This is a genomic window from Methylophilaceae bacterium, assembly GCA_018398995.1.
GTDB lineage: Bacteria > Pseudomonadota > Gammaproteobacteria > Burkholderiales > Methylophilaceae.
In genome coordinates this window covers 1,669,788-1,900,473 of record CP073759.1, presented here as the reverse complement: position 1 = coordinate 1,900,473, position 230,686 = coordinate 1,669,788, and the positions used below count along the sequence as shown (strand labels likewise).

Here is a 230,686-nt window from a genome sequence, read left to right as displayed (position 1 = left end):
GTCGACCAGCCTCCAAACCACCTATCGCATTAATGCCTGCATCAACAATCATTGCTCCAGAATCATGCGCTGAGACCAATAAATTCAATGCACTTGCATTGCTCAATAAATCTTTTACCAGTGGATTCGTGCGCTGATTAATACTGAGGTTACTATCATTTTTAGCATTCATGGTTTTTCCACTTACCTTAATTTAAAAATTGACGGCGTATTGTAGCCGCTCTTTCATTGACAAGCATGATTGCCTGATCTGCCGTTTCAGCCTGCGCGATAACAGTGCATATTGGCATACCCGTCTCTATCAAACTGCCAGATCGCGATCGATCTGCGACCCAATCAGGCCACACTGTATCGGCTTGTATAGCCACCGCACATTCAGCATAAATAATTTGAAATGCACGGCTTTTTTTACAAACTTGACCATATTCAATCGCTTTACCCTCGACTGCTGCAAGATGTTGTTCGAATAATCGATTATTTGCATATAAACCCATTGTTGCACTCAAACGGGGATTGATTTCTAATACGTAAACATCATCTTCATCACAAATCACATCGCAACTATTTAATCCAACCAAGCCGATAGCTTGTGACAGCTGACTAATATATTCTGTCAAGCGTACTTTTGCCAGCTCACTTATCTTTATATGACTCACTGCCCCGCCGTAACGAAACGGCGCATCATGACAAGGTTGAAGAAACTGCTCATTAAAACCAATTATTTGGACAGGATGCGCTTGGTTATCATGGTTGTTTGCAATAAACAAACAAGAAACAGGCATGCCTTGTTGAAACTGTTGATAATAAATAGCCTCATTCTCTAGCGTTTGTTCAGCATTCATTTTCGCACTATCTAATGGCTTGACATGGCTGCCACCGCTAGCACCAATCTCTTTACGCAACCACCCCGCAGTGCTTAATGGCGGATCGAACCTCACACTAGGATAAGGCAATTGCAGTTGTTCGCATAAGTCAAAGAAATACTTTGGCGTTTTACAGCGACTAACTGCCTGCTCCAGATTGCCGATAACAGGCAACAATGCATTAATTTTAGATAAGATAGCAGGCTGTTTTTCAAAACCAGCACCATAACAAAAACCAACACATTGATGCAAATCTAACGTATTTAATAGATGCATGAGCTGAGTCATATTTAATTGCCCATCACATAAATCAATCTGGTAATAACTTTCAGCCCATTCACTCACTTCAATATCGGCAAACGCATCTATGGCAACGACACTATAACCGCTTGCTATTGCTGCTTCGACATAAGGTCGACAGGCAATAGCAGCAATAATCAACTTTGACTTATTGACTGTGGACACACGCGATATTAAAAGCGTGGTTATAGTCTAAATGCACAGGTTTGTCTCCCTGTAACATTTGCTGCAATAACTTCTGTTGTGTCACATATTTCAATTGACCAATGGCCAATGCACCGACACCCACGATATCTGTTTTACCTAACTTTGCACCATCACATTGGGCATCAACACCCTCAATACCAGCAGGCGATACCGCATTGACATCAGCCATCACTTTAAGTGACTGAGACTCAATATAATGCTTCATTTCTAATACCCGCACCCCAACGGGCGCTGCAGTAATAGCTACAGTGACCGAATTCAGTACACTCATTTTAGCTGCATCACTAGCGCCATCAACAACTTCAAACGTATATCCATATTTTTTCTGTAATTTATCGGCATGACTTTGCATTTCACTCAAGCTTGCATGCGCAACCAACTTGACAGTAGCGCCCTGGGCAGCGGCAATTAAAGCAGAAGTTGAACCAACCGTGCCACTTGCTCCAAAAATAGCAATACTTTGTTTTGCCAATGCATCATGTGAAGGTGCTAAATGTTGACTAATTTTTGCGAGTAAAGCACCGCTTGTTGTAAACGAGCCCGAAGGATCGGTCATTGTAGAAACAGCAAATGGGGCAAACATAGCAGCTTTAGCCGCATTTTGCATGTCGACAGCAAGACCCACGTCGCGTCCACCAAAAAAGATCGCCTCACGCTTTACGCCACTTGGACTACGTGAAAAAATAGCGTCTTGTGTTAATGCAGATATTTCATCTAGCGAGACTGACGTATACGGCATGACCTTATCAAAGCCTGCATCAAACGCCATATTGACGTCAAACGGACTCGCATTACTTGCCGCTGTAATGAGATGCAATATCGACACTTTTTCCATATTTATTCCTTGTCTTTCATGATTATTCTATACATATCAATCACTCTAACGCCAACTCTTATTATTCAATCTCACGATTAACCATTGATTTTAGGTTTAATTTCAGCATTAACTGTTGCCCCAACATTGGATGCTTTACACAACAACCAGCTCAACTCTGGTTGCTTGAAAGTAGATTTCAATTGTGCCAAATACTGTGTAGCTACTGCTTCACTTTGAAAAATGGCAAACCCTGTTGGCCCCCAAGAGCTTTGACCAACGCATTTCACACCGCAGTGAGTTAAATAGCCCAAAACTTCTGCAACAGACTTGCTTGCATAGCGCCCACCACCTTGAGCAGGCGCAAAGTAATCACCTGTATACGCTTGTAACCTAGCAACCACCTCACCAAATACCTGCAAATCGCCTTCTTGTACTGCTGGTAATCCGCGCATAAGCATTTGATGATTTAAAGCCTGTGTCTGCGCCAAATCCACGTCTTTCAAACGCGCAAATGCTTGTATTTCTTCATTGCCGTGCACACCTACAAAATGATGGTCAAAAATTAAAAGGATACGCCACTGCTCTGGAAATGGGAATTGCGTCAGTATTGGCGGAACAATCGTATTCGCCCCTCTGCCACCATCTAAAACCAACCCTCCCTTGGCAAAAGTGCCGATGCCAATTCCTGAACGCATGCCTCGTTTAGTAATGCGCGCAATATCAGTCAATGCCAAATTTAGATTAAGTAAACGACTAATGCCCATACCAATAGCCAATGCCATTTGCGTGCCAGAGCCCAATCCAAAGTGACGAGGGATTTCTCGGTGTACTTTTATGCTGATGGCAGATTGAACATTGGCATGTTGCAAAATTAATAGCTTACTTTGCTTAATGTTGTCAGTTTCTGCCACATCAAACACATTATCGCCAACTGCCAGCTCAATCAATGTATCGGGCGCATCTAAACCAACACCCAAACTACCAAATCGCCTACCTTGTGCACCATTAAGATCCAAAAAACCCATATGCAGTCTTGCGAAAGCGTTCACAACAACATGTTGGCTAGTATCTGATTTATTCATTGTTTGTTATTTGGTTTATTAATTAGCAACATAATTTTTTATTATATAGGCTTGTTTATCGTCGCAAAAGGCTATTATTCAAGCGTGACATGCCTACGTGAATTTGGCATAATGAATTTAGTCTGCAAATAATGATTGAATAAGTTGTAACAAAATATAACCATTCCCATAATAATTTCATGAATATCAAAACTTTAAAGGTCCTGTATGTCTAGCTATGTCATTCCATTTGAAAACCTTCGTAATACCGATGTGCCCTCAGTTGGCGGAAAAAATGCATCATTAGGTGAAATGATTTCTCAATTAAGTGCAAAGGGTGTACGTGTTCCAACTGGTTTTGCTACCACAGCAGATGCTTATCGAGAGTTTTTAGCACAAAATGGTTTAGATGCAAAAATCAATGCTGAGTTAGATGCCCTCAATGCCGATGATACACAGGCATTGGCAATCTGCGGTGAAAAAATTCGCAACTGGATTATGCAAGCAGAGTTTCCAGCAGCCCTTAATGAAGCCATAGCAACAGAATATAAGCGTTTAATTGAACGCTCAGCAGAAGGTACCACCTTTGCCGTTCGCTCATCTGCAACAGCAGAAGATTTACCTGATGCTTCATTTGCTGGCCAACAAGAAAGCTTCTTAAATATTCATGGTTTAGACCACATTAATCATGCGATTAAAGAAGTATTTGCTTCTTTATATAATGATCGTGCAATTTCATATCGCGTGCACAAAGGCTTTGTCCATGCTGACGTTGCGCTATCAGCAGGTATCCAACAAATGGTACGTTCTGATATTGGTTGTGCAGGGGTCATGTTTTCTATTGATACCGAGTCTGGTTTTAAAGATGTCGTATTTATTACCTCTTCTTACGGTTTGGGCGAAACCGTCGTACAAGGCGCAGTGAACCCAGATGAGTTTTATGTACATAAACCTTTGTTAGCGCAGGGAAAACCTGCCATAGTGCGTCGTACTATTGGTTCCAAACTAATCAAAATGGTATTTTCAGATGCAACGCAGGCAGGCAAATCAACCAATACCGTTGAAGTGGATAAAGTAGAAGCTGAGCGCTTCTCTTTAACGAATGAAGATATCTTAGAATTAGCCACTTATGCCATGACGATTGAAAACCATTATGGTTGTCCTATGGATATTGAGTGGGGTAAAAATGGATTAGACAATAAACTCTACATTTTGCAAGCGCGTCCTGAAACCGTTAAATCACAAGAAGCAAAAAACAATGTAACCGAAACCTTTACATTAAAAAAACATGAAAATAAACCTTTGGTTGTTGGTCGTGCCGTAACGCAAAAAGTGGGCGTGGGTCCTGTACGCATTGTTTTAGACCCTGCTGAAATGCATGAAGTGCAACCCGGCGATGTATTGGTTGCTGACATGACTGACCCAAACTGGGAGCCCGTTATGAAGCGTGCAAGCGCTTTAGTGACCAATCGTGGTGGACGTACTTGTCATGCTGCCATCATCGCACGCGAGCTTGGTATTCCTGCCATTGTTGGCTCTGTCGATGCGACAGATTTACTACGCGAAGGTGAAGTGGTAACAGTCTCCTGCGCCGAAGGTGAAACAGGCTTTGTCTATCACGGCGAAATGGAATATAAAGTCACTACCGAAGAAAATGAGCCACTGTCAACACCACCTTGCAAAATTATGATGAATGTTGGTAGTCCGGATATGGCATTCAGCTTTGCACAAACACCTAACGATGGTGTTGGTCTAGCGCGTTTAGAGTTTGTTATCAATAATATGATTGGCATTCATCCAAAAGCGATTCTTAATATTGATGCCATGCCAACTGCTATTCAAGCAAAAATTAAGAGTAGAGCGCGCGGTTACGCTAGCCCAAAACAATTTTATATCGATAAAATTGCAGAAGGTGTAGCAACGATTGCCGCTGCTTTCTATCCTAAGCCAGTGATTGTGCGTACATCTGACTTCAAATCAAATGAGTATAAAAAACTCATTGGTGGTGATATTTACGAGCCAGATGAAGAAAATCCAATGATTGGTTTCCGTGGCGCTGCACGCTATATTGATCAAGACTTTAGAGAGTGCTTCGACATGGAGTGCCAAGCAATGAAGTATGTTCGTGATGTAATGGGCTTTACCAATGTAGAGCTGATGATTCCATTTGTGCGCACGGTAGATGAAGCAAAAGCAGTCACTGAAATTATGGCAGCGAATGGACTAAAACGCGGCGACAACAGCTTGCGTCTCATTATGATGTGTGAAATTCCATCCAATGCGTTAATTGCTGATCAATTCTTGGAATATTTTGATGGATTCTCAATTGGCTCAAATGATTTAACGCAATTGAGTTTAGGCATGGATCGAGACTCTGGCATCCTAGCGGCGGGCTTTGATGAGCGTAACGATGCTGTGAAAGAGCTACTCAAAATGGCAATTAACGCCTGTAATAAACAAGGTAAATACGTCGGCATTTGTGGTCAAGGACCTTCTGATCATCCAGATTTTGCTGAATGGTTAATTAAACAAGGCATCAAATCTATCTCCTTAAATCCAGATACCGTTGTCGCTACATGGCAACGCTTGACTAAATAAGCTTTAAAAGCAACGACTAAATGAATCAACGTTCAGTCTTTATTATCTCAGATAGCACTGGCACCACTGCTGGTGCGCTGAGTAAACTGCTAGAGCACTTTCCCAACACTGAATTTACTATTTCTCGTTTACCTTTTACTGACAACCTAGAAAAGATTGAAGCCGCACAAGCGGCTGTAAAGGCTGCAGCTCAATCTAACGAAGCATTACCAATTGTTATTATGTCGTTAGGTGATGTCACTTTGCGTCAAAAATTAAAAGAAACAAAAGCATACTATATTGACTTATTCACCACGTTTATTGACCCATTAGGCGAAGAGCTTCAAGAAACTCCGCTCACTGGGTCAGGCATTGCACACGGGGTGATGGGACATAGTTATGATGAACGAATAGAAGCGATTAACTTTTCGCTTAACCATGATGATGGTCAAACCGACGTTAATCTTGACCAAGCACAGGTCATTCTTGTTGGCGTTTCACGTTGTGGCAAAACCCCAACCAGTCTATATCTGGCGATGCAATTTGGCATTAAAGCCGCCAATTATCCGTTGATTCCTGAAGATTTTGAGCGCGGCACACTCCCCGCTTCATTGCTCAAACACATGGATAAAATATTCGGACTATCGATTAAACCAGAACGGTTGCACTCGGTCAGAAGTCAGCGTCGTCCCAATAGCTTTTATGCTTCATTAGAAAATTGTCGCAATGAAATCACTATTGCAGAAAACATGATGCGCAATCATGGCATTAGCTGGGCAGATTCAACAACACGTTCCGTTGAAGAGTTATCTGCCATTATCTTGCAAAAGATTAAACAGCCAAAAAAACAAATGCATTAAACATGACTAATGCATTTGTTTATATGTATCTTTATTTTAAGTAAGGCTTAATTTCACTTAATATCTTATCAGAATCAGGCTTAGTCATACTAGAAAACGCCGTCACTTTTTCACCGTTTGGTGCTATCACATATTTATAAAAATTCCACTTTGGTGCAGTGCCAGTCTTATCAATCAATTGCTTATAAAACGGATTGACATTATCGCCTCTCACTGAACTTTTAGACATCATCGGAAACTTAACGCCGTAGGTCATTTTACAAAAGTCACCAATTTTTTTATCTTCTGATAATTCCTGCATAAAATCATTCGATGGAAAACCAATTACCAGCAAGCCCTGAGCCTTGTATTGCTCATACATGCCTTCTAGCGTCTCAAACTGCGGGGTAAAACCACATTTGCTCGCAGTGTTAACCACCAAGATAGGCTTGTCTTTATAATCACACAAATTAAAAGCCTTACCCTCTAAAGTAGTGAACTGATGATCATATAGTGCATTACAACTCGCGTTCGCCATTGCGCTAACTCCTACTAAAAATAAACCAACAAATAATTGCTTAAAAAAGTGTTTGACCATCATTAAAACTCCCAAAAATTACTCACCCAACTTGGATTGACAAAAACAAAAGCAGTTCCATTTGATGAAAAACAAATGTGTACTTTAAAAAGTGACCATCTCTAACAACAACGTGACCAAAATTGCCAATTGTTATAACAAAAAATTATTCATCAAACTCACTATACAGCAAAACAAGTATTAAAAAATCTTAAGAAAAGCATTTACTGACCATCACCAAAACTGTTATCAGCAAATATTAAATATAATAATTCATATAGTTACACCATCAATAAACAGCAAAAATTAGTGAGCCGTTCAACATAAAGCCCACCACAAATGTGGCAATATCATCTCAGCACAAACTGGCACACAATATGCTCAAAATTAAATCAATAATGATATGACAACAAGAAAGCGAAACCATCATGACAGATAAAACACAATTATTAGACCAATTACTAGAAGATTTAGCCGGCGAAGAAATGAGCGAATTTGTTGACCATGTAGACTTAGATAATGAATACAGTAAATTTTCTGAAGTAGATGAATTTGCAGACATTGATAACTTCCACTAAAAAAAGTATTTCTATTAACTTTTTGTGTGTGATTTACAGACATCGTTAAAATGAATTTAATCAATATATAGTCGTCTATACCTATTCAAACAACCTTAGCAAGCCACGTCCATTCATGCTGAAGAATGGCGCTTAAAATTGCCTCAGCGTCAGAATCAAGATTGTGTTCCATGATAACTATCATCCGTAATATGCTAAATTTCTGAGCTAGTTATCAAGATTTTTACTCAATAAGAATGCATCAAATGCGCGCGCATTGTTAAATCTCATGACTAATCAATACAGCATTGTTATACCGCCCATTAATCTCTAAAATTTAATGACTATGAAATGCAGAAAGATACCATGCCCAACAAAAAAACAGACTTAAGCTTAATCATCAAAGCGCTCGCTTATGCTGCCGAAAAGCACAAACATCAGCGGCAAGACGATGAAGCAGCTCAACCTTATATTAATCATCCCATCGCATTAGTTAGCCTACTGAGTGAAGTTGGCATTACAGATTGCAAGGTTATTTGTGCGGCACTATTGCATGACACGTTGGAAGATACTAATGCCACATACGCCAAATTACGAACACATTTCGGACAAAAGATTAGCAATATTGTATTGGAATTATCTGATAACAAATCATTACCAGATACAGATCGCAGACGCTGGCAAGTGGCCCATGCAACAATAGCAAGCAAACGCGCAAAGCTCATCAAACTGGCAGATAAAACATGTAATTTGCGCGATATGATTAACGCACCACCAGTTGGCTGGAGCCCAGATCGAAAACGTGAATATTTTGACTGGGCAAAAGAAGTGATTGATGCGTTACGCGGTGTGAATAAAAAACTGGAAAAAGCATTTGATGCCGCTTATGCGTTACGGCCTTAATCATGCATTCAAATTCTTGTTAATACCGCCTCTTAGATATCACAACTTAAGAAACAAAAAACACCCTAGTGGGTGCTATTTTATTTTGGCGAGAGAGAGGGATTGTAATTACTTCACTTTGTGTGAAGTAATTATCTTTCGTGCCTCAAAACCGCTTCGCTTGCTCAGCGTCCAGCAAAGCATGCTTTGCTAGTCGAACCCGTGGAGGCTTCTCATCCAATCTCACCCCACAAAAATCAATAGCACCCGGGTGGGTGCTATTTTATTTTGGCGGAGAGAGAGGGATTCGAACCCTCGATAGAGTTGCCCCTATACCACCTTTCCAGGGTGGCGCTTTCGACCACTCAGCCATCTCTCCGTTTGTTTTTTTGCAATAAAACAGGCGCAGATTATAGCTGATGCATGGCAATTAAACAAAAATAAACGGTGTTTTGAGGTGGTGGATATTTACGTTGCGATTATCAAAATTTGAGATATGTGTATTGCGTCTTAAAAAATGTTCAAAGAATTGGATAATTTCTTTATTGATTTGTGCGTTAGTTAGGTTTATTGTCTTATATAAGAGATGATGCTCTTGTCCTTATATAATAAGGGCTGTAGCCAATTAGTTGTAATTTTTTGGCACAATTTAAAATAATTTCAGTTAATGCGGTTAAGCAAAGAGTTACGTTACATAATCACTAGAAAAACTAGAGGAGTTAGTATGAGTTTGGAGACATTAAAGTCACTTGGTGTGACAATCCCTTATAAAGCAAAGTATGATAATTTTATTGGTGGCAAGTGGGTTGCGCCAGTAAAAGGTGAATATTTTGATGTTATTTCACCTATTACAGGTAAAAACTATACAAAAGCAGCGCGCTCAAGTGCAGAAGACGTAGAGTTGGCTTTAGATGCAGCACATGCAGCGGCAGATGCTTGGGGTACAACTTCTACGACTGATCGTGCGAATGTTTTACTCAAAATTGCAGATCGCATTGAAGCGAATTTAGCGTTAATTGCAACGGCAGAGACGGTTGATAATGGCAAACCAATTCGTGAAACGATGAATGCGGATATTCCATTAACGGCTGATCATTTCCGTTATTTTGCCGGCGCAATTCGTGCACAAGAGGGCGGCATTAGTGAGATTGATAACGATACTGTTGCTTATCATTATCACGAGCCTTTGGGCGTTGTAGGTCAAATTATTCCATGGAACTTCCCAATTTTAATGGCGGCTTGGAAACTAGCGCCAGCGTTAGCTGCTGGTAATTGTGTTGTCCTAAAACCAGCTGAGTTTACGCCTATTTCTATTATGATTTTAATGGAAGTGATTGGTGATTTATTGCCACCAGGCACTGTGAATATTGTGAATGGTTATGGTCGCGAAGTGGGTGCGCCATTAGCAAATAGCAAACGCATTGCTAAAATTGGCTTTACAGGCTCAACCGCAACGGGCCGTGCTATTGCACAAGCTGCTGCAAGCAACTTAATTCCAGCTACTTTAGAGTTGGGTGGCAAATCTCCAAATATCTTCTTTGAAGATATTATGGATGCAGATGATGCTTTCTTTGATAAAGCAATTGAGGGCTTGGTGTTGTTTGCGTTTAACCAAGGCGAAGTGTGTACCTGCCCTTCTCGCGCATTGATTCAAGAGTCTATTTATGACAAATTTATTGCCCGTGTTTTAGAGCGTGTAAAAGCGATTAAGCAAGGTAATCCACTCGACCCAAATACAATGCTAGGTGCACAAGCATCGCAAGATCAGTTGAACAAAATCATGAACTATATTGATATTGGCAAGCAAGAAGGTGCTGAGGTATTAATTGGTGGTGAGCGTAAAATGCTAACTGGCGATGTGGCTGATGGTTATTATGTTGAGCCAACATTGCTTAAAGGTCATAACAAAATGCGTATTTTCCAAGAAGAGATTTTTGGTCCGGTGTTAGCGGTCACAACATTTAAAGATGAAGCAGAAGCATTAGCGATTGCTAACGATACTATTTTTGGTCTGGGTGCAGGCGTGTGGAGCCGTAATGGTACAACCGCTTACCGTATGGGTCGTGGTATTAAGGCAGGTCGTGTTTGGACAAATTGTTACCATATCTATCCTGCGCATGCTGCCTTTGGCGGTTATAAAGAGTCTGGCGTTGGTCGTGAAAATCATAAAATGATGCTTGATCACTACCAGCAAACCAAGAACTTATTGGTGAGTTATAACCCTAACAAATTAGGCTTCTTTTAATTGATGGGTTTAATTAAATAAGTAAAATAAAGGGGCGAGTTTTCGTCCCTTTTTTTTGGAGAAGTAAAATGGCTGAACGTGTTTCTGCAACAGAATCTGCAAAAGCGTTGATTCGACAATTAACTGCTGAGCATGGTGAAATTGCATTTTTACAATCTGGCGGCTGCTGTGAAGGCAGCGGTCCTTTGTGTATGCCAGCAAATGAAATGCGCCCAAGTGCGATGGATGTGATTTTAGGTGTATTAGAAGGCGCTACCTTTTATATGAGCGATAGCCACTATTCATTTGCGGAAAACATGCACACTATTTTGGATGCTGTGCCAGGTTCTAGCGGTTCGTTCTCGCTCGATTGCGGCACTGGCATGGCTTTTATTACTAGTGGACGCTTTTATAGCGATGAAGAGCTAGCAGAGCTAGAAAATAATCCAGCAAAACGCTGCGGATATTGAGTAAATTATTGTAAAATACCGATGGCGGGTCTCCTCGCATTGTAATGTAGCCAACCTGGTCAGATGCGGAAGCAAGCAGCCACAACTATTGCACAAGTGCCGGGGTAAGGCTCGCCACCATCAATAAAAAAGCGCTATCAATTCTTTTAGTAACTGTGTTCGCCAACTACCATTTATCAGCTAAAATAAGGTTATGTCACATCAAGTTCTAGCACGTAAATGGCGTCCAAAATCATTTGAAACCTTAGTTGGACAACCACATGTTGTGCGCGCCTTAACCAATGCGCTTGAGCAGCAACGCATCCATCACGCCTATTTGTTTACAGGTACGCGCGGTGTAGGCAAAACCACATTAGCACGCATTATTGCAAAATCATTAAATTGTGAAACGGGTATAACCGCTAAACCCTGTGGCATTTGCAATGCATGTACAGAAATTGACAAAGGTCGTTTTGTTGATTTATTAGAAGTTGACGCGGCGAGTAATACACAAGTTGATGCAATGCGCGAGTTGCTTGAGAATGCACAATATGCACCGACATCAGGTCGTTTTAAAGTGTACATTATTGATGAAGTACACATGCTATCCAAAAGCGCCTTCAATGCTATGCTTAAAACACTTGAAGAGCCACCTGCACATGTTAAATTCATCTTAGCGACGACGGATCCGCAAAAAGTACCGGTTACCGTTCTATCTCGTTGCCTGCAGTTTAATTTACGCCAAATGGCTAGCCCAACAATTATTGCGCACTTGCAAGAGGTGTTAACGCAAGAAAATATTCCATTTGAGATGGCTGGAATACAATTGATTGCACGGGCCGCAGAAGGCAGTATGCGCGATGCGTTATCACTAACTGATCAAGCGATTGCTTATGGCAATCAAGCAGTGAATGAGGCTGATGTGCGAAGTATGTTGGGGGCAATTGACCAGAGCTATCTGTTTGATATTATTCATGCTTTAATCAATGAAGATGGCGCTAGTTTAATTGCTAAAGCGCAAGAAATGGAAGCGCGCAGCATATCGTTTGAAGCTGCTTTAAATGATCTGGCCAAACTATTGCACCAGATAGCCATTGCACAAACCGTTCCAGAAACCATTAGTCATGATTTACCTGAACGAGATAGTTTATTGCAACTTGCCCAAGCCTTATCTGCCGAGAAATTACAACTTTATTATCAAATTGCTTTATTAGGTGGTAGAGATATTGGTCTAGCACCCGATGAATATGCTGGATTTACCATGAGCTTGCTCCGGATGTTGGCGTTCTCTCCTGCTGAGTCAAACTCTGCTCAAAAAAAAAATAGTGAAAATATAAGTAGTCATCAAAGTGCTAATGCTTCTAGTACGGTTACACAAAATCCAGAGCCAATTCATCGCAGTGCTCACGTGCTACTTGATAACAAACAGCCAATTGATACAAAGCCATCTGCAGTCCAATCTATTGAGGCTAAAACGGCTATTGATTCTATAAGCACACCGCTTGAAGAGCCTGAAGTATTGACAAATAATATGCCAATATTATTTGATGGTAATTGGCGAAAATTGATAGAGCTTCATTTAAAACTTGGGATCGCGCGTGCGTTGGCACAACACTGTGAAATGCTCTCTTACGATGAAAATAGTATTACTTTGCGTGTGGCAGAAAAACAAAAGCATTTAGTGAGTGCGACTTATCAAGAAAAACTATCGTCTGCAATTAATATGCATTTTGGCCGAAAAATAGAGCTACATTTTCAAATCGATAGTGAAGCAAATACCCCAGCAAAAGAGCAGGCCGAGGAAAAAGCGGTCATTCAATCAAGTGCAGAAGAGGCGATTATGAATGATGCCTTTGTGCAGGCATTAATCAATGATTTTGATGCCAAAATTATACCCAACAGTATTAAACCGACAACATAAAAAGGAGACCAAAATGAAGGGTGGTATGGGCAATATGATGAAGCAAGCGCAAATGATGCAAGCCAATATGCAAAAGGCGCAAGCAGAGTTGGCCAATGTAGAAGTAGAAGGTATTGCCAGCAACGGCTTGGTAAAAGTAACCATGACTTGTCGCAATGAGGTAAAACGTGTAAGTATTGATGACAGTGTAATGGACGACAGAGAAACACTAGAAGACTTATTGGTCATCGCACTTAAAGATGCCAATCAAAAGGCAGAAGCTACCGCTACAGCCCGCATGAGTAGCTTGATGCCAGCTGGTATGAAATTACCATTCTAAAATTGCTTTAAGAGCCTATTTATTTTGAAAAATCCGCCAGCTTTAGAACAACTAATAGCGTCTTTACGCTGTTTGCCAGGCGTTGGTCCAAAGTCTGCTTTACGTATGGCTTACTATCTTTTGCAGCGTGATAGAAAAGGAGCAAGTGCACTGGCATCTGCATTAAGTGATGCTTTAGAAACAGTTGGCCATTGTCAGCTCTGTAATAACTTTAGTGAACAACCCACCTGCCCCACTTGTGCATCTGATAAGCGAGATACTCACCTACTGTGTGTAGTAGAAATGCCAACAGACGTCATGATGTTGGAACAAACACAATCTTATGATGGCATGTATTTTGTGTTAATGGGAAGACTTTCACCATTGGACGGCATTGGACCAAAAGAAATTAATTTAGATAAGCTGATCAAACGTGCTCAAAACGGTACTGTGCAAGAGGTAATTTTAGCGACTAATTACACTGTTGAAGGCGAAGCGACAGCACATTACATAATGGAGTTACTGAAAGCACGTAATATTCAAGTCAGTCGCATTGCGCGTGGCTTACCCATGGGCGGTGAGATTGAGTATGTGGATAGCGGCACACTCGCACAAGCAATTATGGAACGTAAACGTATTAATTAATCAACTTCAAAATATCAATTGGCGTGGTAACGAATGCATCCGCACCCCAATCTTGCGGCTTGTCTGTTGTATGAATATATCCATACATGGCGATGGCAGTATACATGCCAGCCGCTCTTCCCGCTTCAATATCTCGCGCTGCATCACCAATATAGATGCACTCATTAGCAGGTACTTGCGCTTTTTCACAAGCCAGCAATAGCGTTGCTGGTGACGGCTTTGGCTGCGGTGCATCATCACCACTGATGACACAAATAGCATCCTGATAAAGACCTAAACTTTTCACTAAAGGTACAGTAAAACGACTGGGTTTGTTCGTCACAATACCCCAGCTCAATCCTTTTTGCACAATAGCTTCTAATGTTGCTTGCATGCCATCAAATAATCGAGGAGAACGTGTCAATACGCCCTCATACAAATCCAGATATTCATCACGCATCTGAATAAACTGCGCGTCAGCTGGTGTAATACCAAAGCCTAAATTAAGCAAACCACGGGAACCATGTGAAGCAAAAGGCCTAATCACTGAATCTGGCAACGGTGATTTACCATATTGTTGCAATTGTAAATTGAGTGCGTGACCAAGATCTGACGCTGTATCCACTAAGGTACCGTCTAAATCAAATAGTATTGTTTTATATGTCATTATGGTCATTACAATGATGGTTTTTGTGTGTGAATAAGATAATTCACAGAAACATCATTGTTTAACCAATAACGCCGTGTAATCGGGTTATAGCTCATACCTACTTGGTCAATAACCGATAAATCAGTTTGACGAGCAAAACGCGCTAATTCTGATGGTTTAATGAATTTAGCGTAATCGTGTGTTCCCTTAGGTAGCATCTGTAAAATATATTCCGCTCCTAATACAGCAAAAAGATACGCTTTCGGATTGCGATTAATTGTAGAAAAAAAGACATGTCCACCTGGTTTAACCAATTTAGCACAAGCAGCCACAATACTTGCAGGATCAGGCACATGCTCTAGCATCTCTAAGCAAGTCACAATATCATATGCATCTTGGACTTCTGTTGCCAGTGCTTCTGCTGAGATTAAGCGATAGTCAACTTCAACACCACTTTCAAGACTATGTAGTTGCGCTACTTTTAATGCTTTTTCACCCAAGTCAATGCCAGTCACTATGGCGCCTTTGTGTGCCATAGACTCGGATAAGATGCCACCACCACAACCAACGTCTAAAACACGTTTTCCATTAAGACTAACAGCAGCATTAATATAATCCAATCTTAATGGGTTAATATCATGAAGTGGCTTAAACTCACTGGTTTTATCCCACCACTTATGTGCCAATTCACTAAACTTATTGAGTTCAGCCGTGTCTGCATTAACCCTATCTTCATTCATCATTTCATTCATGCAAACTCTCTTACTTTCGATTGCCATTTAGTTACGATCGCGTTTAACTCCCTTGGTTCAATGCCACTATAGACTGCCGCACTATCTATTGGTTGATGATAACGTAGCTCTCCATCAACCCAGACATGACTAACTTGCTCACGCCCTGCAACATAAACTAAATGGGAGACTGGATCAAAACAAGGTAGCATTTCAATATCAGAGAAACAAATGGCAGTTAAATCTGCTTTTTTATTCACTTCGATTGAGCCAATTTTATCTTCCAAACCGAGCGCTTTAGCACCATTAATGGTTGCCATTTCAATTGCCATATGTGCTGGCACTGCTGTTGCATCGCCACTTTCTGCTTTTGCCAGCAAGGCTGCCAATCGCATCTCTGTAAAAATATCTAGTCGATTATTACTCGCTGCGCCGTCCGTGCCTAATCCTACATTAATATTATATTGAATGTACTGACTAATAGGCGCAATACCACTTGCAAGCTTTAAATTAGAGCTTGGGCAGTGTGCAACACTGCAACCATAATCTGCCAATAAACGCATTTCAACATCATTCATGTGAACACAATGCGCAAAAGTAACTCTAGGGCCTAATAAACCCAGATTAGCTAATCGTGCTAAAGGTCGTAATCCATGCATTACAATACTTTGAGAAACCTCTTCTTTAGTCTCATGCAGGTGAGTGTGCACGCCAATATTAACTTGGTCAGCAAGCATGGCAATGCGCTGAAAGGTCTGATCTGAAACTGTATAAGGCGCATGCGGTGCGAAGCTAAAACTTACCAATGACTGATCTCGATAACCATCACGCGCATCTAATCCTTTTTTAATATAACTATCTGCGTCATTTGCATACTGTGTCGGAAATTCGATCACTACCAATCCTAAGTTAGCACGCAACCCCATTTTAATACTTGCTTGCGCAGCTGCTATAGGGAAAAAATACATATCATTAAAAGTTGTTATCCCACCAGCAAGCATTTCTGCTGCGGCCAATATTGTGCCTTCATATACAAAATCAGGTGCAACAAGTTTACTTTCTGCTGGCCAAATATGCTCTTCTAACCAAGGCTTAAGTGCTATGCCATCTGCCAAGCCACGCATTAAGCTCATTGCCGCATGCGTATGCAGATTAACCAAACCTGGCATCAAAATATGATTATTTAATTGGATTATTTCATTGGCTTGATAATGTAGACGAGCCTCTTTTATCGAACACACATCGATAATTTTCTCTGCATCAATAACAACAGCATAATGCTCTAGAAGCGTATTTCTTGGTATTATGGGTAAAACCCAACGTGCTTCAATGATGGTAGTGACTTGTTTCATGACAACATTATATATGGTTTAGTCGCATATAAAAAAGCCCCGCTCACGCGCGGGGCTTTTTAAAAAAACAAAACTTGTGTGTTTTTATTTACATACAGTCTGTTTGATGTTTGCTTCAACAGTCACGCGACGGTTAGGTTGCAAACATTCAATTAATGCTTTTCTATCTTTTATACCATCACAAACCACCACTGGCACTGACTCTCCGCGACCTGTAGCACTAATGATATCGGCATTTACACCTTGAGAAGCAAGATACTCAGCTACTTGTTTAGCACGGCGTTCTGATAATTTTTGATTATATTCAAATGAACCTAAAAGATCTGTATGCCCAGTTACGATAACATTTGTAATAGCAGGATTAGCTTTAATTTTTTCTGCAGCTAAATTTAATTCTGCTTTACCTTCATCTCTAATGATTGCTTTATCAAAACCAAACAATTTTTCTGCATCAATCGTTACAGTGTCAAGCTTCTCTTCGCAAACAGGTGCTGGTGCTGGTGCTGGCTCGGCAACTGGAATTGGCGCTGGTTCTGGTGCTGCCTCAGCTAATACTGCTGCTGGCGCGCCAAAGCGAACAAAGCCGCCTAAACTCAAGATATTATTACCAATAGTTTCAGTTCTAGAGTCTGTAGCAGCTGCATTGAGTACCTTTGCTCGACTAATTTGATGTCTTAAATCAGCTTGAAAACCAAAGTTTTCAGTTATTAAGTATTGTGCACCGAGGCCTAGACTTGCTAACCAAGAAGTTTTATCAGCATCACGCGGGGAATAATCTAAGTCATTTTTTGCAATACCAAGACCTGCTAATAAGAATGGGCGAAATTTATCTCTACTCAACATGTACAATGCATCCAGTTCTAGCGTAGTATTTTTGTATTCTCCACTCGTACTACCAAGGTTTGATTCATCTGCTTCAGAATATCCAAAACGTCCTTGCAAGTCCCAGCTTTTGCTTAACTCTTTACCAATTGTGATATAAGGACCTGCTCCACCGCCAGCGTCAATATCATTGTCTGTATCCATTCCAGATATACCTGCCCCACCGTACCAAGCTCCACGGTACATATCTTCTGCAACCGCCGAGAATGTTGTAAGGGTTAGTGTTGCTAATACCGCAAGACCAATTAGCTTTTTATTCATCTGTTAACTCCTGTAATTAGCTGCTGATGCAGCATTTAAAAAAAATCTTACCAAAACTATACTTAATTCAAGTTTAATTTGCAACGCCAAGGACTTTTATTTCATTTGGCACTACTTTAGTGTTGTAGTTTAACAACAGGTTTTTAATTTCAATTATCTCGTCTAGAATCAGCACAGAATCTCTGTTTCGATGCAGGCACACTCCACCTCGCACACCAATAAAACTGGGCTTTAATGCCAGCAATACAGTAATGTGTGTTTTATTCAATGATCCTGCCAAGCCGGATACAAGCCCATGCTCTTGACAAAAAAGAACGAATGTTTTAAGCATATCCATCGATTGCAGCTCTATCAATGTCGATTCTTTGAATTGCGTATCTAACATCACACCATGGACTCCAGCCTCTTTTAAACGAGTGATTAAATGAAAGTCCACTTCGAAATTGGCAAAGAAAACAACTACAATTTTGATACCTTGTGAAGTAATTTGCTTTAATCTCGTAAAAAAGTCAGCCTGTTGAAATAATTGACTAACCGCTATTTTTACAATATCAACACCCAAACGGATATACAGCATTACGTCTTCTAATAATGCATCAATCGTTTCATGCGCCTCACCGACCGTCGCACTAAGCGTAACACTGCGATTCACATGGCTAGCAATCTGATTCACAATATCCGGGGCCAATGCCCCTAATGCACCAACGCTAGGATCCTTTAAATCAATTACATCCACCTTAGCATACTTTGCTATCCTACACTCTTCTAAATTTTTAACGCTTATTAACAATTTAGTCATGGGTTATTTTCTTGATAGTATTGCTTAATTTTTTCGTTCAACCAACTCCATGCGGTTACTTCTCGATCACCCGCTGTTTTATCAATGGCTATTTGCAAGTAACGAAGCTCTGATTGAATTTTTTCTGGCGGTAGAAAATGCAAACGGCTAGTAAGCACTGCTAGCTCAATCACAGCTGCTTGCGCGCGATTAAATCCTTTAAATCCATGATAATGATACGATTCAAGTTGTTGCATGAGTAATTGCGGCCGCTCATCATCCTCGCGCACATCAATTAATGTCAATTCAACATGTGCCAAACAGTTGTCTAGCCTGAATCCTTCAATTGCATTAGTCGGCAATAATGTCCAAGGTTGTCTTTTGGTTAAAGCGCCAGCAAACACGCGTACATCATCAGTTAAATTCATTGTTGCCGTCTTTGTTGCCAAGATATTCGTTAATGTTTTTGATGGTTTATAGGGTGAAATAACCACTAAATCATCTTCATATTTCACCCCAAATGGCGTTACATGAGGGTTATTATTGACATCAGTGCTAATAATAATTGTCTCGTATATCATTTATTTTTCTGCTTTTTTTCAGCTAAAGACGCTTCTCGGTGTTGTTTCTTGTTTTGGCTATTACTCGGAAAATCAATGCCCCAGCTTAACTCTTCATCTTGGACATATCGTTTTTTGAGTTGCCAAGCAATTTGGGCACGTCCTAGTTCAACCCCTAGATAAAACGCATGAGAAGCGTCTTCTTCTACGCCTAACTTGGGATAAAAAACAAATGGATCAATTGCCAGTTGATGTCCTTCTCGATTAAAAACATGTACACCCGCCTCACTAACCATGATTCTAAAACTAGGGTCTTTTATTTGCGCTGCAATATCATCAATTTCCGGCACACTATATGGAAAAGGTTTTCTATCATGCAAGCCTAGCAAACGGTTACTATAACCGCGTGGCAAGCGATTATCTTGTTTTGCACGATACATCACTCGGCGTGCAGCATCGGCTTCTGCGATAGCATTGACGGCATGTGGACTCACCGATGTGGCTAATACTGCATTGACATTCATTTCACTAATCAATCCAAATAATAAAGCATTAATGCCCGTGGTATCGGCATCGGTAAGCTCCGTTAAATTACCTACACCCATCATGATGGCAATATGAGGATATTTTTTTCGAAGTTTATGATAGCGCACGATAGAATCTGAGAATCCAAAATGAATCGGATCAAGAATCGCATCTGCAATAAATGGCTTGTTTTTGTTCAAGCAATAATCAATAGAACGATATAAGGAAGCCATATTACCCGGCTTAGCAGGAATCAAAATCGGTGTAGCGGCCACTTCATCGGCAATCCATAACGTTTTTTCTGAAAGGCTTAGTAAATAATCGGCCCCTGCGTTACCTGCCAATAGTAGCTCATCTGATTGTATGGAATCTACGCTCACTTTAAAGCCATTGCTTTTCAGCAATTGAATTGCCTCTGCTAAGTGATTGAACGGTCGATTAGGCAAACAACCCAAATCAATAACATTCGCACCTTGCGCTTTGTAATGCTCAGCCTTAGCCAAAATAGCATCTAAACTCAAGTCTGGCGCATCCACAATTTCCGCAAATATTTCCACACTGTGTTGGCTTAAATCTGGGGCCATACCTTGCTGTCCAAAATATTGTGGCAAATCTTTCAAATCGTCAGGGCCACGTTCCGCAGGAATGCCGTATTGCCTATGCAATAAACTCAAATCTCCTTGACATAAGCCAGGCAAAATCATTTTGTTTGCACTACCAACATTCTTTAAGCGTTTAGCAATCAGCTCAGGAGTCATTAATGCGGCAACCGAGACGCCAATCTGCTCTATACGGTATTTAAATTGCGGTGTTTTGCTAGTCGATTGGATATGACGCAGCACCTTATCTAAGCTTTTTTCTGCTAGCTTGCCTGTTACAAAAAGTAAGTCTTCGGTCTTCATTGATATGCCGATTAATGATTAGCCAATTGTCGTTTGAGTGCGATTTTTAACTCAGCAATACTAGCCACAATTTCCGTCGCCTCAAATTGCGCTAACTTCTTGACATTATCCAAATCGATTTGGCGCGGATACACCATCACCATATTATCTTTAGGTGCTTCAGACTCTAGCTCTGGTCCTGTATCGCAAGCGAATACAATGCTTGGCACTCTTGTTTTCCCTGCTTGCGCATATAAATTACTCACCAAGCTATCAGAAAGACCATACGCCATCTTGGCAATGGTATTGGAGGTAACTGGTGCAATCACTAAAGTATGATACAAACCCTCATAAAAAAACTCTACTGGCACACTACTCGCTGTTTTATCTTGGAAAATACGGTGTCCCATTGCTTCTAATTGTGACTGAAATCCATATTGTTTAATAATTTCGGCTGCTGCTCGACTGAGAAAGACATCAACTTCTTCAAGAGAGGATAGTTGCTGCAAAACTTCACGTAAATAGTGGCCAGAACCGGTAATTGCCCACGCTAATCGTTTGTTTTTTTCTTTCAAAGTTAACCTTTACGTTTTCTGATAAGCGAAATGGTGCTTATCGAATTAAGCTTAAAAATCAATATGATCCGAATGATTCAAATAACAATTGGGATTTAAATTAAAAAAATAGGCCGCGGTATTAACGGCGACCTAGTATATTAATAGCAACTCACTAGCTAAATGGATGTTCGATTACAATCGTTTCATCACGCTCAGGTCCTGTCGAAACAATTGCAATCGGCACACCACAAACTGCTTCTAAACGCTTCAAGTAATGTTGAGCATTTTTAGGTAAGCCATCCCATGTCTTAACACCAAAAGTACTTTCCGTCCAACCGGATATCGTTTCGTATACAGGTACACAACCTTCGACATCATCCGCACCAACAGGCAATAAGTCAATTTTTTCACCATTAAGCACATAGCCCGTACAAATATTAATTTCTTCGATGCCATCCATTACGTCGAGTTTGGTAATACATAAGCCTGTTAATCCATTAATCATGGCTGAACGACGCAAGGCGGCTGCATCAAACCAACCGCAACGACGTTTACGCTTAGTCACAGTACCAATCTCTTGCCCGACAACAGACATTTGTGTGCCTGGCGCACCTTCTGTATCAATATCCAATTCACTTGGAAATGGGCCGCCACCAACGCGCGTAGTGTAGGCTTTAGTAATGCCCAGCACATAATGTAACATGTTCGCACCAACACCTGTACCGCCAGAAGCTTGACCAGCAATACAATTGCTAGAAGTAACATAAGGATAAGTACCATGATCAATATCGAGTAATGTCCCTTGAGCACCTTCAAATAATAAACGGTCGCCTCTTTCATAAGCGCCATATAGTTCAGCTGAGATATCAGCAACCATTGGCTTCAATGCTTTTGCATGTTGCATACTTAATGCCAACTGCTCATCAAAATCGACCGGGGCTGCATCAAGGTAGTTGGTCAATACAAAATTATGATAATCCATCACTTCTTTTAATTTTTCAGCGAATCGGTCAGGATAAAACAAATCGTATACGCGCAACGCACGGCGCGCAACTTTATCCTCGTAGGTAGGGCCAATACCTTTGCCTGTGGTACCAATTTTCTTATCGGCACTACGTTTAGCTTCACGCGCTACATCAATAGCAACATGGCAACTTAAAATTAAAGGGCAACCAGGGCTGACTTTTAAACGACTTTTGACTTCTAAGCCATCTTTTTCTAATGTCTCTATTTCTTTAAGTAAGTGCCCTACATCTAAAACGACACCATTACCAATATAGCAATTCACGCCTGCACGAACGATACCTGAAGGAACAAGATTCAACTTATATACACGTTGCTCTGTACCCTGTCCAACAACCAGTGTGTGTCCAGCGTTATGTCCACCTTGGAAACGAACCACACCTTGCGCTTGGTCGGTTAGCCAGTCAACAATTTTACCCTTACCTTCATCGCCCCATTGCGTACCAACAACAACGACGTTTTTCCCTGCATTTTTAACTGTATTATTTACCATGATTTACTATTTTAATTAAGTGTTAGTCAGCCAATGGCAACACTTGCCACTCACCATTATTGTGTTTCAATTCTCTATCACAGTTTAGTTCTGCGTAACTAGTATGTCCATTTGGTAATGCTTGAACCACAATATGACCCTTGTTACGTAAATCCTCGATTTTGGCTTTTAGCAATGGGTCATCACCAACTGGTGCCAATATACCTTTTTTTAACTCGTTGGCTTGCAAGGCAGTCACAACGCCGCGCAAATCCAAACTAAAGCCAGTAGCAGGTCTGGCCCGACCAAAAGCAATACCCACTTCATCGTAACGACCTCCCAGCGCTAATGGTCCCGCATAGTTCTGTGCATATGCTGCAAACACTAGGCCACTATGATAGTGATAGCCACGGAGCTCGCTCAAATCAAACCCAATCACTAAATCCAAATCTTTTAATTGCTCAGCAACCGCTAACAAATCGTCAAGCGCGGTTGAGATATTTGGTAATGCTGGCAACATATGTTTAGCTTTCGCCAACACAGTTGCATCACCATTTAAATCTGTTAAGTCTATTAATGCTTGCTTGATTGATGCATCTAAGCCATCTGCTAAGCGAGCGACGCATGTTTTATCTTTACTAAGGAGGGCCGCATGCAATTCGTTTTCTAAAGATTGATTGATATTACCAGCCTCAATCAAACTTTCAAAAACACCAACATGACTAAAGTCAACATGTAACTGGGTAATTCCTATCGATTGGAGCGCTTGAATCATCAGACGCTGAATTTCAACATCACTTTCTACACCAGCATGACCAAAGAGCTCTGCGCCAACTTGCAAAGGCTCGCGCGTACGGGCGAGTCCACTAGGCTTTGTTCGCAATACGGTACCAGCATAACAAAGCCGAGAAACACCTTGATGGTTAAGCATATGCGCATCTATACGCGCTGCTTGTGGTGTCGTATCGGCACGAATACCCATCATTCGTCCTGTTAGCTGATCAACCACTTTAAAGGTGGCGGTATCTAAATTACTTCCTGTGCCCGTTATTAAAGATTCCACATATTCTAAAGTTGGTGGAATAACATATTGATAACCATGTACATGAAATAAATCTAGCAACTGACGACGCAAAGACTCTATACGGAAAGCCTCTACAGGCATAATGTCTTCAATAAATTCTGGAAGTAACCAATTTCGCATGCGCGTATTATACTGGTAAACGAGCTAAAAAACGCATAACAAAAGTGGTATTAAGCCTTATTTAAAAAGAGTAGCAATAAGCCTGCAGCGATTGAAATCACTCCCACAAAGCGTAGTTGTCCATCTTTTAATGCAATCATGCGCTTAAATGTTTCGCGCCAAGCCTGCGGTGCAATCAAAGGCAACAAGCCTTCAATCACGAGCATTAAACCAAGCGCGGCAATTAATGTAGCGTTCATAGCAATGCGTTTATGACGCTCATTTTAACTATTTTTTACCATCTGCTGCGCGCAAATATTTAAAGAAATCAGAGCTTGGATCTAACACCATCATATCTGTTTTATTCTTAAAGCTATTTTTATACGCCTCAGTACTACGATAGAACGCATAAAACTCTGGACTTTTACCATAGGCTTTAGCATAGATTTCAGTTGCAATCGCATCGCCCTCACCCTTTGTGTTTTGTGCGTCACGGAATGCTTCTGCAATAATCACTTCTCTTTGCTTGTCTGCATCAGCGCGAATTTTTTCAGACGCTGCAGCACCCTCTGAACGAAGTTGATTAGCAATTCTTTTACGTTCAGACGTCATACGATCAAACACTGATTTGCTGATTTCTTCTGAATAATCTACACGTTTTAATCGTACATCAACGATTTTAATACCAATTTGACTGGCTTCTTTATCTGCCTTTTCACGCAAATTATCCATGATAGCTGTACGTTCACCAGCAATAACATCACGTACCGTACGCACACCAAACTCGGCTCGCAAGCCGGCATTGATCACCTTAGCAAGCCTATCCTCTGCCGCCGCTTCACCACCCTCTTTAATAGAGACATAATATTTAGCTGGATCAACAATACGCCATTTAACGAAGGAATCAACCAACATATATTTATTTTCACTGGTGATATACTTGGCCGCCTCTTCTCCATCGAGTGTCAAAATACGATTATCAAAGTATTTAACGCTCTCTACAAAAGGCAATTTAAAATAAAGTCCAGGTTCTTTTTTGACTTTAACAATTTCTCCCAAGCGAAACACCAAAGCATGCTCACGCTGGTCAACAGTAAAGGCAGTCATGCTCAGCAAAACAACTAAAATAAAACCACCTAGAATCACTACGCCAAAATTTTTCATCTTAATTACCTTCTCTTTCACGACTACGCTCTAATGCACGCTCGGCAATTATCGCTTCTGCACTTCTTTCACTCGCCGCACTGGCTGAAGACTGCGATGTGCTTCTATTGGCCGGCTGCGCTTCACTAGCTTGCATTAATTTATCTAGCGGTAAATAAAGCAAACTGCCGCCTTTTTTCTGATCAACAATGACTTTGCTAACGTTAGATAAAATTTGCTCTTGCGCTTCAATGAATAAACGCTGGCGTGTTACTTCTGGCGCCTTTACATATTCAGCATAAATTCTTTCAAAACGGTTCGCATTACCCTTTGCTTCGCTTTCAACTTTTAATTTGTATCCATCCGCTTCGGCAATCAAACGTGCTGCATTACCACGCGCTTTTGGTACAACTGCATTCGCATAGGCTTCACCTTCATTAATTTGACGCTGATAATCTTGGTTAGCTCGGTTAACATCTTCAAAAGCTTCTTGCACTGGCTCTGGTGGCAATGCAGCTTGCAAAGAAACGCTGGTAATATTGACCCCTGTTTTATAGAAATCTAACAAGCTTTGCATTTGCTGTGAGGTGTCTTGCAAGCCTTTTTGCAGAAGATCATCTAGTTTATTTTTACCCACCACTTCTCGAATAGCAGTTTCTGCAACAGACATCACTGAACCGTCTGTCGATCGGTTATTAAATAAATAATCTTTTGCATTTTTAAGGTTATATTGCACTGCAAATTGTAAATCGATTATATTCTCATCTTCTGTAAGCATTAATGCTTCTGCTGCGACCTTAGTCTTATTGCCATTAGCACCACTTCTATACCCCACTTCTAAACGACGCACTTGTTCCATATTGACAACCGTTACTGTTTCAATCGGATATGGCAAATGCCATCTTGGGCCTGGTTCTGTTGATTCAATGTATTGACCAAATCGCTGCTTTACGCCTAAAGAACCTTGGTCAACTATGTAGAAACCTGTTGCCAGCCAAATGACCAATATTAAAATGATAATTGGGAAAATCGGTAAGTTAATGGGTTCACTATTTTTAGGTGGGGTATTGCCTTTTCCACCACCTTTACCAAATAGATTATTAATCTTTTGGTTTAAGTCGCGAAAGACTTCATCTAAGTCCGGTGGTCCTTCGTTATTGCGTTGTGCCCAAGCGGGAAGTTTCATTTTTTACTCCAAATTACTGATGTTATTGTTCAATCGTTGCTATCGTCTTTAGGCATAAGCCGTTTTTTCTGTGCTTAACTTTTTCAAATGCGCGTGATGTTCTTGCAGTGCCAATCGAATATAATCCAGACCATCACCCGTTTTTGCGGAAACGCGTATACGATTTATTCTACCATACTCATCACGATCGAATCCTGGCTCACAGTCCAATCGATCAATCTGATTAAGTATCAACACTTGCTGCACTTTGTCCGCGTCAATATCCTGTAATACTTTATTAACCTGTGCAACCTGGGCCTCTCGATTACTGCTTGCCATATCAACCACATGAAAGAGCAAATCAGCTTGCGCCGCCTCTTCCAATGTAGCGCCAAACGCCTCAATTAAAGTAGTTGGCAGATGCTTAATAAAACCAACGGTGTCAGACAGCACAACTGGGACAGATCCATAGCCTTCAAGTTCCGGCAAATGCATTTTTCTCGATGTAGTATCCAAGGTAGCGAACAGCTGATCAGCCGCATAAATATCGGCGCGAGTTAAACGATTAAATAAAGTAGATTTTCCAGCATTGGTATAACCAACTAAAGAAACGGCCATTAAATTAGAACGTTTGCGCGCGCGACGCTGCATACCACGCTGAGACTTGAGTTTGGACAGTTTTTCACGCAATTGTTTGATGCGCACGCGCAATTGCCTTCTATCAAGCTCTAATTGCGTTTCACCTGGTCCGCCACGTACACCAATACCACCTTTTTGCCGTTCTAAATGGGTCCAGCCCTTTACTAGCCTAGTAGAAAGATGTTCTAACTGTGCCAATTCAACCTGTAACTTACCTTCGTGACTTTGCGCACGCTGCGCGAAAATATCCAGAATGAGGCCAGTTCTATCAACGACACGTGCATCTAAGAGACGCTCTAAGTTGCGTTGTTGCGATGGGCTTAAATCATGGTTGAAAGCAACAAGCTTAGTTTCACTGGCTTCAAGCATCGCCTTAAGATCGTCAGCTTTACCAGAGCCAATAAAAAGTTTGGCATCTGGCACGTTTCGCTTACCTTCAACAGTTCCAGTGACGCTCAGACCCGCTGTGGTCACTAGCTGTCTTAACTCGTATAAGCTTTCTTCGTAATCGGGCTCATTAAAATCGATACTAACCAGAATGACCGCATCTGTACTTTTCGGCCGTTCAAGCATGCGGATACTTTATTATCAAATTATGCTTCTTCCGAATCTGGGATATTAATTGCCACAGCACGCGCAGGTACTATGGTAGAAATTGCATGTTTATAGACCATTTGTATGACTGTATTTTTTAACAAAATAACGTATTGATCAAACGAATCTACTTGCCCTTGTAGCTTAATACCATTGACTAGATAGATAGAAACTTGCACATGCTCTTTTCTCAGTGCATTTAAAAATGGGTCTTGTAGCATTTGGCCTTTATGTGTCATCGGTTACTCCTTGTAGTTTTAATAAATTGGAGATAGCTCTTTTTATGAATTATCTGTCACGATAAGACTATCATTGCGCTTTTTTGTTCTAATTTCAAGAGCAAAAAATATTTTTATTACAAATAAGATTTCATTCTTTTTAAAACCTCTTGCTTGCCTAAAATTGCCATCACTTGATCAATGCTTGGTGACTGCGCAATACCGGCTACCATTACGCGTAATGGCATTGCTACCCTAGGAAATTTGAGTTCATTTTCTTTAACAACCATATTAATCGCCTCTTGAATCAGCTCTGCTGTCCAATCAACATTAGCTAATCTTTGATACAACACTTGCAACACTGGCTTAATATCATCAGTGATGTGCTTTTCAACATCAAGAATGTTGGCTTGTGGTTCTTTATAAAAATAGGCAATGTCTGTTGCCAATTGGTTCAAATTATTTGAACGCTCACGATACAGTGCTAACACAGTATTAATGGACGGGGCAGGTTGAACCAATACGTTCTGCTTAGCTAATCTTTTGGTAATGTCTTTTGCTAGCATTGATAAATCTGCTGTTTTAATATAATGTGCATTCAACCAATTCAGCTTTTCGGTATTAAATTGTGCTGCCGAAGGTGTAATGTGGTCTAAATCAAACCAATGGCAAAATTGCGCCATATCAAATACTTCATCGTTGCCGTGACTCCAGCCCAAGCGAGCCAAATAATTTAGCACGGCCTCTGGCAAATAGCCATCTTCATGATATTGCATCACACTCACAGCACCATGGCGCTTAGATAACTTTTGTCCATCATCGCCCAAAATCATCGATAAATGGGCATATTGTGGAACGTTAGCCCCCAGCGCTTTTAAGAGATTAATCTGACGCGGTGTGTTATTGACATGATCATCACCACGAATCACATGGGTAATTCCCATCTCCCAATCATCAACCACAACGCAAAAATTATAAGTGGGTGTACCATCACCGCGCGCAATGATGAGATCATCCAGTTCAGCATTGGCAATTTCTATGCTGCCTTTAACCATATCATGCCAAGCAACCACGCCTTCTTTTGGATTTTTAAAACGAATAACAGGCTTCACATCAGGCGGCAATTCAGGCAATACTTTACCTATTTCTGGTCGCCACTTACCATCATATCTTGGCTTAACACCAGCTTGCATTTGTTGCTCACGTAAAGCATCCAACTCTGCTTTGGTGCTATAGCAGTAATAGGCATGACCAGCTGTTAGTAACATTTGCAAATGCTTTTTATACGTGTCCATTCGCTGCATTTGATAAAAAGGCCCTTCATCATGCGACAGCCCTAACCACGCCATGCCATCTAAAATAGCTTGCACCGCTTCAGGCGTACTGCGCTCAACGTCCGTATCTTCAATTCGCAATATAAACTGACCGCCATGCTTTTTGGCATAGGCCCAAGAAAAAAGCGCCGTGCGAGCACCGCCTATATGTAGAAATCCAGTTGGGCTAGGTGCAAATCGAGTTATTACTGTCATTATATGAATGCTAAAAATGGTAAAGCGCCATTCTAACACGTAAGCATCGATGTGCTGATGCTGTAAAAAAAGCAAACTTGATTACACAAAAGATGAATATTATTACTATTCAATGGTTTATTGTTGTCGATTAAATTAACTTATGATATATAAGTAAACAGTTGTTATTTGATTGGGTGAATGTTGCAACCCCTGAAGCTGGAGGAAAATGATGAGCGTACACACTGGAGAAGTCTATGGCAAAAAAACATCATCAAATAAAGTCGTGATGTATAACGTGCTTAAAGTGAGCAGACACTCAATTACGCTGCAAAATATTGATAATCCATTAAGTTTATTTGAAACAACCATGCAAAAGCTGACAAGCGCTGGCTATGTGCGGGTCAGCCAAACGCCTTATATTGACTTAACTAAATCTAATAGCAAAAAACGCAAATCGGCTCGCAAACCAACGCGCTGTCCATTAACCTTAGATTTTTTAGAAGACCGTGCAGATAGTGAACGCCCGGCGCCTGTATTGCCAGATTTATTCAGCCAGCCTGAACTTCAACAATATTAATCTGTTGGTGGCCCACCAACCAAATCATGTCCTTCAACCGCTAAAATCTGTACATCGACAAAATCACCAGGCTGTAAACCTTCAGCATCTTGCACATAAACAATCCCATCAATTTCAGGTGCATCTGCCTTAGTTCGCCCAAGTGCAATAATGTTGTCGTCGCTGTCTGTGGTTAACTCATCAATTAATACAGTTTGTTTTGTACCAACTTTACGCTGTAATTTTGCGCTGCTGATGCGCTCTTGCACAGCCATAAACCGACTTAATCTTTCTTGCTTTATTTCATCTGGCACTTGATCAGGTAATGCATTCGCTTTGGCGCCATCGACAGCTGAATAAGCAAAACAACCAACTCTGTCCAATTGCGCTTCTTCTAAGAAATCAAGTAGCATCTTAAAATCGTCCTCTGTTTCACCGGGGAATCCGGCAATAAAGGTAGACCGTACGGTGATATCTGGACAAAGTTGACGCCAAGCTTTAATACGCGCTAAATTATTTTCACTACTGGCCGGACGCTTCATGCTTTTTAAAATTCGTGGGCTGGCATGCTGAAAAGGCACATCTAAGTAAGGTAAAATCAAGCCGTCTGCCATTAGTGGAATCACATCATCCACATGCGGATATGGATATACATAGTGTAAACGAACCCATATACCAAGCTCACTTAAGGCCTGACTGAGTTCTGTCATATGCGTTTTTATTGGGCGACCATTCCAAAAACCTTTACGAAACTTCATATCAACACCATAGGCTGATGTATCTTGTGAAATCACTAAAATCTCAGAAACACCTGCATTAACCAGATTCTCCGCTTCATTGAGCACATCGCCAATAGGACGGCTGACTAAATCACCGCGCATGCTTGGAATAATACAAAAGCTGCAGCGATGATTACAGCCTTCTGAAATTTTTAAATAGGCATAATGTTGCGGCGTTAAGCGCACGCCCTGGGGAGGCACCAAATCAGTGTAAGGATCATGTGGTTTTGGTGAGTTTGCGTGTACAGCCGCCATTACTTCTTCTAAAGCATGGGGCCCTGTTACAGCTAAAACACTCGGATGTGCAGTTTCGACCACCCCTTTTTTCGCCCCTAAACAACCTGTAACAATGACCTTGCCATTTTTTTTAATCGCTTCTCCAATCGCATCTAGCGACTCTTCTACTGCACTATCAATAAAACCACAGGTGTTCACAACGACTAAATCTGAATCTTCGTAGCTATTACTAATTGCATAGCCTTCAGCTCGCAACTGCGTCAAGATACGCTCAGCATCTGATCCAGCCTTAGGGCAGCCAAGGGAAACAAATCCTACTTTTGGAATATTCGTTTTCATAAACTCATTATCAATGTAAAAAATAGCCGATTAAGGCAATAGAACTAACGCCTAGCGTTATTAGCAGCAATTGCGATATTGTTGCTTTTAACTCTGTGCGCCTATGCAAACTAGGAATTAAATCTGCAACAGCCACATACAACATGCTCGCAGCCGCAATCCCCAATACAAATGGCACTAAACTTTGCATTTGCTGCAAAGCATAATAAGCGGCAAGCCCGCCTATCATGGTAGCAAAACTAGAAACCAAATTAAAAAGATAAGCCTGTTTTTTACTATAGCCAGAATGCAATAAAATAAAGAAATCACCTACCTCTTGTGGAATTTCGTGTGCCACAATAGCAACGGCGGTCACAATACCAATTCTGACATCAACCATAAACGCAGAAGCAATCAAAATACCATCAACAAAATTATGAAAAGTATCCCCTATCATAATCATCATGCCGCTACGTCCAAAATCATGCTCATGAATGTGGGTGTACTTTGCTGTAATTGCAGGTTTTTTCTGCGTTGCTGGCTTAAACTTAATCGTTGAATCAGATGATGTCGCAGGTTGATTATCAGGGCAATTCTGCTCAGTATGCACTGCGTGTACTTCACAATGGTCACCATGACAATGGCGCCAAATGACTAGTTTTTCTAAGGCAAAAAACAATAAAATACCAAACAATACGGTTGTCGTCATGACTTTAGGAGAGCTAGCTTCTTCTATAGCATGCGGTAAAATTTCCAAAAAAACTGCCCCTAGCATTGCGCCAATTGCATAGCTGATCAACATAGGCACACGCACTTTATTGACATTTAAAGCCACTAAGGCAGCGCCAGTCACACTCAGCATGCCACCAAGCAAGCTAAACAACACAATCCACGTTAGTATGGAAAAATCAGGAATCATCATTAAAGGACTATTTTTTCAATAAGTTGCGTATTATAGACCAGTCAGTAAGTAGCAACTAAGTTGTTTTTACTTTAGCCAAATCAGTGTCGCCATGCGGCCAGTCGCGCCATCTCTTCTGTAAGAAAAAAATCTGGATGCGTCGGTATGGGTACATAAGCCTCCACCATTAATTTGTGTCACGCCAGCGTTATTAAGACGTTGTCTGGCAAGCTGATATAAATCTGCTAAATATCGGTTGCCATACACTTTAAAAGCGCTCGCCGCTTGCTGATCTTTTTCAATAAATTGTGCACGCACCTCTACACCCACTTCAAATGCATCTGGCCCAATCGCAGGTCCCAGCCATGCCATTAGCGCATCACTATTCACAGCCATTGCTTCAATGGTTGCCTCAATCACACCATCACATAAGCCACGCCAGCCTGCATGTATGGCACTCACTATCGTGCCTTGTCGATTACAGAGCAATATCGGTAAACAATCTGCTGTCATGGTGACGCATACGATGTCTTTTTGCGTAGTTAATGCAGCGTCTGCTGACTCTATACAACTGCTTTTGGCTGCATCTAATACTCGAATACCATGTACTTGATTCATCCAGACGGGTTCTGTTGGCACGCAGGAGGCGAGCAACTGACGATTGATTGCTACATGATGCGGGTCGTCATTGACATGATCACCAAGATTGAGACTGTCATAGGGAGCAGAGCTCACGCCACCTAAGCGAGTCGTTTGGATTGCACAAACATTGCTAGGTGCTGGCCATTCGGGAAAAATAAAGGATTGTGCCAATCCTTTATTCATCTTCTAAATCCTCATGATCTTCTAAATCCTCATCATCTTCTAAATCATCCGCTTCGCCCTCTATATCATCATCCCAGTCATCCTCACCAATATACAAACCATTTTCATCCACAGCGAGATCAAAACCACCTTCCCATTCTGGTGCATCTTCATGTCGCATGGCTTCTAGCAAGGCTTTCATATCGTCTGCTAATTCTATCTGCCACTCCATAAACGTGTTGGTTGTTGGGTGGATCAGGCCCAATTTAATCGCATGCAATGCTTGACGCTCAAAGTTTGCAGTCGCGTCCCTGAGCACCTCGGACATTTTTTTATGCGGAATGATATTGCCAATACCATACTGCGGATCGCCCACTATTGGTGATTTTAGAAATTGCATATGGACACGGATTTGATGCGTGCGCCCTGTCTCTAAACGACAGCGCATATAAGTATTTGTACCAAAACGCTCCAGCACTTCATAATGGGTAATAGCTGGCTTACCTGTACGAAGTACAGACATTTTCGTTCTCGCATGAGGATGGCGACCAATCGGCTGATCCACCGTGCCATTTCGCCATACTTGACCCCATACAATAGCCCTATACTCACGTTTGACGGTACGCGCTTGCAATTGTCTAACCAAACTTGTCTGGGCCTCAAGCGTTTTAGCAACAACGAGTAAGCCACTCGTTTCTTTATCTAATCGATGCACAATGCCACAACGCGGCACATCTGATAAAGCAGGAAGATGATACAAGAGTGCATTAAGTAAAGTACCACTCCAATTGCCTGCTGCGGGATGAACAACTAAGCCAGCAGGCTTATTAATTACCAATAAAGCCTCATCTTCGTAAACAATATCTAAGGGGATATTTTCTGATTTAAATGCATTCTCTTCTAAATTTAGTGGCGGATTAATCTCAACTTTTTCGCCACCCCATACTTTGGTTTTTGCAGATACGTTGGATCCATCAAGTGTAACCAAGCCTTCTTTTATCCAAGTTTGTAAGCGACTTCTGGAATGTTCAGGCAGCAGATGCTGCAAAGCCAAATCGATACGCTGACCACCTAGATGTTGAGGAATAATCAATAATTGGGTTGTACTTTGTGTCATTTTTAGATGTTTGTGTTGGTTCAGTTGTAGATAGCTTACGTTATAATAGCGCAAACATAATTTGGCAGATGCACTTGTGAAACGTATTTTACCGCTTATTCAATTTTTATTTTTAGCTTTATTGTTCAGCTCACTAATGAGTGGATGTGCGATATTTGGCACACCTACCGCATTAGATGAAACGAAAGGCTGGCCAGCAGAACGTATTTACGAAGCAGGCGCGCTTGCAATGTCAAATAAAGATTATGAAAAAGCATTAGGTTATTTTAAAAAGCTAGAATCTCGATTTCCACATGGAAAATATGCAACCCAAGCAAAACTAGAGATTATCTATGCCAACTATAAAAAAAGTGATCCTGTTAGCACTCTCGTCGCTGCGGATAGATTCATTAAACTACATCCCAATCATCCGAATGTTGATTATGCCTATTATCTCAAAGGCTTAGCTACTTTCAATGAAAGGGGTATTATTGAAAAGTTAACTAAGCAAAATATTAATGACCGCGATCCAAAAGCACTAAAATTATCTTTTGCTGCATTTAAAGATCTGACTGAACGTTATCCAAATAGTCGCTATCACAAAGATGCTACTCAACGCATGGTCTATATTGTGAATACATTAGCACAACATGAAATGCACGTTGCGCGTTATTACATGAATCGCGAGGCTTACTTGGCAGCACTGAATCGTGCCAAATATGTATTAGAGTATTACCCAAAATCTGAAGCTGTGGAGGATGCACTGGTGATGATGGTAAGCGCTTATGACTATATGGGCTTAACGGATTTAAAAGAAGATGCTGTCCGCGTATTAAAAACCAACTATCCAGAAAATCCTTTACTTACAGGCAATCTCGTTCAGGAAGAGCGTGTATGGTGGAAGTTCTGGGACAGTTTGTAACGCACCAATCAAGCATTGAATGACAACTACATGGCTTATCTTTTTTTGTTATCTTGATCTTTTTTAGACCTTAGTTCCGCACGTCGCTCTGTCTTACGACGACGCATGGTCACAATGCCTTCACTCGATTTTCGCTTTTCTTTATCTGCATAGGGGTTATCTCCTTGCTTAAACTGAACCCTTAGTGGTGTGCCAATTAGTTGGAACGTCTTACGAAAAACACCTTCCAGAAAACGTTTGTAACTTTCTTTGACCCCACTAATATGTGAGCCATGCACAACAACAATCGGTGGATTTACCCCGCCTTGATGTGCATAACGTAATTTCGGTCGAATGCCTTTGCTAATCGGTGGCTGGTGTTGTGCCACCGCATCAGCCAACACTCTTGTTAACTGCGGTGTTGGTAGGTTAGCAAAAGCCGCTTTAAATGCACCATCAATTGAATGAAACAATTCAGGCAAGCCTTTTTTGCGTAAAGCAGAGATATAGTGAAACTTAGCAAAATCCAAAAATACTAACTTTCGATCAATTTCTTTCTTAATCCAATCACGCTCATCTTCTTGCAAACCATCCCACTTATTGATTGCCACAACCAAAGCACGACCCGCATCTAGAATGTAAGCTGCTACATGGGCATCTTGCTCGGTAATACCCTCTTGTGCATCAACAACTAAGATTGCGACATTGGCATTTTCAATCGCTTGCATGGTTTTTACAACTGAAAATTTCTCGACCGCTTCAAATACACGGCCACGCTTACGCACACCTGCTGTATCAATAATTGTGTAGATTTTACCTTCACGCTCTAGGTCAACATAGATAGAATCGCGTGTTGTGCCTGCCTCATCGAATGCAATCATGCGGTCTTCACCTAACAAGGCATTCACTAAAGTTGACTTTCCAACATTCGGACGCCCAACAATCGCAATTTTAGGTATATCTTTTTGCTTTGATTCTTCTGCCTCTGGTGCCGGAAAGTTTTCTAGCGCCAGCTCTATTAAATCCTTTACACCTTCGCCATGCGCGGATGAAATAGCGAGTGGGTCACCCAAACCTAATGCATAAAAGTCAGCGCTAACGACTGCCTTTTGCATACCTTCTGTTTTATTGACAACCAATAGGACGGGACGTTGTGATTTTCTGAGTTTATCTGCAATGGTATACTCTTCCGGCGTTAATCCTGCACGTGCATCTACAAGAAAAAGAACCAAATCAGCCTCGTCAATTGCTAATAAAGTTTGGCGGGCCATTTCTTTCAGAATGCCCGTTTCAGCCGTTGGTTCAAATCCACCGGTGTCGATTACCAAATAAGGCTGACTTGCTCCTATACCACGGCCATAATGTCGATCTCGAGTTAAACCGGGCAGATCAGCCACGAGCGCGTCACGACTTTTGGTTAGTCGATTAAATAAAGTAGATTTGCCGACATTTGGTCGACCCACTAGTACAATGGTAGGTAACATGATTATTGTGACTTAGGTAGCGTAATACCCGGTCCACCATTGCCTTCTTGTATGTCTGGGAATAAAAGCGGTTTTTGTTCTTGAAATAAAATACTACGCGATGGCTCGTTACTGCTTTCGCTTTCTTCTAAGTCTGGTTGTTTATCGTCAGCTAAGATCTCATCATTTTCTTCAATAATAGATAGTGGTGTCGGCTCACTGGTCTTATCAGATAGCGGCGCTACTGGCTCTTTTATACTGACAGCATATAAACCACCATTACGAGTAGCAACAATAACCTGTGAAGGCTCATTGCCTATGATGAGTGACATGACAGCTTGATTGCCTAATTGAATGCGCGACACAAACTGACCATTTTCTGGACTCATAAAGTGGACGTACCCTTCCAAATCACCCACAGCAACGACATTTTTCAGTACTACCGGTGTTGTTAAACGCCTATTTAGTAAATCTCCTTGCCGCCAAAACGTTTTTCCTGTTGTGTAATCCAGTGAATAAAAAGAACCTAAAGCATGAGAAACATACAACTGTTCGCCACCAAGTGCCATACCAGTATAACTAGAGATCTCTCTGTTCCAGACAACCTGACCAGTACGTCTATCTACAGCCGCAATTCGACCTTGATAAGCAACCGCATATACAACAGGTCCATCAACGATTGGTAAACTGGTGATATCCGCAATGCGTTCAATTTCTGTCACGCCTTTTGGCGTTGCAACAGTTGCCTCCCATAATAATTGACCGCTTTCTGCGTTAAGCGCAATCATTTTACCACCTGCAAAACCCGCATACACAGCACCACCATCGATAACAATACCTGCACTACTTCTTAGACTGAGTGCCGGCACTTTTCTGGTATAAACCCACTTACGTACGCCATCCGCTGCATCTAAACCATATATTTGATTATCACCAGAGCGCACTATCACTTTTCCATCAAAATAACGTGGTGCACTTAATACTTCGCTTGACACATGTGATGTCCAAAGTAGCTTGCCCGTCACATCGTAGGCCAAGACATTACCTCTGCTAGTACCAACCATAACCAAGCCACCACCAGCACCAACACCACCACTAATTGGTTCAGGCGCCACTACACGCCACTCTTGTTTACCATTATCTGCGTTTAATTTGCTTATCTCGCCTTTGGTATTAACAGCATACACGTAGCCTGCCTGCAATGCGGGGATGTAATCATAACGATCGGTTTCACCAATTTGAACTGTCCAATCCACGCGTGCAGGATAAGTGGCAGTGAACTCTACCAGTTCAGCTGGCATTTCCAATGGTTCACGGCCAAACAGCTTATCTGCCATCTCTAACCTGAGCTCGGTTAATGCGCCACACCCAGTGAGCAAAAACAGGCTAAAAACAAGACAATACTTTAATAAATCACGCATCATACAAGGCTCATTAGCTACCTAGTGACTGAAGCTTTTGCTTTGTAAGCATGTAAAAACGTCCTTCTGAGTCCAAATTAGCGATGGCAGCTGTATATCTTTCTTTCGCTTCCACTATTTTTCCTTGCGCAAGTAAAACATCTCCTAGCAAGTCATCTTTTAGACCAATGTATCCTGCATCAATCTCAGCTGAAAGTACTTTTTCAGCCCCTGCATAATCTTTATCTGCTAACAACACTCTTGCTAGTTGTAAACTTGCAACCGCTTTGATTGACGTTTCTGTTGCATTGACTACGGCCCACTCAAGTTGCGATTTCGCTCCTTTAATATCGCCACCAATATATTGGCTTCTTGCTTGCAAAACAGCCGCTCTGCCAGCATAGGGCGTACCTGCATAATCTGTGGTTAATTGATGAGAAAGTGCTTTAATATCGTCTACCTTGCTAGGATCAAGCTCTCCCAAAGACTGATATATTTCAGAAGCTTCTACTGCTTTTTTATGTTGAACATATTGGTACCCTTGCCATGAAGCATAGATAATCAGCGCTAACAAAACAAGGCTGATCGTCATTTTTCCATACTTATTCCACCACAACTTAAGTTCGTCTAACTGTTCTTGATCATCTAAATCTAATGCCATTATTTATCCTAAAATACTTACCCTAAAAACCATTAATCACTAGTAACCAGTCTATGCTGCCCAGGAATTGCTTTTAATAATGCTTTTGTATAATCTTGCTGAGGTGACTGATAGATAGTATTAACATCACCTTGCTCAACTATTTTGCCTTTGTTCATTACCACAATTTGATCAGCGACATGTCTGACTACGCGCAAATCATGGGTGATAAAAATATAACTCAGTCCCATTTCTTTTTGTAAGCTTTTCAGCAATAACAAAATTTGCGCTTGAACTGATACATCCAAAGCAGAGACAGGCTCATCACAGACAACTATTTCTGGCTCAAGTATCAAAGCACGAGCAATACCAATCCGCTGTCGTTGCCCACCAGAAAACTGGTGCGGGTACTTGCTCACATCACCGGCGTCCAACCCAACTCTATGCAACATCTGCTGCACTTTTTGTAATCGCTCATTCACGTTACCCAAGCCGTGCACAAGTAAACCTTCTGCAACAATATCACCTACGCGCATCCGTGGATTAAGTGAGGCAAAAGGATCCTGAAACACCATTTGTAAGTTTTTACGTACTTGACGCAAACCCTTAGCATCCAATTGACCGAGTGATTGACCGTGAAACAACACATCACCACTATCAAAAGGATGCAATTGTAACAGACATCGCGCTAAAGTAGACTTGCCACTTCCAGATTCACCAACAATAGCCAGTGTAGAGCCTTTTTTTAAGCGAATACTCACATCATCTAATGCTTTAATAGTTGTCTGTTCAAAGCCAAAGTTACCAGTGCGCTGTTTATAGGATTTTACCAAATGCCGCGCTTCAAGAATGACTGTTGCTTCTTGCATTATTGAGCCACCTCACCTGTCTTTAGCCAAGCATAATCGATTGGTTTTAATGTTTTTTTGCCTTCTAAGTCCGGCACACAATTTAATAAGGCTTGTGTATAAGGATGTTGAGGGTTTTCTAACACTTGTTGTTTAGTCCCCGCCTCTACAATTTCGCCCTTGAACATCACAATCACATCATCAGCAATATCAGACACCACACCAAAATCGTGTGTGATAAATAACATTGCCATTTTCATACGGGTTTTTAACTCATCTAATAGTTTCAGAATTTGTGCCTGTACTGTCACATCTAAAGCGGTGGTTGGCTCATCTGCTATTAGCAAAGCTGGCTCACAAGCAATACTAATTGCCACCATGACGCGTTGTCGTTGCCCACCAGACAGCTCATCTGGATAGCTATGAGCGCGCTCCGCCGGAATACCAACTTGTAAAAGTAGCTTTTCAATTCTTAACTTAAGTGCATCGCCTTTTAAATTTAAATGCGCTTTAAGCACTTCACCAATTTGAAAGCCTACTGTTAATACTGGATTAAGCGAAGTCATTGGCTCTTGAAAAATCATGCCAATTTGTGCACCCCGGATTTTTTGCATCGCTTTATTATCTAGCTTGGTAATGTCTTGACCATTAAAAAATACTTGGCCCGATGCGGCAAGTTGATTAGAAAGTAGCCCCATAATGGTAAGTGCTGTTAAACTTTTACCACTGCCAGATTCACCCACAATGCAGGTTGTTTTTCCAGCAGACAATTTAAACGAAGTATCCTTGACTAACACGCGTGAAGGATCTTTTTTTAAGGTGACATTTAAATGTGCTATGTTTAAAATTTCGGTCATTGGATGATTATCTTATGTATTTAGGCAAACGTTATTCAATGTTATAGACAACCGTCACAACAACGCGAGCCACCTTATCTATTGTCGTCTTATCATAAACGCCACCATATTGACTGTCACTATCATTCAAACCTCCAACAGGTAGAATATAAAAAGCCCCTTGGCTTGCAGACTTCATTACACCGACACTTGCGCCATCTTGCTTGACAAATTCTGTCGCACGCTCACGTGCATTTTTAGTTGCATCAGCAATTAATGACATTTTAATTTTTTCTAAATGACTGACCAAATATTGAGGCGGATAAGCCATTACAGGATGATTCTGTGCCCTTAATTGTAAAAATGCTTTATTCGCCTTTTGAATTTTATCCAAATCTTTTGTCACTATTCTGATAGTTTGATAGCCTTCGAATCCTTTTTGCACTTGTCTATAGTTATCCCCAACAACAACCTCTTCATAATGCGGGCCTAACGTTTCTACATCTACATCCCAGGCTTCTTTTGTAAAACCTTGCTTTTCTAAGAAACCTTCAACCACTTCTCTTGTTTTTGCAACCTCTTGCAAAGCATCTGATTGTGTGGGACTTGCCACTGCAATATGAATGGTCCATTCAGCAGTGTCTGCGCTAATCGGTTTTTCTGCCAATCCTTTGACTGTAATACTTTGCTGGCCCATCACTGCACGTTTAGTTTGCACACCTAAAATAAAAGCTGCACTTGCCATGCCAATTGCTAACAATAAGCCTAGCACAGTCATTGCATTGAAGAAGCTTTTGTTTTCTGTCATATCTTAATCTTAATTTTTTCAACAACTTGATCGAGTTGACAACGTTGTTGCTCACCTTGTTCTAATAATGGTTTTAACGAAATCTCATTTGAAGCCATTTCATCGTCACCCAAAATAGCGGCATAGCGTGCACCACTTCTATCTGCCCTCTTCATTTGCGTCTTAAAACTACCGCCGCCAGCATGCTGTACAACAGACAGCCCTGCGCTTCGTAAAGTTTCAGCTATGTTAAACGCTTTTGATTCTGCTAATTCGCCAACATTCACTAAATAAAGATCAGGTACATTATTGGCTGTTACGCCATATTGTTGCATCAATAAAAATACCCGCTCTAATCCTATTGCAAATCCACATGCAGGTGTTGGCTTACCACCAAGCTTTTCAACCAAAGTATCATACCGTCCACCACCGGCAATCGTGCCTTGCGCACCCAGTTTTGTTGTGATCCACTCAAATACGGTGCGGTTGTAATAATCCAAACCACGTACCAACCGATGATTCACGACATAGGCAACACCAGCCTCTGTTAATAGCTGACAAAGCTTGTCAAAGTGCGTTTTACTAACATCACCTAAACAATCCATCAGCCTTGGCGCGGCTTCGCAAATAGCTTGCATACGTGGATTTTTAGTATCAAGAATTCTTAATGGATTTGTATATAAACGCCGCTTTGCCTCTTCATCTAATAAATCAGCATGCTGTTCAAAATAAGCAATCAACGCTTGCCGATAAACAGACCGCTCTTCAGCATCGCCAATACTATTAATTTGCAACTCAACATCGTTAATGCCTAATTCACGCCATAAACGCGCCAATAGCACAATTTGTTCTGCATCGACATCAGGTCCATCAAAGCCAAACGCTTCACAACCAACTTGATGAAATTGCCGCTGACGACCTTTTTGTACATTTTCATGTCTAAACATGGGGCCGATATACCATAGTCGTTGAGGTCCATTATAGGTGAGATTTTGCTCAATAACCGCACGCACACAACCCGCCGTTCCTTCTGGTCGCAATACTAGTTTGTCACCATTTAATTTATCTTCCCATGCATACATTTCTTTTTCAACAATGTCGGTATGCTCTCCAACGCTGCGTACAAAAAGCTCTGTTGGCTCAACTAAAGGCATCCGAATATTGTGATACCCATATTGGGTAAGCACATGACGTGCAATATCTTCTAATTTAAACCAAAGCGGCGTCGCTTCAGGCAAAATATCGTAGAACCCTTTAATCGATTGAAATTGGTTTTTTTGACTCATTAGGCTAATTAATTGTTTGAATTGGAATAATTTTAGATGCAATCTGTTGGCGTAGTTTACCGCCTTCCGCGTAGTTCTTTTTTACATAACTTTCCACGATAGCTTGAAACTCTTGTGCAATAAAATCACCTTTTAAGGTAACTGTTTTTTCGCCATCAACAAAAACTGGGGCGACTGGTATTTCACCAGTGCCTGGCAAACTAATACCGATATTCGCCAATTTAGATTCTCCAGGCCCGTTAACCACACAACCCATCACCGCCACACTCATCTCTGCAACGCCAGGATATTCGGCTCTCCAGACAGGCATCTGCTGGCGTAAATAAGCTTGAATTTGCATAGCCAGCTCTTGGAAATAGGTGGAAGTTGTGCGACCACAGCCAGGACAGGCAGTCACTAAAGGAGTGAAAGAGCGAATACCCATGGTTTGTAAAATTTCTTGCGCAACCACCACTTCTTTGGTGCGCGATTCATTAGGCTCTGGTGTCAAACTCACGCGTATGGTGTCTCCAATACCTTCTTGAAGTAACAAAGATAACGCTGCAGTAGATGCCACAATGCCCTTAGAGCCCATGCCCGCTTCGGTTAACCCCAAATGCAATGGATAATCACAACGCTCACTTAATGTTCGATACACGGTTACCAAATCTTGCACATTGCTCACTTTGCACGAGATAATAATTTGATTAGGATCTAATCCAAGATCGACTGCTTGTTGGGCGCTTTCTAATGCAGATTGTATCAATGCTTCTTGCATTAACGCACCAGATGATAAAGGTGTCGCAGACTTCGCATTATCATCCATCATCTGCGCCATCTTGGCTTGATCTAGGCTGCCCCAATTAACACCAATACGCACCGCTTTTTTATATTGAATGGCAGTCTCTACCATGCTAGCAAATTGCTCATCTCGCTTACTGCCTTTGCCTACATTACCTGGATTAATGCGATATTTAGCGAGTGCTTTAGCACAATCTGGATAGGCTTGTAATAATTTATGTCCGTTGTAATGAAAATCACCCACTAAAGGTACATCACAACCCAAGGCATCTAATCCTTGCCGAATGGCACCAACCTGCGCTGCCGCTTCGGGAGAGTTAACCGTAATACGAACAACTTCACTGCCTGCTTGCCATAAAGCATAGACCTGCTCTATTGTACTTTTTGCATCAGCTGTATCGGTATTGGTCATACTCTGCACTACAACTGGCGCTGATACTGTACCGAATAAGCCACCGCCAACGGGTACATGACCAACCATTACCTGCCGTGTTTTTTTACGCATTATTGAACAATACTCTCATTTAATTTAATAAAAGTGGCTTAAACGCCTAAGGATTTAATCGAATACGCGCAACATTCATACGTGTGTACGGAGCCAGATCCATCGATTCACCATCAATTGTCAGCGTTGCTCCCTGCGCATTACCCACAACAATCTCCGCAGGGTCTTCAACATCTACAATCTCGCGTTTTCCAGCATACAATATTTTGTTATAAACCTCTTCACCAGACTGATTCACAACACTTAGCCACGTTTCTTGTTTTGCATTAAATACTAATCGCGTCGCAGCAATGACCGAAGTAGCGTCTGTTGCCAATTCTGCCTGAACTTGCGTATCGTCATCTTGTGTGTCCACATCAGTTTCAGAAAACTGATTTTCTACGAGTGTATTATCAGCGATCGCCATATCATTTGCTGACACTTGTGCTTCTGGCATTTCTAAGGCAAGTTCTTCAGGAAAGCTATCAGCAACCTCAGGCGAGGGATTCACTGCATCAGGTTGTTGCATGTAATGTTGATAAAAAAACCATCCGACTAACATGACCAAAACGAGCAAAGTGAATATGAGATAGCGGGTGCTGCTTAATTTATTATTTTCTGACATTTTCATATTAATACCAGGCCCCAAAGCAAAAGCATACTGATCAGTTTTTGGCATTATCTCAGCATAAGCGGCTAATATTGGCTCTGCAGGAATCTTAAGCAACTTTGCGTAGTTACGAATAAATCCCTTCACAATTGTTGGCTCTGGTAGTGCGGAAAACTGATTCTGCTCTAGCGCCTCAATCTGTACGTTACCTAATCGCAACTGCTTTGCAATCGCTTGCGTAGAAAGATTTTGCGCAAGGCGTGCAGCGCGTAAGGCGCCACCACATGCATCAGGCATATCGGAAGTCGCTACTTGATGAGGCAAATCAGCATTTACTTTTTCCACTGAAGATGTGGCTTCAGCTTCGATCATTGCTGCAAGCCCTGATTCGTTATTGTTTGCAACATCAACCTTGGTAGTCTCTGCTTCACTTGTTTTAAGCTTACGTGCCATATTAAACCCTCAATTAATGTTTTATTGACCACTTAACAGTAGCTGTGTTTCAGCAGCGTTAGGAAACTTTCTGCGCAATTCCAAAGAATAACTTGCCACATTATTTTTGTCACCAAGCAAACGCTCGATCTTTATTGCTAGCCATAAAACCTCTGCTGTTGGTGCAGCAATTAATGCATTTTGTAGTGTTTTCTTTGCTAATACCGCATCACCACGACTGAACTGAATATCAGCCAAATGCGCTGCGGCAGCATGGGTAAGCGGTTGAATTTCAAGCGCCTTATTTAAATATCTTTCTGCACCTTTAATATCGCCGTTTCGTTTTGAACAAATGCCTGCATTTGCATAAGCGACACTTGGCGTGCCGTGTAAAGGATTTTTTACCGCTGCTAAAAACTGTGTAATTGATTCCTCATAACGTCCACGTGAACATAAAAAAGTACCATAATTGTTGTATGTTTCGGAAATAGAAGCATCTAGCTTAATGGCTTTTTTAAAATTATACTCAGCTTCTGCATCTTGCCCCAATGCAGATCTTACCATTGCCAAACCGTTATAAGCCATTGCAAAGGTTGGCATAATTTCAACCGCTTTTGTAAACTCATCTAATGCAATTTCCAATTTATTTTTTTGCAAATAAGCAGCGCCTAAATTGGTATGCGCGCGCGCTCTATCAATAATAGCCGTACGCTTATAATCATTATTATCGACTTGACTTCCCGTGGTTTCACAGGCGCTTAAAAAACAAAACAAAATAGCAACAAACAAGCCATTAAGATATGAATGCATTACATCACCTCAATAGGCACAAATTTCGCACTACGGTTAGTTTTGTCTAGCACCTTGCCAGCCAATTGACCGCAAGCTGCATCAATATCTTCACCACGGGTTTTACGCACGGTAACAACATAACCTGCATGCATTAAAATATCTTTAAACACGCGTATGTGGTTAGGCGTAGATGTACCATAACCGCTATTAGGAAAAGGATTAAATGGAATCAAATTAAACTTGCATGGCACATTTCTGACCACTTCTAATAGTTGATGTGCATGCTCCACCGTGTCATTAACACCATCTAACATCACATATTCAAAGGTGACGAAATCACGGGGCGCTTTCACTAAGTAACGCTCACATGCCGCCATCAGTTCTTTAATGGGGTATTTTTTATTAATTGGCACAATCTCATCACGAAGCCTGTCATTAGGTGCATGTAAGGAAACAGCCAGCGCAACTGGGCAATCTTCTTTTAGTCTATCCATTTGGGGCACTAATCCACTGGTAGATAACGTCACACGTCGACGGCTTAAACCGTAAGCATGATCATCTAGCATAATTTGCATCGCAGTCACGACATTGTCATAGTTAGCCAATGGCTCACCCATACCCATCATCACCACGTTTGAGATAATGCGATCTGTTGGCGCAAGCATGTCATAACCATCCACTTTGCGTAAAGATTGATTCGCAATCCAAAGCTGCCCAATAATTTCAGACACCGTTAAATTGCGATTAAACCCTTGTCTACCTGTGCTGCAAAAGGTGCATTCAAGTGCGCAACCAACTTGGCTTGAGATACACAATGTACCACGGTCATCCTCTGGGATAAATACGGTTTCTACACTGCTGCTAGTACCATCTTTTTGGTTGTTGGCGCCGATTAACCACTTGCGCGTTCCATCATCCGACGCTTGTTCCAATTGCACTTCTGGCAAGGAAAAGCTGGCTTCATTACGTAACTTCTCTCGCAATACTTTTGCAATATCCGTCATCTGATCTAAATCAGTCATGCCGTATTGATAAACCCATCGCATCAACTGCTTAGCGCGAAAAGGTTTCTCGCCGATACTAACAAAGTAATCGGCGAGTTGCTTTTGATTGAAATTGAGTAAATTAATCAACGTTTACTTGGACGCATTAGCCAAAGAAATACTTAATTTCGATAGCAGCGTTTTCTGCTGAATCTGAACCATGCACCGCATTTGCATCAATACTTTCTGCAAAGTCAGCACGAATGGTGCCCGCAGCAGCCTCTTTTGGGTTAGTAGCGCCCATCAAATCACGGTTTTTCAACACAGCATCTTCGCCTTCTAGCGCTTGAATCATAACAGGGCCAGAAATCATGAATTTAACCAAATCAGCAAAAAAAGGACGTTCTTTATGTACTGCGTAAAAACCTTCTGCTTCTGCTTGTGTTAATTGTGCCATTTTTGCTGCAACAATTTTCAAACCAGCGTTTTCAAAACGGGTATAGATTTGACCAATGACGTTTTTTGCCACTGCGTCTGGTTTGATAATGCTAAGGGTACGTTCTACTGCCATGTTAACTCCAAAAAAATAATAAAAAACAACAACTAAATGAATGTATTACAAAGTGCGTAACATTAACATTTTTAGCTATTTTAATAAACCCAATTTAACTTTAATTTGTTGCTTATTTTCAGCCAATTAACATTGCGGACAGCATTTTGCACTCTATCAACATTAACCCCGCAAAGCGCATTACATTGTTAAAAGCCAAATAAAGCTTGTTTTTAAGCGTTATTATGGGTTTACAGCCTATTATTTTTGTTTATGATAGGGAGACTTAATCATTGCTGCGTCATTGGGCATACAGAAAATATATTCATGCAAACATTAACTGATCACCATCTCACTGCTGTCACATGCCCCGCTTGTGGCTTACTGTGCGATGATATTTTGATTAACAACCAATTACAAAACGCTTGTGCTAAAAGCGTCACTTTTTTTACCCAGCCATCAAATATTGTGCTGCCTAGCGTAACTGGCAAACCAGTGGATCTTGCAGTGGCAATCAAAAAAGCAGCGGCGATTTTAAACACGGCTAGCAATCCAATTTTTACTGGATTAAGCACCGATTTAACAGGCTTCAGAGCTGTTTTTCATACTGCTCAAAAGCTAAAAGCACCGATGATGCACATGAATGCGCAAAGTACGTGGCGCAATACAAAAGTATTACAAAGCAAAGGCTGGCAAACCACCACATTGACAGAAGTAAAAAACCGCGCCGATGTGATTGTCTGTATCGGATCTGACATGATCAGCCACAACCCGCGCTTTTTTGAACGGTATGTTTGGAATAAACATGCGTTATTTACTGATCCGCAAGCACGCGATGTGATTTATTTGGGTGGTGAACACTTAAACACGCATCCTGGCATCTCTCCAACAGGCAAACAACCAACGATTCTGCCGTGCGCAACAAAATCACTACCTGAAGTTACCGCTGCTTTACATGCGTTAATTCAACATAAAACGCTCAATACAACGGTAGTGGCTGGCATTGCTGTTGCTGAATTGCAAGCACTAGCAGAACGCTTAAGACAAGCCAAATATGCTGTGCTTATCTGGGTCGCTAAGGCGTTAGACTATCCACACGCCGAACTAACGATTCAAAATATTATTGAAAGTGTTGCCGCTTTAAATGAACATAGTCGCGCGATGGGACTGGCACTTGGTGGAAGTGATGGTGACACCACAGTCAATTATGCACATACATGGTTAAGCGCGTTAGCGCCAGCTGAACACGATCTAACGCAACATGATGCCATGGTTTGGATTAATAGTTTCAGCCACGAAAAATCACTCCCCTCAACAACCGCACCAGCGATTGTGATAGGTAACAGCAATCTGCATTTTGCAACACCACCAGCTGTGTTTATACCTGTGGCAACTCCAGGGCTAGATTGTTCAGGCACTTTATTTAGGGTAGATTCTTCTGTTGTTTTACCGCTTAAAAAAACACGAGAAAGTGCGTTGCCAACACTGGCCGACGTGATGACAAAATTGGATGCCTTAATAACATGATTACTCTACTCAAAAATGCAAAAGTATACGATCCCGCTCATCAAAAAAATGGCGTAAAAGAAGATATTTATATTCGTAATGGCTATATTGTCGCCAAGCCAAGCGATACAGAAAAAATCAATGAAACGATTGATTTAAAAGGAAAAGTGGTGATGGCAGGTGCAATTGATATGCATAGCCATATTGGTGGTGGCAAGGTGAATATTGCGCGCATGATGTTGCCCGAGTATCAAGAAACGCTCAAATACTCAGAGCCTGAAGCGCATATTTGTGGGCCGCATTGCACACATCATGCCACCCCAAGTACTACCAACACGGGTATGCGTTATATTGAAATGGGTTATACCGCAGCATTTGAGCCTGCCATTTTAGCCATTAATGCGCGCCAAGCGCACTTGGAAATGGGCGATACACCCATGATTGATAAAGGTGGCTACGTCATGCTGGGTAATGATGATTATTTTTTGCGCTTACTCAGCCAAAAAGCCGACCAAAAAACAATCAATGATTATGTTGCTTGGACAATGCATGCAACACAAACAATTGGTATCAAAGTAGTTAATCCTGGCGGCATTTCTGCCTTTAAGTTTAATCAGCGCCGCTTAAATTTAGATGAAAATAATGCGCACTACCAAGTATCTCCGCGCCAAATTCTACAAAGCCTAAGCCGCGCTGTGCATGACATCGGCATTGCAAAACCACTACATGTGCATTGTAACAATCTAGGCGCAGCTGGCAATTTCCAAACGACACTTGACACCATGGGCGCCAGTGATGGCATTCCCATGCATTTAACGCATATTCAATTTCATAGTTATGGCGCAGAAGGTGATAAGCAGTTTTCATCTGCTGCTGCGCAAATAGCAGAAGCAATCAATAATAATCCACATATTACTGCCGATGTTGGGCAAATTTTATTTGGTCAAACCGTCACCGCATCAGGTGACAACATGATGCAGCACTTAAATAGTAAACTTGCCAACCCTAAAAAATCCGTCATTATGGACATTGAATGCGATGCTGGCTGTGGCGTTGTACCATTTAAATACCGTGACGAGAATTATGTCAATGCGTTGCAATGGGCAATTGGTTTAGAGATATTTTTAAGCGTAGAAGATCCATGGCGTGTTTTTCTGACAACCGACCACCCCAATGGCGCGCCGTTTACTTGCTATCCGCATTTAATTCGCTTATTGATGGACAAGCCTTTTCGAGATGAGGCTTTTGCGAAACTCAACTTAGATGCTCAAGCCATGAGTAATTTAACTTCCATTGAACGTGAATATACATTGTATGAAATTGCGACCATGACACGTGCAGGCGCAGCTAAACTGATTGGATTAGGTGATCGTGGTCACTTGGGCATAGGCGCCGCGGCAGATATTACTGTATATACTGAACAAGATGATAAAGAAGCCATGTTTAGCAAGCCCAGTTATGTATTCAAAGATGGGGAGCTAGTGGTAAAAGATGGTGAAATCATCAAAGTTGTTTGGGGGAAAACGCATACCGCTAAACCGACTTATGATAAAGGTGTAGAAAAAGGCTTAAAAGAATACTTTGATCAATACCATACCATCCAGTTAGATAACTTTAAAATTGATAATGATGAAATTGCAGAAGATGGTCGCAATCAAGTCATCAACCACACAAAATAACGACTTACAGCAAATGAATATAAATGGCGTACAAATAGACGATACCTTTGCAGAAGCATTCAATATGCGTGGCACCCGTGTGCTCATTACAGCGCAAAATCTTAAATGGGCTTATCACGCAGCAAACGCCATGACAGGCTTTGCCACTAGCGTAATCGGTTGTGGTGTAGAGGCTGGTATCGAACGTGAATTATCAGCGGTAGAAACGCCCGATGGTCGCCCAGGCGTCAGCATTTTAATGTTTGCCATGGGAAGCAAAGTATTAATGCAACAGCTAGAAACACGCATGGGTCAATGCATTCTCACCTGTCCAACTGCTGCTGCGTTTGCAGGTATTGAGAGTGAAGATCAAATCAGTTTGGGTAAAAATTTACGCTATTTTGGCGATGGTAATCAAATCGCAAAACTGTTGCCTAATGCAAAAGGTGAAAACCAACGTTATTGGCGTATTCCTGTGATGGATGGTGAATTTCTGACCCAAGAATCGACTGGCATGGTTCGCGCGATTGGGGGGGGTAACTTTTTGGTATTAGGCCAAAGCCAACCACAGGTACTTGCCGCATGCGAGGCAGCAATTGATGCAATGAAAAAACTGCATAACGTGATTATGCCTTTTCCAGGCGGCGTTGTACGATCAGGCTCTAAAGTTGGCAGCAAATATCCCAAGATGTTTGCAAGCACCAATGATGCCTTCTGCCCCACCTTAAAAGGCATTGTTAAATCAGAGTTAAGCGACGATATTGAAAGCGTCATGGAAATTGTCATTGATGGATTAACCTTTGAAGACATTGCACAATCGATGAAAGTTGGCATCGAAGCCGCCTGTGCCTTAGGGCCAGAAAATGGCATTAAACGCATTTCTGCTGGCAATTATGGTGGCAAGCTTGGCCCGCATTTATTTAAATTACACCCCATTATGCATGGCAACTTATCAACTGAGGCAGAACAAGCATGAGTGCACTCACTTTTATTCTGAAAGATGCTGTTAAGCGGATTATTGACTGTAAAAAACTAACACCAGATACTTTGCAAGGAAAATCGCTCAGTGACATTCTGGCTATTAATCTTGAAAAAAACTTAACAGTAGCCGATGTATTTGATGTCCAAGGTGATGACGCAACAACATTAATCTTTAACAATACGACTGCTCAACTCCAATATATCGGTTATCGCATGAAAACAGGCAATATTACCATCAATGGTGATGCTGGCGATTTTATAGGTGCACAAATGCAAGGCGGTGTGTTGATCTGCAAAGGCAATGCTGGCGAACGAGCAGGCGATACAATGCGCCGCGGTATCTTGCTAATCGAAGGTGATGCCGGTGATTATTGTGCATCCAATATGCGCGCGGGGACGCTGGGCGTATTGGGCAAAACGGGAGCGCACATCGGTTATGGCATGAAGCGCGGCACACTATTGTTATCGCAAACGCCCGCAGAGCAAGCGACTTGGTTAGATTGCGGGTTGCACACTTTACCGTTTTTAAACCTATTGTATCAATCCTTTCAAACGCTAGATTCCAAGTTTACTCAATTAAGCAATCGTCGAGTCAGGCGTTGGATGGGGGATGTTTCTGGCATGGGTAAAGCAGAAATGCTGGTTTTACAAGCATAATATTGATAATAAATCATCTGATCTGAATCAAATCGATTCAATCGAAACAATGTTAAAATTTGTATTTTATCGCTTATCGTTATTTACAAATGGACCAATTTCTAACAGCAGCACTCTATAAATTTGTTAGCCTGCCTGACTATCAAACACTCCAAAAACCTATTTTAGACTTTTGCGTAAAACATCATATCAAAGGCACGTTATTACTGGCGCTGGAAGGAATTAACGGCACCATTGCAGGAAAATCGGATGATATACATGCCGTCTTGGCGTATCTACGTCAAGACCCGCGTTTTGGCGATTTAGAACACAAAGAATCCTATGCCGATAGTCATCCGTTTTATCGCATGAAAGTGAAGCTAAAAAAAGAAATTGTCACCATGGGTGTAGAAGGCGTTAACCCAAATAACGTGGTCGGTACTTATGTAAAACCTGAAGATTGGAACGCGCTCATCAGTGATCCTGATGTTATTTTATTAGATACGCGCAATGACTACGAAACGCATATTGGTACTTTTAAGGGTGCAATTGACCCGAAAACAACCACGTTTAGAGAATTTCCAAGCTTTGTAGAACAAAATTTAGATAAAACCAAAAATAAAAAAGTCGCAATGTTTTGCACAGGCGGCATCCGTTGTGAAAAAGCTTCCTCTTACATGAAACAACAAGGTTTTGAAGAAGTGTATCACCTGCAAGGCGGTATTCTTAAATATTTAGAAACTGTGCCCGAAGCAGAAAGTTTATGGGAAGGTGAATGTTTTGTATTTGATCAACGCGTTGGCGTAAAACATGGCCTCGCAGTGGGAGACTATGATCAATGTTATGCATGTCGTATGCCACTTTCTCAAGAAGAAATGAAAAGTGAGCAATATACACCAGGCATTTCTTGTCCGCATTGCTACGATAAAACCTCAGAAGAAAAAAAAGCAGCATTAACTGAAAGACAAAAACAAGTTGTTTTAGCCAAGCAACGTGGCCAAGCGCATATTGGCGCAGCTATTAGTGCTAGCGCCAAAAAAAGCTAGCAACAACTGTCTATTCAATCACCATTCTACCGTTCAGCGGTTGCACAGGTCGATTATTGTCGGCGCCCATGACGGCTTTAAACGCATTAATTTGTTGCTGAGAGACTGTCATGGTTGTTTTCATGATCAGCCACACTACACCCTCGGTACACGGCGGTGTAGTCAGAGAACCACCAAATCGATAATAGTCTTTTGGTCTAGGCATTAATTCACCGGCCAAAACTGTGGTGTTTAATTTGCTTGGCTTACCTTTTCTTTTTGGTAATTGTTGCCACAACTTCGTAATCGCTTTATTTTCATTACCTTGTTCATACATCACCGCTAAGAAGGCAACATTACCATTGGTGTCTTCATGTAAGAATTGCGCCTCTAATGGGTAAGACTTTCCCATGATCTGATTCTCGCTCGGCGCATGAAAACTCACTTGTTTCATCTGATACATCACCTCATCAACAACCATTACATTACCAGGTTTAAATTCGGCCAGAATCGTATTTCCATTATGAACAATATGCGTAATCGGAAATCGTTGAAAAGTTTTTAGTGGCTTAGCCTTTGTAATAATTGTCTTATCAATATTAATTGGCGATTGATTCCGTCCAGTTTGACAAGTGACATAATCCGCACTTAAGTCACCCCAAAACTCAGGTCCATTACTACCTGTGTATTGCCAATCTGTCATTTTGTGTTTTTTCTTAACTTTTGATGCTTTTTTAAATGGCTTATCTGTAACATGTACCTCATCACTAGCGCGCTCTTTAGCCACCTTATTTTTGTTATCTTTTACGATAGCTAATTTTTCTTTGCCTTTTATGGCTGATTTTTCCGTTTGTTTTTGTTGATCACTCTCAGATAATTGGTCTGATTCAATGGTTGGCTTTACTATTGTTGGCGCAGATACTGGCGGGTTTACAGCTGAAGGTATCAGCGTTGGTGTTGGTGTTGGTGTTGGTGTTGGTGAATTATCCGCTGGCGTTGGGCTAATGGGCTGACTATTTGCCTTTTCTAATGCACGTGCTTTTTTTTGCTTCAACTCTTCATCACGTTGTTTTTGTTGGCAAACAAAATGCATCGCAATATCAGCTTCTGTTTCAGGTACTGGTTCTAAAAAGCGCGCCCTTTTGATATCTATTGCAGCAGAATAAATTTGCTCTTCATTTAAAAGCTGATAAACCTGCGCTGTTGCTAATTTTTGTTCTGTGCAATTGAAATACCATAAAAGTTTTGCATTGTTATAACTTTTCTCAGGATATTCCAAATTGGTTTGCAAAGTCGCATAGTCGATTTTTACCCATGCTTTTTGATACTTACCCGTTTCAACAATCGATTGTTTATCCAGCATTAAGGTTGCATGTTTACTCTCTTGCAGATTAATCCATTGCGCTGCATATGTACTAGCATACGGCATGCTTAATAATAAGCTAATCGCTACTTTTCTCATCAAACACTGACTCACCCAACGACTCCCATGATATCCAACCAAATTCGAAATCTGCGATCACAACGCTAAACAATCTATCACGCTTATTATGGCTAATGACGATATGCTTCAAAACGGCAGTGAATCAAGGTTTTCATGTTTAAATCAGCTTATCAAATGGCCAAAAACCACATACAATAAGATTCAATAGTATGCAATCCAATCAAGGGTATCTATCTGACGATCAATCAATTGAAGGTGTCTCACAACTAAAATGGCCAAGACTAGAGAAAAACAAGCTGCGGATGCTTATTTAAAATTTTTACAAAGTAAAGGCGCATCCACAAATACACTTTTCCTACGTTCGCGCTTTTTAGATAGTTTAATGATTAAATTAGTCATCAAAGAACAAACGCGCAAAGCATTTGCCTTTGCATTAGAAGAAACCCTCATCCAACTGCCACTAGAAGACAGAAGTAATGCGCTTAATACCGCACGCGAATATTTTCCGTTTTGGATGGATGATATTAAAGCGATTGCAATGTTTCATGAGTACTATGGCTTTAGTACAAAAGAAATTAAATGGAAGCCCAAACATTCAACATTAGACGCTCTGACCAAAAATTTAGATGGTGCAACATTTAACACGGAAGAAAACCAATCACTTACCGGCTATCTCCAAGCGCTAACCAATCTTGGTGCAGATTACTCTATCATTGATACAAGAAGCAAATTAGTTAAAATCATTTTATTACGTCTAAGAGAAGCGCCAATCAAAAATCATGCGGCCTATCGTATATCGGTTGACCTCACTTTGCCTTTATTTAAAACGAAAGAAATTCGCGATTTGTATCTTGATGTTGTCCGAGACTTTTATCATTTTTGGGAAAATGATCCCAATGCTGAAGCACTAACATTTGGAAAAAATTAAGTTAAATCAGGCCTGAGTCACATTAGCAGAAGAGCAAAAACACCATCAAACTATTGTCGAGCCATTTGCTATACCATTAAAAACAAACCGTCACGAAGCCATCATGTCGTTTAAAAAAGCCGCAAAAAGCGGCTTTTAAACAATCCAATACCAACATTTATGGTAAAGCCTCGCAAACTATCCCATTTTTATTGCCATCCAAACCATACACATCTAAGTTAATGATTTTTGCTCTATCAAGTCCTTGATTGTTGTTGGCTATTTGTTCGGCACAATAATCATACTTTGCTTGCGTACTAAAATTACTGCAATTTAAGTCAAACTCTTTAGATTTGCCAGCCGGCCTCACGCAATCACCCTTCAATACCACACCGTCTTTTGTCTGTTGTACGCGCGACTCTTTAATGCTACCAGTTTCCCATAAAGTGCCTAAATCCAGATCATAATCAAACGTTTGAATACCAATTGCCGCTAGCAATAATATACCCAACCCAATTGCAAAGCCTTTCTTAATAATGCCCGTCATATACAGAGCAACCACAATCACCAATAACAATACCAAAAACCATAAACGCGTCGATTTTGTATTACGCGCTTTTTGCAAAGATGAGGCCATATTAATACCCTGAAAAGTTGAATGAGACTGAATCCTAGCGCTAAAGTCATAGCGTGTCAAAGTGCTTATGCAGGGGTATTTATTACAGCAAATCAAACAAACTCATTTTATTTTATAAGTGAGCAATTTGCTTAATATCAGCAAATAAATAGCGAATAATAAATGCTGTTCATGCAGATTTTCTTGATCTTCAGGCGGCACTACAGCTGCCCAATCCATGCGATCTGTTTATGGATGTTGTTTTAAAACCCTATTTTTCAGCAAATTAAGCACCTCGAATCAAACAGTATTAATTCACTAAGCAGTACAGGTGAGGTAATTGGCATCGAGCGTCAGGGCAACGTCTGTTGGGTGCCCTCGCCCTTATTCCAAAAAACAAAGCCAGATAGATATAAAATAAGCATATGCGGGAGCGTAAGTGCGGCCAAACTGACAAATATAATCTGGATTAATTGACCATTCAATGTAGCAGCCGGCAAGAAATTCCAGCAAAGTGCAGCAATGATTATCGTAGCGACAGTTGGTGCAACTAATCCAGTAATTTTTAATATATTTGTTTCAGGTTTCAAGAATATTTCACTACGCAATATATGTCTTATGCTGTGTAAACCACAAAAATATAAAGTGAACGCTACAAGTGGCGTAACCAATAATGCTAAAAAACTGGTTGAAATCACTTCTAGTGCCACACGCCTATCTCGCTTTAACAACCATAGCGCACTCGCTAACAGGCCTAAACACCACAAAAAAGCCATACTACGTAGTTTTTCAACCAGGATTATCGATGCGTCCTGACTGATAAAATAAGAAAAAAGTTGAGCCATTTGTGTATTAAACATTAGCGAAGGCAACACAATCAAAGCGCCACCTTGTAATATTTTGATTATCTTTGGTGTGCTAGCAGGACAATCATCTGCAAAATGCATGATAGAAATTATTAAAAATCCGACAAAAAAGACAATAGGCTGCCACAACCACAATACCACTACTAGAGCAACCAACATTAAATAAGTCAGCAAAAAAACAAACCAGCGAAAAACGGTATTCAGTTTCCAGTGCTGTTTAGCAAATAATATATCGAGCGCGCCGTGGGGCACGCCAATCAAAGCAATGCTAAAAACAATCATGCCAAGTAATATGGCATGCGGCAATACCGCGATACTCTGTGAAAATAAGATAACTAGTATGGTAGCCATACAAAATATATTGCTATGACGCATCGTCCATTTATTTAACCGCGAGGCGTTGTCTATTATTACGTTAGTCATGGTTAAACAATTGTCTGACAAGCTGCTTTAAAAAGGGTATTGGCGGAAGTGCCAAAATAATCCATAGATAATCTCTGAGCTTGGCTTGATCACTTAAAAATCGAACCATACTATGCGCATTGACACGACCAAACATAGCCATGAACAGCGTAGGCGCCAGACTTGGCTGATGTAAAATTACCTTTAAAAACAAGGTATCCATCCAAGTCAGCCATGCCGAATCAGGTGTATGGCTTATCGGAATTCCGCTGCTTGCGATACTGTGTGCACAGCGTTTAGCCCAGCGTTGTATGCGCATAAAAGCGTAGCCTGAGCTTGGTCTTGCTGCGCCAAAAAACAATCCCGCATACACATAACTACGTTGTTTGTGATCATCTTGGCTTGAATCATCATGCTTGAGATTATTGACTTTTAAGCCCATGGGCAACACGCCAAATTCAGTTCGATCAATCACTGCAGCTTGTGTAGGGTTTAATGTTCTAATTGCATTAGCAAGCGGTTTTTCCAGTGCTTCTTTTGCAATTGGCTTTTTGGCAAAAACGGTCAATTCGACTAAAGCTCTTTGATTGGATATGGGTAAAATATAAATAAAAGTCACTTCATCACTACCGTTTTGCTTTTCGCCGCCAAAGTCCATTAAGGTCGCACAATCAGCATCAAACGTATCATGCTCAAACGATACTTCTTGACCTAAAAACGATTGCCACATCAACGCATCGTCTGCAGTCATCGTCTTTGTTGGCCTAGTATCCACAATTGTTTTGCTTAAAAAATCTTGATTGTTAGTTTGTACTCTCCACACGCCGTTTAGAGCAGTATCTGCCTGTAATGCATCACTTAAATAGACAGGAGAGCCATTAACAGGTGTATCGCGGATCAAGCGAATGTTGTCGTTGTGTGCGATTAGCTTGAGTGCATTTTCATAAAAAATAGAAGATGCAAGCATTTGATACGGCGTTGTTAAGCAGTTCACCCTTACTGTATCGTTTTGATATTTTAATAATATTGCAGGCCATGATTTGTTAGCCCATTGTTCCGCCTGAATATCTTCACTACTTCGCAACCAATCAGATGCATGCTGGGTATGATCCGACCCCCAATAACACCAAGTGCGATCATTAACATAGCTTGCTCGACTTTCAATAATGGTTGTTTTGGGGCAATCTTTACCCAGTTTTGCCAATTGCATGGCTAAACTTAATCCTGCGCACCCACCTCCTAAAATAATCAAATCTTCTGTCATGTGGTATTAGCTAGCTTCTTGAGCGATGGTATTTGCAGGCGTATTGGCATACGGTAAATCAACTAAGGCGTTGTGCAATGTAGCATCGTGTTTGTGCTGATTGTATGGATAAGTAAAGTGCCAAAAGTGTGGTGTGATTAATGCTTTTAAAAACACGTTCACCGTCACAAGCATTTTTGTGGGTTTACTCACCCGCACTCTGCCCAACCAATATTGATACTGACGCGCTTTAAGCAAAACGCCGATTTGGCGATAAACATTGGCTGCAACCAATATACTCAAACGTGATTTAACATCAATAAAATGTAGCCCATAACGACTGCTTTCATAATAGCTATCCGCCAATATCAGTAGTTTATTTAAACATGCTTGTAAATCTACTTTTTTTTCGTCTGGTGGCATGACTAAATCATCCAATGTTAAATCAGCGCTTGTTATAGTGTTAATTGTATTTAGTGGCAAATAACAGCGACCCAATTTGGCGTCGGCCGCTACATCTCGACTAATATTGGTTAACTGCATAGCAATACCCAAATCTATTGCAAACGGATATGCGCGTGGGTCTTTGATATCTAAAATTTTACACATCATTACACCAACAGTGCCTGCCACTAAATAACAGTAGCGGATAAGTGCATCGGTATCCTGCATCATCACTGGAGATAAATCCTGTGTAACGCCTTCTAATAGTGACAGGATGATGCCAGGCGCTATATCGCACTCTTGCATTAACAGCAGCATATCTTGCGTAATAGGATTCTGTGATACTTTTCGACTAATATCTTGGCTAATATCATTCAAGGCCAGCTGCGCTTCAGCCGTTTCGTTGCATAGCACTTCATCAGCAATATCATCAATATATCGGCAAAATCGGTATAAGCGCGTTGCGCGTTGCGCATGGCGCTTGCCCAAAAAAAAACGCGCCCAATAAAAGCTACTTCCTTTTATTGCCAATACAGCATCGGCATTAAGCCCAGTGTATGGTAGTTGTTTGAATTCTATATTCACATTCGTATTGGTTCAAAAGTGGCCATCTTAAAAGTAAAAATCAGACACTATTTATTTAGGAACGTTTAATCGGCTGTATTAAACGATCAACTACTTTTGCAGAACTCAGCACACCAGGCAAACCAGCACCAGGGTGGGTGCCCGCGCCAACTAGGTATAAATTACGGATTTTTTCAGCTTTATTATGGAACCTAAACCACGCAGATTGACTAAAAATAGGTGCTATAGAAAACCCAGCGCCATGCGCACTGAGATAGTCGTTGCTAAAATTTTCAGGTGTCATATAAAAAGGATCAACAATGGTGGATTTTAAATTTGGCAAAATGGTGTCATTAAGTGCCTGAATAATCCGTTGCTGTAATTTTGGTCCTTCAATAGACCAATTGATAGCACCTTGTAAATTTGGCACCGGGCAGAGAACGTAAAAACTATCACAACCTGCAGGCGCAAAACTACTATCTGTAGCTGTTGGTCGATGCAAATAAAGTGAAAAGTCATTTGGCAGTATTTTTTTATCAAAGATATCAGCCAATAGTTCTTGATATCGAGCGCCCATCCATATTGTGTGGTGCGCAATATCGGGGTATTGCGCAGATGTACCAAAATACAACACATACAAACCCATAGAAAATTTCGCGTTTGAAAGCTTCAGCTTGTTGGTGGTAGATTGGGCTTTTTTGGCAACCATCGATTCGTATAAATGGGCAGGGTCTGCATTAGAAACAACGACATCCGCTGCTATTGACCTGCCATCAGCCAAAAGCACACTGGTGGCCACGCCATTCTCGACGTTAATTTTTGTAATCGTGGTATTAAGTCTAACTGTCACGCCATGTCTTTGCATCAGCTGACCTAATGCGTCAATAATAGCCCCCGTGCCCCCCATTGCAAAGTGCACGCCATATGCACGTTCTAAGTAATGGATTAGTCCATAAATACTGGTCGTATTAAAAGGGTTGCCCCCAACCAGAAGCGGCTGGATTGAAAAGGCCTGTCTTAGCTTTGTATTCGTTAAATGCCTCGATACCATTTGCCAAACGGTTTCATAGCTACGTAGTTTAAGCAGACTTGGAATTAATCGCAGCATTGTGTTGAATTGATGAAAGGGCTTATCGGATAATTGAATAAATGCGATTTCAAAGATACGTTTAGAGTGCGCAAGAAGTTTGACATAACCACTACAATCGTTAGGTGATATTTTTGCAATCTCATCTAGCGTTTCATCTAAGGTGCCACCGTAATCAAAAGTTGTCTTATCGGCAAAATAAAACCGATACCATGGCTTAAGCGGCACCAAAGTCACGTGATCTGAGAATGTTTCATTAAACAATTCAAACAATTCATCAAATAAAAATGGTGCGGTAATGACCGTAGGACCTGCATCATATTTAAAACCAGCTCGTTCAAAAACTTGGGCTCTGCCACCAAGTCTATTACAGCGATCTATCAGCGTAACATCATACCCTTTAGCTCTTAACCTTAAAGCAGAAGCGATACCGCCAAAACCAGCACCAATGACAATCGCATGCATCATTCTAATTAATTAACTTTGCTTTTAAATCTAACGCTAGCGTTTGAATATACAGCCCGCAACGATTTGGCAAATCTTGTGCTAGTTGGATACATTCATTGGCTTTTTTTAGTGCAATTTGCTTGGCAACATTCGTGACCTCATACGAGCTAGACAGTTTGTCATTTACTTTGTCTTCTCCGGCCAGTTTTTGCAATATAAAAATAATATTTAATCGCGCTAAATCTTCATGTTTAACGCTTTTATCGTAACGATTATAGTCAGCTAACTGCATGTCGATATGTACGTCATTTAAGTCATCTGCTATTTGATAGATGAGGGCAAATGCATTTGCAATTTGCTCAGCTTTTGCTAAATATTCTGTGTGATTAGCCGCAAGTAATGCCAACTGTAGCGGCAAGCTTAACAGTGCACCTGACTTGGCAATAACAACCGCTTCATAACTTGCTACTGACGTGATGGCATTGACCTTGTGGTGGACATCTACACTCTGTCCTTTTATGGTGGCTGTCACTTGCTGGTGTACTAGTTTAATCATTGCTGGCAATACGCTAGGATTGGAAATATTAGCCAGTGCAGCGTAGGCAGAAGATATAAATAAATCGCCTGTGCATATCGCAATTTCTTTACCATATTTAGTCCAAACGGTCTGGTGGCCACGACGCGTTTTATCACCATCTTGTATATCGTCGTGCACTAATGAACCATTGTGTAATAGCTCGGCAACTGCGCCAATACTAAAAGAATCTTGCTTATTTAAATTTAATGCAGCACATGCTTTGATTGCAATATTAGCTCTGATACGTTTGCCACCGCAATTTAAGTGATATTTAGCCGCTTCTTGGCTTAAATTTTTCAATGTATCTTCTTTATTAGAATATACACTGGTCAGTAAGCTTTCTAAATATCTCTCAAAATCATCAGCGATATCATATTGCTCTAATTTGACTTTCTGTTGATCAATATACTGGACATTTGGCATGTTAGAGTCTCTGAATAATATTGCTTTTTAAATTTAACAAAGTGATGCTAACGCAAACTTCACGCTAGCATCACCTCGTTACAACTAAGCCATACCAAAAATTTAGGCTTTGTTTGATTCGCTAACAGCTACTGTCCAAATAATCACACCAAATGCGATTTTGTTAAGCACATCGGCTAAGTTATAAACGATATTAAGCATATTTGAACTGTCTGCTGGGCTACCGCCTGTTAAGTAACCTAAGAAGTATCCGATAGGATAAATCGCCCAACCAAAAGTAACGATCAAACGCATTAAACTAAATGCTGACTGTACTGCTGGTGGTGATGATTGTGCATTGATTTTTCCAGCCTCGCCAACAAAAATCTCATACAGAATATATGCCCAACCTACCATACCAATCACAAATCCTGGCCATACACCAATGTAGCCTGCTTCACCTAAATAACCACCAGCTAACATCACAAATGTACCGATTAGTAAACGCCAAAACACACCAGTTGGTACTTTTGTAATGGCTTTTAAAATCAAGTAAAACTCGATCATCAATAATGGCACAGTAATTAGCCAATCAATGTAACGATAAACTGTTGGTGTCTCACCTGTCATTACCCATACATCTCGCATGTAGAAATAATGTACAGCTGCAACTAAAGTAACCAATCCTGAAACAGTTAGTGAAGTTTTCCACTTACCTTCAACACGATCACGCTCTAAAAAGAAAAACACTGTCGACGCAACCAGCGCCATTGAAATTAACCAAAATGAAATACCAACAAAATCATCTGGTTGCAACATCACGCCACTTTCTGCCATAGCAAAGCCTGACGCAGATAATAAACCAATCCCTGCAAGCAACTTTACAACTTTAGTACTTATATTACTTTTTATCATGATTAAATCCTTCATTAATATTGTTACCAAGAAATTAAACAGCAACCTATAGTATGTGTAAGCTGCGATAAGTTGCAAAAAAAATTAACAATTTATTAACAATTTGAAATATTTAATGATAATAATGATACTTGCTTCCTTAATATCATGAGTCAATTGGTTTTAGATTAAAAATACGGTCATGGGAACCTTATTTTATTGTAAAAATCCTACTTTTTTGTTGAATTTTATTGCATATGCAGCCACTACATATTGTTTGGTTTAAGCGTGACCTTAGGGTTGAGAATCATGCCGCGCTCTCAACCGCACTAAAAAAAGGCCCCATCGTAGCCTTATATTGTTGGGAGCCTGCTATGTGGAAAGCAGAAGATGCCTCCTTATCGCAACAGACATTTGTTGGTGAGTGTTTAAAATCGCTTAGGCTTGCTTTAAATAATCTTGGCATAACTCTACATATATCATCAATCAGCATCTTAGAAACGCTTACTTTTATTGCGCAACAACAAGCAATCGCAGAAATCCATAGCCATGAAGAAACAGGCAACTTAACGAGCTATGCGATCGATCAATCAGTAGCAAAATGGTGTAAAACTTATCATGTTAAGTGGCATCAATATCCGCAGAATGGTGTTGTTCGTGCGTTAAAAAATCGTGATGCGTGGCATGTTAAATGGGAAAGTCATATGCGTGCTCCGCTCATTACCGTATCGCCATCACACAATAAGCACCCTGTGATTGCGCTACCAAAGCCGCCAGTGACTAGAGCGAGTGGCGAAGATAAACCACAACGCCAACAAGGTGGCCGAGAGATTGCCTTAGCTACTTTATCCAGCTTTCTCAGCGATCGATCTGGTTTCTATAGGGGCGGCATTTCCAGCCCTATTCAAGCGACTGAAGCCAGCTCTAGATTATCACCCTATTTAGCCTGGGGTTGCCTCTCTCCCAGAGAAGTCGTTCAAGCAACAAGAACAACCGTGGCAAAACAGCGTGCGAAAGGAATGGATACTAAACATCCATTAATCTTAGGGCTTAGAAGCTTTGAAAGCCGGCTACACTGGCGCTGCCATTTTATGCAAAAGCTTGAAAGCGAACCAACGCTAGAACTGGCCCATATGCACAAAGCGCATATTGGGATAAGAGATGAGCTGCTTAACGATACAGAGTCTCAAAGACGATTAGTCGCTTGGCGCAATGGCCAAACCGGATGGCCTATGGTTGACGCTTGCCTTGCTATGCTAAAACAACAAGGCTGGATTAATTTTAGAATGCGGGCCATGTTGATCAGTACTGCTTCTTATTTATTATGGCTTCATTGGCGCCAAACAGGGTTACATTTAGCCAGAGAATTTGTCGATTACGAGCCTGGCATTCATTGGCCACAAATACAAATGCAATCGGGATCAACCGGCATCAATACATTACGTATCTATAATCCAGTGAAACAAGCACAAGATCAGGATCCACGTGGTCAATTTGTTCGCAAATGGCTGCCTGCATTAAACCATGTGCCCGACACGTGGATTTTTGAGCCCGCCTTAATGCCGGCACCACTGCAATTAAAATATGGGTGTGTAATTGATAAAGATTATCCGTCGCCCATAGTAGACATACAGCAAGCCATGCATGATGCAAAATCAAAAATTGCATACGCCAGAAAACAGGATCAACACAAAGCTGAAACGCGTAATGTATTGCATAAACATGGGTCGCGTACATTTAACAATAAACGATCAAGCCCTAAAAAAAGCACTATTAGCAGCACACCGCAATCACCAAAACAAAGCTCACTTTTTTAAAAGTCTTTTTGAAAATGACCATCATGAAACCAACAAGTAATATGTGGAAAATACCACTCGCCGCTGATGAGCGAGACCAGTCAATACTGGCATTATTTCCAAACGCGCAACGCCCACCACACACACTATTACAATCCTTACGTGGCGGTCGACAACAAGCATTATCTACACTCAGCAAGGTTGATGGAGTGCGCTACGGTCAAACAAGAAATTATTTAAATGGGCATGTCACGCATCTATCGCCCTATTTAAGACATGGATGCATCACCATAAAAGAAGCAGTCACTCATGTGAATGAACAATTTGGTATCAGTGGTCAAAAACTATTAAATGAGTTTGCATGGCGAGAATACTGGCGAACAGTTTGGTATTACTACGGCAATGCCATATTGCTCGATATGCAGCCCCCTAAAGTCACTTTATCGTTTAATAGCTTGCCCGATGATATTAAACAAGCCAGCACCGGCCTGCCCTGTATGGATAGCTTTATCACAACACTCAATACAGAAGGCTATTTACATAACCATGCGCGTATGTGGCTAGCATCCTATGTGGTGCACTGGCGAAAAACAGATTGGCTAAATGGCGCAAACTGGATGCACGATTTACTCCTAGACGGAGACTACGCAAGCAACCACCTTTCTTGGCAATGGGTAGCTTCTACTTTTAGTCACAAGCCCTACTTTTTTAATCAAGAAAATCTAGCAAAATATACCAATCATCAGCACTGCGAAACATGTCGGGCTGCATGTCCTTTTAAAGATAGCTATGAAAACCTAGATCACCAATTATTCAAACCAACACAGCAAGCTGCGCGGCAACAAAAACCAGCATTCCCCATCATTAAAGATAAACCGCTAGGCAATCAAACAATTGTTTGGGTCCATGATGAAATGCTCAGTAACAAACACCCATTATTAACACAGCCCTATGAAAAGATATTTATTATTGACCCCGATTTTTATCAAAACTGGTCTATCATCAGACTACAATTTATCGCAGACTGCTTAATTGAAATGCCTGATGTAAAGGTATGGATAGGCAACGCCAGCGAGGTCTTTAGCTTACTGAATACGCAGCAAATTATGACGCAAAACACCCCAAATATTAAACTAAAGCAACAAGCTACAGGGTACCCAGTTATGTGGCATCCAGAACAAAAAGTCTGCTCAGCAAATCTTACCGCAACCGATATCAAAAGCTTCTCGCGCTTCTGGAAAACCGCCTCAAAGGACTTCATTTGTCAGTAATTGAGAGTACAGTCCACCCACCTCTACAAACATCCCCAATAAATTAATAGCAATGATTCAATAACTGTTGCTTTGGTGCGTTGAACTAATCTCAACATCGCCTGCCTTATGAACTTATTTGAAAGGGTTTATCAATGAAATATTGGATGTTATGTAATGCATTATGCCTATCACTTGGCTTATCTTTCTCGGCTTTGGCCAACCACAACGAATCGCATAAAAGTGATGTCGACTCAGGCTGTGCCGATAAAAATAACCCAGACTTTAGCATTGCTAGCTACGACATCAATAAAGATGGCGTAGTATCCAAAGAAGAGTACTTAAGCGCCAACAAGCGCAACACCGAGAAACTATTTGCACATTTAGATGCCAACCAAGATGGAAAGCTCGACCAAAGCGAGCAAGCCGAAATTGAAGCGGTTTACAAACTGATTCATGAAGACATGTGCAACAAACAAATCATCATCTAAAAATATCTGACTAGTGTTGAATTGGCACTTTACTGATCGGCGGCAATGCTACGCTCTCGCGTCCAAGCATTTAGTGATTGACCAAAAAATTAAACAGCATAACCAGGGGCGATTAGCGCCCTCACCTGCCCAACGTGCATAGACATTAAAGCGCTGTGTCGCTGTTGGGGCAATGGCATGGGTCACACGATCGGTAGTACTGGCAGCGGCGATATGACTCGTTTAGTGAGCGCCGCTTTGTTGAAAGCGGACTATGGCAAAATGGCGAACGTGGCGGTTGAGTTTTACAATTAAATTCAATCAATTTATCCCATAAACATTCTAAAGAACTGTTCTTGAAGGCTTATGCATACTGGGCTACGGGGCATCGTCTATTTAAATTGTGGTACGGCCCCTATTTTATTCTGCTTTTCCAGGACTTGAAGGGGATAAGCCAACAGCCAATTCATCTTAAAATAATCTGTATCTCTATATAAATATTTCAATAAACGAACCGTTAGACAACATAACCAAGAAAATATAAAGTGTTCCAGCCATGCAAATCATCACAGTTATCAAAGTATACTTCTTTGAACATTTCAAAAAAATAATGTATTTGTGATTGATAGCAGAACAAATAATATGAATGTTTATGGAAAAGTGTAATGAAGTTTTTGCCTAATCAAAAAGGTTTTACCTTGATCGAATTGATTGTGGTCATCATCATGCTTGGGATTTTGGCTGCCACTGCACTACCAAAGTTTATTGGATTAGGCACAGAAGCACGCATTGCTTCTGTGCATCAATTAGCAGGTAGTTTACGCTCCACCGCAAATTTAGTTTATGCCAAATGTATGGTCACACCCACTTGCAATATAAATCTTCGCCTTACACACCCCACTATTGACGGAGTTGACTATATGTTGAATTATGGATGGCTAGATGCAGGTGATGTATTAGGTGGTAGGCAAATAGATAGTCACATAAACTATTCAGGGTTTACCGCTTCTCTCCCCAACACGCAAACGACTAGATTTACTATTTCTAATGCTCCAGATCCGGCTAATTGTTATGTGGATTATCGTGACGCCTACGCCCTATCTTCTAACAAACAAATAGCCATAACAACTGTTATTACTGGCTGTTAAGTTAACAAATTGGGTATTAAACACAATCAAAATAGTTTGACCCACTGCTACACACCATTTTCCAGCCAACATAACACCCACACGCACAAAGCCAGTTTGATTTACCAAAGTCCCAGGCTCCATTGATGCAAATAAAACGACAGCGGCAATGCCCCGCTTTCGCGTTACCTCCCAAAAAACCTCGGCCTGCTGCCAGCTGCGCAAACTCAGCGTCCAAGCAATCAGTGATTAGCAAGGCGAACCCAAGGCGGGCTTAATCCCTCCCCCGCCTCTTCAGCAACGAAAAAAGGCTACCCCGAACGGGTAGCCTTTTTTCATTGTTGGTGGAGCAGGCGGGAATCGAACCCGCGTCCGCAAGCCCTCCACAGACAGTTCTACATACTTAGCTGTGTTGTTTAAATTTAACGGTACACCCACCAACGAGCAAGCGAATGTAAAGCGAGTTACCTTAGTTTTAACACAATATTAAGTAACCCAATAAAGTGCGATTTCCTCTATATGACGTTGCTTGCTAGTTTCCTAGCCTGGGCGAGGAAAGCCCCAGAGCAACGTTTAGCGGCCTAAGCTGCTAAAGAGTAAGTTTCGTCGTTTGCGACTATACTTTTTCCAGATGGATTAACGAGGAAACCTGAAACCCTCGGTATGCCCTGCATGCTTTGTAACCCACGTCGAAACCTAGTCAGCCCCAGTGTGTTGCAATTGCATTTACTCATCAATACGTCCATATTTAACGTATCTAATCCCTATATTATACGCTTAATTTTGCAACAGTTTTTTTTATTAGAATCTTATGCTGTTTAGCCCTAAAATATGAAGCATGACTACACCATACGACTCTGCCATAAAAAACCATCCTAAGCTTTGGTTAGATGCTCTGCCTAAGTTAACGGCAGAAAGTAATAAATATACACGTGGTTTTACAACGATTGTTGGCGGTTATCCGATGACAGGTGCGGCAAAATTATCTGCATTAGCCGCTGCGCGTATTGGAAGCGGGCTGACTACGATACTGGTTCCGCAAGTGGCTTTTACCATTTATGCCAATACTTTGACTAGTATTATGGTAAAGCCGTTTGATGATGCTAGGACATTTAATCAGCTGATTGAAGATCAACGCATATCGAGCTTTTTAATTGGGCCTGGCGCAGGTGTAAATGATGAAACACGCGCGCATACACTACAATTATTGGCGACCAATCGGCCTGTAGTGCTCGATGCAGATGCGATTACCGCATTTCGTGGCAATAGCGCTTTACTCATCAAGAATTTACATGCTGACTGCGTAATCACACCACATGAAGGTGAGTTTAAGCGTTTATTTGCATTAACAGAGAATCGTGTACTCAGCGCGCAACAAGCAGTTGTAGATTGTGGTGCAGTTGTGGTGTTAAAAGGCCATAAAACAGTGATTGCAGCGCCCGATGGGCGGACTATCATTAACGAAAATGCACCACCAACGCTAGCCACGGGCGGATCTGGGGATGTGTTGGCTGGCATGATAGTAGGGTTAATGGCACAAGGTATGTTGTCATTTGATGCGGCGTGTGCGGCGGTGTGGATGCATGCACAAGCGGCAACGTTGTTTGGATTGGGTTTAATTGCAGAAGATTTACCAAGCTTACTACCGCAAGTGCTAACAACTCTACATCAACAATAAAGCATTATTTATTATGCGCTCGCATGATGCGCGCTTTGTCACGTTCCCAATCTTTTTGCTTAATCGACTCACGTTTATCGTGCTGTTTTTTTCCTTTGCCTAAGCCAATTTGCACTTTAATGCGGCCTTTGCTGTAATGCATATCCAATGGGATTAGGGTATAACCTGCCCGCTCGACTTTGCCTATTAATTTGGCAATTTCTTCATTATGCAACAATAGCTTACGCGTTCTAATAGCGTCTGGACGCACGTGTGTGGATGCCATACCTAATGGCGTAATATGACAGCCGATTAAGAAAATTTCACCGCGCATAATCACCACATAAGCTTCTTTAATATTCACTCGGTGATCGCGAATTGCCTTGACTTCCCAGCCTTCTAGGACAATACCTGCTTCGTATTTTTCTTCGATAAAATAATCAAAAAATGCTTTTTTATTTTGGGCAATGCTCATGTGTTAACACTAAATAGCTTAAAATAAGTATTTTACGCTAGTTTAAATAGAACGCTTTAATGAATAAGGTAGAAAAAACAGTTTTAGTGATGCACTCGGCACAAGAAATGTTCAATTTGGTTGATCGTGTCGAGGATTATCCACAGTTTTTACCATGGTGTGGTGGCATTGATTTGCATGAGCGCACCGATGTAAGGACAAGCGCTACCTTACATATTAATTATCACGGGATTAAACAAAACTTTACGACGATTAACAGCAAAGTGTTTCCCATCAGCATGGATATTGCGTTAAAAGATGGTCCGTTCAAACATTTAGAAGGTGATTGGCGCTTTATTGAATTAAGAGAAAACGCCTGTAAAATTCAATTTAGACTCAATTATGAGTTTGCCAATGGTTTTCTTGAAAAATTAATATCACCCGTGTTTAATCACATTGCAACCACTTTTGTTGATAGTTTTGTGACACGTGCAGATAATATATACCCCGCTAATAAGGATTAACCTTTGCCAAAAAACGACCATATTACCGTAGAAGTTGCTTATGCTTTACCACACCAGCAGCTCATTATTCCTGTGCAGGTTGCTTCAGATATCACTGCTGAAGAAGCCATTAAGGTATCTGGCATTATGACCAAATTCCCCGAAATTGATTTAACTGTTAATCAGGTTGGTATTTTTGGTAAATTAATCAAGCTTGAGACGCCGTTGCGCCATTTAGACCGTGTAGAAATTTATCGTCCACTGATTGCAGACCCTAAAGAAGTTAGAAAGCAACGCGCTGCCGATGGGAAAGCGATGAAAAAAGGCGGAGGAGACACACCTGCTGAAGCAGAATAACGAGCCGAATTAATTGCAATATTGTCGGATTGCTGCTTGCGCATTTGCTTTGCGCTCATTTAATGCCGCATCATCAAAATACTCTCGCTCACCTTTTTCATTCATCCGAAAAATACGACCACCTTGTGCAAATGTTTGGTAATCCGATTTAGCCGATTGACAATTTGTTGCTCTAATTCTTGCTTGCGCTGCTTTTTCTTCGTTATTCTTCTTCTCTATTTCGGCATTACGGGCACGCAATTGGGCTGCTTCATCCTCGGCTTTTTGCTGCGTTTCAGCATTTTTACCTGGTTTGTTAGTTCCGCCAAGATTACGCGCTTTATCCGCTGGTGATGTTGACTTGCTTCCTTGTTCTCTGGATATTACCTTATCAACTTGCACATCATCTGTTGGTGGCTTATCTGAATAACCTGTCACGCCATTTTTATCTTTCCATTTATAAATTTGTGCGTCCACCAACATCGGCGTGACCAATACAATCATTACACTTAAATGCAGTAATTGTTTTAATTTCATTGCAAACCCTTTTAAGCTATCGCATTCATCTAATTGGCTAGATTACAGCATGCATCGCTATCTTGACAATATAAAAAATAAATTTAGCACGATAAAATAGACGAATAATATGGCAACTTATGCAATGATAATTGATGCGTTTTATCGCCAATTCTGTATAATCGCGTTTTGGAATTAAAGGATTACTCATGCGTTTGCTGCAACAAGCTCTCACTTTTGATGATGTTTTATTAGTTCCCGCGCATTCTATCGTAATGCCGCGCGAAGTTGACCTAAGCACTCAATTCACCCGCAACATCAGATTAAACATTCCGCTGACTTCAGCGGCGATGGATACCGTTACCGAAGCGCCCTTCGCGATTGCTCTAGCGCAAGAAGGCGGTTTAGGTATTATTCATAAAAACATGAAGCCCCTTAAACAAGCAGCGCATGTCTCTCGCGTTAAACGTTTTGAGTCTGGCATTGTGAACGATCCTGTCACCATTCAAAGTCATATGACAGTTCGAGATGTGCTAGAGCTTACGGCATTGCATAAGATTTCTGGTTTGCCTGTGGTTAATAATGAAAAAGTTGTTGGTATTGTAACCAACCGTGATTTGCGTTTTGAAACCAATCTCGATCAACCAATTACCAACATCATGACACCTCGTAGCCGCTTAGTGACCGTTAAAGAAGGTGCGCCACGTGAAGAGGCGATTGAACTGCTACACCGTCACCGTTTAGAGCGTGTATTAGTCATTGATGACAATGACACGCTTAAAGGTTTAATTACTGTCAAAGATATTCAAAAATCGAGTGACCACCCCAACGCCTCTAAAGATGCACAAGGACGTCTACGTGTGGGTGCAGCAGTCGGTGTGGGCGAAGGCACGGAGGAACGTGTAGCGGCATTGGCAGATGCGGGTGTGGATGTACTTGTGGTTGATACTGCACATGGCCACTCGCAAGGTGTACTTGACCGTGTGGCGTGGGTAAAAAAGAATTTTCCACATATTGAAGTCATTGGCGGCAACATTGCGACAGGCGATGCAGCAAAAGCATTGGTTGATGCAGGCGCCGATTGTGTAAAAGTTGGAATCGGCCCTGGTTCAATCTGTACCACGCGTATTGTGGCTGGCGTGGGCGTTCCACAAATTACTGCCATTGCCAACGTAGAAAAAGCGTTACGTGGCACAGGTGTTCCTTTTATTGCCGACGGTGGCATTCGTTTTTCGGGCGATATTTCAAAAGCTATTGCTGCAGGGGCTTACAGTGTCATGTTGGGTGGGATGTTCGCTGGTACAGAAGAAGCACCAGGTGAAGTTGAGTTGTTCCAAGGACGCTCTTATAAATCTTATCGCGGCATGGGTTCAATTGGTGCAATGAAAAAAGGCTCTAGCGATCGCTATTTCCAAGATAATAATGGCAATGCAGATAAACTGGTTCCTGAAGGCATTGAAGGCCGCGTGCCTTATAAAGGCAGTGTGATTGCTGTCATTCACCAATTAATGGGCGGCTTGCGTGCATCTATGGGTTATGTTGGCGCAAAAAATATCACCGAAATGCGTGAAAAAGCTGAGTTTGTACAAATCACTAGCGCAGGCATGCAAGAGTCGCATGTGCATGATGTGCAGATTACTAAAGAAGCGCCTAATTACCGTATTAACTAATTTATAACTTAATATTGGGCAAACAGTTTATGACAGCTGTTTGCCCAAACTTTTATATAGCAGCACGACATAATTACAGCATATGACATCAATAATAGCGCATTCAAAAATTCTTATCCTTGATTTTGGCTCACAAGTTACGCAATTGATTGCACGACGCATACGTGAAGCCAACGTCTATTGCGAGATTCATCCCTGTGATGTTGCAGATGACTTTGTTCGTGATTTTGGCGCAGATGGCATTGTCCTCTCTGGCAGCCATGCCAGTGCCTATGAAGAAGAGACCGACAAAGCGCCGCAAAGCGTATTTGAATTAGGCATACCTGTATTGGGTATTTGCTATGGCATGCAAACTATGGCACAACAGTTGGGTGGCAAAGTAGAAGCTGGGGCCAAACGTGAATTTGGTTATGCGCAAATGCGTGCCCGTGGTCACTCCGCCCTGTTCCGCGACATCCAAGATGAAACCAATGATGAAGGGCATGGTTTATTAGATGTGTGGATGAGTCATGGTGACAAGGTCACCGCTTTACCGCCTGGATTTAAAGTAATTGGCAGTAATGAAACTACCCCGTTTGCTGCGATGGCAGATGAAGAGAGAAAGTTTTATGCGGTGCAATTTCACCCAGAAGTAACGCATACCAAAAAAGGCCAAGCCATACTCGAGCGATTTGTTTTGGAAATTTGTGGAGCGAAACCTGATTGGGTAATGGGCGACTATATTGCAGAAGCCGTAGCAAATATCAAAGCACAAGTTGGCGATGAAGAAGTGATTTTGGGTTTATCGGGTGGCGTTGACTCTAGCGTTGCGGCGGCACTTATTCACCGTGCGATTGGCGACCAGCTCACTTGTGTGTTTGTGGATCATGGCCTATTACGATTAAATGAAGGCGACATGGTCATGGATATGTTTGCCGGTCAACTGCATGCTAAAGTAATTCGTGTTGATGCTGCCGACCAATTTATGAACAAGCTAGCAGGTATCAGTGACCCGGAGGCCAAACGCAAAATCATTGGTGGTGAATTTGTTGAAGTGTTTAAAGCGGAAGCAGCTAAACTCAAAGCCAGTGGTCAAGGCCATAAAGGCGCTACCTTTTTAGCACAAGGCACAATTTACCCCGATGTTATTGAATCTGGTGGTGCAAAAAGCAAAAAAGCAGTGACGATTAAAAGCCACCACAATGTAGGCGGATTACCTGAACAGCTTGGTTTAAAACTACTGGAGCCATTACGCGACTTATTTAAAGACGAAGTGCGTGAGCTTGGTGTTGCGTTAGGTTTGCCGCGTGACATGGTGTATCGCCACCCTTTCCCGGGACCAGGTTTAGGTGTGCGTATCTTAGGTGAAGTGAAGCGTGACTATGCTGTATTGTTGCAACAAGCCGATGCCATTTTTATTGAGGAATTACGCAACACATTCGACAAAGCCACGGGTAAAACTTGGTATGATTTAACCAGCCAAGCATTTACCGTTTTCTTACCAGTCAAATCGGTGGGCGTCATGGGTGATGGTCGCACTTATGATTATGTCGTTGCTTTGCGTGCGGTTGTCACCAGTGACTTTATGACTGCGCACTGGGCTGAGTTGCCATATAGTTTATTAGGCAAAGTATCTAACCGGATTATTAACGAGGTAAGAGGCATCAACCGCGTTGTCTATGATGTTTCGGGCAAGCCGCCTGCGACAATTGAGTGGGAATAATGAGCCGCGGCTTTGTTAAAGAAGATGATTTAGAACACGCAGGGACGGATTTACCAGAACGTCCAGTTAGTCAGCATACCAATTATGTAACACTTATTGGACTGAAACAGTTGGAAGATTCGGCAAAGTTACTTGATAAAGAACGCGCCAGTTTAGTTGATGACAAAGACAATGAAACAGCAAAACAACGATTGGCTGTCATTGATCGTGATTTACGGTACTTATCAATGCGATTACAGCACGCTGTATTAGTAGACCCTACAAAACAAGACAAAAATACGGTATTGTTTGGTGCAACGGTAAAAGTAGAAGATGCAGCAGGTGCAGTGCTGCAATTTCATATTGTTGGTGAAGATGAAGCAGATATTGCACAACAAAAAGTCAGTTATGTTTCTCCCATTGCCAAAGCACTCATTGGCCGCAAAGTGGGTGATAGCGTACGTTGGCAACGTCCTGCTGGCCTTTTAGAGTTAGAAATTATTGACATTAATTACTAGGAAGTAAAATACATGAACGTAACTGAAGCAATTGTAGAACGCCGCTCGATTAAAGCATATGATCCCGATCATAAAATGACTGAACAAGAAATTGAGCAATTAATGTCATTAGCGATGCTATCCCCAACAGCATTTAATATTCAAAACTGGCGATTTGTACTGGTTACTGATCCTGTCTTGCGTCAGCAAATTCGTGCTGTTAGTTGGAATCAGGCACAAGTAGAAGAAGCTTCTTTGTTGATTGTATTAACTGCTGATTTGAACGCTTGGGCAAAACAGCCTGAACGCTATTGGGCAAATGCACCAAAAGCAGTGCAAGACTATCTTGTGCCTGCCATTGGCAATTATTATCAAGGCAATGTACAAGTGCAGCGCGATGAAGGCATGCGCTCTTGCGGCATGGCAGCGATGACGCTTATGCTGGCTGCTAAAGAGATGGGATATGACACGTGCCCAATGGACGGCTTTGATTTTGATGCGGTTAGTCAATTATTGAACTTACCTCAAGATCATATACCAACAATGTTTGTTGTGGTTGGCAAAGCCCTTCAACCAGCTCGCGTTAGAGGCGGCCAATTAGCAATGGATGAGGTTGTTATCCGTAATCAATTTTAAAATGTATTTCAATTTATCGATTTTTAATTCAACCAATTAAAATATTAATCAATTTAGAGAGTTTATGTTAACCGCAAATAATATCACCATGCAATTTGGCTCTAAGCCACTATTTGAAGACGTTTCCGTTAAATTTGGCGATGGTAATCGCTATGGCCTGATTGGCGCTAATGGTTGTGGCAAATCCACTTTTATGAAAATTTTGGCTGGTGAGCTAGAGCCAACCAGTGGCAATATTTCTTTAGATTCCAATGAACGCATGGCGTTTTTGCGTCAAGATCAGTTTGCTTATGAAGATAAGCGTGTATTAGATGTGGTGATGATGGGTCATGAACAAATGTGGGCAGCCATGACCGAACGTGACGCGATCTATGCAAATTTAGAGGCGACTGAAGATGATTATATGAAAGCTGCTGAGCTGGAGGGTGTATTTGCCGAGTATGACGGTTATACAGCTGAAGCGCGTGCTGGCGAACTATTACTTGGTGTTGGCATTCCCATCGAACAACATAATGGCCCAATGAGCGAAGTGGCACCTGGCTGGAAGTTGCGTGTGTTATTAGTACAAGCTTTGTTTGCTAATCCAGATGTGTTGCTACTAGATGAGCCAACCAATAACTTGGACATTAATACTATTCGTTGGCTAGAAGATGTGGTGAATAATCGTGACTGTACCATGGTCATTATTTCGCATGATCGTCACTTTTTAAACCAAGTGTGTACACACACATGTGATATGGATTACGGCAAGATTACTTCTTATCCTGGCAACTATGATGATTATATGGAAGCGAGCATTGCGGCGCGTAACCAACAAGCAAAAGACAATGCCAAAGCCAAACAGCAAATTGCTGATTTACAAGACTTTGTGCGTCGTTTTTCAGCGAATGCATCAAAAGCAAAACAAGCAACCAGTCGCGCCAAACAGATTGATAAAATTAAGGTAGAGGAATTTAAACCTTCTAGCCGTCAGTATCCATTTATTCGTTTTGAATATGATGCAAAAGAAAAGCTGCATCGTAATGCCGTTGAACTCAAAAAACTAGGCCATGGCTTTGACGACAAAGACTTATTTAAAGACTTTGAAGTGATTTTTGAAGCAGGTGAAAAAGTGGCTATTATTGGTGAAAACGGTATTGGAAAAACCACACTATTACGCTGCCTAGCCAATGATTTAGAACCAAAATATGGTGCAGTCAAATGGGCAGAAAAAGCCAATATTGGTTATTTTGCACAAGATCATGAATACGAATTCAATAAGGGTGAAGACTTATTTGAGTGGATGTCACAATGGCGCAAACCAGGTGATGATGACAACGTTGTGCGTAGTATGCTGGGCCGATTGTTGTTTGGTAGCGAAGCAACTAAAAAATCGGTAAAAGTGCTATCCGGTGGCGAAAAAGGCCGTTTGTTATACGGTAAACTCATGCTAGAGCGAACCAACGTATTGCTAATGGACGAGCCAACTAATCACATGGATATGGAATCGATTGAGGCTTTAAATACCGCTTTAGATAAATACAACGGCACCCTTTTCTTTGTCAGTCATGACCGTGAGTTTGTAAGCTCGATTGCAACCCGAATTTTAGAAATCAAACCCGATGGCATTGTCGATTTTACAGGCAACTATGAAGATTACCTTGCTAGCCAAGGCCTAGAATAACTTGGCAATTAAAGCCACCATATTTAAGGCAAGCCTGCAAATTGCAGATATGGATAGGCATTATTATGCTGAACATGCCTTAACGCTCTCGCGTCAAGCGTCAGAAACCGATGAACGCATGATGGTGCGCTTATTAAGCTTTGCGCTAAATGCGAGTGAATATTTGGCATTTGGCGAAGGGATGACGGATGATGAATCGGCAGATTTATGGCAAAAAGACTTAACTGGCGCGATTGAGTTATGGATTGATGTTGGCTTGCCTGATGAAAGGCTAATTCGCAAGGCTTGTGGTAGAGCCAAGCAAGTGATTGTCTACTGTTATGGTGGCAATGCGGCCAATATGTGGTTTGAACAGAATGCAAAACAATTACTGCGCTCAAAGAATCTAACCATTATTAACTTATCTCAACATTGCACGCAAGCGATTGCTCAACTTGCAGAACGTACTATGCAGTTACAATGCAATATTCAAGATGGACAAGTATGGCTAATGAATCATCAAGATAGCGTGCTCATCGAGCAACATATTTTGAAAGGCGATTAGCCTGTTACCGATCACTAAAAAAGCCAAGTTTTTTTTGAATTGGCTTTTTTAAGGTAACTCACGATTCGTTATTGAATAGTGGCTTGCTGTTTTTTTGAAAGTAAATACCCTATCAATAATGCTATGAGCATAGCGGGCAAACCTTCGTAAACCATGTGGTGTAAGTTGGCATAACGCCATAACAAGGCCACCAAAACACCGATCGCCATCACAACAATGGCGATACTTTCCACCATCTGACGATTCAGCGCAAATAAAATTAATATGGGACCAAAGGCAGCCGCCATCACAGACCATGACATGATGACCAAATCAAACACGTTACTGCTCGCATAGAGTGCAATCATCAATGCCAATCCAGTAACCGCCCCTGTTACTAATTTAATCGTCATTTGCCGCTCTGCGCTCTGTGGTAATAAGTCATGCGTGATGACGGCAGAGCAACTCAATACCAACGAATCAGCCGTTGACATCGTTGCAGCAAAAATCCCAGCCAACACGACGCCAACTAATGCTGGTGGCAATAATTGTACTGCCATGGTTGGTAGTGCCAATTCAGGATCCAGCTGATTAAGTGCTGGCAGATGTAGACGCGCTAACATGCCTGCCATTGTTGCTAAAGCATAAAAAAGAATAAAAAAACCATAATAATAAATACGTGCAACATTGATACTGTTAGCGTCATTCAACGCCATAAACCTGACCATAATATGTGGTTGTCCAATCACGCTTAATCCAGCAACCAACCATCCAAGTGAAAATAAAACGATGCCCATTAAGCCAGGGAGCGCTAGACTTTGCGGCGCCAAATCGAAATAGCCAGGGATTGCCTGCCATGCATGAATAACGCTAGCAACACCACCAAACGCCATCACGCCAGACAATACCAAGACCACCATAGCTGCTAGCATCACAACACTTTGCGCTACATCTGTCCATATTGACGCCCGTATACCACCTGCCACACTATAAGAAAGCACCATTAACGCAACCATCCAGGCTCCAATTGTTTTGTTCCAGCCTAAAACCCCTTCCAAAGCTTTGCTGCCAGCGGAAATTTGGGCTGCTGCATAAGCACCTAAGAAAATCAAGATTAACAAGGCTGCAATACGCCGCCACATCAACATATTGCCACCAGTCCATCTTGCTAACACACCAGTATATGAAGCCTCGCCCGTTCTAACTGTTGCTCTATGCAATTGCTGATGGATGAAAAGAGAAGCTAAAAAATCACCCATAATCCAGCCTATCATTAACCAGATGGCCGCTAGTCCTACGGTGTAGGTATAACCGATTACGCCAATAAACATATAACCACTATTATTGGTAGCCACAGCAGAAAGCCCACTCATTAGTGGACTTATTGATTGATCGGCCAAATAATAATCGCTTTTTGTTCCTTTACTTTTGGCAACAGAAGCAAGACCAATAATAAAAAAGATGCCGAGAAAAACAATAAAACTGGCGACCGTTACCATCATGAATATGAGTTGTGGTTATTGCTATACTGAGTGCGTATTGATATTACACACGTGACAGATAGCCACCTTGCGGATTTATCGGCGTTGGCGTGCGGCAAGCAACAAAATCAGGTCTTGGCGCTTGATTACCATAAGGCTGCACCAAACGATTAGACATGGCGTTATAAACAAAAAAAGTATTTGAACGCGGCATCGGTGTGATATTACTATTAGAGCCATGCATCATATTACAATCGAAAATCAAGACAGAGCCAGGTGGCCCTGTTGGACTGACTATACCAAAATCACGTACCATTTTTTCTAAATTCGCTTGGTCTGGCACACCAAACTCTTGCTTCTTCAGCGATGACTGATAGTGATTATCGGGCGTTTCTCCAATACAAGATAAAAACAAACGATGAGAACCAGGTACCAACATCAATGATCCGTTATACGGTGTATTTTCTGTCAGCAATACAGAGATGGATAAGGCGCGCATCCGCGGCATGCCATCTTCAACATGCCATGTTTCAAAATCTGAATGCCAATAAAACGCCTCCCCAACAAAACTAGGTTTATAATTCAAGCGCGATTGATGGATATACACTCGATCATCAAGCAATAAAGCAGCCACTTCAGCCAAACGTTGATCTGAAGCGAGACGGCCCATCAACTGTGACTGTAGGTGAATATCAAATATCGACCTTACCTCATGACTGTCAAGCTCGGTAATGACTGTTTCTTGACGCAATGCAGATGCATTCAATAGAGCTTGCTTTGCTTCAGCTTGCAAATGCACAACCTCATCTGCTGTAAAGAGATTCTCAAGAAGCAGATATCCATTTTGATTGAAGTGGTCTAACTGCACTTTTGTTAAGGGCGATGAAGACTGCCATTTGCCATAACATACGGGGTCTAGGCGCTCAATTAAAGTTGCTTTTGGAGTCTGTCTGCTTGGGTAATTATCGTTTGTGTAATGAATATTTAGCAACCTTTTTACTCAGTTAATCACTATCTGCTGGATATGAACCATTATCATCATGTACTTCTCGACCAGATACTGGTGGATTAAAGACACAAGCACAGACTATTTCTTGCTCAATTCTTAATACATGATGATCGTGGGCATTGAGCGCATACATCGTACCAGGCGACAATTGATGTATATCGCCACTGGCTAAATCCTCAATGCTTCCTTTACCTTGCAAAATAAAAACAGACTCAAGGTGATTGAGGTATTGCATTTGAATTTCTGCACCAGCATACAAAGTTGTAATATGAAATGAAAAGCCCATTCCATCTTGCTTTAGTAGCATACGTGCGCTTTCCCAATCTTTAGCCTTTACATTACGCTCACTATGACGAATATCGTTTAGATGACGCAAAATCATGCAATCTTCTCCTGACTACGCTGCCGCGCTAACTTGTTGTGAACAAGCATGGCGAATACTTTGATCTAAAATATCAAGACCTTTTGCCATTTCCGCTTCGGTGATAGTCAGTGGCGCCAACACTTTAACAACCTCATCAAAAGCCCCACTGGTTTCAATAATTAGTCCTTTATCAAATGCATCCGATGTCACTTTGGAAGCCATCTCGCCAGAAGCAACATCAATACCACGCATCATGCCTTTTCCGCGCGTGCTAAAGCCATATTTGTCTGCCATCTTTTCTAGTCGCGCATGTAGATACTGCGCTCTTTGCTGCACTTCAGTAATAAACCGATTGTCAGACCAAAAGTGTTTTAGCGTTGCGGTGGCAGTCACAAAAGCATGATTATTACCTCGGAAAGTACCATTATGTTCACCAGGCGACCAAATATCTAAATTAGGATTGAATAATGCAACCGCAAAAGGTAAACCCATCCCCGATAATGATTTTGACATAGTGACAATATCTGGTGTGAATCCCATGCCTTCAAAGCTAAAGAATCCATTGGTACGCCCACAACCAGCTTGAATGTCATCAACAATCAACAAGGCACCATGCCGTTTCGCAATATCAGCAATTTTGCATAGCCATGGCGTAGATGCGGCATTTAAACCACCTTCCCCTTGTACCGTTTCTAGCAAAATCGCAGCCGGCTTATCCAAGCCACTTGAAGGATCGGACAATCGCTTATCTAACATATCGGCAGTATCAACATTGTCACCAAAATAACCATCAAAAGGCTCATGCACGACATGATTAAGTGGCACCCCCGCCCCATTGCGTTTTTCAGCATTGCCAGTACAGGCTAGTGCACCGAGTGTCATACCATGATAACCATTGGTGAACGAAACGATTAACTCACGTTGCGTGACTTTACGCGCCAACTTAATCGCAGCCTCCACCGCATTCGTCCCAGTAGGCCCTGTGAACATCACGCGATAGTCTAATTGTCTTGGCTTTAAAATAAGTGTTTCAAATGCATTTAAAAAATCAGCTTTTGCTTGTGTATGCAAATCCAATCCTTGCGCAATCCCATCATTGGCAATATATTGCATCAATGCCTCTTTAAGCACAGGATGATTGTGTCCATAATTAAGGGAAGCACAACCAGACAAAAAATCAAGATAATGTCCTTCATTACTATCATGCATCCAAGCCCCCTGTGCTTTGATAAACTTTCTAGGCATTGCGCGTGCATAGCTTCTTACATTTGATTCTCTGCGTTCAAAAATGGCAGTATTGGTTTGATTCTTTTGACTAGGATGAGGTATTTTTGACATGGTAAACTCCTTAATTGCTTAAAATCTTTTGAATATCGAATGGGCCAATTTTGACCAAAAACTCCGTTTCATGACTACCATGAAAGTGGTGTTCTTTTTCAAAATAGGGCTTGTTACTGATCGATAATTGATGCGATCTTGCAAAACCTTCAAACAACGCCCACGATGCTTGATTGTCTTGCGTAATCGTTGTGGTGAGATAACTTACATTGGCTAAAGCGTTACGTCTGAGCAATGCCATTAACAAATGTCTTGCTAAACCTTTTCCTCTTGCTTCTGCAGCAACCGCTACTTGCCATATAAAAATATGGTCATGTTGATCAGGCGGTATATAGGCAGACAACCAACCTACAATACGATGATTAGCTTCTGCCAGCACACAGGTTGATGCAAAATGCGTACACTGCAATAAATTACAATAGGATGCGTTATTATCTAGCGGTGGTGCATTTTTTATTAGCGCTGTAACGGCATGACCATCAAGCGCATTTGGCGGACGGAATTTGACTGAAGGTATGGCATCAAATTCATGATAATTGGTGTGTGTTTCTTGGTGGTTTTGAACATTTGTTAATGTCAAAACTTCTCCTTAATTCATCGGTTAATTGTGTTAAAAAATAACTCGTTATAAATGGTTTATATAATTTATCATTAAAAATCAGGTGCTTATAATAGCATAAAATGCTACCCCTAACAAGGACGTGATTTTAATCATTACCGATAGGCAAAAAAAAGCCACCTCATGGGTGGCTTTTTAATATCTTAACTGAGTGATTATATTAATCTTTTGATGCTCTCTTACGTTCGTGCTCTAGCAAGAAACGTTTGCGAATACGGATAGTTTTTGGCGTAATTTCCACCAACTCATCATCATCAATAAACTCAACAGCACTTTCTAATGTAATAGCAATTGGCGTGATTAAGCGCACCGCTTCATCGGTGCCTGAAGAACGCACATTGGTTAATTGTTTACCTTTAATTGGATTGACGACCAAATCATTATCGCGGCTGTGAATACCAATAATCATTCCTTCGTAGAGTTTGTCGCCTGGACTAGCAAACATTTTGCCACGATCCTGTAATTTCCATAACGCGTAAGCAACGGCCTCGCCTTTTTCTGAAGAAATTAACACCCCATTACGACGGCCTGGCATATCTGGTTTTACTGGTGCATATTCATCAAAAATATGGGCCATCAAACCAGTACCGCGTGTTAAGGTTAAAAATTCACCTTGGAAACCAATCAAACCGCGTGCTGGAATTTTATACTCTAACCGTGTACGTCCATTGCCATCTGACTCCATATTCTGCATTTCACCTTTGCGACGACCTAGCTCTTCCATGACAGGCCCTTGGTTATCATCTTCCACGTCAACGGTTAAAATTTCATATGGCTCACATTTCTCACCATTAATTTCACGGAAGACCACTTTTGGTTTACCAACTGCAATTTCGAAACCTTCACGACGCATATTTTCTAACAGAATGGTTAAATGCAACTCACCACGACCAGACACACGGAAAATATCAGCATCTTCGGTATCTTCAACGCGCAATGCAACATTGACTAGCAACTCTTTTGTTAAACGGTCACGAATTTGACGTGAGGTAATAAATTTACCTTCTGTACCTGCTAGTGGCGATGTATTGACCATAAAATCCATCGTAAGCGTAGGTTCATCCACACCTAAATGTGGCAAGCCAACTGGTTTATCACGATCACAAATTGTGTAACCAATACCAATTTGGTCTAAACCAGCAATAATAATAATGTCGCCCGCTTCTGCTTCTGGAATTTCAACACGCTCTAAACCCTCAAACCCAAGCACTTGGCTAATTTTACCCGTACCAATTTGCTCATCACCATGCATAATAGCAACCGCTTGACCTGTTTTAACGCGACCATTTAATACGCGTCCAACCCCTAAACGGCCTGTGTACGTTGAATAATCTAACGCCGATACTTGCATTTGCAATGGCGCATTAGCATCCCCCTTAGGCGGCTCAACATGTTTAAGAATCGTTTCAAAAACAGCGCGCATATTGTCTGTTGTTTCACTCATATCTAGCATAGCAAAACCATTTAATGCAGACGCATACACAATTGGAAAGTCTAATTGATCGTCAGTAGCGCCTAAGTTGGCAAACAAATCAAATGTTTGATCAATCACCCAGTCAGTGCGCGCACTTGGACGATCAACCTTGTTAATGACTACAATTGGTTTTAAACCAAGTGCTAGGGCTTTTTTGGTCACAAAGCGAGTTTGTGGCATGGGCCCATCAACCGCGTCAACCAAAAGCAGCACACCATCTACCATACCCAACACACGCTCCACTTCGCCGCCAAAGTCAGCATGGCCCGGCGTATCCACGATATTAATACGTGTGCCTTCGTAAGTTAGCGCCGTGTTTTTGGCTAAAATGGTAATGCCACGTTCTTTTTCAAGATCATTGCTATCCATCGCCCGTTCTGTAACGGCTTGATGTGAAGCAAACGTACCTGATTGCTGGAGTAGTTTATCAACCATGGTTGTTTTTCCATGGTCAACGTGGGCGATAATTGCGATATTTCTTAAATTGCGAGACATTTAGTTAAGCTGCCAATAGGTTCAGAAGGGCGCGATTCTAACACAATAACTTGACTTTATTATTTGACATTACAAAATAAATGGTTATACTGCGCCCAAGTTAAAACTTAATCTTAAGTAATTTAAGCAGTTTTAGATTCATCGCCCTGACCTTTCGTAACGCGTGAAATAGTGACGTTACTTCTTATTTTATCGGTTAGTGGCTATGCCAGCGCGCCGGTAAAAGAAGCTTCTATCTACATTATTGTCTTCTTGCGTTTGTGTTCATCATCTAATAGATGTCTATGCATCTATACAAATGACATATTTCGTTATTGCTTGCGCCCTTTTTTGTTATTTTTGAAAGGGACACTACATTGTCTTCAGTTACATTTGAATCATTAAATTTACATCCATCTATCCTTAAAGCAGTTGCAGAAGCGGGTTATGTCATCCCTACGCCTATTCAAGCGCAAGCTATCCCAGCTGTTTTAGACGGTAGAGATATATTAGCCTCAGCCCAAACAGGCACAGGAAAAACAGCTGGCTTTACACTCCCAGCACTCAACTTATTAGCTACGCCACACGCATCAAATAGCCGTGGCCCACGTATTTTGGTATTAGTACCGACACGAGAATTAGCGGCACAAGTCAATGACTCAGCTCGCAAATATGGTAAATACATTCGCGCACGTACCGTGAGTATCGTCGGCGGCATGCCTTATCCATTACAAAACAAATTATTATCACAACCGTTAGATATCTTAGTCGCAACACCAGGTCGCTTTATTGACCATATGGAGCGCGGTCGAGTTGATTTAAGCCGTTTGCAAATGTTGATATTAGATGAAGCTGATCGCATGTTAGACATGGGCTTTATGCCAGATGTACAACGCATTTGCGATGCATTACCTAAAGAGCGTCAAACTTTATTATTCTCGGCAACATTAGATGGCAATATCGGTCGTATTGCGCAAGATATTTTAAATAATCCTGTGACCATTCAAGTTGCTGCGCAAAAAGAAAAACATGAAAACATTGAGCAACGTTTACACCATGTTGATGATATGAATCATAAAAACAAACTGCTTGAGCATCTGCTTATTGAGCCAGATGTTGAACAAGCAATTATTTTCACGAGCACCAAACGCCATGCAGATTTATTAGCAGAAGATTTATATGCTGCTGGTCATAAAACAGCTGCATTACACGGCGATATGACACAAGGTGCACGCAACAGAACCTTAACAAAACTGCGTCATGGCGATGTTAAAGTATTAGTTGCAACCGATGTGGCAGCGCGTGGTATTGATGTCAAAGGGATTAGTCATGTGATTAACTATGATTTGCCTAAATTTGCTGAAGATTATGTGCATCGTATTGGCCGTACTGGTCGTGCTGGTCAAAAAGGGATTGCAATTGCATTTGCAACCAATATGGATAGACACGTATTACGCAAAATTGAAGAGTATACCGGCCAACGTCTTGAAGCCTCAGTGATTGAAGGATTTGAACCTAAACGTCCAATTAACATGAACGCCCCAGAAGGCAAACGCAAAGCTCGTGGCGGCCGCAGTAATGATTCACGCGCTGGTGGTGGCTTTAAAGGCCGTTCTAGCAACGATTCACGTGGTAATTCACGTGATAATGGCGGCCAAAAGGGTCGCAGCTTTGGTGATCGTGCCGCAGCCGATCGTCCATCAAGAGGTAAACCAAATGAATCGCGCTTCAGTGAAAGACCAGCAAAAAGTCGTCCAGCTCGTAGCAATGATGCCCAAGTTGGTCAGTCGTCTGAAGTCAATGGCAATAGCGTACATTACACAAAAGATACCAATTTACAGTTTGCAAAAGAAGTAGCACGTGGCGTTGGCAATGGTCGCCACCAAACTAGCCGACATCATGTTGCAAATACAGGCGCTAATACGGGAACAAATAGAGGCTCGGCGAAGATATCGAATGAAAAATTTGGTAAGCCACGCCCACAACGTAGTGGCATACCTGCAGGCAATCAGTCCCCACGCCGTTCTGATAACGATGGCGCTAGACGTTCACGCAACTTCGCTTAATTTTGCTTATGACAGATAAAAACGAAACGAAACAAACAGAAATAACCGTAGCCACCTCATCAGAAGTGATTAACTTCCAATCACTTGGGCTTGCAGCGCCATTGCTGCAAGCAGTGGCTGATACGGGCTATACAACACCTACGCCTATTCAAGCACAGGCCATTCCACTCGCTTTGACCGGTGCTGACTTGATGGCTGGTGCGCAAACTGGTACAGGTAAAACAGCTGCATTTACCTTACCTATTTTGCATAAGCTATTGCCTTTGGCGAGCGCTAGCACTTCGCCAGCAAAACATCCTGTTCGTGCATTAGTATTAGCACCAACGCGTGAGCTGGCAATTCAAGTAGAAGAAAGTGTCAAAACCTACGCTAAGAATACCGATTTACGCAGTTTGGTTGTGTTTGGCGGTGTTGATATTAAAAAACAATTGCCACCGCTAAAGGCAGGTGTTGAAATTTTAGTCGCCACGCCAGGCCGCTTATTGGATCATATTGAACAAAAATCGATACAACTGAATCAAGTACAAATTTTAGTGCTAGATGAGGCTGACCGTATGTTAGATATGGGCTTTATGCCTGATTTAAAACGTATTTTGGCCTTACTGCCTAAAAACCGGCAAACCTTGATGTTCTCAGCAACCTTCTCTACAGAGATTAAAAAGTTATCGGATGAATTTCTTAATAATCCCACATTAATTGAAGTTGCTCGGAGTAATGCCACGTCTGAAAATGTACAGCAAAAAGCTTATGCAACAGCGCAGAGTGATAAACAAGCTGTGTTAATCGAATTACTTAAAAAAGAAGGTGAAAATCAAGTGATTGTTTTCACCAAAACAAAAGTAACAGCGAGTAGATTAAGTCGAGCGTTAGAACGTGAAGGTTTTAAAGCTGATGCCATTCATGGTGATAAAACACAGAAAGAACGTATTGCTGCTTTAGATGCGTTTAAAGATGGCAAGATTACGGCATTAGTAGCAACTGACGTTGCTGCACGTGGTTTGGATATTAGTGATTTGCCAATGGTGATTAATTATGAAATCCCTTCTGCTCCAGAAGACTATGTGCATCGGATTGGTCGTACTGGCCGCGCAGGCGCTAGTGGTATTGCAATTTCATTAGTTTCTGAAGATGAAGAAAAGTATTTTGTAGAAATAGAAAAACTCATCAAAAAGGGTATTCCGCGTGAAACAATAGTGGTATCAGCGCAAAGAAGCTCTCGGTTACCATCATCAAAAATGGCTAGCCTACCACGCAATACTGCTGTTAAGAAACAACATAAAAACCAAGATCCTTGGTTTGACCAACCTTATGTGCCGAGCAAAACAAATGGCGAACATGTCAATCAAAGCAAACGCGTATTATCAAAAAATCGTAAAGCGCCCCTTGCCGCTTTGCTTGGTGGCCTGAAGTAGCGATAAATGGCTATTGATTACGCATAAAGTCTGCGACGCCATAGAGTTGCGTCGCTAACTTTGTTAATACTGGCTCTTCAATCCCTATTTTATGCATAGCGGCAATCATACAATACATCCATTGATCTCTCTCCGTTTCGCCGATACTAAACGGCATGTGCCGTGCGCGTAAACGGGGATGTCCATATCGCTCAATATAGAGTTGAGGGCCGCCTGTCCAGCCACATAGAAACATGAATAATTTTTCCCGAGCTTCAGTCAAATCAGCTTGATGTATCGCGCGCAACTGCTTTACTTTAGGATCACTATCCATGATGTCATAAAAAGTCTCCACCAGTAACCTTATGGTTTCGATACCGGAATTATCGCCGCCTAATAATGCATAAAAAGTCGATTTATCTGCACCGACTTCTTCAATTTTATCGATCATACATGCACTTTAGTTTTCACTAAGCTAGCAACTTTTTGCGCATTCGCTCTGGCTTCAGTTGTGTCAGATGCTGTCGCCAATGCCACCCCCATACGACGATGCACAAAGGCAGTTGGTTTACCAAATAAACGGATATCGCTATTCGGGATGGCTAACGCTGCTTCTAAACCTGAATAAGTGAGATTATCACTATCAACACCACCATAAATCACGGCACTTGCACCAGGTTGAGTAAGCGCAACATCTACTGGCAAACCTAAAATAGCTCGCGCATGTAATTCAAATTCATTAAGACGTTGACTACACATCGTCACCATACCCGTGTCATGCGGCCGCGGGCTTACTTCAGAAAACCAAACTTGATCACCTTTAACAAATAACTCTACCCCAAACACACCTAAGCCTCCTAAAGCATCGGTAATGGATTTAGCGACTGCTTGCGCCGCTTTAAGCGCTGCTGCTGACATCGCTTGAGGCTGCCAGCTTTCCACATAGTCGCCTCGTTCTTGCCGGTGTCCAATTGGTTCGCAATAGTAAGTTTGAATTGCTCCATCTATATTTTTTGCCCGGACTGTGAGTAAGGTAATTTCAAAATCAAAATCAATTTGCCCTTCCACAATCACAACCCCTTGATTAACACGACCACCACTTGCCGCATAATCCCAAGCTGCTTTCACCTCACTCGCGTTGGTAATTCGAGACTGTCCCTTACCTGATGAAGACATGGTCGGTTTAATAAAACATGGATAACCAATGCCTCTATTAATACTTGCCAGTAGCGCTTCTTCACTTCTCGCAAAGGCATATGGCGACGTCGGCAATTGTAGCGTTTCAGCTGCAAGACGCCGAATACCTTCGCGATTCATGGTGAGTTGTACTGCTTTTACAGTTGGAATAACCTGACAAGTACCTGATAGTTCAATATCTGCCAAAGCATTGGTATTGAGCGCTTCGATTTCAGGCACAATTAGATCTGGAGACTCTTTTGCAACCAATGCTTTTAAAGCTTCGCCATCGGTCATATCCATGGTGTAAGCCCGGTGTGCAACTTGGTGACCAGGGGCATTTTCATATCGATCGACTGCAATTACTTCAACACCAAGGCGTTGCAATGCAATAATCACTTCTTTACCCAGTTCACCACTGCCAAGCAGCATAACTTTAGTGGCAGAAGAGGATAAAGGGGTCCCTAGTCTAACAGCATCACTCATGTAAAAACTCCGTTTTTTAATGAGTGAAATCATACCACGATGAGGTTGGAAGCTAAATATTGATGCCGTGTTTTTCCATACGATAACGCATTTTCATACGTGTAATGCCAAGATAACGGGCTGCCTGAGATACGTTGTTATGGGATGCTTCTAATGCCGCGATCAACATGCGTCTTTCTGTGGCATCTAATGTAGGACTTGGCGTGTCACCAGCGGTCTGTAGAGTTAACTTATCTATGGCATCATCAGGCAAACCGATATCACCTGCAAAAATATTACTTTGGTGGCTTAATAAAACTGCTCGACTAATAAGGTGTTTTAATTCACGCACATTACCTGGCCATCGATACGCTTGAATGGCTTCTATTGCACTGATAGTTAATGTGTGTGCATTTAGGCCATATCGGTCTTCAGTTTGTTGCATAAAATATTTCGCCAGTCTCACAGCATCCCCTTCGCGCTCTCGCAGCGGCGGCATTGCCAGACTAATGACATTTAATCTGAAGTATAAGTCTGATCGAAAACGCCCAGCATTTGACATTTCATGCAAGTCTCTATTGGTGGCTGCAATAATTCTTGCAGGCACATGGTATTCTTTTGTGGAACCTAAGCGCCGCACTTTACGTCTTTCAAGCACATTTAATAATTTGGCTTGTAATGGTAACGGAATCTCACCAATTTCATCTAGAAACAAAGTACCATCCTCAGCCGCCTCTATTAAGCCAGGGCGGCTAGTTGTTGCGTTGGTAAACGCACCTTTTTCGTGGCCAAATAACTCGCTTTCGATTAATTCTGTAGGTAATGAAGCACAATCAACATGCACAAAAGGTTTTTCTTTTTGCGCACATGACAAATGCAATATGCGCGCCGCAACATCTTTACCCGTTCCCGTTTCGCCTGTGATGAGTACGGTAGGCGGGATAGCCTCAACCAAACGTCCCAATTGCGCAATACGCTCAATTTGCATGCGAATGCTTTGCATAGCTGGGCTATCTCCCAACAATGAAACGCCTTCGCTATCATGTGCATTGCGTTGCTTAGCATTATCTAAACTGGATTGTAGCTCAATCGCTTTTTCATTTTTTTGAATAACCAATAACAGCTCATCCAAATCGATTGGCTTTTTAAGATAATCAGCAGCGCCCAACTTAATTGCTTGCACAGCATCTGCAACTTCACCATAAGCTGTCATCACAATCACCTTAATATTGTTATCAATCAGCTCAGCAATTAAGTCTAATCCATTACCATCAGGTAATCGCATATCCAACAAAACCAGATCTGGTAAAAATTGTTTAAGTAGTGCACGCGCATCTTTTAAATTGGCCACATACTCACAATCGAAATCTGCTTTTTTAAGATGTTTGACGACTGCACGCGCAAACAGAGTCTCATCCTCTACAATGAGTATTTTACTTTGTTGATTATCGTGAATACGCTGGGTATTTATTTGCGATTGCGTGGTCAATCATTACTCCCTTGATTACTAAATTGATAATGCATTGTCATTTAACCCGCTGAGTATAGGCGTCTATTATTGTTAACGCTTCATCATCTTTGAAACATTAAAAGCAAAATACATTCCAATATTGATTAGCAGCCAAAAATCGTTATTAATCAACACCGAATAAGTCAACTGCTCAATGAACCAATCATATTATACAAAATCGGCTGAAATTAACCACCTACAATGGTTTATATCAGCCATTTTTGATAAATGTGTGCGTGACCTTAATGTGTAGCAGGTTCCCAACGAACAATTAATCCAGCTTCGTGACTTTGTGCTTCCATTTCTGCATCGCATCCGATATTGGGAATAATCACTAAGGTTTCATCCATAAAAATAAGTGGTAATTGTGCGCGTTGCCAAGGGGGAATTTGACTTGTTTGCATCACGGTTTTTAAGTGGCGTCTGGGTCGGCCTAATGTGGGTTTGAAATACTCGCCACCTTCCCTGTTTTTAATACGCAACTTGATATCGCTACCGCCGCGCTGATAGGCAAAGCCTTTGCCCTTTTGAACGGTAAAATACAGGCGCGACAAATTGGGTAACATGACAATCTCTTCACCCTGCCATAACAAATTAATCGGTGCTAAAGCATTTTGCTCGATGACCAAATATGCCAAGCCTTGATAACGCATTACATATAATTTTTCTGCTACTTTTATCTTAATTGCAGCATCTGCTTTTTCAGTGGTTAGCTGTTGTAATATTTGCCCTAACAAGCTTGCATTGGGTAATTCGACATTATTTTGATTCAGCCAAAAACGGATTACATTATTTTTTCTCGCCTGACTCAGTTTAATCAATGACGCAATACGAACCGTTTTGTATTGTTTATCCAGCACAGTTGAAGCATCAAGTAATGCCAATTCATCTAACAGTTGATTTGCTTCTGCCATATGCGATGCCGAGCGTGCTAGTGTTTTTGTGATACTTGTGTAGCGTTTACTGAAAATTGGCAATAGCTCATGCCTGATAAAATTACGATTAAAGGAAGTATCCGCATTGCTTTCATCATCAATCCACTGCAATTGATGCGCTTTTGCATATAAAGCTAACGCGTGACGGCTAGCATGCAATAAAGGCCTGACTAAACGGCGCTTCTCGTCAATTTGCGCCATACCAGCCAACCCCTTGACACCCGACCCTCTAGCCAATTGCAGTAGCAATGTTTCAGCTTGATCATCTTGATGGTGTGCTAGACAAATAAAATCAGCATTGGTCGTTTGCAGCGCTTGGTAGCGGGCATTTCTCGCCGCTGCCTCTAGCCCTAAACCGCTGTCTTGATCAATGCGCACTTGGCACTGTTGTAATGGAATGCCTAAGTGGTTGCAATTTTTCTCACAAAAATTCGCCCAATCATCAGCATTGAAACTTAAACCATGATGGACATGCATAGCGGTTAAAGCAAAAGTCAGTTCACTTTGCAGTTGATGCATGGCGTGCAATAGCACTGTAGAATCTAATCCACCACTATAAGCAACCAATAAAGTTGGGTGGACGAGTTGATGTTGCTTAAAAAAACTGGTTAAGAAAAGCTTAAGTTGACTCAGCAGTGTGCAAGATTCATTATCCTGCACATTATTTGCTGGCAGTTTCTTTGAACTTACCATAACTCATTAGGCGAGTGTATCTTGTTTCTAAGAGCTTTTCTGTTGGCATTTTTTGCAAAGCGGCTAAATTACTTTTAAGGGCCTTTTTCAAAGTAGCCATCATCGCTTCTTGATCTCGATGCGCACCGCCTATGGGCTCAGGAATGATTTGATCAACCAACCCCAATGCTTTCAATCTTACCGCAGTAATCCCTAATGTTTCAGCAGCTTCTGGTGCCTTGCTTGCGCTCTTCCACAAAATTGAAGCACAACCTTCTGGCGATATCACTGAATAAGTGGCGTGTTGTAACATTAATAGCTGATCAACCACGCCCAATGCAAGCGCACCACCCGACCCCCCTTCGCCAATCACCACCCCTATTATTGGGGTTTTCAATTCCGCCATCACGTATAAGTTTCTCGCAATCGCCTCTGATTGACCACGTTCTTCTGCACCGATCCCAGGATAAGCACCTGGGGTATCGATTAATGTAACAATCGGCAATTTAAACTTTTCAGCAAGCCTGAATAAACGTAATGCTTTACGATAGCCTTCTGGTCGCGGCATACCAAAGTTGCGGTATTGCCGTGCTTTTACATCACGGCCTTTTTGCTGACCAATAACCATTACTGGCACATCATCTAAACGTGCCATGCCGCCAACAATTGCTGGATCATCCGCATATGCACGATCACCGTGCAATTCTTCAAAGCCTGTGAATATGTGTCTAATGTAGTCTAAGGTATAAGGACGTTGCGGGTGACGCGCCACTTGGGACACTTGCCATGCATCTAAATTTTTATAGGTATCTGCCAATAATTGCGCATTTTTCTTCTCTAGCTGAGCTACTTCTTTCGCCACGTCTAGATCTTCATGTTCATCGTGTGCTGCTTGTAGAGATTCAATACGCTTTTCTAGTTCAGCAATCGGCTGCTCAAATTCTAAATAAGTCAATTTCATCTCTGTTGCTCTTTTATCACCCATGTTTTTTCACTCATCTTAGTTATTCAATCAATTTTAGCGAAACTATCAGTCCTAATTATAAAGGATTTTTACATTTTCTTTTGATAACCAAGCCTCTAAACGATGAAGTAAATCATCTTCTAACGTAACGCGCCACGCATTGCCAAGCATTAAACCCACTTGGCTGGTAGCATTGTGATATTCAATTTTTACTGGGCATCGCTTTTTTTCAGCCTCTTCACCTTTGCAATAAGGCTGCAAGATAGCGATAAGCTTAGCCGCATCAGACTGGCCATTGCAGGCAATTTTGAGCATACTTGCATATGCACTTCTGGCTGATGGCAAATCAAATATTTTGTTTGCACTGACCCGATTGCCGCCTGAAAAATCATCATGACTAATCCGACCTTCTATCACCAAAATCTGGTCTTCTTTGATCAAATGGGCAGCTTCAGTCAACAAATCACCCGCAACCACTACATCTACACGAGCCACTGCATCGTCTAAGGTTACAATGGCCATCTTGCCTCGTTGTGTCATGCGAACACGCACACCCATCACTACGCCTGCAATTAATTTAGGCGTTTTTTGCGGTGCAATATCGGCTAATGTTCCATGCACAAATTGTGCGATTTCAGCCTTACTTTCTGAATAAGGGTGTCCACTTATGTAAAATCCTAGCGCCGCCTTTTCTTCTTGTAATTGTTGTTCTGGACGCCATGCTTCAACAGCGGGCAGTTGATGCTGAACACCCATTTCTTCACCAAATAAACTGTCTTGTCCGGCATGATTATTAGCATGCTCCGCCGCACCTATCGCCATACTGACCCCTGCCAATAGTGCGGCCCGATTACCATCTAGTTGATCAAACGCACCTGCTCTGATCAATGATTCAATCACGCGCCGATTCACTTTACGTAGATCTAATCGACGACAAAAATCAAATAGATCTGTAAATGGGCCGGCTTCACGTGCGGCTAAAATCAGTTCAATTGCTGCTGCGCCTGTCCCTTTTATCGCACCCAAACCATACAGTACTTGCTTATCGTTCAATGACTGAAAACGGTAACGACTCTGATTAATATCAGGGGGTAATATTTCTATTTCGTTTGGCGCGCAATCATCAAATAAAATACGGACATTGTCGGTATTATTCATATCTGCAGACATGGTTGCGGCGGCAAAAGCTGCTGGATAATGGGCTTTTAAATAGGCAGTTTGATAAGAAACCAAGGCGTAAGCCGCTGCATGTGATTTATTAAAGCCATAGCCTGCAAATTTTTCGAGCAAATCAAACAAATCATTCGATTGTTGCAAAGTTAAGCCATTTTTCTGCGCACCTTCATTAAAAATCTCACGCTGCTTAACCATTTCTTCGGGTTTTTTCTTACCCATCGCGCGCCGTAATAAATCAGCAGCACCTAGGCTATAGCCTGCTACCACTTGTGCAATCTGCATCACCTGCTCTTGGTAAACAGCAATGCCATAGGTTTCTTTTAAAATCACTTCTGTCGACTGGTGAGGATACTCTACACGTTGTAGTCCATGCTTACGGCGACAATAATCTGGAATTAAGTCCATCGGACCAGGGCGATATAACGCAACTAAAGCAATAATATCTTCAAAACAATCAGGTTTTGCTTGCTTGAGCATATCTTTCATACCGCTAGACTCAAGCTGAAAAACAGCGGTGGTATTAGCACGTTTAAGCAGGTTGAATGTGGCTTTATCATCCAACGGTAACTGCTCTAAAACCAATGGCGGCTCACCCATCATTGCTCGTTGTGCATTGGCATTTTCAACTGCCATTTCGAGTATGGTTAAGGTGCGCAATCCTAAAAAGTCAAACTTAACCAAACCAACCGCTTCAACATCATCCTTATCAAACTGGCTGACCAAACTATCGCCATTAGCTTGACAGTAAATGGGCGAATAATCAGAAATCTTGCCTGGTGCAATCAGTACACCCCCTGCGTGCATACCAACGTTACGCACCAATCCTTCTAGGCGAAGCGCCAACTCTAATAATTGGGCAACTTCTTCTTCGTTTTCTCGTCGTTCTTGTAATTGCGGTTCTTTTTCTAATGCACTTTGTAAAGTAATGCCCAGCTCTAGCGGAATTAGTTTAGCCACACTATCCACAAAATTAAATGGCAAATCCAGCACGCGGCCAACATCTCGAATCACTGCTTTTGCCGCCATGGTACCAAAGGTGGCAATTTGTGAAACAGAATCTAAACCATATTTTTGCTTAACATAATCAATTACACGATCACGGCCTTCTTGGCAAAAATCAATATCAAAGTCAGGCATAGAAACCCGCTCTGGATTTAAGAATCGTTCGAATAGCAAATTGTAGGCTAACGGATCCAAATCAGTAATCCCTAAGCTATAGGCAACCAACGAACCTGCGCCAGAACCACGACCAGGACCGACAGGAACGCCATTCTTTTTTGCCCAATTAATAAAATCCGCCACGATTAAGAAATAGCCTGGAAAACCCATTTGATTGATAATATTACATTCAAAATCTAGCCGTTTTTTATACTGATCAAACTTTTCGGCTCTGACCATTTCATCGGGATATAACTGCAGCAAGCGCGTATGCAACCCTTTTAACGACTCTTGCGCCAAGTAAGTTGGTAGGTCTTGTTGGTCTGGGGTAGGAAAGTCGGGCAAGTAATTCTCACCTAAGGTGAGCGTTAAATTACAACGCTTTGCAATTTCAACTGTATTGGCTAATGCTTCTGGCAAATCGGCAAATAACTGAGCCATCTGCACCTGCGTTTTAAAATATTGTTGATCACTAAATTTTTTAGGCCGTCGGCTATCAGCCAACATATAGCCTTCAGCAATACAAGTCCGCGCCTCATGAGCAGTAAAATCATCTTGTTTAATAAACTGAATTGGTTGCGTCGCAACAACGGGCAAGCTTAATGAACTGGCAATCGACAATAGTTGTTGTAGCAATGCCTCATGTCGTGCAGTTTGTGCATCATCAGCCGCACGCTGCACTTCTAGATAAAAACGATTAGGAAAAAGTTCAGACCATCTTTTTGCTAGCTTACTTGCTAAAACAACATTGTTTTGCCCTAATGCTAACCCAATATCACTGTCTTGATTGCCTGACAGCATTAACAGACCTTCACTGCCAGCCTGGAACCACTCTGGCTTTAACTCTGGCCGCCCTCTTGTTTGATTATCTAAATAGGCTTTACTTAATAGCTCACACAATAAGGTGTAGCCTGATGCATTTTGCACCAATAATAAAGCACGTGTTGGCTGTTCAGGCTTTTTGCTATTTTCTAACCATACATCGGCGCCAATGATGGCTTTAATGCCTTGCTTTCTAGCCGCCTTATAAAATTTAATAGCACCAAACAAATTACTTAAATCAGTCAGCGCCAGCGCGGGCATTGCATCGTTTTTTGCGGCATTGACATAATCGTTAATTCTTACTATGCCATCAACAATAGAATACTCGCTATGACAACGCAGGTGAACAAAAGTAGGAGACTGACTGAAATCTTGCATCTGGATATTTTACCCTTGATGGCAAAAAAATGATGTTAAATAATCAAATGTCAGTAAAAATTTGTCTTTAGATTCGTCAAAACCAAGATCGCTATCACGCCTTGTTTGATCAATTATTTGGCAATGATTGTTTGTTTTTGTTTACAGGATTAAGTAATGTTTTGATAGTAGCAAGCAGCTCTCCATCTTGAACAGGTTTACCAAAAAATGCATCAACGCCAATTTCATTGGCCAATGTTTTATGTTTTTCCGCTGTCCGTGAGCTAATCATGATTAATGGCGTATTCACTGTGCGGGCATCATCACGAATATTGCGCGCCAAACCAAAACCATCTAATCGTGGCATCTCAATATCGGTCAAAATAATATCAGGCGTCACCAATTTGAGTAACTCCAAGGCGTCCATACCATCTTTAGCCACTTGCACATCATAACCTTCACGTTCCAACAAACGAGCAAGCACTTTGCGCATCGTTAATGAATCATCAACAACCAATACACGCGACTTCACAGATTGATTAGGGATATGTTTAACCGTCAAAGCACCAAGAGCCAACTGATGACGGTTTGAAATAACCACGGGGTTAATGATCAAAATAATATCACCATCACCTGACACCGTCGCACCAACAATGCCAGGCACTCGCGCCAACTGCGTACCAATCTCTTTCATCACAACTTCTTGATGACCAATCACCTCGTCAACATGCAGTGCTATCGTGTGTAATCCGTTACGCAATAACAGTACTGCAGCATAAGGTTGCTCTTCGATTTGAAATGCTGCTAAGTTTAATAGTTGCGCAAGAATCAGTAGACTCAACAGCCAGCTTAAACAATCTCTCTAATCAATCGCCATTAGAAACGGCTAATTTAGTGTTGGTGTTTGGCTCCATTAAAAGATTTAATGAGAATAAATTGCAAAGCGTTCTTAATTTGCGCTACCCAACTGCACAGATTGTGGGTTGCACAACGTCTGGAGAAATCAGCGCTAATGACGTGTATGACGACAGCATTCAAATTACTGCTATTCAATGGGAAAAAGTCATCCAACGTGTTGTGCAAAGCAAATCTTCTAAGATGCAAGATTCTTTCGAAACAGGCGCCAATTTAGCAACACAATTAAAGGCGATTACATTACGTAGCGTAGTGCTTATTTCTGATGGCCTACATGTAAACGGCTCCGAATTAATCAATGGTTTCCAATCTATTTTAGGCTAGACTCCCATTATTGGCGGCTTGGCTGGGGATGGTGGTGCATTTTCAAAAACATTACAGTTATTTAACGACTCCATTTCAGATAGTATGGTGATTGCCATTGGCTTATATGGCGATGCATTGCTGATGTCGAGTGGCGCACTTGGTGGCTGGAAACCATATGGACCTCCAAGAAAAGTGACAAAATCAATCAAAAATGTTGTCTATGAATTGGATGGAAAGCCTGCACTTCCTTTATATAAAATGTATATTGGTACCGCTTTTTCTAAAGGATTACCAGGTAGTGGACTGAAATTTCCTTTGGCCATTATTGAAGAAGGTAAACGAGATGTCGAGAAAATACGCACGCTTTTAGCGATTGATGAACGTGATAACAGCTTGACCTTTGCAGGCAATATTGATGAAGGCGAAACGATTCGCTTGTGTCAAACCAATCATGACAAATTAGTGGAAGGTGCTGGCGTTGCTGCCAACCTTGTACTTGATGGATTAAGTAATCAAAAAACCAACCAAACTGGTTTGGCGCTTTGCGTTAGCTGTGTTGGACGCAAAGGCGTGATGGCAGAACAAGTGGCGGATGAGATCAAGCTGGTTCAACAAATACTTGGCAAACAAACCTATATTGCTGGCTTCTTTTCCTATGGCGAAATTGCACCAAGACCCAATACAAATGATAGCGTGCTACATAATCAAATGATGGCTATTGGTTATTTAAGCGAAATCATTTAATTTATTTTTTTGAAAAACACCTGCACTATTTAAGTGTGTTTTGTTTTATGATGACATATCAATATTAATAAAACCTATTTTTAAGGAGGCGATTATGTCAAGTTCAGTAATGCTTAAAGGAAATCCTGTTGATGTTGCAGGTAACCTACCCCCAATCGGTAGCACTGCCCCCAACTTCACTTTAGTAAACGAAGCACTGCAAGATGTAACGTTAGATACCTATGCAGGCAAGCGTAAGGTACTTAATTTATTTCCTAGTATCGACACGCCAACTTGTGCAAGCTCAGTACGTGCGTTTAATGAACGAGCAAGCAGCATGGAGAATACAGTAGTCATTAATATTTCTGCCGATTTACCGTTTGCACAAAAAAGGTTTTGTGCCGCGGAGGGTATTGAAAATGTTGTCAATTTATCAACTATGCGTGGCCGCGATTTTTTGATGAACTACGGCGTGCTTTTATTTAGTAGCAAACTGGCTGGTTTAGCTGCTCGTGCTGTCATTATTCTCGACGAGAATGACATTATTAAATACATTGAATTAGTGCCTGAGATTACACAAGAACCTAATTATGATGCAGCTGTTGCCGCATTGTAAGTAGCTTGTATGAAACCAATAAGCCCAGCTATGCTGGGCTTATTATATTGTAGTGTTCTAAAGCATTTTTAGCGTTAGGCTTTCACAAACAAACCTTGCTCAGCATTAGCAAGCAAAGACATTAAATCTACACGCTTTAAAGCAATTGCATAGCCCAATACGCCACTACCGATGACGACTTTTTCATAGTTGACAATGGCCTGATCGACTAACACCTTTAGACCACTAGGCAATGCAATTGGAGGCACGGCCCCCACCACATAACCTGTCACTTCTGGTACTTCATCAACATCAGCCATTCGCAATTGTCGCTCATTGAGTTGCTTGCGTAAAATACCCCAATCCGCTCGTCCACCACCAGCAACAGCTAGCATATAAAACTGTTCAGAACCACCACGAAATAAAATACTACGCACCACCGATTCTGATGCTAACCCGCTTGCAACAAGTAGCTCTTCCAAACTGCGCACTGGTTTTTGGTCTTCAGTCAATGGGATTTCTATCAGATCAAAAGCGATGTTATGGTGTTTTAATAAATCGACTACAGCTGACTGCATGATAGATTCCATGGTTTACTCCGTTGTTTGATTGAACGCATATTCCGTGTATTTTGCATGACTACCTTTGACTTTATCGACAGGATATTTTTTTGCATTCAGATCAATTTTTTTATTGGCAGCCTCAATTAAATCAATACCGCACACTTCTGCAATCCGCAATAAATAGATAAACGTATCTGACAGCTCTTGCCCAACTTGCGCTTTCTTTTGCACATCTAATTGGCCACTTTCTGCCTCGGTCATCCATTGAAAATGCTCAACCACTTCACCGGCTTCCACTATCATGGCCATTGCAAGATTCTTGGGTGAATGAAATTGTGACCAATCGCGTTCTGCTACAAATTGATTCACGCGCTTCCTTAGTTGATCAATAGAGTCAGTCATAACGGTTTGACGTCCTTATAGGTTAATTTTCGATTAACACCTGCTATTGGCTGTTCATCAATAGATGGTGTTTTATCTGCTTGCTTGTCTTTACGGTTACTACCAGCCACCATTTTAATTTCAAATAAACGACACGCTAATGGTCCATTAAACAATGGTGTTTTTTTGCTAGGCGATAAACGCATGAGTTTTGGCATACGCAAATCATTGGTCAAAAAATAAGCATTCCAGCCTGCAAATTTTCGCTTCAATGCTTCACCCAATTTAGGATAAAGCACCGCCAAATCTTCATCTTCGCCAATACGTACACCGTAAGGCGGATTGGCGACTAATACGCCATGATCAGCTGCTGGCGGCACTTCGGTCACATCAAATTGTGATAACTGCACGGCTTCTAAAAAACCTGCTTCTTCTAAATTACGTTTGGCGATACGCACGGCACGTAAATCAATGTCACTGCCATATATTTTTTGAAAAGTCACTGGCTTCACCATTTTTTGTGCGGCATTTTTCACTTTTTTCCAAGTGTCAGATTCAAAGTTTTTTAAGCGCTCAAAACCAAAACTTCTATTCAAGCCTGGCGCAATATTCAACGCCAGCATCACCGCCTCTAATAAAAACGTTCCGCTACCACACATCGGATCTAACAATGGCTGTCCAGCTTGCCAGCCCGTGAGTTGCAATACGCCCGCAGCCAAATTTTCACGCAATGGCGCTTCTATACTCGCTTTACGATTGCCGCGTTGATATAGTGCATCTCCAGAAGTATCAATATACAAAATATAATCTTGCTCGGTTAAATAAGCATGAATACGCACTGCCGGCTTTTTGGTATCAATATACGGCCTGCTACCAACAAGCAGTCTAAACTTATCGCAAATGGCATCTTTAATTTTCAGCGTTGCAAACTCCAAGCTTTTTAACGGGCATTTCACGCCTGTCACTTTCACCATAAAATCATGCTTTACATCAAACCAATGAGGCCAATTCACTTTGTAAGCCGCTTGGAATAAATCCTCTTCCGTTTCATATTTGCCTCTCGTCACTTGCCACAACACACGTGTGGCAATACGTGAGTGCAAGTTAATGTAATAACACAACCCTACATCGCCTAAAAACGAAACGCCGCCATCGGTTTGTTTAATATTATTTGCACCACTACTTTGTAACTCGTTGACTAACAACGCCTCTAAGCCACGCGGGCAAGTTGCGAAAAATGTTTGGTTCATACTGATTCCAATATTGAATACAATTTTTGGTAGCCATTTTGCTCATGCAATTTGTCCAAAAACTCCGTGAAGTCGATTAGGTGATCTTGTTTTAACTTCAACGCCCGCTCTCTTAGTTTTTTTTCAGTCAGTTTAAGCGGATCTTTAAAACCAAATACAATAATGTTGCCAGGTTTGCCAGTTGGTAAAACCAGTACTCTATTAGAAAATGTCTGTTCAATGCGCTGTAAATAAATATCAAAGTTCTTGTCCGAACCCCATAAATTAATGACAAACAAGCCATTGTCTTTGAGCACATTAAAACATTGATCGAAAAAATCTGGCGTACAAAAGCCTTCTGGAATGCCATCCGCATCAAACCCATCAATAATCAAACAGTCATGAGAATATGGATTTTCTGCCATATACCAAATACCATCCGCTTGAATGACCTCTAGCCGCTCATCGTTATCTGGCAAAAAGAAATGACTACGCGCGACTGTAATCACTTGCGGATTGATTTCAACTACTTTTTGGGTTATTTCAGGACAATAAGCATGAATATACTTAGTCACAGAAGCCCCACCCAAGCCTACTGTAAGTACACTTTTAACTTGCTCAGAGAATAGTAAAAAATACATAATGGCGCGTGAATAATTAAACACCAACACTAATGGCGATTTGACCAACATACCGCTTTGTACGGTTTTTGAGCCTAAATGCATTTGGCGAATGCCATCCACCTCGGTGACTTCCACTACATGGTCATTTGCTACGCTTTTATGAATTTTACGATTAAATAGCCGCACTACTCGCTCTCCACTTCATCAACAACCGCTTCCTTTTCTAAATCTGCTTCTACTTCTGCAACCACATGTTTAAACTTACTATTTAATTCCATCAATAAAGTATCAATATGCTTAATTTCTAAAGCAACTTTAGTCCCTATTTTTAGCTCAGGCAAGCTGGGCACTTTGGCAATAAAAAACAATCCATCAATGCGTACTAAATTCTCGCGCCAAACAGTCGCGGTCACTTCGGTTAATTGCTCTTGAATCAAATATTGCAAACACCAATAACGTTCCATGCGTGTTTGAAAATCACTATACGATTGATAGGTCTGATCAAAGTCTCGTATGATGACTTTTAACGCATCACCGTCCTTGGGATAAGGTGCCTCTTCTGCATTTATCAATGCCATAATTTGACGCTGATTAACCAAATCGACCGCACGGCGCAATGGCGAAGTACACCATGCATATTGCGCCACACCCATGCCTTGGTGTGGCATCGCTTCTGTCGTCATAAACACTTTACCGCCCGTTTGCGCGCGATAAATACCTACACGCTCACCCTCTTTTAATAAAGCGCCCCAAGTGCTATTGGCATAAATCATCAACTCTGCCACTAGCTTATCCATTGGCGATCCGCGCTCGCGTGCCACTATGCTGACAATGCCATCATTAACATAAAAATTGTAATCAATTTGCGGTGCTCGATTAGGGTCATATTTGCCACGCGCCTTTTCTAACGACTCGGCAAAGTCATGCAAAAACTTCAAATCCGCCCATAATGGATGACCACTTTCTTTTTCCAATGTCTCACTATTAAAAAAAGGCTCTAAACTATCATGCCGTAAATTTTGCTTAACCTTAATACGCTCTAATTTAGTTTTATTTGCAACCACGGTCAAATCAGGCGCTACTTCGCAATACAAACTGAGTGCAGGTTTAATTTCACCTTCATCTAAACTAAATGGCCGCACAATAGCTTCTGGCAACATGGTAATTTTATTACCAGGCATATAAACGGTAGATAACCTATCCAATACAACCGCATCCAAATCACTGCCGTGCAAGACTGCAAGCGCAGGCGCAGCAATATGAATGCCGACACGCTTATTTCCATTTGGCAAATCAACCACACTAAACGCATCATCAATCTCATTGGTGGCTGCATCATCAATACTAAACGCTTCAGCTTCACTCATTGGCAAATCAGCGACCATTGCATTTAACTGAGCAGTCACATCAGCAAAGGCAGGAAAATCTGTACCATTAGCAAACATCTCACGTAAAAAAGCCCCTAAGTGATAATCGTGCGCACTAGCAATCAAACCAGCATCTGCCATAACAGTTAATGTCAATCGACCTGAGCTGGCAGCAGCTTGCTCAATGGCTTTCCATTCCAAGCTATTTTTGTCAGGCTGATAAATTAAATGATCCGCTTTATCAATAAATCCTGCAGGCAACTGTTGATTATTTAATTGCTCAACCCACTCCGCCATTTGCACCGCTTGTAAGCGTTTTTTCTCTACGGCTGCCAATGCTAACTTTAACGTTTCTTGTGGCGCGGCTTTATAGCGTCCTTTTCCTTTGCGATAAAAATACACAGGCGCCGCGTGCACCTTAATTGCCGTCGCCGCTAGCTGTATATTACTGGGCTTGTCGCCATAATAGGCTTTGGCTAACTCTTCAAACCCAAACTCATTTTCTTCACTGCATTCCCACAAAAAATCCGTGTCGAGAGTATCTGCTTCAGCCTGCGCTAACGCCATAAAATCATCCAAAGCATCATCAAAATTGAGCAACACATTGGCAGTTTTAATTTTAGTGCGCTTACCTGATGCGGTTTCCACTTGCAGGCTACCAGGGTTTTCCATCTTGATGGTCGCGGTTTTAAAACTACCGCCTTCTTCATAAAATACGTTCATACTTCTTTCATTCTTGTTTGCAAAGTGGGATAGTCGCAATGATACATGAGTGGCACCCTAAATACTTTATGCAAGGCTAGATTCAATACAGAAATTGCAACTTATCAGTAAAAATCCGTCTACAATATCATCATGCGAACATTACACTTTGATAACCGATTTACTACCGAACTTCCGCAAGACCCGATTAAAGCAACCTACCAAAGGCGCGTGAGTAATGCCTTATGGTCGAGCGCACAACCCACGCCGATCAACAATCCACAAATACTGGCTTATAGCCCAGAAGTGATGTCCATGCTCGGGCTCACCACTGCCGATATGCAAGATCCAGCGCTCATTCAAACCTTAGGTGGCAATAGCGCACTGGCTGGCATGGTGACCTATGCAACACGTTACGGCGGCTATCAGTTTGGCCATTGGGCGGGTCAATTAGGTGATGGGCGTGCTATTTTACTAGGCGAATTGATGCATGAAGGTAAGCGCTTTGAGCTACAACTCAAGGGCGCAGGCGAAACGCCTTATTCACGTAGTGCGGATGGTCGCGCTGTATTACGTTCTAGCTTACGCGAGTTTTTGTGTTCTGAAGCGATGCATTATTTAGGCGTACCAACTACGCGTGCATTGAGCCTCGTTTCAACCGGCGATTTAGTGAGACGGGATATGTTTTATGATGGCAACCCACAAATGGAACCCGGCGCGATTGTTTGTCGCGTTGCCCCATCATTTACGCGACCTGGCCACTTTGAGTTACTAGCAAGCAATGGCGAGCTAGATTTACTCAAACGCTTTATTGGTTTTACTATTGATAGAGATTTTGCTGATTGGTTACCATCAACTGTCCTAAGCTTAGATAAAGAAAATCCATCGCCAGAGCTGATTGAAGCGTGGTTTGAAGAAATCTGCGAACGTACCGCCCTATTAATCGCGCATTGGATGCGTGTGGGTTTTGTGCATGGCGTCATGAATACCGATAATCTTTCGATTATCGGCCTCACCATTGATTACGGCCCTTATGGTTGGATAGATAACTTCGACCCTGGCTGGACGCCCAATACAACCGATGCACAAGGTAAACGCTATTGTTATGGCCGCCAGCCTGATATTGCACGCTGGAATATGGAACGTCTAGCCGATGCGCTCAGCACTATCCTACCGAATACCGAAGGCTTGGCGGATGCCATAACCCATTACGATAATACTTATTTAAAAGCATTAACGTCATCTCTCGCAGGAAAATTTGGTTTAGATACTTGGCAAGATAGCGATGGCAAGTTGGTTAATCGTATCTTTGAACTCATGACGCGTGCTGAGATGGATATGACACTATTTTTTACCAAACTAGCCGATCTAGACATCACAACACCAACGATAAACAGCATCAAAGATGCGTTTTATACCGAGCAAGGTGTTAAACAATTTGGTGATGATGTGCAGCAATGGCTCAACACTTATGCAAAACGTGTCCAGCAAAGCAAGCTATCTCCTGCAGAGCGCCTAACAAAAATGCAATCGCATAATCCTCGCTATGTACTGCGTAATTATATGGCACAGGAAGCGATTGATTTACTGACAGAAAAAGGCGATAACCAACGCTTGCTCACCTTGCTTACGTTATTAAAAAATCCTTATACCAAACAAGCTGGCATGGAACAGTTTGAACAAAAACGACCTGATTGGGCAAGACAGAAAGCAGGTTGTTCTATGCTATCTTGTAGTTCATAATGCATCATGAAAAACGTTGAAAAACTCATCATAGAGGCAGGATTACGACCAACCAAAGCCAGAGTTGCGGTGTTGGCAACCATCTCTCACGCGACTGCAGCTCTCAGTCATGCCGAGATACTGAATCTGTTAGAAGGCAACAAAGAGTTTGATCGCGTCACGATTTATCGTGTACTGGATTGGTTACACCAACACAAGCTGATACATAAAATTTTAACAGACAACCGATCATGGAAATTTCAATCCAATACAGATTTACACCAACAACAATACAAACCCACGTCGCTCAAAAAAATGTTTGACAACGGTCACGCCCATGCACATTTGCAGTGTGAGCGTTGTGGTTCGGTTGTTTGTATCCACGAATTTGAAGCCAATCTACCTGAAAAGCTGATCAAGCAATACCATGTCTCAACCATAGAAGTAAGCCTTAAAGGCATTTGTGCAACATGTCTGAATGCGTAACTACCTGCATCTCTAGCCTTAGCTAACAAAAACCAAACAAAACACAGACCACTATTTGCAACATTGTTGCATTAATAACCCGTCTTCTTTATAATGCGATTAAATTAAATTGCAATCATGTTGCATTATTAAGATGGAAAAATTGTGAATTCAAAACTACCTGTAACAGTACTATCTGGATTTTTAGGTGCTGGCAAAACTACCCTGCTTAACCATATTTTAAATAACCGCGAAGGTAAGCGCGTCGCTGTCATTGTCAACGATATATCTGAAGTGAATATCGATGCCCAATTGGTACGCGAAGGTGGCGCCGCGCTCTCGCGTCAAGAAGAAAAATTAGTTGAAATGAGCAATGGTTGCGTCTGCTGCACTTTACGTGAAGATTTGTTGGTCGAAATAACACGCCTAGCCAAAGAAAATCGCTTTGATTACTTATTAATTGAGACCACTGGCATTTCTGAACCACTACCGATTGCCGAAACGTTTACCTTTGCCGATGATGACGGCATCTCATTGGGCGATGTTGCACAACTCGACACTATGGTGACAGTGGTTGACGGCTACAATTTTTTAAAAGATTACAGCTCACAAGACATGCTTGCCGCGCGGGGTGAATCGCTTGGCGAAGAGGATGAGCGCACCGTAGTGGATTTATTGGTGGATCAAATCGAATTTTGTGATGTGTTGATATTGAATAAAACAGACTTAATGCAAGCAAGTGAAGTTGCGCAACTAGAGGCCATTCTTAAGACCTTCAATCCACGCGCACAAATCATCCAAAGCCAATTTGGCAAAGTGCCTCTAGACCGCATAATGAACACAGGTTTGTTTGATTTTGAACAAGCAGAAGAAGCGCCAGGCTGGTTACAAGAGTTACGCGGTGCGCATATTCCAGAGACAGAAGAATACGGCATTGCTAGCTTTGTTTATCGCGCACGCAAGCCTTTCCACCCAGAGCGTTTATGGCAATGGTTTAATACCGAATGGCCAGGCGTCATTCGCTCTAAAGGTCGCTATTGGATCGCTTCACGACCTGAATTTTGTGGCAGCTGGTCGCAAGCTGGTGCTGTTACACGCACAGAATTAGCTGGTATGTGGTGGGTTGCGACAGCGAACGAACATTGGCCAGAAGATGAAGAAGCGTTTGCTCATATCAAATCACGCTGGGAAGAACCCTATGGTGATAGACAGCAAGAAATTGTCATCATCGGCATGCAAATGAACCAAGCTGAAATCATTGCACAGTTTGATGATTGCTTATTAAACGATGTGGAAATTGCACAGGGCATGGAAGCTTGGCGACAATTTGCTGACCCATTTCCGCAATGGCTGGTCCACCAAGCAGAAGAAACACAAGAAGATAAACTTATATCAACAGGAATCGCGCAATGAAACACACCTACTCCACGCTAAAACCTCTCTTTTTATCGTTACTTTTAGCCTATCCTATATTATCAGCAGCAGAAGAGCAGACTCAATTAGACTCGATCGTTGTCATTGGCTCACAAGATTTTATTAAAGCTACCAGTTTAGCTGGTTCAGTAGATGTTATTACGCGTGACGAACTTGAGTATGAAAGTATCACAGATACTTTAGAATTGTTTACCAAGACACCTGGCGTCGTCTTGTCACGGTATAACCAAGGCATCATTAATACTGACATTTCGATTCGTGGTTTTGCAGGAGATGGCACCACTCCGCATGCAAAATTATTAGTTGATGGTATCCCATCTAATTTGAATAATGGTTATAACGAGATGGATTATCTTTTCCCAACCAATATTCAAAGCATTCAAGTCTATAAAGGGACTAGCGACCCAAGTACGGGCGTTTTTGCGACAGCAGGGAATTACAAAGTTGAAACAAGAAAAGACCAAGGCAAACAATTGCAATTCACAGGTGCTAGTTTTAATACACGAGAATTGCAAGGTTATTATGGTGATAAAGCCAATTCATTTACTCAAAACTATGCTCTAGGCTATCGCGCAGGCAACGGTTATCGCGATAACACTGATATTGAAAAAATAGCACTTTCAGGACGTTGGCAATATGATTTTGAAAAATCCAGCCTAGCGCTGAGCACCAAGTATGGAAAATATAATGCTCTTGAAGCACCAGGTTATTTAAGCAAAGAAGAAGCAAGGCGTAACCCGACAAGTTCCGCTGATTTCGCACGTGATGATGGTGGCGAAAAAGAATTTAAACACATCAGTCTACATTATGACTATTTCATTAATAATGATGTCGATTTAAGTATAAAAGCTTATTGGCAAAATTTTGAACGTCAACGTAGTGTGCGCTTTTCAGCCGCACAAACGCAGATAGAAAACCGTTTTGATGACCAAGATTCGACTGGATTGATTGCAAAACTGAATTGGCAAATGAATCCAAATTGGTTGTTTGAAGCGGGTTACGACATTGAGAAACAAGATGTTTTAGAACAACGCTTTAGAGGCATCCAAACCCGCCGAGATTTTGATTTTGATTTCACAGCACAAGGTGCTTTTGCCAAAATAGAGAATACGCCAACCACATGGCTGCGTTGGAATGCCGCCTTACGCGCTGACCGATTAACCGGTAGTACCAATCGTGCTTTTGTTGTGAATAATGTAGCCAGCAATAGAAGCATGCTTGATATAGATACGATTGTGCAACCAAAGCTAAACGTGTTTGCAAACCTGACAGAAGAGCAACTGATTTTTGCAAACTGGGGTCGGTCATTTCAACATCCATTTGGTGGAGAACTTTTTACAGCTGGCAATACAAATGCACGTGATGTTTCAATCAACGATGGCTGGGAGCTTGGATTAAAAAGCAATTGGGGTAAACTCAATACCCGCGTTTCTTACTGGCAACAAGATGCCGATGATGAGTTTGTAGTGATTGATGGCACGGGGCAAAATGTTGGTCAAACAGAGCGCAAAGGGATTGATGCGAGCTTTGATTTACCCATCAATACGCAATGGATGATTTGGGGTAATTTCTCTAAAGTGTACTCAGATATTGTCCAAACAGCGTCTAACTTACAAGCATTTGAAGGCAATGAATTACGTGGCATCCCAGCCCATACAGCATCTTTAGGCATACAATATAGCCATAGTGATCAATTGGTTGCGCGTCTGCATGTGGATAGACAAGGGGCTTATTATGTCAACGAAGCCAATGTTGGTGGCAAGTTTGGCGCATATACATTGACTAATGCAAATGTTGATTACAACACTAGCTGGGGTAAGGTAAGCCTGCAGGCCAATAACATTTTTGATGAATTTTATGAATATGTGTTTGATTTTGGTAACAGCGGAATTGACACCATACATTCGCCAAGTGCCGGTAGAAATTTTACTTTATCGGCAACATTAGATTTTTAAATGGAAAATATGTCTTTACTAGCAATTAGGCAGTTTTCGTGTGCATTCTCTGATAAGAAAGTATTACAAAACCTCAACCTAACCATCAATAGTGGTCAAGTTATCTCTATTTTAGGAAGCAACGGTGCTGGTAAATCTACATTACTAAAATGCATTCTTGGGCTGGCCGATAAAAATGCGCATCTGGATGGCGATATAAACATCTTAGGTCATAGCATACTCGCTGAAACGCTAATAGCACGCCAACATTTGGCCTATGTGCCCGAACAACCAGCCGTGTATGGTCACTTATCAGCCATTGATAATATCCGCTATTTTTTAAGCTTATCAAATGCGCAGCAAACAACACAGGCTATCGAAGCCTATTTGCGTCAGGTAGGTCTTGAGCAACAGGCATGGCAGCGCCCTTGTAGTGATTACTCAAAAGGGATGAAGCAAAAAGTGATGCTGGCGTTGGCTTTAGCAAAACAATCTAAATTATTGTTATTGGATGAACCCAACTCGGGCTTGGATCCGCAAACCACTGAAGAACTGAATCAGTTGATTCTACAATGCAAAAATAACGGCATGGGAGTCTTGGTAGTCACGCATGATGTATTATCTGCCATGGGCTTTTCTGACCAATTGTTTATGCTGGCAAATGGTAATTTACAACCTATATCCATTGATCAAACAACGCTCACATTGGACAGCCTTAAGCGCCTCTATCAAGGGCAAGCATGACATCATCTCCTGTCTTGATCATTATGCGCAATGAATGGCATCGCCTATGGCATTCACGCATACCCGTTTTATTACTTTTGGTGCTCGTTATACTGTGGTCGCTCGCAACATATGCTGCACACCATCATTGGCAAGACCATGCGCGTAATGTGGCGCAAGTCACACAACGCAGTCAACAAGATTGGCAATCTCAACCCGATCGCCACCCACACCGTGTTTCGCATTATGGTGATTTTGTCGCCAAACCACTGCACCCGCTCACCGTAATTGAACCTGGTATTATCGATCAGTCTGGTCATCTGGTGTATTTAGAAGCCCATCGTTTAAACAGTGCCAACTTCAATCCAGCAACTGAAGCCACCAGTTTAGGACGCTTTCCGCTGATTACCCCTGCCATGATTGTGCAGTGGTGGATGCCCTTGTTTTTAATCATGATCGCCTATGCCACCATCACAGCAGAGAAAGTAACTGGCACACTTGCCTATATGCGCGGCAATGGCACACCTGCCTGGTGTGTTGCAGTTGGCAAATGGCTAGCACTATTTACGCCGATGGCGGTTTTATTGTTGCTACAAGCCATCTTAACTGCCGCGTGGATCTGGGGAAGCGATCAAGCTTTACTCAGGTTTTCTACACTGCTAGCTGCGCAATTTCTCTATATTGCAGGCTGGTGCTTGGTCGTCATTTTGGTCTCATGGCACAGTCGACAATTGCATAGCGCGTTATTAACGCTGTTATTATGCTGGGTCTGTGTATGTATTATTTTTCCTCGCAGTTTAGCCAATATGGCGCAAATATTACACCCGACGCAACCACGCACCGAGGCTGAATATCATGCAGAACATAAACTGAAAGAAATCGGTGATAGTCACAATCCAAACGATCCACATTTTGCGTCTTTCAAAGCCAGCCTACTTAACCAATATGGCGTAACACGCACCGACGATTTACCTGTCAATTACAGTGGGCTGTTGATGCAAGAAGGCGAACGCTTAACCACTCAAGTGTACAGAGAGCAGCAAAGTCTGCATGATGCGCAACTCAACCAACAAAACGCATCAATCCGTAAATGGCTGTGGCTAACACCATCTTTAGCTTTGCAATATGTGCAAATGGCTAGTAGTGGCAATGATTTGGCACATCATCAAGCTTTTTTAGCGCAAGCTGAAAATCGTCGTTATCAATTAATAGAATATCTTAATCAAATACACATCTTGAAAGTGAGTCAGGAAAACGATAAAAATACCCGTGTTTCGGCTGAGTTTTGGAAAAATGCCCCGCGTCCACCTGTGCATTTAGCAGCATTATCCGTCAGCAAATACGCTATTATTGCGGCGTTTTTGGTGTTGCTGGGCTGGGCATTACTGCCTTGTTACCTGCTTTCAAGAATCATACACCGCACATGAAACATGAACTAAGCTTGTTGCTCAAACAGCGGAGCATCGTCTACTTACTCTTGGTTAGCCTAGCGCTAACCTGTTTAAGCCTATTCAACGGCTGGCAAAATATCAGTCACATACGTGAACAAATCAGCCATGCGCAGCAAGAGCAGGCCACTCAACAAGCGCATCAAGTAGCAGAATATAGCCATGGTGGCCTGATAGATGCGGGCGAAGTTGGCTATTATGTATTTCATTATGTTTATCAGCACCCATCTGAATGGAGCTTTATCGCATTAGGCAATCGGCTTGTAACGCCCTATGTCCAACGCATTCGCTTGTTAGGCTTGCAAAGCCAGATTTACGATGGAGAGTCGCACCACCCTGAGTATGTCATGCTTGGCGCATTTGACTTTGCCTTCTGGCTCATGTTCTTTTCTCCCTTACTTTGTATTGCTTTAATGCACGATTTAAAAGCCAGTGAGTTTCAAGCACAGCGATTACAATTCTTGACTAGTTTATCCTCTTGCCCAGTCCAGTTTTGGGCGAAGCGCTTGCTATTACGCTGGCTACTCATTGTGCTAACGTTAATAACGCCTGTTATCGTTTTAGCGTTCATCCAATCGCTACCGCTGACCACACTCATCCAAATCGTTGGCATTACCACTTTATACACATTATTTTGGACAAGCTTATGTGCCATCGTGAGCTTACGTCCAAATGCGCTTAACGCCAGCTTCAATGCGATGGTACTAGCCTCTATTTGGCTATTGTTGTGTGTCATACTGCCAAACTTGTCACAACTTTGGCTACACCAACGTTATCCTGTACAAGAAGGTAGTCAAATAGCGCTACAACACCGCCAACTGGTTCACAACGCTTGGGATTTACCAAAAACAGACACACTTACTCCGTTTTATGACCTTTATCCAGCGTGGCAACACACGCCACCAGTCACGGGTCGATTTCACTGGAAATGGTATTTCGCTTTTCAACATATGGCTGATGTTAATTTAGCAGAACAAATTGAGGAAAGAGTGCGTGCACTAGTCGAGCGTGATCAGGCAACCGCTCAGTTAGGCTATCTAATACCCAGCCTATGGGCGCAACGTCAATTAGAAGCGGCTGGTGAGAGCAATATCACACACCTGCTTGCCCACCGAGCACAAATAACCAACTTTCACACTGAGCTAAGACATTATTTATACCCTTATCTTTTTGAAGATAAACCAATGACACCAGCGGCATTTATGCATTTACCCTCGTTCGGTCAATAGGCCAATCAAATGAAAATAGCGACGATTTGACTCAGCGTTATCAACCATTTTATAAAATAAATACATGACTTTATTCCAAATAATACTGGCTACACTCGTTGGAGGTGTTTTGTCGGTTTTTCTTGCAGCCACTGTTGCCCTTACTTTTTTAGCCAACTTTGCCAATCGCATGGTGGCGTTTGCCGTGGGGGTGTTATTGGGCTTTGCGTTAACTGATTTATTGCCTGAAGCAGTGCATCTTGGTTTAGAGATGACTGAAATTGGTTGGGTATTGATAGTGGGTATTATGGGATTTTTCTTATTGGAAAAACTCGCCTTATGGCGACATGATCATGCAACGTTGTCTGGCCATACGCACGAAAAACCGATTGTTGCCATGATTGTGATTGGCGACTCCATGCATAACTTTGTTGATGGCATTTTACTGGCAGCAGCATTTTTGGCTGATTGGAAATTAGGCTGGGCAGCCGCGATTGCAATTACTGCTCATGAGATACCACAAGAAATTTCAGACTTTATGGTATTGCTCAATGCGGGAGTAACGAAATCAAAAGCCCTTTTGCTTAATGCACTTTCAGGGGTGGCCATGACATTGGGCGGCGTGATTGGTTGGATGAGTCTGACTAATGCGAGCCTAGCTATCCCTTATGTGTTAACCGTTGCAGCAGCCAGTTTTATTTATATAGCCGTTGCCGATTTATTACCAGAGTTACACCATCATCGCACACCACGCGATATGTTTTTTCAACTGAGCTTAATGGGATTGGGGCTGAGCGTCGTTTCAATTGCCAAAGCACTAGAACATTTAGGAGTATAAATTGACCGAAACAATGATACCAGCAACGATTCTGACAGGCTTTTTAGGGTCTGGCAAAACAACCTTATTGAACCGTATTTTAAGCGAACATCACGGCCAGCGTATTGCCGTGATTGAAAATGAATTTGGCGAGGCAGGCGTAGATGGCGGTTTATTATTCCAAGGGGAAGAGCAAATTGTAGAAATGAATAACGGCTGTATTTGCTGCACAGTACGTGGCGATTTGGTGCGTATTTTGGGTGATTTATCCAAGCGCAATGATGCCGGCGAGCTTAAATTTGACCGCGTCATTATTGAAACCACTGGCTTGGCTGACCCCGCACCTGTTGCACAAACTTTTTTTGTAGAAGAAGAGATTCGGGCGCGTTACAACCTTGATGCAATTATTACCGTGGTTGACGCTGTGCATGGTATGCAACAACTTGACGCGCACCATGAAGCATTAGAACAAGTAGGCTTTGCCGATAGAGTGTTACTCTCTAAAACTGATTTAGTCACGCCAGAAGCAGTGCAAGCAATTACCACAAGATTGCGCCAAATGAATCCACGAGCGCCCATTAAGCACGTCCATTTTGGTCAAACAGAGATTAATGATATTTTGGATATTGCAGGGTTTTCACTTGAGGATATATTAAAAATTGAACCTGACTTCTTAGAAGATGTCAGTCATGAGCATGATGATGATATTGCTTCATTTGTGTTTCGATCTGAACGTCCATTTAATATGGAGAAATTAGAAGTCTTTTTAAGCGCGATGTTAGAAATCTATGGCACAGAATTGTTGCGTTACAAAGGTTTACTATATATTGATAAGGATGCACATCGTTGGGCGTTTCAAGGCGTGCATATGTTGATGGGCGGAGAACAAGGCAGCAAATGGAAGCCCGACGAAAAACGTGAATCAGTGATGGTTTTTATTGGTAAAAATTTACCAAAAGATAGGTTTGAACAAGGATTAGCACTATGTTTGATTGATGAGGCTGCGCTAAACTAATCAAGCAGTGAATAAAGTAAAAGTAGTATTATTTTCTAATAGGCTAATGGAAGCGAGGTGTTTTAGTGAAAAAACGATTAGGATTAGAGGCTTTTTTGGTTGGCTATTTCTTCTCATCACAGGCGCTTGCTGTATCGTTAGCCGCTCATCAACATGGCAATGCCACACTCCAAGTTGCGGTAGATGCCAATACGCTCACCATCCATTTTTCTAGCCCTTTAGATAACTTATTGGGTTTTGAGCATAAGCCACGTAATCAGGCGGAAGTTGAACAAGTGCAAAACATGATTAAGCAGTTTTATAAGCCGTCTCTTTTTTTGCCATCCAAAGACGCGCAGTGCAAGTTACAAAGTGTTCAGTTAGATTCTTTAGTGATTAAGAAAAAAAATCAAGCTGAAACGACGACTCAACATGCGCATGACCATGCAGCAGGACATGCTGATTTAGATGCTGAAATGGTTTATCAATGCAATCAAGTCAACCGTTTGCGAGATTTGCAAATCAATGTATTTAAGGCTTTCCCTCTCTTACATCAGTTAACAGCAGAAGTTATTAGTCATCGCGGTCAAACAGCAGCTACAATCACAGCCAACAAACCCCAATTAACTTGGTAATTCAGTATGCAGCAGATTGTCATCAAAGACTTACTATTTCGCTATCCGGGCATGCAGTTAGCCTGCTTGGATATCGAAAACTTTGAAGCCCATGCTGGCGAACGCATTTTTTTATATGGCCCAAGTGGCAGTGGCAAGAGCACATTGCTTGGTTTATTAGGCGGCGTACTAACGGCTGAGCGTGGCACAATCAAACTATTGGGTCATGCGTTTAATCAGTTGTCACAAACCCAGCGCGACCGCGTACGGGCAGATCATATTGGCTACATTTTTCAACAGTTTAATTTGATTCCTTATTTGTCAGTCTTGGAAAACGTTTTGTTGCCTTGTCAATTTTCTCAACTGCGGCGAACAAAAACGCTTGCTAGTGGCAACACACTCAAAGCGGAAGCCGAGCGTTTGCTCACCAAGCTGGATTTGAACCCAACACTTTGGCATCAACCTGTAACCCAACTCAGCGTAGGCCAGCAACAGCGCGTGGCGGCGGCACGCGCACTCATTGGCAAGCCAGAGATGATTATTGCAGATGAGCCAACCTCGGCGCTTGATGCTGATAGACAGATGGCTTTTCTTGAGTTGCTCTTGCATGAATGCGTAGAAGCCAATGCTTTACTGCTGTTTGTGAGTCATGACCGCAGATTAGCCAGTCACTTTCATCGAGAAATTGATTTAATCAGTATGAACAAGGCAATTAATCAAACAACATTGTCAGAAACTGCATGAAACATCTTCTATTGTTAGCCTTAAAAAGCGCTTGGAACCGCCGCTTCACCCTTAGCCTCACGGTAATCGCCATTGCGCTTAGCGTAACCATGCTGCTGGGTGTAGAGCGTTTACGCACACAAACACATGATAGTTTTAGCCACGCCATCTCGGCAACAGATTTAGTCGTTGGTGCCAGAACCAGCAATGTGCAATTAATGCTTTATGCCGTATTTCGCATGGGTGAAGCAACCAACAATATGAGCTGGGCCTCATACCAAGCCATCAGCAATAGTCCAATGATCGCTTGGTCTATTCCCATTGCATTAGGAGATTCACACCACGGTTTTCCTGTCCTTGGGACTAATAGTCATTATTTTAAGTATTTTCAGTATGGCGATACACAACAACTCCGCTTTTCACAAGGCAAACCATTTGATGCTATTTTTGATGTCGTGCTTGGTGCAGAAGTTGCAGCACAACGTGGCTATCAGCTGGGCGACAGCATCACACTCAATCATGGCATGCGTGTCACTGGACCGAAACATGACAATAAGCCATTTACGGTGGTGGGTATTCTTGCACCAACAGGCACGCCAGTCGACCGCACTGTGCATGTCAGTTTAGAAGCGATTAATGCCATTCACTTAGATTGGATAGGCGGCGCCCCCATGCCAGGGTTTTCTATTCCAGCGGAGTATGTTAAAAAATTTGATTTAGCGCCAAAAGAAATCACAGCAACGCTAATTGGTCTCAAGAACCGGGCTGCCGTGTTTAAAGTACAGCGCGAGATCAATACAAATGATAAAGAAGCCTTACTTGCTGTCATGCCAGGCGTAGCGCTTGAGCAGCTTTGGCAAGTGGTGAATGTGGCAGAACAATCATTAAAAGCCGTTTCTGCCATGGTGGTTGTTGTTGGCTTAAGCGGATTAATCGCCGTTGTGCTGGCCGGCTTAAATGAACGTAGACGAGAGCTTGCCATTTTGCGCTCGGTTGGCGCAAGACCACGCGACTTATGGATGTTGCTCACCAGCGAAGGTTTATTCATCTCGCTATCAGGCATTGTGTTGGGTGTTGCATTGTTATCGGTATTAACCTTGATATTGGCGCCCATGGCACAATCGCGCTATGGGATTGTATTTAATGCTCCTGTTATTTCGTTTAGCGAATTACAACTAGTTGGCGCAGTTTTAGTAGTGAGCTTGCTAGCGAGTGTGATCCCAGGCTATCGTGCTTATCGATTATCGTTAATTGATGGTTTAACACCAAGAATTTAATGATACGTAAATCAATATTTGCAGCCCATAATAAGTGGCTACTTTATATTCTCAGCACTTTAGCTATCTTAAGCTGCGATCAATCAACACATCCAACAGAAAATGTAAGCTTGCCAATAACAGGCTCGGTAGATTATCCCTTATTAGACTGGCGTGCACTCACGCCAAACAATTGGGATGCAATGGCACTATTAAAAGACATTGATTTAGATACTATGGAAGATGACGATCCACGTGCATTCGAACTATTAAAAAATGTGCGAGAACAATGGAATAATGCGCCAGTGGTTAGTCATTTAGACAGCAAAGCTGTGACGATTAATGGCTATATGGTGCCATTAGATGGCGATGTTAATTTGACCAAAACCTTTTTATTAGTGCCTTACTTTGGCGCGTGTATTCACTCGCCGCCACCCCCAAGCAATCAAGTGATTTATGTACAGGTCGCGGGGAAAGGATTACCATTGAATGAGTTGGAAACATTTGTTGCAGTGAGCGGCAAGCTTCAGGTAACACAAACAACATCGGCACTGGGTGTAGCTGGCTACCAAATGCAAGCTGATATTGTTCAGCCTGCTGTCGAAACGGCCTTATAACACATGGAGCATACATTGACTTTTTCTCTTCGACTCGTCGCCATTTGTATCGTCACACTGAGTGTATGTAATTTACATGCGGCCGAAAAATCGCCATATAAAGTGGGTGAATCACTACAAAAGGAAAATCCAGCAACAGTAGCGCCTAATATCGCATACAAAAACTTGAACTGGGATGAGCTTTCTCCAGCAGACTGGGATCCGCTAGCAGCGCTCAAAGGATTAGAGTTAGATAAGCTAGAAGACAGCGATCCACGTGCAAGAGATGCGCTTATTGCTGTAGGCGAAGCGTGGAAAAGTGCGCCCATCATTCCAGCATTAAACGGACAACGCGTCAGAATTGCGGGTTTTGTTGTCCCTTTGGATATTGATAAAAATAAGGTGAAAGAATTTCTATTAGTACCTTATTTTGGCGCCTGCATTCATGTGCCGCCTCCGCCAAGCAACCAGGCTATTCATGCCATCAATGCAACAAACAATCATCCACAACAAAATAAAATATTAAAAGATGCCGCGCTGATTCAAGGGCCGGTCACCATCATCGGCAAGATGCGAACTATGCTCACAAATACCAGCTTAGGATCTGCGGGTTACAAAATTCAGATTGAATCCATCGAAGCGTATAAAGAAGTGGTTAACAATTAATCAAATATAGGTTGAATCTGCAGAAAATATTTGGCTTTTTAATCTTAAATAACCACGCCACATACATTGCAAGCCTGTCTCTACCTTGTTTTTAATACTTGCTTGTTAACCAAAATAGGTATATTTTTGACTACACTGATTTCTGACATTAATTATCTTAAGTTGAGGGAGCATTATCATGAACAAACCTTGCGAACAACATGCCAACCACAGCCACCAACATGGCGAAGATTGTGGCCATGTAGCCATTAAACACCAAGACCATGTCGATTATTTGCACGACGGTCATTTACACCATATGCATGGCGATCACGTGGATGAGCATACGATAGAAATCAGCACCCAAAATCCAGACACCTGCACGCCAGCACACCAATGCGCTGGTCATGACGCCGCGCATATCCATGGGCCTGATTGCGGACACCCTGCAGTACCGCATGGTGATCACATTGATTATTTAGTTGATGGTCATCTGCATCACCCGCATGGCGATCACTGCGATGACCATGGGAAAATAGATATTGTGTAATCAGTGGCATTAAGGCGAAGCAACCAAATTGGTCATGTAGTGAAGTTTTATTAAGCAAACTAAAATTTACAGTCCGATAATTTTCAGTCCGGCATTAACGAATACCAATATCAATTGTTGCTTCACCTTTACGAATCGGTGGTGTGTCTTTTTGCATCAAAACAGTCCCCGTAACAGCCGAATACAATGTCGCGATGCGATGACCAAAATAATCGCTTATCCAACCGACTTCCTGCCCTGCCATAACTTGATCGCCAACCTTTACCATTGAATTGAAAATGCCTGTATGAGGGCTTTTAATACTCACTAATTTGCGATAAAGCACTGGATTAGACTGGGTTTTTGAAACAAGCTCCAACATGTTTAAATGATGAATTGCATGCATACAAGCTTGGTATATCGATTCAATATCTGCTTGCTTTCTTTGCCCAAGCTGCCCTACTTCTAACGTCAATCCAGGCTTACCTCTGGTTTGCGCCGTATTGGGATATGAAATGGAATGCGCTGGGTCGTTAGGTCGCTCGTCATATAAAACAATATGCGGTATGCCCAATGCTTTAGCAAAATCTAAGGTTTTCTTATCAAGTGTGGCATTGTTCAGCACAGGGGAATACACATGTGGCAACAGCGTTTGGTTCCAGCTACCTGAATGAATATCAATCAAATAATCGGTTTTAGTAATAATTTCCCGTGTCAAAAAATCAGCAATTTGCTCGGTCAAGGTGCCGTTGGCATGCCCTGGAAAAACACGATTTAAGTTTTTCTCATCAACAGGGCTTAACGCCACTCTTCTGCCATGAAAGCCTTCAAGATTAGCGAGATGCACAATAATCAACGTACCATGTAATGCGTCTGGTTTAATCGTTTGGCGTAATTGCTGTAGCGCAAAAATAGCAGGAAACTCATCCCCATGAATACCAGCCGTTAGTGTCAATACTGGGCCCGGATATCGACCGTGAATCACAGTAATGGGTAGCGCAGTACTAGCAACTGTTTGCATCCATGAGACCGATTTTCCAGATTCAACTTCTTGATCAGCTAGTAAAAACGTACTGCCTGCGTAAGCAAAATGAAAACAACCCAAACATAAAATGGTGCATATAAAGCGCATAATCAATAACTAGTTTACGATGTAATGCAACATTGTTGCGCAAATAAGCAAAACAGACAATTACTTATTAATGATTAAATGATTACTTTTGCCTCATGCTTACTATATTCAACATTACGTAAAATCATTAGCCGTTTTTACGTGACTCGCTCAGGCCAATCATGCAACAAGCCTGTATTATAATATTCATAGAAACACATCAGCAATGATGAATGTTTGAAATAAACAAACTTAACGACTTAATACATGGAGAAATATTATGTGGACAACACCAGCAGCTACAGAAATGCGTTTTGGCTTTGAAGTAACAATGTACGTAATGAACAAATAAGCTTAAACGCTTAAAACAAAACCCAGCTTAGGCTGGGTTTTTTGTTGCCTGTTAAATCGCATAAACGCAATCAACTTTAAAAATGATAATTCACTGTTAGCCGCGCACTAATCGGTTCAACAGGATGAAAATGCTTATCGTCCACACCGCCAGCCGCTTCGCCATTCAGTCTAGAGCTATAAAAATAATCAATATCACTTTGTTTGCGGTTAAATAAATTAAACACATCCAATGTTATTTTAGTTTGAGGATTCACTTGATACCCTACTCGCGCGTAAGCCACCGTTGTGGAATTTGAGCGCACACTATTATCTTCTAACAATGGCCTTGGCCCAAAATGGCGCAACTGAAATGCACCTGACCATTGATGGATGTTATTAAAGCTAGCACCAAAAGAAATGACTCTGCCAAGTGAGCCAAGGATATGTCGGCCTGAACCGTCATCGTTTCGATAACGTGCTTGCGATAGCGCCACATCAAAATCCAATAGCAGCCAATCGTTAGCAATGTAATGATTACTCCATTCAAACCCTTTGCGTTTACTTGCCCTGGTAGGCTCGGTCTCGCCTGCATCCCCAATATAAAGCAGCTCAGAATCTAAATCTAATTGCCAAATAGCCAGCGAGCTTTGTAGATTGGGAATAATCTCGGTACGCAACCCAATTTCACTGCCTTTTGATGCGGCAAGTGGCGTCACTGGCGAAGCTGGGTCGCCATTGGGCAACTCAGTTTGCGTAGTACCTCGTGCATCATTGCTATGAAAACCTTCACCGTAATTAACAAAAAATTCTGTTTGTGCCCAAGGCCCAAAGATCAGTGAAAGTTTGGGTGAAACTATGTGGTCTTGCTCCCTACCTGAATTGTTTTGAATGCTACTATCCACATCAAAATAATAATGGTCATACCGCAATCCCAAAACTGACCTAAACTGATCATGCCATTGCGTACTATTCTCAATAAACAAGCCATTAGATAGCTCTTTCACCTCATCAGAGCGAATCAATGTCGTGCGATTAGTGGCAACTGTGTTGTATAGCGCTACTGGTGATAAATCATCATAACGTGTTTGCAACCCAACTTTGTTTTGTGTTGGCAAATCAAACATATCAGCGAACCATGTTTTAGCCACATTAAAACCGACTGCAGTGCGGCGCTCATTTTGGTTAAATTGGTCACCATCAATTGGATTATTCAAAAAATAGGTAAAGTTGCTGTAAAGATTTAACTTTGAATGAAGCGCATAGGCATTAAAATCAAATGCACCATCATTATCACGCAGATAACGTGCAACGCTTAAGCTATAACGTGATGACTCACCACCATTGGTCTCATCAATCGTATCAAAACGGTCAATGGTTTTAGCTTGCAACGCACGTAAAGGAATTTGGTCAGTAGCATCCCATTGGTTATGATACGCCATTGCCGTGATATTAAATCCATCAAGATAAGTACCGCTTGAATAACGCAAAACAGCATTGATCTTTTTAAGATTTTCTTCACTTTCCCAAGGGCCGTTATTGCGGTTCATCTCTAGCGCATAGAGTAAATCACCATCCGCAACTGCCAGAGAATTGGCTAACAGATACCGTTGATAGCCATATGTACCAAAAGTAACCGATGCCAAACCGCTTGGCATTCGGTTAAGCAGTTGCATATGTGCAGAACCTGCCGAAGCAAAGTCGCCTTCCTCGGCAAAATAAGGTCCTTTTTTATAATCAATCCGGTTAACCAGCTCAGGAATCAAAAAGTTTAAATCGGTATAACCTTGCCCATGTGCATGCGTCCTCATATTCACTGGCACACCATCAACAAACGTTGCAAAATCAGTGCCGTGATCTAAATTAAAACCACGTAAATAATACTGATTAGCCTTACCGTTGCCACTATGTTGAGAAACAATTAAGTTAGGTACAAACTCCAGCAATTCACCCGTGCGAAGTGCTGGCCTAGATTCAATTAAATTACGCGTTACCACCCCTTGGCTGGCAGCATCAGAAGTACCCAATCCATTATCGTAATTACCTATCACATCAACGTTATCTAGATGTATTACCTCTTCTGCATACCCATTTTCAACAACCATCAAAAAACTAATTATTAATAATGGCTTAACTGTTTTTGCATAAAAATTTAGCTTTAAAAATACGCTCATAAACCAAACCATAAAGAAAAATAAATAATCCAAAAATACGCAATTTTACTTATTGATAAAGCCTTCATTTTGGCTATTTCACCATTTATTTAAATAGTGATTACGTAAAATCATTAGGCGTGATTACGTGACACACGCAGGCGGGTAATGAAACATGTCTATATTATCGAAGTCATACAAACAGATCAGCAATGATGAATGTTTGATTAGATAACCAAAGGAGAAATATTATGTGGACAACACCAGCAGCTACAGAAATGCGTTTTGGCTTTGAAGTAACAATGTACGTAATGAACAAATAAGCTTAAACGCTTAAAACAAAACCCAGCCTAGGCTGGGTTTTTTATTGGCTAATCCTTAGTTAGATTGACTCGTACCAAGCACTATTTTCACCTAATATTTCACCTAATATTTCACCTAATATTTCACCTAATATTTCACCTAATATTTCACCTAAAACTACTCGTACCAAGCGTCTACCAACTGGCCGACTTCAATATCTTTCAATGCTTTATTCGATTTAAGCCAATCTTCAACGGCTTTTTTGTCATCCTCAGTAGCAGAACCATTTTTCCACTTCGTCACAAAACCGCCATCAATCCAACCGCCTAAAGCCAATTTGCGCGGCTGAATCACGTCATCTAACAAGCCAATCACCAATTGCTCCTGCGCCTCCATCTCCAGCTCTTTTGTAAAATCTGCCGAAAATGCAAATCCATACTCTTTAAATTCACCTAATTTAAGTTTTTTTAATAATCGTGGTGAGCGTCTTTTGCTCATAATAAATGCTCCTATGTGGGTTTTGGCAGCATTATATACGTACTATGCTTTTTATTGGTTATTACTCGCGCAGAGCGCAGTGTGTTGAATGTATCATTACGAAGGTGAAGACCACATACGGCGGGTTATAACCCGCCCTAGGCTAGCTACAAATAATCATCCTCCCGCTGATGCCGCACGGCTAATATCGTCACAATCGCATTTTCTTCTATTTCAAATAAAGCGACATAACCATTATGTCCAAAACTAATCACTAGCTCACGTAAAAAGGGGTTATCTGCTTGCGCTTTTCTGCAGGTGAAGGGAAAGGTGTTGAGCAATTGTATGGCTTGCTCTATGGTGGTTAATGCGTGCTCGGCGGCGGTTTTGTCTTGCGTTAACAAAAACGCATAAAGCCTTTTTATATCTTCTCGTGCAGCTTTGGTAAATCTGACTTGATAAGCCAACGTTAGGCTTTCTTTAGCATGTCTTTTAGTTCATTGATAACGCTATCTGCGGCGTAATATTCTTGCGTTGTTTTGGCTTCATCGCGAGAAATAATGCCACGTGCGATAAAGCTTTGTTGATGCATGCGGCGCTCTATATTGGCTTTGAGTGATTCTTCTACAAAGCTTGACAGTGTTTCGCCTTCGGCTAATGCATTTTCTGCGGACTCTCTTAGCTTTGGTTCGACTCTTAGTGCGGGAATTGTTGCTGTTTTCATTTCAACTCCTTTCATAACAAATGCTAATGTAATTCATTTGCATTACATTAACACATTGTATAATAGTTTTGTTATCAATTATTTTACGCTTATTACCCATGGATCACCGCATACCCGTCACCCTACTCACTGGCTTTTTAGGCTCAGGCAAAACCACCCTACTCAATAAGCTACTTTCCCACGAAGGTATGAAAGATACCGCCGTCATCATCAATGAACTGGGTGAAGAAGGTTTAGATCATATCCTCGCACAGAATGTGGATAGTAGTTATGTGGCTGATAATGCGGTACTTTTACAGAATGGTTGTTTGTGTTGCACCCTGAGCAATGAGCTGGCCGATACCATGCGCGATTTGTATTTTAAGCGTTCAATGGAGGCGATTCCGCAATTTAGCCGTTTGGTGATTGAAACGACTGGCATGGCTGACCCTGGGCCGATTATGGCGAATTTGATGAATGAGCCGGTGATTGAGTCGGTTTATCGTTTGGATGCGGTGATTGTGACGATTGATGCGATGTATGGTTTGCAACAATTAAACGAGCATGGCGAGGCACGCAAACAAGCGGCAGTGGCAGATGTATTGCTGATGACCAAAACGGATATTGCCAACGCCGAACAAACCAGCGCGTTAAAAGAAAAGCTGATTAGCATTAACCCTGGAGCGACACAACATAAAGTGTTAAACGGTGAAATTGAGCCTGATTTTATTATTGATGTGGGCTTATTTGACCCCACTGGTAAAATTGCCGAACCTGATCGGTGGTTACGTGCGCCGCTTAAACCTGCCAGTATGATGCGCGGTAAATTACCGACTAGCCCAGTGCAACATCAAGATGAAATTAGCAGCTTTACCGTGACGCTGCCAACCGGCATTAGTTGGAAAAACTTTAAACCAGTGCTGCTTAAACTCTGCCATACGCATGGCGAGCAATTGCTGCGTTTAAAAGGGATTTTGCATGTAGAAGACCAGCCGCATCCCATCGCGATTCATGCTGTGCATTTTACGCCGTACCCAGCTACTTTATTAATCGACTGGAAAGAAGCATCGCCTAATAGCCGTGTAGTGTGCATTGGCAAAGGGTTGGATGAAGAGGCGATTAGAAAAATGCTGACGCAACTATAGAACAATTTTCAATGCTTATTGTCAGTTAATGATGTTGAATCCATTTATTAATCGACTTTTAATCGCGTTTTTAGCGGTGAGCACGTTGGTATTAACTGCTTGCTCGGCCATTCGATCCGCGCCAGCTAAGAATCTCCAAGCTGAAGATATTGAGGTTGTTTATCGCTGTGAGCGCGGCTCTATTCTGACTGTCACCTTTGCGGAACAAGGCTACACTACGATTCATGGTGGAAAGCATTACAAAAAGCGATATCATGAAAAACCATCTGTAGCTATTGTGCAGTTTGGTGATAATCAAACGCTGACTTTAACGCAGGAAGTATCAGGCTCTGGCTTTTTCTATAGCAACGGCCAATACGCATTGCGTGGCAAAGGCAACGAAGCGATTTGGACAATTGGCAAAATGGCGGATGAACACTGCGTTGCAGATTAAACGATTGATCAATGCGTCAATCTCAACGACTAGATTAAATCACTCCAAACTTTATCAAGCCGCTTAACCGATATGGGGAACGGCGTTTTAAGCTCTTGCGCAAATAAAGACACCCGCAGCTCTTCTATCAACCAACGAAAATCAGCCAACGCGGGTGAAATATCGCCTAACTTGCTTTGCTTTTCCATCTCCGCTTGCCATCTATCCCAATAAACACCAATACTGGCCGCATGTTTACCATCTCTATCGGGGTTACTCGGTTGCTTTTCAATGCGCAAACGTAAGGCTTTTAGATAACGTGGCAGATGTTGCAATTGATCCCACGGCGTTTGGCTAAAGCAACCTTTATAAAGCAAACTTTGCATTTGCGTTTCGACATCTTTTGTTAGGCGATTGGCTTTAGCTGGCATTTTGGATTGCGCATCAGCTAGTGCAAAATACTCTGTGCCAATCTGAGTAATGATACGGAAAAGCGCATCTTTCACCGCTGGCAAGCGTGTTTTAGCACGTTGTTTCAGTGCCATAAAGGCATCGTTGGTGCGCGGCAAATCATCTTCACCCACAAAAGCACGGTCGGCTAATGTGGTGACCAAATCCTCTTTTAAATCATCTGGCGTAATCACATTCCGCAGTTGTAACGCGTATTGATTAAAATTGGGCAACGCTTTTTGCAACTGCTTCATTTGCTCTTTTAACTCAAACCGCATTAATCGACAAACGCCTGCGCGATGCGCATTGTAAGCCGCTTGTTCGGTATCAAATAGTTTAATAGCCACACTATCAATTTGATCTTCTAGTGCAGGATAACCAGTGAGCTGATGACCTTCTTTGCTAAAGGTTAACGTGGCTGGCAAATCGCCAAAATCCCATTGTAGAATGCCTGATTTTTCGATGTGATTGGCGGTGCTATTTCTAAACGTCAGTTGTGCGGCATTGCCCAATTGATTTTTTAAAGCATGCCAATCACGACTCATGCCTAGCTCGCGCTGCTTTTCATCAATCACACTAAAATTCATGAAAAAATGCACTGGCAATTTATCAATCATGAAGTCGTCAACACCCAGTTTTAAGCTGGTTTGTTGCTGAATATAATTGACCAATGCAATCAAAATAGGCTGCGTGCCTACTTTGGCTTGGCTTAAAAAGGCTGTCACAAAATCTGGAACAGGCACACAAACGCGACGGAATGTCTTTGGCAAAATCTTGATTAACGCTGTCACTTTTTCGCGTAACATCCCTGGCACCAGCCATTCGGCACGTGTTGCATCTAGTTGATTCAGTAAAGCCAAAGGAATGGTCGCGGTAACGCCATCTAACACATGACCCGGTTCAAAACGGTATTTTAAATGAATCCTAACACCATCCATTTCGATGGTTTCTGGAAACTGGGTTTCGGTCACACTTTCTGCTTCGTGACGCATTAAATCATCTTTAGTCAGAAATAATAGTCTAGGATTTTGCTTTTCTGCCTCTTTGCGCCAGGCCTCAAATCCGATGCCATTCACAATTTCTTGCGGCACAATCTTATCGTAGAACGCAAATAAAGCATGCTCATCAACCAACACATCTTGACGTCTAGCTTTATGTTCTAATTCTTCAATTTCGGCGATAATGCGCTTATTTTCGGTTAAAAATGGCGCTTTTATCTCCAACTCCATATTAGCCAATGCCTCACGAATAAAGATTTCATGTGAAACTTCGACATTAATCGGCCCATAGTGCACACGGCGTTTTGGCACAACCGTTAAGCCATACAAACTCACCCGTTCCCATGCGGTGACTTGCGCTAGCTTTTTATCCCAACGGGGGTCGGTATAAGTACTATTGGTTAAATGACGCGCGAGCGGCTCTATCCAATCGGGTTCAATTTTTGCGACACAACGCGCATACAGTTTTGAGGTATCTACCAGCTCAGCTGCCATGACCCATTTTGGTCGCGATTTTTTTAAGCATGAGCCAGGCGCGACATAAAAACGAATGCTACGCGCACCTGAATAAGCGTCATTATCGCCATCTTTAAAGCCGATATTGCCTAATAAACCCGCTAATAACGCCTTATGGATTTGCTCGTAATTGGCTGCTTTTGTATTGAGCTTAAACTCCATTTCTTCTGCAATTTCTTTTAATTGAAGATAGAGCTCGCGCCATTCTTTTAAGCGCAGAAATGACAGGAAGTTTGCATGACACTGATTCAATAAATCTTTGTTAGATTGTTTGTTTTTAAACGCATGCTCATACCAATCCCAAATTTTAAGAAAGCTGATAAAATCAGAACCTTCACCATCAAATTTGGCATGGGCATTGGCTGCCGCTTCACGTTTATCCATTGGACGTTCGCGCGGATCTTGCATACTCAGCACACTGGCAATAATCAACACTTCTTGCAAGCACGCTTCTTTTTTCGCAGCCAAAATCATACGGCCAATGCGCGGATCGAGTGGTAGCCTAGCCAATTGCAAACCAATATCGGTGATTTGCCGCTTGGCATCCACCGCGCCTAACTCTTGCAATTGCAGATAGCCGTCGGAAATTAATCGAGAGCTGGGGGCTTCAATAAATGGAAACTGCTCAACATCACCTAATCGCAATGCACCCATGCGCAAAATGACGCTAGCGAGTGAACTGCGGATAATTTCAGGGTCAGTAAACGCTGGTCGATTGTTAAAATCTTCTTCAGCATACAGCCGTACACAAATACCATTCGACACACGTCCACAACGCCCCGCTCTTTGCTTGGCGGCGGCTTGTGAAATTTTTTCGATTTGCAATTGCTCCACTTTGGCACGTGCACTATAACGATTAATGCGCGCCAAACCAGCGTCAATCACGTATTTAATACCGGGCACAGTCAGTGATGTTTCGGCAACGTTGGTTGCCAACACAATACGGCGTTGCCCATGTGGTTTAAAGATTTTTTGCTGATCAGCAATGCTTAATCTGGCAAATAATGGCAACACTTCGATATGTTTTAACTTAGGTGAGCGACCTTGGTATTTGCGCAAATGGTCGGCGGTATCACGTATTTCACGCTCGCCTGGTAAAAACACCAAAATATCGCCATCGCCTTGGCGTAATAAATCATCTGCCGCATCTAAAATCGCCTCTTCGATGGCTTCTTCTTCATCATCTTCAGCTAACCAGCGTGCTTCAGTTTTTCCTTTGCGCTGTATGCCATGCACGTTGGTCGTAGCTGTGTCGTCATCATCAAAATCATCATCTTGCACAACTTCGTGCGAGATAAATCCAGCTTTACCCAATGGTCGATAACGCACTTCAACTGGATAAGTTCTGCCACTGACTTCAATAATGGGCGCATTCACCAGCTCTCCAGCTACATTTTTTGCAGCAAAGTGTTTGCCAAACCGTTCCGCATCAATGGTTGCTGATGTCACAATCACTTTTAAATCGGGTCGTTTTGGTAATAGCTGTTTGAGATATCCCAGCAAAAAATCAATATTCAAACTACGCTCGTGCGCTTCATCAATAATGATGGTGTCATAAGCATTTAAAAATCGGTCACCTTGCGTTTCTGCTAGCAAAATACCATCGGTCATCAGCTTGATATAGCTGGCTTCAGATGACTTTTCATTAAAGCGCACTTTATAACCAACAATCTCGCCCAACGCAGAATCTAGCTCTTGTGCGATGCGCGTTGCAACGGAACGTGCGGCAATACGGCGTGGCTGCGTATGGCCAATTAAACCCGCAACGCCGCGACCGAGTTCTAGACAGATTTTAGGCAATTGCGTGGTTTTACCTGAGCCTGTCTCGCCACACACAATCACCACTTGATTTTCTGTAATCGCTTTAGCAATTTCATCGCGTCTGGATGAAACAGGTAACTCTAACGGATATTCTGGTTTAGGTAATTTTGCTAGCCGTTGCGTATAACGTTGTGATGAACTTTGCACTTTGCGCACAATATCAGCTAGTGATTGTTCAACTGGCTTATGGAGTTTAATGAGGTCTTTGGCTTGCCGTAACCGTCTTTGTAGCTGAAAGCGATCAGCCAACATACAATTTGATAATTGCTGTTCTAAATTGCTAATGAGTTTTTGCGCGTCTTGCATAAGCGCGTGATTTTACCACGCTACAGCGCAAGCGCCTGCGCAGGCTATTCTTTTCTGACTCGCAAAAAACGGGCAAACCTTGGTTTACCTGCTTTTGTTTTATGCTGATACATAAAAGTGACCGTGCTACCAATTGCGGGTGGATATTCACGTTGTGCATCGGTAAAGCCTGTGCCTAATTTAAACTGAGTACCGTCTGGCAATTCAACTAACAAAGCGCCCATTTTGCCGGCATATTTACCTTTGCCTGGCAAGTGTGCTATGACCACCGCCTCCGCATCGAGTGACGGTTTTAGCTTTAACAACACATCGCTGCGCCCCGTTGCATATAGCGCATTGGCGCGATGGAGCATTAAGCCCTCGCCGCCCGCTTTTACGATGGCTGCCAATGTTTGTTTTAAGTGTTTTTTATCGCGCACTTTAAATTGTTTAACTGGCTTTAAGTGCTTAACATTCGCATGTTGTATCATTCGGCTAAGCGTTTGATAACGTGTGGAAAAATCACCATTACCATTGGGTAGCTCAAAAATTAAATAGGAGACTTGATGCCAATCGTTATCAATTGGTGTTTGCTTTCTAACGATGCCAGATACGATATCAAACGCGCCACGTTTAATCCATAATTCGCCATCTAAGCGCGCCTTGGGAAAGTGAGCGGTAAACCAAACAGGCGTAGCAATCAGATTACCTTGCCTAGTCATCAGCTGTTTGCCATCCCAAATTGCGCGAACGCCATCAAATTTTTCACTAATGAGATACTGCGTCACATCAATATCGTCGTTATAGATGTCTGCCAACAATACAGCGGGATTACTATCGGTAGCATAGCCATATTGTGGAATAACAAAGGTCAGTATTATGACAAAAGCAGGAACCAGCTTCTTGATGCAGTTATGCAATAGGTTTTTCATTTTTATTCTTTTTATTGATTGAGATGAGTACTTATTTTACGCCATTCACCTACTTTAAAGCGACGCACCTACTAATCGCCATCACTAGCGGGTTATTGCTAAAAAACCTCAGCATGAAAACGTTGTTGCAGCTCTGTCAAATTCAACTCTTGCAAAATCTGATTGAGTCGTTCACGGGCATTTTTACGTTTCTGCCCTGTATATTTAGCAATAATCAGCTCATTTTTCATTGAGTGTTCCCAGCCAACCAACTCCGTCACAGTCACGTTATAACCTGCTGATTCTAATTGCAAACAACGCAATACATTGGTGATGTGGCTACCAAATTCACGGGTGTGAATCGGGTGACGCCAGATTTCAGCCAGCGCTGTTTGACTCAAACTTTGCGCTTTGTTTTTACGCATCTCCTCTGCCACCTCCGCTTGGCAACAAGGTACCAACACCATATATTGCGCCTGCTTTTTCAACCCAAATTGAATCGCATCATCAGTCGCGGTATTACAAGCATGTAAGGCGGTGACAATATCGACTTTATCTGGAATATTGGCGCAACCCACTGATTCAGCCACACTTAAATGCTCAAATTGCATTCGATCAAAACCGCAACTGTGCGCCAACTCTGTTGATTTTTGCACTAATTCCGCGCGTGTTTCTATACCAATCACTTGGCCTTGTGATAATTGCTTAAGTAGCAAATCATACAAAATAAAGCCTAGATAGGATTTACCTGCGCCATGATCCACCAATGTCGGATTTTCTTGTTTAGTGAGGACGTCCTTCAGCAAAGGCGCAATAAAGTTAACCAAGTGATAAACCTGCTTTAACTTACGGCGACTATCTTGATTGAGTTTGCCATCACGCGTGAGAATATGGAGCGCCTTCAGCAAAGGCACGGATTGATTGGGTTGTATTTCTGGCGGCAAAGACATAACCGCTATTTTAATATGTCAGCTAGTCAAACATAACAATTAATTACCTCTCACTGCAATACAAGGCGCATATCATATGATAAAGGCAGGACCAATTGCCCTACAAAAGCATAATTAACGCTGAATTATCCTGCTTGTTTGTGCGATGGCTAAAATGTTGACTGTTATATGATTGCTATCAATATCAAAAGCCAAGATACAATTGAATGGTGCAATCAAACATTACATTTGCTAATCTACACACAACACAAAGTGGTTTAACTTTGGTTGAGATGATGATTGTGGTTGCCATTATTGGTGTATTGACTGCAATTGCCACTCCTGCATATGAAGAATACACCGAAAAAGCACGCGTAGCAGGCGCTGTTACCGACATCATCGCCATCTCAACTAAGATAGAAGCATATTGGAATGATGCAAGAAAATACCCAGATAGTCTGGCCGATGTGGGTGCGGCTGATATGTTAGACCCGTGGGATAACCCGTATCAATACCTCAACTTATTCAACAAAAAAGGCAAAGGCGGCAATCGCAAAGATAGAAAGCTAAACCCTTTAAATTCTGACTTTGATTTATATAGCATGGGTAAAGATGGTGAGTCGCAAACACAAATTACAAATAAAACGAGTTTGGATGATGTCATTCGCGCTAATGATGGTAAATTTATTGATTTAGCTAAAAACTATTAAATGCGCATATCAGGCACATTTTTAAAAAGCAAAGTAAGTCAACGTATTGCATTGCTACTGTTCATTGCCGCAGTGATTCCAGCAATGCTGATGACATTGCTATCCAATCAAAAACTCAACCAACTGATTATCAACTATGAACACCAAGCGTTGTCAGAAAAAAGTCGTACTTACGCTTTATCCGCTTTTTCTAATTTAATCTTTGCCCGCAATCGATTCGAAGATGAAATCAACGCAGGCAACAAGTTGTACGAGGCAAATACTTTGTCGCTCAACTTTGGGCAAAAGAATGTTGCTATGTTTGACGCAATCACAGAGATTTTGCCAGATGGCAGCATACTGAGTAGTCAGCAGATTGATATTCCCGCATCATTTTTACAACGATTAAATACGATCAAACCAAATGTTATTCATTTAACAACATGGCCAAACAAGCCATCAACGGCTAACTATTCTGTTAATCTTGTATTACGACAAGTTGATCGCAACATTGCTACTGTCTATATTGCCACGATAAACCCGCGCTACATGTGAGGAGAGAGTACAGACTATCCTTCAAACTTGCGCATCTGTGCTTATCAGTTTAACAACACAGTAAAAACCAAATTATTTTGCTCTAGCGATCATCCGCAGCAAACCCAACCAAGCCCAATTAATCAGGGGGTCTGGACACTTTTTCTAGCAGGAGAGTTTCACAACAACCCTTGGCTGTTTGAAACAACGAGGCTAGATCCAATCACACCAACCGATCTCAAAGATTTAGTCGGTAGCAAGGCTTATATTAGCATTGCAGTACTCAGTTTGTTGGTGATTGGCCTATTGAGTTTGATTCAAATTAGAAAAACCATGGTGCCACTTGAACAATTAATCAAGGGGACTAAACAAATTGCTGAAGGGGATTTTGTCACCGTAAAAGTGGATGGAGATTCAGAATTTTCTGCGCTTGCTGCTGCTTTTAATACCATGTCTACACATATCAAAAAGCAATTGAATACACTGCAGTCATTTTCTAAAATTGATAGAGAAATTATCTCTAAAATTGATATTGAGCAGATTACTGAACTCGTTATCAATAGGATGCAAACATTAAAACCTGACGCTATCATCCTCATTGCAAATGTAGAGAATCAATCAGTCAATCAGCTGCAATGTAACTGCACTGTGGCAAAGAATCGTATATTCAATACCTTACGCTTGTCTCTCACACCAGGTGAGGTAAACGATATTAGCCTTCATCAGCAAGGTCAAATCACAAGAAGTAGCCACACGAGTTCGCTTGCCCACTCAAGACTATTGGCTGAAATGGGAGCCGATCATCTGTGGGTTTATCCTGTTTTTTGGCAAGGTAGCATATGTGCATTTGTGGCTATTGGTAGTCAAACTTGGTTAACAGAAGATGATCCGAATTGGTCTGAGTTTCGCGATTTAGCTAGCCGTGTTGGCATTGCGATTGCAACGCACGAGCGTGAGCAAAAACTATTATTAGAAGCGCAGTATGATGGACTGACAGGGTTACCTAATCGCATTTTATTGCAAGATCGATTAAAACTGGCAATGGAGCATAGCGCTTACACAGGCAAAGCCATGTGGGTTGTATTCATTGACCTAGATCGCTTTAAAGTGGTTAACGATAGTATGGGCCATAGCGTGGGCGATGAGTTACTCAAAGAAATTGGTCGTCGTTTAATGGAAGAAACCAGAGATAGTGATACCGTGGCCCGTTTTGGTGGTGATGAGTTTGTCATTGTGCTATCAGGAGATGCAGGTGAAAACATTCAATTAAGTGTGCTCAATCTGATTATGCAGACAGTAGCTGAGCCCGCCTATATTCATCACCATGAACTGATTAGCAGTTGCAGTATTGGGATTGCTGTATATCCGAGTGATGGCAACAATGCAGAAACACTCATCAAAAATGCCGACATCGCTATGTATCGTGCTAAAGAGCTAGGCAGAAACAACTATCAATTCTTCACGCAAGATTTGAACGATAAAGCGGCGGAGCGGATGCAAATGATTTCTTTGTTGCGCAAAGCCATAGAACATGATGAATTTACATTGCATTATCAACCTAAAGTTGACCTGCATACACATCAGATTGTTGGTTTAGAAGCCTTGCTCCGTTGGCAAAACACAGCGTTAGGCAACGTGACGCCAGACAAATTTATCCCTGTTGCTGAAGAAGCTGGCTTAATTATTCCCATTGGTGAATGGGTGTTGCAAACCGCTTGTAAACAAATGATGTCATGGCAACAAATTGGCATTAAACCCTTACTGATGTCGGTCAATGTTTCTGCTCGACAATTTCAAGAAGAAACCTTTGTTGAGAAAACAACAAATATCCTTTCCGAAACAGGATTAGCGGCTAAATATTTAGAGCTAGAGCTAACAGAAAATATTTTAATGGATGGTTTAGACGCAACAATCAATACATTAAACACAATAAAATCACTCGGCATCACACTCTCTATTGATGATTTTGGCACTGGCTACTCTAATCTTTCATATTTAAACAAGCTGCCTATTGATATTTTAAAAATTGATAAAGCCTTCATTGATGCGGTAACCTCCACCAAACAAAAAGCACCGATTGTGGATACTATTATTCAATTTGCGCAAAACCTAAACCTCAAAGTAGTCGCTGAAGGCGTAGAAACGGCAGCGCAAGTGCGTTATCTTAAAAAACAACAGTGTGACCAAATACAAGGTTACTTCTTCAGCAAGCCATTGCCAGCAAAGGCGGCAACCACATTATTAACCTCTGGCAAACAACTATCTCTTGTCAGTTCACGGGCGCAAAACAAGCCTAGCAAGCCGCAATAAATCGGTAAGCAAGCCAAGCTAATGATAAAATACGCAATCTGATTGTATGCATCAAGGTTAGTCGCAGCTCACAATAAAAGCAGCTGACCCAATGCAAACAATATTTATGTGTATTACAACGGAGTAAGCATGGCAATTCAGTGGTATCCGGGTCACATGACCTCTGCGCGCAAAAAAGCGGCAGAAACCATGGAGTTTATCGATGTAGTCATTGAAGTGCTTGATGCGCGTTTGCCGGCTGCTAGCCATAATCCAATGATTGATGAGATGCGCTTGTTTCGTCAACGTCCGAATTTAAAGATACTCAACAAAGCCGACTTAGCCGACCCACAAGCAACACAAGCTTGGCTCAATCATTTTAATGCGCAACCCAACACCAAAGCGGTTGCCCTTTCGTGCAAAAAGCCAGGCGATGCAAAGAAGATTCCGGGTCTTTGTAAAGCATTAGCGCCACATCGCGGCACGCATATTAAACCGCTGCGTATGATGATTATGGGCATTCCTAACGTTGGAAAATCCACCTTAATGAATGCGCTGCTTAATCGCAGAGTAGCAAAAGTAGGCGATGAACCTGCCGTGACCAAGAGTCAACAGCGATTTGACTTAGATGCCACCATGAATATTACCGACACACCAGGCATGATGTGGCCAAAGATAGCACACGATAGTGATGGTTTTATGCTAGCCGCAAGCCATGCCATTGGACGCAATGCAGTCATTGATGAAGATGTGGCTGTATTTTTAGGCAATAACTTACTCGCCAGCTATCCTGACTTATTAAACGCACGTTATAAGCTAGACGCAATGAAACTGAATGTGCAAGCAATGGACGGCGTTGATTTACTCGAAGCAATTGCCAAGCGCCGCGCTTATAAACGCCGCGATGGTGTGTGGGATTTAGAAAGAACAGCCATGGTTTTTTTAACCGATTATCGCCACGGTAGCATTGGCCGTATCAGTTTAGAAACGCCCTCCAGCAGGCAAGCTTTGATGGAAAACGCAGCTCCCCAAACAGAAAGCGTATCAGAAGCACTGTCAGAACCAAGCAGCGATTCAGAAATATAATTCATGTTAAACACTCTCAATGCGCCACAGCGTGAAGCGGTGAAATATGTCGATGGCCCTTTGCTCGTATTAGCAGGTGCGGGGAGTGGTAAAACGCGTGTCATTACGCAAAAAATTGCCCATTTAATTGATGAAGTTGGCTATGCGCCAAAAGAAATTGCAGCGATTACGTTTACCAATAAAGCCGCACTTGAAATGCAAGAACGCGTAGCAAAGTTGATGGTGGGCAAAAAAACCAAAGGCTTAACTATCGCCACATTTCATTCACTGGGTTTACAAATTCTGCGCAAAGAGGCCAGTTTGCTCGGCTATAAGCCGCAATTCTCAATTTTAGACGCATCGGATAGTTTTAAAATTCTGTCCGATATTCTTGCTACGACCGATAAGCAATTACTACGCAAAACCCAATGGCAAATTTCTGGCTGGAAAAATGCATTGATTAGCCCAGACCAAGCCAAAGCAACAGCGGATGAAGACCTAACGCACGCCGCTGCAAAAGTATATCAACTGTATCAACAATCGTTAAAAGCCTATCAAGCGGTTGATTTTGATGACTTAATTAAATTGCCTGTTGAGCTATTTGAACATAATGCCGAGACCTTGCAGCAATGGCAAATGAAGCTGAAATATTTGTTAATTGACGAATATCAAGATACCAATGCCTGCCAATATAAACTGGTTAAATTACTCACTGGTTTCTCGAAACAGTTTACCGCTGTGGGCGATGATGACCAGGCCATTTATGGTTGGCGCGGTGCAGATGTTGAAAACCTCAATCAATTAACCAAAGATTTTAGTAATCTAAAAGTCATTAAACTAGAGCAAAATTATCGCTCTACCGTACGTATTTTAAGGGCCGCCAATCAAGTGATTGCTAATAATCCCAAGCTATTTGAAAAGAAATTATGGAGCGATTTAGGTACAGGTGATTTGCTGCAAGTGAGTGCGGCGCGTGATGAAAATCATGAGGCTGAAAACGTGGTTACCAAGTTGATGGCGCACAAGTTCGAAAATAGAACACACTATAAAGACTATGCCATTTTGTATCGAGGCAATCATCAATCGCGTATTTTGGAACAGCAATTACGCAATAATAAAATCCCTTACACTATTTCTGGCGGTCAGTCGTTTTTTGATAAAGCAGAGATTAAGGATATTGTCAGCTATTTACGTTTAATTGCGAATGAAGATGATGATCCTGCATTTATCCGTGCAGCAACCACGCCAAAAAAAGGAATTGGTAGCACAACATTAGAACGATTAGGAGAATATGCAAGTGAACATCATTTATCTTTATTTGCGGCTGCGTTTGAAGGTGGATTTCAAAGCACCATTGGGCAAAAACAGTTAGATGATTTGCTTATTTTTACGCAATATATCAATCAATTACAAACACGTGCATTAAAAGATCCTGCCGAAGAAATTTTAAGCGACTTACTCAAAGCCATTCAATATGAGGCGTATTTATACGATCACGAAGAGCAGCGGGCCGCCGAAAATAGATGGAATAATGTGTTGGAATTTGTGGCTTGGCTGACCAATAAGAGCAAAGGCAGCACAGAATTTGGCAACGAATCTAACGATAAAACCTTGTTAGAACTGACGCAAATGGTCGCGCTAATTAGCATTTTAGAAGGCCGGGAAGAAGGCGAACCCGACGCAGTCAAGCTCAGTACTTTACATGCGGCAAAGGGCTTAGAGTTTGGCCATGTGTTTTTAATCGGTGTTGAAGAAGGCATTATGCCGCACCGAGAATCGATTGATAATGATAAGATAGAAGAAGAACGAAGATTGATGTATGTCGGCATTACCCGTGCCCAAAAATCACTGAATATCTCGTGGTGTAAAAAGCGCAAACGTGCCGGCGAAATGGAAATGTGTGAACCTAGCCGATTTATTGCAGAATTACCCAAAGACGATGTACGTCACTTTGGCAATCCCTTTAATGACCCTGAGATTAGCAAAAATTTTGGCAAAGAAAAAATGGCGAACATTCGCGCCATGTTAGCCAAAAATAAAACCAGCTCAATTTAAAAACCTTAATATAAAACAACATAAAGTTAAAATAAATCAATGCCTTACATCACTCTAGAACATGCCTCACTTGCTTTTGGTCATCACGCGCTATTAGATAAAGCTGCGTTTCAGCTTGATGCAGGAGAGCGTGTCGGCTTAATTGGTCGCAATGGCGCTGGCAAATCCAGCATGTTAAAAGCGCTGGCTGGTGAAATTAAATTGGACGATGGTAAAGTGTGGACAGCACAATCAGCACGCACCGTCTATGTCCCACAAGAACCTGAATTAAACCCAAGCCATACCATTTATGAAGCGGTTGCTGAAGGCTTAGGTGCCGTGCAAAAAACCTTAGTTGCTTATCATGATGTGACGCATAAAATGGGTGAACCCGATGCTGATTATGAAGCGCTAATGAAGGAAATGGAAACATTACAACATGATCTCGATACGCAAAATGCATGGGAGATGCAATCCAAAATAGAAACCGTTTTAACGCGATTAAGTTTAGATGCCGATGTCTTGATTTCTACCCTTTCTGGCGGCTGGCGCAAGCGCGTTGCCTTGGGTCGCGCGCTGGTTGCAGAGCCTGAGGTATTGCTACTAGATGAGCCGACCAACCACTTGGATTTGGAAGCCATTTTATGGTTAGAAGAGTTGCTATTAAGTTTTAAAGGTGCCGTTTTATTTATCACGCATGATAGACGATTTTTGAATCGTCTTGCTACGCGCATTACCGAGCTTGACCGTGGCAAACTCACCGATTTTGTTGGCACCTATCAAAACTATTTGGTTAAAAAAGAAGAGTTACTTGCCATTGAAGCAACCCACGCCGCTAAGTTTGACAAAGTATTAGCGCAAGAAGAAGCCTGGATACGCCAAGGCATTAAAGCGCGCCGCACCCGTAACGAGGGTCGCGTGCGTCAATTAGAACGATTACGCTTAGAGCGCGCCGCGCGCCGCGATCGTCAAGGCAATGTCAAACTGAATATTGATGCCGGTGAACGTTCAGGCAAATTGGTTGCCGAGTTGGAAAACGTCAAAAAATCGTATGGTGATAGAACACTCATTAATGATTTTAGCACGCGTATTTTACGCGGCGACCGCATTGGTTTATTAGGGCCTAACGGGATCGGTAAAAGTACGCTGCTGAAACTTATTTTGGGTGAGATTGAGCCAGATAGCGGGACGATAGAGCGCGGTACCAATTTAAATATTGCTTATTTTGATCAAATGCGCGAACAGCTTGATGAGGAGGCGACACTCGCTGATACCATTAGTCCAGGTTCCGATTTTGTGGAAATCGGCACTGAAAGAAAGCATGTTATAAGCTATTTAGAAGACTTTTTATTTCCGCCGCAGCGTTCACGTTCACCTGTTAAATCGCTGTCTGGTGGCGAACGAAATCGTCTGCTGTTAGCACGGTTATTTGCGCGTCCCACCAATGTATTGGTATTGGATGAACCAACCAACGATTTAGATATCGATACCTTAGAATTATTAGAAAGCTTGTTACAAGCGTATCAAGGCACTTTATTTTTGGTCAGCCATGACCGCGAGTTTTTAGAAAACACCGTTACGCAAGTGATTGCATTTGAAGGCAATGGCGTTTTAGATGAATTTGGCGGCGGTTATGATGATTGGCTACGGTTTAATCAACAAAAAATAACCAAACCTGCTGCACCCGATAAGTCAGTTAAAAGCAAAACTGTTTCGGCAAAACCAACACATCAGTCACAAGCGCTGAGTACCAAAGAAAAAAAAGAGTTAGAAACTTTACCGAACGCTATCGAACAACTAGAAAATCAACTATCCGCAATACACTTAACACTGACTGATGTCGATATTTACAAAAATGATCCTGAGCGAGTCAAGCAATTACAAGCCAATATACAAGTATTAGAAAGTGATATTGCATCCATGCTGGAGCGCTGGGATTATTTAGAAAAACGTGCCAATCAGTAAGCTGTATTTTTAGCTAAATAGAATAAGCATCTCCTGAGTTAATAAACGTAACCACCCCCCCTTCAATTTGGCGGCTACACGATGTCGCTTTGTCTCATCAATCCTGTTCAGTGTTCTCAAATCACAACATCCAATTAACGCAATATGCGTTAATTGGGCATAAAAATAAATCATTAAATTTTAAACTATTTTTTTAATGTCAAGTCTTTTAATTGTTTTTTGTATATTTTTAAGAAAAAATATTAATTTTTAGTCAAAAAAACAACATTTTCATTAAGGAAAGGACCCCCATGGGCCAGCTATTACGAACGTCGCAAGACATCAAAAACAACCAATTAATTAGCATTGTCATCCCCGTTTATAACGAATCTGAAGTCATTGAAATTTTCCACAACACCCTTTCTTCCGTTTTAAAAATCCAGCAATACCATTATGAAATCATTTACATTGATGACGGCAGTAGCGACAAGAGTTACTCCATCCTCAAAAGCATTAAAGCAAATAATCCCAATGTTGTTTTAATTAAATTGAGTAGAAATTTTGGCAAAGAATTAGCGGTGAGTGCTGGTTTGCAAAAAACCACAGGCGACGCAACGATAGTCATGGATTGCGACCTTCAAGATCCACCTCATCATATTCCACTCATGGTAGACGCGTGGTTATCGGGCGTTGATATTGTTAATATGCGGCGTATCGGGCGCGAGGGAGACTCCTTGCTAAAAAAACAAACAGCCAAGTATTTTTATAAATTCATGCGGTTAATTGGCGATGTTGAAATTGAAGAAAATGTGGGTGATTTTAGACTTTTGAGTAGAAAGGCGGTGAATGCAATTAACCGACTGCCTGAGCGAAATCGCTTTATGAAAGGCTTATTTGCATGGATTGGCTTTCAAAAAGTCACGATTGATTATGTGCGCATGCCTCGCCAAGCTGGTAAGACAAAATGGCCATATTGGAAGCTATGGAACTTTGCACTAGACGGCATTACCAACTTTTCAACAGCACCACTTAAAATATCGACTTATATTGGATTTTTATTTGCGGCCGGCTCATTTAGTGTGGCGCTGGTTTACCTTTTTAAAACTTTAATGTTTGGCGATGCTGTTAGAGGGTTCCCTACACTTTTTCTGACCATGTTATTTCTTGGCGGCATCCAATTAATGTCTATCGGCGTCATCGGAGAGTACATGAGTCGCCTGTTTAGCGAAATCAAAGGCAGACCCTTATTCTTAGTTGATGAGTGCTTAAGCAAAACCCATCAAGATGCTGAATCCATTAAACAGCTTGACAATCATTGCCCCAATCAATTTCAACACTATAACTAATATGAACAAACTTAAAATAGTGTTTTGGCTAGCCATGCTGAGCCAATTGATATTAATTGGTCTTTACCCATTAATGGATACAACCGAAGCCAGATATGCCGATATTGCAAGACGTATGTTGGCGCTCAATGATTGGATTACCCCTTGGTTTGATGATAATCAGCCTTTTTGGGGCAAACCACCGTTATCTTTTTGGGTGACCTTATTTGGGTTTAAATTGTTTGGCATTAATGAGTTTGGTGCGCGCTTCTTTTATTGGGTTGTCAGTCTACTGGTGTTGGCAGCAACCTATCTCACAGCAAAAAGCTATTCGAAACAGCTAGCCTTGTTCACTCTGCCCGTATTGCTTAGCTTTACGCTTTTTTATCTTTCATCAGTTGCGGTAATCACTGATATGGTGCTGGTGCTTGGCGGCGCTATCGTGCTCTATAGCCAGTATCAAGTGGTGCAACATCGCGGTAGCGTAGCCAACAATTCAGTCTATCTGGCTATTGGTTTGTCTATCGGCTTGCTCGCCAAAGGGCCGATAGCGCTCATTTTGTTTCTGACGCCACTTGTAGTTTGGATGGTTGCAACTAGGCAGTTAAGCGTTTTGTATAAACGCTATCATCTATTGTTGATTATTAGCGTAACACTCCTGTTAAGTTTGCCGTGGTATTGGTTAGCCGAACAAAAGACCCCTGGGTTTTTAAATTACTTTATATTAGGCGAGCATTGGCAGCGCTTTGTAGTGGCCGGCTGGCAAGGCGATTTGTATGGTTCGGCACATGATTTCCCACGGGGGACAATTTGGCTATTTTTAATCACTGCTACCATCCCTTGGTGCTTTATTATTCCCTATTTGCTTTATCAAAACGGAAAGAAAATGCTAGCAAGCGCTTTCGATTCCACATTGCCAGGGAAGAGTCTATTACTTGCTTGGGCGTTTACCCCTTTGGTATTTTTCACCCTTTCTGGCAATGTATTATGGACATATGTACTGCCAGGGCTACCTGCGTTAGCCATGATTTTCTCGCATATCCTCATGCAGTCTTTTAACCAGCGCTTCATCACAAACCTATTACAAATAGCCATGGCATGCGTGGTGGCAATAAAGCTTGTTTATCTCATTATATTAACTACGGGATCTACAGTTGAATTTAAAACGACCAAATATCTCATTCAGACATTTCAATCGATGAATGTTCCATTAGAAGATGTTTACTTTCTGAATCGGGTGCCATTTTCGGCTAAGTTCTACAGTCACGGGCGCGTTAACCTTATTAAAGATGTGGCACACATGCCAAAAAGAGACAACAAAGTACGCTACATTGTCATCAAAAAAGGTCACTTGCCGCAGCACCCATTATTCAATATCAAAAAACAGCCCATTCGAACATACGGTAAATATAACGTGTTCATCTTATGAGACTAATGCAAACCCTAAGCAGTATTTTTGTCAAATACTTCACTTTTATTGTCGTAGGCATCGCAGCATCGCTAACGCATTATGCGGTGGCGATGTTTAGTTACTACTGGTGGGACAATATTGCTGCGACAAACAGTAACTGGCTGGGATTTTTAGCCGCATTTCCAGTTAGTTACGTTGGACACCGTCTTTGGACATTTCAAGGAACTACCACTAAGCACCAGCAAGCAATCTTTAAATTTTTTATTGTGGCGCTATTCAGCTTTCTAGGGAATCAAAGTTTATTATGGTTAGGATTGCAAACGACACCGCTTCCATTTTGGTTGCTATTGGGAATCGTCATGCTGTTGATTGCTTTGATTACCTATGTGTTAAGCAAACATTGGGTTTTTGACCAATAAATAGTGGCCATTTTAACCAAAACTGCAACCATTGAAGCCACCATTGGACATGTGAATCAGTCACTTTTACAGAATACTGGCATACTATTCGCTAGTGATATTCCATTATATTCTGTAGTATCAAACCACTATGAAAATATCTGCTGAAGAATACGCTAATAATCAAGCTTATGATGAGTTATTTGATCATCAACTGTTACCACGCGATGTTGCCAAACCCTTATTAGATTACTTAGCCTCTATGGACGAGGCAGAGTTGGCGGCAAGAAAGCAAGCGGTTGATTCTGCCATTTTAGCAATGGGCGTTACTTTTACCATTTATTCTGACGCTGGCAATATCGATAGAGCTTGGCCATTTGACATTGTGCCAAGAATTATTGATAGCAAAGAATGGGATACAGTACAAAAAGGGCTTAAACAAAGACTCACTGCCCTTAATATGTTTATCAATGATTTATACAATGAGCAACGCATTGTTAAAGACGGCATTTTTCCAATTGAAGTCCTTAGTGGCTCAAAAAACTTCCGTCAACAATGTATAGGCATAACGCCCCGTTTTGGTGCATGGGCGCATATCTGTGGCACTGATTTGGTTAGAGATGCGGATGGTACCATGTATGTATTAGAAGACAATTTACGTGTGCCTTCTGGTGTTTCTTATATGTTAGAAAACCGCCAAATCATGAAGCGCGTGTTTCCTGAATTATTCCAGACTACCAACATTAAGCCAATCGACAACTACCCAACACTACTTTATAAAACACTGACAGCCTTATCACCACGAAAAATAAAATCACCAGTGATTGTAGTATTAACACCTGGTATATATAACTCGGCTTACTTTGAGCACAGTTATTTGGCCGAGCAAATGAGTGCTAATTTGGCAGAAGGCTCTGATTTGGTTGTGGACGATAAAGATATTGTTTATATGAAAACCATCACAGGCTTAGAACGTGTGGATGTGATTTACCGCCGTGTAGATGATGATTTTCTTGATCCTGAAGTGTTTAATCCAGAATCTGTGCTTGGGGTAAAAGGCCTCATGCGTGCCTGGCGTAAAGGTAATGTTGCTATTGCAAATGCGCCGGGTGCAGGCGTTGCAGATGACAAAATTGTTTATACGTTTGTGCCTCAAATCATTCAATATTATTTAGGCGAAGAGCCGATTATCAAGAATGTACCCAGTTATTTGTGCATGTATGAAGATCAACGTGAATATGTATTAAATAATTTAGACAAACTAGTTGTTAAACCAGCCAATGAATCAGGTGGCTATGGCATGTTGATTGGGCCACGCTCTACTAAAAAAGAGCGTGATGAATTTACTAAACTCATCACTGAAAATCCGCGTAATTACATGGCACAACCCACACTCAACATTTCAACAGGGCCTACGATTATTAATGGTCAACTTGCACCACGCCATCTAGATTTGCGACCATTCGTGCTGCAATCCGAACAATTACATGTCACGATGGGAGGGTTGACCCGTGTTGCTATGCGACAAGGTTCGCTAGTGGTTAACTCATCACAAGGTGGCGGCAGCAAAGATACTTGGATAGTTGAAGGAGGTCACTAGCCATGATGCTTGCCCGTGATGCTGAAAATCTCTATTGGATGGCACGCTATCTAGAACGTGCAGAAAACACCGCACGTCTGATTATTAAGATTACTGATACCCTATTAGACATGCCAACCGATGCTTCTATTGGCTGGAAAACACTGCTCGAAATTGTAGGCGTTGACCACCTCTATAACAAATATCACAAAACTGCTAAAGAAAATGACATTATTCATTTTTTAATTGCTGATGAACGCAATCCTAGCTCGATCTTTGCTTGCATTAAATATGCGCGTGAAAATACCCGCACCCTAAGAGAGCTATTGCCTGAAGAGCTTTGGGAGCGCGTGAACGGTCTTTATTTGTATATCTTAAGCAATATTGAAGATACCTCTAATAAAAGACGAAAAAAATATATTTTCTTGCAAGAGGTCATTTACCAACGACAAGCCATTATTGGCTTAATCTTTGGTGCTATGGAGCGCAACCTACCCTATCATTTCATGAAAATCGGTAGAAACTTAGAACGTGCAGATATGACGACCCGAATTATGGATGTCAACTATGCTATTTCTTTGCCAGAAGATCACCCGCTCTATGAGGTTGCAAAAGAAACCTTGTGGGCGAGTATTCTGAAATCGCTGTCAGCTTACCAAACCTATCGTCGCACAAAACATTTTCATATCAATATGCCAGATGTCGTTGATTTTTTATTCAACGAAAAACGCTTTCCGCGCAGCATATTGCATTGCATAGGCGAATTAGAAGCTTGTCTTATTGAGATGCCTAATAGCAAAGAAGTCATCAAAACAGTGAGACTGGCACAAAAATCGTTAGCCAAAAAAGATGAACAGTCGATGAGTGAAGAGAAATTGCATGAGCATATCGATTTATCACAACAATTTATTGGTGATATTAACGATGCGATAACCAAACAATACTTTGATATTCAGTAAGTTAATCGGCGTGTCATATTGTTTATCGATTAACACCCATGAAGGTTTGGTTTTGTGTGCAGCTTCATTTAGCGCCACCTATACAGATAAAGAGCGGCTCAGTTCAAATATGCAGCGATTTATCTGGCCAGGCAATCGAATGATTACAATATTAAGTTCGGGTAATCAGCTGACGATTGATGGTGTTTTAAAACAAATTCAACAAGATTTAAGGCAACATGCCACCCGCAATTTATTAACCGCCAATAGTCTTAACGAAGTATCAGATTACATCGCTAGCATCAGCGTTCAACAACAAAATGCACATATGCAAAGCGCAGATAAACACACATCAAGCGCTGCTAACTTTATTGTTGCTGGACAGATAGGTAATACACAAATGGAAACCTTACTGATTTATGCAGAAGGTAACTTTATACATGAGTCGCATGACTCGCCTTTTTTGCAAATAGGTGATATGAAATTTGGCAAACCTATTTTAGATCGTATTATTAAGCGAAATATAAGTTTAAACACTGCGGCACATGCCGCTTTGGTGTCTGTTGACTCTACCATACGCGGCAACCCTACAGTAACCATGCAAGCCGAATTACTGCTTTACAAGAATAATAGCTTAGCAACAAGCCACTACTTATTATTGAATGAAAATAGTCAATTTTTCAATCAAATGTCGAGCGCTTGGAGCAAAGGCGTTACTAGAGCGCTTGACAGCTTACCTCGTTTTTCTTGGGAAAATGAAAAGTCCAAACCAAACGATATTTAATTGATTAATTGTCTTTTAGATTGTATGGCTTATAGAATACAATTGAGCTTGGCTAAAAATAAATATAAAAATGTAACAATAATAGTGCTTAATTCTGCACTTCCGGGACTGCTTAACAATGACTTATTGCCTTGCCATTAACACTCATGAAGGACTTGTATTGTGCTCAGATTCGCGCACCAATGCTGGTTTTGACAATGTATCAACCTACAATAAAATGCATACATTTTCATGGCTTAACAATCGATTTATTACCATCATGTCCTCGGGTAATTTGGCAACTACGCAGCAGGTGTTAAAGAAATTACAAAATGATCTCGATAAAGCAGTGTTGCCAAATCTGTTAAGTGTTAGCAGCATGCATGAAGCAATCGATTACATCGCTAGCACCAGCACAAAAATACAAAACGTACATGTTGTGCGAGATGCGGGCAATACAAGCTTTCAGGCAACATTTATTGTGGCAGGCCAAATTGGATCTGATCACCCAGAAATTTCACTCATTTACCCGCAAGGTAACTTTATTAGTGAATCAGATGAACATCCTTATCTGCAAATTGGTGAAACAAAATATGGGAAACCAATATTAGACCGCATTATCAAACGTGATACATCGCTTAATCGCGCTGCACGTTGTGCATTGGTTTCTATGAACTCAACCATTCGTAGTAATCTGACGGTAGGCCCGCCAATTGACCTCATGCTTTACCAAGCAGGCAGCTTAACTGAGGGTAGAAAAATGCATTTAACTGAAGATGATGCATTTGCCAAAGAGCTTGCCGAAAAATGGAATAACGGCTTAGTAAATGCCTTAATGAGCTTACCTAAATTTGAATGGGAAGAAGAGCTAGTAAGCTCAGAAACCAGCCATCAGCATTTAAGTTAATTTGCATACATCGCAATTTAAGTCATGCCCAAAGGATTCTACCGTTTTAAAAAACAAAAAGTGTTTGATGTATTTAACTACTTGTTTGCCACCTTAAATCCAATGTCATTGGAAACCTAGGATTGCGTTCCTCTAGCGTTATTTTTAATTGACCCGGCTTGTGTCCATGATTCCAGAAACGGGCAAAACGACGTGCCTCCGCCTCATTTGCGTTCACTGGAAAAGTATCATAGTTTCTACCTCCAGGATGTGACACGTGGTAAGTACAACCGCCTATCGCTTTATTGCTCCAGGTATCCACTAAATCAAAAATTAATGGCGCTTGCACACCTATGGTTGGGTGTAATGCTGACCATGGGTTCCAAGCACAAAAACGAACACCAGCAACATATTCGCCTGTATTGCCTGTTGGCTGTAATGGCAATGGCCTACCATTACACGTAACGATATGTCGCCCATCTGTTAAACCCCTAACGCGCAGTTGCATCCGCTCTACTGATGAATCAACGTAGCGTGCTGTTCCGCCCCCGCTCATTTCTTCGCCTAGCACATTCCATGGTTCAATCGCTTGCCGTAATTCAAGCTCTATCCCTTCATAAGCCACCGTTCCATAGCGCGGGAAGCGAAATTCCACAAAAGGATCAAACCAGTGCTGTTCGAAAGAATAACCAAAGCGTCGCAAATCTTTAACAACATCGGCGATATCTTGCGCCACAAAATACGGCAACATCCAGCGGTCATGTAACTCTGTGCCCCAATGAATCAGCTTGCCTTGATATGGCGCTTTCCAAAACCTTGCCACCAATGCTCTTAAAAGCAAACTTTGCACTAAACTCATTCTGGCATGTGGAGGCATTTCAAAAGCGCGAAACTCCACTAAGCCTAAACGGCCAGTTGGGCCGTCTGGTGAATACAACTTATCAATAGAAAATTCTGATCGGTGTGTATTACCTGTTAAATCCACTAATAAGTTACGCAATAACCTATCTACCAACCAAGGCCGTTCACTTTCTTTGGTGTCAGGCAATGCTTGCTCCATTTGCTGAAATGCAATCGCCAACTCATATAAATTATCATCGCGTGCTTCATCTACCCGCGGCGCTTGACTGGTTGGCCCAATAAATGTGCCAGAAAACAAATAGGAAAGTGCAGGGTGATTTTGCCAATAGGTTATCAAGCTTTTTAATAAGTCAGGTCGTCTTAACATGGGGCTATCAGCTGCTGTTGCACCGCCCAGCGTAGCATGATTGCCACCGCCAGTGCCCGTATGACGTCCATCTAACATAAACTTCTCAGTGCCCAGCCGCGTCAATCTTGCCTCTGCGTAGAGTATCGTCATGTTATTGACCAACTCTGCCCAAGATGCCGCAGGATGAATATTGACTTCTATCACACCCGGATCAGGCGTCACACTTAACATTTTAATTCGCGCATCGCGTGGTGGCGTATAACCCTCAATCGACAACTTCAAGCCTGATACTGCCGCGGTATTTTCTATTACATGCAGTAAAGCCAAATAATCCTCCAACCGATTTGTTGGCGGCATAAACACAAATAATCGTCCTTCTCGCACCTGCACACATAATGCGGTATGAATCACCTCACGCGCTTTTGGTTTTATGGTTTGTTTTTTTACGTTGACCTTGTTCGCAGCATCGTCAAGCGCTACTGTTTGTTCAAAAGGATCAACAGGAAACTCAGGGTCCATCTCTTGTGGCAACACCCAAGGCAAAGTGGCAAGCGGCAAACGCAAACCCATCGGCGAGTCGCCGCTCAATAAATATAAATGCTCACGTTTGATAGGCCATTTACTCGTTAACCATTCAACATTTGATTTTTCTTTGCTTTTCTTTTTGGTCTCAACTGCTTTAATTGGCATCACATAACCAACCACATCTCCCAAGCCAGTCTCTAGCAAACGTGCTAATCGGCGCCGCTCTTCACTGTCGTTTAAGTCCACTTTTAATGGATCTATATTTTCTGGCAAGCACGCTTCTAAATGCGCAAGTGAAACAACATCTTCATATGCTGGAATTAAGCAGGCTTCTGGAAAATCAAGCTGTTTCGCCAATGTTTTGGCAAATTGTGCAGCATGCTTAGCGGTATACTTATCGTTAACATGCTCATCCGAAAATAATTGTTCATCATGCCAGATTGGCTTGCCATCAACGCGCCAGAATAAGCTAATCGCCCATCTTGGCAAAGGCTCACCCGGATACCATTTACCTTGCCCATAATGCAACAGACTGCCTTTAGTGAAATGCTGTTTAAGTTTTAGCGCCAGCTCACCAGCTAATTGACGTTTTTGTTCGCCATGCGCTTCCGTATTCCACTCAGCACCTTCCATATCATCAATTGAAACAAAAGTTGGTTCGCCTCCTTGGGTAAGTCGAACATCTTGCTTCTTTAAATCTGCGTCTACTTTTTCCCCAAGCTGATCAATCTTAAGCCAATCCTCCTCAGAGTAGGGTTTAGTCACACGCGGATCTTCATGGATACGGGTAATCGTCATTTTATGATGAAAAGTCACCTCTGCTATATCAGCCAGACCCGTCACAGGCGCAGCCGAAGAGGGTAAAGCTGTGCAGGCTAATGGAATATGCCCTTCTCCCGCCATCAAACCTGAAGTTGGATCTAAGCCTATCCAACCAGCACCCGGAATAAACACTTCTGTCCAAGCATGTAAATCAGTAAAATCAACCATCGTACCACTTGGACCATCTAAAGCTTGTATATCTGCCGTCAGTTGAATTAAATAACCTGAAACAAACCGAGCAGCCAAACCTAAATGACGAAAAATTTGCACCAACAACCAAGCACTATCACGGCAAGAGCCAGTTAACTTAGTTAAGGTTTCTTCTGGTGTTTGTATACCAGGCGCCATACGAACCAAATAGCCTATCTCTTTTTGCAACTGCTGATTAACCGCAACCAAAAAATTAGCGGTACTTAAATGTTTCTTAACAATTTCTTTTTTTACCTTATTGACCCAAGCTTTGAGCAAATCACCCATCGGATCTGGTTTTAAATAAGCGCTTAATTCAAATGTTTGCTGATCGGTATATTGAAAAGGAAAATGTTCTGCATATTGTTCTACAAAAAAATCAAACGGATTAATCACCGTCATGTCTGCCACTAAATCGACCGTAAACGTTAATGTTTGCATCTTTTCGGGGAATACGAACCGCGCAATATAATTGCCGTAAGGATCTTGCTGCCAATGAATAAAATGATCGTTAGGTGTAGCAGTTAAGGAATAAGACAAAATTGGCGTGCGCGCATGCGCAGCAGGCTTTAACCGCACTTCATGTGGCGACAAACTGACTAAGCGATCAAACTGATAACTGGTTTGATGATGTAATGCAACGCGAATTGCCATGCGATTCCTTTTGATTTAATTGCCAAGTCATATTAGAACCAACTATCGATATCAACAACATTAAAACATGCACATTTTATGCCATTGTTTCTGTGAGCGCGCGTTTGTCATTCGCTGATAGCTGTTTAATCACCCACTCCGCTTTAGATGCCTCGGAACGATTGGCAAATTCAAATACTTTAAGCAAACGCTTGGGTGGATGAGAACGGGTATATTTCGCACCTTTACCAGCCGAATGTAGCGCATAACGCTTATCAACATCAACGGTAATTCCGGTGTAAATGCTACCATCTTCGCACTCTATTAAGTACAAAAACCAAGGCTTAGTGTTTGCTAACATTCTCAATCTTAATGATTATATTGACACCTTATTGGTGCCCCTGACACGAATCGAACGTGTGACCCTCCCCTTAGGAGGGGGATGCTCTATCCACTGAGCTACAGGGGCGGAGATTGACATTTATATGCTGAATTGATTACTTTTAATGGATAATAAACCACATGATTTTAACATAGCTATGCTTAACTAATATTAGATGCATGCGTGGATTTTGCTGAAAAGACAGTGTTATTGTTCAAAGTTTGATAGTTTATTACTGAGCCACGCACATGATATTTTTACTTTTTTGCGCCGATCGGATGTAGATTGTTTGTTGGTAAATTTTGTTGAATACAGAGTGCTTCGAGTGCCTCCGAGGTTACAGGTCGTGAAAAATAGTAACCTTGCCCATAGTCGCAGCCAACTGCAATTAATAAATCTTGTTGCTCTGCAGTTTCTATTCCTTCAGCAACCACTTTTAAGCCTAGCTTGTGCGGCATTTACTGTATTCTCACTCATTGGCCTATCACTGGCCCTCAATCCAGGAAATAGATATTTAAGGTGTCCAGTATGATTTTTTAATTCTTTTAATATCTCTAATGCTTGGCTTGCAAGAGGAACAATATGAAGAGTCTTCATCTTCATCTTCATCTTCATCTTATGCCCTGGAATTCTCCATTCATCATCATCCAAATTAAACTCAGACCATTAAGCTTGCCTCAATTCGCCAGGTCGTACAAATAACAATGGTGCAAGCTTCAAAGCACATTTAGTCACGAATAAACCATCGTAATTATCAATATCTCTTAAAAGAAATCCTATTTTTTTTTGGGTCTTGAATACTTGCGTGATGCTTTTCGACTATTGGAGTTAGAGAACCTCTAAGAACAAAGCTAATATCTGTGGATGCCCTATCAGTAGCCATCGCATAACGGAATACTTGGCCACAATTCATCATGGCGCGATGTGCAGTTTGAATATTTCCACGCTGTTCAATTAGCTTTATTGTCTGCAATAGGTCGGATGGTTTTATATCTGCTATTGGTATTTTTCCAATATGAGGGAAGATTGCTCGCTCGAACAGACTGAGGGTTCTGACGGTATTTTTAGCTGACCATTTGACGGTATTTTTTTGATGCCACTCACGTGCGACCAACTCAAATGTAATAGAGGAGTTGCGAATAGCTTCCTTGCGAGCAGTAACTTTTGATTCTGAGGGGTCTATATTGTTAGCAAGAGACTTACGAGCCTCGCTTCTTCGCTCTCGTGCATCAGCAAGACTAATAGTTGGATATACCCCAATTGCAAGAGTTTTACGCTTCGTTAGAAAGCGATAATGAAAACGCCAATACTTACCAGTAGCCGTAACAAGAAGGTACATACCGTCACCATCGGTTAACTCATATGGCTTGTCTTTGGGCTTAACGGTTCTAACTACAATGTCAGTTAATGCCATGACGGTATCTCCAAACGACCAAATATCAGATACCGTCTAAAATACCGTCAATTATGACGGTATGTCAAGATGTGATATGCGACCATCTGATTCAACAGATTGTGCATAACCAATTGAAATTTATTGATTTTGATGCGATTTGATACATCAATAAACTATTAATTGGTGCCCGGGGCCGGAATCGAACCGGCACGACCGCAAAGTCGAGGGATTTTAAGTCCCTTGTGTCTACCAATTTCACCACCCGGGCGGGTGATTAGTCCTTGCGGACTTGAAGTTGAACGCTGTCTTGATTAGCGCGGAGGGTATTCTAGCACCTTACAGATTATTTTATAAGCCAAAATTTAGGTTTTTTAACACTGTTCATCAAAAAATAATAGCTTGATGATAGGCAAATAGACAAGGAGACTAAAGTCCCCTTTTCTATTTTTATTGTTAAACTAGTTCACATCGCAGCGTTAACATCATTAAACTTTAATCAGTCACCACATTTTATATGGTGGTATTAAGTTTAATTTTATGATTAGCATTAATAATGTCGCTTTATTCTGGCGATTGCCGGCAAGCTTATTATTCAGTCCTGATCTGCGTTTTCGATAATACTAACCAAACTAACACCACAAAACAACATGGTATTAACAATAAATGACAATCAAGAATGTAGGAACAGGTACACGGAGGTCAGGTGCACATCGGATAATGATTAAACTATTTTTGCGGGAAGTTATTAATGCATTTGATAATTTAATGGAGGCGCGAGCCGGAGTCGAACCGGCCTAAATGGCTTTGCAGGCCACGGCATAACCGCTTTGCTATCGCGCCTTTGAAACAGGCATTTACTACTATTAAAACTAAAACGGGGATATCAGCGTTAGCTAAAAATCCCCGTTTTCTTAATACTGGAGCGGGAAACGAGGCTCGAACTCGCGACCTCAACCTTGGCAAGGTTGCGCTCTACCAGCTGAGCTATTCCCGCGTTAAGAAGGTGCGTATTTTAGCGACTTTAGCATGGTTGTCAAGCCAGAATTTAAGGTTTTTTTAAATGTTCTTAGACTTTTTTCTCTGTGACGTTCTACTTATACGACTCTTTAATAATTGGCCAAGCTGCTTTCAAATAATAAGCCATTGATACTAACGTTAAAAATGCTGCCACATAGATAAGCAACGTACCAAGCAATGCCGTATCAAAGCGACCAATATCATCAAAGTATAGCAATAATAAAATAGCGATCATTTGTGCTACTGTTTTTATTTTACCTATCATAGCAACTGCAACATTGCTTCTTTTACCTATAGATGCCATCCATTCACGCAGTGCACTAATCGCAATTTCTCGACCAATAATAATCAGTGAGACGACTGCACCAACGCGATCAAACTCTACCAATACGATTAATGCTGCAGCCACCATGAGTTTATCAGCCACAGGATCTAAAAAGGCGCCGAATGCACTGGTTTGATTATATTTTCTAGCCCAATAGCCATCTAACCAATCAGTAAGAGCAGCCAATCCAAATACACTTGCAGCAAGCACATTTAGCGCGTGTGTGGGCTGAACATCTAAAGCGAATAGATTATGTGGCAAATAGAAAATGCCAACAAAGACAGGGATAAGGGCAATTCTAAGCAACGTTAAAATATTGGGTATATTCCAAAACATAATCAATCATTCTTCTCATCATATTAATGAAACTGTGCATAAACTTTTTCTGCTAACGCAGGGCTAATGCCATCAACCTGTGTTAGTTCATCTATGCTAGCATTTTTTACACCTTCTAATCCACCAAAGCGCGTTAATAGTGCTTTACGCCGTTTTGCCCCAACACCACCTATATCTTCCAAGCTTGAGGTTATTCTAGCCTTAGCGCGCTTAGCACGGTGTCCAGTGATGGCAAAACGATGGGCTTCATCGCGAATTTGCTGCAACAAATGTAAACCTTGATTATCTTGTTGCAAATTTAACATTTCGCCCGTATCTGAAAAAATCATCGTTTCCAAACCGGGTTTGCGTTCTTCGCCTTTTGCAATGCCTACTAATAAAATATCTGGTAGCCCAACTTCTTGCATCACCTCAACCGCCACCCCAAGCTGACCTTTTCCGCCATCAATGAAAACCAAATCTGGTCGAACACCATCGCCAGCTGCCACTTTTCTATAACGGCGTGTTAATACATCTCGCATTGCGGCATAATCATCGCCTGGTGTAATACCAGTTACGTTATATCGTCGATACTCACTATTTTGCATATCACCTTTGTCAAAAACGACACAGCTACCAACAGTTGCCTCGCCCATCGTGTGACTAATATCAAAACATTCAATACGTTCAACAGTGTCAGACAAGTGCAATGCATCGCGCAAAGCAATCAATTTTGCCGCCTGATTTGCAGAAGTTGCGGCACGTTGTCCAAGTGCCAACTCGGCATTGGTTTGCGCCATTTTTAGCCATACCTTTTTATCACCAATTGCATGCGTGACGATTCTGATTTTTCGACCCGCCTGCTCACTTAATACTGCTTCAAATCCAATAGCATCTATCTCAGCACCACATACCAACAATGGCGGTGTGTTTTGTGCCATATAGTGTTGCGTTAAGAACGCTTCTACGGTTTCACTTAGCTCAGCATCTTGACTATTTTTTGGGAAAAAACTTTTATCACCCAAATGCCTTCCACCACGTATCATGACCAGATTAATACAGTGTTGACTTTGTAAATTGGCGCAGGCAATCACATCAGCATCAGCCACACTAAAATCACTGACAAACTGTTTTGCTTGTACTTGTCGTAATGCCTGCATACGATCTCGAAATGTAGCAGCCAGTTCATATTCTTGATTTAAGGCAGCAGCGTTCATCTTATCACCTAAGTCATCTAAAACTTCGCTTGTTTTTCCTTGCAGAAACATCGCGGCATGATGTACATCGTGGCGATAAGCTTCTTGACTAATATAGCCTACGCATGGGGCAGTACAACGCGCAATTTGGTGCTGCAAACAAGGACGAGAGCGATTAGCAAAAACTGAATTCTCACAAGTACGCAACTTAAAAACTTTTTGTAAAAGCTGAATACTTTCTCTGACTGCAACACTATTTGGAAATGGTCCAAAGTATTGTGTATTTTTTCGTTGCGCCCCGCGATGAAAAGCGAGTCGTGAAAAATCATCGCCTGTCAGTGCTATATATGGATAGGATTTATCATCTCGAAACAACACGTTATAACGTGGCATCATGCTTTTAATTAAGTTATTCTCTAATAACAATGCCTCAGCTTCTGTACGCGTCACTGTCGTTTCAATACCAGCAATTTGGGATACCATCATGCGCGTTCTTGGACTTGACAGATTTTTATTAAAGTAGCTTGAAACACGTTTTTTAATATTTTTAGCTTTACCCACATAAATGACAATGTCATCCGCATTTTTCATGCGATAAACGCCTGGCAAATTGGGCAAAGTTTTTAGAGTTGGTTTTGGATCAAACATCTTTTTATTTTAACAGCTAACCTTAATACTATTGCAGCTTAACCTTGATAATACCTTCAGTGTTAACATATTTTGACACTGGATTACCGTGGCGTTCATGTATGCTGTCATAAAAATGTCACGATAATTTTACTGGCAATCGTTTATATTACGCGGTATAAACATGCTCAGGGGAGATTACATGACTTTAAAAAAAGTAGATTATAAAGCACAAGTTAAAACGCTAGATGAGGCACAAAAAGAGCGTTTGCTATCAAGAATGTCTGGAAAATTGCCAAAACGATTAGCCAAAGATAAGCTGACTGAAGATGAGGCGCTTGCAATTCAATTAGAACTTGAAGATGAACAGTTAGAAGAATGGAAAGCAAAGTTAGCCTCGATACGGGCTAAAGAAGAGAAGGGAAAGAAGAAATAAAAACCTATTTATTTCTTTGCTTAAATCACAACATTGCTTAACTCACAACATTAAGATGCCATCCATTTAACAACTGAGAATAGAAGATGAAAAAATCTTAATAGCAAATCCAATAGGTGGTAGTGGATACACAATGCTTTCTACTAATCTTGCTGGTAACTTCGCTTGCAAAGGCAGGAAAGTATGCCTATTAGACTTGGACAACCTACAGTCATCTAAAACTGGTTAAGTCGGCGCCCAGAAACACTTCCAACAATCATAACTGCAGATAGCTTCTGCGCTATTAATAAAAAGAAAAATGTCGATATTGTGATTATTGACTCATTTGCTGGCAGTAGAGGTGACAGGTTAAGTAATGCAGTGAAAGATGTCGATTGGATTATCGTACCAATGCACACCCTCTTATGATATTGATGCGACTCAAACATTCATTGCGCTTTTAAAACATAAAAAGCCGTATGCCAAGGTCGAACATTTGTTGCTAATCTTGGTATGCGTGTTACTTCACGCACAAAATCGGCAGATAATCTTGCTCAATATATAGCAGCAAGCAGATCCCCTGTCATTGGCAACTTATGCAATGCGCCAATTGATGCACACACCGCTGAGCAGCCGCATGAACCTCTTTGACATGCCTTTGTACAAAACTAAAAAAGATCCAACTGAGTGGATGCCATTACTCGAGTGGATAATAAAAATTGAGCAACATCAATAATTAAACCAACACTAACCAAGCAACTGACCACCAATTGCCCAATCTTCTGTTTCAACTTCTTCAAATACAATATAAGTATAATTGGCAGGCTTGTGCGCATGTTTAACGAGTGTTTCTGTAATTTCTTTTGCAATTTCCTGTTTTTGTTGTTTAGTCACTTTACCAGCAAGCTTTACATTAACAAACGGCATTTTTCTCTCCTTTTAAAGGTTAACTCTGAATCATTTGAATCATTTTTTCACATGAATGATAGCAATCGATAGAAACTTCATCACCATTGTTAAAGACTTATTAATGATGATGGTCATGACTGGCAGAGATTACTTTGCCATTAACAACAAACCAAATATTTTTAATCAAATTAAACACGCCAAACAACAACAATAATGAAATAAATATCGAAAGAATAGGGTCAATTAATAACCAGCCTGTTAGGTAAATTATCAAACCTGCCGCCAAGGCGGCAACAGAACCCAATAAATCACCAATAACATGTAAAAATGCTGCTTGATGATTCAAGCCCTTTTCTCCATCATGATGATGCAATTGGAGTGCAACAATAACATTGATCACCAAACCAATAAAAGCAATACCCATCACATAACCTCCAGTTACTTGGCGCGGATAGCTCATTCGTTCAATTGCCTCAAGCACAATCCAAATAATAACAGCTGAGATTAATATAGTATTAATAATAGAAACGGTGATCTCAACTTTTTGATTACCTCCGCTTGCTTGAGCAACGCGATGGGATGCAAACATAGCCAACCCAAGTGCGAATGCATCAGAAAACATATGCCATGCATCGCCCAGCAATGCCAATGACTGTGTCCATATTCCGCCAAAAAACTCAATAAGCGCAAATATCAAAATGATAATAAAAGGAATAACAAAAGGATTTTTCAATTGAGAAGAAGATGTATTGTTCATACCGACATGCTAACGCATGCTATAAAAAAGACCAATAAAAAAACAGCGCATTCGCACTGTTTTTTTATTATTGAATAGGTTGATATTCCTCTAGTTGTTAGCTTCATCATTAGCCATTTTTCTAGGGTTTTTTCATGTTTTTGTGATATTGCTTCCAATGCCCTTTTGCCGCTTTTTTCATTCCTACCAATAAAACCATCACCATTGAGTCTCAAGGTTTATTTTTTTACATAGGATTCTTACGTTCCGTTTTAAACTCTTCATCACTCACCCTGTCATCATCACTGGCGTCTGCTTTTATCTCATATTGTTCTGGTTCCGTGTGCTGATGGTGGTCAGCATATGAAATAGCTGCACAAAAAGCGAAAGCTATTGAGAGTATATAGCATATATATTTTTTTCATTTAACCATTCTTTTTAATTTTGAGGCTTGACTACATCAATCTAAATAACCTATTACTGTAGATTATGATGACTTATAGTCATTTATAATAACGAATAGCCTGTTTATTTAATAAAGTTAACCTTATGCTCAGTTACCGACACGCCTTTCATGCTGGCAACCATGCCGATATACTGAAACACTATACCTTTAGCTTAGTGCTTGAATATTTCAATCAGAAAGAGAAGCCATATTGTGTAATTGACAGTCACGCAGGCGCAGGCATTTATGCATTGCAAAGTGAATATTCACAAAAAAATAAAGAGTTTCAGTCTGGCATTAATCGATTATTAGCGGAACAGTCCTTGCCAGAAGTGCTGTCAAATTTTATGACAATGGTAAACTCTTTTAATAGAGAAAAATTCTTAACTTTATATCCTGGCTCACCCAAAATTGCTGAATACTACCTCAGACCAAACGACCAATTACGCCTATTTGAATTACATCCCAATGAATTTCAAACACTATTAGCAAACTTTGACAAACCCAAGGTAAAACAAACTAAAATTGAATTATTAGATGGGTTTAAAGGCATTAAGAGTAGCTTACCGCCTTCTACAAAACGCGGCATCATTATCATAGACCCACCCTATGAAAAAAAAGAGGACTATGAACGTGTTGTTAGTTGTTTACAAGATAGTCTAAAACGCTTTGCAACTGGCACCTATATTATCTGGTACCCAATGTTGCAACGACCAGAATCAAGCCAAATGATTACAGCATTAAATCAATTAAATGTAAGCAATTGGCTCAATGTATCAATGCAGGTATCAAAGCCAGCAAATAGTGGCTTAGGCATGTTTGGCAGTGGCTTATATATCATCAATCCTCCATGGACCTTACCAAAATCGATGGAGAAAACGTTGCCTTATTTATCCCAATTGTTAGCGCAAGATGAAACAGTAACTACGCAGCTGGATTTTTCAATTGCCTAAACAGCTGAAACTTTTATTTTTCATGACAAAAAATTAATTGATTGCTTTCTCTGCCAAAGCGTAATGGATGAAATGAGCGATCACTCGATAACACAGTATTTTTATAACTAAAAGCCAATGTATCATCCTGCTTTCCGAAGACTAATGGCTGATCTCTATTTCCCCGTTTTAACGATAAATCTGGCTGACCACGTTCAAGTTGTTTAGTCTCTTTTCCGAATACAAGTTTACTATCCAACACACCTTGTTTTAGGACTGCCTCTGACTCACCTCTCGTTAGTTCAGAATCGACTTCACCGCGAACTAAAATATCAGTTGGCTTTCCCATTACAAGAAAGTGGCCATCCTTGCCTTTTTGTAGGATTGGATCCGTCTTGCCATGCTTCAAAGGTTGATTACAGAACGAGGAACAAGCAGCTTGGACAGTTTCCGCATATACATTCAAACCAAATAAATAAAAAATCAATAAAAGAACATCACGCATATTATATTTCTATGAAAAGGTTAATTGACTATAACGATATCAATCAATAAACACAACTTCTCTTGGTAATTATTTTATATCACAAACAATGTTTACATAAAATAAAAAAGCCTCACTAGATAGTGAGGCTTTTTTTAAATAAGAGCTTGGCGGTGACCTACTTTCGCATGCGAAGAGCATACTATCATTGGCGCAGGTTCGTTTCACGGCCCTGTTCGAGATGGGAAGGGGTGGGTCCAAACCGCTATTGCCACCAAGCATAAACGGTAATGTAACGCTGTTATAAACATCAGTTTATCTAACAGCCTTTAACAAATTGGAAGAAGTAAAGATGCTTTATATAATCTGTTACAGATTTTATATAAAGTAATGGGCTTTGATTGTTTATTTCGTTTTTTGGTCACTTTAGAACCAACCTCTTCCTAAAAGATATTCACTATCTTCAAGTCTTAAGGTTATAGGATCAAGCCTCACGAGCAATTAGTATCAGTTAGCTTCACGCCTTACAGCGCTTCCACACCTGACCTATCAACGTCCTGGTCTCGAACGACTCTTTAGGGGTTAAACCCCCAGGAAATCTCATCTTAAGGCGAGTTTCACGCTTAGATGCTTTCAGCGTTTATCTCTTCCGCATTTAGCTACCCGGCGATACCACTGGCGTGATAACCGGTCCACCAGAGATGCGTCCACTCCGGTCCTCTCGTACTAGGAGCAGGTCCCTTCAAATTTCCAGCGCCCACGGCAGATAGGGACCAAACTGTCTCACGACGTTTTAAACCCAGCTCACGTACCACTTTAAATGGCGAACAGCCATACCCTTGGGACCGGCTACAGCCCCAGGATGTGATGAGCCGACATCGAGGTGCCAAACTCCCCGTCGATATGAACTCTTGGGAGGAATCAGCCTGTTATCCCCAGAGTACCTTTTATCCGTTGAGCGATGGCCCTTCCATACAGAACCACCGGATCACTATGACCTGCTTTCGCACCTGCTCGACCTGTCCGTCTCGCAGTCAAGCAACCTTATGCCATTGCACTATCAGTACGATTTCCGACCGTACCTAGGTTACCTTCGCACTCCTCCGTTACTCTTTGGGAGGAGACCGCCCCAGTCAAACTGCCCACCATACACGGTCCCCGATCCAGATTATGGACCTAGGTTAGAACCTCAACAACATCAGGGTGGTATTTCAAGGATGACTCCATAAGAACTAGCGTCCCTATCTCAACGTCTCCCACCTATCCTACACAAATCTTGTCAAAGTCCAATGTAAAGCTACAGTAAAGGTTCATGGGGTCTTTCCGTCTAGCCGCGGGTAGATTGCATCTTCACAACCACTTCAACTTCGCTGAGTCCCTAGAGGAGACAGTGTGGCCATCGTTACGCCATTCGTGCGGGTCGGAACTTACCCGACAAGGAATTTCGCTACCTTAGGACCGTTATAGTTACGGCCGCCGTTTACTGGGACTTCAATCAAGAGCTTGCACCCCATCATTTAATCTTCCAGCACCGGGCAGGCGTCACACCGTATACGTCCACTTTCGTGTTAGCACAGTGCTATGTTTTTATTAAACAGTCGCAGCCACCTTTTCACTGCAACCCCATCGTGCTTCACGAGTAAATCGCTACACACTACCGGGGCACACCTTCTCCCGAAGTTACGGTGTTATTTTGCCGAGTTCCTTCTCTAGAGTTCTCTCAAGCGCCTTAGAATTCTCATCCTGCCCACCTGTGTCGGTTTGCGGTACGGTCTTATACAACTGAAGCTTAGTGGCTTTTCTTGGAAGCATGGTATCAATCACTTCATGTACAAAGTACACTCGTTATCACGTCTCGGTCTTAGCTCTCCGGATTTGCCTAAAGAACCAACCTACTCGCTTGAACCGGGACATCCAACACCCGGCTGACCTAACCTTCTCCGTCCCCACATCGCATTGTATAGAGGTACAGGAATATTAACCTGTTTCCCATCAGCTACGCATCTCTGCCTCACCTTAGGGGCCGACTCACCCTGCGCCGATGAACGTTGCGCAGGAAACCTTGGGCTTTCGGCGAGGGGCTTTTCACCCCCTTTATCGCTACTCATGTCAGCATTCGCACTTCTGATACCTCCAGCATCCCTCACAGAACACCTTCGCAGGCCTACAGAACGCTCTCCTACCATACTAATAAATTAGTATCCGAAGCTTCGGTTACGTGCTTAGCCCCGTTACATCTTCCGCGCAGGACGACTCGACCAGTGAGCTATTACGCTTTCTTTAAAGGATGGCTGCTTCTAAGCCAACCTCCTGGCTGTCTGTGCCTTCCCACTTCGTTTTCCACTTAGCACGTCATTTGGGACCTTAGCTGTCGGTCTGGGTTGTTTCCTCTTGACTACGGACGTTAGCACCCGCAGTCTGTCTCCCGTAATTGCATTTCTCGGTATTCGGAGTTTGCAATGGTTTGGTAAGTACTTATGCACCCCCTAGCCATAACAGTGCTCTACCCCGAGAATGATATACGAGGCACTACCTAAATAGTTTTCGGAGAGAACCAGCTATCTCCAAGTTTGTTTAGCCTTTCACCCCTATCCACAGCTCATCCCCAAATTTTTCAACATTTGTGGGTTCGGACCTCCAGTACCTGTTACGGCACCTTCATCCTGGCCATGGATAGATCACTTGGTTTCGGGTCTACACCCAGCAACTGAACGCCCTATTCGGACTCGCTTTCGCTACGCCTCCCCTATCGGTTAAGCTTGCTACTGAATGTAAGTCGCTGACCCATTATACAAAGGTACGCAGTCACGGAACAAGTCCGCTCCCACTGTTTGTATGCATACGGTTTCAGGATCTATTTCACTCCCCTCCCGGGGTTCTTTTCGCCTTTCCCTCACGGTACTAGTTCACTATCGGTCGATTACGAGTATTTAGCCTTGGAGGATGGTCCCCCATGTTCAGACAAGGTTTCTCGTGCCCCGCCCTACTTGTCGTTATCCTAGTTCCACACACGGGATTTCGTATAAGGGGCTATCACCCTCTATGGCCGGACTTTCCATTCCGTTCTACTATCGCATGTGCTAAAAATAACAGGCTGTTCCGCGTTCGCTCGCCACTACTTACGGAATCTCGGTTGATTTCTTTTCCTCGAGCTACTTAGATGTTTCAGTTCACTCGGTTTGCCACCATCTCCCTATATATTCAGGAGCGGTTACCCTTGCGGGTGGGTTTCCCCATTCGGACATCTCCGGATCAAAGCTTATTTATCAGCTCCCCGAAGCTTTTCGCAGATTATCACGTCCTTCATCGCCTGTAATCGCCAAGGCATCCACCATATGCACTTATTCACTTGACCCTATAACGTTAAAACCTGAACGCCTTCTTCGGAATTACTCCCTCATTCAAATCTTTGTGCATGAGACACAATTATAGGTTTTCTAAAGCAACTTCTTCATTATTCCAAGGTTATTAAAATAATGAATGGTTTGTTATTTCAACTTCATTTGCCTTTAATCAAACTTTACATTCAATTAAACACAACAAAGCAAAATGATTTTCGATTTTGCAATCAATAATATTATCCGACTAAGATAATATTACCCATTTGAATATAAAAGTCATCACAACTTCTATACTCTCTTTACTTCTTCCATTTTGTTAAAGAACACGCTAGCTAAAAGCTAGAAGCAAATATTGTGAACTCAATACCCTCACAAGACTTGCTTCTAGGTTTTACTTATCAAAGATCTTTACACCTTCCATGGCTTTTGGTGGAGGATAACGGGATCGAACCGTTGACCCCCTGCTTGCAAAGCAGGTGCTCTCCCAGCTGAGCTAATCCCCCATGTAAGGCGATATCTGGTGGGTCTGGATGGACTCGAACCATCGACCCCTGCGTTATCAACACAGTGCTCTAACCAGCTGAGCTACAGACCCTAATTAAAGGTTCAATTAGCGTGTCCGCTAATGTTTTGGCCAATCTTTGATATTGCTATATCTGAACGACTGATAAGTGTGAATGCTTGCAACCTAGGCACATTTCTCTAGAAAGGAGGTGATCCAGCCGCACCTTCCGATACGGCTACCTTGTTACGACTTCACCCCAGTCATGAATACTACCGTGGTAAGCGTCCCCCTTGCGGTTAGACTACCTACTTCTGGTAAAACCCACTCCCATGGTGTGACGGGCGGTGTGTACAAGGCCCGGGAACGTATTCACCGCGACATTCTGATCCGCGATTACTAGCGATTCCGACTTCATGCTCTCGAGTTGCAGAGAACAATCCGGACTACGATCGGCTTTCTGGGATTGGCTCCACCTCGCGGCTTGGCAACCCTCTGTACCGACCATTGTATTACGTGTGAAGCCCTGGCCATAAGGGCCATGAGGACTTGACGTCATCCCCACCTTCCTCCGGTTTGTCACCGGCAGTCCCAATAAAGTGCCCAACTAAATGATGGCAATTATTGGCAAGGGTTGCGCTCGTTGCGGGACTTAACCCAACATCTCACGACACGAGCTGACGACAGCCATGCAGCACCTGTGTTACGGTTCCCGAAGGCACCAATCCATCTCTGGAAAGTTCCGTACATGTCAAGGCCAGGTAAGGTTTTTCGCGTTGCATCGAATTAATCCACATAATCCACCGCTTGTGCGGGCCCCCGTCAATTCATTTGAGTTTTAATCTTGCGACCGTACTCCCCAGGCGGTCAACTTCACGCGTTAGCTACGTTACTCATGGATTTTACTCCACCAACAACTAGTTGACATCGTTTAGGGCGTGGACTACCAGGGTATCTAATCCTGTTCGCTCCCCACGCTTTCGTGCATGAGCGTCAATATGATCCCAGGGGGCTGCCTTCGCCATTGGTATTCCTCCACATCTCTACGCATTTCACTGCTACACGTGGAATTCTACCCCCTCTGACCTATTCTAGTCTGGCAGTTTCAAACGCAGTTCCCAAGTTGAGCTCGGGGATTTCACATCTGACTTGCCAAACAGCCTGCGCACGCTTTACGCCCAGTAATTCCGATTAACGCTTGCACCCTACGTATTACCGCGGCTGCTGGCACGTAGTTAGCCGGTGCTTCTTATCAAGGTACCGTCATCAACACAAGCTATTCACTCGCATCTTTTCTTCCCTTGCGAAAGAGCTTTACAACCCGAAGGCCTTCTTCACTCACGCGGAATGGCTGGATCAGGGTTGCCCCCATTGTCCAAAATTCCCCACTGCTGCCTCCCGTAGGAGTCTGGGCCGTGTCTCAGTCCCAGTGTGGCTGGTCGTCCTCTCAGACCAGCTACTGATCGTCGCCTTGGTAGGCCTTTACCCCACCAACTAGCTAATCAGGTATCGGCCGCCCCATTAACGCCAGGTCCGAAGATCCCCAGCTTTCCCCCTCAGGGCGTATGCGGTATTAGCCAACCTTTCGGTTAGTTATCCCCCATTAATGGATACGTTCCGATATATTACTCACCCGTCCGCCACTAATCCCCTTAGCAAGCTAAGGTTCATCGTTCGACTTGCATGTGTAAAGCATTCCGCCAGCGTTCAATCTGAGCCATGATCAAACTCTTCAGTTTAATTCACAACTATTACTTATTCCTCACCCTTTTACAGGCAAGGTGGTATTTCGCTTTTGCTTTTATATCTATAAAGATTACTCTCTATAAAAACTCAAATTCATTTCCAAGGTGTGTCTTGTACCCATCAGTTATTGCTAACCAATGGTCATTACATACTTGTCATAAATTTAAGTGTAAGCATTTGTATCTTGAGTCCATCATATCCGAAAATATAATGGCTATACCTCAGCCACAAACACCCACACTTATCAGTCATTCTGATTGTTAAAGAACAGTGCCTTTCGGCATAAACGTTAATCGCTTTGCGTTAACGAGGTGCGCATTGTACAGGGCTTTTAAACTCAGTCAATGCTTATTTTCGGAAACTTAACCACTTTAATTAAGTTGGTTGCGGGAACAGGATTTGAACCTGTGACCTTCGGGTTATGAGCCCGACGAGCTGCCAGACTGCTCCATCCCGCGTCCGAATCGACATATGTAGCGCCGAGAGATGAGATTATAGCAAGGTTTGAAGCTGATTGTCAATGTAGTTTTGCAATTTTATGTAGGCCATTAATAAGAAGCTGATGCATGAAATTAAAAATCCCTGAGCCATTAAGGACTTAGGGATTAAAACCAATTTAAAATTACTTAGCTACTGCGCCAAATACTTTTTTGAGAATGTTGCTTGCCTGCCCAATGGGGTCTTTGCGAATGGCAGCCTCTTCTTTTGCAATCATTAAATACAGACCATCGAGCGCTTTATTAGTGACATATTGCTTAATGTTTGCATACTCTTGATTGACTACACCGAATTGACTACCCAGCGCAGCATATTGATTATACGTCTGTGCAAGCTGAACTTTAGATGTCGCATTTTTGACAATTGGTAAAAATTTTTCGGCCATCTTGGTAGATGTTGTTCTTTTTAAATATTGCGTTGCAGCATCTTCTGGGCCAGTTAAAATGGCTTTTGCGTCAGCCAAACTCATTTGCTTCACCGAATCAATTAATAACGTTTTTGCTTGCGGCGCGGCATCTTCTGCAGCACGATTCATTTTCAAAATCAAAGCATCCGTCTGATCTCCCATACCAATTAACTTCAACCCTCTCTCAATTTTTTTAAGCGAGTTAGGCAGTGGAATTTTGACATCTGGGTTACCAAAAAAGCCATTGGCAACACCTAGACTACTCACCACCTTCTCTACGCCCTGATTTAATGCTGTTTTTAACCCGCTGTTCATTTCGGTGTTTGTTAGTGAGTTTATGTTGGCATTATTACTGACTTTATTCGGGTTACTTTTTACTGTCTCTGTTGCAATAGATGCAAAGTCTTTCAAACTCCAGGCATTGGCTTGGCAGCCCATTGATGCCAAGACTAGAAATAAAATCACTCTTTTCATCTAGCACTCCTCAAAGGTTATATACAATGCATTATTAACGCAGTTTACTGTTTATTATTTTAGCTCATAGAGCAATGGATCAGATTTTAAAGGATTTTACATTCCATATGTTCTCGGCATATTCACCAATCGTTCTATCGCTAGAAAACTTAGCCACGCGCGCCACATTTAATACAGCACGACGAGACCACTCCTCTTGATCTTTATAAACATCTGATACTTCATCTTGTTTAGCAATATAGCTTGCATAATCAGCTAGTAGCAAATAGTGATCACCATTTTTCATTAAATTATCAAAGATGCCTTGATAGCGACTGGGCTCTTCTACCGAAAAATAGCCACTCGCAATCATGTCTAACACCTCTTTTAAGTCTGGGTTAGCATGATAGTAATCCCATGGATTGTATCCATTGGCTTTGGTAGCGGCCACTTCAGGTGTTGTTAGCCCAAATATAAAGATATTGTCGTCACCAACTTCTTCTTTAATTTCCACATTTGCACCATCCAAAGTTCCAATAGTGAGTGCGCCATTGAGTGCCATTTTCATATTACCAGTACCACTGGCTTCTGTGCCTGCTGTTGATATTTGTTCCGACAAATCACTACCGGGAAATAATAATTCTGCAGCCGACACCTCATAATTTGGGTAGAAAACCACTTTAAGCTTATCACCAACCGCAGGATCATTATTGATTACCTCAGCAACGTCATTAATCAGACGAATAATTTGTTTTGCCATCCAATATCCTGGCGCAGCTTTGCCTCCAAAAATAACAGCCCGCGGGGTCATATTATTCGCCTCACCCTTGCGAATGCGGTTATATATGGTGATGATATGTAATACGTTCAGTAGTTGTCGTTTGTATTCGTGGATGCGTTTAATTTGCACATCAAATAAAGCATCTACATGTAATTTAACTCCTGTAAGCGATTCAATTTTATTTGCCAATCGCTGTTTATTTTGTTTTTTTACAGCTCTGAATGCTTTGCGAAAATCTTTATCATCTGCCAAGGGAACCAATGCAATCAGCTTACTTAACTCTTTTTGAAAACCTGTACTAATGGCTTTGGTAATCAGTGCTGTCAATCCAGGGTTAGCTTGGTTTAACCAACGTCGCGGGGTAATGCCATTGGTGACATTCGTTAATTTCTTCGGATAAATTTTGTGAAAATCGGCAAACAGGGTTGTTTTAAGCAACTCACTATGCAAGGCAGCAACACCATTGACTGTATGGCTGCCAATCACAGCCAAATGCGCCATACGGATACGTTTACCATTTGCTTCATCAATAATAGAAACACGTTGCAATAGGGCAGTATCTCCTGGAAATTGATGATTAACCATTTGTAAAAACTCATGGTTAATGCGGTAAATAATTTCTAAATGGCGCGGGAGCAAACGTCCAAACAACTCTAATGACCACGTTTCAAGGGCCTCTGGCATTAATGTGTGATTGGTATAAGCAAATACTTTTTGCACCAACCCCCAAGCAAAATGCCAGTCTAAGCCATGCAAATCAACCAGCTGGTACATCATCTCAGCGACACCAATTGAAGGATGTGTATCATTTAACTGAATCGCCACTTTATCAGGCAAAACACTCCAATCCCGTTTACTTTTGATTTCACGTGTCGCTAATAATCGGCGCAAAATATCTTGAATTGAAGCAGAAACAAAAAAATACTGCTGTTTTAATCTTAGCTCTCGTCCAGAAGCGGAAGCATCATTTGGGTAAAGCACTTTAGAGATTGTTTCTGAGTCATTTCGTGCTTCGACTGATTGCTCATAATTACCTTGGTTAAACAGACCTAAGTCAAATTCCTCTTTTGCTTTTGCTGACCACAATCTCAGATTGTTGACAGTATCGGTACCATAACCGGGTACAGGCACATCGTAAGCCATAGCCACTACATGCTGCTCATCTACCCAATAACTGTGTGAACCATCTTCTGTATTGGTGTGGACAACTTTTCCATAAAACTTAATGGTATAGGCTGATTCTGGTCGTTGAAACTCCCATATATTGTGATAACGCAACCAATTGTCTGGATTTTCCACCTGCTGCCCATGCTCTAGCGTTTGCTTAAACATGCCATACTCATAGCGAATACCATAGCCTGTTGCGGGTATATCCATTGTCGCCATGGAGTCTAAGAAGCATGCAGCCAATCGTCCCAAACCGCCATTGCCTAAAGCCGCATCGTGCTCCATTTCTACTGCTTCTTCTAAACTGTGCCCTAGCGACTTTAATCCTTTATCAAGCGCTTCACTAACGCCCAAATTTAGTGCAGCATTGCTCATCATGCGCCCAATTAGAAACTCTAATGAGAGATAGTAAATACGTTTTGGATCCTCATCATTATAAGCAGCCGCTGTTTTAACCCAACGCTCTACGACATGATCGCGCACTGTGTGTGCGGCTGCGTCATACCAGTCTCTGGGCGTGGCTGTCTCTTCAGTTTTAAACGATGAAAAAACAAGATGATTGCTTAATGCTTGTTTGATGGAGGGCAGTTTTGACATGAGATTCCTATTCAGCAATTGAGTGACAATAAATAAATTTAGCAAGTATCACGCCAACTATTGGATGCTTTACGTTTGCATGATGTAAATCTACCTACAATTTACATTAAATTTGTGTTGAAAATATGAAAAAGCCCTTGTATTTTAAATACCTAGTATTGTAAATACAAGGGCTATGCCCATTACGATGAATTAGACTAACAACGCATTAATTCTACGAACAAAGCTAGCAGGATCGTTTAACTGGCCGCCTTCGGCAAGTAATGCTTGATCAAATAATACGCGCGTATAATCGTTAAACTTCGCGTCATCTTTTTCAGCTTTAAGCTTTTCAACCAAACGATGTGATGGGTTGACTTCTAACACTGGTTTCGATTCTGGCGCTTTTTGTCCAGCGGCTTTGAGCATACGCGCTAAGTTACCCGACAAATCATGCTCTCCCGCAACCAAACAAGCTGGTGAGTCAGTTAAGCGATGGGTAACACGCACCTCTTTCACCTCTTCACCTAAGGCTTGTTTAATGCGCTCAATCAAGTCTTTAGATTCCTCTTCTACTTTCTTTTGTGCTTCTTTTTCAGACGCATCCTCCAACTTACCTAAATCTAAATCACCTTTGGCAATGGATTGTAATTTCTTGCCGTCAAACTCTGTTAGGCCGCCCAACATCCATTCATCAACCTTATCAGACATCAGTAGCACTTCGATTCCTTTTTTACGGAAAATTTCTAAGTGTGGTGAATGTTGTGCTGCTGCGAAGCTATCTGCTGTGATGTAGTAAATCGCTTCTTGACCTTCTTTCATGCGACTCACGTAATCAGCAAAACTAACCGATTGCGTTTCATTGTCGTGATGCGTTGACGCAAATCTGAGCAATCCTGCAATTTTATCTTTATTCGCAAAATCTTCACCAGGTCCTTCTTTCATGACACGACCAAACTCCGACCAGAATTGCGCATACTCTTCAGGTTTATTTTTCGCCAAATCTTCTAGCAACCCTAAGACTTTATTCACAGAGCCTTTTTTAATTGCATCCACATCGCGGCTGTCTTGCAGTAATTCACGCGAAACATTGAGCGGTAAATCTGCACTATCAATTACGCCGCGAACGAAGCGTAAATATTGCGGCATCAGCTTGTCGGCATCTTCCATGATAAATACACGTTTCACATACAACTTAATCCCGTTGCTACGCTCGCGGTCGTATAAATCAAACGGTGCTTTTGATGGCACATAAAGCAGTGAAATATATTCTTGATTACCCTCTACCCGATTGTGTGTGTAAGCCAAGGGGTTGTCTATATCATGCGCCAGGTGCTTGTAGAAATCGTGATACTCTTCTTCCGTAATATCTTTTTTAGCACGCGCCCAAAGTGCTGAAGCCTGGTTAACGGTTTCATCTTCATCTGTTGTAACCATTTCACCGCCAGCACCATCTTCACCGTCTTTCCATTCAGATTTTTTCATCAAAATCGGCAAAGTAATGTGATCGGAGTATTTACGAACAATCGATTTTAATTTCCAATCATTTAAAAACTCATCTTCCTCTTTGCGCAAATGCATAATCACATCAGTGCCACGACCAGCTTTTTCAATGGTGTCTAAAGTGAAATCACCTTCTCCAGCCGACTCCCACTTAACAGCTTCTTTGCTACCAGCGCGACGTGTAATTAAGGTCACTTTATCGGCAATGATAAAAGCAGAATAAAAACCAACGCCGAACTGTCCGATTAAATTGGCATCTTTTACCTGCTCGCCAGAGAGTGCCGTCATGAATTCTTTGGTACCCGATTTTGCAATGGTACCAATGTTGTTCACTACCTCTTCGCGTGACATACCAATACCATTGTCAGAAATAGTGAGCGTGCGTGCTTTTTTATCAAAGGTTACACGAATATTCAAATCGCTATCATCTTCATATAGACTACTATCAGCCAACGCCTCAAAACGCAACTTATCGGCCGCATCTGACGCGTTTGAGATGAGTTCACGTAATACAATTTCTTTATTGGAATACAATGAGTGAATCATGAGGTGTAATAACTGTTTAACCTCTGCTTTAAACTCCATTTTTTCCGATTGTTTTTTTGCCATATTTTTCCTTCTATCCGTTTTATTAATTCGTTAAACTGAATGCTACGCCTTGTAGACTATGCTTAAATCTTGGGCTAAAAGTTAAAATTTCAAGTAATCAAGCAATAAATGATGAGGTAAAAATGGCAAATATCATGGTTAAAGCAATCAATTCGCATACATTTCAGGTGACCGTTGTCGCCCACAATACAACCGAGCATGAAGTACACGTCAACGCAGATTACGCTAGTCACCTGTGTGGCCAACACAAAACAACAGCAGCGTTAGTTGAACACTCTTTTGAATTTCTGCTAGCAAGAGAGTCGAATACCAGCATATTAAGGCGCTTTGATTTAAGTGTGATTAGCCATTATTTTCCAGAGTATGAATCTGAAATGGCTAAGCGTTAAATCAACGGGCTTAGGCTACAATTTGGCTGATTGCTTGTTGCGCCAACACAAAGCCAAACGTTGCAGTAATACTGACACTAGAGCCATATCCAGCGCAATGCAATCCTGACAGTGGAGTTTCATTTGTTTCACACACGGCCGATGGCTTCACAACTGGCTCATCCGAATAAGCACACATCAAACCAAATTTAGCTGATTTTTTTGTATTACTCGCTTTAGGAAAACCATGATCACGACGCAATTGATTGCGCACCTTAGCCAATAATTTATCACCAGTCACAAAGGCCATATCAGATAACTGAATGCGGGTTGGATCTAAACGACCACCTGCACTGCCTGACATCATCAAAACGATTTGATTAATCTTACAGAAATCTGCCAAGGCTATTTTTGCTTTGGCATCATCGGTGCAATCTAGTATAACGTCACATGGCTTCAATAACATGCCGAGATTGGTTGGCGTCATAAATTCTTCAATCTCGAACACTTTGCAAGTTGGATTAATTTGCACAATTCGTTCATGCATCGCGCTGACTTTGGCTTTGCCGATATTGTCATCTAAGGCATGAATCTGTCGATTCACATTGGACTCTGCAATATGATCTAAATCAATGAGGGTAATCTTGCCAATCGCATTACGTGCCAACGCTTCAGCAGCCCACGAACCAACTCCGCCGATGCCAATCACGATAACATGCGCTGCCTGTAATTTGCTTAAGCCAGCATTGCCATAGAGACGGCGCGCACCCGCAAATCGACGTGCTAAATCAGGCGCCTCACTCATGTCTCTAATACAACAAATGCAGCTGCTAGGCTTTTCTCATCGCTAATACTAATGTGCATCTGTTGAATGGCTTTAGTGGTTAAAAAGTCTTGTAAAGGGCGGGCTAAAATCAATATAGGCTTGCCTAGATCATCGTGTGATATTGCGATATTTTGAAATGTTGCAGGCGCTCGCAGTCCGGTGCCTAGGGCTTTAGAGAAGGCTTCTTTTGCTGCAAAACGTTTGGCTAAAAATCGTGGTTTAATGTGAGAATCCAGATAATTTTGCATCTCACTTTCAGCAAGAATGCGCTGAGCAAAGTCATCACCAAATTTTTCGATGGAAGCTTCGATTCGACTGACTTCAACAACGTCTGTGCCAATACCAAAAATCATTTAAAAGCGGCTTCTCTAATGAGCGACTTCATTTCACGCACTGCATTATCCCAACCAACAAACAAGGCATGCGCCACAATTGCGTGGCCAATATTCAACTCATCAATACCCTCTAAAGCAGCAATTTTATGCACGTTATGGTTATTTAAACCATGCCCCGCATTGACTACCAAGCCCAAACTGAGGGCATGCTTCAGCGCATCTCTGATACGCGCCAATTCAGCTAATTGTGTTATCTCATCTTTTGCATCAGCAAAAGTACCTGTATGCAACTCAATCACAGGCGCTCCCGCTTTATCGGCCGCGTCAATTTGCGCAATATCTGGTGCAATAAATAAAGAAACGCGAATACCTGCTTGACTCAACTTTTGGGTGGCTGCGGCAACTTTATCAAAATGTGCAATCACATCTAAACCACCTTCCGTCGTGCGCTCTTCACGCCGCTCTGGTACTAAACATACATCCTCAGGCGCCACCTGCAGGGCAATCGCAATCATCTCATCGGTTACCGCACACTCTAGGTTCATTTTTGTTTGTAGCAAAGGTCTTAGCGTGAAAATATCCGCATCTTGCATATGTCGTCTATCTTCACGCAAATGCAAAGTAATGCTATCCGCACCTGATTGCTCTGCGCGTAAAGCGGCTTGTATCACACTCGGATACTTTGTGCCCCGCGCTTGACGCAAGGTCGCTACATGATCAATATTGACGCCTAATTTTTTCATTAATGCAATCCTAAAATGCTCTTTTATAAACCCTGTAAATCAATTAATAACTGCCGTGTATGCAAGGGCTTATCACCTAAATAATGCGCCAATAAATAACGCATTAATTGCTTACTTTGCTGCTGTGTTTGTGGTCTTTCATAATTATCTTGCGCCATATCGTATAAGGTTTGTCCGCTTAACACCACACCATTTTTTGCTGTCGATAGTGCACATGCGCCATATTCAGCCTCATAACGGTACTGTTTTTCAACCATAATGGGCATCTCGTTTTCATCCATATGTAATGGAACTGCATAGCCCATTTCTTGTAACATTTTTAATTCAAAGCGCCGCAAGTGCGTTGCCAATTGTTCACCGCTAGCTAACGCTTTTAATGTTGCCTGATAGTAATCAAATAATTGCTCGTGGGCATCTTCTCTTGGCAATAAACGCAGCAGTAATTCATTTAAATAAAAGCCGCACATCAGTGCTTCGCCTTGCAGCGAAACCAAGCCATCTGCCCAATCTAAACTATGCAGTGTTTTCAACTCATTCTTACCTGACCAAGTTGCCGACAGCATTTGAAAAGATTGTAATTGTCCACGCATTGCAGAGCGAGGACGCCTTGCACCTTTTGCAACAGTGGCTACACGTCCATAAGCTTTGGTAAATAACTCAGCTACTAAGCTTGTTTCTTTAAACGCGTAAGTATGCAACACATACACTGACTGATTGTCATACCGATGCGGATTAGAAGCCAAAGCCATTATTACCTTTGTACTATCAAGCCAAGACGCACAGGATTAATACCCCAAACTTTTAAGCGCTCTTTCATTATCAGCCCAACCGCCTTTTACCTTTACCCAAGTTTCTAAATAAACTTTGCCACCAAACAACTTCTCCATATCCTGTCTAGCTTCGGTAGAAATTTGTTTGAGCTTATCGCCCTTTTTGCCAATAATCATCGGCTTTTGACTATCTTTATCCACAATAATGGCGGCAAAAATACGGCGTAGGTTATTCAACGTTTCAAACTTCTCTATTTCCACTGCGATTGAATAGGGAATCTCATCTCCCAATAATCTAAATATCTTTTCGCGTATCATTTCTGCCGCCAAAAAACGCTCGTTTTTATCGGTCAACTCATCTTCACCATAAATCGCCTCTTGTTCGGGCAAATGCACGCGCACCGCACTTAACAAATCTTCTATATACAGATTCTTTTTAGCACTGACCGGCACAATGCTACTAAAAGGATGCAATAAATCAAAATCTTGAATAAGTGGTAGCAAATTATTTTTATCCCCCATCAAATCGGCTTTGTTCACCACTAAAATCACAGGCTTATTTTTAGGCAAGAGCTTCAGAACAATTTCATCAGCCTGTCCCAACTGCATCGGCTCAATGACAAACAGCACCACATCTACCTCATTTAACACTTGGGTGACTGTTTTATTGAGTGATTTATTTAATGCGTTTAAATGCTTTTGTTGAAAGCCCGGCGTGTCGACAAAAATAAACTGGGTATCTTTTGTGGTGTGAATGCCCAGCAAACGATGACGCGTGGTTTGCGCTTTGCGGGAAGTAATCGCCAACTTTAACCCTAAAATATGATTCAATAAGGTCGATTTACCAACGTTGGGTCGTCCTACAATAGCGACAGTTCCGCATTTAAAATTTGTTGTCATTTTGCATCATCTTTTAATAGTTGTTTTAAGGCTAATTCCGCTGCCTCTTGTTCAGCATTGCGACGACTTGTGCCTTCACCTACTGTATTGATATTGCGTTTGGCAATATGACAGGAAACGTTAAATGTCTGCGCATGCGCCTCACCTTCGATAGCGGTAACGTGGTAGTCGGGCAAATCAATTTTTTTACTTTGTAAATACTCTTGCAGCTTAGATTTCGCATCTTTATCTATCACTTTTGGATTGATACTATCTAGCCTTTCTGCATACAATTTCAGCACCAGCGCTTCGGCAGTAACAAAACCGCCATCTAAATATGTAGCGCCAATTGTTGCTTCTAAGGCATCCGATAAAATGGAGGGTCGTCGCCAACCAGCACTTTTTAACTCACCTTCACCTAAGTGTAGTAATTCGCCAATTTTTAAGGCTTGTGCCATTTCAAACAAGGTAGATTCTTTGACTAACTGCGCACGCAAACGACTTAAATCACCCTCGGCTAATTTTGGAAACCGAAGATAAAGCTGATGTGCCACGATAAAGTTTAATACACCATCGCCCAAAAACTCCAACCGTTCGTTATTCACACCAGCATAACTACGGTGGGTAAGTGCCTGCCTAAGTAGCGAAATTTGATTGAAATGATATCCAAGCTGCCTTTGCAGTGTATCTAAGGTCATTAGGCTCTACTTAGCTGACGAGGCTTTAAAATCCATCAAAGCACTTAAATTAAAAGCCAGCGGCTCAACCACCTCATATTCAGCAGAAATAACTTTCTGACCATTTACACCTGTCGAGATAATCAAATCTCGCCCGTTAATAACGGTAATGTAATTAATACTAGCACTTTTATCAAATTCCGCAATAATCTCCGCATTGGTCATATTGCTAAAGTTAGCCTGATGACTGACAAAAACAAGCGTCTTTTTTACGCTCAAATACTCAATATAATTGGGCACAATTTTAATGCCGGCTAATAACAACGAAATTACAACAATTGCAACAATAAGAAACCCTAAAAACGTCATGCCTTTTTGCTTTTTTAACATCACTAGCTCCTTAAGTTTTTTAATAAAGCACGTTAATAAATCGAACGACCAATTCTTGATAAAGCATCAAAATTAAACCAAATTAAAAATGCTTTGCCGACAAGGTTCTCATCAGGCACAAATCCCCAGACACGTCCGTCGGAGCTATTGTCTCTGTTATCCCCCATCACAAAATAATGCCCCTCAGGTACAACAATACTTTCCCCGTTTAAAAACTGATTGCCTATCGTATCAGATGAATAACGGTTTGGAATATCGTGTATTAAAATTTGATGTTTAACATCAAATAACTGCTCTTCAAAACGCTGTGATCTAATAATGCCATTTTCTTGGCTTGCGTCATCCGAAGCATGTAGTGGGCTAAGTTCCATCATCCGATCATTAATCATTAACTGCTTATTTTGGTATTGAATACGATCTCCAGGCAAACCAACAACACGTTTAATATAGTCTATTTTTGGATTGGGTGGAAAATGAAATACCATCACATCACCATGTTCAGGCTCTCCGGTGTTTAAAAAGACAGCATTCCAGACAGGCACACGTAAGCCATATGAAAACTTATTCACCAAAATATAATCGCCTGCCAACAGGGTTGGGTTCATTGAGCCTGACGGTATTTTAAAAGGCTCAACAATAAATGATCGAATAACAAACACCAACAAAATAACTGGGAAAAAACTCTTGGCATATTCCACTGCTGTTGGGTCGGCTGCACCAGCGCGTTTTTTTTCAAAAAACAAATAATCAATTAGCCAAATAATACCTGTTAGCAACAACACCAAGAGCATAAACAGTGGGAAGCCAATCGTGCCAAAATAAACACCGGCTAGTCCTAAAACAATCAACCCAAAAAACAACACTGTCATTATTTGTCCTCTACTTTTAAAATCGCCAAAAAGGCTTCTTGCGGAATTTCTACATTACCTACTTGTTTCATGCGCTTTTTACCTGCTTTTTGTTTTTCTAATAATTTTCGCTTACGCGACACATCACCACCATAACATTTTGCTAACACGTTTTTACGCATCGCTTTAACCGTTTCACGGGTAATAATATTGGCGCCAATCGCCGCTTGAATAGCAATATCAAACATTTGACGCGGTATCAACTCCCGCATTTTCGCTGCCACCGCACGTCCACGATGTACACTGCTTGCGCGATGCGTAATCATGCTCAACGAATCCACACGTTCTCCGTTAACCATAATATCAAGTTTTACTAAATCTGCTGCACGGAACGCTAAAAATTCGTAATCCATAGACGCATAGCCACGAGAAACCGACTTCAAACGATCAAAAAAATCTAAAACAACCTCATTCAGTGGTAGCTCATAACTCAACATCACTTGTCGACCCATATATTGCATATTGCGCTGAATACCACGCTTGTTGTTACACAAAGTCATCACAGGGCCAACATAATCTTGCGGCATCAATAAGTTAACTGCTATTACAGGCTCACGAATCTCATCAATAAATGAAAGTTCTGGCAAACGTGAAGGGTTTTCAATTTGCACTACATCGCCATTTTTTAGCAGCAACTCATACACAACTGTTGGTGCCGTTGTAATCAAATCCATATCGTACTCGCGCTCCAAGCGCTCTTGTACAATTTCCATATGCAATAAGCCTAAAAAACCGCACCGAAAACCAAAGCCTAACGCGGTTGAGTTTTCTGGTTCAAATAGCAAACTTGCATCATTTAGGCTGAGTTTTTCTAAGGCTGTTCTTAAGGCTTCAAATTGATTAGATTCGACTGGATACAAACCTGCAAATACTTGCGGCTTAACCTCTTTAAAGCCAGCTAATGCTTGTTTAGCAGGATTATCAGCCAACGTGACAGTATCGCCCACTTTAGCCGCCGCCAGCTCTTTAATGCCAGCAATCACAAAGCCCACTTCGCCTGCTTTAAGCGAAGCCATAGGCAATGATTTTGGCGTAAAAACACCCACTTGCTCACACAGATGCTGGGTCTGTGTTGCCATCATCTTAATTTTATCTTTACGCTTTAATTCACCATCAATAATGCGCACCAACATCACAACGCCCACATAGTTATCAAACCAAGCATCAATCACCAATGCTTTTAATGGCGCATTAACATCCCCTTTTGGTGCTGGCACCTTGGCAATCACAGCCTCAATCACATCGCGTACACCTAACCCTGTTTTCGCTGAACATTGCACCGCGTCGTGTGCATCAATGCCAATGACATCCTCAATTTCTTGCATCACACGCTCCGGCTCAGCTGAAGGCAAGTCGATTTTATTCAACACTGCCGTCACTTCCAGCCCTAAATCAATAGCGGTATAACAGTTTGCAACACTTTGTGCCTCAACGCCTTGACTGGCATCGACGACCAATAACGCACCTTCGCACGCAGAAAGCGAGCGACTCACCTCATAACTAAAATCAACATGTCCAGGTGTGTCAATCAAATTGAGCAGGTAAGTCTCACCGTCATTTGCTTGATATTGCAAAGTGGCGGTTTGCGCTTTAATGGTAATGCCACGCTCACGCTCAATATCCATACTATCCAATACTTGCGCTTCCATTTCACGGTCTTCGAGACCGCCACATAGATGGATAATGCGATCTGCCAAGGTGGATTTACCGTGATCAATGTGCGCGATAATAGAGAAATTACGAATGTTTTTCATGTGTTCTTTTAAGCATTACAAATAAATAAAGCGCTTAAAGCGCCCTCTTTTCAATAGGCGTGATTTTACTACAAATGCTTGATTAGTTTGCTAATTAAATTAAACGCGCTTTTTTAGTGAATTACACTGATCCATTGATCAACAAAAAGCCCGCACTAGTTTAACTAGGCGGGCTATTTCAATTCAAACTGACTACTTTACTTTAATTGGCACATACAAGGTGCTGTCGCCACGCTGCACCAGCACAGCCACTGTTTTACCCGCGCGCACTGCATTAATTTGCTTATTGAATTGGTCAACACTTTGCGTCTCACTATTATTTAAACCCAAAATCACATCGCCACGTCGAATGCCTGCCTCGGCAGCGGCACCAGTGCTAGCAGTCACTAATAAGCCATTTTTTCCATTGAGCTTTTTCTTTTGCTCTGCTGTCAGCGCGGTTAGTGTTAACCCAATTTTATTGGTTGCTGCTTCTGTCGATGGAGTGTTGTTTTGACTAATCTCTATTTCCTCTGAAGGCATCTCACCCACTTTGATCCGTAATGTTTTTTTACTACCCTTACGTAAAACATCTACATTCACAGACTTGCCAGGTTCAGTCATGCCTACAATGCGGGGTAAATCATTAGAGGTTTGGACGGGTTTACCATCAAATTGCACGATCACATCACCTGGTTCTAGGCCACCTTTTTCAGCAGGGCCGCCTTTTTCAACGCCCGCAATTAATGCGCCAACTGTGTCTTTCATACCGAATGAGTCAGCCAACTCTTTTGTAAGCTCTTGAATTGCGACACCTAACCACCCACGACTAATTCTGCCTGACGTTTTCAACTGATTTGAAATACCAACAGCAACATCAATCGGAATACTAAATGACAAGCCCATAGAACCACCGCTACGGCTATAGATTTGTGAATTTACGCCCACTACTTCACCAGCTAAATTAAAGAGCGGACCTCCAGAGTTACCGGGATTAATGGCCACATCTGTTTGAATAAATGGCACATAATTTTCTTGCGGTAATGCACGGCCAACCGCACTTACAATGCCCGCTGTCATGGTATTTTCTAGCCCAAATGGCGAACCTATTGCAGCAACCCACTCACCTACTTTAAGCTTAGATGGGTCTCCTATAGTCACTTTTGGAAGATTTTTAGCATCAATTTTAATTAATGCGATATCTGTTCGCTTATCTGCACCGATAATTTTGGCTTTAAATTCACGCTTATCAGATAACTTTACCAGCACTTCATCGGCGGCATTAATCACATGCGCGTTTGTCAAAATATACCCATCTTGACTAATAATAAAACCCGACCCCAAGGATTGTGATTTGTATTCTTGACCTTGATTGGGCGCACCAGGCATGCCGGGCATACCAGGAATACCAAACCGCTTAAAAAACTCCTGCAAATGCTCATCGTATGGCATACCTGGGAAAGGCATCTGATTATTACCACGCATCACTTGTGTAATACTGATATTGACTACTGCTGGACCTTGCTTTTCAGCCAACACTGTAAAATCCGGCAAGTTTGCCGCTACAGTTGGCGAAGTAGATAACACGACTGCAAACAAAATAACAACCGTTGATAATACTTTCCTCAACATTTCATTTCCTTAATTTAAATAAAATTGACAATAGTTACTTTAATTCAAATTGAATGGCATCTGTAGCTGCTCCAGCACGATCCAAACGTAAAATTTTAGGTTGATGTTGCTGATAATATTCACGCCCCGCAATATGCGCTTTTATCCAGAAATATCCGACTATCAAACCAATTACAGCCCCTACAATTGCGCCAATATCACCATCAACCATCTGTCCAGCTAATATGGCGCCAAACAACATGGTTACAAGAGGAACAAGATATAAAACCAAGGCACTTTTCATCACTGCTGATTCATCAATACCAACAATGACCGTTTGCCCGACTTGTGCATTGATGGTGTTTTGAGCTTTAAAACTACTGGCTTTATGGGCAAATAATTTACCCCAAAACGCATTGCCACAACCTTGAGTTTGTCCACACAAACCGCAAGCAGTCTTACGTACTACCTCTATGGTGGCGGTTGATGTATTGTCTGTTGTTGAATCGGTTGCTAGGATAATGGCGTACTGTTCAATCATACGATAACTGCCTTGAGATTATTTTTTAAAAGTCACTGCTTCCGCAATACTTTTTACTGTTTTTGCAGGCACTTCACCTACCACAATAATTTGATGTCCATCTGCAACATGGGCACACATATTCGTTGAACCCATGGGCATATAACCCGTCTTGGGTCGCTGACCCTTAGACATAGGCTCGATAAACACCGATACTGAACCAATACCATCTGAAAAAACCAGCTGATCAATGGTGCCATCACCTTTTGCCCGTTGAATATGATCAATCTGCTGGTAGCCCACTGGCAAATTGGTCACAAACAAATCGTTGTGCACCCGCTTAACCGGCTTAGATTGTTCTGTGACATAATCTTTACCGATTTCAATTTTTGGTTGAAACCAATTTAGATTTTCTGAATTGAGCATGCTCAGCTGATTAAAATAAATTTGTTCTAAGGTTTTGTTATCACCATTGAGCAAATTCATTTTCAAAATTAAACCAAACTTGATGTCTGTCCAGATTTTGTATCGGTAACGATAGCCATCATTTGGCACTAGCTCAATGATTTGCGCCTCGCGATTAGCAACAAATTCAGTGCCAATTAAACGCGCTTTGTAATTCGCTTTTATTAAGCTCATATCAGTTGGCAACATAGCAGGAAATAGATTTTTACCTCGCCGTTTTTTAATCATCACCATCTTGTTCGTAGGCTGCAGAATAACAATTTCACTGCCTTGGCTGTACACTTCTCGATGACTATTATCCAACACAATATTGCGCGCCACTTCATGGCCACCATAGTTCATGTGCTTCACATCAACTTTACGGGAATTTTCGCCATTCACATAACTAAACTGACCTTCATAATTAAGCTCACGTGCAGCATGAGCAGATTTTTCTAGCATTTTCCAGACATCTACCGATTGCGGTTTATGCTTGATTTCGTCAGGTAAAAGACCACCAGCTAATCCATTTAAACTCGCTACTGCTAAGACGAGCCCAACAACAAATTGTTGCATTATTGGTAAGACTCGGTATAGTTGGCTGATTGAATATAATAAGCTGCACTGCTAGGCGCCATCGATTGATGCGCTTGAAGATATTCCATCGGTACACTATTTGCAAGCTCAACTGGCGCCATATTATCTTGCTCGCCAAATTGCAACTCAAATACCATCAAGCCTACAAACATCACAGCGGCAACTGAAGCAGCAACAGACCATATGACTGGCGTTTTGTTTGTTTGCTTTTCAGTAACTGGCACCACAACTTGTACAGTCTTGTTCACTGCAAGTACCGTCGGCTCAGCCTCCAAAGCACGTATTATATTCGCACTATAATCAGCAGCTCCTTCAAGACTTCCTCGCATCGCATCGCCGATCAAATGATAATGCTTCCATGCTTCTTTTAACTCGCCATCTGCTTTTAACGCAGTCAGAATGTGCTCGGACTCTTCAATATCGAACTCACCATCGATTAACGCAGACAATTGATTTTTCATACTTAACCTCTATTACAAATGCTTAATAATATTAAAACAAAACCCACCGTTACCAACGCTTATTTTCTGCTGAACTGAGCAGAGGACGCAACTTTGCGGCTATCGTTTCACGTGCTCTAAAAATGCGCGATCTGACAGTACCAATTGGGCACTGCATAATATCGGCAATTTCTTCATAACTCATTCCCTCTAATTCACGCAAGGTAATAGCTGTACGCAACTCCTCAGGCAAGTTAGCAATGGTATCGTTCACAGTTTGTGCGATTTGTTTATTCGCCATCGCCGTTTCTGGCGTTTCCATGGCACGCATATCAGTTACACCCTCGAAGTTTTCAGCATCTTCGATTTCGACATCATTTAATACTTGCGGTTTGCGCCCTAAAGAAACCAAGTAATTCTTGGCTGTATTAATACCAATACGATAAAGCCAGGTATAAAAAGCACTATCACCTCTAAAATTATGTAATGCACGATAGGCCTTAATAAAAGCCTCTTGCACAACATCTTCCACCTCAGCTTGATCGCGCACCATACGCCCAACTAAACGGCCTAATTTCCGATGGTACTTTTCTACCAGCAAGCCAAACGCTTTTTTATCCCCTGCTTGCGCACGCTCCACCAACACCCTATCCAGCTCACGATTCGAGTTTGCTGGCATATCATTTAACTTATTGGACACTACGGTCAAGCTCCCTTTATCACCTGTTTTATCTATTCTAGCACCCCTAACATCTGATGGGTTAGTATAACTAGATGCTGCAGTTTCAACAAAGGTCGTGCGTGTTAATTTCTCTAACTCTTTAGTTTGTAGCATATTCCCCCCTACTTAAACCAAATACAATCCTAGCATTTCTTTGCTAGCCTAACTTTAAAGACACAGTTACACTGTTATAGTTCACACACATTCCATATTTATGTCACAACAATTCGATGTTTTAATTATCGGCAGCGGCCTTGCAGGACTCACACTTGCGCTACAGATAGCAGATAAGAAGAAAGTCTGTATCGTTAGCAAGCGTACATTACAATATAGCGCCAGTAGCTGGGCGCAAGGTGGAATTGCTACTGTGCTAAATAGCGAAGATACGATTGAAGCGCATGTTGAAGACACGCTGATTGCAGGCGCAGGCTTATGTGACCTAGACATTACGCGCATGGTCACAGAGCATGGTCGTGAAGCAATCGATTGGCTCATTGATTTGGGTGTCGAATTCACCCGAGAAGAAAATAGCGAAACGGGTTACCACCTAACCAGAGAAGGTGGGCACAGTCACCGCCGCATTATCCATGTTGCTGATGCTACAGGCAAAGCAGTACAAAAAACATTGGCGCAAAAGATTCGTGAAAATGGCAACATTACCTTATTAGAAAACCATATTGCAGTTGATTTAATTACTTCAAAAAAACTCAAACAACAATCCTTAAAACAACCATCAAGCAATCAATGCCTGGGCGCTTATGTGTTAGATAATCGCTCAGGCAAAGTGATGACGATTGCCGCCCAGCAAACCGCACTCGCAACAGGCGGCGCTGGCAAAGTTTATCTCTATACCACCAATCCCGATGTGAGCACGGGCGACGGCATTGCGATGGCTTGGCGCGCAGGTTGTCGCGTCTCTAATATGGAATTTATACAATTTCATCCAACCTGCTTGTTTCACCCTCATGCCAAATCGTTTCTTATTACAGAAGCGGTGCGTGGCGAAGGTGGTATTTTGAAATTACCAGACGGCACAGAGTTCATGTCTAAGCATGACACACGTGCTGAATTAGCGCCTAGAGATGTGGTGGCACGTGCGATTGATTTTGAAATGAAAAAGCGCGGCCTAGAGTTTATTTATTTAGATATTTCACACAAACCTGCGGCTTTCATTAAAGAACACTTTCCAACAGTTTATGAGCGATGCCTATCGCTTGGCATCGATATCACAACATCACCCATGCCCGTCGTACCCGCTGCGCATTATACTTGTGGCGGTGTTGTGGTCGATAACAACAGTCTTACAGACATTGCCAACTTATATGCGATTGGCGAAACCGCCTGTACTGGTTTACACGGCGCAAACCGTTTGGCCAGCAACTCACTGTTAGAATGCATGGTATTTGGTCGCATTGCCGCCAAACAAATGCTCGCAGCCAATCCAGTTAAGGTCGCAGATTTACCAGATTGGGATGAAAGCCGAGTCACTGATGCAGATGAAGAAGTGCTCATCACCCACACATGGAACGAATTACGTCGTTTTATGTGGAATTACGTTGGCATTGTGCGCACCGACAAACGGCTCAGCCGCGCCTTGCATCGCATACATATGTTGCGTGATGAAGTACATGAATTTTATAGTAACTTTAGGGTAAGCAACGATCTAATTGAATTACGCAACTTATTACAAGTAGCTGAATTAATTGTAAAAAGTGCAATGCAGAGAAAAGAAAGCCGAGGACTGCATTACAGCAAAGATTATCCCAATTTATTGAATAAAGCGCTCCCAACAGTGCTCACACCAGCAGAAAACTACAGCCTACTAGACAATCAACACGGACACTAAATGCGCTTTATTTATTGCTTGCTAATCCTGTTAGCCATTTTGCTTTTTTTTAGCGTCAACGCGCACTTATGATTCAATGTAACAAACGACATCATATCTTGCCCACAAAAAAGCCTGCAAAAGCAATCTAAAACCATTAAAATTCAACTTATTCATTTATTTATAGCTAGGAAACAAATATGCAAATCTCCATGAACACCGTCGTCACCATGACTTACGAACTTAAAAATAGCAATGGCGATGTACTAGAAGAAAGCAAAGAACCCGTTGCTTATCTACATGGGGGTTACGACAACATCTTCCCAAAAGTAGAAGAAATGATGCATGGCAAAACAATCGGCGATGTAGTTGAAGTTACGCTAGAGCCAGTTGATGCATTTGGCGACTATGACGAAGAACTTGTCCAAATCGAACCAGAAAGCGCCTTTCCAGCAGAAGAGCTAAAAGAAGGCATGCAATTTGAAGGCGAAGACGAAACTGGCGAAGTGATCTTATATACCATTACCAATATTGCCAATGGCAAAGTGGTTGTTGACGGTAATCATCCTTGGGCAGGTGAGCGCTTATTATTTAAAGCCACCATTACCGATGTGCGCAAAGCAAAAACGGAAGAAGTTGAACATAAACATGTACATGGCGCTGGTGGCCATCATCATTAATTTTAGTTTTTTTCTTTTACTATAATTGAGAGGCTATAACGCCTTATATTGTAAACACTAGACTGCCGCGCTGCGCTCGCAGTGACGGTGGTGAAGTGTTGCACTCGCGATGCCGAAGGCGGTTGTTGACTGTCGCGTTGGACTCGTCATAGTGGTCGTGATAGCGAGTGTGGAGCAAATGAGAAAAGCAATAACGATGAATTAGGCTAATCGCCCATCGCTTTTAACTTGTATAGTAATTCCAATGCCTGTTTTGGCGTTAAATCATCAGGCTGAATCAATTCCAATGCTTCAACCGCTGGGTGCAAAGGCGTTTCTACAGTTTCTGGATTTGCGGCAAACATATCAGGTTGATGTTCGCTTTGTTGTAATTGGTTATTTTCTAGTTGCGTTAATTTTCGTTTGGCAGCGGCAACAACCGATTTGGGGATGCCAGCCAATTGTGCCACTTGTATGCCATAGCTTTGATTAGCTGCACCCTCTTCCACTTTATGTAAAAATACAATCCCTTTGCCGTGTTCTGCTGCGTCCAAATGCACATTAGCGGCTTGTTTAAAATCGTCGATAATGCGGGTGAGTTCAAAATAATGCGTGGCAAATAACGTAAGTGATTTGTTTTTTTCTAATAATTGTTTAGCTACAGCCCAAGCTAAACTGAGGCCATCAAAAGTGCTGGTGCCACGGCCAATTTCATCCAGCAATACCAAGCTTTTGTCTGTTGCATGATGCAAAATATTGGCCGTTTCTGTCATTTCAACCATAAAGGTTGAGCGTCCGCCTGCCAAATCATCGGATGCACCAATTCGAGTAAAAATACGGTCAATTTCACCAATATTGGCCACATTAGCTGGCACATAGCAACCGCAATAAGCCAACAATACAATGAGAGCCGTTTGCCGCATAAAAGTAGATTTACCACCCATATTAGGGCCAGTAATCAATAGCAACTGTCGATAAGGGTTTAACGTGATATCGTTTGCAATAAAAGGTTGTGTTAAGCCTTCCACCACCGGATGCCGCCCAGATTCTATGTGCAAGCTACTGTCATGCATCAATTTTGGTTGAACGTAGTGTAGACTCAGCGCACGCTCAGCGAAACAACACAATACATCCAAACTCGCCACCGCACCCGCATTGGTTTGAAATGTCGAAATATGGGGTGCAAGCTGATCCAACACTTGCTCATACAGCGCCTTCTCTCTGGCCAAGGCACGCTCGTTGGCGCTTAACACTTTGTCTTCAAACGCTTTTAACTGGGGTGTAATAAATCGCTCTACATTTTTAAGTGTTTGTCTGCGTCGATATTCTGTTGGTGCATTTTCGGCTTGGGCGCGGCTAATTTCAATATAAAAGCCATGCACGCTGTTATATTCTACTTTTAGATTGGTTAAACCTGTGCGTTGCTTTTCTGCTATTTCATACTGCAATAAAAAATCACCATGGTTGGTTTGTAAAGCGCGTAACTCGTCCAATTCTGCATCAAAACCATCGGCAATCACCCCACCTTCTCGTAACACGGCTGCGGGTTCTGCTTGAATCGCTTGTGTGAGTAGTTGCACTGCATCTGGTGCCACTTGCAAGTTTGATTGTAGCGCATCTAACAGCCCGCTATGACAATCCTGCAAGCACATTTTTACTGCGGGCAACGCATGTAAACTATCACGCAAAGCCGATAAATCTCTGGGACGAACTGTTTTTAATGCCACACGCGCAACAATGCGTTCAATATCTGCGATGTTTTTTAATAAAGTAGGTATTTCAGCTTGTTTATCTGTTTTGATTAATTCAGCTACTGCTTCATGTCGCTGAGTCACCAATGTGCTATCACGTAAGGGATGGTGCAACCAGCGACGCAATAAACGTGCGCCCATGGCTGATTTTGTGGTGTTTAATAACGAATACAAAGTGGGCGATGCTTCGCCGCGAATGGTAGTGTCGATTTCTAAATTACGGCGGGTTGCTGCATCAAGTTGAATATATTCACTGGGCTGCTCAACATTGAGGGCGATAATATGCGGCAATGCTGTTCGCTGTGTGTGCTTGACATATTCAAGCAAGGCACCTGCAGCAGAAACCGCAACCGTAAGCCCTGCACAGCCAAAGCCATTTAAGTCTTTTGTACCCAATTGCTTGGTGAGTACATTTGTTGCCGTCTCAAAATCAAATTGCCAGCTGGCAATCTGTTTTTTAAGGGCTTTATGCTGGGCAAGCACCGCATTGTTGACATGTTCAGCACAAACAATTTCCGCAGGATTAATCCGCTCTAACTCTTGTGCCAATTGCCCAATAGCTACTTCACTTAAGACAAATTCACCCGAAGCTACATTCAAGCGCGCCAACCCCACTAAGCCATCAGCAAAACAAATAGCCAACAGCACACTATCTCTTGTCTCATCTAACAAAGCCGCATCGGTGAGTGTGCCTGGCGTTAAAATCCTGGTCACTGCTCGCTCAACAGGCCCCTTATTCGCGCTGGAAACCTCACCTACTTGCTCACAAATCGCAACCGCTTCGCCTAATTTAGTCAGCTTTGCTAAATACTGCTCCGCCGCATGATAAGGCACCCCAGCCATCTTAATGGGCTCGCCATTACTTTTGCCACGCTGCGTCAGCGAAATACCCAGTAAACGCGCTGCCTTCTCTGCATCTTCAAAAAACAACTCATAAAAATCACCCATACGAAAAAACAGCAACATATCAGGATGCTGCGATTTAAGCGCCAAATACTGGCGCATCATAGGGGTGTGATTGTCTAGGCTCATTAGGTTTTATAACTGAATACGGATTACCAATTGCTGATTAAGATGCGGATATTAAAAATTATATAGTAGATTTACATTAAGCCCATCATGCCCAGCCATTTTGCTGAAAGCTGATGGGCAAATAGCTTATCCTGAACGTGGCGATAAGATGTCTCTGAGTGCCGATTTTGCCAGAAAAAGAAATCAACCGCGCCAGCTGGATAGCCACATTGCTCATAAACAGTTGGCATAAGCCATTTCATTTCAAGTTGATGCATCCGTGTGCCATTATAAGCCCAATATCTGCAACCCACTGAGGCGGCACCGCTAAACGTCCATCAAGCAACACCAGTTAAATCGACAAACAAGAGCATGATGCGTTGCGCCAACATTTAACGTCCAGCTTCACCATTAATCAAGCCCCTTTGCGTACAAAATGCGAGCACCTGCGCTACACTTTCATCAAGCGTCTGCTCACCTGTATTCACCACCAATTCAGGCTTTCTAGGCGCCTCATAAGGTGATGAAATGCCGGTAAACTCTTTAATCACACCATCGCGGGCTTTCTGATACAAGCCCTTCACATCGCGCGTCTCACACACTTCCACATTTGCAGAACAATAAATTTCAATAAAATCACCATGGGGAAATAGTTTTCTTGCACCAGCTCTATCGGCGCGAAATGGTGAAATAAATGCCGTCAAAACAATCACACCCGCCTCCATCAGCAACTTAGCCGCTTCAGCAATCCGCCGAATATTCTCAGTACGATCAGCATCAGAAAAACCCAAATCCGAGCAAAGACCATGCCGCACATTATCGCCATCCAACACAAAAGTGCGACAGCCCGCCAAGTGCAAACGCTCCTCAACTGCATGCGACAAAGTACTTTTTCCTGAGCCAGAAAGCCCGGTAAACCAAAGTACTATTGACTTGTGTTGGTTTTGCGCTTCTCTGCGTTTTCGAGTCACACTCGCATTGTGCCAAACGGTATTAATACTTTTTTGTAAAGTCATTAACGCTCAATTCAAAATTAAAAAAGTTAAGTCAATGAAACAAAATGCCCATACGCATTAAAAACAGCTTACCCCTCTCTTGTTCTTCGCATGCTTAAGAGACGTATTAAATATAAATTATTAAAACATAGACAAATTTACTTACGGACATTTTTAAAAGGTTTAATGATAAAAAGTTGCGGAACAATTTTTTCTAATATCTAGTAGCGCTATCGAGGGTGGGTTGCCCAAAATTTGAAGTATTGACGATGTGTTATTTTAACAAATAGTTTGGCTAAATTTGTTGTTATGAAAACATTATGCTATTAAGGTTAAATCACAGACAGTCAGAGATTACGAAAACGGCAAGAGTATTCCAGGCGCGGATAAGGTAGCCAAACTTACCCAATTAGGTATTGATGCAAACTGGTTGCTAACTGGGGCGGCATCAAATGACCGCTTCAATAATGGAAGACTGAATGAATATCATGCTGCAGATACGCAAACGACTTACCCGAACTATCTATTAATTACTCAATATAAACCACCAAACACAGCAGCTGAAAACAGTGCTGACTTATTACAAAATAAGATGATTATTAATGTATTGATTAATGCGATCGATTGGCGCAATAAAACGGATGCAAACGCATCAAAACTCAAGGTGGTGACGGTGTATGGTGATAGCATGTCGCCAACGTTGAACCATGGCGATCAGGTAATACTTGATACTTCATGCAATAAGTTTATTGATGATGCTATTTATGCAATTCAGCAAGGTGTTTCATTAAGGATTAAGCGGATTAAACTACACTTAAACGGGTCGATAGAGGTAAAAAGTGACAACAATCATGGCTTTTCTGCTGAAAAATACACTGCAGGAGAAGCCAAGAATTTGAATATTGTATGCAAGGTGTTGCCGTATAAGTTTGGCCAGTTTGAATGTTGATTAAGCACGGCTTAAATTGAGTGAGTCATCGTGTATGACTTGCATTTTGAATAGGTCTATACAATTAAGCCATACCTACCAAAAGATATCTAGCAGAGGTAGCGCAAATGCGTGCTAGAGAATGTGGCGCTGTTAACTAAACTGGCGTTCTCATGCTTTTGGTTAGGTGTGGGGCAACAACTTGCAACATTTGTGCAAATATTTTTGGGTTGGCGGCGACAATATTGCCTGTTTTTAACCAGCTTTCATTGCCTTCAAAATCACCCACAATGCCGCCTGCTTCTTGGACGAGCAAGCCGCCGGCTGCGATATCCCATGCGGATAGGTTTAATTCAAAGAAGCCATCTGAAAAGCCTGCGGCGACATAGGCTAAATCTAATGCTGCAGAACCTGGGCGACGAATGCCTGTTGTGCTTTTAATCATGTCTTTGAGCATATCCATATAGCTATCTAGATAGGAAAACTCGCGAAATGGGAAACCCGTTGAGATTAATGCTTCTTGTAATTTGATGCGACTAGCAACACGAATACGTTTGTCGTTTAAAAAAGCGCCGCGTCCTTTGGTTGCGGTAAATAAATCGTTACGCACAGGGTCGTAAATGACTGCTTGCGTGAGCACGCCATTTTGTTGCAACGCGATTGATACGCAATATTTTGGAAAACTATGCAAAAAGTTGGTTGTACCATCCAATGGGTCAATAATCCAAATATTGTCAGCTTCTTTGTTAACGTCGCCGCCCTCTTCACCTAAAAAGCCATGATCGGGGTAAGCGCTTTTTAGGGTATCAATAATGGCTTTTTCGGCAGCTTGATCGACTTCACTGACAAAATCATTAAATGATTTTGTTTGAATTTTAAGCTGACCTAAATCGCGTGAAGCAAAGTTGATAATATCGCCAGCTTGGCGCGCCGCTTTAACGGCGTTGGTTAACATGGGATGCATTTGGATTAATCTTTTTTGTTTTAAACTAAAACGCTATTTTAACATCTTAAGTTTAAAGAAAATAACTAACCACGAAATTTACTCAGTTTTACTTATCTCATCTATTGTCTTGTTACTTTACGTTTTAATATTGACAAACGATCTTATTCACACTTTAAACAAACAGGTGTAGACAAAAGCGAGTTGGCTAACAAATGTACCAACAAGGAGAATTAATCATGAAAGCATTGCTTGTAGCCTCGGCTATTGTTTTATTATCTGCATGCTCATTTAACAATACGGCTTTGCCAAGCATTAAAGAGGGCATGGGCAACAACCCTCAACTACCCGGACCCAAGTTAGAAAAGATGCCGACTGTTAGCATTGCAAAAGCGGTTGGTTGGGATGAAAACACAATGCCAACTGTGCCCGCTGGATTCAACATCAATGCCTTTGCTAAAGGGCTTGACCATCCAAGATGGCTATATACTTTGCCCAATGGCGATGTGCTGGTTGCTGAAACGAATGGTCCAGCCAACCCCGATGCTGGTTTTAGTATTCGCGGCTGGTTTGCGCAGAAGTTGATGAAAAAAGCGGGTGCAGGCGTCAAAAGTCCAGACCGAATTACACTGCTTAGAGATGCAGATAAAGATGGTGTTGCAGAACTAAAAACAGTTTTTGCTGAGAATCTCACCTCGCCATTTGGCATGGCATTAGTGGATAACACCTTGTATATTGCCAATGCAGATGCTTTAGTGAAATATGATTATGTACCAGAGATGACGCGCGTTAATGGCCCGTTCACCAAAGTGGTTGACCTACCTGCAGGCATTAATCATCACTGGACAAAGAACGTCATCGCCGCCAAAAATGGCAAGCTACTGGTGACAGTGGGCTCGAATAGTAATGTGGGCGAGAACGGTATGCAAATGGAAGAAAATCGGGCTGCCATCTTAGAAATTGATCCCGTACTAAAAACGAGCCGTGTGTTTGCCTCTGGATTAAGAAATCCGAATGGCATGGTCATTGAACCACAAACAGGTGTATTGTGGACGGTTGTCAATGAAAGAGATCAACTCGGCGGTGATTTAGTGCCTGACTATTTAACATCGGTAAAAGAAGGTGGCTTTTATGGCTGGCCATATTATTACTACGGGCAACATATTGACCCTCGCATCAAAAGTCCTGATCCAGCGCGCATTCAAGAGTCAATTAAACCCGATTATGCTTTGGGTTCACATACGGCATCATTAGGCTTGCTCAATGCAAGCAATACTCAGCTGGGAGAACGCTTTGCTGAAGGAATGTTTATTGCACAACATGGCTCATGGAACCGTTCGCCAAAAAGTGGTTACAAAGTGATTTATGTGCCTTTTAAGAATGGCATCGCCATCGGCGACAGTATTGATGTAGTAACCGGTTTCCTGAATAGCGATGAAGAAGCGCAAGGTCGACCCGTTGGCCTGGAACATGACCAGACAGGCGCTCTGCTAGTAGCAGATGACGTTGGCAATACGATATGGAGAGTGACAAAAAAGTGATGATGGAGAACTCAACATCAAGTCAATACTGCGGTCATTGCGATGTTTAAAGACCTTGAACTATTAACTTCTTAGCAATGTTGAATATCTGGATTGCTTCACAGCGTTCGCAATGACATCCTTCGTCATCGCGAGCGTAGCGTGGCGATCCACCCCACCACCGTCACTGCGAGCGCAGCGTGGCACTCCACGCGATATGCAACGATTATTTTCAATCATTTAGCCTTGTTTCAATCTAAAATACTGGGATGAGTGTTAAACAACCCTGTGTCTACATTATGGCAAGTGCTAAAAATGGCACTCTATATGTAGGCGTAACATCTGACTTAATCAAACGCATTTGGCAGCATAAACAGAATTTAGTTGATGGTTTTACCAAAAAATACCATGTTCATCAGCTTGTTTATTTTGAGGTGGGTGTTGATATGTTGGCCGTTATTGCACGTGAGAAACAATTAAAAGCCGGATCGAGAGCAAAAAAGATTGCGCTTATAGAGCAGAAGAATCCAGCATGGTTGGATTTGTATGATGAATTAATGGGTTAATTTGATTGTTTAGCCTAGCATAATCGCACATTCACCTTCATCGCGAGCATGGGCAGCAGTCAAGTCTTTAAAACATCGCATGGATTGCTTCACTTCGTTCGTAATGTGTAGCTTTTTCAATAGACTTTAGATAGATCTCCAACATCGCTACTATTTGCACAGCAGTATCCCATGTAAAATAGCCTATTTGGTTTTCGCCAATCTCATCATTCAATTCCATATGTCTGAATCAACGCCACAACAAGTGTTTAATAATATCCGTATTGTGCTTTGTCATACGAGTCATCCTGGCAATATTGGCTCTACCGCGCGCGCGATGAAAACAATGGGGCTTAGCCACTTGTATTTGGTGAATCCAAAACACTTTCCTGACGGGCAAGCCAAATCGTTGGCTGTTAATGCAACCGATGTCTTGGATGCTGCGGTGGTAACAGCAAGCTTAGAAGAAGCCATTGCGGATTGCCAGTTTGTGATTGGGGTGAGCGGTAAAGAGCGGGCGCTTTCACAACAGGTAATGACTGTGCGCGAGGCAGCACAGACTGTGCATACAATTGCCAATACGCAACATGTGGCGTTGGTTTTTGGCACCGAAATGAGCGGCTTAAGTAACGCTGAGGCTAACCGTTGTCATGTGCTGGCAACTATTCCTGCTAATCCCGACTATACTTCGCTGAATTTAGCCCAGGCAGTACAAATTATGTGCTATGAAGTGCGTATGGCGATTACTGCCGGTAAGTTGCATTACGATGAAAAGCCAGTTGAGTTGGCCTCTCAAGATGATTTAGAGCGTTTTTATGCGCATTTGCAAGAGGTACTGACGCAAATTGGATACATCAATCCCCGTGCGCCTAAGAAGCTGTTTGAACGCCTGCGCAGACTTTATGCCCGTACGCGTTTAGAAAAAGAAGAAGTCAATTTATTGCGCGGCATTCTCACACTGACACAAAAACCAAAAAAGCATACCAAGTATTAATCTTAATTGCCTGCCTATCGCCAAGCTTGGTTTGTTGTTTGGCTTTATAGTCTGGCTTCACAAGCTGACTCATACCATTAAAATCACATTAAAACACGCGCTTATCAAATTTAACCTACTAATTTAGTCAAGAATTAAATTTTATGGCATAATGATACTTTCATTTGTAGACCATATTGATTATGTTTGACCATTTAAAACAAGACATTTCTATTGTGTTTGACCGCGACCCAGCGGCACGCACACACTTTGAAGTGCTGACTACTTACCCTGGCGTGCATGCGTTAATTTTGCATCGTTTTAGCCATTGGCTATGGTCGATCAAACTGTTTTGGTTGGGTCGATTGTTCTCGCATATTGGTCGTTTTTTAACGGGGATTGAAATTCATCCTGGCGCACGCATTGGCCAGCGTGTTTTTATCGATCACGGCATGGGGATTGTCATTGGTGAAACTGCGATTGTTGGTGATGACTGCACGTTGTATCACGGCGTCACATTGGGCGGTACCTCATGGAATAAAGGCAAGCGTCACCCTACCCTAGAAAATGGTGTTGTGATTGGTGCAGGCGCAAAAGTATTGGGTCCAATCACCATTGGCAAAAACGCAAGAATTGGCTCCAACGCCGTGGTGGTGAAAGATGTGCCAGAAAATGCAACCGCGGTTGGTATTCCCGCACGTATTTTAGAAGAAGAAAAAGCGAAAAAAGCGGCTGAGAAAGCGCAATTTAGTGCTTATGCGGTTGGCAGTGATGAAAATGACCCAATTAATAAAGCATTGCAGCCGCTAGTATTAGAAATAAAAGCATTAAAAAAACAGCTGGCTGCGTTGAGCGACACGCAATCTGAAAATCAAGTAGCCAAGGCGTTTAGTGTTAAAAAAGTAAGGCGCAAGCCAAAAAATCCTGACGAAGATGCGCATTGAACTTAATACAATAATAATTGACTAAATTACTAGGTTATTATAAAATAGACGCTTAATTTAAGGATTAATCAAGACCAACATGAGACTAACTACTAAAGGCCGATTTGCTGTGACTGCCATGCTAGACCTTGCATTAAACGAGGTTGATGCTGACGGCACATTGAAGCCAGTAACGCTAGCAGCTATTAGTGAGCGCCAAGAAATTTCATTGTCTTATTTAGAACAGCTGTTCAGTCGCTTACGTCGTAAAGATTTGGTAAGCAGTATACGCGGACCAGGTGGTGGTTATAACCTAGCCAAAACAAAGGCTGAAATTTCAATATCTGCCATTATTGCCGCTGTTGATGAAAATATTGATGCCACCCAATGCGGCGGTAAAGAAAACTGTCGTGGCCCGGAGGGTCGCTGTATGACGCACGACCTTTGGGAAGCATTAAATACAAAAATTTTAGATTATTTATCCGATGTAAGTTTGGCTGACATGGTTAGCGCACGATTAAACAAAGAAAGTGCTGCAGTGATGTTTTCTGGCCGTAAATCTTGCAGTACAAACAAGGTAGCTATTAATGGCTAATGTGTATTTTGATCATAACAGTACCACTGCACTCAAGCCGCAAGTGCTTGAGGCAATGTTGCCTTACATGACCAATCAACACGGCAATCCAGCCAGCCAGCACAGCTATGGCCGTCACGCGCATGAAGCTATTGAGCAGGCGCGTCGTCAAGTAGCGCAAGCAGTGGGTGCGCAAGCTAATCAAATCATTTTTACTGCTAGTGGCACTGAAGCCAATAATTTTGCAATTACTGGCATTGCTAGCAATATGGAGCAAGCGCAATTATTAACCAGCAGCATTGAGCATCCGTGTGTGTCCAACCCGGCTAAAGCCATGCAATATCGTGGTTGGCAAGCGAAGAGCATTCCAGTCAATAATAGTTGCGAATTGGATATGCAAACCTTGCAAAAACAGTTAGATACGCCCACCAACCTTGTGTCTGTCATGCTAGCCAATAATGAGACTGGTGCGATTCAAGATATTGAACAAGTGGTTGCATTGGCCGCAAAAAACAAGGTATTAGTACATACCGATGCTGTACAAGCGCTGGGCAAAATCAAGGTTGATTTTGCATCACTAGGTGTGCAGGCCATGACGGTTTCTAGCCATAAAATTGGTGGCCCGTTGGGTGCGGGGGCATTGGTGCTGAATAAGAGTGTTGATATTCAACCGTTACTGTATGGTGGTGGTCAAGAAAAAGGATTGCGTAGCGGTACAGAAAATATTGCAGCGATTGTTGGTTTTGGTGCTGCTTGTGAATTAGCCACTCAATCACTTAATCATTTTGCATCACACACTGAATCACTACGCAACTTATTGGAAGCAGGCTTGGCAGAAATGCATGCTGTGATTTTTGGACAGCAAGCAAAGCGGTTGCCTAATACTAGTTTTTTTGCTTTTAAGCATATTGATGGCGAAACATTGGTCACCGCTTTAGATAAATTAGGATTTGCTGTTGCTAGCGGTTCAGCTTGCTCTAGTGCAAGTGGAGAACCCAGCCATGTGCTACTAGCCATGGGTATTGATGCTGACACTGCCCGTGGCGCGATTCGGGTTAGCTTTAATGCTGACAATACCGTGTTACAAGTGAATGAATTTTTAGTTGCATTAAAGTGTGCGCTACAAGATTTAAGACAATTGACTGCTGTAGCGGCTTAATCAAGAAACATTAATTTAAGGAAAATAGAACGTAATGGAAAGAATGCCGATTTATTTAGATTACTCATCCACAACACCTGTTGATCCGCGTGTAGCTGAAAAAATGATACCCTATTTAACAGAACAGTATGGCAACCCTGCTTCTCGTAGCCATCCATACGGCTGGACCGCCGAAAAAGCGGTAGAGCACGCACGTGAAGAAGTGGCGAAACTGGTTAATGCTGACCCAAGAGAGATTGTTTGGACATCGGGTGCAACTGAGTCGAACAATCTTGCGATTAAAGGCGCTGCAAACTTTTATAGTGGCAAAGGAAAGCACATCATTACCGTTGCAACTGAACATAAAGCAGTCATTGACCCTGTGCGCGAATTAGAGCGTCAAGGCTTTTCTGCTACTTTTTTAGAGCCTGATGCTAATGGCTTAGTCGATGTTGAAAAATTTAAAGCAGCTATTCGCCCTGATACCGTTTTAGCCTCTGTGATGTTTGTGAACAATGAAATTGGTGTGGTTCAAGAAATTGAAGCCATTGGCAATATCTGCCGTGAAAATGGTGTGATTTTTCATGTTGATGCCGCACAAGCAACAGGCAAGGTTGATATTGATTTGGCAACATTACCTGTTGATTTGATGAGTTTTTCTGCGCATAAAACCTATGGCCCTAAAGGCATTGGCGCGTTGTATGTGCGTCGTAAACCACGTATTCGTATTGAAGCACAAATGCATGGTGGCGGACATGAACGTGGTATGCGTTCTGGCACATTAGCACCGCATCAAATTGTTGGTATGGGCGAGGCATTTAGAATCGCACGCGAAGAAATGCACGCTGAAAATGAGCGTATTCGTATGTTGCATAATAAACTGCTAACAGGCTTAACTACCATTGATGAGACCTATGTTAATGGCGATTTAAGTCACCGCGTGCCACATAATTTAAATGTGAGCTTTAATTATGTAGAGGGTGAATCACTCATTATGGCGATTAAAGGTATTGCCGTATCTAGCGGATCAGCTTGTACTTCAGCCAGCTTGGAGCCTAGCTACGTGTTGCGTGCGCTTGGTCGTTCAGATGAATTGGCACATAGCTCTATTCGTTTTTCAATTGGTCGCTTCACTACTGAAGCAGACGTGGATTACACCGTAAGGCTATTGAAAGACAAAATCGGCAAATTGCGTGAGCTATCGCCACTTTGGGAGATGTTCCAAGATGGCGTTGATATATCAAAAGTAGAATGGGCGGCTCACTAAATCATTTATCTTTGCTTACCTGACGTTGTTGTCGGATGACTCGTTTAGTACAACACTAAACTTCATCATCCTCCGCCTAGTCAGCTGAGCAAATCTTAATTGATTAATAAGGAAAGAATGAACGTTGAATTGAAATTTAAAAGCATTGAAAATAGGAAGCAAAAACAAGGCACATTGCGGAAGAAAACGTAGTTTCAGTGTAGGTTAACCTGCTGTCTTTGCAGCTTAAGCGAAGCGACTGAAACTGTAGTAGGAATAGAATGATGAGGAAATCCAACGCAAATTTTGCGCAGTCATTCAAACTTAAAGGAGAAATAAAATGGCATATTCAGATAAGGTATTAGACCACTATGAGAATCCACGTAATGTAGGTTCTTTAGATAAAAACGATCCAAATGTTGGCACTGGCATGGTCGGCGCACCTGCTTGTGGTGATGTGATGAAATTAATGATTAAGGTAAACGACGCTGGTTTAATTGAGGATGCAAAATTTAAAACGTATGGTTGCGGCTCAGCCATTGCTTCTAGCTCATTAGTAACTGAATGGTTAAAAGGCAAAACGGTAGAAGAAGCTTATGAAATTAAAAACTCAGCCATTGCTGAAGAGCTCGCATTACCACCAGTCAAAATCCATTGTTCAGTATTGGCAGAAGACGCCATTAAAGCAGCTGTGGCTGATATTAGAGCAAAACAAGCAGTAAAAGAGGCATCGTAATGGCAATTAGTTTAACGCCTGCTGCCGCACAACGTGTAGAAAAATTCCTTGCCAATCGCGGCAAAGGAATTGGTCTGCGCTTAGGTGTCAGAACCACAGGCTGTTCTGGCATGGCTTATACCTTAGAGTTTGTTGATGATTTGCAAACAGAAGACATGCTGTTTGAAAGTCATGGTGTTAAAGTCATTGTGGATCCAAAAAGCTTGGTTTATATCGATGGCACAGAGTTAGACTTTACCAAAGAAGGCCTGAATGAAGGCTTTAAATTCAATAATCCAAATGTTGCTGATGAATGTGGCTGTGGGGAAAGTTTTACTGTTTGAGCGTGAGTAAAGTGAATGAGAACTACTTTAATCTTTTTGCCCTTAAACCGGCATTTACCATTGATACCTCTGCATTAGAAAGTCAATATCGCCAGATGCAATCGGCAGCACATCCTGACCGATTTGTGACGGCATCGCCGACTGAGAAATTAAAATCAATGCAATTAGCAACGCTGGCTAACGAGGCTTATCAAACTCTCAAAATACCAGCATCAAGGGCTAAATATTTACTGTCGTTACAGGGCATTGATGCAACGGAAGAAACCAATACCAGCATGCCTGCAGATTTTTTAATGCAGCAAATGGAGTGGCGAGAAGCGCTTGAGGATTTAAAGAATGCAAAAGATATTGATGGTTTGGATGCACTGGCAAAAGAGATGCGACAAGCCGCTCAAGCATTAACGACTGAATTAGCGAATGTATTTGATATTGAACATGATTTAGCAAGTGCAACCGCAACAACGCGAAAACTCATATTTATAGATAAAGTGTGTGAAGACATTAATAAAGCCATCACACAAATAGAAGACTAATGGCATTACTACAAATTTCTGAACCTGGCATGAGTGCCGCTCCTCACCAGCATAAGTTGGCAATTGGTATCGATCTTGGTACGACAAATTCTCTGGTGGCTACAGTACGTAGCGGCATGAGTACAGTGTTGCAAGATGAGCATGGCCGTTCATTATTGCCGTCAGTGGTGCGCTATAGCAGTAGTGGCGAGGTCATTGTTGGCCATCAAGCGCAGGCCAAACAAAGTGAAGATCCCATCAATACGATTGTTTCTGTTAAACGTTTTATGGGTCGCGGTATTCAGGATATAGCAGACAAAGCCCATATTCCTTATCACTTTGTTAGTAACAGTGCTGTAGAAAATCAATCTGAAGGTATGTTACAAATTGAGACGCGCGCTGGCTTAAAAAGCCCAGTTGAGATTTCTGCAGAAATTTTAAAAACATTAAAAACACGTGCTGAAAAAGCATTAGGTGGTGAATTAACGGGCGCAGTGATTACTGTACCGGCTTACTTTGATGATGCGCAACGTCAAGCCACCAAAGACGCAGCAAGACTAGCTGGATTACATGTGCTGCGCTTACTAAACGAGCCAACTGCTGCCGCTGTCGCTTATGGTTTAGATAATGCCGCTGAAGGTGTTTACGTTATTTATGACTTAGGCGGTGGCACATTTGATGTAAGCATTTTGCATTTATCCAAAGGGGTATTTGAAGTATTGGCAACCAATGGTGATTCTGCTTTGGGTGGCGATGATTTTGATCATCGCATTTATTGTTGGATATTGGATCAAATACGCGATAACAATCCAAATAAAAACCCATTAAATGAAGAAGATACACGTTTATTACTCACAAAATCGCGTCAAGCAAAAGAATTTCTTACCGATCATGATGAGGCAAACATTGTCTGTAAACTAAGCAATGGCTATGCAGTGGATCTGACTTTATCTAGTGATGTCTTCATCACGCTAACGCAAACTTTAGTCAATAAAACCTTAAGTCCTATGCGTAAAGCGATGCGTGATGCCAATTTGGACTTGAACGCAATCAACGGTGTTGTGATGGTGGGCGGTGCGACGCGCATGCCGCATGTGCGTCATGCAGTGCAGGATTTCTTTGAGCAAGAGCCGCTAACCAATTTAGACCCTGATAAAGTGGTGGCATTAGGTGCGGCCATTCAAGCCAATGTATTAGCTGGCAATCGTAATGATGAAGATTTATTGTTGCTGGATGTCACGCCATTATCGCTAGGGCTAGAGACCATGGGCGGCTTGGTAGAAAAGATTATTCCTCGTAACGCCACCTTACCAGTTGCACGTGCGCAAGACTTCACCACTTTTAAAGATGGCCAGACAGCCATGAGCATTCATGTATTGCAAGGTGAACGTGATTTGGTGAGTGCTTGTCGGTCATTGGCGAAATTTGAGTTGCGTGGTATTCCTCCAATGACTGCTGGTGCGGCGCGTATTCGTGTGACCTTTCAAGTGGATGCAGATGGTTTATTATCTGTTAGCGCACGCGAGGAAACCCAAGGGATAGAAGCGAGTATCACGGTCAAGCCATCCTATGGGTTAAGTGAAGACGAAATCACCAATATATTAAAATCTTCATTTGGTACAGCTGAAGAAGACAAACAGGCGCGTGCATTGGCAGAAGCAAAAGTGGATGCGATGCGTTTAATGAGTGCGATTAATGTTGCATTACAACAAGATAGTCATCTGATTTCTGAAGCAGAAAAACAGGCTATCCAATTACAGCTAACCGCATTAGAACAACAATTAAACACGGATGATAGTCGCGCGCTGCATGACGCAACCAGCGCGTTGAATGATGCCACTGCTCACTTTGCGGTAAAGCGGATGGACGCGAGTGTTAGCCGTGCGTTAGCTGGTAAAAATATTGATGAGGTTAATTTAACATGATGAATTTTATAATCGAAAAGCTGGGGAAATAAACATGCCACAAATTATTGTATTACCGCATGAAGAGCTTTGCCCTGATGGTGCAGTAATTGACGCAAAAAAGGGAGCGTCGATTTGTCAAAATTTACTTGATAACGACATTGATATTGACCATGCCTGCGACCAGGTATGCGCTTGCACCACTTGTCATGTTATCGTACGTGAGGGTTTCGCTTCATTGAATGAGGCAGAAGATACAGAAGATGATTTGTTAGACAAAGCGTGGGGCTTAGAGCCGCAATCACGTTTGTCTTGCCAAGCAATTGTGGATGACACCAATTTAGTCGTAGAAATACCTAAATATTCAATTAACATGGCAAAAGAAGGTCATCGCTAATCAAACACTAGTCGCAATTAAACAATCGCATTAGCTTGCAAAACTAAAAAAGGTGGCACACTGCCACCTTTTTTCATAACCAATTTTGCTATACGACGATATTTATACACCGATAAAAGTGTCTTCCAAAAATCGTACTTCGCCTGTTGCGATATCATAGACTGCACCCACAATACCAATATCTTTCGCTTGCGTCATGTCTTCTAAAATATCACTGCAACGCAAAATGCTCTCTATTTGGTGTTTGATATTAAGCTCACACACTTTTTGTACAAAATCAGCATTTTTTGAGCAACGCTCTTCTGCATCAGTCGTTGTTTTTTCATGTCGAATAGAAGGTTTAATCATATTAATGATTTCACCAATATGACCATCTTTAAAGTCATCACAGGCTGCTTTAACTGCACCACAGCTCGTATGTCCCATCACAACAATTAATTTTGCGCCTAAATATTTACTACCGAACTCTAAACTGCCAATGGCTTTGTCTGATGCAATATTACCAGCCAAACGCACACTAAAAACATCACCCAAGGCTTGATCAAAAAGCAGCTCAACTGGAGCGCGTGAATCACTGCAACTCAGTACTGACACAAATGGATGTTGCTGATTTTGGGTCAAATGAATCAGCGTTTTAAAATCTTTTTCTTCTGTATCTTGGTTAATAAAGCGGATATTCCCTTCTTTAAGAATATCAATCGCTTCTTTTGGTGTTATTTTGTCACGGTCTAGTAATGGATGCTTATACATCGTAAATCCTTTGTTTATATTTCTTAAGTAATGAATAAAATGTTTAATGCGCGATTAAATGCTTGGGTGGCTTAAAGTTAATGGTTTCTACCTCAATATTTCTTAATTTTGCCTGTATTTGATAGTCATGAATGAATTCTTGCACGTCATATGCCATTGACTTGCAGTTGGTACAATCAATAATCACATTTGAGTTTGCTGGAATTGCGGTTAGTGCCTCCATAATACTGGCTTTATTGAAAAAGGAGACTTCCTCAGCCAAGGTAAAATGATGGACAGCTTGTCCTGCCTGTGTGATTTGTTCCGCTTTGATATGATAAGAGTTGCGAAAACTGTGATGCAACGTAAAAATAATCGCCGCAGCTAAGCCAATACCAATACCTGTCAATAAATCTGTCAGGATAATTGCCACTACCGTAATTGCAAATGGGGCGAATTGTTCCCAACCCAATTCATACATTTGTTTAAATAAACTCGGCTTGGCAAGCTTATAGCCCACAATAATCAAAATCGTCGCCAGGCTTGCTAATGGAATCATGTTTAATAAACTCGCAATAGTGACAGCACTTAACAACAACCAAAAACCATGCAAGATAGCAGATAGTTTAGATTGGGCACCAAAAGTAATATTGGCAGAGCTACGCACAATGACTTGTGTAATTGGCAATCCGCCAATCAAGCCAGAAATCATATTACCAATACCTTGTGCTTTTAATTCTAAATTAGTTGGTGTTACACGTTTGTTGGGATCCAATTTATCTGTCGCTTCTACACAAAGTAAGGTTTCTAAGCTAGCAACAATGGCCATAACAAATCCAATTTTATAAATCTCAATGTTGGTCCATTGTGAAAAATCTGGAAAAGTAAACTGACCAAGTAACTCCTCAAGATTGTTAGAGACTGGTAGATCGACGATTTGCTCGGGTGACAACGTAAAGTTTAACAAACCCGCTTGAAATAAAAAGTTGAGCAAAATGCCAACCAAGACCACCACAATGGGCCCTTGTAAAATTTGAAAAAATTTATGTTTTTTAGTCAGTAAAGCATCCCATAAAATGAGAATTGCTAGCGAAATAGCGGTAATCAGTAGGGCGCCTGGTGTGAGTAGATTCCATGCATCCATTAAAGAGGTAAATGTATTACCACCACTTGCTTCAATAAACGACTCACTGCCCTCATAATCAGTTTGGTAGCCTAGCGCATAAGGAATTTGCTTGAGAATAATCAGCAAGCCAATGCCCGTTAACATGCCCTTAATGACTGAAGATGGTACAAAATAAGCAATAAAGCCCGCCTTAAAGTACCCTAACAAGAATTGAATAATGCCTGCCACTAGCACTGCTAACAAAAAAGCCTCAAACGAGCCTAAGCTAGCAATTGCCGTCAGCACAATAACGGCTAATCCAGCAGCTGGACCGCTCACGCCGAGCTGAGAACCACTGGCCATTCCAACAATAATACCGCCAATAATCCCGGCAATAACACCAGAAAAGAGCGGAGCACCTGATGCGAGCGCAATACCCAGACATAGGGGTAGTGCAACAAAAAACACGACGATACTGGCGGGTAAATCTGTTTTTATATCATCGATAATGTTTAACTTCATTACTTTCTTCCTTTGTGATTGAGACAACTAACTGAACGCTTTCTGATAAAAACCAATTATGCTTTTAATACAGAAAAGCTACACTATTTATTTTAAGAAAATGTTAACAAAACCTTCTATAAAAATGAACGATTAATACAAATAAAAGCGGGCTTCTGCCCGCTTTTAAGTCAAACACTCTCAATCAAACTGATAGTTAATATAAGGTCTTTTGCTTTTGAATTGTCTGTTTAATCTTTTCGATGCATCAGACTCTTCTTCATCAACATAAGTAGCACCTTCCCATTCTTCGTCAGCTTGCTGTGCATCTTTATTATTCACAGCTGGATTTTGTGCCGCTCTTCTGCTGATAAATTTTAGTCTTAATGCATTGTTTACATCTGGATTCGCTTGTGAGGCATCGGCAATATGCAATCGATCTGCCACATTGACATGCTCGTGGTTTGCATTAGCATATGCGTTGAGTGTGAAGCTCAACATCAAAGCACTGAGTAATGATAATTTTTTCATTTCAAATTCTCCTAAGTAGTTGGCATTTCAGCCAAAAAGCCTTTATTCATATAACGCTTTTTTATGAAGTATATTGTGCGCCCACTGAGTCAATAAAAAATCCGTCAATATACCTATATCGGTATATACTAAACGGCATATGTCAAATAAACATCATATGATTGATAGTGAAGTGCCTGCTTTAAGCGCAAGAGAGCTGCGCGCATCTGTTAAAAAAGACCATGAAGAAAATGCTAAGTTAAGGCTATTTTATTTAACTGGCAAAATGCTCTACGATAAAGGCTGGTCTGCAACGATTGCAGCACAAATACTCAATACCTTTTGCACCCAAATAGGGGCTGCTCACGGTTTAATAGCAATACAAGAAACCAACACCTTAACCGTGCTTGCTCATCTCGGACAAACCTATCCTGTCGGCGCTCGTATTCCAATCATGGGGGTATTAGCAAAACTATTGCGATCACCATGCGAGTTTCAAGTAAGCCATGAATTGACGCCACTGTGGTCATACCCAGATACGGCCGGCTTAACCCCTTCTATCATTCCTATTGCCTATGCTCAACAACCGTTGGGCATCTTGGCTTTTTCTGGCAACGCTGGGACGTTATCTAAAGATGATAATCAGACGATTCACAGCTTAAGCGGGTTAGTTGGTATGGCCATGATGCGTGCGAGCAAACAATCCGCATCACCTGAAGATTTGCATATATTAGATAGTTTAACCCCAAGAGAGCGAGAGGTATTTGCCTTGTTGCCTTATGGGCATAGTAATGCAGCGTTGGCTGAATTGTTAGGAATAGCGCCGGGAACCGTTAAAATTCATGTTGAGCGTATCCTGAGCAAGCTGGGCTTAAAAGATAGGACGCAAGCGGCTGTTAAAGCAGTGGAGCTTGGCTTTAAAAATAATTGATTCAAACTGCTACCTACCCTAATTTATATATAGACAGAAAATGTTGAGCATGAGCAAAATCAATCGCGGCATATCGCAATATTGGCAGGATCTGCCTTTGGCGGCAAAAGGTATTATTGTGATTATGTTGCCTTTGGCTGTGTTGCTAGCCTCGCTTAGCTCTCTTTACAGCTTAGAAAAGCAATTATCGAGTTTAGAAAACCAATTAAAGCTCGCACTACAAAACCAACGTGACATTGAAACGGTGCATACCAATTTATTACAAGCGTCTACAGGTGTTAGAGATTTCTTACTGACAGGAGATAAATTGTTCTTACAAAACTTCTATATCGCCAAACAACAACTGCCGACATTACTCGATAAATTAGTGGTGCAATTAGAGAGCGAAGTGCAAAAAGAGCGTATTAGCAATATTAGTTTACTGGTACAGGAAAACCTAACAAGGCTTGATATTTTATCCAAAAACGAGTCGGATATTGCCTCCGAGAATCTGGTTCTGCAATTTAAATTACAGGTCAGCAATATGGAAAAGTTAAGAACCGAGATTGAGCTTTTAAAACAACAAGAAGCACTTTTGGTTTCTGAAGATCAATTTAAAATTAAAGTGCAACGCCAGCGCAATATCCGTATCACGTTGCTGGCCGCATTCAGTGGCATTCTGGGTTCTATTTTTGCGGTTTGGATTTTTTCAGGCACGATCGTTAAAAGAGTTAAGCTATTAAGAGATAGCGCAGCGCATTTAGCAAAAGCAGAAGCCCTCGAATTACCGTCAAGTAGCAAAGATGAATTGGGACAGCTTTCAGAGGCACTAGATCAAGCCTCTAAATTATTAGCCAAGAATATTTACGATACTACGCAGGCTAGAAATGAGGCCGAACAAGCTAGTAGAGAAAAAAGTATGTTTTTATCACGAACCAGCCATGAGCTGCGTACACCACTCAATGCCATTTTGGGCTTTGCTCAGCTACTACAAATAGAGCTTGAAAATGACAAGCACAAAGAAAATGTCAATATGATTAAAAGCGCAGGCGAACATTTGCTTAAATTAATTGATGAAGTATTAGACATTGCAAGAATCGAGTCAGGCGTTCTGAGACTAACACTTGAACCAACGCCAATTAATGACTTAATGGCGGAAGCTATTCAGTATATAGCGCCATTGGGTAAAATTCGTGATATACAAATTGAGCAAGATATCCAGCCTAATTTAGTTGCGCTTGCTGAGCGACAAAAGTTGTTACAAGTCATATTAAATCTATTATCTAATGCGCTGAAATATGGGCCATGTAATTCTACCGTTTTAGTGTCTGCTTACCAAAAGGATGCAACGATATTAATTGAAGTATTTGATGAAGGGGCCGGTATTGCTGACCCTTTAAAAGAAAGACTATTTACTGCGTTTGACCGATTAGGTGCGGAGCACTCTAAAACTGAAGGTACTGGCTTGGGATTAGCGTTAAGTAAGCAAATCATCTTAGCCATGCAAGGTAGTATTCACGTTGCAAAAAATAAAAGTTTATTTTGGATAGAGCTAAAAGCAACCAATGCCCTGCCAAACCATAAAAAGATCACGCAAGCAATCACCGCCACTAAACAAGCGCCCACCAGCATACATAAAAAACACATCATCTATGTAGAGGATAATGTCAGCAATCGTGCTTTGGTGGAAGCCGTTATCAAACGTTTGCCCAATCTAAAACTACATTGCACAGCCACTGTTAAAGAAAGCAAAGATTTACTCAATCAAATTGACGCCAGCTTAATGATTGTCGATCTCAATCTACCGGATGAATCAGGCGAGGTATTAGTAGATTACATTAAATCTCACCCCAATTTAAAGCGCTTACCGATCATGATTTTAAGTGCCGATGCAATGCCAGATACGATTGAAAGATTAAAGCAAACAGGGATCAATGACTATATGACCAAACCACTCAATATTGCCACTTTCACTAAAACCGTATTAAACCTAACGCAAGATGACAGGACCGAAAATGACAGATAATGAGATTTTAAATGCCAAAATACTGATTGTTGACGATGCCGATGCAAACCTACGCTTACTTGAAGCCTTATTAGCAAAAGAGGGTTTTGAGCAAGTCATTAGCACCGCAGACTCGACAAAAACAATCGACTTATTCACCGCGTTTCAACCCGATTTAATTTTACTTGACCTCATGATGCCCGTTCTTGATGGCTATGCAATACTCGACTTACTATCCAAAAATATTCCCAAAGATGAATACTTACCCATCATTGTACTGACTGCTGATGCCACCATTGCGGCCAAAAGAAAAGCCTTAGCATTAGGCGCAAAAGACTTTCTGACAAAACCTTTCGATTCGATAGAAGCCATGTTAAGGGTTTGGAATTTACTCGAAACAAGAATGCTGTATAAAAAGTTAAAAGAGTTACAAAAATCATAACAGCCAACATCCAGCAAATCCTGCTGATAGCAATATCCATCAAATATTATTAATTCATCCAATTAATAATCCACCAACATAACAGTGCCAAGTATAAACATTTAATATAACTTATAATTATATAAAAATAATTACAAATTATTTATTAATATATAAAAATATTGGGTACAGTACGTTCATTCGTAATTTGAGCAATACTGATGACAAATGCTAAACCAAAATTAAATATTGATAATGAGAGCGAAACGCTTGGAAAAATATCTGAGGCAATCAACGCAATTAAAACTAATACTGGATTTGGCTCGATAGAAATTGTTATTCATGACAGCAATATTGTTCAAATTGAACAGCGCGAAAAAATTAGATTCAGCAATACCAATTTAAACAAAAAATAGAGCTACCAAATCAATGGCGCTATATAAAATTTTATCAATAGTTTCCTGACCAGACCACTGGAAGAAAAAGATCAGGAGAAAAAATGAAATATAGAAAAATTATTAATTCACTCATTCTTGCAGGGCTAGTCGTCAGCACCAAGTCACTATTGGCGAATGAAATCGGTAAGAGCCAAAGCAAAGAGGTTGCAAATTCATCTATTCAAATAGCTGACGCCTACGAAATCGTGCCTGCTAACGCAACCGAACAAGAACAACAGGTGAAAATTAGTGACCGCCTAAAGGAAATAGAATTAGAGCAGAGAGCGGCAAAGCGTGCGGCTAATGGCTATTACGTAGAACGTAAAAGTTATGGTACTGGACGGGAGACTGAGCCACCTCGTTACGTGAAGCAACTTAATAAAACTTGGTTGAAAGACTATGATGCTTTTTCAGATATTGATTGGTTAGATATTGGTTTGGATTATCGTATTCGATATGAAAAGCGTGATAACGACTTTAGACGTGGTCGCGATACTATTGATGACCCTATCTTGTTGCGTACACGTGCTTATGTAGCGGTTAAAACATTCTAGATCCACTTCGTTTTACATTAGAAGTCGAAGATGCTACTCGAAACAACAGCCAGTTTACACGTGAAATCGATACGCGCGATATCAACCGCGCCGAGCCAATTCAAGCTTATGCAGAACTTTTTTTTAAAGAAACCCCATTGGGTAAAGATGATTTAGGTAATGACCGCCCCATTAGCGTACGTGCTGGTCGTCAAGCATTTGAATATACTGATCGCCGATTGCTAGCACGTAACGAATGGCGCAATACGACCAATAACTTTCAAGGTGTACGCGCCATTATTGGTCAAAAGAAAAATGACTGGCAGCTAGATTTATTGGCGTTAAAGCCTATCCAGCGTTTTAGTGACCAATTAGATGAAGTCAGTCACGCACAAGACTTTTATGGAGTGATTGGTGATTGGCGTCGCTGGTCAGAAGTAGTCACCTTGCAACCTTATTATTACTTGTTAAAGCAAGATGGTGATGAAGTAAAGTATACGGGTAACGGCGCACCAGCTGCGGCTAATAGTAAGATTGACCGTGAAATTCACACGGCTGGCTTACGTGCTTATGGTGTTGTCGGCAAAACTGGCTGGGATTATGACGCAAGCTACGTTAAGCAATGGGGAAAATAAGATCGCTTAAGCAATACAGGCGTATTTATCGCAGAGCTCGACCATGATGCCTATGCATACAATGCTGAAATTGGTTATAGCTTTAACCACCCGTGGAAACCAAGAGTGAGTGGCTTTTATGGTGTAGCGAGCGGTGACAAAAATCCAACTGATGGTAAAAATCAGCGTTTCGAAAGGCTTTTTGGCTTTGCACGGCCATGATCAAATAATGATTACTTTCAAATGGAAAATATCATTGCACCAAAAGTAAAACTTGAGTTTGAGCCCAAAATAGCATGGCTACCAGGTGTGCGCGTTGATACAGGTTATAGCTGGTATCGCTTAGACAGCTCTAGTGATCGCTGGAATGGTGCTGGGCTACGTGACAATACAGGTCAAAGTGATAAAGATGTTGGTGAAGAAGTGGATATTCGCGTGCGATTCCCAATCAACAAATACGTTGCTGCTAACTTAGGCTATGCTAAATTCTGGGCAGGTAACTTTACAAAAGCGACCTCACAACGGGCTGACCCTGAAAGACGCGAAAACTCTGATTTCTTTTATACAGAAATTTTGATTAGTGCTTTTTAATTAAAAGAACAAATTAAACATGGTTGAAATCACATGGTTCATATTGTTGATGTTTTTGCCATTGATATATTGGTTTAAATAGCCCACTTCCAACCTTACACTTGGGTTAAAAGCCCAATTGACGCCAACAAAGGCGCGGTTTTGATCGAAACCTCTTCTTGCACCATAGTCGGTTTGGTTTAAATTGAGAAAATATTCATCATAAGCCACCCAAGTTAATTGCGCGCTTAGTTTAGAAGGCATTGTTAGCCTGATCATTTGCCTGATTTTATGTCCAGTATCATCTGCATTTTCGATAAACCGTTGCTCTAAGCGTGTTCGACTTTGTATGGAGACAGCACCAATTGGCTGAAAATTATGCAGAAGCTGTTGCCAAACACGATGTTCTTCAAAAGATGCGTTGCCAGCTGGGTCTGTGACCACATGGGCATAACCTGCCCAAATACTCGTTTGCTTGTTAAGGTTATAAAAAACCGCGGGTCGAATAATTAGCTGATCAAACTCGCTCAGCTCTTCACGCCAACGCGGCTGCAACTCTGCATACCAATGCCAATGTTTGACAGGTAGAGGCCCGATAGCATTCACCGTCAACCAAGCACGACCATCTTCGTCTGGCGATGCTGATACGCTGATGCTAAAAAAACCAACCAGTAGCGTTATCAATACCTGATGCAGATCAAATTTTAACTTCATAAAAAAAGCCACTTTAACATTAATTAAAGTGGCTACTATACTATGCCAAGCTTAATTGAAAATTAAAAAGCTTGAATTAAACTGATGACATTAGAAGTTGTATTGCAATTGCACACGAAGCGCATCAGCATCGAATGTCTCGTAGTTAGATTTTGCCTCTACATTTGGATTCAGTGCACCTGTTACGAGGTTGGTACGTTTCATTTTATGGTAATAAGCCACTAACTCAACTTCTGGTGCTATTTGCCATTCTGCACCAATCTCCCAATCGTTCACATGATTTTGTGGTGCATTGGTTTCTGCCTTACTTGCACCATCAAAGTATTGCCATTTGATAAATGGAATTAGTGTGCCATTGGTATCAAAAAATTTAAAATTATTGATTTGATACATCGCCTGTACATAACCACCATTTAAGCTTTGCTCTCTAATGGTATTGCTCGCAATATCCAAACCTGGCGTTGTTCCCCAGTTCCATTCCGCCTGAATACCAAATGGTTGTGGATACATGATAAAGCTAACGCCTACGCGCTCATCTTTAAATCCATTAATACCCTGAGATACATCAGCGCGAGCTGTTCTAAGAGTTCCATTGACTGTATAGTCGCCTCTAGAAGCAACCACATATTGACCACGATAAGCTTGGATACCAGCCTCATAAATCTGACCAGAGTCGGTTTTCCATGGATGCGTATAACGCGCAACAATATGGTAGTTATCATTTTGGTCGCCACGGTTAGCACCTTGACCGTTATAAGCACCAATACCAAATTGACCATAGTTACCTGAATGTTTTAGACCCAGCTGGCTAATTTCTTTAAACAGCGCTTGTGTCTCTAGTGGGGTGTAGTAGTAGAAAGCACCTAAATCACGCTCGTCACGTACCGCTGAGTTTAGCGCATCGTTACGATCTAACGCCAAACGATTTTGCGAAGACTGCAAGTTTTCGAAACCATACGGTACTTTAGATTGACCCACACGAACACGGTGTACTTTATCTTTTGTAAGGTAGACATCACCATAGGCATCACGTAGCTGCACAATATTACCAGTACCTCCTGCAGAGCTGGCAAAATCAGGTTGAAGATAGTAATACAAACGCTCGCCAATATCACCGAATAAAATCACACGTGCTCGACGAATTAAAAAGTTTTTATCATTTCCTATGGAGCGGTCATCCCCTACTGAACGATCAGACCATAAATTAATACCTTCGTCACCGCCAAGCATTGTTGTATTACGTACTTGCAAATAACCACGGATATTGACTTTTCCGCCAACCTTCTTTTTAGCCAACGCTAATGCTGGATCATCTTTTGTATAAGGACGGCTAATCAATAAAGGTTTTGCTTCCTCTTCTGTTAATACGCCTTTTTCTACAAGCGCGTTAACCAAATCAGACGTAGTATCAGCCATCGCATTAGCGCCATAGCCAAATAATGCTGTACTTGTTAATGCCGCCAGGACAGCCTGTTTTAATTTTGTATTCATTATCATCCCTTAAGTTAATGTGTGAATCAGTTATTTCCAACGGGATGAATTTTGATGCATTAATATTTCATATTTATGACAAATGCTTATATAAATATCAATATAATTAAGTTTTTTAATATTTAATGTAAAAAATTATAATAAAAATAGTTATTTATGTTTAATTAATGACAAAGAACTATTTTTAAAAAAAGCTAACTTTCATAAATAAGGTTAGCGAAATAAAGGGAATCTCACCAATCGAGCGCTCGATTCCCGCAAAAAGAAAATGAATAATCTATTTGTTGATTTATTTTTAAACGGAAAAATTATTAATAAAAAGATTGTGCGGAAATATAGAGTATCTATTAGAAGTTTGCGGTGTGGCAAGCCCCTAGTTGTTAAATTGCATCGAATATTGACCCACCTAGCATAGAAATATGCATCTAATTTTGACCCACGAGACGATACTAAACTGCTCACAACTTGAGCAGGAGAATAGGAGTGATCGACGTGGCGATATTAAGTGTAATCAGGCGTTGGCATTTGCGCGATCAAATGCCCATCAGAGAAATAGCCAGACGTACAGGCTTATCCAGAAACACCGTTAAGAAGTATCTTGCAGGTAATATAGTTGAGCCGCATTACCCAAGACGGCGAAGTCCTAGCGCACTAGATGCCTATGCACTCAAGCTCACTCAATGGCTACAACTAGAAGCGAGTCGCAATCGCAAACAACGCCGCAGCCTCAAACAACTCCATGTGGATTTGGTTTCACTTGGCTACACAGGTTCATATGACCGAATCACTGCCTTTGCCAGACGCTGGCGGCAAGCCCAACAAGAATTAGCACGCATTGCAGGTCGAGGCACTTTCGTACCACTGGTGTTTGCTGCTGGCGAAGCCTTCCAGTTTGACTGGAGTGAAGACTGGGCCGTGATTAATAATGAACGTGTGAAGTTACAAATCGCGCACTTCAAACTCTCCCATAGTCGCGCTTTTTACCTAAGAGCCTATCTATTACAAACCCATGAAATGCTATTTGATGCACACAACCATGCCTTTGAAGTATTAGGTGGTGTACCAAAGCGGGGCATTTACGACAACATGCGTACCGCTGTAGATAAAGTACGGCCTGGTAAGCAACGTGACATTAATGCACGCTTCCAAGCGATGGTCAGTCACTTTCTATTTGAAGCCGAATTTTGCAATCCTGCCTCAGGTTGGGAGAAAGGCCAGATTGAGAAGAATGTGCGAGACTCAAGACATCGGCTGTGGCACCAAGCACCGCGCTTTGAGAGTCTTACCGCCGTGAATGATTGGCTACAAACCCGTTGTGTCGATTTATGGCATGACATTCGACATCCCGAATTGACCCAGCTCACAGTAGCTGAAGTGTGGGCGCTAGAGCAATCGCAACTCATGCCAACCCCACGTCGCTTTGACGGCTTTGTGGAACATAGCAAACCCGTATCACCTACTTGCTTAGTGAACTTCGAACGCTGCCGTTATAGCGTGCCTGCGGCTTTTGCTAATCGACGTATTAGTTTACGTGTCTATGCCCATCATTTGGTGTTCGTTGCAGAAGGTCAAATCATTGCAGAACACACACGCATCATTAATCGTAGACATAGTGCATGCCAAACTATCTATGACTGGCGACATTACTTAGCCGTATTGCAACGTAAGCCAGGCGCTTTGAGAAACGGTGCACCTTTCGCCACTCTACCTGCCGCCTTCTTACAACTACAAGCCATCTTAAGTAAGCGCAGTCAAGGCGAACGTGAAATGGTGGAGATACTAGCGTTGGTGCTCTATCACGATCAAGCGCTTATCTTACAGGCGGTTGAACAAGCCATAGCCGCAGGTGTCCCTTCAAAGCAACATATCTTGTATTTGTTAAGCTGTTTAATTAGCCAAATCAATCCAGCCCCGCCACCCTTAACGGATGTGCAGTTAGCCAATGTGCAGCAGGCGCTTGCGTTAGTTGAAGAACCCCAAGCCAATGCCACACGTTATGATAGCTTAAGGAGAATTAGCCATGCAGCATGAGGTGATGATCACTACCTTAAAAGCACTTAAGTTATTTGGCATGGCAAGAGCGGTAGATGAGCTAGCAGGCCAAAGCGCACCCGCTTACTTAGCCGCACAACCCGTGCTCAATGACTTGCTTAAAGCAGAAACGGCTGAGCGTGAGGTGCGTGCGATTCAATATCAGATTAGGCTGGCACGATGTCCTACTTATCGTGATTTGACTGGTTTCGACTTTAGTCAAAGCAGTGTCAATGAAGCTTTGATTCGCCAGTTGCATCGTTGCGAGTTTGTGCATGATGCGCATAATGTAGTGCTGATTGGTGGGCCAGGTACGGGTAAAACCCATTTAGCCACTGCCTTGAGTATGCAGGGCATTGAACACCATGGACTGCGTGTACGCTTCTTCTCTACTATTGATTTGGTGAATGCGCTCGAAATCGAGAAAGCTGCGGGCAAACATGGGCAAATCGCTAATCGTTTGTTGCATGCTGATATTGTGGTGTTGGACGAGCTCGGTTATTTGCCTTTTAGCCAAGCTGGGGGTGCCTTACTGTTTCATTTGCTAAGTAAGTTGTATGAGCAAACCAGTGTGGTGATTACCACTAACTTAAGCTTTGCTGAATGGACGGGTGTATTTGGTGATCAGAAACTTACCACAGCACTACTTGACCGACTGACGCATCGTTGCCATATTGCAGAAACAGGCAATGATAGTTATCGCTTTAGACACAGTTCAATAGATTCAAGAAAGGAGCGTAAAACAAAAGACTAAAACCCAACTTTAGCGATAGAATAAGCAATTAAGGGTGGGTCAATATTCGATGCATTTGGTGGGTCAAATTTAGATGCAATTTAACACCCTAGTTTTCTATACAATTAATAGCTTCTCATAATACTGCTTTTCATAGTTTACTGGCGAAATGCCATTGTTGTTGCCATGTCGTCTTTTTGGATTGTAAAACATTTCAATATAATCAAATATATCAGATCGTGCTGCCTGCCTTGTTGGATAAACACGGCCTCTAATACGCTCACCTTTTAGCAGTGAGAAGAAACTTTCAGCCACAGCATTGTCCCAACAATTACCACGTCGACTCATGCTGGCTTCCAGTTGGTTCGCTTTCAAGAAACTGCGCCAGTCAGAACAAGTATACTGTATGCCCTGATCAGAATGCACCAAGACTTTGTTTGTTGGCTTTCTGCGCCAGACAGCCATCAACAATGCATCAACCACCAAGTCAGCTTTGGGGCTATTCTTCATACTCCATCCAACCACTTGTCTTGAGAATAAATCCAATACAATCGTGACATACAGCCATCCTTCATGCGTTCGAATGTAAGTAAAGTCGGTCACCCAAGCTTGGTTCGGTTGCGTTACACTAAACTGTCGATCCAATACATTATTGGCAGCATGATGTTGATTGCCTCCCCTAAAACCTTGATGTTGTTTGTAACGACGCTTTGATTGTGTGCCAGCTTGACGCATGATGCGGTTCACTCTATTTTTACCGCATGATTCACCTAAGTCTTTAAGGTCTTTGGTGATATTGCGATATCCGTAAGCAAAGCCACTTTAAAGCCAGCATTGCTTAATCTTAACCAGTAACCGCTCATCTTCACGGTGACGATTGCTTTTAGGTTGCAACAGCCAAGCATAAAAACCACTGCGGTTAATTTGCATCACGCGACACATTGCCGATACACGAAATCGATGGAGCCTTGACTTTATGAACGTGTACTTTTCTTTGACTCCACGGCAAAGTACACGGCGGCCTCCTTTAAAATGTCTCTTTCCTCTGTCACACGTCGGAGCTGAGCTTTTAGCTGCCGTATTTCATCTAGTTGCGTATCAATAGCTTGTCGCTGGTTGCCTGAATTATCATATCTAGCAACCCAAGCATGTAGGCTTTTGGTTGTAACGCCTAAGCGATCTGCAACATCGCTTAACTTGTAGTTACGTTCTCTGACCTGTTTGACTGCTTCAATCTTGAATTCATCTGTATAGCGCTTACCACTCATTTTAAACACCTCTTTTATGTTGCGTTAATTGTAACGCTACTAAGTGTCTAGAATACTAGGGGCTTGCCAGTGCAACAACTCACTCAGGGTATGCAGTGTTGTTGGCTTCAATGTGTACCTGCATAGACCTGATGCATTCTGGTCGCGAGAAATTAAATCAATAAGTTGACTTAAAATAGTAACCTAATAGGTATTAATAGTTTTAGTTTAAACTTTAAATTGAGACTTTACTGATACTAGGATTGTGGTGCTTGGTTAAGCACTACGTTGGCATCATCTAACTGATCTAATTTATCTTGTAATATATTTTCAAGTTCAACACGTTTGAGCTGGAAAAATTTTTCCTTTCGCATGAACTCCTCATACAAACTTGGCGTTTCGTATATTTTAATCAGTGATTTTCCATGCGCATATAATAATTGGTTTTTTTCAGTGCACGCATTCAGTTGCTTAGTAGCTTGCGCAACATGATCAACTTGTGTTTTACGTTGTTGTTCATTAAATTCTAAATCAGCGAGCGCCTGTTGATACTGTTGTTTTAATTCTTCTAGTTCATTTTTGATTTCCAATAGCTCAGATTCTCTTTCAGCCAAGATGGATTTGGTTTTTTGTAAGCTTCTATTTGAGTTTGTTAATTGCGTATTCACTTTTTTAAGACTACCACTTGCTTCAGCGGCATTTTGACTCGCTTCTTCAAGCGCCTTCTGCTTCTCTGCCAACTCGGCATCTTTGGCTTGTTTTTCTGCTTCCAATTGCGCCTGTTGCTGACGCATTTGTCTCATCATTTGGGCATTACGCTTACTATCTTTATCAGCCGCTTCGACTATATCAGTCGATGCCAGCCCAACAATTAAAGTGCTTATTAAACAAACCTGATACCCATATTTAAAAACAAACATAATAACTCCGCTCCTAACTAGCATTAAAAGCGTCCATTGAAATCTACCAAGAACACATCTACCGAAAATGGTAAGCCACTAATCGAATCTGAGGTTAGGTAACGGGCACCTAGCCATGCATTTTTATCTAAACCATAATTACCAACTAATGCCCAACCCCTAATATTGGTAGAACCTAAACCAAAGTTAGAGTCTGTAAAGGTATCTAGCACCGAATCAGCTTCGACATGCTTATAGCCTAATGAAACCATCCAATCATGCGCCTTTACGTCTTTAACAGGACCATCTCTATTGAATGCATTAAAACTATCATGCCCCAGATCAAGTCTCATTTGATAGGCTACATCTTGTTTCTTGTAAACGTTACCTGTTCTACTGAAGATTTCGTTTCTATCAAAACCAATGTTTTTGACGTAATCGCCAGTCAATGTAATGTGTACAGGGTCAAAATTCATCAGATCCACTTGTCCCGTTAAGTTTATCTGTTCAAACTTAGAGGCCGTTCCGATGATAGGCTGCGCGCCATTAATGCCTGTATTATTCGCATTAATATCAAATGTACTATTACCACGCTGCCTAAACAGCGGTGCTGTAGCACTGTTATCATTTAGGCCCACTGAATTCAATTTACCCTCTACGTTTTTATAGTCGTGGTATGCAGCTGCAAGCTTAAAAGTGCTTTTATTAGGCGCTTGCCATTTGATACCCGTTTGCACTGAATATAGCCATTTGTCTTTTGCTTTATTCACTTCAGATGTTTGCACCTCTTCTATTGGGAATGCACCCAAAGTAACAAACGATGACCAAGCATCATTAAATCTTGGCGTAAACTTTGCAACCGCTCCGTCAAATGCTAAGTCAGGGTCCCATAATATATCAGTATGTAAAAATGGGTTGCCGAAACGTCCACCCGCAAGCGTCAGCCATGGACTAACTTCTGCCTTTAAAAACGCACGATCAAGACCAAAAATATACTTACCCTGTGCCATACCTTCGGTTTGATTTGGCGTCAACGGCGTATCAAGCAAACCCGTTACAAATTGCACACCACCCGTTAGCCAATCGTTAACTTGCACATCCGTTCCAAACCTTGCACGAACACGTAGCCTTCTTCTATCTTCACTTGCATTTTGTAGGTTCATATCGCTTAGTGGGTTATTTAATTCTGCTAGCGAGGCATTGTTGTCGGAAAATCTATCCAACTGAGCACGTAAACGCATATCCCCATGAAAAGAAAAGCGATCTATCCAACCAGGCAAAGCTAAACGCTCCTCGCCTTTATAATTTAGCTTCGCCATCACTTCTTTTTCGATATCTTGCCGCAATTCCGCCTTAACGTACTCAGGAACGTATTGCACTCTTACTGATTTGTCTTCTTTTTTGTAAGGCGCATTAGCGCTGTCATTTAATTCTGCAGACTGTTTAGCTTGATGTTCTGCTTGGGCAGTAGCTTGCTTAACAATAGCATCCGCTTTGTTTTTAGGCAGCACGCCTTCTTGCACCAACAAATCAATCAAGTTAATCGTTGTTGCCCTTAATTCCTCTAAAGTTTCACGCTCATCTGCATACGCGTTCGCATTGATCATACTCATACTTAATAATGTGAGCACACCATATAAAGTGCTGGTGATTTTTTTAGATTTAATAAACATAGTCATCTTTCAATTTTTACAACTTACGTTGTTTGCCTTTATCAAATAATATTATTCGGTGAATACTTTACATATACGATGCGCTCTGTATCCAAAGCACAATCATGCGCTCGTTAACCTAATTTCCTTGCAGTGATCCTTAACTTCACCGGTTGTGGCATTCCCTCTGGTGGCGCTTTTTTAATCGATTGCAAGCTATTTAGTGCCGCCTTTAATGCTTGTTCAATATCTGGACTTGCATCAGACTGCAACACAGTTAGTTTTTCTATATCTCCATTCGGTTTAAGCCATACTGATACCACCATTTTGTATTGGCCTTCTTTTAGCAGCTGATTACGTTGCAGTGCTTTCTCAATCTCACTTTTAATCAATCCTGCATACCAGCTAAACTTCAAACCAGCATCCGAGCCAATTTTGATATCCCCACCCTTGTACTCGTTGGTCACGTTACCTGCTTGAAAGTTACTCGGCTCATCACCCGCAGCGCCCTCCATTTTTAATGTTTCAGGAGGCGGCGTTTCTACTGGTTTTGGCTCAGGAGCTTTTGGTGCCTCTTTGGGTTGCTCCTTAGGCTGCTCCTTAGGCGGCGGCGGCGGCGGCGGTGGCGGGATATCTGGCACCAGTTTTATTGTCGTTATTTGTCGTTTCGGTTGACTGTGCCCTTTTAGCAAGTCCTTTAAGCCTAAGCCCAATAAGAACAAAAAAGCTAAAATTCCCAGCAAAAATAAGCCGCGTCTAAGCCAACCTTTTTTATCGTTATTTTCCTTTTCCATCACAGCATCTTTTTAGTTATCACCATTAGGTTCCTATGCGGCCAGTGACTAAGCCGACACTCTGTATTTCTAACTTGTTCACTAAATCAATGACACTAATAATGCCGGCATAAGGTGCCTTAGCATCTCCTTTAATCATGACGTTAAATTTAGGATCTTGTGATTGAGCAGTAAGCAATTGACTCTCTAATTCCACCATGCTGACACCAACACCGTTGATAGTGACACTGCCACTTTCTTGAACCTGTACAATTTTTATATCGTGCTTTTCTGTACTTGGCTTATTTGATGGCTTAGGCAAGTTCATGGTTAGCCCTTGCACACCAGCAGTGGTCATCAGAATAAAGATCACCAACAATACATAAGCTAAATCCAACATCGGCGTAATATTGATGGTGTCATAAGGTTGCGCGTCGTTTTGTACTTGCACTGTGCTACTCCACCATTCTCTTTGTTACTAGACCAACTTCTGTAATGTCTAGCTTTTTACAAATTTCCAACACCTCGGATACCTTTTCATAATGCGCAGCCGCATCGCCTTTTAATACAACGGGCAAGTTGGGATTGGCACTTTTAAATTCAGCTAATCGTTGCTCTAGCATTGCCATATCGACCGGGTATGCATCTAAATAAGTCGTGCCGTCACTTGTTATCGTAATAGCCCGCATTTGCGGTTTAGCCAAAGCAGTCGAGTTCACTGTTTCTGGAGAATCCACTTTTACACCCTGCATTGAAGCGGTAGTCATGATGATAAATATCACTAACAATACATAAGCAAGATCGAGCATTGGCGTGATATTAATCTCGTCATACAGCTGATTCTCTTCTTTGACGCCTTCAGACACAAATATCCTTAATCTTTACCAAAAAGCTCTGCGGTACGAGTCACAAACTCATCCACAAAAATTTGCATTGAGATGGTAATATTTTTAATGCGGCTAGCTAGATAGTTATATCCAAATAAAGCAGGAATCGCCACTGCCAGACCTGCTACAGTAGCTAACAACGCTGCTGCAATACCTGGTGCAATAGCGTTTACGTTCACATCGCCTGCTGCTGCAATCGCCGCAAAAGTGATCATCACACCAACAACAGTACCCAACAGCCCCAAGAAAGGCCCACCAGAAATTGCAATGGTTAGTAAAACCATCATGCTATTTAAACGCTGGGTTTCTCTTACCAAGTCAGCGTCTACAGCAGCCTTAATAGCATCCATGGAAGTGCCACTTAATACTAATTGCTCACCTGATCGTTCACGTTTACGAATTTCGCGTATACCCGCTTTGTACAATCCAAGTAGCGTTGAACTTGGTAAGCTTATTCCGGCATCTAAATTGAGTAAATCTTTATTATTTGCACTTTGAAAACGTTTCAAAAACACTGCATTATCTTTATCAGTTCGCACCACAATCACTGCTTTAGCGTACATGACCCACAAACTAATAAAAAACATAATCGCTAAGATTCCAATTACAATTTCAGCATCTAGCGTTAAGCTGGTAATTAAGATACCCAGATAACTAGCCTCACCACCCTCTTCTTCGCTCTCCTCAGCAGTGATCGTAAGAAGTGTGCCGGCAACACCAAGGCTATTATTGACTAACTTCATCCATGAGGCGCTTTTCGCAACACTCAGCGTTTCAAGTTCGTCAAACTCACCGACAAAATTTTCGCCGATTTGAATATCGCCACTTAATACAGGCAGACTTATTTGGCCAGTTGCGACTTCATTGCCATTAAAATATAAGCTCGCTTTACCACCAGCTGTAGTAATACCAACGTGATGCCACACAGCAGGGTTAAACTGTCCACCTTTAATTTCCACATCACCAATTGTCAGATTTAATGTATCAGCATCCAACTTTAAAGACAGCTGTCCTTGGTTCATTAAAGAAGCGGTTTGGGGCAGCGTAGTAGGCTTAATCCAAGCAGACCATGTGTAACCCTGAATAATGTCGATATCTGACTTAGCCGCAACCAAGAGCGGTGTTTCATTGATACGTGCACTATCACCTACCAACCCTGCTTTCTCTAAAGTAGCATCTCCAGTAACAACGAGTTGTTGAGAAGAACGATCGGTAAGGAATGTATTTTCGCTAAAAGAAAGCTTAAGCATTATACTGTTATCAGCAAAAATTGAGGCATTGCCAGCTGCAGGCGCATCAAGGTTACCAGAGTAAATCCAAAAACTGGCGTCCTTATTAGATGATATTAATTGAGGCACTTGCACCCAAATCACTGCCAGCTCATTGATGGCATCAAATTTTTCAACAAAAAATTTTAGCTCTGTTTTATCGTCTGCAGCAATAATCCTGATATCAGAACCGTCGAAATTTGCACTGGTGAAATCAAAATTACCTGAATGTAAGCGTACTGGTATCAAAGCATTGGTTACCGCCTCAGTCACTTCAGTCGTATTAATTGCAACCTTAGTACGTGTTTCCCAAGCTTCATTCCAAGCAGCGCCTGCGGATAGTGAAATAAATAAAAAAAAGCTCGCTACAATTAGCGGCGAATAAGACATTAAACGTTTTAACTGTGTGATATATAGCATATGAATAATCAATTTGTTTTAATTGATCAGATTATAACGAACTAATGTTTCAGTTAAATTAATTACGGACTAGATTTAATTGGATCAGCAAAAATACGATTTGCACAAAAGAAGTTATGTAGGAACCTTCATATAAAAAACACACCCAGATGGGTGTGTTTTTTAATTATTTTATTGACTAATTATTATTAGTCAAGAAATTGCATAGGTGCTGCACAGTTACTACCATAATTAGTAGCCTTAGCTATTTGTACACCAACCGTACATGAAGAACCATTTGATGGGTTTAACGTTAAACCACGTGGAAATGTAAGGCATGTATTAGCAGGTGGGTTCCTTAATTGCGCTGTTATTTCGTCCAGAACCGCAGCCTCAAAAGGTGTTTTAGGACCATTTCTTACAAACTGTTTCATTTCCATGTGAAACTTATAATCGCCATTAGCAGCAGTTTTGCGTGCTCGATCAGTATCATCTAATTCAGGATGAACTCCATCAATTTTTAAATAACGATATCCACCTCTAGAGCCAGCAGTACGCCAATTATTTTCTAATGATAAAACGCCTATAGCAAATTGATCTGCTTCATTTAGTGAGTTTGAAGCACTGGTTAAAGCTGTTTGCACATCACCTGACCCAGAATGAAGAACTACTTGATATAAATCATCAACACTATCAACAGCGTAAGACAATGGAAGTGTTTGGTTTACTCCGATTGCACAAGGGTTTCTGAGAAAGAAAGCATTAGAACTTGACTGCGTTCCAGACGTATCCACTCGACGTTCTAATTTAACCTTTTTTTGATTACCTGGCAATATTATATTCCAACCCGAGAAGGCTGCGTCTCCAGCAGGTGAAATTAAAGAGGCATATTGTGAACTAGTAATATTAGGTGCATTAGCTGGATCATCATCTTGTGTTAAGATGCCTTGCTGAGTTTGTAATGCACGATAAAGCGGAATACTGACAGCCACCCCAAATACTTGTCCAACACCAACGTCTGTTTCTGTACCTTTTGAAGAGACATTACCACCACCGATGCTTGGACTAAAAAGTGCAGCTTCTACATCTGAATAACCGCCTACGGGAAAAGAGGGACCATTAGGATCTGTTAATAACGCTGCCGCATTAAATTCATTATCTGCTGAAGTGGCACCTGTAGAAGTTAAGCCTCTGCCGATTTGGTCACAGCCTTTGTATACGTTAGCGTTGTTATTAGGGTTTATTTCATCTTCATAAACTACAGGAGAAGCATTACAACCGCTTCCTTCTCCTGGATACTTTACTCGACCTAAAACCGAGCCTATGGTGTGAGGTGTATAAGCATTCAGTGATCCACCATCTAATGTATGATATAAAACAGATACAGTACCGGAACGTAAGCATGCATAAGCGCTGAAGTTACCTAGTGTTCCTGGTCTTAAAGCTGAACCGCTATTTGTTGTACTAAAAATTGAATTTGTACCTACATCACAACCTCTAACCCAGCCCTCATAAACTGTTTGAGTTGGAGCACTTGCACCAGTAATCCATGCTTGTTGAAGCGTGCCGCCAGTTCTTGCTTGATCGATATCTTGCGGAGTAACTGCAGCAGCAAATGTAAATGCAGATGCACTTAAACTTGCAATCAATATCGCGATTTGATTAATTTTCATCTTTTCTATCCTCTTTAGTTTAAAATTTTCAAAATCTCAGAAAATGATGCTTTATAAAGCATAATTTTACTATTAGGTGCGTTGTGATTTTTCTCAATATTTTGTTATCGTAATATTAAAAATTCGATATGAAGTGAGTAAATTTTTAAACACCACAGTCATCATACAATTGCATTATTAATAAACGCAGGAACTTTATAGTCTTAATGGATTAGATAGATACTTTAATTAATGAATAATCCATATATTTTCACTATCCTGTAATAACAGCAGTAGAACCTATCTCTTCATTAAACGCAGCAATACTATCAAAGGTAATTTGAGAAACACTCAGTGTAACGTCTATAAAACCTCCCAAATCAGTTCCCGCAAACTGAAGCTTCGTCGGTGCTGTACCAAAATCAATCACTGCTGTAAGCCCTAAGTCGTTCAATGCATCAGAGTTATTGGTTTGATCATCAATATAAATCAGATCACCCGCTCCAAATCCATTTGCTGCCACATTTAAATTATTGAGGCTTATTCCATCATAGCCAATATCGTCATCACTACCTTCTGTATCATAGTCCTTAGCCACTAGAGCATAGTTACCTGTTGAAAGATCTAACGATACTGGATTATCAGATGATGGCGAACCGATACCCTCTATATCAAGCCATTCGTAACTTGATACCATATCCCCATTGGCATCCATCTCAACAGAAGCTGCTGCATTGGATAGTGAAGTCGTGCCAGGTGTTACTGTACTAAAATTAAGGGTGTCAGTGCCATCATAGGCATTACTTGCTACGCCAGTCGCAACTGATACAAAAGCTCCTGCATCAATTTCAATGTGGTAGTCATTAGCTAAATCAAGGTCAAATCGTGGATTAATGGTGATCGTGCCGTTAACAATACTGACCTGACTTTCGTCTGTGACTTCGATCAACTGAGTATGCGTCGCAGACTCACCGCGGAAACCATCACCACCATCATTAATAATACGTAAATACTTGCCTGACGCCGCCGTAACTGCTTCACTATAGGTCAATACAATCGACGATGTAACATCAAAGTTTGTCACATCATCAAGATTACTTTCCAACAGCATCGGAGCTAACCCAGGGGTGGTTACAGTATCCACTGCCATCGTCACAGTATTATCTAGATCACTACCGTCAGCATTAAAGTTTCCTGCTGCATTACTAAACTTATCACTTGCTACACTCACCACACCATCAGTCGTGCTGTCAGCCGTCGGAGTAAAAGTCGCTGTGTAAGTTGTGCCTGAGCCACTAAAGTTGCTCAACAAACCACCACTAACAACCACGTCTTCCACTGTAAAGTCTGTTGAAGCTTCACTTAACGTGAATGTGATCGTAGCCGTTTCAGCAGCCGTTAAACTTTCGTCATCTGTGCTAATACTAATCGTCGGCGCAGTCGTGTCAATCACAATCGCCTGACTGGCAGCTGTACCAACATTTCCAGCCGCATCCGTCACGCGCATTTGAATCGTTGCAGAACTCGTTAAGCTACTATCAGCATAAGAAACTGTCGTTCCAGTCGCTGATGATGTAATGTCTGTCCAATTCGTTCCGTTAGTGCTGTACTCAAGTTTCTCATCATCGGCTAACGCAGTGCTTAGTGTTGCTGCGATAGTCAAACCGTCAGCATCGTTAGTAATAAAGTCCGTTGAGGATGTGCCACTGTCTATCGTAATACTGTCAATCGTTACCGTCGTCGTCGGCGCAGTCGTGTCAATCACAATCGCCTGACTGGCAGCTGTACCAACATTTCCAGCCGCATCCGTCACGCGCATTTGAATCGTTGCAGAACTCGTTAAGCTACTATCAGCATAAGAAACTGTCGTTCCAGTCGCTGATGATGTAATGTCTGCCCAATTCGTTCCGTTAGTGCTGTACTCAAGTTTCTCACCATCGGCTAACGCAGTGCTTAGTGTTGCTGCGATTGTCAAACCGTCAGCATCGTTAGTAATAAAGTCCGTTGAGGATGTGCCACTGTCTATCGTAATACTGTCAATCGCTACCGTCGTCGTCGGCGCAGTCGTGTCAATAGTCAAATCAACAACAGTAGATAATAGACTATCATTTTCAGCTTTGTCAGATAGCTTTGCGTCGATTGAATAAATTTGATCAGATAATTCCGGAAGTGAAATCTTGGCATATCCATTAACAATATCTTCTGCAGACAACAAAGTTGAAGACACAACATTTGAATTAACTCTCACCACAAGAGTATCACCTACAACTGCAGCAGTACCGTCAACAGAAATATTATTTATAAAAATTTTAAGGTCAGGTGTAGAAATATTGGTTAGCCAATCTCCTTTAGTACCACTATCACTACCTTCCTCAAGTTGAATGAGAGTTGGCTGAGCTGGTGAAATGCGATCTAGCGCAATCGCTTGTATATTACTAATAGCATTAATATCTACAGCCGCTGCAATATTGCTATTTGCTGAAGCAATTGTTGTAGTATTTTGTAAAATAGCTTCTTCATCAAAACCGGCATCAAAGAGTAATGATCCAATAAATTCATTATCTGCAAGGTCAAATATCACATTAGATACTGGGTCTGAAATCTGCGTTGCGATACTTCTAATTACGATATCAGAACCATCATCAGCATTACTTTGCGCAACTGAGATAACTATTGCCAGTTGTGCAGCTACTTTTTGCACAATAACATCACCCTCAGAAATCGGATCATAATTGGTAAGATCTAGTGATGGTTCAAGCCCAAAACTTGTAAGAACAACATTTGTGGCATCTTCGACTGAAAGGGTTGGATTTTGATCAATCACACCTTGCAAAATTGTTGTGAGTGGATTGATCGTTATTGAATTAGCGGGAGCTTTTAAAGGAATATTGTTAACTACCCCTGTATCAATATTGATACCTCCAATCGCAATGAAATTGCCAGAAGGCGCATTTTCTGGCAGAAAGAAATTACCATTAGCATCAGTAGGTCCAACATAATAGTCGAGACCTTCCTCAGCTATACCATTATTGTTTGTATCAACATAGACCCTTGCACCACGAATATAACCATCAGCAAGTAAACCACTAGAAAAGCCAATCGCATCGTTTCCAGCTATATCTTGAATTGCATTATTAGCATCAATAGTAATAGTATTATAAGCAACATTAACTAATCCAGGTCCAAAAGCATTTTCAAGGGTTAAAGTTACTACGGACTCAGAGATAGCAATAAAAGAAACGGGATTGATTGACCCTCCGGTCGTCACTACAAAGTCTTGCGGACTAGGCAAATTTGATGAATCAAGATTTTCATCATAAGTCAGCGTAATAGTCGGTGGGGTGGAATCTCTATCTACGGTTAGTGATAGGATAGATGGCGCGGTCGTGTCAATGGCACCACCACCACCGCCGCCACCGCCGCCACTACTGCTACCGCCGCCGCCGCCAGCAGCTGCCGCAATAACGCCCAAACCTAACAATCCACCAAATAATAACTTAGATGTTCCACCATCAAAGTCTGGAATTAAATTAGCAGCCTTATTTGTATCGGACGTATCCGTTGTAGACGTTTGCGTGGCAGAAGAGTCTGTAGTTACTGGAGTCGAACCAGTTTGATCAACTGCAACTGAAGCATTGTTTGATGAATCAAGAAAAACTGTCTCTTCTTCCTCATCTTCTTCAATAGAAAGTTTTCGGTCTAATCTTATTGAGACAGATTTGCCAGACTCTTGAGAAGCTGCTTTTTGCGTTGATGGCACATTTTCAGCTAACAAATTTTGGTTAGAGAGGTCTTTAGAAGCATTCTTCGAAAGGACTAAACCATCAGACTCTTTATCAATTGGCCGTATTTCACTACTTATAACGACTGCCGATCCATCCGTATCCAAAATACGAATAAGATTGCTAGGTGAATTCAAATCTGAATCTGACATAAAAACCTTTCGATAAACCTTATTAATTTCATAAAAAAATAACAAATAATTATATTTTGGCAAACCAAACAAAATACTTTATTTCATTTACTGTGCTCAGTTGTAACTAATATTCTGTTCCTATTGGCACAACTAACTTTCTCAAAAAAATTCACTTCTAAACATTATGAAAAGATGCAGTTCATCTGCAACCTAAATAGTTTAAATACACTGGTAATTTAATTACGTTTTACTTAACTTTACCCTGTAATAACAGCAGTAGAACCTATCTCTTCATTAAACGCAGCAATGCTATCAAAGCTAATTTGAGAAACACTCAGTGTAACGTCTATAAAACCTCCCAAATCAGTTCCCGCAAACTGAAGCTTCGTCGGTGCTGTACCAAAATGAATCATTGCTGTAAGCCCTAAGTCGTTCAATGCATCAGAGTTATTGGTTTGATCATCAATATAAATCAGATCACCCGCTCCAAATCCAATTGCTGCCACATTTAAATTATTGAGCTTTATTCCATCATAGCCACTCATCTCATCATTACCAGCTGGATCATAGTCCTTGGCCACTAAAGCATAGTTACCTGTTGAAAGATCTAGTGATACTGGATTATCAGATGATGGCGAACCGATACCCTCTATATCAAGCCATTCGTAACTTGACACCATATCCCCATTGGCATCCATCTCAACAGAAGCTGCTGCATTTTCAATTGATGTCGTTCCAGGTGTTACTGTACTGAAATTAAGGGTGTCAGTGCCATCATAGGCATTACTTGCTACGCCAGTCGCAACTGATACAAAAGCTCCTGCATCAATTTCAATGTGGTAGTCATTAGCTAAATCAAGATCAAATCGTGGATTGATGGTGATCGTGCCGTTAACAATACTAACCTGACTTTCGTCAGTCACTTCAATCAACTGAGTATGCGTCTCAGACTCACCGCGGAAACCATCACCACCATCATTAATAATACGTAAATACTTGCCTGACGCTGCCGTAACTGCTTCACTATAGGTCAATACAATCGACGATGTAACATCAAGGTTTGTCACATCATCAAGATTACTTTCCAACAGCATCGGAGCTAACCCAGGAGTGGTAGTACTAGCGTCGTATCCTGTAACAGTGTCAATTGTTGCATTGATACTGCTTTGCAGAGCCAACTTTGCATTATTAGACAAAACAGCACCATCAGCGAAGATCAGATGGTCATTCAAAGCACCATTGCCTCCAACGACTCTGACCGTCTCTATTTGGTTATTAATCGTGCGTTCAAAGGTTATAACGCTACCTGAAAGGGTCTTACTGTAGTCTGACCATTGACCGCGGAAATAAATTTTATCAGCACCAGCTCCTAGCAATGTGGCGTCAACAGAACTACCGTCACCTACATAGACAGTATCGATTCCTGTACTACCAACTGCAGTAAGGTGCATGCCATGACTCATCGGAACGAAGACCTCACCATTACTGTTAAGTGAGAAGGCTTTAACACTAGCAGACAGAACACTACCATCTGCTGCAGGCTCTAAAGGATTCAATGAAGTCTCGGCACCAAGTACAGGTAGATCCAATCCATTCTTAAGGTGATTAAATAAATCCCAACTGCTTAGTGCGCCATCCGCAAAGATGAACACATCACTTGTTAGGAGATTAGCGCCCCTGGTTACGCGCACCATTTCTTGCGTCGCATCACTGCCTCTTATCAATGTTATGGTAGTACCTGATAGATAGGCTGCATAATCGCTAAAATTACCATCCAGATAGATTTTATCGGATCCTTCATCAGACAAGGTGAAATCAACTGCAGCGCCAGGTCGAATGCGAATGGAATCAACACCAGTGGTTCCAGCCTGTACGGTATATTGCCCCTGTAAATTTAGTGGGAATGCATTCAGTTGGTAATCAATGTAATTAGCTCCCGAACCAGCCATCACAAAATATTTAGCAGTGATTGCAGGCAATGGCGGTTCTACATCGTTCGTTGTATCCACTGCCATCGTCACAGTATTATCTGAATCACTGC

At 41.7% G+C, this 230,686-nt stretch carries 206 protein-coding genes, 8 tRNA genes, 3 rRNA genes, 2 other RNA genes and 4 pseudogenes (2 of these 223 only partly in view); 93 read left to right on the top strand and 130 right to left on the bottom strand.

Translation table 11 applies throughout. The features are described from left to right. From KFB94_09545 to KFB94_09530, 4 genes are all read right to left on the bottom strand, one after another. On the bottom strand, window positions 1–172 hold the 5' end (the start) of the coding sequence (locus KFB94_09545; protein ID QVL45453.1) for a methenyltetrahydromethanopterin cyclohydrolase. It extends 794 nt beyond the left edge of the window; 172 of the gene's 966 nt are visible here — the first part of the coding sequence; the start codon lies at window positions 170–172; the stop codon falls past the left edge of the window. Between the two features lie 16 nt (window positions 173–188). Beyond that, window positions 189–1,328 carry an ATP-grasp domain-containing protein gene (locus tag KFB94_09540; GenBank protein QVL45452.1) on the bottom strand — a complete coding sequence of 380 codons (1,140 nt, stop codon included), beginning with the start codon at window positions 1,326–1,328 and terminating at the stop codon, window positions 189–191. After that, entirely contained in the window at window positions 1,312–2,205 is an 894-nt protein-coding gene (locus tag KFB94_09535) for a methylenetetrahydromethanopterin dehydrogenase (protein ID QVL45451.1), read from the bottom strand. Before KFB94_09535 ends, KFB94_09540 begins: the two co-directional genes overlap by 17 nt. Before the next feature lie 77 nt (window positions 2,206–2,282). Then, window positions 2,283–3,269: a GHMP kinase gene (locus KFB94_09530; GenBank protein QVL45450.1), complete on the bottom strand. Its 987-nt coding sequence runs from the start codon at window positions 3,267–3,269 to the stop codon at window positions 2,283–2,285. Between the two features lie 207 nt (window positions 3,270–3,476). Here KFB94_09530 and ppsA point away from each other — a divergent pair, with 207 nt between their 5' ends. Then, window positions 3,477–5,846 (top strand): phosphoenolpyruvate synthase, encoded by a 2,370-nt coding sequence (ppsA, locus tag KFB94_09525; protein ID QVL45449.1) that lies wholly within the window; start codon window positions 3,477–3,479, stop codon window positions 5,844–5,846. A gap of 20 nt (window positions 5,847–5,866) precedes the next feature. After that, complete coding sequence (locus tag KFB94_09520; GenBank protein ID QVL45448.1) at window positions 5,867–6,685, top strand: kinase/pyrophosphorylase; 819 nt, start codon at window positions 5,867–5,869, stop codon at window positions 6,683–6,685. Window positions 6,686–6,716: 31 nt separating this feature from the next. Here KFB94_09520 and KFB94_09515 read toward each other — a convergent pair whose 3' ends face one another. Beyond that, entirely contained in the window at window positions 6,717–7,262 is a 546-nt protein-coding gene (locus KFB94_09515) for a glutathione peroxidase (GenBank protein ID QVL46660.1), read from the bottom strand. 407 nt (window positions 7,263–7,669) lie between these two features. Here KFB94_09515 and KFB94_09510 point away from each other — a divergent pair, with 407 nt between their 5' ends. After that, complete coding sequence (locus KFB94_09510) at window positions 7,670–7,819, top strand: hypothetical protein (protein QVL45447.1); 150 nt, start codon at window positions 7,670–7,672, stop codon at window positions 7,817–7,819. 330 nt (window positions 7,820–8,149) lie between these two features. Further along, window positions 8,150–8,701 (top strand): bifunctional (p)ppGpp synthetase/guanosine-3',5'-bis(diphosphate) 3'-pyrophosphohydrolase, encoded by a 552-nt coding sequence (locus KFB94_09505; GenBank protein ID QVL45446.1) that lies wholly within the window; start codon window positions 8,150–8,152, stop codon window positions 8,699–8,701. A 268-nt stretch (window positions 8,702–8,969) separates the two neighbouring features. Here the strand turns inward: KFB94_09505 and KFB94_09500 are convergent. Beyond that, window positions 8,970–9,059, bottom strand: a tRNA-Ser gene (locus KFB94_09500). A gap of 345 nt (window positions 9,060–9,404) precedes the next feature. Here KFB94_09500 and KFB94_09495 point away from each other — a divergent pair. From KFB94_09495 to recR, 6 genes are all read left to right on the top strand, one after another. Then, on the top strand, window positions 9,405–10,925 hold the full coding sequence (locus KFB94_09495; protein ID QVL45445.1) for an aldehyde dehydrogenase: 1,521 nt from the start codon (window positions 9,405–9,407) through the stop codon (window positions 10,923–10,925). Window positions 10,926–10,993: 68 nt separating this feature from the next. Next, the gene (locus KFB94_09490; protein ID QVL45444.1) at window positions 10,994–11,374 is read left to right on the top strand and encodes a DUF779 domain-containing protein; all 381 of its coding nucleotides are present in this window, start codon (window positions 10,994–10,996) and stop codon (window positions 11,372–11,374) included. A gap of 23 nt (window positions 11,375–11,397) precedes the next feature. Beyond that, window positions 11,398–11,493, top strand: an RNA gene (gene ffs / locus KFB94_09485) — signal recognition particle sRNA small type. A gap of 74 nt (window positions 11,494–11,567) precedes the next feature. Beyond that, the gene (dnaX, locus tag KFB94_09480; protein QVL45443.1) at window positions 11,568–13,274 is read left to right on the top strand and encodes a DNA polymerase III subunit gamma/tau; all 1,707 of its coding nucleotides are present in this window, start codon (window positions 11,568–11,570) and stop codon (window positions 13,272–13,274) included. Window positions 13,275–13,287: 13 nt separating this feature from the next. Then, window positions 13,288–13,593, top strand: coding sequence for a YbaB/EbfC family nucleoid-associated protein (locus tag KFB94_09475; protein QVL45442.1), 306 nt, complete (start codon window positions 13,288–13,290; stop codon window positions 13,591–13,593). A gap of 24 nt (window positions 13,594–13,617) precedes the next feature. Beyond that, on the top strand, window positions 13,618–14,217 hold the full coding sequence (gene recR, locus KFB94_09470; GenBank protein ID QVL45441.1) for a recombination mediator RecR: 600 nt from the start codon (window positions 13,618–13,620) through the stop codon (window positions 14,215–14,217). Here the strand turns inward: recR and KFB94_09465 are convergent. The 16 genes from KFB94_09465 to gltX all read right to left on the bottom strand — a co-directional run bounded on the left by KFB94_09465 (window position 14,210) and on the right by gltX (window position 29,338). Beyond that, window positions 14,210–14,863 carry an HAD-IA family hydrolase gene (locus KFB94_09465; GenBank protein ID QVL45440.1) on the bottom strand — a complete coding sequence of 218 codons (654 nt, stop codon included), beginning with the start codon at window positions 14,861–14,863 and terminating at the stop codon, window positions 14,210–14,212. The genes recR and KFB94_09465 overlap by 8 nt on opposite strands. 8 nt (window positions 14,864–14,871) lie before the next feature. Next, the gene (gene ubiG, locus KFB94_09460) at window positions 14,872–15,585 is read right to left on the bottom strand and encodes a bifunctional 2-polyprenyl-6-hydroxyphenol methylase/3-demethylubiquinol 3-O-methyltransferase UbiG (protein ID QVL46659.1); all 714 of its coding nucleotides are present in this window, start codon (window positions 15,583–15,585) and stop codon (window positions 14,872–14,874) included. 8 nt (window positions 15,586–15,593) lie between these two features. Continuing rightward, on the bottom strand, window positions 15,594–16,928 hold the full coding sequence (locus tag KFB94_09455; protein ID QVL45439.1) for a TRZ/ATZ family hydrolase: 1,335 nt from the start codon (window positions 16,926–16,928) through the stop codon (window positions 15,594–15,596). 84 nt (window positions 16,929–17,012) lie between these two features. After that, entirely contained in the window at window positions 17,013–18,071 is a 1,059-nt protein-coding gene (locus KFB94_09450; GenBank protein QVL45438.1) for an OmpA family protein, read from the bottom strand. Window positions 18,072–18,144: 73 nt separating this feature from the next. After that, window positions 18,145–18,870, bottom strand: coding sequence for a hypothetical protein (locus tag KFB94_09445; protein ID QVL45437.1), 726 nt, complete (start codon window positions 18,868–18,870; stop codon window positions 18,145–18,147). Continuing rightward, a complete protein-coding gene (locus KFB94_09440) occupies window positions 18,867–19,430 on the bottom strand; it encodes a DUF447 family protein (protein QVL45436.1) in 564 nt (187 codons plus the stop codon). The genes KFB94_09445 and KFB94_09440 overlap by 4 nt, the downstream gene beginning before the upstream one ends. Next, window positions 19,427–20,836 carry a dihydropteroate synthase gene (locus tag KFB94_09435; GenBank protein QVL45435.1) on the bottom strand — a complete coding sequence of 470 codons (1,410 nt, stop codon included), beginning with the start codon at window positions 20,834–20,836 and terminating at the stop codon, window positions 19,427–19,429. The genes KFB94_09440 and KFB94_09435 overlap by 4 nt, the downstream gene beginning before the upstream one ends. Window positions 20,837–20,847: 11 nt before the next feature. Continuing rightward, window positions 20,848–21,390, bottom strand: a complete 543-nt coding sequence (locus KFB94_09430; GenBank protein QVL45434.1) for a flavoprotein — start codon at window positions 21,388–21,390, stop codon at window positions 20,848–20,850. A 154-nt stretch (window positions 21,391–21,544) separates the two neighbouring features. Further along, entirely contained in the window at window positions 21,545–22,888 is a 1,344-nt protein-coding gene (locus KFB94_09425) for an adenylosuccinate synthase (GenBank protein ID QVL45433.1), read from the bottom strand. A 22-nt stretch (window positions 22,889–22,910) separates the two neighbouring features. Then, a complete protein-coding gene (locus KFB94_09420; GenBank protein QVL45432.1) occupies window positions 22,911–24,071 on the bottom strand; it encodes an ATP phosphoribosyltransferase regulatory subunit in 1,161 nt (386 codons plus the stop codon). 50 nt (window positions 24,072–24,121) lie between these two features. Next, window positions 24,122–24,310 carry a DUF2065 domain-containing protein gene (locus KFB94_09415; protein QVL45431.1) on the bottom strand — a complete coding sequence of 63 codons (189 nt, stop codon included), beginning with the start codon at window positions 24,308–24,310 and terminating at the stop codon, window positions 24,122–24,124. A gap of 28 nt (window positions 24,311–24,338) precedes the next feature. Beyond that, window positions 24,339–25,214, bottom strand: coding sequence for a protease modulator HflC (gene hflC / locus KFB94_09410; GenBank protein ID QVL45430.1), 876 nt, complete (start codon window positions 25,212–25,214; stop codon window positions 24,339–24,341). A 1-nt stretch (window position 25,215) separates the two neighbouring features. Continuing rightward, complete coding sequence (hflK, locus tag KFB94_09405; GenBank protein QVL45429.1) at window positions 25,216–26,379, bottom strand: FtsH protease activity modulator HflK; 1,164 nt, start codon at window positions 26,377–26,379, stop codon at window positions 25,216–25,218. Window positions 26,380–26,427: 48 nt separating this feature from the next. Beyond that, a complete protein-coding gene (hflX, locus tag KFB94_09400; GenBank protein ID QVL45428.1) occupies window positions 26,428–27,570 on the bottom strand; it encodes a GTPase HflX in 1,143 nt (380 codons plus the stop codon). A 20-nt stretch (window positions 27,571–27,590) separates the two neighbouring features. Continuing rightward, the gene (gene hfq / locus KFB94_09395; GenBank protein QVL45427.1) at window positions 27,591–27,830 is read right to left on the bottom strand and encodes an RNA chaperone Hfq; all 240 of its coding nucleotides are present in this window, start codon (window positions 27,828–27,830) and stop codon (window positions 27,591–27,593) included. Between the two features lie 116 nt (window positions 27,831–27,946). After that, on the bottom strand, window positions 27,947–29,338 hold the full coding sequence (gltX, locus tag KFB94_09390; protein ID QVL45426.1) for a glutamate--tRNA ligase: 1,392 nt from the start codon (window positions 29,336–29,338) through the stop codon (window positions 27,947–27,949). A 211-nt stretch (window positions 29,339–29,549) separates the two neighbouring features. Here gltX and KFB94_09385 point away from each other — a divergent pair, with 211 nt between their 5' ends. Continuing rightward, complete coding sequence (locus KFB94_09385) at window positions 29,550–29,897, top strand: hypothetical protein (GenBank protein ID QVL46658.1); 348 nt, start codon at window positions 29,550–29,552, stop codon at window positions 29,895–29,897. Here KFB94_09385 and rimO read toward each other — a convergent pair. The 4 genes from rimO to rluD all read right to left on the bottom strand — a co-directional run bounded on the left by rimO (window position 29,894) and on the right by rluD (window position 34,032). Further along, the gene (gene rimO / locus KFB94_09380) at window positions 29,894–31,231 is read right to left on the bottom strand and encodes a 30S ribosomal protein S12 methylthiotransferase RimO (protein QVL45425.1); all 1,338 of its coding nucleotides are present in this window, start codon (window positions 31,229–31,231) and stop codon (window positions 29,894–29,896) included. The genes KFB94_09385 and rimO overlap by 4 nt on opposite strands. Window positions 31,232–31,241: 10 nt before the next feature. Next, on the bottom strand, window positions 31,242–32,132 hold the full coding sequence (locus KFB94_09375) for a ZIP family metal transporter (protein QVL45424.1): 891 nt from the start codon (window positions 32,130–32,132) through the stop codon (window positions 31,242–31,244). Window positions 32,133–32,198: 66 nt separating this feature from the next. Beyond that, window positions 32,199–32,936: a peptidoglycan editing factor PgeF gene (pgeF, locus tag KFB94_09370; protein ID QVL45423.1), complete on the bottom strand. Its 738-nt coding sequence runs from the start codon at window positions 32,934–32,936 to the stop codon at window positions 32,199–32,201. Then, window positions 32,929–34,032: a 23S rRNA pseudouridine(1911/1915/1917) synthase RluD gene (gene rluD / locus KFB94_09365; protein QVL45422.1), complete on the bottom strand. Its 1,104-nt coding sequence runs from the start codon at window positions 34,030–34,032 to the stop codon at window positions 32,929–32,931. Before rluD ends, pgeF begins: the two co-directional genes overlap by 8 nt. Before the next feature lie 76 nt (window positions 34,033–34,108). Here rluD and KFB94_09360 point away from each other — a divergent pair, with 76 nt between their 5' ends. Further along, window positions 34,109–34,933, top strand: a complete 825-nt coding sequence (locus KFB94_09360) for an outer membrane protein assembly factor BamD (GenBank protein QVL46657.1) — start codon at window positions 34,109–34,111, stop codon at window positions 34,931–34,933. A 35-nt stretch (window positions 34,934–34,968) separates the two neighbouring features. Here KFB94_09360 and der read toward each other — a convergent pair whose 3' ends face one another. The 12 genes from der to ndk are packed head-to-tail and all read right to left on the bottom strand — an operon-like array spanning window position 34,969 to window position 46,824. Then, on the bottom strand, window positions 34,969–36,396 hold the full coding sequence (gene der / locus KFB94_09355; GenBank protein ID QVL45421.1) for a ribosome biogenesis GTPase Der: 1,428 nt from the start codon (window positions 36,394–36,396) through the stop codon (window positions 34,969–34,971). 2 nt (window positions 36,397–36,398) lie between these two features. After that, window positions 36,399–37,799 carry an outer membrane protein assembly factor BamB gene (bamB, locus tag KFB94_09350; protein ID QVL45420.1) on the bottom strand — a complete coding sequence of 467 codons (1,401 nt, stop codon included), beginning with the start codon at window positions 37,797–37,799 and terminating at the stop codon, window positions 36,399–36,401. Between the two features lie 10 nt (window positions 37,800–37,809). Beyond that, complete coding sequence (locus tag KFB94_09345) at window positions 37,810–38,436, bottom strand: tetratricopeptide repeat protein (GenBank protein ID QVL45419.1); 627 nt, start codon at window positions 38,434–38,436, stop codon at window positions 37,810–37,812. Window positions 38,437–38,468: 32 nt separating this feature from the next. Then, window positions 38,469–39,284 carry an ABC transporter ATP-binding protein gene (locus KFB94_09340; GenBank protein QVL45418.1) on the bottom strand — a complete coding sequence of 272 codons (816 nt, stop codon included), beginning with the start codon at window positions 39,282–39,284 and terminating at the stop codon, window positions 38,469–38,471. Further along, window positions 39,284–40,120 carry an ABC transporter ATP-binding protein gene (locus KFB94_09335; GenBank protein QVL45417.1) on the bottom strand — a complete coding sequence of 279 codons (837 nt, stop codon included), beginning with the start codon at window positions 40,118–40,120 and terminating at the stop codon, window positions 39,284–39,286. The genes KFB94_09340 and KFB94_09335 overlap by 1 nt, the downstream gene beginning before the upstream one ends. A gap of 31 nt (window positions 40,121–40,151) precedes the next feature. After that, window positions 40,152–40,907 carry an SIMPL domain-containing protein gene (locus tag KFB94_09330; protein ID QVL45416.1) on the bottom strand — a complete coding sequence of 252 codons (756 nt, stop codon included), beginning with the start codon at window positions 40,905–40,907 and terminating at the stop codon, window positions 40,152–40,154. Next, window positions 40,904–42,172 carry a histidine--tRNA ligase gene (gene hisS, locus KFB94_09325; protein ID QVL45415.1) on the bottom strand — a complete coding sequence of 423 codons (1,269 nt, stop codon included), beginning with the start codon at window positions 42,170–42,172 and terminating at the stop codon, window positions 40,904–40,906. Before hisS ends, KFB94_09330 begins: the two co-directional genes overlap by 4 nt. A 4-nt stretch (window positions 42,173–42,176) precedes the next feature. Next, window positions 42,177–43,457 carry a flavodoxin-dependent (E)-4-hydroxy-3-methylbut-2-enyl-diphosphate synthase gene (ispG, locus tag KFB94_09320; GenBank protein ID QVL45414.1) on the bottom strand — a complete coding sequence of 427 codons (1,281 nt, stop codon included), beginning with the start codon at window positions 43,455–43,457 and terminating at the stop codon, window positions 42,177–42,179. A 46-nt stretch (window positions 43,458–43,503) separates the two neighbouring features. Next, the gene (locus KFB94_09315; GenBank protein ID QVL45413.1) at window positions 43,504–44,499 is read right to left on the bottom strand and encodes a DUF4115 domain-containing protein; all 996 of its coding nucleotides are present in this window, start codon (window positions 44,497–44,499) and stop codon (window positions 43,504–43,506) included. 21 nt (window positions 44,500–44,520) lie between these two features. Next, window positions 44,521–45,288: a type IV pilus biogenesis/stability protein PilW gene (gene pilW, locus KFB94_09310; protein QVL45412.1), complete on the bottom strand. Its 768-nt coding sequence runs from the start codon at window positions 45,286–45,288 to the stop codon at window positions 44,521–44,523. Further along, window positions 45,288–46,403: a 23S rRNA (adenine(2503)-C(2))-methyltransferase RlmN gene (rlmN, locus tag KFB94_09305; GenBank protein ID QVL45411.1), complete on the bottom strand. Its 1,116-nt coding sequence runs from the start codon at window positions 46,401–46,403 to the stop codon at window positions 45,288–45,290. The genes pilW and rlmN overlap by 1 nt, the downstream gene beginning before the upstream one ends. A 16-nt stretch (window positions 46,404–46,419) precedes the next feature. Continuing rightward, a complete protein-coding gene (ndk, locus tag KFB94_09300; GenBank protein QVL45410.1) occupies window positions 46,420–46,824 on the bottom strand; it encodes a nucleoside-diphosphate kinase in 405 nt (134 codons plus the stop codon). Window positions 46,825–47,130: 306 nt separating this feature from the next. Here ndk and KFB94_09295 point away from each other — a divergent pair, with 306 nt between their 5' ends. The 5 genes from KFB94_09295 to KFB94_09275 all read left to right on the top strand — a co-directional run bounded on the left by KFB94_09295 (window position 47,131) and on the right by KFB94_09275 (window position 52,630). Further along, window positions 47,131–48,330, top strand: coding sequence for a formylmethanofuran dehydrogenase (locus KFB94_09295; GenBank protein QVL45409.1), 1,200 nt, complete (start codon window positions 47,131–47,133; stop codon window positions 48,328–48,330). Further along, window positions 48,327–49,988 carry a formylmethanofuran dehydrogenase subunit A gene (locus KFB94_09290; protein QVL45408.1) on the top strand — a complete coding sequence of 554 codons (1,662 nt, stop codon included), beginning with the start codon at window positions 48,327–48,329 and terminating at the stop codon, window positions 49,986–49,988. Before KFB94_09295 ends, KFB94_09290 begins: the two co-directional genes overlap by 4 nt. A 13-nt stretch (window positions 49,989–50,001) precedes the next feature. Further along, window positions 50,002–50,943, top strand: coding sequence for a formylmethanofuran--tetrahydromethanopterin N-formyltransferase (fhcD, locus tag KFB94_09285; GenBank protein ID QVL46656.1), 942 nt, complete (start codon window positions 50,002–50,004; stop codon window positions 50,941–50,943). Further along, window positions 50,940–51,605 (top strand): formylmethanofuran dehydrogenase subunit C, encoded by a 666-nt coding sequence (locus KFB94_09280; GenBank protein ID QVL45407.1) that lies wholly within the window; start codon window positions 50,940–50,942, stop codon window positions 51,603–51,605. The genes fhcD and KFB94_09280 overlap by 4 nt, the downstream gene beginning before the upstream one ends. A gap of 89 nt (window positions 51,606–51,694) precedes the next feature. Next, window positions 51,695–52,630: a rhodanese-related sulfurtransferase gene (locus KFB94_09275; protein ID QVL45406.1), complete on the top strand. Its 936-nt coding sequence runs from the start codon at window positions 51,695–51,697 to the stop codon at window positions 52,628–52,630. Between the two features lie 10 nt (window positions 52,631–52,640). On the opposite strand, the gene KFB94_09270 is transcribed toward KFB94_09275, so the two are convergent. Then, window positions 52,641–54,074, bottom strand: coding sequence for a carbonic anhydrase family protein (locus KFB94_09270; GenBank protein QVL45405.1), 1,434 nt, complete (start codon window positions 54,072–54,074; stop codon window positions 52,641–52,643). A gap of 250 nt (window positions 54,075–54,324) precedes the next feature. Between KFB94_09270 and KFB94_09265 the strand changes: the two genes are divergently transcribed. Further along, on the top strand, window positions 54,325–54,981 hold the full coding sequence (locus KFB94_09265; GenBank protein ID QVL45404.1) for a hypothetical protein: 657 nt from the start codon (window positions 54,325–54,327) through the stop codon (window positions 54,979–54,981). A 157-nt stretch (window positions 54,982–55,138) separates the two neighbouring features. On the opposite strand, the gene KFB94_09260 is transcribed toward KFB94_09265, so the two are convergent. The 7 genes from KFB94_09260 to KFB94_09230 all read right to left on the bottom strand — a co-directional run bounded on the left by KFB94_09260 (window position 55,139) and on the right by KFB94_09230 (window position 62,523). Next, window positions 55,139–55,597: a hypothetical protein gene (locus KFB94_09260; protein ID QVL45403.1), complete on the bottom strand. Its 459-nt coding sequence runs from the start codon at window positions 55,595–55,597 to the stop codon at window positions 55,139–55,141. Window positions 55,598–55,929: 332 nt separating this feature from the next. Beyond that, complete coding sequence (locus KFB94_09255) at window positions 55,930–56,793, bottom strand: Brp/Blh family beta-carotene 15,15'-dioxygenase (protein QVL45402.1); 864 nt, start codon at window positions 56,791–56,793, stop codon at window positions 55,930–55,932. A gap of 64 nt (window positions 56,794–56,857) precedes the next feature. Continuing rightward, window positions 56,858–58,108, bottom strand: coding sequence for a hypothetical protein (locus KFB94_09250; GenBank protein QVL45401.1), 1,251 nt, complete (start codon window positions 58,106–58,108; stop codon window positions 56,858–56,860). A 6-nt stretch (window positions 58,109–58,114) separates the two neighbouring features. After that, the gene (locus KFB94_09245; protein ID QVL45400.1) at window positions 58,115–59,116 is read right to left on the bottom strand and encodes a phytoene/squalene synthase family protein; all 1,002 of its coding nucleotides are present in this window, start codon (window positions 59,114–59,116) and stop codon (window positions 58,115–58,117) included. 55 nt (window positions 59,117–59,171) lie between these two features. Further along, window positions 59,172–60,647: a phytoene desaturase gene (gene crtI / locus KFB94_09240; protein ID QVL46655.1), complete on the bottom strand. Its 1,476-nt coding sequence runs from the start codon at window positions 60,645–60,647 to the stop codon at window positions 59,172–59,174. 4 nt (window positions 60,648–60,651) lie between these two features. Further along, window positions 60,652–61,629, bottom strand: a complete 978-nt coding sequence (locus tag KFB94_09235) for a polyprenyl synthetase family protein (protein ID QVL45399.1) — start codon at window positions 61,627–61,629, stop codon at window positions 60,652–60,654. Window positions 61,630–61,731: 102 nt separating this feature from the next. Continuing rightward, on the bottom strand, window positions 61,732–62,523 hold the full coding sequence (locus KFB94_09230; GenBank protein QVL45398.1) for a bacteriorhodopsin: 792 nt from the start codon (window positions 62,521–62,523) through the stop codon (window positions 61,732–61,734). A 236-nt stretch (window positions 62,524–62,759) separates the two neighbouring features. Between KFB94_09230 and KFB94_09225 the strand changes: the two genes are divergently transcribed. From KFB94_09225 to KFB94_09210, 4 genes are all read left to right on the top strand, one after another. Next, the gene (locus tag KFB94_09225; protein ID QVL45397.1) at window positions 62,760–64,319 is read left to right on the top strand and encodes a deoxyribodipyrimidine photo-lyase; all 1,560 of its coding nucleotides are present in this window, start codon (window positions 62,760–62,762) and stop codon (window positions 64,317–64,319) included. A gap of 23 nt (window positions 64,320–64,342) precedes the next feature. Then, window positions 64,343–65,569 carry a DNA photolyase gene (locus KFB94_09220; GenBank protein ID QVL45396.1) on the top strand — a complete coding sequence of 409 codons (1,227 nt, stop codon included), beginning with the start codon at window positions 64,343–64,345 and terminating at the stop codon, window positions 65,567–65,569. Window positions 65,570–65,703: 134 nt separating this feature from the next. Beyond that, entirely contained in the window at window positions 65,704–66,039 is a 336-nt protein-coding gene (locus tag KFB94_09215) for a hypothetical protein (GenBank protein ID QVL45395.1), read from the top strand. A gap of 644 nt (window positions 66,040–66,683) precedes the next feature. Further along, window positions 66,684–67,166, top strand: a complete 483-nt coding sequence (locus KFB94_09210; protein ID QVL45394.1) for a type II secretion system protein — start codon at window positions 66,684–66,686, stop codon at window positions 67,164–67,166. Window positions 67,167–67,487: 321 nt separating this feature from the next. On the opposite strand, the gene ssrA is transcribed toward KFB94_09210, so the two are convergent. Further along, window positions 67,488–67,853, bottom strand: a transfer-messenger RNA (tmRNA) gene (gene ssrA, locus KFB94_09205). A 130-nt stretch (window positions 67,854–67,983) separates the two neighbouring features. Between ssrA and KFB94_09200 the strand changes: the two genes are divergently transcribed. Then, window positions 67,984–68,823: an NAD(P)H-hydrate dehydratase gene (locus KFB94_09200; protein ID QVL45393.1), complete on the top strand. Its 840-nt coding sequence runs from the start codon at window positions 67,984–67,986 to the stop codon at window positions 68,821–68,823. A gap of 4 nt (window positions 68,824–68,827) precedes the next feature. Here the strand turns inward: KFB94_09200 and smpB are convergent, their stop codons facing one another. Continuing rightward, complete coding sequence (smpB, locus tag KFB94_09195) at window positions 68,828–69,277, bottom strand: SsrA-binding protein SmpB (GenBank protein QVL45392.1); 450 nt, start codon at window positions 69,275–69,277, stop codon at window positions 68,828–68,830. Between the two features lie 59 nt (window positions 69,278–69,336). On the opposite strand from smpB, the gene KFB94_09190 reads away from it, so the two are divergent. Together KFB94_09190 and KFB94_09185 are read left to right on the top strand one after the other, a co-directional pair. Then, window positions 69,337–69,780 (top strand): type II toxin-antitoxin system RatA family toxin, encoded by a 444-nt coding sequence (locus KFB94_09190; GenBank protein ID QVL45391.1) that lies wholly within the window; start codon window positions 69,337–69,339, stop codon window positions 69,778–69,780. Window positions 69,781–69,783: 3 nt separating this feature from the next. Continuing rightward, a complete protein-coding gene (locus KFB94_09185; GenBank protein QVL45390.1) occupies window positions 69,784–70,116 on the top strand; it encodes an RnfH family protein in 333 nt (110 codons plus the stop codon). 9 nt (window positions 70,117–70,125) lie between these two features. On the opposite strand, the gene KFB94_09180 is transcribed toward KFB94_09185, so the two are convergent. Continuing rightward, a complete protein-coding gene (locus tag KFB94_09180; protein ID QVL45389.1) occupies window positions 70,126–70,632 on the bottom strand; it encodes a DUF4124 domain-containing protein in 507 nt (168 codons plus the stop codon). A gap of 188 nt (window positions 70,633–70,820) precedes the next feature. On the opposite strand from KFB94_09180, the gene guaB reads away from it, so the two are divergent. The 6 genes from guaB (at window position 70,821) to KFB94_09150 (ending at window position 77,302) form a co-directional block, all read left to right on the top strand. Further along, window positions 70,821–72,281 carry an IMP dehydrogenase gene (gene guaB, locus KFB94_09175; GenBank protein ID QVL45388.1) on the top strand — a complete coding sequence of 487 codons (1,461 nt, stop codon included), beginning with the start codon at window positions 70,821–70,823 and terminating at the stop codon, window positions 72,279–72,281. Window positions 72,282–72,363: 82 nt separating this feature from the next. Next, window positions 72,364–73,983 carry a glutamine-hydrolyzing GMP synthase gene (guaA, locus tag KFB94_09170; GenBank protein QVL45387.1) on the top strand — a complete coding sequence of 540 codons (1,620 nt, stop codon included), beginning with the start codon at window positions 72,364–72,366 and terminating at the stop codon, window positions 73,981–73,983. Then, on the top strand, window positions 73,983–74,480 hold the full coding sequence (locus KFB94_09165) for a GreA/GreB family elongation factor (protein ID QVL45386.1): 498 nt from the start codon (window positions 73,983–73,985) through the stop codon (window positions 74,478–74,480). Before guaA ends, KFB94_09165 begins: the two co-directional genes overlap by 1 nt. A 12-nt stretch (window positions 74,481–74,492) precedes the next feature. After that, window positions 74,493–75,095 (top strand): nitroreductase family protein, encoded by a 603-nt coding sequence (locus tag KFB94_09160; GenBank protein QVL45385.1) that lies wholly within the window; start codon window positions 74,493–74,495, stop codon window positions 75,093–75,095. Between the two features lie 64 nt (window positions 75,096–75,159). Continuing rightward, window positions 75,160–76,758, top strand: a complete 1,599-nt coding sequence (locus KFB94_09155; GenBank protein ID QVL45384.1) for an ABC-F family ATPase — start codon at window positions 75,160–75,162, stop codon at window positions 76,756–76,758. Window position 76,759: 1 nt separating this feature from the next. After that, window positions 76,760–77,302: a YaeQ family protein gene (locus KFB94_09150; GenBank protein ID QVL45383.1), complete on the top strand. Its 543-nt coding sequence runs from the start codon at window positions 76,760–76,762 to the stop codon at window positions 77,300–77,302. Between the two features lie 68 nt (window positions 77,303–77,370). Here the strand turns inward: KFB94_09150 and KFB94_09145 are convergent, their stop codons facing one another. The 6 genes from KFB94_09145 to typA all read right to left on the bottom strand — a co-directional run bounded on the left by KFB94_09145 (window position 77,371) and on the right by typA (window position 84,061). Next, window positions 77,371–78,783, bottom strand: a complete 1,413-nt coding sequence (locus tag KFB94_09145; protein QVL45382.1) for a sodium/proline symporter — start codon at window positions 78,781–78,783, stop codon at window positions 77,371–77,373. A gap of 43 nt (window positions 78,784–78,826) precedes the next feature. Further along, the gene (gene thpD / locus KFB94_09140) at window positions 78,827–79,753 is read right to left on the bottom strand and encodes an ectoine hydroxylase (protein ID QVL45381.1); all 927 of its coding nucleotides are present in this window, start codon (window positions 79,751–79,753) and stop codon (window positions 78,827–78,829) included. A gap of 13 nt (window positions 79,754–79,766) precedes the next feature. Further along, window positions 79,767–80,153: an ectoine synthase gene (locus tag KFB94_09135; protein QVL45380.1), complete on the bottom strand. Its 387-nt coding sequence runs from the start codon at window positions 80,151–80,153 to the stop codon at window positions 79,767–79,769. Window positions 80,154–80,168: 15 nt separating this feature from the next. Beyond that, window positions 80,169–81,473, bottom strand: a complete 1,305-nt coding sequence (gene ectB, locus KFB94_09130) for a diaminobutyrate--2-oxoglutarate transaminase (protein ID QVL45379.1) — start codon at window positions 81,471–81,473, stop codon at window positions 80,169–80,171. 10 nt (window positions 81,474–81,483) lie between these two features. Further along, window positions 81,484–82,053, bottom strand: a complete 570-nt coding sequence (gene ectA, locus KFB94_09125) for a diaminobutyrate acetyltransferase (GenBank protein QVL45378.1) — start codon at window positions 82,051–82,053, stop codon at window positions 81,484–81,486. A gap of 199 nt (window positions 82,054–82,252) precedes the next feature. Next, window positions 82,253–84,061 (bottom strand): translational GTPase TypA, encoded by a 1,809-nt coding sequence (gene typA / locus KFB94_09120; protein ID QVL45377.1) that lies wholly within the window; start codon window positions 84,059–84,061, stop codon window positions 82,253–82,255. Window positions 84,062–84,375: 314 nt separating this feature from the next. Here typA and KFB94_09115 point away from each other — a divergent pair, with 314 nt between their 5' ends. Together KFB94_09115 and KFB94_09110 are read left to right on the top strand one after the other, a co-directional pair. Further along, window positions 84,376–86,106 carry a DEAD/DEAH box helicase gene (locus KFB94_09115; GenBank protein QVL45376.1) on the top strand — a complete coding sequence of 577 codons (1,731 nt, stop codon included), beginning with the start codon at window positions 84,376–84,378 and terminating at the stop codon, window positions 86,104–86,106. Window positions 86,107–86,114: 8 nt separating this feature from the next. Then, a complete protein-coding gene (locus tag KFB94_09110) occupies window positions 86,115–87,518 on the top strand; it encodes a DEAD/DEAH box helicase (protein QVL45375.1) in 1,404 nt (467 codons plus the stop codon). Window positions 87,519–87,528: 10 nt separating this feature from the next. Here the strand turns inward: KFB94_09110 and KFB94_09105 are convergent, their stop codons facing one another. The 7 genes from KFB94_09105 to KFB94_09075 all read right to left on the bottom strand — a co-directional run bounded on the left by KFB94_09105 (window position 87,529) and on the right by KFB94_09075 (window position 97,576). Next, entirely contained in the window at window positions 87,529–87,948 is a 420-nt protein-coding gene (locus KFB94_09105; protein ID QVL45374.1) for a group II truncated hemoglobin, read from the bottom strand. Beyond that, window positions 87,945–89,159 carry a formate-dependent phosphoribosylglycinamide formyltransferase gene (purT, locus tag KFB94_09100; protein QVL45373.1) on the bottom strand — a complete coding sequence of 405 codons (1,215 nt, stop codon included), beginning with the start codon at window positions 89,157–89,159 and terminating at the stop codon, window positions 87,945–87,947. The genes KFB94_09105 and purT overlap by 4 nt, the downstream gene beginning before the upstream one ends. Window positions 89,160–89,211: 52 nt before the next feature. Beyond that, window positions 89,212–90,627: a sigma-54-dependent Fis family transcriptional regulator gene (locus KFB94_09095; GenBank protein ID QVL45372.1), complete on the bottom strand. Its 1,416-nt coding sequence runs from the start codon at window positions 90,625–90,627 to the stop codon at window positions 89,212–89,214. 263 nt (window positions 90,628–90,890) lie between these two features. Next, window positions 90,891–92,276 (bottom strand): tRNA lysidine(34) synthetase TilS, encoded by a 1,386-nt coding sequence (gene tilS, locus KFB94_09090; protein QVL45371.1) that lies wholly within the window; start codon window positions 92,274–92,276, stop codon window positions 90,891–90,893. Beyond that, entirely contained in the window at window positions 92,245–93,216 is a 972-nt protein-coding gene (locus tag KFB94_09085; protein QVL46654.1) for an acetyl-CoA carboxylase carboxyltransferase subunit alpha, read from the bottom strand. Before KFB94_09085 ends, tilS begins: the two co-directional genes overlap by 32 nt. Before the next feature lie 75 nt (window positions 93,217–93,291). Then, entirely contained in the window at window positions 93,292–96,753 is a 3,462-nt protein-coding gene (gene dnaE / locus KFB94_09080) for a DNA polymerase III subunit alpha (GenBank protein ID QVL45370.1), read from the bottom strand. A gap of 109 nt (window positions 96,754–96,862) precedes the next feature. Continuing rightward, a complete protein-coding gene (locus KFB94_09075; protein ID QVL46653.1) occupies window positions 96,863–97,576 on the bottom strand; it encodes a response regulator in 714 nt (237 codons plus the stop codon). On the opposite strand from KFB94_09075, the pseudogene KFB94_09070 reads away from it, so the two are divergent. Both KFB94_09070 and tpx read left to right on the top strand, forming a co-directional pair. Beyond that, window positions 97,531–98,697: pseudogene (locus tag KFB94_09070) on the top strand (FIST C-terminal domain-containing protein). The gene KFB94_09075 and the pseudogene KFB94_09070 overlap by 46 nt on opposite strands. Window positions 98,698–98,791: 94 nt before the next feature. Then, a complete protein-coding gene (gene tpx, locus KFB94_09065; protein QVL45369.1) occupies window positions 98,792–99,292 on the top strand; it encodes a thiol peroxidase in 501 nt (166 codons plus the stop codon). Between the two features lie 74 nt (window positions 99,293–99,366). Here the strand turns inward: tpx and KFB94_09060 are convergent, their stop codons facing one another. Genes KFB94_09060 through KFB94_09040 form a run of 5 tightly spaced genes read right to left on the bottom strand, consistent with a single transcriptional unit; the run spans window position 99,367 to window position 104,157 of the window. Further along, window positions 99,367–99,861: a YbaK/EbsC family protein gene (locus KFB94_09060; GenBank protein ID QVL45368.1), complete on the bottom strand. Its 495-nt coding sequence runs from the start codon at window positions 99,859–99,861 to the stop codon at window positions 99,367–99,369. A gap of 3 nt (window positions 99,862–99,864) precedes the next feature. Further along, window positions 99,865–100,236, bottom strand: coding sequence for a nucleotide pyrophosphohydrolase (locus tag KFB94_09055; protein ID QVL45367.1), 372 nt, complete (start codon window positions 100,234–100,236; stop codon window positions 99,865–99,867). Further along, window positions 100,233–101,465: a class I SAM-dependent RNA methyltransferase gene (locus tag KFB94_09050; protein ID QVL45366.1), complete on the bottom strand. Its 1,233-nt coding sequence runs from the start codon at window positions 101,463–101,465 to the stop codon at window positions 100,233–100,235. The genes KFB94_09055 and KFB94_09050 overlap by 4 nt, the downstream gene beginning before the upstream one ends. Then, complete coding sequence (locus KFB94_09045; protein ID QVL45365.1) at window positions 101,462–102,253, bottom strand: polyamine aminopropyltransferase; 792 nt, start codon at window positions 102,251–102,253, stop codon at window positions 101,462–101,464. Before KFB94_09045 ends, KFB94_09050 begins: the two co-directional genes overlap by 4 nt. Beyond that, window positions 102,253–104,157 carry an RNB domain-containing ribonuclease gene (locus KFB94_09040; GenBank protein QVL45364.1) on the bottom strand — a complete coding sequence of 635 codons (1,905 nt, stop codon included), beginning with the start codon at window positions 104,155–104,157 and terminating at the stop codon, window positions 102,253–102,255. The genes KFB94_09045 and KFB94_09040 overlap by 1 nt, the downstream gene beginning before the upstream one ends. A gap of 132 nt (window positions 104,158–104,289) precedes the next feature. Between KFB94_09040 and KFB94_09035 the strand changes: the two genes are divergently transcribed. The 15 genes from KFB94_09035 (at window position 104,290) to KFB94_08965 (ending at window position 119,265) form a co-directional block, all read left to right on the top strand. Beyond that, complete coding sequence (locus KFB94_09035; protein QVL45363.1) at window positions 104,290–105,879, top strand: YdiU family protein; 1,590 nt, start codon at window positions 104,290–104,292, stop codon at window positions 105,877–105,879. A 6-nt stretch (window positions 105,880–105,885) separates the two neighbouring features. Further along, complete coding sequence (locus KFB94_09030; protein ID QVL45362.1) at window positions 105,886–106,344, top strand: transcriptional repressor; 459 nt, start codon at window positions 105,886–105,888, stop codon at window positions 106,342–106,344. 144 nt (window positions 106,345–106,488) lie between these two features. Continuing rightward, window positions 106,489–107,736, top strand: a complete 1,248-nt coding sequence (gene zigA / locus KFB94_09025; protein QVL45361.1) for a zinc metallochaperone GTPase ZigA — start codon at window positions 106,489–106,491, stop codon at window positions 107,734–107,736. After that, on the top strand, window positions 107,733–109,712 hold the full coding sequence (locus KFB94_09020) for a TonB-dependent receptor (GenBank protein ID QVL45360.1): 1,980 nt from the start codon (window positions 107,733–107,735) through the stop codon (window positions 109,710–109,712). Before zigA ends, KFB94_09020 begins: the two co-directional genes overlap by 4 nt. A gap of 9 nt (window positions 109,713–109,721) precedes the next feature. Beyond that, the gene (locus KFB94_09015; protein ID QVL45359.1) at window positions 109,722–110,435 is read left to right on the top strand and encodes an ABC transporter ATP-binding protein; all 714 of its coding nucleotides are present in this window, start codon (window positions 109,722–109,724) and stop codon (window positions 110,433–110,435) included. 23 nt (window positions 110,436–110,458) lie between these two features. Continuing rightward, on the top strand, window positions 110,459–111,841 hold the full coding sequence (locus KFB94_09010; GenBank protein QVL46652.1) for a DUF3526 domain-containing protein: 1,383 nt from the start codon (window positions 110,459–110,461) through the stop codon (window positions 111,839–111,841). Then, window positions 111,838–113,091: a DUF3526 domain-containing protein gene (locus KFB94_09005; protein QVL45358.1), complete on the top strand. Its 1,254-nt coding sequence runs from the start codon at window positions 111,838–111,840 to the stop codon at window positions 113,089–113,091. Before KFB94_09010 ends, KFB94_09005 begins: the two co-directional genes overlap by 4 nt. 64 nt (window positions 113,092–113,155) lie before the next feature. Beyond that, window positions 113,156–113,908: a ZIP family metal transporter gene (locus KFB94_09000; protein QVL45357.1), complete on the top strand. Its 753-nt coding sequence runs from the start codon at window positions 113,156–113,158 to the stop codon at window positions 113,906–113,908. A gap of 13 nt (window positions 113,909–113,921) precedes the next feature. Then, a complete protein-coding gene (locus KFB94_08995) occupies window positions 113,922–114,902 on the top strand; it encodes a GTP-binding protein (protein QVL46651.1) in 981 nt (326 codons plus the stop codon). A 65-nt stretch (window positions 114,903–114,967) separates the two neighbouring features. Then, the gene (locus KFB94_08990; GenBank protein ID QVL45356.1) at window positions 114,968–115,516 is read left to right on the top strand and encodes a DUF2796 domain-containing protein; all 549 of its coding nucleotides are present in this window, start codon (window positions 114,968–114,970) and stop codon (window positions 115,514–115,516) included. Between the two features lie 6 nt (window positions 115,517–115,522). Next, entirely contained in the window at window positions 115,523–116,239 is a 717-nt protein-coding gene (locus KFB94_08985; GenBank protein QVL45355.1) for an ATP-binding cassette domain-containing protein, read from the top strand. Next, window positions 116,236–117,495 (top strand): ABC transporter permease, encoded by a 1,260-nt coding sequence (locus KFB94_08980; protein ID QVL45354.1) that lies wholly within the window; start codon window positions 116,236–116,238, stop codon window positions 117,493–117,495. Before KFB94_08985 ends, KFB94_08980 begins: the two co-directional genes overlap by 4 nt. Beyond that, window positions 117,495–118,091 (top strand): DUF3299 domain-containing protein, encoded by a 597-nt coding sequence (locus KFB94_08975; GenBank protein QVL45353.1) that lies wholly within the window; start codon window positions 117,495–117,497, stop codon window positions 118,089–118,091. The genes KFB94_08980 and KFB94_08975 overlap by 1 nt, the downstream gene beginning before the upstream one ends. Window positions 118,092–118,094: 3 nt before the next feature. Next, window positions 118,095–118,736, top strand: coding sequence for a DUF3299 domain-containing protein (locus tag KFB94_08970; protein QVL45352.1), 642 nt, complete (start codon window positions 118,095–118,097; stop codon window positions 118,734–118,736). Between the two features lie 178 nt (window positions 118,737–118,914). After that, complete coding sequence (locus KFB94_08965; protein ID QVL45351.1) at window positions 118,915–119,265, top strand: hypothetical protein; 351 nt, start codon at window positions 118,915–118,917, stop codon at window positions 119,263–119,265. 94 nt (window positions 119,266–119,359) lie between these two features. On the opposite strand, the gene KFB94_08960 is transcribed toward KFB94_08965, so the two are convergent. Next, on the bottom strand, window positions 119,360–120,376 hold the full coding sequence (locus KFB94_08960) for a succinylglutamate desuccinylase/aspartoacylase family protein (protein QVL45350.1): 1,017 nt from the start codon (window positions 120,374–120,376) through the stop codon (window positions 119,360–119,362). Between the two features lie 259 nt (window positions 120,377–120,635). Here KFB94_08960 and pqqA (KFB94_08955) point away from each other — a divergent pair, with 259 nt between their 5' ends. Next, window positions 120,636–120,707, top strand: coding sequence for a pyrroloquinoline quinone precursor peptide PqqA (gene pqqA, locus KFB94_08955; GenBank protein ID QVL46650.1), 72 nt, complete (start codon window positions 120,636–120,638; stop codon window positions 120,705–120,707). A 76-nt stretch (window positions 120,708–120,783) separates the two neighbouring features. Here pqqA (KFB94_08955) and KFB94_08950 read toward each other — a convergent pair whose 3' ends face one another. Next, complete coding sequence (locus tag KFB94_08950; GenBank protein QVL46649.1) at window positions 120,784–122,790, bottom strand: TonB-dependent receptor; 2,007 nt, start codon at window positions 122,788–122,790, stop codon at window positions 120,784–120,786. 299 nt (window positions 122,791–123,089) lie between these two features. Here KFB94_08950 and pqqA (KFB94_08945) point away from each other — a divergent pair, with 299 nt between their 5' ends. Beyond that, window positions 123,090–123,161 carry a pyrroloquinoline quinone precursor peptide PqqA gene (gene pqqA / locus KFB94_08945; GenBank protein ID QVL46648.1) on the top strand — a complete coding sequence of 24 codons (72 nt, stop codon included), beginning with the start codon at window positions 123,090–123,092 and terminating at the stop codon, window positions 123,159–123,161. A 157-nt stretch (window positions 123,162–123,318) separates the two neighbouring features. Here the strand turns inward: pqqA (KFB94_08945) and KFB94_08940 are convergent, their stop codons facing one another. From KFB94_08940 to KFB94_08930, 3 genes are all read right to left on the bottom strand, one after another. After that, on the bottom strand, window positions 123,319–123,639 hold the full coding sequence (locus KFB94_08940; GenBank protein ID QVL45349.1) for a DUF469 family protein: 321 nt from the start codon (window positions 123,637–123,639) through the stop codon (window positions 123,319–123,321). A gap of 146 nt (window positions 123,640–123,785) precedes the next feature. Then, a complete protein-coding gene (locus KFB94_08935) occupies window positions 123,786–124,085 on the bottom strand; it encodes a type II toxin-antitoxin system RelE/ParE family toxin (GenBank protein ID QVL45348.1) in 300 nt (99 codons plus the stop codon). A gap of 2 nt (window positions 124,086–124,087) precedes the next feature. Continuing rightward, window positions 124,088–124,342, bottom strand: coding sequence for a prevent-host-death protein (locus tag KFB94_08930; GenBank protein QVL45347.1), 255 nt, complete (start codon window positions 124,340–124,342; stop codon window positions 124,088–124,090). A gap of 98 nt (window positions 124,343–124,440) precedes the next feature. On the opposite strand from KFB94_08930, the gene KFB94_08925 reads away from it, so the two are divergent. Further along, the gene (locus tag KFB94_08925) at window positions 124,441–125,466 is read left to right on the top strand and encodes a GTP-binding protein (protein ID QVL45346.1); all 1,026 of its coding nucleotides are present in this window, start codon (window positions 124,441–124,443) and stop codon (window positions 125,464–125,466) included. Between the two features lie 28 nt (window positions 125,467–125,494). Next, on the top strand, window positions 125,495–125,899 hold the full coding sequence (locus tag KFB94_08920; protein ID QVL45345.1) for an MliC family protein: 405 nt from the start codon (window positions 125,495–125,497) through the stop codon (window positions 125,897–125,899). Between the two features lie 29 nt (window positions 125,900–125,928). Here the strand turns inward: KFB94_08920 and hrpA are convergent, their stop codons facing one another. The 3 genes from hrpA to KFB94_08905 all read right to left on the bottom strand — a co-directional run bounded on the left by hrpA (window position 125,929) and on the right by KFB94_08905 (window position 131,809). Continuing rightward, window positions 125,929–129,915 carry an ATP-dependent RNA helicase HrpA gene (gene hrpA / locus KFB94_08915; protein QVL46647.1) on the bottom strand — a complete coding sequence of 1,329 codons (3,987 nt, stop codon included), beginning with the start codon at window positions 129,913–129,915 and terminating at the stop codon, window positions 125,929–125,931. A gap of 98 nt (window positions 129,916–130,013) precedes the next feature. After that, entirely contained in the window at window positions 130,014–130,880 is an 867-nt protein-coding gene (locus KFB94_08910) for a DNA ligase (GenBank protein QVL45344.1), read from the bottom strand. A 98-nt stretch (window positions 130,881–130,978) separates the two neighbouring features. Next, window positions 130,979–131,809, bottom strand: a complete 831-nt coding sequence (locus tag KFB94_08905) for an SAM-dependent methyltransferase (protein ID QVL45343.1) — start codon at window positions 131,807–131,809, stop codon at window positions 130,979–130,981. Window positions 131,810–132,015: 206 nt separating this feature from the next. Between KFB94_08905 and KFB94_08900 the strand changes: the two genes are divergently transcribed. From KFB94_08900 to KFB94_08840, 13 genes are all read left to right on the top strand, one after another. Then, window positions 132,016–132,498, top strand: coding sequence for a prepilin-type N-terminal cleavage/methylation domain-containing protein (locus KFB94_08900; protein QVL45342.1), 483 nt, complete (start codon window positions 132,016–132,018; stop codon window positions 132,496–132,498). Next, window positions 132,499–133,032 carry a hypothetical protein gene (locus KFB94_08895; GenBank protein ID QVL45341.1) on the top strand — a complete coding sequence of 178 codons (534 nt, stop codon included), beginning with the start codon at window positions 132,499–132,501 and terminating at the stop codon, window positions 133,030–133,032. Window positions 133,033–133,059: 27 nt separating this feature from the next. After that, the gene (locus KFB94_08890) at window positions 133,060–135,321 is read left to right on the top strand and encodes an EAL domain-containing protein (GenBank protein ID QVL45340.1); all 2,262 of its coding nucleotides are present in this window, start codon (window positions 133,060–133,062) and stop codon (window positions 135,319–135,321) included. A 129-nt stretch (window positions 135,322–135,450) separates the two neighbouring features. Beyond that, window positions 135,451–136,386, top strand: a complete 936-nt coding sequence (gene ylqF, locus KFB94_08885) for a ribosome biogenesis GTPase YlqF (protein QVL45339.1) — start codon at window positions 135,451–135,453, stop codon at window positions 136,384–136,386. Window positions 136,387–136,389: 3 nt separating this feature from the next. Beyond that, on the top strand, window positions 136,390–138,420 hold the full coding sequence (locus tag KFB94_08880) for a UvrD-helicase domain-containing protein (GenBank protein QVL45338.1): 2,031 nt from the start codon (window positions 136,390–136,392) through the stop codon (window positions 138,418–138,420). A 39-nt stretch (window positions 138,421–138,459) separates the two neighbouring features. Continuing rightward, complete coding sequence (locus tag KFB94_08875) at window positions 138,460–140,364, top strand: ATP-binding cassette domain-containing protein (GenBank protein ID QVL45337.1); 1,905 nt, start codon at window positions 138,460–138,462, stop codon at window positions 140,362–140,364. A 290-nt stretch (window positions 140,365–140,654) separates the two neighbouring features. Next, the gene (locus tag KFB94_08870) at window positions 140,655–141,689 is read left to right on the top strand and encodes a glycosyltransferase family 2 protein (protein QVL45336.1); all 1,035 of its coding nucleotides are present in this window, start codon (window positions 140,655–140,657) and stop codon (window positions 141,687–141,689) included. A 1-nt stretch (window position 141,690) separates the two neighbouring features. Next, window positions 141,691–143,097, top strand: a complete 1,407-nt coding sequence (locus KFB94_08865; GenBank protein ID QVL45335.1) for a glycosyltransferase family 39 protein — start codon at window positions 141,691–141,693, stop codon at window positions 143,095–143,097. 5 nt (window positions 143,098–143,102) lie between these two features. After that, window positions 143,103–143,498, top strand: a complete 396-nt coding sequence (locus tag KFB94_08860) for a GtrA family protein (protein ID QVL45334.1) — start codon at window positions 143,103–143,105, stop codon at window positions 143,496–143,498. Window positions 143,499–143,634: 136 nt separating this feature from the next. Next, window positions 143,635–145,077 carry a circularly permuted type 2 ATP-grasp protein gene (locus KFB94_08855; protein ID QVL46646.1) on the top strand — a complete coding sequence of 481 codons (1,443 nt, stop codon included), beginning with the start codon at window positions 143,635–143,637 and terminating at the stop codon, window positions 145,075–145,077. A 2-nt stretch (window positions 145,078–145,079) separates the two neighbouring features. Further along, window positions 145,080–146,015 (top strand): alpha-E domain-containing protein, encoded by a 936-nt coding sequence (locus KFB94_08850; GenBank protein QVL45333.1) that lies wholly within the window; start codon window positions 145,080–145,082, stop codon window positions 146,013–146,015. 139 nt (window positions 146,016–146,154) lie between these two features. Continuing rightward, window positions 146,155–146,778: a peptidase gene (locus KFB94_08845; protein ID QVL45332.1), complete on the top strand. Its 624-nt coding sequence runs from the start codon at window positions 146,155–146,157 to the stop codon at window positions 146,776–146,778. Between the two features lie 118 nt (window positions 146,779–146,896). Beyond that, window positions 146,897–147,664: a peptidase gene (locus KFB94_08840; GenBank protein QVL45331.1), complete on the top strand. Its 768-nt coding sequence runs from the start codon at window positions 146,897–146,899 to the stop codon at window positions 147,662–147,664. A 73-nt stretch (window positions 147,665–147,737) separates the two neighbouring features. Here the strand turns inward: KFB94_08840 and KFB94_08835 are convergent, their stop codons facing one another. From KFB94_08835 to uvrC, 10 genes are all read right to left on the bottom strand, one after another. Next, a complete protein-coding gene (locus tag KFB94_08835; GenBank protein QVL45330.1) occupies window positions 147,738–151,043 on the bottom strand; it encodes a transglutaminase family protein in 3,306 nt (1,101 codons plus the stop codon). Window positions 151,044–151,119: 76 nt separating this feature from the next. Continuing rightward, window positions 151,120–151,383: a GIY-YIG nuclease family protein gene (locus KFB94_08830; GenBank protein ID QVL45329.1), complete on the bottom strand. Its 264-nt coding sequence runs from the start codon at window positions 151,381–151,383 to the stop codon at window positions 151,120–151,122. A gap of 32 nt (window positions 151,384–151,415) precedes the next feature. Continuing rightward, a tRNA-Arg gene (locus tag KFB94_08825) sits at window positions 151,416–151,491 on the bottom strand. Window positions 151,492–151,661: 170 nt separating this feature from the next. Then, window positions 151,662–151,862: an EAL domain-containing protein gene (locus KFB94_08820; protein ID QVL45328.1), complete on the bottom strand. Its 201-nt coding sequence runs from the start codon at window positions 151,860–151,862 to the stop codon at window positions 151,662–151,664. Window positions 151,863–152,158: 296 nt separating this feature from the next. Further along, on the bottom strand, window positions 152,159–152,818 hold the full coding sequence (locus KFB94_08815) for an integrase arm-type DNA-binding domain-containing protein (GenBank protein QVL45327.1): 660 nt from the start codon (window positions 152,816–152,818) through the stop codon (window positions 152,159–152,161). Between the two features lie 163 nt (window positions 152,819–152,981). Continuing rightward, window positions 152,982–153,068, bottom strand: a tRNA-Leu gene (locus KFB94_08810). 498 nt (window positions 153,069–153,566) lie between these two features. Continuing rightward, window positions 153,567–153,640, bottom strand: a tRNA-Cys gene (locus KFB94_08805). Window positions 153,641–153,718: 78 nt separating this feature from the next. Next, a tRNA-Gly gene (locus tag KFB94_08800) sits at window positions 153,719–153,794 on the bottom strand. A 96-nt stretch (window positions 153,795–153,890) separates the two neighbouring features. Continuing rightward, on the bottom strand, window positions 153,891–154,478 hold the full coding sequence (gene pgsA / locus KFB94_08795; GenBank protein QVL45326.1) for a CDP-diacylglycerol--glycerol-3-phosphate 3-phosphatidyltransferase: 588 nt from the start codon (window positions 154,476–154,478) through the stop codon (window positions 153,891–153,893). 23 nt (window positions 154,479–154,501) lie between these two features. After that, a complete protein-coding gene (gene uvrC / locus KFB94_08790; protein QVL45325.1) occupies window positions 154,502–156,301 on the bottom strand; it encodes an excinuclease ABC subunit UvrC in 1,800 nt (599 codons plus the stop codon). Between the two features lie 181 nt (window positions 156,302–156,482). On the opposite strand from uvrC, the gene KFB94_08785 reads away from it, so the two are divergent. Both KFB94_08785 and KFB94_08780 read left to right on the top strand, forming a co-directional pair. Continuing rightward, on the top strand, window positions 156,483–156,716 hold the full coding sequence (locus KFB94_08785) for a hypothetical protein (protein ID QVL45324.1): 234 nt from the start codon (window positions 156,483–156,485) through the stop codon (window positions 156,714–156,716). Window positions 156,717–156,849: 133 nt separating this feature from the next. After that, window positions 156,850–157,431: pseudogene (locus tag KFB94_08780) on the top strand (ParA family protein). Between the two features lie 11 nt (window positions 157,432–157,442). Here KFB94_08780 and KFB94_08775 read toward each other — a convergent pair. Together KFB94_08775 and KFB94_08770 are read right to left on the bottom strand one after the other, a co-directional pair. Further along, complete coding sequence (locus tag KFB94_08775; GenBank protein ID QVL45323.1) at window positions 157,443–157,622, bottom strand: 4-oxalocrotonate tautomerase family protein; 180 nt, start codon at window positions 157,620–157,622, stop codon at window positions 157,443–157,445. A gap of 100 nt (window positions 157,623–157,722) precedes the next feature. Beyond that, window positions 157,723–158,361: a cation transporter gene (locus tag KFB94_08770; GenBank protein QVL45322.1), complete on the bottom strand. Its 639-nt coding sequence runs from the start codon at window positions 158,359–158,361 to the stop codon at window positions 157,723–157,725. 528 nt (window positions 158,362–158,889) lie between these two features. Here KFB94_08770 and KFB94_08765 point away from each other — a divergent pair. Then, the gene (locus KFB94_08765; protein ID QVL45321.1) at window positions 158,890–159,738 is read left to right on the top strand and encodes a 23S rRNA (adenine(2030)-N(6))-methyltransferase RlmJ; all 849 of its coding nucleotides are present in this window, start codon (window positions 158,890–158,892) and stop codon (window positions 159,736–159,738) included. A 13-nt stretch (window positions 159,739–159,751) separates the two neighbouring features. Here KFB94_08765 and KFB94_08760 read toward each other — a convergent pair whose 3' ends face one another. The 10 genes from KFB94_08760 to htpG all read right to left on the bottom strand — a co-directional run bounded on the left by KFB94_08760 (window position 159,752) and on the right by htpG (window position 171,783). Next, window positions 159,752–160,222 carry a hypothetical protein gene (locus KFB94_08760; protein ID QVL45320.1) on the bottom strand — a complete coding sequence of 157 codons (471 nt, stop codon included), beginning with the start codon at window positions 160,220–160,222 and terminating at the stop codon, window positions 159,752–159,754. A 144-nt stretch (window positions 160,223–160,366) separates the two neighbouring features. Continuing rightward, window positions 160,367–160,480 (bottom strand): 5S ribosomal RNA (gene rrf / locus KFB94_08755). Window positions 160,481–160,681: 201 nt separating this feature from the next. Next, a 23S ribosomal RNA gene (locus tag KFB94_08750) occupies window positions 160,682–163,556 on the bottom strand. Between the two features lie 413 nt (window positions 163,557–163,969). Continuing rightward, window positions 163,970–164,045, bottom strand: a tRNA-Ala gene (locus tag KFB94_08745). Between the two features lie 15 nt (window positions 164,046–164,060). Further along, a tRNA-Ile gene (locus KFB94_08740) sits at window positions 164,061–164,137 on the bottom strand. Between the two features lie 111 nt (window positions 164,138–164,248). Beyond that, window positions 164,249–165,783 (bottom strand): 16S ribosomal RNA (locus KFB94_08735). Together the 16S, 23S and 5S rRNA genes with 3 tRNA genes alongside form the textbook arrangement of a ribosomal RNA operon. Before the next feature lie 388 nt (window positions 165,784–166,171). Next, window positions 166,172–166,248, bottom strand: a tRNA-Met gene (locus KFB94_08730). Between the two features lie 164 nt (window positions 166,249–166,412). Continuing rightward, window positions 166,413–167,132, bottom strand: coding sequence for a DUF4197 domain-containing protein (locus KFB94_08725; protein QVL46645.1), 720 nt, complete (start codon window positions 167,130–167,132; stop codon window positions 166,413–166,415). A gap of 115 nt (window positions 167,133–167,247) precedes the next feature. Then, a complete protein-coding gene (locus tag KFB94_08720; GenBank protein QVL45319.1) occupies window positions 167,248–169,692 on the bottom strand; it encodes a glycogen/starch/alpha-glucan phosphorylase in 2,445 nt (814 codons plus the stop codon). 192 nt (window positions 169,693–169,884) lie between these two features. Next, entirely contained in the window at window positions 169,885–171,783 is a 1,899-nt protein-coding gene (htpG, locus tag KFB94_08715; protein QVL45318.1) for a molecular chaperone HtpG, read from the bottom strand. Window positions 171,784–171,905: 122 nt separating this feature from the next. Here htpG and KFB94_08710 point away from each other — a divergent pair, with 122 nt between their 5' ends. Next, window positions 171,906–172,172 (top strand): hypothetical protein, encoded by a 267-nt coding sequence (locus KFB94_08710; protein QVL45317.1) that lies wholly within the window; start codon window positions 171,906–171,908, stop codon window positions 172,170–172,172. 10 nt (window positions 172,173–172,182) lie between these two features. On the opposite strand, the gene KFB94_08705 is transcribed toward KFB94_08710, so the two are convergent. The 14 genes from KFB94_08705 to rpoE all read right to left on the bottom strand — a co-directional run bounded on the left by KFB94_08705 (window position 172,183) and on the right by rpoE (window position 183,703). Further along, window positions 172,183–172,956, bottom strand: a complete 774-nt coding sequence (locus KFB94_08705) for a tRNA threonylcarbamoyladenosine dehydratase (protein QVL45316.1) — start codon at window positions 172,954–172,956, stop codon at window positions 172,183–172,185. After that, window positions 172,953–173,330, bottom strand: a complete 378-nt coding sequence (locus tag KFB94_08700; GenBank protein ID QVL45315.1) for a holo-ACP synthase — start codon at window positions 173,328–173,330, stop codon at window positions 172,953–172,955. The genes KFB94_08705 and KFB94_08700 overlap by 4 nt, the downstream gene beginning before the upstream one ends. Beyond that, a complete protein-coding gene (gene pdxJ / locus KFB94_08695) occupies window positions 173,327–174,055 on the bottom strand; it encodes a pyridoxine 5'-phosphate synthase (protein ID QVL45314.1) in 729 nt (242 codons plus the stop codon). The genes KFB94_08700 and pdxJ overlap by 4 nt, the downstream gene beginning before the upstream one ends. A 23-nt stretch (window positions 174,056–174,078) precedes the next feature. Next, window positions 174,079–174,804 carry a DNA repair protein RecO gene (gene recO, locus KFB94_08690; GenBank protein QVL45313.1) on the bottom strand — a complete coding sequence of 242 codons (726 nt, stop codon included), beginning with the start codon at window positions 174,802–174,804 and terminating at the stop codon, window positions 174,079–174,081. Between the two features lie 36 nt (window positions 174,805–174,840). Further along, window positions 174,841–175,725 carry a GTPase Era gene (era, locus tag KFB94_08685; protein QVL45312.1) on the bottom strand — a complete coding sequence of 295 codons (885 nt, stop codon included), beginning with the start codon at window positions 175,723–175,725 and terminating at the stop codon, window positions 174,841–174,843. Continuing rightward, window positions 175,722–176,402 carry a ribonuclease III gene (rnc, locus tag KFB94_08680; GenBank protein ID QVL45311.1) on the bottom strand — a complete coding sequence of 227 codons (681 nt, stop codon included), beginning with the start codon at window positions 176,400–176,402 and terminating at the stop codon, window positions 175,722–175,724. Before rnc ends, era begins: the two co-directional genes overlap by 4 nt. Before the next feature lie 6 nt (window positions 176,403–176,408). Further along, the gene (locus tag KFB94_08675; protein QVL45310.1) at window positions 176,409–176,771 is read right to left on the bottom strand and encodes a DUF4845 domain-containing protein; all 363 of its coding nucleotides are present in this window, start codon (window positions 176,769–176,771) and stop codon (window positions 176,409–176,411) included. A gap of 32 nt (window positions 176,772–176,803) precedes the next feature. After that, window positions 176,804–177,580 carry a signal peptidase I gene (lepB, locus tag KFB94_08670; protein QVL46644.1) on the bottom strand — a complete coding sequence of 259 codons (777 nt, stop codon included), beginning with the start codon at window positions 177,578–177,580 and terminating at the stop codon, window positions 176,804–176,806. A gap of 59 nt (window positions 177,581–177,639) precedes the next feature. Beyond that, window positions 177,640–179,433, bottom strand: coding sequence for a translation elongation factor 4 (gene lepA, locus KFB94_08665; protein QVL45309.1), 1,794 nt, complete (start codon window positions 179,431–179,433; stop codon window positions 177,640–177,642). 192 nt (window positions 179,434–179,625) lie between these two features. After that, window positions 179,626–181,044: a DegQ family serine endoprotease gene (locus tag KFB94_08660; protein ID QVL45308.1), complete on the bottom strand. Its 1,419-nt coding sequence runs from the start codon at window positions 181,042–181,044 to the stop codon at window positions 179,626–179,628. Between the two features lie 34 nt (window positions 181,045–181,078). Continuing rightward, entirely contained in the window at window positions 181,079–181,564 is a 486-nt protein-coding gene (locus tag KFB94_08655; GenBank protein ID QVL45307.1) for a SoxR reducing system RseC family protein, read from the bottom strand. 18 nt (window positions 181,565–181,582) lie between these two features. After that, window positions 181,583–182,563: a MucB/RseB C-terminal domain-containing protein gene (locus KFB94_08650; GenBank protein QVL45306.1), complete on the bottom strand. Its 981-nt coding sequence runs from the start codon at window positions 182,561–182,563 to the stop codon at window positions 181,583–181,585. Next, window positions 182,563–183,045: a sigma-E factor negative regulatory protein gene (locus KFB94_08645; GenBank protein QVL45305.1), complete on the bottom strand. Its 483-nt coding sequence runs from the start codon at window positions 183,043–183,045 to the stop codon at window positions 182,563–182,565. The genes KFB94_08650 and KFB94_08645 overlap by 1 nt, the downstream gene beginning before the upstream one ends. Window positions 183,046–183,094: 49 nt before the next feature. Further along, window positions 183,095–183,703 carry an RNA polymerase sigma factor RpoE gene (gene rpoE / locus KFB94_08640; protein QVL46643.1) on the bottom strand — a complete coding sequence of 203 codons (609 nt, stop codon included), beginning with the start codon at window positions 183,701–183,703 and terminating at the stop codon, window positions 183,095–183,097. Between the two features lie 256 nt (window positions 183,704–183,959). Between rpoE and nadB the strand changes: the two genes are divergently transcribed. Continuing rightward, the gene (gene nadB / locus KFB94_08635) at window positions 183,960–185,591 is read left to right on the top strand and encodes an L-aspartate oxidase (GenBank protein QVL45304.1); all 1,632 of its coding nucleotides are present in this window, start codon (window positions 183,960–183,962) and stop codon (window positions 185,589–185,591) included. 179 nt (window positions 185,592–185,770) lie between these two features. Next, window positions 185,771–186,250, top strand: a complete 480-nt coding sequence (locus KFB94_08630) for a peptidylprolyl isomerase (protein QVL45303.1) — start codon at window positions 185,771–185,773, stop codon at window positions 186,248–186,250. 206 nt (window positions 186,251–186,456) lie between these two features. Here the strand turns inward: KFB94_08630 and mutS are convergent, their stop codons facing one another. The 3 genes from mutS to cysC all read right to left on the bottom strand — a co-directional run bounded on the left by mutS (window position 186,457) and on the right by cysC (window position 190,007). Further along, on the bottom strand, window positions 186,457–188,988 hold the full coding sequence (gene mutS / locus KFB94_08625) for a DNA mismatch repair protein MutS (protein ID QVL46642.1): 2,532 nt from the start codon (window positions 188,986–188,988) through the stop codon (window positions 186,457–186,459). A gap of 95 nt (window positions 188,989–189,083) precedes the next feature. After that, window positions 189,084–189,242 carry a hypothetical protein gene (locus tag KFB94_08620; GenBank protein ID QVL45302.1) on the bottom strand — a complete coding sequence of 53 codons (159 nt, stop codon included), beginning with the start codon at window positions 189,240–189,242 and terminating at the stop codon, window positions 189,084–189,086. Between the two features lie 141 nt (window positions 189,243–189,383). Continuing rightward, on the bottom strand, window positions 189,384–190,007 hold the full coding sequence (cysC, locus tag KFB94_08615) for an adenylyl-sulfate kinase (GenBank protein QVL45301.1): 624 nt from the start codon (window positions 190,005–190,007) through the stop codon (window positions 189,384–189,386). 409 nt (window positions 190,008–190,416) lie between these two features. On the opposite strand from cysC, the gene KFB94_08610 reads away from it, so the two are divergent. Beyond that, window positions 190,417–190,935, top strand: a complete 519-nt coding sequence (locus KFB94_08610; protein ID QVL45300.1) for a helix-turn-helix transcriptional regulator — start codon at window positions 190,417–190,419, stop codon at window positions 190,933–190,935. Between the two features lie 136 nt (window positions 190,936–191,071). On the opposite strand, the gene KFB94_08605 is transcribed toward KFB94_08610, so the two are convergent. Continuing rightward, entirely contained in the window at window positions 191,072–191,878 is an 807-nt protein-coding gene (locus tag KFB94_08605) for an inositol monophosphatase (GenBank protein ID QVL45299.1), read from the bottom strand. 218 nt (window positions 191,879–192,096) lie between these two features. On the opposite strand from KFB94_08605, the gene KFB94_08600 reads away from it, so the two are divergent. The 12 genes from KFB94_08600 to fdx all read left to right on the top strand — a co-directional run bounded on the left by KFB94_08600 (window position 192,097) and on the right by fdx (window position 202,648). After that, entirely contained in the window at window positions 192,097–193,398 is a 1,302-nt protein-coding gene (locus KFB94_08600) for a sorbosone dehydrogenase family protein (protein QVL45298.1), read from the top strand. Between the two features lie 248 nt (window positions 193,399–193,646). After that, complete coding sequence (locus KFB94_08595) at window positions 193,647–193,943, top strand: GIY-YIG nuclease family protein (GenBank protein ID QVL45297.1); 297 nt, start codon at window positions 193,647–193,649, stop codon at window positions 193,941–193,943. A 220-nt stretch (window positions 193,944–194,163) separates the two neighbouring features. After that, window positions 194,164–194,916 (top strand): RNA methyltransferase, encoded by a 753-nt coding sequence (locus KFB94_08590; GenBank protein ID QVL45296.1) that lies wholly within the window; start codon window positions 194,164–194,166, stop codon window positions 194,914–194,916. Window positions 194,917–195,098: 182 nt separating this feature from the next. Continuing rightward, window positions 195,099–195,839, top strand: coding sequence for a serine O-acetyltransferase (cysE, locus tag KFB94_08585; GenBank protein QVL45295.1), 741 nt, complete (start codon window positions 195,099–195,101; stop codon window positions 195,837–195,839). Window positions 195,840–195,918: 79 nt separating this feature from the next. Then, window positions 195,919–196,413, top strand: coding sequence for an Rrf2 family transcriptional regulator (locus KFB94_08580; GenBank protein QVL45294.1), 495 nt, complete (start codon window positions 195,919–195,921; stop codon window positions 196,411–196,413). Next, window positions 196,406–197,551, top strand: a complete 1,146-nt coding sequence (locus KFB94_08575) for a cysteine desulfurase (GenBank protein ID QVL45293.1) — start codon at window positions 196,406–196,408, stop codon at window positions 197,549–197,551. The genes KFB94_08580 and KFB94_08575 overlap by 8 nt, the downstream gene beginning before the upstream one ends. Window positions 197,552–197,585: 34 nt before the next feature. Beyond that, window positions 197,586–198,797, top strand: coding sequence for an IscS subfamily cysteine desulfurase (locus tag KFB94_08570; protein ID QVL45292.1), 1,212 nt, complete (start codon window positions 197,586–197,588; stop codon window positions 198,795–198,797). Window positions 198,798–199,116: 319 nt separating this feature from the next. Beyond that, entirely contained in the window at window positions 199,117–199,512 is a 396-nt protein-coding gene (gene iscU, locus KFB94_08565; GenBank protein QVL45291.1) for a Fe-S cluster assembly scaffold IscU, read from the top strand. Further along, the gene (gene iscA, locus KFB94_08560) at window positions 199,512–199,835 is read left to right on the top strand and encodes an iron-sulfur cluster assembly protein IscA (protein QVL45290.1); all 324 of its coding nucleotides are present in this window, start codon (window positions 199,512–199,514) and stop codon (window positions 199,833–199,835) included. Before iscU ends, iscA begins: the two co-directional genes overlap by 1 nt. Continuing rightward, window positions 199,805–200,368 carry a Fe-S protein assembly co-chaperone HscB gene (gene hscB, locus KFB94_08555; GenBank protein QVL45289.1) on the top strand — a complete coding sequence of 188 codons (564 nt, stop codon included), beginning with the start codon at window positions 199,805–199,807 and terminating at the stop codon, window positions 200,366–200,368. Before iscA ends, hscB begins: the two co-directional genes overlap by 31 nt. Beyond that, window positions 200,368–202,272, top strand: coding sequence for a Fe-S protein assembly chaperone HscA (hscA, locus tag KFB94_08550; protein QVL45288.1), 1,905 nt, complete (start codon window positions 200,368–200,370; stop codon window positions 202,270–202,272). The genes hscB and hscA overlap by 1 nt, the downstream gene beginning before the upstream one ends. A gap of 34 nt (window positions 202,273–202,306) precedes the next feature. Beyond that, a complete protein-coding gene (gene fdx / locus KFB94_08545) occupies window positions 202,307–202,648 on the top strand; it encodes an ISC system 2Fe-2S type ferredoxin (protein ID QVL45287.1) in 342 nt (113 codons plus the stop codon). Window positions 202,649–202,750: 102 nt separating this feature from the next. Here fdx and KFB94_08540 read toward each other — a convergent pair whose 3' ends face one another. The 3 genes from KFB94_08540 to KFB94_08530 all read right to left on the bottom strand — a co-directional run bounded on the left by KFB94_08540 (window position 202,751) and on the right by KFB94_08530 (window position 205,514). Further along, on the bottom strand, window positions 202,751–203,398 hold the full coding sequence (locus tag KFB94_08540) for a carbonic anhydrase (protein ID QVL45286.1): 648 nt from the start codon (window positions 203,396–203,398) through the stop codon (window positions 202,751–202,753). A gap of 43 nt (window positions 203,399–203,441) precedes the next feature. Further along, on the bottom strand, window positions 203,442–205,004 hold the full coding sequence (locus tag KFB94_08535; GenBank protein QVL45285.1) for a SulP family inorganic anion transporter: 1,563 nt from the start codon (window positions 205,002–205,004) through the stop codon (window positions 203,442–203,444). 180 nt (window positions 205,005–205,184) lie between these two features. Then, window positions 205,185–205,514, bottom strand: coding sequence for a hypothetical protein (locus KFB94_08530; protein QVL45284.1), 330 nt, complete (start codon window positions 205,512–205,514; stop codon window positions 205,185–205,187). 157 nt (window positions 205,515–205,671) lie between these two features. Here KFB94_08530 and KFB94_08525 point away from each other — a divergent pair, with 157 nt between their 5' ends. The 5 genes and pseudogenes from KFB94_08525 to KFB94_08505 all read left to right on the top strand — a co-directional run bounded on the left by KFB94_08525 (window position 205,672) and on the right by KFB94_08505 (window position 211,004). Beyond that, on the top strand, window positions 205,672–206,424 hold the full coding sequence (locus KFB94_08525) for a response regulator transcription factor (protein QVL46641.1): 753 nt from the start codon (window positions 205,672–205,674) through the stop codon (window positions 206,422–206,424). Window positions 206,425–206,464: 40 nt separating this feature from the next. Next, on the top strand, window positions 206,465–208,429 hold the full coding sequence (locus KFB94_08520; GenBank protein ID QVL45283.1) for a response regulator: 1,965 nt from the start codon (window positions 206,465–206,467) through the stop codon (window positions 208,427–208,429). Beyond that, a complete protein-coding gene (locus KFB94_08515; protein QVL46640.1) occupies window positions 208,419–208,850 on the top strand; it encodes a response regulator in 432 nt (143 codons plus the stop codon). The genes KFB94_08520 and KFB94_08515 overlap by 11 nt, the downstream gene beginning before the upstream one ends. 200 nt (window positions 208,851–209,050) lie before the next feature. Continuing rightward, a complete protein-coding gene (locus tag KFB94_08510; GenBank protein ID QVL45282.1) occupies window positions 209,051–209,245 on the top strand; it encodes a YezD family protein in 195 nt (64 codons plus the stop codon). A gap of 83 nt (window positions 209,246–209,328) precedes the next feature. Then, window positions 209,329–211,004, top strand: a pseudogene (locus KFB94_08505) (alginate export family protein). On the opposite strand, the gene KFB94_08500 reads toward KFB94_08505, so the two are convergent. Both KFB94_08500 and KFB94_08495 read right to left on the bottom strand, forming a co-directional pair. Continuing rightward, a complete protein-coding gene (locus KFB94_08500) occupies window positions 211,005–211,697 on the bottom strand; it encodes a DUF2490 domain-containing protein (protein ID QVL45281.1) in 693 nt (230 codons plus the stop codon). A 90-nt stretch (window positions 211,698–211,787) separates the two neighbouring features. Next, window positions 211,788–213,188, bottom strand: coding sequence for a porin (locus KFB94_08495; protein ID QVL45280.1), 1,401 nt, complete (start codon window positions 213,186–213,188; stop codon window positions 211,788–211,790). A gap of 483 nt (window positions 213,189–213,671) precedes the next feature. On the opposite strand from KFB94_08495, the gene istA reads away from it, so the two are divergent. After that, window positions 213,672–215,219, top strand: coding sequence for an IS21 family transposase (istA, locus tag KFB94_08490; GenBank protein QVL45279.1), 1,548 nt, complete (start codon window positions 213,672–213,674; stop codon window positions 215,217–215,219). After that, on the top strand, window positions 215,209–215,973 hold the full coding sequence (istB, locus tag KFB94_08485; protein QVL45278.1) for an IS21-like element helper ATPase IstB: 765 nt from the start codon (window positions 215,209–215,211) through the stop codon (window positions 215,971–215,973). The genes istA and istB overlap by 11 nt, the downstream gene beginning before the upstream one ends. A 96-nt stretch (window positions 215,974–216,069) precedes the next feature. On the opposite strand, the pseudogene KFB94_08480 reads toward istB, so the two are convergent. The 10 genes and pseudogenes from KFB94_08480 to KFB94_08435 all read right to left on the bottom strand — a co-directional run. Next, window positions 216,070–217,220 (bottom strand): annotated as a pseudogene (locus tag KFB94_08480) (IS3 family transposase). 236 nt (window positions 217,221–217,456) lie between these two features. Further along, window positions 217,457–218,119 (bottom strand): hypothetical protein, encoded by a 663-nt coding sequence (locus KFB94_08475; protein ID QVL45277.1) that lies wholly within the window; start codon window positions 218,117–218,119, stop codon window positions 217,457–217,459. Between the two features lie 23 nt (window positions 218,120–218,142). Beyond that, entirely contained in the window at window positions 218,143–219,771 is a 1,629-nt protein-coding gene (locus KFB94_08470; protein QVL45276.1) for a putative porin, read from the bottom strand. Between the two features lie 113 nt (window positions 219,772–219,884). Then, entirely contained in the window at window positions 219,885–220,544 is a 660-nt protein-coding gene (locus tag KFB94_08465; protein ID QVL45275.1) for a TonB C-terminal domain-containing protein, read from the bottom strand. Between the two features lie 25 nt (window positions 220,545–220,569). Then, on the bottom strand, window positions 220,570–220,974 hold the full coding sequence (locus KFB94_08460; protein QVL45274.1) for a biopolymer transporter ExbD: 405 nt from the start codon (window positions 220,972–220,974) through the stop codon (window positions 220,570–220,572). Window positions 220,975–220,978: 4 nt separating this feature from the next. Beyond that, entirely contained in the window at window positions 220,979–221,389 is a 411-nt protein-coding gene (locus KFB94_08455) for a biopolymer transporter ExbD (GenBank protein QVL45273.1), read from the bottom strand. Between the two features lie 8 nt (window positions 221,390–221,397). Then, entirely contained in the window at window positions 221,398–223,068 is a 1,671-nt protein-coding gene (locus KFB94_08450) for a DUF2341 domain-containing protein (protein ID QVL46639.1), read from the bottom strand. A gap of 218 nt (window positions 223,069–223,286) precedes the next feature. Beyond that, window positions 223,287–224,750 carry a hypothetical protein gene (locus KFB94_08445; GenBank protein ID QVL45272.1) on the bottom strand — a complete coding sequence of 488 codons (1,464 nt, stop codon included), beginning with the start codon at window positions 224,748–224,750 and terminating at the stop codon, window positions 223,287–223,289. A 253-nt stretch (window positions 224,751–225,003) separates the two neighbouring features. Further along, on the bottom strand, window positions 225,004–228,663 hold the full coding sequence (locus KFB94_08440) for a hypothetical protein (GenBank protein QVL45271.1): 3,660 nt from the start codon (window positions 228,661–228,663) through the stop codon (window positions 225,004–225,006). A 239-nt stretch (window positions 228,664–228,902) separates the two neighbouring features. Then, window positions 228,903–230,686, bottom strand: the 3' portion of a protein-coding gene (locus KFB94_08435; protein QVL45270.1) for a hypothetical protein. Its footprint extends 6,121 nt past the window's final position; 1,784 of the gene's 7,905 nt are visible here — the last part of the coding sequence; its start codon lies beyond the right edge, outside the window; the stop codon is at window positions 228,903–228,905.

Bases quoted from the DNA above. Each gene is read 5' to 3' on its own strand.
- KFB94_08655 (QVL45307.1), bottom strand. From the start codon at position 181,564: ATGATTGAACAGTACGCCATTATCCTAGCAACCGATTCAACAACAGAC.
- KFB94_08535 (QVL45285.1), bottom strand. From the start codon at position 205,004: ATGAAGTTAAACATTATCGATGATATAAAAACAGATTTACCCGCCAGT.
- KFB94_08785 (QVL45324.1), top strand. From the start codon at position 156,483: ATGACTTTAAAAAAAGTAGATTATAAAGCACAAGTTAAAACGCTAGAT.
- KFB94_08450 (QVL46639.1), bottom strand. From the start codon at position 223,068: ATGTCTTATTCGCCGCTAATTGTAGCGAGCTTTTTTTTATTTATTTCA.
- hflX (QVL45428.1), bottom strand. From the start codon at position 27,570: ATGCTTGAACGGCCGAAAAGTACAGATGCGGTCATTCTGGTTAGTATC.
- KFB94_09210 (QVL45394.1), top strand. From the start codon at position 66,684: ATGAAGTTTTTGCCTAATCAAAAAGGTTTTACCTTGATCGAATTGATT.
- KFB94_09315 (QVL45413.1), bottom strand. From the start codon at position 44,499: ATGGCACGTAAGCTTAAAACAAGTGAAGCAGAGACTACCAAGGTTGAT.
- hrpA (QVL46647.1), bottom strand. From the start codon at position 129,915: ATGTTGGCTGATCGCTTTCAGCTACAAAGACGGTTACGGCAAGCCAAA.
- KFB94_08580 (QVL45294.1), top strand. From the start codon at position 195,919: ATGAGACTAACTACTAAAGGCCGATTTGCTGTGACTGCCATGCTAGAC.
- KFB94_08675 (QVL45310.1), bottom strand. From the start codon at position 176,771: ATGTTAAAAAAGCAAAAAGGCATGACGTTTTTAGGGTTTCTTATTGTT.
- KFB94_09020 (QVL45360.1), top strand. From the start codon at position 107,733: ATGAAACACACCTACTCCACGCTAAAACCTCTCTTTTTATCGTTACTT.
- KFB94_08710 (QVL45317.1), top strand. From the start codon at position 171,906: ATGGCAAATATCATGGTTAAAGCAATCAATTCGCATACATTTCAGGTG.
- KFB94_09200 (QVL45393.1), top strand. From the start codon at position 67,984: ATGACTACACCATACGACTCTGCCATAAAAAACCATCCTAAGCTTTGG.
- KFB94_08970 (QVL45352.1), top strand. From the start codon at position 118,095: ATGGAGCATACATTGACTTTTTCTCTTCGACTCGTCGCCATTTGTATC.
- KFB94_08705 (QVL45316.1), bottom strand. From the start codon at position 172,956: ATGAGTGAGGCGCCTGATTTAGCACGTCGATTTGCGGGTGCGCGCCGT.
- KFB94_08500 (QVL45281.1), bottom strand. From the start codon at position 211,697: ATGAAGTTAAAATTTGATCTGCATCAGGTATTGATAACGCTACTGGTT.
- KFB94_08765 (QVL45321.1), top strand. From the start codon at position 158,890: ATGCTCAGTTACCGACACGCCTTTCATGCTGGCAACCATGCCGATATA.
- KFB94_08575 (QVL45293.1), top strand. From the start codon at position 196,406: ATGGCTAATGTGTATTTTGATCATAACAGTACCACTGCACTCAAGCCG.
- hisS (QVL45415.1), bottom strand. From the start codon at position 42,172: ATGAGTCAAAAAAACCAATTTCAATCGATTAAAGGGTTCTACGATATT.
- ylqF (QVL45339.1), top strand. From the start codon at position 135,451: ATGGCAATTCAGTGGTATCCGGGTCACATGACCTCTGCGCGCAAAAAA.
- KFB94_09445 (QVL45437.1), bottom strand. From the start codon at position 18,870: ATGACTAAATTGTTAATAAGCGTTAAAAATTTAGAAGAGTGTAGGATA.
- KFB94_09235 (QVL45399.1), bottom strand. From the start codon at position 61,629: ATGCCAAATGTCCAGTATATTGATCAACAGAAAGTCAAATTAGAGCAA.
- KFB94_09060 (QVL45368.1), bottom strand. From the start codon at position 99,861: ATGGAATCTATCATGCAGTCAGCTGTAGTCGATTTATTAAAACACCAT.
- KFB94_09450 (QVL45438.1), bottom strand. From the start codon at position 18,071: ATGAATAAAAAGCTAATTGGTCTTGCGGTATTAGCAACACTAACCCTT.
- KFB94_09010 (QVL46652.1), top strand. From the start codon at position 110,459: ATGCGCAATGAATGGCATCGCCTATGGCATTCACGCATACCCGTTTTA.
- KFB94_08595 (QVL45297.1), top strand. From the start codon at position 193,647: ATGAGTGTTAAACAACCCTGTGTCTACATTATGGCAAGTGCTAAAAAT.
- KFB94_09085 (QVL46654.1), bottom strand. From the start codon at position 93,216: ATGAAATTGACTTATTTAGAATTTGAGCAGCCGATTGCTGAACTAGAA.
- hscA (QVL45288.1), top strand. From the start codon at position 200,368: ATGGCATTACTACAAATTTCTGAACCTGGCATGAGTGCCGCTCCTCAC.
- KFB94_09275 (QVL45406.1), top strand. From the start codon at position 51,695: ATGGACCAATTTCTAACAGCAGCACTCTATAAATTTGTTAGCCTGCCT.
- KFB94_09535 (QVL45451.1), bottom strand. From the start codon at position 2,205: ATGGAAAAAGTGTCGATATTGCATCTCATTACAGCGGCAAGTAATGCG.
- KFB94_09510 (QVL45447.1), top strand. From the start codon at position 7,670: ATGACAGATAAAACACAATTATTAGACCAATTACTAGAAGATTTAGCC.
- KFB94_08930 (QVL45347.1), bottom strand. From the start codon at position 124,342: ATGAAAACAGCAACAATTCCCGCACTAAGAGTCGAACCAAAGCTAAGA.
- der (QVL45421.1), bottom strand. From the start codon at position 36,396: ATGTTACCTACCATTGTACTAGTGGGTCGACCAAATGTCGGCAAATCT.
- rimO (QVL45425.1), bottom strand. From the start codon at position 31,231: ATGAAAACGAATATTCCAAAAGTAGGATTTGTTTCCCTTGGCTGCCCT.
- dnaX (QVL45443.1), top strand. From the start codon at position 11,568: ATGTCACATCAAGTTCTAGCACGTAAATGGCGTCCAAAATCATTTGAA.
- dnaE (QVL45370.1), bottom strand. From the start codon at position 96,753: ATGCAAGATTTCAGTCAGTCTCCTACTTTTGTTCACCTGCGTTGTCAT.
- fdx (QVL45287.1), top strand. From the start codon at position 202,307: ATGCCACAAATTATTGTATTACCGCATGAAGAGCTTTGCCCTGATGGT.
- KFB94_09290 (QVL45408.1), top strand. From the start codon at position 48,327: ATGATTACTCTACTCAAAAATGCAAAAGTATACGATCCCGCTCATCAA.
- tpx (QVL45369.1), top strand. From the start codon at position 98,792: ATGTCAAGTTCAGTAATGCTTAAAGGAAATCCTGTTGATGTTGCAGGT.
- guaB (QVL45388.1), top strand. From the start codon at position 70,821: ATGCGTTTGCTGCAACAAGCTCTCACTTTTGATGATGTTTTATTAGTT.
- KFB94_09375 (QVL45424.1), bottom strand. From the start codon at position 32,132: ATGATGATTCCTGATTTTTCCATACTAACGTGGATTGTGTTGTTTAGC.
- ectB (QVL45379.1), bottom strand. From the start codon at position 81,473: ATGTCAAAAATACCTCATCCTAGTCAAAAGAATCAAACCAATACTGCC.
- KFB94_08830 (QVL45329.1), bottom strand. From the start codon at position 151,383: ATGTTAGCAAACACTAAGCCTTGGTTTTTGTACTTAATAGAGTGCGAA.
- KFB94_09260 (QVL45403.1), bottom strand. From the start codon at position 55,597: ATGGCCTCATCTTTGCAAAAAGCGCGTAATACAAAATCGACGCGTTTA.
- gltX (QVL45426.1), bottom strand. From the start codon at position 29,338: ATGACAGTAATAACTCGATTTGCACCTAGCCCAACTGGATTTCTACAT.
- purT (QVL45373.1), bottom strand. From the start codon at position 89,159: ATGAGTGATGCTGTTAGACTAGGGACCCCTTTATCCTCTTCTGCCACT.
- KFB94_08515 (QVL46640.1), top strand. From the start codon at position 208,419: ATGACAGATAATGAGATTTTAAATGCCAAAATACTGATTGTTGACGAT.
- KFB94_09160 (QVL45385.1), top strand. From the start codon at position 74,493: ATGAACGTAACTGAAGCAATTGTAGAACGCCGCTCGATTAAAGCATAT.
- KFB94_08960 (QVL45350.1), bottom strand. From the start codon at position 120,376: ATGCGCTTTATATGCACCATTTTATGTTTGGGTTGTTTTCATTTTGCT.
- htpG (QVL45318.1), bottom strand. From the start codon at position 171,783: ATGGCAAAAAAACAATCGGAAAAAATGGAGTTTAAAGCAGAGGTTAAA.
- KFB94_09145 (QVL45382.1), bottom strand. From the start codon at position 78,783: ATGATGGTAACGGTCGCCAGTTTTATTGTTTTTCTCGGCATCTTTTTT.
- KFB94_08760 (QVL45320.1), bottom strand. From the start codon at position 160,222: ATGCGTGATGTTCTTTTATTGATTTTTTATTTATTTGGTTTGAATGTA.
- iscU (QVL45291.1), top strand. From the start codon at position 199,117: ATGGCATATTCAGATAAGGTATTAGACCACTATGAGAATCCACGTAAT.
- KFB94_08540 (QVL45286.1), bottom strand. From the start codon at position 203,398: ATGTATAAGCATCCATTACTAGACCGTGACAAAATAACACCAAAAGAA.
- bamB (QVL45420.1), bottom strand. From the start codon at position 37,799: ATGATGCGTGATTTATTAAAGTATTGTCTTGTTTTTAGCCTGTTTTTG.
- KFB94_09530 (QVL45450.1), bottom strand. From the start codon at position 3,269: ATGAATAAATCAGATACTAGCCAACATGTTGTTGTGAACGCTTTCGCA.
- KFB94_09165 (QVL45386.1), top strand. From the start codon at position 73,983: ATGAGCCGCGGCTTTGTTAAAGAAGATGATTTAGAACACGCAGGGACG.
- KFB94_08775 (QVL45323.1), bottom strand. From the start codon at position 157,622: ATGCCGTTTGTTAATGTAAAGCTTGCTGGTAAAGTGACTAAACAACAA.
- KFB94_09280 (QVL45407.1), top strand. From the start codon at position 50,940: ATGAGTGCACTCACTTTTATTCTGAAAGATGCTGTTAAGCGGATTATT.
- pgsA (QVL45326.1), bottom strand. From the start codon at position 154,478: ATGTTTTGGAATATACCCAATATTTTAACGTTGCTTAGAATTGCCCTT.
- KFB94_08980 (QVL45354.1), top strand. From the start codon at position 116,236: ATGAAACATCTTCTATTGTTAGCCTTAAAAAGCGCTTGGAACCGCCGC.
- KFB94_08475 (QVL45277.1), bottom strand. From the start codon at position 218,119: ATGTTTGTTTTTAAATATGGGTATCAGGTTTGTTTAATAAGCACTTTA.
- KFB94_08985 (QVL45355.1), top strand. From the start codon at position 115,523: ATGCAGCAGATTGTCATCAAAGACTTACTATTTCGCTATCCGGGCATG.
- era (QVL45312.1), bottom strand. From the start codon at position 175,725: ATGACAACAAATTTTAAATGCGGAACTGTCGCTATTGTAGGACGACCC.
- KFB94_09440 (QVL45436.1), bottom strand. From the start codon at position 19,430: ATGATATACGAGACAATTATTATTAGCACTGATGTCAATAATAACCCT.
- KFB94_08860 (QVL45334.1), top strand. From the start codon at position 143,103: ATGCAAACCCTAAGCAGTATTTTTGTCAAATACTTCACTTTTATTGTC.
- fhcD (QVL46656.1), top strand. From the start codon at position 50,002: ATGAATATAAATGGCGTACAAATAGACGATACCTTTGCAGAAGCATTC.
- ndk (QVL45410.1), bottom strand. From the start codon at position 46,824: ATGGCAGTAGAACGTACCCTTAGCATTATCAAACCAGACGCAGTGGCA.
- guaA (QVL45387.1), top strand. From the start codon at position 72,364: ATGACATCAATAATAGCGCATTCAAAAATTCTTATCCTTGATTTTGGC.
- KFB94_09040 (QVL45364.1), bottom strand. From the start codon at position 104,157: ATGAACGTATTTTATGAAGAAGGCGGTAGTTTTAAAACCGCGACCATC.
- KFB94_09180 (QVL45389.1), bottom strand. From the start codon at position 70,632: ATGAAATTAAAACAATTACTGCATTTAAGTGTAATGATTGTATTGGTC.
- KFB94_09255 (QVL45402.1), bottom strand. From the start codon at position 56,793: ATGGCTACCATACTAGTTATCTTATTTTCACAGAGTATCGCGGTATTG.
- KFB94_09505 (QVL45446.1), top strand. From the start codon at position 8,150: ATGCAGAAAGATACCATGCCCAACAAAAAAACAGACTTAAGCTTAATC.
- ubiG (QVL46659.1), bottom strand. From the start codon at position 15,585: ATGAATGAAGATAGGGTTAATGCAGACACGGCTGAACTCAATAAGTTT.
- KFB94_08700 (QVL45315.1), bottom strand. From the start codon at position 173,330: ATGATTTTTGGTATTGGCACAGACGTTGTTGAAGTCAGTCGAATCGAA.
- KFB94_09005 (QVL45358.1), top strand. From the start codon at position 111,838: ATGAAACATGAACTAAGCTTGTTGCTCAAACAGCGGAGCATCGTCTAC.
- KFB94_08925 (QVL45346.1), top strand. From the start codon at position 124,441: ATGGATCACCGCATACCCGTCACCCTACTCACTGGCTTTTTAGGCTCA.
- KFB94_08520 (QVL45283.1), top strand. From the start codon at position 206,465: ATGTTGAGCATGAGCAAAATCAATCGCGGCATATCGCAATATTGGCAG.
- KFB94_09475 (QVL45442.1), top strand. From the start codon at position 13,288: ATGAAGGGTGGTATGGGCAATATGATGAAGCAAGCGCAAATGATGCAA.
- KFB94_09495 (QVL45445.1), top strand. From the start codon at position 9,405: ATGAGTTTGGAGACATTAAAGTCACTTGGTGTGACAATCCCTTATAAA.
- hflK (QVL45429.1), bottom strand. From the start codon at position 26,379: ATGAAACTTCCCGCTTGGGCACAACGCAATAACGAAGGACCACCGGAC.
- pdxJ (QVL45314.1), bottom strand. From the start codon at position 174,055: ATGAAAAAATTAGGCGTCAATATTGATCATGTAGCGACCTTGCGTCAA.
- smpB (QVL45392.1), bottom strand. From the start codon at position 69,277: ATGAGCATTGCCCAAAATAAAAAAGCATTTTTTGATTATTTTATCGAA.
- KFB94_09250 (QVL45401.1), bottom strand. From the start codon at position 58,108: ATGACAGAAGATTTGATTATTTTAGGAGGTGGGTGCGCAGGATTAAGT.
- KFB94_09015 (QVL45359.1), top strand. From the start codon at position 109,722: ATGTCTTTACTAGCAATTAGGCAGTTTTCGTGTGCATTCTCTGATAAG.
- KFB94_08975 (QVL45353.1), top strand. From the start codon at position 117,495: ATGATACGTAAATCAATATTTGCAGCCCATAATAAGTGGCTACTTTAT.
- KFB94_09225 (QVL45397.1), top strand. From the start codon at position 62,760: ATGCAGCCACTACATATTGTTTGGTTTAAGCGTGACCTTAGGGTTGAG.
- KFB94_09220 (QVL45396.1), top strand. From the start codon at position 64,343: ATGAAACCAACAAGTAATATGTGGAAAATACCACTCGCCGCTGATGAG.
- KFB94_09515 (QVL46660.1), bottom strand. From the start codon at position 7,262: ATGGTCAAACACTTTTTTAAGCAATTATTTGTTGGTTTATTTTTAGTA.
- istB (QVL45278.1), top strand. From the start codon at position 215,209: ATGCAGCATGAGGTGATGATCACTACCTTAAAAGCACTTAAGTTATTT.
- KFB94_08865 (QVL45335.1), top strand. From the start codon at position 141,691: ATGAACAAACTTAAAATAGTGTTTTGGCTAGCCATGCTGAGCCAATTG.
- KFB94_08495 (QVL45280.1), bottom strand. From the start codon at position 213,188: ATGAATACAAAATTAAAACAGGCTGTCCTGGCGGCATTAACAAGTACA.
- KFB94_08630 (QVL45303.1), top strand. From the start codon at position 185,771: ATGCAAATCTCCATGAACACCGTCGTCACCATGACTTACGAACTTAAA.
- KFB94_09335 (QVL45417.1), bottom strand. From the start codon at position 40,120: ATGACCGAAATTTTAAACATAGCACATTTAAATGTCACCTTAAAAAAA.
- KFB94_08875 (QVL45337.1), top strand. From the start codon at position 138,460: ATGCCTTACATCACTCTAGAACATGCCTCACTTGCTTTTGGTCATCAC.
- KFB94_08605 (QVL45299.1), bottom strand. From the start codon at position 191,878: ATGCATCCCATGTTAACCAACGCCGTTAAAGCGGCGCGCCAAGCTGGC.
- KFB94_08900 (QVL45342.1), top strand. From the start codon at position 132,016: ATGGTGCAATCAAACATTACATTTGCTAATCTACACACAACACAAAGT.
- KFB94_08600 (QVL45298.1), top strand. From the start codon at position 192,097: ATGAAAGCATTGCTTGTAGCCTCGGCTATTGTTTTATTATCTGCATGC.
- KFB94_08650 (QVL45306.1), bottom strand. From the start codon at position 182,563: ATGCAACAATTTGTTGTTGGGCTCGTCTTAGCAGTAGCGAGTTTAAAT.
- KFB94_08815 (QVL45327.1), bottom strand. From the start codon at position 152,818: ATGGCATTAACTGACATTGTAGTTAGAACCGTTAAGCCCAAAGACAAG.
- KFB94_09030 (QVL45362.1), top strand. From the start codon at position 105,886: ATGAAAAACGTTGAAAAACTCATCATAGAGGCAGGATTACGACCAACC.
- KFB94_09420 (QVL45432.1), bottom strand. From the start codon at position 24,071: ATGCGAAATTGGTTACTTCCAGAATTTATTGAAGACATTATGCCTGTA.
- KFB94_08590 (QVL45296.1), top strand. From the start codon at position 194,164: ATGTCTGAATCAACGCCACAACAAGTGTTTAATAATATCCGTATTGTG.
- mutS (QVL46642.1), bottom strand. From the start codon at position 188,988: ATGATGCGCCAGTATTTGGCGCTTAAATCGCAGCATCCTGATATGTTG.
- KFB94_09000 (QVL45357.1), top strand. From the start codon at position 113,156: ATGACTTTATTCCAAATAATACTGGCTACACTCGTTGGAGGTGTTTTG.
- KFB94_09345 (QVL45419.1), bottom strand. From the start codon at position 38,436: ATGGCATTAGATTTAGATGATCAAGAACAGTTAGACGAACTTAAGTTG.
- KFB94_08570 (QVL45292.1), top strand. From the start codon at position 197,586: ATGGAAAGAATGCCGATTTATTTAGATTACTCATCCACAACACCTGTT.
- nadB (QVL45304.1), top strand. From the start codon at position 183,960: ATGTCACAACAATTCGATGTTTTAATTATCGGCAGCGGCCTTGCAGGA.
- KFB94_09425 (QVL45433.1), bottom strand. From the start codon at position 22,888: ATGGTAAATAATACAGTTAAAAATGCAGGGAAAAACGTCGTTGTTGTT.
- KFB94_08660 (QVL45308.1), bottom strand. From the start codon at position 181,044: ATGTTGAGGAAAGTATTATCAACGGTTGTTATTTTGTTTGCAGTCGTG.
- KFB94_08470 (QVL45276.1), bottom strand. From the start codon at position 219,771: ATGTTTATTAAATCTAAAAAAATCACCAGCACTTTATATGGTGTGCTC.
- hfq (QVL45427.1), bottom strand. From the start codon at position 27,830: ATGACACATAAAGGCCAAATGCTACAAGACCCATTTTTAAATGCACTG.
- KFB94_09035 (QVL45363.1), top strand. From the start codon at position 104,290: ATGCGAACATTACACTTTGATAACCGATTTACTACCGAACTTCCGCAA.
- KFB94_09110 (QVL45375.1), top strand. From the start codon at position 86,115: ATGACAGATAAAAACGAAACGAAACAAACAGAAATAACCGTAGCCACC.
- KFB94_08845 (QVL45332.1), top strand. From the start codon at position 146,155: ATGATTACAATATTAAGTTCGGGTAATCAGCTGACGATTGATGGTGTT.
- KFB94_08725 (QVL46645.1), bottom strand. From the start codon at position 167,132: ATGGGCTGCCAAGCCAATGCCTGGAGTTTGAAAGACTTTGCATCTATT.
- cysE (QVL45295.1), top strand. From the start codon at position 195,099: ATGTTTGACCATTTAAAACAAGACATTTCTATTGTGTTTGACCGCGAC.
- KFB94_09415 (QVL45431.1), bottom strand. From the start codon at position 24,310: ATGAACGCTACATTAATTGCCGCGCTTGGTTTAATGCTCGTGATTGAA.
- hflC (QVL45430.1), bottom strand. From the start codon at position 25,214: ATGAAAAATTTTGGCGTAGTGATTCTAGGTGGTTTTATTTTAGTTGTT.
- KFB94_08905 (QVL45343.1), bottom strand. From the start codon at position 131,809: ATGTCTTTGCCGCCAGAAATACAACCCAATCAATCCGTGCCTTTGCTG.
- lepA (QVL45309.1), bottom strand. From the start codon at position 179,433: ATGAAAAACATTCGTAATTTCTCTATTATCGCGCACATTGATCACGGT.
- recO (QVL45313.1), bottom strand. From the start codon at position 174,804: ATGGCTTTGGCTTCTAATCCGCATCGGTATGACAATCAGTCAGTGTAT.
- rluD (QVL45422.1), bottom strand. From the start codon at position 34,032: ATGACACAAAGTACAACCCAATTATTGATTATTCCTCAACATCTAGGT.
- KFB94_08620 (QVL45302.1), bottom strand. From the start codon at position 189,242: ATGCCAACTGTTTATGAGCAATGTGGCTATCCAGCTGGCGCGGTTGAT.
- pilW (QVL45412.1), bottom strand. From the start codon at position 45,288: ATGCATTCATATCTTAATGGCTTGTTTGTTGCTATTTTGTTTTGTTTT.
- KFB94_08895 (QVL45341.1), top strand. From the start codon at position 132,499: ATGCGCATATCAGGCACATTTTTAAAAAGCAAAGTAAGTCAACGTATT.
- KFB94_09190 (QVL45391.1), top strand. From the start codon at position 69,337: ATGAATAAGGTAGAAAAAACAGTTTTAGTGATGCACTCGGCACAAGAA.
- KFB94_09520 (QVL45448.1), top strand. From the start codon at position 5,867: ATGAATCAACGTTCAGTCTTTATTATCTCAGATAGCACTGGCACCACT.
- pgeF (QVL45423.1), bottom strand. From the start codon at position 32,936: ATGAATAAAGGATTGGCACAATCCTTTATTTTTCCCGAATGGCCAGCA.
- KFB94_08870 (QVL45336.1), top strand. From the start codon at position 140,655: ATGGGCCAGCTATTACGAACGTCGCAAGACATCAAAAACAACCAATTA.
- KFB94_08835 (QVL45330.1), bottom strand. From the start codon at position 151,043: ATGGCAATTCGCGTTGCATTACATCATCAAACCAGTTATCAGTTTGAT.
- typA (QVL45377.1), bottom strand. From the start codon at position 84,061: ATGTCTCGCAATTTAAGAAATATCGCAATTATCGCCCACGTTGACCAT.
- KFB94_09105 (QVL45374.1), bottom strand. From the start codon at position 87,948: ATGATCGATAAAATTGAAGAAGTCGGTGCAGATAAATCGACTTTTTAT.
- KFB94_08995 (QVL46651.1), top strand. From the start codon at position 113,922: ATGATACCAGCAACGATTCTGACAGGCTTTTTAGGGTCTGGCAAAACA.
- KFB94_09340 (QVL45418.1), bottom strand. From the start codon at position 39,284: ATGCAAGAAGCAACAGTCATTCTTGAAGCGCGGCATTTGGTAAAATCC.
- KFB94_09135 (QVL45380.1), bottom strand. From the start codon at position 80,153: ATGATTTTGCGTCATCTAAACGATATTCGTCATAGTGAGCGTAATGTA.
- hscB (QVL45289.1), top strand. From the start codon at position 199,805: ATGTGGCTGTGGGGAAAGTTTTACTGTTTGAGCGTGAGTAAAGTGAAT.
- rnc (QVL45311.1), bottom strand. From the start codon at position 176,402: ATGACCTTAGATACACTGCAAAGGCAGCTTGGATATCATTTCAATCAA.
- KFB94_08920 (QVL45345.1), top strand. From the start codon at position 125,495: ATGATGTTGAATCCATTTATTAATCGACTTTTAATCGCGTTTTTAGCG.
- tilS (QVL45371.1), bottom strand. From the start codon at position 92,276: ATGGTAAGTTCAAAGAAACTGCCAGCAAATAATGTGCAGGATAATGAA.
- KFB94_08820 (QVL45328.1), bottom strand. From the start codon at position 151,862: ATGCCGCACAAGCTAGGCTTAAAAGTGGTTGCTGAAGGAATAGAAACT.
- KFB94_09490 (QVL45444.1), top strand. From the start codon at position 10,994: ATGGCTGAACGTGTTTCTGCAACAGAATCTGCAAAAGCGTTGATTCGA.
- KFB94_08465 (QVL45275.1), bottom strand. From the start codon at position 220,544: ATGGAAAAGGAAAATAACGATAAAAAAGGTTGGCTTAGACGCGGCTTA.
- KFB94_08940 (QVL45349.1), bottom strand. From the start codon at position 123,639: ATGAGCAAAAGACGCTCACCACGATTATTAAAAAAACTTAAATTAGGT.
- KFB94_08440 (QVL45271.1), bottom strand. From the start codon at position 228,663: ATGTCAGATTCAGATTTGAATTCACCTAGCAATCTTATTCGTATTTTG.
- KFB94_08645 (QVL45305.1), bottom strand. From the start codon at position 183,045: ATGAAAAATCAATTGTCTGCGTTAATCGATGGTGAGTTCGATATTGAA.
- KFB94_08525 (QVL46641.1), top strand. From the start codon at position 205,672: ATGATTGATAGTGAAGTGCCTGCTTTAAGCGCAAGAGAGCTGCGCGCA.
- crtI (QVL46655.1), bottom strand. From the start codon at position 60,647: ATGCATGCGATTGTCATTGGTGCTGGTTTTGGCGGTATCGCTTCTGCT.
- KFB94_08850 (QVL45333.1), top strand. From the start codon at position 145,080: ATGATGCTTGCCCGTGATGCTGAAAATCTCTATTGGATGGCACGCTAT.
- ispG (QVL45414.1), bottom strand. From the start codon at position 43,457: ATGCGTAAAAAAACACGGCAGGTAATGGTTGGTCATGTACCCGTTGGC.
- uvrC (QVL45325.1), bottom strand. From the start codon at position 156,301: ATGTTTGATCCAAAACCAACTCTAAAAACTTTGCCCAATTTGCCAGGC.
- KFB94_09155 (QVL45384.1), top strand. From the start codon at position 75,160: ATGTTAACCGCAAATAATATCACCATGCAATTTGGCTCTAAGCCACTA.
- KFB94_09265 (QVL45404.1), top strand. From the start codon at position 54,325: ATGGCCAAGACTAGAGAAAAACAAGCTGCGGATGCTTATTTAAAATTT.
- KFB94_08445 (QVL45272.1), bottom strand. From the start codon at position 224,750: ATGAAAATTAATCAAATCGCGATATTGATTGCAAGTTTAAGTGCATCT.
- KFB94_08530 (QVL45284.1), bottom strand. From the start codon at position 205,514: ATGAAAAAATTATCATTACTCAGTGCTTTGATGTTGAGCTTCACACTC.
- KFB94_09295 (QVL45409.1), top strand. From the start codon at position 47,131: ATGCAAACATTAACTGATCACCATCTCACTGCTGTCACATGCCCCGCT.
- KFB94_09455 (QVL45439.1), bottom strand. From the start codon at position 16,928: ATGAAACAAGTCACTACCATCATTGAAGCACGTTGGGTTTTACCCATA.
- KFB94_09435 (QVL45435.1), bottom strand. From the start codon at position 20,836: ATGAAGACCGAAGACTTACTTTTTGTAACAGGCAAGCTAGCAGAAAAA.
- ppsA (QVL45449.1), top strand. From the start codon at position 3,477: ATGTCTAGCTATGTCATTCCATTTGAAAACCTTCGTAATACCGATGTG.
- KFB94_08950 (QVL46649.1), bottom strand. From the start codon at position 122,790: ATGGTTGTTGAAAATGGGTATGCAGAAGAGGTAATACATCTAGATAAC.
- cysC (QVL45301.1), bottom strand. From the start codon at position 190,007: ATGACTTTACAAAAAAGTATTAATACCGTTTGGCACAATGCGAGTGTG.
- KFB94_08880 (QVL45338.1), top strand. From the start codon at position 136,390: ATGTTAAACACTCTCAATGCGCCACAGCGTGAAGCGGTGAAATATGTC.
- KFB94_08910 (QVL45344.1), bottom strand. From the start codon at position 130,880: ATGAAAAACCTATTGCATAACTGCATCAAGAAGCTGGTTCCTGCTTTT.
- KFB94_08510 (QVL45282.1), top strand. From the start codon at position 209,051: ATGACAAATGCTAAACCAAAATTAAATATTGATAATGAGAGCGAAACG.
- KFB94_09230 (QVL45398.1), bottom strand. From the start codon at position 62,523: ATGATAAAAAGTAATATAAGTACTAAAGTTGTAAAGTTGCTTGCAGGG.
- KFB94_08965 (QVL45351.1), top strand. From the start codon at position 118,915: ATGAACAAACCTTGCGAACAACATGCCAACCACAGCCACCAACATGGC.
- iscA (QVL45290.1), top strand. From the start codon at position 199,512: ATGGCAATTAGTTTAACGCCTGCTGCCGCACAACGTGTAGAAAAATTC.
- KFB94_08770 (QVL45322.1), bottom strand. From the start codon at position 158,361: ATGAACAATACATCTTCTTCTCAATTGAAAAATCCTTTTGTTATTCCT.
- KFB94_08840 (QVL45331.1), top strand. From the start codon at position 146,897: ATGACTTATTGCCTTGCCATTAACACTCATGAAGGACTTGTATTGTGC.
- KFB94_09215 (QVL45395.1), top strand. From the start codon at position 65,704: ATGAAATATTGGATGTTATGTAATGCATTATGCCTATCACTTGGCTTA.
- rpoE (QVL46643.1), bottom strand. From the start codon at position 183,703: ATGCCAGCAAACTCGAATCGTGAGCTGGATAGGGTGTTGGTGGAGCGT.
- KFB94_09385 (QVL46658.1), top strand. From the start codon at position 29,550: ATGAGCGTACACACTGGAGAAGTCTATGGCAAAAAAACATCATCAAAT.
- KFB94_09465 (QVL45440.1), bottom strand. From the start codon at position 14,863: ATGACATATAAAACAATACTATTTGATTTAGACGGTACCTTAGTGGAT.
- KFB94_09050 (QVL45366.1), bottom strand. From the start codon at position 101,465: ATGAACCAAACATTTTTCGCAACTTGCCCGCGTGGCTTAGAGGCGTTG.
- KFB94_08720 (QVL45319.1), bottom strand. From the start codon at position 169,692: ATGTCAAAACTGCCCTCCATCAAACAAGCATTAAGCAATCATCTTGTT.
- KFB94_09055 (QVL45367.1), bottom strand. From the start codon at position 100,236: ATGACTGACTCTATTGATCAACTAAGGAAGCGCGTGAATCAATTTGTA.
- KFB94_09330 (QVL45416.1), bottom strand. From the start codon at position 40,907: ATGACAGAAAACAAAAGCTTCTTCAATGCAATGACTGTGCTAGGCTTA.